Source organism: Chlamydia crocodili, assembly GCF_018343815.1.
Classification (GTDB): Bacteria; Chlamydiota; Chlamydiia; order Chlamydiales; family Chlamydiaceae; genus Chlamydia; species Chlamydia crocodili.
In genome coordinates this window covers 980,415-1,211,100 of record NZ_CP060791.1, presented here as the reverse complement: position 1 = coordinate 1,211,100, position 230,686 = coordinate 980,415, and the positions used below count along the sequence as shown (strand labels likewise).

The window sequence follows — 230,686 nt, the reverse complement described above, 5'->3', positions numbered from 1 at the left end:
ATTTAGATATAATTTAATGGCTTTTTCTAGATCTTCTTCAAAATGTTGATGTGGATTTGGGAAATAGTTAACTTGATTGGAAACTGGAAGTTTAACATCACGAATCAGCTGCGCAAGTTGTAGCTGTAAAGAAAACATAGATGCTTGTGCTATAACATCATCTTTTATTTCCATCTTGAAGGCATAGATCTCACGATCCAATTCAGACATTCTTACAATATCTATGTTGCGTTCAGTAATGAGGTGATTAAATCTTTCTAATAACCCTCCAGGTAGATTGTCTTTTGATTTTTGCAACCATAATTTAGTGAATTCAGCTTGATCAACTTTAGTGCGTTCCACTCCTTTAGGAGTTTCTACACGCAATTTTGAAGGATCAGAAAAAAGTAACTCACCCGCACATGGCCGTTTAATATTACACCAGGTACTCTCATCGCCGGGGGTTACATCATTAGATCCTATGGATAGAGGGTTTGTCCAATCATACGTAGTCTCTCCTTCTGGAGTTGTAATCTGTTTATAAGAACCTAAATAGGCATCATCCCCTAATTTGTTTCCATCTTTAGTCAGAAATGCTTTCCCCATAGGACCAAGCCCTTTAAAGTACTTGATCATTTCATTTCTGATTAAACCAGGACCTGTAATTCCTAATGTACTTACGGCTCCAGGAATAATTGAATCTTGTCTAAAGTCGTAGAACAGACTCTTCCCAAGATAATCTTTAACTAAATGGCCTCCTACCATTTCATCACGGTCTAAATGTGTCAAATCCTCTAGAGTGTTAAAAAAATCCCCGCTAAGAACGTTTTCTCTTAAATGTCTTAATTCGGCATAGGCTTGCCACTGGCCCCTAATAACACCATCAACTAAGGCGCTGCCTTTATGTGACATCATCAAACCATTCAATCCACGAATATGCCAACCTGTGGACCACTTATGGTATCTTCGCAAAATAGGCATCGTATCTCGGACTATTTCAGGAGCCATTGTTTGAAAGAGACTTTTCTTGGTTTTCCCTTGGGCCCCACCTTCACTTTTATGTATCTCTTGAAATTTACCGATTAGCTCAGTGACTTTTTTCTTATCGTCATCCGTAAGTTCAGATGTATCGATTTCCTTGGTGATTTGTTCTAAAGTAACTGTGGTTTCTCCGTTTGCTATTTTTAATGCGGCATCGGAAAGAGCGCGTCTAATTTGCAAGCTTTCGAAAAATCTATTTCCACCCTTCTCAAAAATAGCATTAGTAACTTCCTGAGAATATGTGGGCATTATGTCTAAATCGGTATAAATTCCCCCATGTTCTTCTAGCATGAACATTCTGATCTGATCTGATGCAGCAGCATAATTCCATCGCAATAGCATCTCCATCTCATAATTATAGAGATGCATTCTGTCTTTCATTCTAGTAAGGTTTTTGACATCTTTAATTTTAACCCTGTCAGATCCTAAACTCTTGTTAACTTTATCCACGATATCTTGGATTTTCTTTTTATTAGTCTCTATAGTCTTCTTATATTGCTCGATCTCCTCTTTAGGGAGTTTAATGGTTTCCTCAAGATATTCTATGCGTGTTTGGTCAGTAATTGCATCAACCCCTTTAAGCATACAAAAATTGAAGAAGCCATCTTGAGAAACAATTATATTTCTTAAAAATATAGCGTTGAAATGATTCTTCACATGTTCATCTACTCTCTCATAATCATTATACATCTGGAGTAGGTCATCGTAGTATTTTTCCCTCTCGTCAAGGTTTTCTGTGGCATCGTATTTTGCTTTTAAATCATCGAAATATTTAACAAATTTTTTTACATCTTCTCCTGTTTCTTTCCTTAAATCGTTAAGAGATGAATCAAAAGCTATTTTCTTCAAAGTAGATGAGAATTTCGCGGCACCATAAGCAGTTTCATCTACCCAAAAGAGAAAGTCGAAATCGGTATAGGTCTGTAGAAATACTTTAATATAGGCGTCAGTATCATCCGGTGGAGAACCAGCAATCCAGATACCGTGTAGATGCTTATCTACTTTAACTTTGTGTGATAAAAACTCGGTTCTAATAGTAGTCATCACCTGTTCTACAATCGGTTGTTTAGATATTTTTGCTCTTTTTTGGATTGTTTCTAGAAAAGTAGATTGTTTAACTAAAAGGTCTTGCCCTTTCCTTGAGTTTTTCGTTTGTAAATCATTATAGCGGCCTATGGCTTTCTTTAAGTTATTGATCGGTGTTTGGCATGTTCTCTCCTGCTCAGGTGTTAATCCTAATTTCTTTACGATATTCTCAGGTGTAAGATCATATGTATTAGTCGCTGATCCCCCAGCTTGAGCCTCATCTTCTAAACCACGTTTTCTTCTAGAAAGATAATGTAGATCTTTGGCCGCCTTCTGAACGGGTGTTGTTGTATCTTTTTTTATGAGGGCACTACTAGTTTCTCCTATAGATTGCTCTAGAGGGGTAGAACTTTCCGGAAGAAACGAAGTGGAATTAGGAATATGTGTAGGAGAATATCTCGCAGGCGTTGTTGTAGGTTTTCTAGATTGAGAAGAGGCTGAAGCCTTAACAAGCTTAGCCAGAATTCTTTTCTTTCCACGGGAACCCCCCTCCCCCCCCAATAGTAGGCTGAGTTAAAGAAGTGGAGTTCTCAGAAATAGAAGAATTGGTAGTACGCCTAGAGACATGTGTCGAAGAAGTCTCTGTATGATTTTTAGGCGGTGGAAGAACCGTAGGTTTAGTGATTTTAGCCGGTACTATCTTTGTGGGAAAAACATGTGCAACAAGTTGTGCCAAATTATATAAAAAAGATGTTTTCCAATTTCCCGTATGATTCGATGGCGATGCTGTGGGTACTGTAGTATTTGAATTCGTTAAATTATAAAACTCTTCTTGTAACTTTTTCCCTAATTCAACAACGGCCTCTGTGGAATTATTCTGGTTTACAGCTTCATCATAAAGAGAAAGTCTCTCGTCTAAGGAAGCAGCAGCAGTAGTAGTTTCATTGAGATAGGAAGAATTAGATGTGGAAGTAGAGGGTGCTGTGTAGTTGGATTGCGATGCGGGCGTGGATGTAGAAGGAGTTGTTTTTTCAGGAAGCGTCATAGTCCAACTGCGCAGGATTTATCTTTCAATCCCCCACTTCAAAAGCTTTATTATAAAATAGATAGAGTCTTTTCCCATAAAAATTTGGGAGATCCATTATAGTAAACTAAATGATTACTGCAACCATACTTATCCTATAAGGATAGAAAAATTTACCTACCCTGAATTTAGTTCTAAGAAATAAAAAAATCGTAAGAATCGGGTGTTCATTTCTTAGATTTTTAGATGCTTTTTAGAAAAATTTTTTATTCTTTGATTGTTCTATGAGAATCCTTTAACGAAAGGAATTAGAAAAGCTGTGTTCTTATGGACGAACTACGTTATTTTTTATCTTTCAAGGTTCTTTTAAATCTGAATTTTTCTCCTTGAGGAAGGATAACCACATCGGTATCAGATTGAAGTTTAAGAGCTTCTTCTGTAGCGATTTCTGCTACTACATAGATTCGTCTTCTGGCATATTCGCTTTCGTCGATTTTCTTCACATTCAGAATTACATCTTGATCTAGATCGAGTAGCATATCTCCAGGTTTATCAGTATGAGTTTTTACGTGTTTGTCCAAACCAACTATAGTGAAGTAGATGTTATAACCAGCTCCGGGTCGACGATCAAAAAGATCATTTTGTGTCGTAATTAATGAAATTGTAATGCTACCCTTTGGCATTTTTACCATTGTATTTACGCGCATTTGAGAGCGTACCCAGTGTGGTACATAGACTCTGTAATAGCCAAAAGCATATTGCAGCATGCTCTCGGGGATTTGCCATTTAGGATCTCGAGAATATAAGTGCATAGCAGACTCTAATAAATAGCTGTCATAGGCTTTAGCACGTTTAGAAGAGCCTTTAGTTCTATCTTTGAGATTTGATAGCATATAATCTCTTAATAAATAGAATTGCTGGTCAATTCGAGGATCGTAATGTACGATCTGGTCATTAGTTGGGAATATAACACCTGCTCTAGAAACTATCCTTTCTTGTATTTTTACGTTTGCGATTGTCTTAGGGAAATTGATTTCTAAATGACGTAGCTCAGGACCAATAAATGTGACAGCAGTTCCACTAGATGAAACAAGTCCTTTGTGTTCTGCAGATACAATGATATTTTTAAAGCTTGTCCAATCTTGTTTAAATCCTTTCAATCTTAGAACAAATGCTTGGTTTTGTAATTGATCTGATAGAATACGCGTTATATAAAGATCCCCACTGATAGGATCTAAGTAATACGAACTTTCTAAGATCGTCGATGAAGGAAGTCTATATTCTTTCATTGCTTGATCAAGGAAAAGTAGTTTATTTGCTGGAGCATTTCTATTTTTTGGATCTATAGTGTAAGTTAATACAGCTAAGTCCAAAGGTCGATATTTCCTAGGAAGCTTTAATTGATGATCCGTTCGATCTTCCAGTAGAGGTAAGATATGGGCAGAGGAGCCAAAATCTTTGAGCATTTTTGCCAAATCAAATGTCTCATCTCCTAATATTAGCTCTAAATAATTGCGGTAAGCCTTATCAATTAAATCTAGGGGATTATCAGCAAGCACCGCCATGGCTTCTTTTTCCAATGTTCGCTGAGAAATTCCCTGCATAGCTGAAATAAAGAAGTTTTTATATACTAAGCGTATAGATCCTATACCCTTTCCTTCTCGGATATAGAAGAATTTCAAGATAAGATCTCTATCTTTTATGCTGACTAAACGTTGAGCATACATAATATGTTGAGCTAGCGCAAACGTTTCAGAAGCAATGCGATAACGATTGAAATCTTCAAGATGTAGTGAAGTAGTATAGATTCGAATTTCATCGTAGAATTTCCATGTATTATGAGAGAATGTCGTTTTTGGTTTAACGTCTGCTTTAAGGAATCCTGATTCCACCGTACTGTAGAATAAGACATTGCCTCCACTTTGATCACTACCTCGGAAATCGATGTACTCAATGGTATGTGCAGGTACCTTGACAGAGAACTTCTTCATGGATTTGAGATAATCGAGCATCGTCCACCTCAGATCTGTCATTACTTCTTCGATATGTCCAGCATAGAGTGTCCCCTGTATTGTTAGATCTATGTCTCCCCTATTTTCTACACCAAGAACATGTTCTTTGCTCTTTTGCATATCGCTCAACATTAAAGTAACAGCGTTATTTAGGCTTATTATCCCCTCTAATCTTTCAGGGACTAGAACGCTATTGTGATAGAGGACATGCTCTTTTTTAGGATCTTCTTTTAATTGATTATACCAGCTACCCAAAGTAGGTCGAACATTCGAGCTAATATCTATTACTGTTTCCCATGGAGGATCTCCAGGGTCCCAAGTTAGAGTCAAAGGGATTGTATATCTTAGAGAAGAAACTGTCAGATCTATACTTGAGCTTTCTTCCGTGCCATTGGTCATTTTCCCCTCAATTAAACTGGGAACAATTGTACTAAGGTCGAGAAATTGAGGAGCATCCCCGTCTTCTGCTAGTATGATTTTAATGGATTCAGTTTGGATATTTGGAGCAGAAGATAGGAGATAAGAAACACCCACGGCACCTTCAACTACTGTTTTAAACTCACCTTGAGCTCGAAGATCTAATTCTGTGTGTTTTTCAGGTTTGTAAACAAAAAGCTTGTCTTCATCATAATACGATACATGACTATGTTTTTGAATGATGGACACCTCAGGAGCAAACCACCAGAGGTAGTTTTTCATCCATTTCACGATATTATCTACAAATCCAGGTTCTTCAGGATGTTTTAGTGCCCAGGTAGACTGTTCGCATTTTGTAAAACCTAGAGTAGTGGTATTTGTATTATTCCCTGGAAGAGGTTTTTCTATAGCTTCAGCTGTAATGCCGTCAGAGAATTTTACTTTAAAGTGACCTACCCAACGATCATAAGAGCTACTCTGATTTGCATTTTCAATATATATACCTGTGCTGTTATCCCCATCAAGACCTACTAAATTTAAATTATCTCCCCCTGAATGCAGCTCGAAGGAATTCATGCCGAGTGTAAGATCATGATCGGTAGAGTTCGGGGTAAGTACAATAGTAAGGTTACTACTTAATTTAGGTATGTAATACCAGTTTTTCCCTGCTCCAGAATATATAGTTCCTCCTCCGGAACTTACATAGAATTTGGTGTCACGATTTCCTGTTAGAGTATCCTGACCTCCAGAAGAGCCGATGACTGTAGAAATTCCTGTTTGTCGGATCTTTAAGATATCTATATGAGTACCGTTAGGTCTTATCAGAGGAACGTCTTGTATTACTTGTGAGAGATTGAATTTCACCGAAAATGGAGGTGGAATGGCACGGAATGAAATCACATTTTCAACTCCTGAGGCTCCAGTGATATTATAAAAACCAGCTCCTCCGATTTGAACAGTTATCCCTCCTTTACCTCCCTCAACCGTGATTTCATAATCTTTATATTGTGAGGCATAATCTATTCTTTCCGGAGAATCGGTATCTAAAAGACGTACGGGAATAATAGTTGCTTGTGTATTTCCTGTTATTATCGTACTTTTATGATTTTTAGCTGTTAAAGGAGGTTTATAGTAACGAGAATCGGTTTCCATAACAGCTTCTCTCCAAATTACTTTATTCGATAGATAAACGACTTCAGTAGTTCCTTCGTATGTAATTCCATATCCGAGAATAATAGTCTTATAGATTCCTGCAGGGATTTTAGGCACTTCAGGGGGCCAATAGCTATTGGCATGCCCTCTTGCTAATGCTCCAGTTGCACTAATACTAAATGCATAACCTAATTTTTCTCTAATCTGCCAGTCTGATAACTTTGGTTGATGCCCAATCCATCTGTTGGCATTGTATGATCGATCTCCAGTAAGAGTGGGTGGGTTTCTTCTCAGATCTAGTACTAAATTTCCTAAAACATGGTTGTTAGAAAAATCAAGAACTCCTCTATCCGGGAAAGCACCTACAACATGCTCTCCTCCATCTTCTAGGAATTTCCTATATTTACCCCATTCTTGATGACGTTCTTCTGTTTTCGCTACGTTACGTGCAATCGATGCAGCTCCCATGCCAATAGCAGCAATAGGCCCTGCAGCCAACATCGCAGGTGGAGCAGCAATGGCAGATAATGTTAATGCTAAAGTAATGGTATCAAAAGCTATTTGAACACGTGCTGCCATCATATCGCTGTATGAGGATGCATGTTGCAAATCTTCTATACTACTGTAGAGACTCCAGACTCCAGCAATAGTTTCAAGAATAGGAAGCTCTAAAACACCTGCGACTCTAGTAAGAGCTTTTCCTAAAGTTCCTCCTACTCTTTTAGATGCTTTTACTATTTGCTTCGCTACTGCTGATTCTAATCGAAATCCGTCAATTCCCTCATCGGTAATGAATTTCTTTCCTAGACCCTGTAAAACACTTCCTAAGGTCATTTCAGCCATTTCTTTGACATCTAAAGATAGGTCAAAAAGAGCTTGAGCTTCAGCACCTTTTCCTGCTTGTACTAAGCGTACATATTGTACAATGGAGACCATGGACATGCCGAGTTCCATATCCATAACACCTGTGCCAGCCAGACCGCTAGCCATTGCCCCGAACTCTTTGAATGTTTTGACTAATCCATGACTTGGAACTTCTATTTTCTTTTTTTGTGATGATCCTTGTTGAAATTCGAAAGAAATCTTATCGCTATCAGTGACATCCACATTGGTGACAGATATTTTATCTTTATTATCAGAAGGTGTGCTATGGATGGCATTTCTTATATCATCCATCAGGTTCCTCAGCATAGAACCCACTTGTTGTGATTTAGTTTTGAGCCCACTTATTAACGCTGTAAAATCCCTGGGGGTTTCAACAATTAAGCTTCTACTCACCTCTTTTGTCCCAATTTCTGTGCCGTAATTGTCTAAGACGTATAGGATTGTAGAAGCAAGTTGAGCATCTAAGACATTCTTAGAAAGATAATCACTTAAAATATTTCCATCTAATTTTAATTTTTGAAGATCTGATTCACGTGTTTTTTCGTTGATCCTTTTATGATCAATAGTCCCTCCTATTTTATATAGGTCCGACCAGGATATTCTTCTACGGCCTATATTGACATCGCCCCTTAGAGTCATCTTGTATAAAGTAGTCATATACTGATCATAGGAGAATCCTAAGTTAGTAGATGGAAACCAGGAGTTTTCTGCTTTTATTGAATCTAAGGTATAAGCTTTTAGCTGAGACGCTACACTTTCTGCAGAAGATATCCCGTAGCGAGTTCTTACTTCTTCAGTTAGTTGTACTGAAGATTCTAAAAAAGAAAGAGCCTGTGGTAATGTCTCAAAATCACAATGTCCAAAGTTAGGATCTGTGACTCTATAAAAGCCATCCATTGCTTGAACGACTAGAGAATGACTCGGTGTGGTCACTAATAGGCTTTTTATGTTTGTCTGTTCCTCAAATTTTTTAGATAAACTTTCAATATCCCATGTGTGTTGAGTCAGTATCCCTCCTGTTTTCAGATCTTTGTTCCCATGATATTGTAACCAATCAATGTATGTTTGGCTTTTCTCTAAAAACGTGTTATCTGAATCTGTTAGAGGTATATGATCACGCTCTTTTGTTTGAAATAGAGCACCTACTGTCATAAGATTTCTGGTCATCAAGGTGTATTCGATTGAATCTTTAGCCGACATATAAAGCATGGCGAGGCCCATACAACGTCCTTCTAATTCATATAGAAACGTTTGTGGATGTATGTGAGCCATCTCGGAACCAAAGGTTTTTGCTAAATCTCCCCATAGAGGAATGTGATCTCTAGAAAATTCAAGCCAAGAAAATAATGTGTATTTTGCTTGTTCTACAACGTTTTGTATTTTAGGCACATCGGAAGGCACAGAGAAAAGATCTTTACTTGCTCCTACTCCATGATAATCATACGGATTAATTGCTGTTGACTCTTGCATTGTAGTTGCTAAGGGGCGACCAAAATCAGCTTCTCTTCGAAAAATTTCACTAGCTCCTGGGAAAATACTAGATAATAGATATCCTGTCGCTTGTGCAAAATTCATTGTTTTAGAAAGAATTCGGTGAATTTCAGTTAAGGAAATATAGTCTTTTGTCTGAGCATGTTTTACAAGTTCTTCGATACGTTCTTCATAAAGAAAGCAGTCAATTCCCTTATTTTCAATGAGCGCCTTTGCTGATTCTAATGTTAAGGAACCATCATGAATGAGCAGATGTAATTCATAAAGCCCTTCAAAATAGTTTGTTATAATATAACTAGACGGATTAAATAATCCTGGGATGATACTTGTCATGACACGTTGGGATTCGATGCCATTTTCTGTTCCATATTGCATTCCTAGAGCAGAGACATACGTATCAACTGGGGGTATAAGTAAATCTGAAGCATGAGATGATTGTAACTTCTCTCTTAATTCTTCAGGTATGTTCTCTAAGGCTACTTTTGCTTCTTCACTTTGTGAGTCCAAAGCTAGATAATCATATATTTTATAAAGTTGATCATGCATATACTCATAATCTTCTCCTAATATTGATTTCATTATGTCCACTAGATGCTTAGAAGGTGATGGTAAAATACTATCCGAAGTAAAGAGTCCCGAAATACCTACATCGGCTACTAATAGCCGATAGATATCACCTAGATCACTGAAAGAATATCCATCTCTATGCATTTGTGAAAATAAAAGTCTTTCAGATAAGAATTCATCCATATCTTGTAGAATAACACGCTCGCTTTCCTTGAATTTTTCAACAATGTCTTTTATTTTAGTCTGAGGATCTATGATATATTTCTTAAACGCATCATCGTAAAGTTGCTCATACCATTTTTGTGTATTCTCTTGTTCTTGTTTATCCAGACCACTATCTCGGGTCATTTCTTTCATTTTCTGAAGAATTTGTGTTTTTCTTTCTCCTTCTGATAGATTCAGCCAATGAGTTGCTAATCCTTCTAGCTCCTTGAAAAAGTATCCTGATGAGATTTGAGTTTCAATCTGATTGACTTTTGTTTGGAGACCTGGATTCTCTGCTATTTTACTTGTGATTTCTAAGAATTTGTCAGTTTCTTCAGTTGTAAGAAAATCTAGGCTATTTTTAGAGCTAAGTTCGGCATATTTCGTTAAAAGATCAATTTCTGTTATAGTTAGAGGTGATTGCCCTAAAGAATCTATGAAATTACCAATAGTTAATTGTCTTGCAGCTACAGATAAGATGTCTTTTAGAAATAGTGATAAGTTGTTTGAGGAACTGTACCATAATACAATGCCTGTTTGAGAATTGCTCTTTAGATATAATTTGATGGCTTTTTCTAGATCCTCTTCGATATTTTTATATAAATCTGGAAAATAGTTAATCTGATTAGAAACTGGAAGTTTAACATCACGAATCAATTGTGCAAGTTGTAGTTGTAGGGAAAATATAGAGGCTTTTGCCGCATCATCATTTTGAATTTGCATCTTAAAAAAATAGATAGCCCGATCCAATTGAGATATATCTCCGATATCTATATTAGGATCGTTAATGAGGTTGTTAAACCGTTCTAATAAACCTGAGGGTAGGTTTTTTTTTGACTCATCTAACCATAACTTCGTAAATTCTGGTTGATTGATTTTTGTGCGCTCTATTCCTTTAGGAGTTTCCGTGCGTAATTTTGAAGGATCAGAAAAAAGTAATTCGCCTGCACATGGTCGTTTAATGTTACACCAGGTACTCTCGTCGCCAGGAGTTACGTCATTAGCTCCTATAGATAGTGGATGCTTCCAATCGTATGTAATTCCTCCTTCTGGCTTTCTTATCTGTTTATAGGAACCTAAAAAGGCATTATCGCCTAATTTTGTTCCATCTTTATTAAGAAATTCTTCACCAAGGGGACCGAGTCCTTGGAAATATTTGACCATTTCGTTTTTGATTAAATCAGGACCAGTGATTCCTAATGTACTTACAGCTCCAGGAGTAATTGAATCTTGTCTAAAATCATAGAATAGACTCTTCCCAAGATAATCTTTGACTAAATGGCCTCCTACTGTTTCATCACGGTCTAAATGTATAAGATCATCTAGGGTATTAAAAAATTCTCCACTAAGAACATTTTCTCTTATTGATCTTATTTCAGCATAAGCTTGCTTTTGACCTCTAATAACAGCATCAACCGTGGCGCTATTTTTATGTGACATCATTAAGCCATTTAACGCACGAACATTCCAACGATTGGGGCGTTTATGATATCTCCGTAAAATAGGCATCGTGTCTCGCACTATTTCAGAAGCCATTTTTTGAAAGAGAGTTTTTTTAGGCTCACTTTGACTTTCGCTTTTATGTATTCTTTGAAACTCACTAATTAACTCATTAAGTTTTGTTCTATCGTCTTCTGTAAGATTGGATATATCAATCTCCTTACTAATTTGTTCCAAAGTAATTGAGCCTAGATCTCCTATTGCTATTTTTAAGGCTATATCAGAGATAGCCCGCCTAATCTTCAAATTTTCGAAAAACTTATCACCCCCTTTTTTATAAATAGTTTCGATAACTTCCTGAGAATATTGAGGCATCATGTCCAAATCAGTATAAATACCCCCATATTCTTTAAGCATGTACATCCTGAGTTGATCAGATGCTGCGGCATAATTCCATCGCAAAAACATCTCCACATCATAATTATAGAGATGCGTTTTATCTTGCATTGAAGCTAGTTCTTTGATATCTTTAACTGTAACTCTTTCAGAACCTAGATCTTGGTTAACCTTTCTAACGATATCTTGAATTTTCTTTTTGTTAGCCTCTATAGTCTTTTTATATTGTTCAATTTCGTCTATTGGAAGTTTAATAACTTTCTCGAGATATTCTATACGTGTTTCATCAGTAATTGAATCTACGCCTCTAAGCATGCAAAAATTGAAGAATCCATCTTGTGCAATAATTATATTTCTTAAAAATAAAGCGTTGAAATGATTTTTAACATGCTGATTTAAATTATCGTAATGTTCATAGATACTGAGTAAATCATTATAATATTTTTCTTGTTCTTCAAGGTTTTCAGTAGATTCATACTTCTTTTTTAACTCGTCGTAGTATTTAACAAAATTTTTTACATCTTCTCTTGTTTCTTTTCTTAAATCGTTAATAGACGCATCAAAAGCTATTTTCTTCAAAGTAGATGTGAATTTAGCAGCTCCATAAGCTTTTTGATCTACCCAGAAATAGAAGTCGAAATCGGTATATGTCTGTAAAAATACTTTAATATAGGCGTCGGTATCATCCGGTGGAGAGCCGGCGATCCAGATCCCGTGTAGATGCTTATTTACTTGAACTTTATGGGATAAAAACTCTGTTTTAATAGAAGTCATCACTTGTTGAAAACGCGGATTCGTTTTAGAGATTTTTACTCTTTTTTGAATTGTTTCTAGGAAAGTAGATTGTTTAACTAGAAGGTCTTGTCCTTTTCTAGAATTTTTATCTTCTAGAGCATTATAGTAGCCTATAGCTTTCTTCATATTGTTGATTGGTACTTGGCAGATTCTTATTTGATCAGCAGTCAGCTGCAATCGATTAACAATATTTTCAGGTGTAAGATCGTATTTTTGGGTAGTTGATTCCCCAGCTTCAACTTTATCTTCTAAACCACGCTTCTTTCTAGAAAGGTAATGAGGACTTTTCACTTTCTGGACAGAGTCTGTTTTAGCTTTCTTCTCGATAAGTTTTTTTTCAGTCTCATTAATAAAAGATTGCTCTAGAGGGGTAAAACTTTCGGGGATAGAAGAAGTGGAATTAGGAATATGTGTAGGAGAATATCTCGCAGGTGTTTTTGTGGTTTTCGTAGATCGAGAAGAAGCCGAGGCTTTAACAAGCTTAGCCAGAATTCTTTTCTTCCTAAGAGTACCCCCCCCCCCCCCCCCCCCCCCAATAGTAGGCTGAGCTAACGAGGTAGTGTTATCATTAGAAACAGGTTTAGAAATGGTTGTTGTATTTTCTGTGCGATTCGTAGGTTGGGGAAGAATCGTGGGTTTGATAATTTTAGCAGGTAATATCCTTGTCGGTACAACGTGTGCGACCAGTTGTGCTAAATTATATAAAAAAGATGTTTTCCAATTCCCCGTATGATTCGATGGCGACGCTTTAGTTTCTGTAATATTTGCATTAGTTAAGTTGTAAAACTCTTGTTGTAGTTTTTCCCCTAATTTAACAACAGTCTCCGTTGAATTATTTTGATTTACAGCCTTATCATAAATAGAAAGTCTTTCATCTAAAGAAGATGAATTAATCATGCTCTGATTTAAATAGGATGAGTTCGATTTAAAACGAGTTGTATAATTGGACTCAGACTGAGAGGAAGATGCCGCTGGAGTTGTTTTTTCAGGAAGAGTCATGATCCAAATGCATAAGATTTATTTTTAAAAACACCCTAATCACATAATGCTACTTCAAAAGTAGACAAAGTCTATTTCTCCCAAAGAATCGCGAAGGCATTATAAAAAATTAAAGAATTACTTCAACCGCATTTATGTCATAAGGGTGTATTTTACAATAACTTGAGATCATCTTGACTATAGATCACCACTCAATGTAATAAGACTGTTTCCCTTCAAAAATACATTCGTGGATGTTTATTTAAGATAAGATATAAAACCATACATCTGTATTGAAATAACAATTGCCAAACATACGTAACAATCAAGGTCTCCAAATTATAAATTGGTAGGCCAATTTAGGGTAAATCCAGATTAAAAAATATTTTATAACAAGTCTGCAGACCTAAGACCTTCTTTTTATAAATCTATTTTTTAATCTCATCTAAGATAGCTCATTTTTGAATAAAAGTTTGATTTTAATTTCTAATTAATTTAGAATGCTTCGATTTAATTTTTAATTTGGTTGTTTTTGTGTCTGCTTTATTTTCTTTAAATAGTGAAACAGAAAGACAAATTTTTTTAGAAAATCCCAAGTCTGAAAAAAGTTGCTGCCAATCTAAGGTTTTAAAAACATTAGTCGGCATCGTGGGAGTTGCTATTCCTATAATTTTTGTTGTTCTAGGTGCATTAGGTCTTGCTGGATGCGCTAGCCTCCCCCTATTGATCATAGGCGGTGCTTATCTTGGACTTACTTGTCTTGGATTGATAGCTTTTTTAATAAGCTCTATAGTATTAAAAATTTATTTAGACAGGAATGGCCTTGTGGCGAATGAATCTATTTGAAGTTGAAAATCTGCAGTATTTATGAGGAAAAGTTCTGGATATATATTGTGAGCCTTTTCCTAATACTGATTGTGATGATTTTTCCTAGTTTATAGACTAGAGTTTTTCTTCCTATATTATTTTAAATATAACTAATTTCTAAACAATATACCGTCTGATAACTACGTGCTTCATATATTTTATACTTTGTAATTATCTCTGAAGCAGGTTTCTATACTACAAGAGTTAAACAAGACTTATTCGGTACTTTGGGATGAAATTTCGATTTGATTTTAACTTAGAAGATGATGTAGCATGCCGTGGTCAATTTTTTAATCGGTAAAATACATGTCAAGTTTGAGCAAAATTTGCAACTGCCTAAGTTTAACACAAACTACAGAATCAACACAACGAGTTTCTTGTTCTAAGACTATAAAAACCAGTATTTTGGTGGGTCTAACAGTTCTTTCTATTATTTTTATTGTCATAGGAGCTTCAGCAATCGCTGGAAGTGCTAGTTTGGGATTGTTAATTTTTGGTTCAGTTTGTCTCTCTTTGCTTATTTTGGGGGTTGTTTTAGGGAAATTAATTAAAAAAAAGTCCATCTTACCGCTGCCTAGATCTGAAACGATTCAGCCGGCTTTGAGTGCTCAAGGAGAAGCGGCTCTTGATTATGCTAGAAATCAACTCGATAGAGAAAGAGATACGATTGAACCTATTGAATGGGTAGGTATGCGCGCTCCTATGAATAATGATATTTCTTATTTGGTTAATCTAAGGACAAAGAAGCATGAAGAAATTTTGAATGTACTGCGTGTAGATAATTCGGATCATCTTCAATTTATTGATAATGAATCCTGGGGTAATCAGAGATTCACGAGCGCTGTTACGGAGTTTCTACAATTATCTTTTGCGATTGGTATATATTCTCTAAGAGATTTAGAAACTTATAGAGAAAGATATAATGTTGATTCAAATTTGGAAGCTTTGGCAAGACAAAATTCAGCTTATTATAAGACATTTTATATGATGTCCACTGCTTACTCTTTGGTAAGACATCTATATCTATATTGCAATAGAGAGAATATTTCCCAAGAGGATATTACAGCCAGGGTATCAAGGTTCTACGAAGAAGGAACTGTAGAGAGCGAATGGAGATCGATATACAACAGTTTCTGTGAGCAGGCGCGTTGGTATCTTGGTGATGAGCAGGTTGCAGATCAAAGAGAGTGCCGTTTAATTAAACACTCTAAAGCTGACCTTGATCCTGATTTTAGACACCAAGGAACTACACCAACTTAAAATTAACTTTTTATATAGCAGAATAGAAGTTATGTTAGTCGCGCTCTCGCTCCTAAACTGAGCGCGTACTTTTATCTATGAAATAGTACTGAGGTAAGTTTGCTGCTCTTCAGATGCAAACTTATAGAAACTAAGAGTCTATTTGTACAGAGTTCAGGCGGACGTACACACCTCTGCTTACCTCTGTGAATCCTTCAATGATGTGCATTTTTTCTAGGTGTATGAGGATCGAGTTTGTTAAACCGATTCTTATTGGATCAGAGAGATTGCCCCAGAAAGTTGTTGGAGATACAGAACTAGTGGTATTTTGTTCCCTATAGGGAATAAATATCTCTACAGTGTTGGGATCTGTCGGGGATAAAATTTCTTTGATGAATTCGATCGCTAATTGTAGTTTGATCTGCTTATCAGAAAGAGCTCTTAGTTGTGGTCTTTTTTGAAGAATATAGGCTCTGGGAATTGTAACCGCACTTAGATTTAAAGAACGTGCAATTTTTGTGTGATCTAAAGAGTCTAGTGCTGCAGCAACTTCTTCAGAAGTTGCTGTATTTAGTACCTCTACTAAGAAAGCGCTTGGAACCTGTCGTAAAAATGCAGACATTATATTTTTTCTATTTTCATAAGAATCCATGGGTAAACGACTTCCAGATTCATTCATGATAAGTTGATGTCTATTTTGATAATGTTTGAAAGCAGCTTGTTCACCCAAGACATAAGGAACCATATGTCTACTTTTCATGCTTTGATAGCATTCTATGAAAGATTGAGATGAAAAGAGTTTTAAGTTGGCCGCGGTCTCTCCCCGAGGATTAGTAACGATTAATTGTTTGTGCTCTTCTTCGTCATCTAAAACAACAATTCCGGAGCTAATATCACAACCGATATATTTGGGCCAAGATATGTAAGCCGTGCTTCCTTTTTTCTCTATATGGCGTGATTCAAGAACATTTTTTACGAACCTTGCAATAGTAATTTCTTTTGACTCAACTTGAGATGAATTTGTTATTTCACGAATACTAATTGAATTATCATCCAAGGTGCAAATATAATCAGGATAGTTATCAAAGAGAAATTCAGCTTTTAATCCATCATGAATCCCATGTTTCTGTTTGGGAAATCTAGAAATTTTTGCTGTAATCCCCCAATTGTCTTTTAAGCATTTTTCTATAGATTTTGCATCACGCTTACCCGTTAATTCGAATTCAGAAATAAGATTTCTTCCTGCATGAATTAGGTTATAAAGATCTAAATAGTGGGCATTACAGTGATCTTGATTTCCTAAAATATAAAACGTATGAGATTTGCGAGAATCTAAGTAAAACCTTTCGGGAAGAGCACTTGCAAATTCCTCTTTAGGTTTCACTATGGTAATACCTTCAGCACATAGTTCCTGATAAGCTTCATCTTCTGTCGTTAAAATGGTTTTAAAATTTAGAGATTTTGATATTTTTTGGCAGGTAGTGACAATGTCGTTTTGAAGAGACTCAGATAAAGGTCTATCAAGATATACGCATGGATATGCAATGTGTAGGTATAAATGCAAAGCTTGCTGTAATAGCCAAGCCAAAATAACAATGGGGACAAAGATCCAAGAAAGTATTTTCAAGACTTTTTCAGTAGTGGATACTGCCCGTCCTTGATGTTTTACAGCAAATCTAAGTCCTAATTCTGTTGATTTATCTATAACTTTAGTTTGCTTTCCTCCTAGATAAAAATAAGAATCTAGAAGAGCAGAAAACTTCTCTGCTCGGTTAGGAGAATAGTTTAGTGAAAATGTTACAGAATTTAACATGATGTTCTTGGGGTTATCTCCATACTCTACTCAAAGGTAGGGTTATGAGTATTTTTTAAGGTGTTTTATTAATTTTTTATTCATCGGATTATCCAATGGTTTAATACTCTCGATCGCTTGAAGACAGTTTATTCTTGAATCTAGCAAGACTAAACGGCTCGCATCATATTGCAGACGATAATTTTTACTCCTTAATTCAAACCATTTAGTCAAAGTAGGCGCAGACCATAGTTTCAGTATTCTCATACTCAGAGAAGATACCTATACTCACTAATTGATCCACGATGCTCTCTCCTAGACATTTTTCCCGAGCATCTTCGGGTTTAAAGAACATAGATCCGTAGTTGTTGAGCTGATCAATCAGTATCCCCTCTCCCCCTCCAGGATAACTTTGTCCATGCTTATAGAAGACAACCATGTTGCGTCCGTTATCATTTTGACCAACGGTTCTTTGCGAGATGAACTTTAAGAAGTTCTTCACTAACTGTTTCTTTTCTGAATCGGATATTTGTCTTTGTGTAGGATCGGATAGAAATAGAGGTGCTTGAATATCTAAAGTATTGTTTAAGAATTCTTTAGATAGTAAAGAATTCAAATTTTGAATCTTGGATTTTATGGAATTTGGAATCTGATTTAACATGCCTTTGAGATACTCTGGAGGAACACTCTTGAGTATAGGCATTAATGCAGAAACACGACTTTCTATTTTTGTATTCTCATCTGGATGTGCTGTAAACGTGTGTCCTGGATCAATTACCATGGCCATGTGGAGATTTTCAGCACTGTCCACACGGACGAATTTTCTTTGTGATTTTGCAAATACCTTTCCTGGATATCCTGTGAGTACAGTAAAAGTCACAAGATCGTTTAAACCGTTTTGTAGGTTATTATGCTCTTCAATACTTGTTGAAATCTCCTTTTTGTCTAAGGGTTTTTCTGTTAGCAGAGAGCTATGAACATAATGAATAAGCACACCATCTTGTAAGCTAATGCCTATCGGTTTGCTGATCATTAAATTATCTAAATTCTGTTGTTTAGCAACGTTTATTGCTTTTGTACAATTCCAGAGATGTTCCATTATAGACCATTGCATATCGGCAGGTTGTGGCAATGTGATGGATTCAGTGGGAACTACAAATGTAAATGCTATATCCGGGAAGCGCCGTGATGTCATTGTAAGCAAGAGCTGATTACTAGTTTCATCTTGATAAAAATGCACCACCCTTAATCCTTGCAAGCGTAGAGCGGTTCTAAGAGCGTCATTATTAGGTTGTGTAAAACGTAGGTCCAAGAACTTATCACGGATAGCTATGGCGTCTTTTAAGTAAAATGCACACGGTGTACAAGGATCCTGTCTATCGATTAAGACGACCCTATGAGCTTTATGTAATATTTTATGCAGTAAAAAGCGCACAAGGAGAGCGATCAATACGATCGGGAATATGAGATATGAGAGTATCTTCACAATCTTTTCAGCGAGAGGTACGTGTCGTCCTGGATTGGAAAGGCAGATAAGCTCCTGAGTCCTTTCATTTCTAGCAACGATCTCTATCTGTCTTCCACCGAAATAGAAATAATTGTCTACCCCAGATAAAACTCTTTCAAAGTAACTAGGTTCTTTATTAAAAGAACTTAAGCAAAAACTTTCTGGTATTCTCATAAATATTAAAAATTTTAAAAAAAACTTAAAGTATTCTAACATAAAACACTAATTGTTAGAATTATTTTTAATATAATTTAGTTTTGTTAAGATTTTTAATTAGAAAGAAAAAACACATCTAGAGAACGAATCTCTAGATATGAAAATTGTAAAGAACTTTAAAATAAGGAATTACCCTGAGAGAGAAGAAGATCAACGTAGTTGATATCGTAGTCTGAATTAATAAATTTCGGATTGTCCAACATAAATTGGTGGAAAGGTATTGTAGAGTGTACTCCTCCAATATGAAACTCTTTTAGAGCACGTTTCATAATGGCTATAGCTTCTTCTCGGTTCTTACCCTTAGAAATCACCTTAGCAATCATAGAATCGTAATAGGGAGGGATAGCGTAACCGCTATAACAAGCACCATCAACACGTATCGAAGGCCCAGCAGGAGGAAGATAGTAATCTAAACGACCTGGAGAGGGGGAGAAGTTGTTGCTTGGGTCCTCAGCATTAATACGACACTGAATAACATGTCCTGTGAAAACAATATTTTTTTGTTTCCAAGTGAGCTTATTGCCCATTGCTACATAAATCTGTTCTTTAAGAAGATCAATTCCTGTAACTTCTTCTGTGATTGTATGCTCTACCTGAATACGTGTATTCATTTCCATGAAGTAGAATTTTTTATCTTTATCTAATAGAAATTCTACGGTACCCACAGAATGATAGTTTGCACTTCTAGCCAAGTCTACAGCAACCTTCCCTACTTTTGCACGCAATTCAGGAGTAAGTATAGGACTAGGAGTTTCCTCAATAAGCTTTTGGCGACGTCTTTGTACTGTGCAGTCTCTTTCTCCAAGATGGATATAATTACCGTGTTTATCTCCAAGAATCTGCACTTCTAGATGTCTTGGGTTTTCAATGAACTTTTCAATGTAAACATCGGGATTATTAAATCCTGCTTCTGCTTCCGCTCGTGCTGCTGAAAAAGCTCTAAAAAATTCATCTTTTTCTCTGACAATACGGATACCGCGACCACCGCCGCCGGCAACGGCTTTAATCACTATAGGAAAGCCAATTTTTTCAGCAATTTTTAATCCTTCAGCTTCGTCTTTAATAATACCTTCGGAACCAGGAATCACAGGACATTTAATTTTTTTAGCGAGCTGTTTTGCCGCTATTTTATCTCCCATTGTTGCTATAGATTCTGAACTGGGGCCAATAAAGGTCAACCCACAGCTTTCACATATAGAAGCAAAATTCGGATTCTCACTTAAAAAACCATAACCAGGATGGACAGCATCCGCTCCTGTAATTTCGCACGCCGCTAGAATATTCGATATTTTTAAATAGGATTTATTAGCTTGAGGCTCCCCTATACAAACAGCTTCGTCTGCTAATAGCACGTGTAAAGCTTCTTGATCTGCTAAGGAATATACTGCAACTGTGGCTAATCCAAGATCATGACAAGCACGTATAATACGCACTGCAATTTCTCCACGATTAGCTATTAAGACTTTTTTCATTATTCAGCTTTAACTATACGAAATAACTTAGATCCAAATTGTACTGCATCACCATTGGTGATTAAGACTTCTACAACACGACCAGACATCCCGGCCTTAACTTCATTCATAACTTTCATGGCTTCTACGATACAAACAATCGTATCTTCTGAAACGATATCTCCGGGTTTAACGAAAGATGGAGAATCAGGAGAAGGAGAGCTATAAAATGTTCCTACGAGAGGAGAACTAATAAAATCTCCCGGGGCCTGTTGTGATTCTGCTTCTGTTTTTTCTGAAGCAACATCCTTTGCAACCATTTTATTAGGATCAGTGGGAATAGGACGTTCTTGAGAGAAACCCGCAAACAACCTACTATCGTAAAATACAGGCTCTTGATTAGGTTTGTCTCCCGTGTCTCTTTCCAGTTCAAGCTCTAGCCCTTCGCGTTTTATCACAAAACGCTTCATGCTATTTCGTCCCATAGCAATCATGAGCTTTTCTATTTGCTTTAAATCCATACCTGTATTCTCTTATCTTCTCAGACTGAAGTTAGACGCGTTGAATATATTCACACGTACGCGTATCAATTTTTATAATATCTCCAATTTCCACAAAAGGAGGTACTGTAATTTCGACACCTGTTTCTAATAAAGCTTTTTTTGTGCCGCCGGTAATTAAAAGCGAGTCCCCGGGAAAATCTGTTTTAGATACCATCAACTCTAAAAAGTGTGGTAACTCTATCGAAAAAACAATATCGTCATAAACCATGGCGGAAACAGTCACACCTGCTTTCAAGAATAAGAAGTTATCCTTCATGATCTCTTTAGAAATATAAATTTTTTCATAATTTCCCAAATCTAAGAAAAGAAAGTTTTCATCCTCAATATAAAGATATTCAAGATTTCTAGATTCAAACTGGGCTTCTTTTATTTCTTGGCCAATTTTAAAATTTCTTTCAACAATGACTTCTGAATCAGCAGCTTTTAACGAAGCCTTGATAAAAGACTCCCCTTTATTCCCTGTTACCTTAGAAACCGCTACGACTTTATAAAGACCATCTTTTGTAGAAATAAACATTCCTACTGAGAGTTGGCTACTTAATACCATGATTTTCTCCTCGAAGTAGCAAAACTTTTTCTTCCATAGTCAGCGTATCCTTTTGAAACATATAGGATGCCGCCACTAAAATATCCGCACCTGCTTCGCGACATTCTTTTGCAGAAGTCTCGTTTATTCCCCCATCAACTTCAATCAAACAGGAATCTTCTAGACCCATTGTCTTAATTGCTTGTCTTGTAAAACGAATTTTATCGGGGATATCGGGAATAAAGCCCTGACCACAAAATCCAGGATGTACGGACATTAACAATACAACATCACAAAAAGGTAGAAATGGAGGAATGAATTCTATAGAAGTTTCTGGAGAAAAAGCCAATCCTGCTTGTATTCCGCATTTCTTAATATAAGCTAATAATTCTTTAAGATCTTCGGAGGCTTCAAAATGTACGATAATACGATCGGCTCCAGATTTTACAAAGGCTTCTATGAAATCGAAAGGCGTATAGATCATAGCGTGAACTTCTAGAAAGATATCCGTAGATCTATTGATTGCTGCGATGACTCCTGGACCGAAAGTCAGATTGGGAACGAAATGCCCGTCCATAACATCAATATGAATGAGATCGGCTCCGGACTCTTCTATTCTTTTTGCCTCTGCACCTATGCATGCAAGGTCTCCTCCCATAATTGAAGGAGCAATTAATGTCTTCTGACGTTGTTTTTTATTCACCTACTGCCTATTGCAAACACATCAAAAATTAAAGAAGCCTCTTAAGGTGTAATTAGCAAATTATTTATCTCACCATATCCTTTAAAATAGGATAACCACAAGAAAAACTTCGGAGACATAGATTCTTACATCTTTTGATTAAAATTCCTAGAGATCTTGTTAGATTTAGATGAAAAATATGGGATCATTTCTTTTATCTGAAATAATCTCTCAAATCTTCTGGAGAGTATTTTTATCAAAAAATATCTAAAAAAATCTAATTTTTCGTTAGTAACTTAGTGTTTGTATTTTCTCTTTGTCTATGAATATCAAGGGCATAACTTTTAGTAAAGAGCTTGATTTTATACATTCATATAATTAGTCTTTCCGAATTTAAATTATTAAAAATGGAAATAAAGACATGGCAGCACCAGTAGAAAGCACAAGTCCTGTAACATCGAGAGCTTCCTCACCTACTTTTGGAGATCATGATCACGACAGTGGTGAAACTACAATTGTACCTATCTCAACAGAGGGGATCAGTCAATCATCGGCTGCTGTAGCAGCTGCTAGGAAATTAATTATCCCTGAAGGAAGAGTTTCAGTACTTCAAAAAATCTTCCACTTTATTAAAATTATTTCTGCCGTTGCACTATTTGCTGTTGGTATTGCAGCTTTAATTTGCTTGCAGTTTGGTATCGTAGTCTCGACGCCTTCTCTCATTCTTATGATTGCGATTATGCTCGTATCCTTTGTGATTGTCATTATGGCAATTCAAGATAGCACACCAGCACAAGTGGCTCGTCGCATGAAACAGCAAATTCAGCAATTTAGCCAAGAGAACATACGCCTACGTACCGAAGTGGATACTTTACAAGCCGCTAATGCTGAACTCACAGAGCAGATTGATCAACTTAGACAGCTACACACTAGATTATCTAATTTCGGTGATAGACTTGAAACACATACCGGTGATTTCAGAGATCTTATTTCAGAGTTCAAAACTAGTTTGGATGATTTCAAATCTGTAGGTAGTAGAGTTGAAACTATGCTCTCTCCATTTGAGAAATTAGCTCAAGCTTTACAAGACACCTTCTCTAAAGAAGCTGTTCAACAAATGATTACCTCAGTAACTGCATTGAGAACTAGTTTAGATGGATTGAAAAATCTTATAGAAGATAACAAAGTTATTTTAGAACAGCTAAAAGCTGATGCAAAACTTAGGGAAGAACAAATACAGTTCTTAGAGCAACGTAAACAGGAATTGGAAGCTGCTTGTTCAGCACTAACAGCTTCAATTACTGATTTGCGTGCTTCCACAACTAACTTACAAGCAGTTGAAAGTCGTATTATTAGCTCTGTGAGTCACGATAGCGAACATGTAGAGACTTCTACTGCTACGACTACTACAGCGGCATCTCCACAAGATAGTGGCTCTCAACAACAAGGTGGAGACCAAACTGACAGTGGAAGTCAACAAGATGGCCAAGTTGGAACAAATGAGCGGGCAACAAGTGGTGGTAAAGTAACGGGTTATGATGATCAAGGATTTCCTATATATGAGAATCAATAACTTCTAATCTTTAGTAAAATTTTTTAATAAAAGGCATAGGGAGTTTCTCTTGCCTTTTTTTTTATCTCTCTATAAATTCCTCTTCTAATGTCTCGTTACTCATCAAATAAAAAGCATCATTCTTCTAGGAAAACAGAAAGAAGGTCTACCTCTTGGGAGCCCATAGCTGAAGATTATCATAAGATCGTTCAGGGAGAAGGTCATTATTATCATAAAGAAGTCATTCTCCCTAAGCTGCTTCCTTTGCTTGATCTGCAATTTAAAGATTCTGTGGTGGATATTGGTTGCGGTCAGGGAATTTTAGAAAGAGCAATCCCTAAGGAATGCGGATATTTAGGTCTGGATATCTCTCCTAGTTTGATCTCTATAGCAAGGAAATTAAGAAAATCACGAACTCATGAATTTAAAATCCAAGATCTTACCAAAAAGCTGACGTTAGAAGTTCCTCAGCCCTTTTCCCATGCTGTAGCTATTTTAGCACTACAAAATATGGAAATTCCTGATCAGGCGATTAAAAATACCTCAAAGCTTCTTTGCAAAGAGGGTCGCTTTTTTATAGTATTGAATCATCCTTGTTTTCGTATTCCTAGAGTGTCTTCGTGGCATTACGATGAACATAAAAAGCTTCTTTCAAGAAAGATCGATCGTTATCTTTCTAAAATCACAGTTCCAATCATTGCCCATCCTGGGCAAAAACAGTCGGAATCTTCGATTTCTTTCCACTTCCCTTTAAGTTATTGGACTCAAGCATTATCAAAATACGGGTTTGTTATTGAGAATATGGAAGAATGGATATCCCCAAAAAAATCCATAGGAACACGCGCAAAAGCGGAAAACCTTTGTCGCGAAGAGTTTCCATTATTCTTAATGATCTCATGTATTAAAACTCATAAGAATTAATAAAATAAAATTTATAAAACTTAGTATTAAATAATCATTTTTTATTAAAATAAGTAAAAAATGCATTTTTGATTTAACTATGTTTCGAAAGCTCTCGATATTTTCTAAAAAAAAAAAGAATCCAAAATCGGGATTTCGAAATAACAGAATAATCAGATCGTTCTTACTTGCTCCTCAAGTTTTAGTGAGAAATGAGGTTTCTAAAGAAGCCTGTGTGTTAAGTTATTATGGTTTGTTTAGCTGCATTCCAATACTCGTATTTTTCTTAAGGTTATCCCAGCATCTTTTTGTAAATCTCGATTGGAAAGAATGGCTTCTTGTTAAATTTCCTGATTATAAAGGACCGATTCTAGCAATTGTAGAGGCTGCATACCGCTCTACAACCAGCAATATTGGTTTAGTGCTGGTAGGAAGCTTCTTTGTCTTTTGTTGGGCAGGGATTCTTATGCTTTTGTCTTTAGAAGATGGTTTGAATAAGATTTTTAGAACGGGTTGGACTCCGATATCTGTACAGAGATTGATCGCATATTTGATCATCACGCTTGTTAGCCCGATGATTTTTATTATTGTTTGTGGGTCATGGATTTATATTACCCAAATTATGCCTGTAGAATATGCGAAACTCTTTTCTTTAAGCCACTCTATTACTGTTTTATATGTTTTTTCACGGTTAACTCCTTATCTATTCATTTATTTAGCGTTATTTTGCTGCTACGCCTTTTTACCTAGGGTCTCTGTACAAAAGACAGCAGCATTAATCGCTGCCTTAACAGCAGGAACTCTATGGATTATTTTTCAGAAGGTTTTCTTCTGCTTACAATTCTACTTATTTAACTACAGTTTTACTTATGGAGCTTTGGTCGCCCTACCTTCATTTTTACTCCTTCTTTATCTTTATGCTATGATTTATCTTTTTGGAGGATCGTTTACTTTTCTTATTCAAAATCAGGGATGTAATTTTATTCTTCCTACAGAAAAGTACTTGCCAAATTGCTATATAAAACTTGTGGTATGTACCTATATTCTTTCTGTGATATCCAGAGATTTTGATACGGCTTCAACGCCCCCTACAGCAAAGACTATAGCAAAGCATTCTAAGATTCCTATTGGAGAGATCTCCCAATGTTTGGATATTCTAGAAAATGAGGGTTTAATTCTTTCTTATAAGAAAGCGTATAAGCCGACGCATAATATTTCAGGACTCACTATTAAAGATGTAGTAGAGCAACTCCTTCACCTGAAAACTTTCAATCAAATCCACCCAGACACAGCGTTAAGTTTAATACAAAGTAGTCTGAGAAATATATTCGATCAAGCAACGAAAAGTACTTACAACTTAACTCTATCAGATATCGCTGGAAAGATAAAATGAAACGAAGATCCTGGTATAAAACTCTAGGGATGAGTGTAGGCTTGGGAATTTTCCTAACGTTTATCTATTTCCTACCACCTCTACTTTCTCAAGGATCAGGGAAATATCTCTTTCTATCTTTGATTCATAAGGAAACAGGACTATCCTGCGATGTTGAAGATTTAAAACTATCTTGGTTAGGACCTCAATACGCTAAAAAAGTAAAAGTTATAGGAAAAGATAAAGTTGGGGAACTGTTTTCTGCAGAGAAGATAGAAATCGACGGCTCTTTACTAAGATTACTTCTTTATAAACGTCCTAAGGGTATAGCCTTATCGGGATGGTCACTACAAGTTGATGAGTCCTTAACTATAGACAAACCTTCAGTAGGAAATCTCGATCCCGGAGTGTTTGCTTCTTATTTAGCGCATAGCTCCATACTTTCCGAACACGGATCTATAAGTATGAAGACAGTTAAGGGCTCCACATTGGTACTATCAGGATTTTATGTTGAAAAGACTCCCGAAAAGTTAATCGTTAAAGGTGTTGTTACCGAAGATAATATTACCGGAAGGGTATTCATAGAGAGTATATTCTCGCCGAAAGTCAATATCACTGCAGAATTAAACTCCGTACCCGCATCCTTTTTTAAACTATTTATAGCCTCTCCTATCACGGACCGTATTCTTTCCGAGGAGGATATTATTGATCTCCATGCCGCTGCTACTCATAATAATGGGAAAATCCTTATGACGGCAACAGCTCAAGGAAGTCAAATCCAAGCGAAACTTCAAGGATACATTCATCAGTCCATGTTCTATATTGTGGAAGGCAGTCCTTCATTTATAGAGCTGCAACCAAAAATAGCTTCTCTACTATGCTCAGAGTTGCTTTCCTTTCCCACGAAAATTTCTAGTCAGAATATTCGTGCTCATATCTCTAATGCTAAAATTCCTTTAGATTTCACCCAATGGAGAAGAATAGAGACTACACTACAAGCGAATCTTCCTTTAGTTTCTTTATCTCCGAAAGATCCAAATCTTTCTGTGCAAATGAGAAATGTCGATATAGGAATTAAAAAGAGCTCCCGTTATACAAATATCCGAGGATCTTCGGTAGCTGTATTTGGAGGCGCAGCACAATCCTATATTAATGGGATTATGACTATTGATAATAAAAAACAACGTACAGAATTTCTCCTACAACAATCGATGCTGCCTCATACGTATTTGCGCGCTCTATTTCCTCGACCTTTTGTGATTAATCTACCCTTAGAAGTTCCCTATTATTCTCTAGAGATTCGAGGTGAATATAAAAATTCACAATTGAAGGCTGAAGCAGATCTCGATAACTCTCTGTTAAAGATGAATTGTACGTCTTCAGGAACCTTACAAGCTATGTTATTCCAAGGTAGTGCTACTTACCATCTTGAAGACAATTTAAAGAAGAAATTCTCTCAACAATTTTCCTATGCTGAAGCTACATTTTCAGGAAAAGTACAAGTAGCCCAAAAACACCTCTATTTCCCCAAGTTTTCAGGAAAAATTACTGCTGGAGAAAATGAAGTTTTCATTCATGGAAAATTTGGAAGACCCAACGAACCCATACGTCCTGATACTTGTTCTACTTTAGTTCATGGAAAACTTTGCAGCCTTCCTTTGAGTATGATTTCTTCAAGATTAATGCCCCTACAACTTACCAAAGCAAGCTTTTCTTTTCATACGGATGGTGCAAGATCTTTGACTAAGGGAAATGTACAACTTATGATTGAAGATCCTGAAGATCCTATGCTTCCTCCTTCTAGGATTCTTATTCCTGATGTTTTGGTTTCTGTTGTGGATCCTCAAAAGCCTGTGGATGTCAATAATATAAAAATTCAAAGTGCTGGAGAAGTCATTGATTTCCCTGTCGATAGGATTCTTAGGATCCAACAAAAAGAAGCCAATTTATCTACCTATATTGGCCCTACGGGAGATATGACATTTTCCGTTCTCTATAATCCAAAAGAGGAAGACAGACTTATTCTCCACTCTTCTGTTAAGACAGAAGCTCTCAAAGGTGATGTAAAGTTAATTATGGATGATTCCCTAACGTTATCTTCAAAAACACAAGGGACTTTACAATGGGAAATCACTCCCGAACGCTATGCAGGGTTCTTCGAAAAAGCTTCGTGCTCGCCATCATGTACATTGCATAGAACAGCTACAGCTAGATTAGATATTTATAAACTCTCCTGCGCTCAGCAAAAATCTGGACTTTCCTGTCTTTCCTTACTTACAGAAGGAGGTTTTGAAGGATCATTATCGACAAACCCTCTGATTTTCTATGATCATGTATCTAAAGAAACCTTCATTATTAGCAATTTATCAGGATCCTTATATTCGAGTAATCTAGATACTAAGGTGCAATATGATCTTCAGGGAAGTTGTCTTGTTCCAAATCAAGATAATAAAACTTCTGCAGAATTTCTTATCCAAGGTTCTGTAGAACACTTGCTAAATCCACCACAAAGGGAATTTGAACAAACTGCAGAATGGAAACATATTCCCTCCGCATTCATCACAGGAATATTTCCCATTTCTCCTAATGTAAAAATTAAAGTTTCTTCGTTAGCAGGACAAAGAATTAATGTGGCTATGAGTCATCATTTTCTCAGAGGAGAAGGACCTATAACGGTAAAAGTAGATTCTGCGAATCTTCAAGCGTACATCCCCCTCATCTTAAAAGAAAAAGCCATTCTTCTAGAAGACGATCTTGTAGCTACCCTACATATTAACGAAGAAATCAATAAAGCATTTTTCCAAGAATTTAACCCGTTAATTTCAGGAAACGCTTATTCGCAGCACCCAGTTTTACTACAAGTAAGCAAAGAGAATTTCTATCTTCCGATTTCTCCTTACTCATTTGAAGAATTTCGAATCCAATCTGCAAGTTTAGACTTTGGTAAAATTTCCATAGCAAATACAGGAACCATGTACGACCTATTTAAATTTTTGGATATTGAAGAGAGTAAGCAGTTCGTAGAGTCATGGTTTACACCTATATTCTTCTCAGTACAAAAAGGCACTATTATCTGTAAGCGATTCGATGCGCTAATTGATAATAGAATACGTCTAGCTCTCTGGGGAAAAACCGATATTATTAAAGATAGGATTTCTATGACATTGGGAATTGATCCTGAAGTCATTAAAAAATATTTCCATAATACCTCACTAAAAACAAAGAACTTTTTCCTTATCAAAATTCGAGGATCTATCTCCTCTCCAGAAGTGGATTGGTCCTCAGCTTATGCACGTATTGCTCTACTAAAGAGCTATACAATCGCAAGCCCGTTCAGTACCTTAGCGGATAAACTCTTCTCCTCTTTAGGAGATTCAACTCCCCCGCAAACCGTATCACCATTACCCTGGGAAAAACCTCAAGAGACACCTAAAGATAACAACACTAATAAAAACAAATAATTTTTTATTATCAATATTAATAATAAATAATATTTTATTAATTAAAATTGTTTCATTAATGTGCGAATTATAATTAATTATTTGCATAGGATAAAACTATGAGAAAGCGAAACTCTTTCTTTAATCCCACAGCTAACCATAAGAACGAGCCTCTAGCTTCTATGATTCAAAAAACCATAACAATGGTAGAGAAGATAAAGGGAAATTCACAAGATCCAGTGAGTGTAGATCTCAGTAAGATTCACACAGACATTCAAGAGATCAAGATAATTTTAGCAAAACATACTAAGGATATTGATTGTTTATATACAAAAAAAACAGATGAGAAAGTTCAGGATTTAGAAACGGATATGAGTCTTATGAAACTCTCTCTTCATAGTCTTTTAGAAGAATTAAATGGTTTAAAGACTCTTATAGAAGAAGGAATAGATGACTCACTCAATGATCACAATTATCTTGTCCAGGCAGTTTTAATAGAGATCTATCAGAAATTCCTACCTCTTTCTGGAGGGATGCTCACAGGGAATATTGATATGAATAATCATACGATTTTAGGATTGGAAACTCCTAGCAATCCTAAAGATTCTCACGCGGCATCGGTGGGATATGTGGGGAGACAGTTACGTCCTATAGTCGATAAGCTTAATGAAACATATGAAAAAACTAAAAGCCATGACAATTCGATAACAACTTTTAACTTTCAAATGATGCCAGTATCAGGAGGGAAATTTCGTGGTATTGTAGATATGGATGGTTATAGAATTACAGGATTAGCAAATCCTAAAGAACGATCTGATGCAATATCCTTAGATTATCTCGAGCGTTATTTAGAAACGCGATCCCTTCCAGAAGGAACTGTAGAAACCATAACATCACCTCAAGTTGCGCATGTAGAAACTAATCTGCTTTATTCAACGGGATTGAGTCATGAGGTGGACTATCCCCTCCCTCTAGACTTGCTTTCTCAAGGAATATTAGGATTTACTTGGGGAGCAAGAAGTTCCTCATTCTCAGGAAAATTTCCTATAAATTCTTTAAAATATCAGCTATCCCATGAAGATCAGCACTGTTTCGTGTTAGATGATAACATTTTATATGGAAAATATCCTGGAATCTATACTTGGGATTTGACTCTTAAAGCTTTGATCCCCTCAATCTTAGAATGCAAACAGCTTAGCATCAAATTGAAAACTCATTACGATTACGTTGCTTGGAATGATAGGGAAGAACTTCGAAGTAATACGAGCTATGTTGAGATACCTCTACATCATGCAGGAACCACGATGATAGGAGGACATAGTTATGATATAGTAGAGTTAGCTCCTGGAAATTCTCGGGTATTTACTATTCCGGAAAACTGTGGCGGCATATCGATATATTTAGAAAATAATCAGGAGGGAGCTTCCCCTCAAGATCTTTATATTGTACAAGCTGCCTGCTCTTGTAGGTGGAGACGCTAACTAATATTAGAAAACAGCTGCATTTTTGCAGCTGTTTATTACAAATATTTATCGTGCAGAGTTTAAATAGAGATTGAGAGGATGATCATTATCTAAAGCTCCGTAACGTTTATCGTACGTGCTAACAATTTCTCCCTGATCCACAAGATAAACACGGTCTAAACATCCCTGAACAAAGTGCATGTCGTGAGTAGAGACCCCTAATGTAAGGTTTTGATCTCTTAAGGATTCAAGAAGGCGTCTAAAGGCAGAAGTTGAAAAAGGATCTAATGCGGATGTAGGCTCATCAAAAAGTAGTGTGCGTTTATCCATACATAGAGAGCGGACTATAGCAACACGTTGTTTCTGTCCTCCAGAAAGATGATGAGGATAGCTTGTAGCAATGTCTTCAATGTCTAAAAGCTTTAAAAGATCAAAAGCCCTGTCTTTAGCCTCTTCTTTACTTCTACGCTTTACGATCATTTGAGGATGCATACAGTTATCTAAAACTGTCATATGAGGGAAAAGCTCGGGTTGTTGGAAGACTAATGCCGGAGTCTCTCCTTCTATAGAAATATCCCCACTTGATGGCTCCACCAAGCCTACAAGAGCACGTAATATGGTTGTTTTCCCAGAACCGCTCTTACCGACAAAGAGTGTAATATGTCCCTCCTCTAGGGAAAATGATACTTTCGATAAAATGTGCTTGTCGTTTATTGAATAAGCAAGATTTCTTACCTTAACAGTCATAACCCCTCCTTCTTTCTAGCAATCTAGCGACATAAGAAAACAACGATGTCATAAGCAAATATAGAGCAGCGCAGATGCTATACATTTCCATAGGATTTAGCTCTCTAGAAACGATATCTTTACTTACTTTAGTAAGTTCAGGAACACCCACAACCATCAAAATACTACTTTCTTTAATCAAGGCAACAAACTCATTTGTTAAAGAGGGTAGGATATTTTTAAAAACTTGTGGATAGATAATATACACGAAAATCTGCGACTTTTTATAGCCTAAAACTTTAGCAGACTCCCACTGTCCTACAGATAGAGCATTAATTCCTCCGCGGATATTTTCTGCAAGATAAGCCGAGGAATTGATACTTAAAGCAATTAATCCAGCCATTAGTGGGGTGGGATCCAGCCTAATAATGGAAGGAAGACCAAAATAAAATATGAGAATTTGAATGAATAGTGGTGTACCTCGAATTACTGTAACGTAGAGATTTCCCAACCATCGTGTAATGCGACATGGGAAATAACGTGATGTGATTGTTCCAATAATTAAACCTAATAAGGAGCCACAAAGTATGGAAATTCCGCTAACGAATAACGTATATCCACAACCACGCAGTAGCACCTTTGCTGTAGCAGCCAAATGTTCCATAAATCAGCTATGCATATTTATTTACTCTCAAAGCATAATCATGCGCCTAATCTGAAAAAACTAGCAAGAAGTTTTCAATGTCTTTGACTATCAAGGGAATCATTGACTCTGCACTCGGTGTAATAAAAATTGTATCATCACCAGCTAAAGTTCCTAAGATGTTTTCTGAAAACTTATTGTCAATTAAACCTGCTATCCATGAAGCAGAGCCCGGAGCTGTCCGGATAACGATTAAAGAAGAGTTATGACGAATAGAAAAAACCAAATGCTTAATGTTAGATTCGTCTATTGAAGGAGGAAGAGAGTAGCGCGCTCCCTTTTCCCCAGGGATCTTTATTGCATGGACCTTTCTTAACCAGCGAGACACGGAAGATTGTGTCGTTGCAATTCCTAGAGAAGAGAGTTTTTCGCAAATTTCTTCCTGAGTTGAAGCTCCTTCTTTATTTAAAATTTCTTTTAAAGCTTCATCAACTGCTATATTTTTTTTCATTTTGCCTCTTGAAGTTTTCCTTGCTCATATTCAGAAGACCGCTTTACTATAGAGTACTGGTTTATATTTTTCTTTGGTTTTTATGCTTACCCTGGGGTTGGAAAGCTCTTGTGATGAGACGGCGTGTGCTTTAGTAGATGCTAACGCGCAAATCATAGCTAATGTAGTCTCTTCACAAGAAGATCACGCATCTTACGGGGGAGTTGTTCCTGAATTAGCCTCTCGGGCTCATCTTAAGGTGTTCCCTTCTGTTGTGAAATCTGCTTTAAAAGAGTCGGGGGTGTCTTTAGAGGATATTGATCTTATTGCAGTAACAAATACACCTGGATTAATAGGTTCTTTAGCTATAGGCGTTAACTTTGCCAAAGGTTTAGCTATAGGATGTCAAAAACCAGTTATCGGCGTTAATCATGTCGAAGCGCATCTCTACGCAGCCTATATGGAAGCAGAAAATATAGAGTTCCCTGCTTTAGGATTAGTGGTTTCCGGAGCCCATACGGCTATATTTTTTATGGAAGATCCTTTGACTTACAAGTTGATAGGAAAAACTCGAGACGACGCTATAGGAGAGACTTTTGATAAGGTAGCAAGATTCCTCGGCCTTCCTTATCCTGGAGGCTCTTTAATAGAAAAAATTGCATCTCATGGATGTGAGGAATCCTTCCCTTTTTCTCCTTCTAAAGTCCCGGGATATGACTTGTCTTTTAGCGGATTAAAAACCGCTGTTCTTTATGCAATTAAGGGTAATAACAGTAATAGTCGTACCCCCCTTCCAGAGCTTTCTGAAAGCGAAAAAAATAATATTTCAGCATCTTTTCAAAAAGCTGCTTTTACGACCATTGCACAAAAACTTCCTAATATTGTAAAAAAATTTTCGTGCAGATCGATACTTGTCGGAGGGGGAGTAGCAAATAATAGGTATTTCCAAAACTTATTGAAAGACACTCTAAATTTGCCTTTATACTTTCCTTCTTCTAAGTTATGTACGGATAATGCTGCAATGATAGCAGGATTAGGACGAGAGCTGTTTCTCTCAGAAAAAACTACTTTAGGAATCTCTCCATGCGCAAGATATCAATGGGAATCTGTCTCAGCTTCCTTATCTCTTCTTCCCTAATGCTTCATGGATGTAAAAACTTTCATAAACCACAAGATCATCTCTCTATAAATATGAAAGATGATCCGCGGTCTTTAGATCCTCGCGAAGTTCGCTTGCTTTCAGATATTAATTTAATTAAGCATATTTATGAGGGATTGGTTCAGGAAAATACTCATACAGGACATTTAGATCCGGCGCTTGCAGAAAGCTATTCTTTATCTGATGACGGAAAGACATATACCTTTCATCTAAGGCAAGCATATTGGAGTAATGGTGATCCCCTAACTTCTGAAGATTTTATTGCTTCTTGGAAACAAGTTGTAAATCAAGAAGTTTCAGGGGTATATAACTTTGCCTTCGATCCTATTAAAAATATTAAGAAAATCCAACAAGGAATACTCTCTGAAGAGGATGTAGGTTTTCATGCTGAAGATGATAAAACATTGGTTATCGAACTAGAATCCCCAACTTCACATTTTTTAAAGCTGTTAGCTTTGCCTATTTTTTTTCCTGTTCATAAAGATCAACGACAGTCACAATTGGCCTTACCCATTGCTAGCAGCGCCTTTTATCCTAAAAAAATTAAACAAAAGCAGTGGCTACGTCTTGAGAAAAATCCTTACTACTACAAGCAAGAGCAAGTTAAAACTCAAACAATCACTGTGCATTTTATTCCTGATGCAAATACAGCTGCTTTATTATTTAATCAGGGCAAGCTTCACTGGCAAGGTCCTCCTTGGGGAGAGCGTATTCCAACAGAAACCCTATCGCATTTACAATCGAAGGGAAGTCTTCATTCTTTTGATGTTGCAGGAACCTCCTGGTTAACTTTTAATATAAATAAGTTCCCTCTTAATCATACTAAGCTAAGAAAAGCTCTTTCCTTAGCTTTAGATAAGGAATCATTGGTTTCCACAATATTTTTAGATAGAGCGAAGCCAGCTCAGCATTTATTGCCAAATAGTTTACATACTTACCCAAGTTTAGAATTTCCTTCTAAAGAACAACGTAACTATCTAGCTAAAAAACTTTTTCAAGAGTCTTTAGAAGAGCTGAATATCTCAGCAAAAGATTTAGAGAGCCATTCGTTAGTCTTCCCCGCAGGTTCTTCAGCAAGTGCTTTACTTGTTCAGATGATTCGTGAGCAGTGGAAAGATATCCTAGGATTTTCCATTCCTATAGCAGGAAAAGAATTTGCTCTCTTACAAACGGAGTTAGCTTCAGGACATTTTTCATTAGCTACAGGAGGATGGTTCGCAGATTTCTCTGATCCTATGGCGTTTCTAACAATTTTTGCTCATCCCTCAGGAGTGCCTCCCTATGTATTGAACCACAAGGATTTCATGACACTCTTAACAACTATCCAAGAAGAAAGAGATCTAAAAAAGCGTAACGAACTAATTTCACAAGCATCTCTATATCTAGAAACTTTCCATATTATCGAACCGATTTATCATGATGCTTTTCATTTTGCATTAAACAAAAAGCTATCGAATTTTAACTTTTCTCCTACAGGAGTCGTGGATTTTCGCTATGTTAAAGCACCCTAATCCCCCTATAGATAGAAAAGTCCTTTAGTAATATGCTGCTGGCATACAGATTTTTGATTGTCTCTAAAGAAATAGATTTAGAAAACTTAAACAATTTGTTTCTCAAGCGGCGTTATATTTAGAAAACATTCGTAATCTTCTATTTCACCTTAAACAAAAACGTATCCAATATTGACTATTTTCCTACTGTCGTTATGCAACAGTCTCCTGATTTTAAATAAAAAGATAGGGTTAAATACTTAGTCAAATAGAAATTATTCTTAGTTGAACCTCACTATAATTTAAATCTAGATATCCAATTTCATCTGAATATGAATTCGCATATTTAGGAATAAGTAAGTTTCTTCATGGTTATTTTTATTCTTTTTTTGTTATTCTATAGATTTTTAGCTATGTCACGAGGCCCTAAGCACGATGGAAATGACAAGTAATGAAAATAAAGATGGCGGGAGAACTTTGCCTCCATGCCCCCCCTGTGTGATGGTAATCTTTGGTGCTACCGGAGATCTTACAGCACGGAAGTTATTTCCAGCATTGTATCATCTAATCAAAGAAGGTAGACTATCTGAAAATTTTGTTTGCGTAGGTTTTGCTAGAAGAAAGAAAAGTCATGAACAATTTCGCGAAGAAATGAAGCAGGCAATACAAAATTTTTCGCGTGCTCAGGAGATCGATATTCGTATTTGGGAAGAATTTGAGTCTCGTATATTTTATCATGAATCAAATTTCTCTTCTTCCGAAGGTTATGCTTCATTAAAAGAGAGACTTGAAGATATCGATAAGAAATACGGAACACAAGGGAACCGTCTATTTTATCTATCAACACCTCCAGATTATTTTCCCGAAATCATTGAAAACATTAACAAGCATAACCTTTTCTATCATGATCAAGGAGAAGGTAAACCTTGGTCTCGAGTAATTATAGAAAAGCCCTTTGGTGTCGACCTACAGAGCGCTAGAGAATTACAAAAGTATATAGATGATAATCTAGATGAAAATTCTGTCTATCGTATAGACCATTATCTAGGAAAAGAAACCGTACAGAATATCCTTACGATACGTTTTGCTAATACCTTATTTGAATCTTGTTGGAATTCCCAATATATTGATCATGTGCAAATTAGTGTTAGCGAATCTATAGGCATAGGTACTCGAGGTAACTTCTTTGAAAAATCAGGAATGCTTCGTGATATGGTGCAAAACCATATGATGCAGCTTCTGTGTCTATTAACTATGGAACCCCCTTCGATATTCAATTCTGAAGAAATTAAAAAAGAAAAAATCAATATTCTTAAAAAAATACGTCCATTTTCTAAAGAAGATGTTGTCCGTGGACAGTATGGTCCTGGAGAAGTACAAGGTGTATCTGTTCTTGGCTATCGTGAAGAGGAGAATGTGGCTCCAGATTCTACGGTGGAAACCTACGTAGCATTAAAGATGTTTATCGATAATCCGCGTTGGCTAGGAGTCCCCTTTTATCTTCGAGCAGGAAAGCGCCTTTCTAAACGTTCTACAGATATTTCTATCATTTTCAAAAAATCCTATTCCACTCTATTCGAGTCCGAGTCTTGTCCTGTATGTCCTGTAGAAAACGATCTTTTAATTATCCGTATACAACCAGATGAAGGTGTTGCACTGAAATTTAACTGTAAAGTTCCTGGAATGAATAATATCGTACGTCCTGTGAAAATGGATTTTCGCTACGATACTTATTTTAAAACAACAGCTCCAGAAGCTTATGAGAGATTGCTTTGTGATTGCATTTTAGGTGATAGGATTTTATTTACCTGTAGCGATGAGGTTATGGATTCTTGGGAGCTCTTTACACCGATTTTAAAGCGATGGGAGCAAGATTCTTTTGATGTGCTTTTCCCTAATTATGTTGCTGGATCTTCAGGCCCTAAGGAAGCAGAGGAGCTTCTACAAGCGGATGGAAGAAGTTGGCGGCCCCTGTAACTTAATTTTATTTTGAGACGATTATGGCAACATTAGTTAACTTTAACGACACAAATAAACTCCTCCTCACAAAGAAACCAGAACTATTCATTGATCTGGCAAGTAAAGATTGGATAGCAAGTGCTAATAAATCAATCAAACAGCGAGGAGCTTTTTACGTTGCTCTTTCTGGAGGAAGGACTCCCCTAGAAATTTTTAAAGAAGTCGTACAAAATAAAGAAAAGATTTCTGATCCTACAAAGATCTTTCTATTTTGGGGAGATGAAAGAAATGTCCCTCATACATCTTATGAAAGTAACTACGGACAGGCTATGAGTATTCTTCGGGATTTGTATATTCCTGAGGAACAGATTTTTCGTATGGAAACCGAAGACCCCGATGGAGCTAGAAAATACCAGGATCTCATAGAATCTATAGTTCCCGAAGCAAGTTTTGATATGATTATGCTTGGGCTAGGTGAAGATGGTCACACCCTTTCATTATTTCCAAATACACAAGCTCTAAAAGAACAAGAGCGTCTAGTCGTGTTTAATGAAGTTCCTCAATTAGAAACTGAGAGAATGACTCTTACTTTACCTGTTGTCCACAAAGCAAAACATATAGTCGTTTATGTTCAAGGAGAGAATAAAAAGGCTATTATCAGTAGTATATTTTTCCCTAAAGATAAGCAGTCACAGCCTTATCCCATAGAGCTCATTGGACAAGCGAAAACTCCCCTATTTTGGATTCTTGCTGCGGATGCTTATGATTTGAAAGATTTCGACTCAATTTCCTCACTTTATAAATTAGATGTTATCTAATCTATAAATTCGCATCTCCAATCTAAGACAAGAAACTTTTTCTTCCTTAATTCCGTCCCGATCTTGTGGCTTCTTCATAACTTGGTGGAAGGTCAGAATAGGGGGGAGGATTATCCGAATAGGGAGGAGGAGCACTTGGGGTTGGAGATGGATGCCCGGTGCCACGTGGGAATTGTTGTTCTATATTTAGATAGGCGCGTTCCATTTGATTAAATAGCCTTTGAGGATATTTTGTTATGGACTGTTGTGCAATCACTTGACTGATTGTGTTGTTATCGTATTCATTAGGATTATTCAGGATTTGGTCTGCAACCATAGAATAGAGAGTTGCATTGTTTAAATGTAAAACAGCGGCTTGTTGTTTTTTCGCCATATGTACAGAGGCGATGATAAAGCTTATGAATCCAATAAGTATTAAGCTTCCTCCCCCAGCACAACAACCAATAATAGCGGCAGAAATAGCGGCAGCAGCTAGAGGCCCAGAGAAGAAAATACCCAATATAGCTCCAGCAGCTAATGCCAATAGAGCAATAGAGCAAATAATAGCACAAACCAGGAAAGCAATTTTGGAAGCTCTATAATTTTTGTAGGCAGAAATTAGTTCTTTATTTGCCTCTAAACTAATTAGAGCAGCTGATTTCGATCTAGCACCTGCCTGATCATTAATACGGAAGTCTCCTACACTGTAGATAATATCTTTGTTAGAATGTTCTAATCTAGAAATCTCTTTAGAAGCACTATGGATTTTCATGGAGCTTAAAATAGCAGACCCTAAGGAAGAGCCAAAAATTCCTAAAATTAAAGTGGCAAGAATACCAAAAACAAAAGCAACAATAACAGAATCTCCGTTGCCTCCTGATCCTCCACGACACAAATTACATAGAGCATTAATCCAAAGAACATGCTCGACACAGCGGAAAACAGCACCCGAAGTCGACATTATAGCGAATGCTGTTTCTAATTCAGGAGCCGTTCCCGTAGGCTGCAAAGCAGGGCTTGTTGCTGCTAATCTATTTATTGATACAGAGTTCGCATGAGATCGATTGAACAAAAAACGTTTGGCGGGAGAATTCGGAGATAGTTCTGTAAAATCAAGAGATCCTTCATTCGTAAGATTTACAATCGCATAGCGGACATTTTCGTTAGATACTAAGAGCTTATTATTTAAAGAAGGAACCGTCATATTTCTGATTTCTTATGTAAAATTAAATAATCAGGAAAGATTATAAACTATTTCTATTTTTAGTTCACTATCATTATTTTTTAATTAACAAACCAACTCTTTACAATTTCTTTATTTTTAAAAAAATCTTTACCATTTAATCAGATGAGCTAAGTACGCTGGAGAACTTTCCATAAAACAAATAGCTGAATCTAAAGATCCTAGACTTGCGTATTCATTTTGATCAGCTTTGCAAACGAGTATCAACCCTTGAAGAATAGAACCTATTAAAGGTAAAAGTATAAAATGCTCGGTGATTATTTCTGTTCTTAATCTACCAAAAGCTTGTCTTAAAGACATTTTCTCATCCCCTCTACATGGAGCAGTAATGAAATGGAGCAGGAATTTTAATGTTTTAGCAACTATTTTTATAAGTAAAATGGCCCAGGCTAAAATACTCACAATCACAGAGGCTACCGGAAATGTAATGAGATCAAAAGCTACGCACAAAGCTTTTTGCGAAGTTGTATAATCGCTGGTATCTTCATTACCGAAAGTTAAATAACACGCCATGGTCAATCCTCAAACTTGATAAATATTAATTTCTATTACTTTGATTTCTTATTCTATCTTCTTCCATAACCTCTTCATAAGTTGGTGGAAATTCTACATAAGGAGGAGGAATAAGAGGGGGAGGAGGCATGGAACTCCTTCTAAGAGAAGTGGAAGAAGTTGAATTAGACGTAAGCATATCTCTTGTATTCTAGTTCTCTCTACATGTTCCATTTGTTCCATATCGCGCCTTCTCATGGATTCTTCAGAATGAGTGAAAAAAGGAAAGACTTCAGGATCCAAAAGATTGTTATGGGGACTCAAACAGTTTCTAGCTACGATAGAGGCAAGATTATCAGAATTTTGGTCAGATACATGAATTTGTTCGCTAATTTGCAGACAAAGTAGCGAACGGTGAATAGAATCAACTGCAGATTGTCGGCGATTATGGCTACAATTAGTTTGTGGGATAGAAAGCATTCCTAAAAGAAGAAAGGCAAGACCTGCCCCACCTAATGTCCATGCTGCCGGAGACATAAGAAATGCGTCTGAAAAAATACCACCAGTATTAAACGCAAATGCACATCCTACAATGAACGATATAATGGCTAATACTGAAAGTATCGCTGTAGCGAGGCAAAATATTTTCCAAGCAAGTAGAGATAATGCGGATTTTCTAGCGTGATTTAAAGCTGCTGCTGAAGCCAGATAACCGCCTCGTTTAAATGAAGATATGCTATTGTCTTTACTAAGAAGTTTTAAGATTTTTCTCTCATTACGATAGAAAAGAAAACTCTTTTGTATAAGGAAACAGATGCTAACGATATTCTTTATTACGTTACCCAGCGTATTTCGATAGACGGCATTAATCACAGTATAAAGTTCATGAACAAGCAAAAGAAAAAGATTAGAACTTTCTGCTAAGTTAAAACAGAAACTCCCTGGTTGAGAGGGAAATATTGAACATTCGAATCCGAGTTTTACTGCAGAAGTCGTTTCTTGCTGAAATAGTGGAGCCGTTTCTGAAGTAAAAACATTGCTTATGATTGCTAGATTATTGATATCATGATTACCGACAGGTTGGGAGTTAATCAGTTTAGTTAAGGGACCAGATTCACATTTTATAATTTCATAAATAGGACTCTTTTTTGTGATGGAATCTAAAAAACCTAAAACCATGCTGTTAGGATTAAGATTATCTATAGAATTTGCCATTAGGTTAGTTATTTTAATAGTAAAATAGGAAATTAACGAGCAATTATATTTCGGACACGCCCTTTATTTCAAATCCTTTTAAGAAATCAATCTAAGTTATTCAGCTATATTTATTAATGATTTTTACGGCTTAGTGATTTCCAAATAGACATTGATTTTTCTATTCTTGTATTTTTAATGTTTAAATTTTTATTCGAGAGTTTTTCTTTGATGCCGATTTAGAGCATTGATGATAAACTCCTAATTGTATGTAAGAGCCTTTTTCAGGCAAAGACTTGATAGTAGCTATGTTAAAGAATACATTTTATATTATTATGGGACCGCCAGGATCGGGTAAGGGCACTCAATCTCAACGTCTTGCTAATCAACTAGGCCTCCCTCATATCAGTTCGGGAGATCTTTTTCGATCTGCTATAAAATCAGCCACTGTTTTAGGAATCAAAGCTGCAGAATATATTAATAAAGGACTACTTGTTCCTAACGATCTTGTTTGGGAGCTTGTACAAGAGACTTTAAATAAGCCCGAGTGTCAATCTGGATGTATTATTGATGGATTTCCTAGGACTTTAGATCAAGCAATTCTTTTAAATGATTTTTTAGTTAAGTCTAATGCAGACTACCGAGTGATACAGTTAGATGTTTCTGATGAGGAGATTATTCGAAGAATTCATTCTCGATTTATTTGCCCTTCGTGTAATTACGTATATAACCAAAGCCAAGGTTTTAATGAATGCCCAATATGTCGTGTTAAGTTGGTTCGTCGTTCTGACGATACTTTAGAGGTTATTTATAAGAGATTAGAAAATTATGAAAAATCTACAGCTCCTGTAGTTAACTATTATGAAGATCTAGGAAAATTAACACGTATTCCTTCTGAAGTATCTCCTGATGAAGTTTTCCAAAGTATCCTATCTTGTATAGAAGTCTAGGCTTACAAGTAAATTTTTACTATGGAGAAGAAAGATGAAACACTATCAACTTTATGCATCTGTTTCAGACCTTTCCTCTATGAATGGTGATTTAGAGACACAATTACTTTTTGGAGAGCGTTTACTTTTTACTAAGGACACATACTATGCTTACTCTCAGCTGATTCATGATCACGAGATTTGGCGCCCCTATCCAGTTAAGCAGGTGTCTTCAAAAACTTCATTTTCGTGCCCATCTCAATACATTCTACCCAACGCAGTTATTAAGTCTTTTAATGCCTTTTTAGAACCGTGGCATATACCCTTACCCTATGGTTCTCCATTATCGATCGATTCTCGAGGTAAAGTAAAACTTCCTGAAGAAATTAAAAATGAAATGAAGTGTCCTTTTGATAAGGAAATTCCTTTTTGTAATATTAATCACGTACGTTTTTATGGCGCACCACTATCTATGGATCTTTTACTTAAAGAATCGGAGAGTTTTTTAGATCTTCCCTATCTATGGGGAGGCCGCTGTATTCACCACTCTCTCATAGATCATGGGTTAGATTGTTCGGGATTTGTGAATATTCTATTTCAAGCGAATGGATTGAGCATTCCTAGGAATGCTAGAGACCAATATAAAGATTGTGACCTCGTTGAATGTTTTAAAGATCTTCCTCTGGGAGGTTTTGTTTTTCTTCAGAATGATCAAAGCACACAAATTTCCCATGTAATGTTAAAGAAAAGTCCGACATGTTTAATTCATGCAACTCAAACTCTTGGTAAGATCGTGTGTTTCTCTTTAGGAGTAGATATAGAGTTCAGGAAAGATAGATTTCAGACTTTGAATCACCAAGGACAAGCATTTTTCGGAATACCTAGAAAAAGAAAAATCTTCTTCTAAATAGGATATAAATCAAAAAATTTTTAAAATTGTTGTGGGATTCTGAAAACAAAAAGCAAGCGAATTATATTGAGAAAATACCTTCGCTTGCTTTTGATAAAAGAACGGATTTTATCGTTTAGAGAATTGGAAGCTCTTACGTGCTTTCTTATGTCCGTATTTTTTACGCTCTTTCTTTCTAGGATCTCTAGTAAGAAAACCGTGACTTTTTAATTCTTGTTTTGAATCAACGTTCTTCTTCAATAAAGCTCTTGCCAACCCTAAACGAGTTGCAATTACTTGTCCTTGAATTCCACCACCGTTTATACGGATAACTAGATCATATTCATTAATGTTTCCGAGAACTTTCGTTAATGGGGAAAGAATAGTAACTCTTTGAATTTCTAGAGGAAAATACTCATTAAAGGCTTTACCATTTACATCAATTTTACCAGTTCCTGGACGAAGGCGAACGCTAGATACCGCTTGTTTTCTTCTTCCAGTAGCTACTGATTCTTCTATTGTACTTTTTACCACAACTTACCCCAAATTAAACATCTAATAAAATCGGTTTCTGAGCTTCGAATGTCTTGTAGCAATCCCCTTTTAATATTCTTAGAGATTTCAACTGACGTTTACCCAAGCGAGTTTTGGGCATCATACCTTTAATTGCGTGCTCGATAATATAAGATGGTTTTTTAGCTAACATATTTTCGAAAGGAATTTCACGCATTCCTGAAATATATCCCGTATAGTATCGATATATTTTTTGACCTTTTTTAGCGCCTGTTAAATGCACTTTTTCAGCATTGATAACGATAACACCATCACCCATAGCTATGTGAGGCGTATAAGTCACTTTATGCTTGCCTCGCAAGATTTTTGCCACCTCTGAGGAAAGCCTTCCCAAGGTTTTGCCTGTAGCATCGATAACATACCACGACTTATTCTGAGCATCAGATGCTTTAGCAATGGTTGTTTTCGTGTCTTTTCTTTTTTCCATAGTAATATAACCGCCTTATCAGAAGGGGGAATTATAAATTTGTGCAATTTTTTTTCCAAATAAAAAGCAACAAAAGCAATCTTGAGATGCATTTCCAAAAGATAATTAATATAAATTGATCCTTTTTGATAAGGTAAACTGAATCTACTTTATGCTGCTTATAGAGTTATAGGGAGGCATTCCCCTTGTATTCATTAGGCTATTAAATGCTATTTACTCTAAATAAGGTAGCTTTATTTTTATTTTACAGAATGAGAGATCGGATATTGTTTTTGTCTTTTTTAAGAATCTTATTTACAGAATCATAACAAGTAAAACATAGCATCATCACAATAAAGTTTTTAGTAGAACTATCTGATTGCTATAATGCCTCAATGGAAAATACACTTCGATTCTCGTTTGTGTGCTTACAGACACCTAAGTTATAGGATTTTTTCAATCCTAATTCATATAAGCTCAATTATAATTTTTTAATCAAATCTGCGTGTCCTAGGGTGTTTATTATGTCAGGAATTATTTTACATTCCCTTTTTAAGAATGATTGCCGATGCCATGCCTCTTATCCTTTTGATAGGCGTATTCAAGATCGTTTGACTATAGCCATTATCATGGCTGTTATTTCTTCCATTAGTTTGATTTTAGCAATTATTCCAGCAATTATTATGGCCACTCCTATAGGATTCATCTGGGCTGGAATTTTTGGTGGTTTAGCACTCACGTTCTTTGTTTTTGCAATATTAATAAATTACTTAAGAAAGAATATGCCTGAGGGATTTAAGGAAGTCTTAAAAGAAAATTATCCCCATGCCTTTTGTGATTTTATTCAGAAAAATCAACTGACTATTCAGGAAACACGTCTATTGCTCCATAGCTTAGATGAAGCGGGCGAAGATCAGGATATTTATTTTCATAAATATTTAGGAACTTTCCCTAAAAAGTTAAAAATAGCTTTGAATAAATATGGAATTTCTAAATTTATTGGTGATCTTCAACAAAGAGAGTTTATTTCTTTAGATACTGTATTAACTAGAAACTGTCCTATATATTGGTTAAAGAAATTTATAGAAATAGCTCCAAAATTCCCTACTAGAGAGCTTACTAATCCATCTCGTGAAGAAATAGCGTCTTATTGGTTAGGAAAAGTAGGAGGTTGTAGGAATGCTCAAACTATTTTTTTAAAAAATACCTATCTTATCGCTCAAAAGATATCTAGGGAGGATTTCGATACATGCTGTTTGTATGTTCGTAATGAAGATTGGGAAAATGAAGAATTGGAGGCAATAAAACATAGAATATCAGAAACATGTCTAGAGGTAGGAAGAGGAGGAGATGAAGATGTAGGTATTGACGTTACAAGATTTTTTAAAGGAATTCAAAATTCCTTGTTAGAATTATGTATACACGGTGTTTCTTGGGAGCAATTATGTTTAATTAAATCATTAGATTTTGAGAATTGGGACTTGCTATGCGCTCTTGATGGCAATAAACAAGGAGTACGTAAGTTTGCTGTTCCTTGTCTTGGAGAGGTTTCGGATGAAAAGCATCATTTGTATGAACCTTTGATTTCTCTTTTAACTTGGAAGGATTTTGATGATTTAGGATTGAAAAAGGAATCTATTTTTATGGGAGAAATAAGAAATCCGGAAAATAGATTGCTTAAATATTTTAGTAGACAATCGCGTTATCACATATCTATTGATCTATTCAATCAAGAGATGATTTTAGATCATCTTCCTAGATATAATTTAGATGTATCTACAGGAGCAAAAAGAGAGTAATGTCAGAAAAAGAGTTCTCCATTTTGTAAAACCCCCTCTCGATGGCATTGGCGTGCGAGTTGCTTATTATGCGTGACAATAAGCACTCCACGTGAATCATGTGATTGAGATAAAAGAAGATTATGAATGTATTCTGAAGTTTGATCGTCTAAATTTCCCGAAGGTTCGTCTGCGAGTAAAATGGATGGATCATTTATTAACGCCCTAGCAATAGCTACGCGTTGTTTTTCTCCTCCTGATAGATTACAACATCGAGAGTGTACTCTGTGGGATAAACCTATGGATTCTATCAGTTCTAATGCTTTTCTATATACTGAAGATCCTTTAGAAATACTTTTTCGAGCAATGCTTGCAGGCATTAGGATATTTTTGATTACAGTATCATCTTCTAAGAGATAGAAGTTTTGAAAGATAAAACCAATATGTCGGTTTCTAAACTGAGAAAGATTGTAAGTTTTCTTTTCTTTACCTAGAAAAAAAAGTTCACCTGATGACGGTGTATCTAATGTCCCCAACAAATGTAGGAGTGTGCTTTTCCCATTTCCTGAGGCTCCTGTGATAGCAACCACTTCTCCAGGATGTAAGTCGATACTTACATTACGTAATATCTCAATATTTTGATTGCTTTGTTGAATAGTTTTGGAAAGATTTTTCGCTTCAATAAGAGGAGGCATAATTATTCCGCTTTTAAGATGTCCGAGACGTGCATTTTAGCAACTTTCCTTGCTGGCAAGGCTCCAGAAATAGCCGCTAAGATTAAGGTCCCTAATCCTAGTATAGCAATTGTAGGGATATGGATTTCCTGAGGTAGACCTTGACCAAAGAATGTGGAGTTAAAAGCTTCTCTGCCTTGTAGATAACTTAATCCACGGGTAATTAGAGAGAGATTTTTCATTGTTATAATTGCAAAGATTGTGCCAAGGATCACACCAATTGCTCCAGAAAGTGCTCCGCAGAAACTGAAAATGACCTTTAAGCTACGTGAGGGTGTTCCCATAGCCTTAAGGATCCCTATTTCTTTCTTCTTATTATTTACTAGAAGAATGGACATAGTCACCACATTCGAACAGGCAACGATCAAGATAATAATAGAAATCAATAAAAATAATACCTGGTCACTACGAAGCTGATCTAAGATAGGCTTGAAATACTGATAATCATAAAGAGATGATACTTCCCAATATTGATCTACATCCATTTGATTTAAAATAGTTTGAATCTGATTTTTAATCAGAGTTATTTGTTTAGTATTAGGAAAGAAGACATGCAAGCCGTTATGCATTCCTAATCCCGTAGATTCTGAGCGTATTAGGGAAGCTAAATCCATATCAATGAATACAATCTTACTGCCCATGGGAGATAAACCGGGATTGTAGAATCCAATAACATGTACGGGATGTTTAATTTCCTTCTGAGTTTCTGGAGAGAAAATACTAAGATTGCCTTTATCCCCTACCCTATAGCCCATATCACGATAGTTAATGGGAAGAATAACGGAAGATCCCCGATAAGTATTTTGTAAATTTGCAAAATCTTTTTCCCAACCTTCATTAGAACTGTTGAAAGGGTTTAAAATCTCCGAGCTATAATCCGTATGATCATAGGGAAGCACCCTATCTTTATAAATCTTGTCTGAGGGATAAGCAACAAATTGGGAAAATGTTCGAGATTCTGATTTACTAGGATCTATAATCTTATCCATTTGCACATAACCAATACCCTCTTCAAATTCCAAAAGCTGTCCTTGATTTTGATTTAGATAGGGAGTGAGAGATTCAAAGACTATTTTTACAGGATCCTTCAACTCGCCATTTGGAGTTATGTCAGGTATCGGGAAATTCTCAGGAAGAGAGTAATCTAAATCTGGATTATAAGGATCTATAAAAGATGAAACGAGTTTTTCTCCTATAGTCTTTGTTGTATATTGAGAAAGATCCGCATGCCTATCTACTTGATAGTAGTAAGAATCATAATATAAAGCTGAGGGTAAGATTTTTATTGGAGAATGAAGCTGGGAAAGATCATGAATCCAACGCTGTTCTAAACCATAAATTACGGAAATAAAAACAATGGATAACCAAGTGACTAAAGAAATGATGCCTATTGAAAATATAGAAACAATGGCAGAAGATAATCTTTTCTTTCTTGGTATTAGATACTTAAAAGCAATTAGAAGTTCTAATTTCATGACCTACTCAACAACTTAGAATAGAAGCTAGCAGGTAAATAAAATCTTTTACTTAGCTTCTTTGAAAATTACGTGCCTACGCAGTTTTCTATCATATTTTTTGAGTTCTAGTCGACCTGTTGTTTTTCTTTTATTTTTAACAGTCCAGTACATATCGGAACTTTCAGAACTTTTTAATTTAATGATTTCACGATTCTTACTAGCCATTGATGAATCCTTTTAAGAAAATGATAAATCGCTTATGATACTATATTTATTTTCAAAAAGAATCAAGAAAACTTCCCCATAATTTAGAAGAGAATTTTCATGACAACTAAAGAACAGGTTTTTTTTAACCAGGCAACTTCAAAAAATAAAATTCATTTTATTAGTTTGGGATGTTCTAGAAATCTTGTGGACAGTGAGGTAATGCTCGGTATCTTATTGAAAGCTGGTTATGAAGCTACAGAAATACTTCAAGAAGCTGACTATTTAATTTTGAATACGTGTGCTTTTTTAAAAGCAGCTCGAGATGAATCTATGGATTATCTTCAACGTATAATTAAGGCAAAAAAGGAAAGTGCCAAGATTATATTAACTGGTTGTATGGTATCTAAGCATAAAGAGGAGTTGAAACCCTGGTTCCCCTATATACATTATGTTTTAGGTTCTGGAGATGTAGAACATATTCTATCTGCGATCGAATCCAAAGAAGCCGGAGAAAAGTTATCTTCCAAAAGTTATTTGGAAATGGGAGAGATCCCTAGGAAACTATCGACTCCTAAGCACTATGCTTATTTAAAAATTGCTGAAGGATGTCGTAAGCGTTGTGCTTTTTGTATTATTCCAACGATCAAGGGCGGTTTAAGAAGTAAGTCCCTAGATCAAATTATTAAAGAATTTCGTCTATTATTAAATATGGGTGTTAAAGAGATCATTTTAATTGCTCAAGATTTGGGTGATTATGGTAAAGATCTCTCAGCAGATCGCAAATCTTGTTTAGATAGTGTATTAAAGGAGATGCTCAAAGAGCCGGGAGACTATTGGATTCGTATGCTCTATCTATATCCCGATGAAGTTGATGATACGATTATTGATCTTATGGAAAGTGATCCTCGTCTACTCCCCTATGTAGATATTCCCCTACAACATATTAATAATCATGTTTTAAAAAATATGTTAAGAACAACATCTAAAGAACAAATTTTAGACTTATTAACTAAGCTACGTACACGTATTCCACATATTTATATTCGCTCTTCATTCATTGTCGGTTTTCCTGGAGAGACCGATGAGGAGTTTCAAGATCTTGTAGATTTTGTTAGTGAAGGATGGATCGATAATTTGGGGATCTTTTCTTATTCTCAAGAAGAAGGTTCTGTAGCTGCGAAAATGCCTGATCAAATATCTCAGAGCGTAAAATCGAAAAGACTTAAGATTCTTTCTCAAACACAAAAGAAAAATGTTGAAAAGCATAACAAGCAAATTGTTGGGCAAATTGTTGAGGCTGTTATTGATGGATATCATCCTGATAGCGAACTCTTGCTAACAGCACGTTTTTATGGACAAGCTCCTGAAGTTGATCCTTGTATTATTGTTAATGAAGCGCGTTTAGTTTCAGGATTCGGGGAGCGTTATTTAATCGAGATCACAGGTTATGTAGGTTATGATCTTGTTGGTCGAGTAATAAAAAAAGTGCCCGGAGAATAAATTTTACCGGGCAAAGTTGTAGTTCAATATTTTATCTAAAATAAGGTAGCTGAACTACATTCCAAGAAAATGAAGCAACACGCCACCAATAACTTAAGTTTCTTAATAAGAAGAACCCATTTTGTGTGGCAAAGTATGTGGTTGCAACCCATTTCATAGGTTTAGATCTGTAGTAACTTGTTCCTGAGCATGTGGATCCTTGTAAGAATATTTGTTTCCCGCCGACCACAGCCATCAAGAGACATTCTCCTCCTGTCCCATTATCTAACCAACCTCCATGTTTTGCCATAATGACAGTGATCCGGAAGAGTTTAGGATTAGATGGACTTGCTTGAAATGCAAGTTCAGCAGGTCTACTTGATTCAATTTTGAAATCAGGAATTTCCATTTGATTGGTTTGCTGATGGAATCTATCCCAGGGAATATCCCAAATTCCTCCCTTTACTTCTCCTGTTCTTACATGTCCTCCTGAAGTTGCTGAACGCATAGAAACAGAGGTTTTCGTCTGTTTAAATCGTCCATAGGGAACGTACTGTTGTCCATACTCTTGATTATTATTTAAGCTACTCGTGTATTTCACGGTATGGTTTGTTAGATTTACCCTTCCATAGAAATCTATCTTTTGATTAGACCCGATTTTAACATTCATATCCCCACCAACAAATAGGTCTTGACTGCAGTTAAGTTTTCCTGCAGTGCAAGTTAGATTGGTAACAGTAGTGTTCTTTGATGTTATGGTATCTCTTACAGTAAGAGCACGGGTTTTTTTATCCTGAGATAAGTCTTTAGAGTAGATATTAAAACGAACAAACGTAGGGAAACTGATATTAGTTTTAGGTGTTGACATCGTATTTTAATCCTCCTCAGAAAATCTTGATGCAAATGGGAACCAGATCACACTTACAGTAGAAAACATGCTATTTATATGACCTCCTGTAAAGACAGTAACTGAGGGTGAATTAGAACTAGATACATCTGTAATAGAGAAAATAGCGTATAAAGAGGTGCTCGTTCTATCTGTCTTATAATGCCCACGAGTATCTGCTGTACATAAATTCTGAGATTGTCCACTTGAATTTAATCTTAAGAATAAATTTACCTCATCATTTCCTGAGTGTTGTCCATTCATCCTTGTTATTTCAAAAGTTACCTGATAGATGCCCGGAGTTCGAATTCGAATATGTTGTGGATCAACATAAAAATAGTTTCGATACATTGGGGTATAATTTTCGAAATCCTTAGAAGATCCTGTTTTAAAATATACTAAGGAATCTTTATCAATATTAGATGTGCCGCGATGATCTATAAAACAAGTGTAAGCTTGTACGCAACTCTTTCTATAGTAATTGAATGTGATTGCATCGCGTTGAGAAACGGGATCTGAAATATTATTAAAAAGAGGCTGTGTTCCAGAAGTAGATGAAACAGTAATATCTCCGTTAAGAATAGTTTCTTTTAATGAACAACTATCGTTTCCCGAAAGATTTCCACCAACGAAGAAATCACAGTTTGAATTTACATCTTTTTGTACAGTCAGTGAGTCAGCATTAAACTCATCTTCGATGTTTAAATTCCCATCAATACTTAATGTGGCGTTGTTTAGATAGAGATTTTGATCTTTTACCCCCGTTGCATCTGTTTCTACAGTCTTGTTATCAGGATTAGCCGGAGTAGAGCTCAGGATGTTTTTATTTTTATTATTCATGGCTATGTATGATCCTCTGGATAAAAAATGAGACCAAAATAAAATCCGCTTAATACCGCAGTATTTTGCATTAAAAGTGCACAAAATAGAGATTTTGCTACGGTATTTCCATTAGACACAGAATCATTTGGATCAGAAGGAGGATTTTGAAAATGTATTGATGTGCTTAATGCTCCTTGGTCTGCATAGCCTCCGCCACTATAGATAGTGTTAGTGCTATAAATAACGTCCGATGCATCTCTTAAATGAATATCTCCTCCCCAACCATTGTCCCATCCCCAACGCTTATTGATGCCATAATCTATCATGTAGATCCCTTTACTCAATAATTGAACCCATTGAGTTCCTGGATAAGTAACCTTGGAGGCACTTCCTTTTTTATAGTCAACAAACCGTATGTGAGAGAAAATGTTTTGCGATTGATACACCAATCTATCTGGCCCTATAATAGGAATGGGGTCCGATGTATTGATATTGATTCTTCCATATAGATTAAGTGAGCAGAAAAAATATTCAGGAGAGCGTATATAATTTGCTGGAACTGGAGAAGAATCATGAGTAGGTCGAGCTACATTACTGAGCCTATTGCCATGCAAATCTATAGAAGCATTGTTTGATGCATTTGTTATGGTAAGTGAGTTCGCCGAAGTAAGACCGGAAACATTTATAGCTCCATGAAAAGTAGCGTTCCCCGGTTTAGTTACAGAAAAGCTATTTGTAGAAACTATCGAATCAGATTTGGTGTCGTTGGTTTGTACATTTCCCGCAACAACATCACCTTCTAAAGTAGAATCTACATAGAAATAGCAGTCATTATTATTATCATTAGAATTAGAAGTAGTCATTTATTATTTTATTATTCCAATTTTTTCTAATAAAAATCAGATAATAAAATAATGGTCAATTTCTAATATGTTTAGTTAAATTATTTTAAAATAAATTAACTTTTAATAACTAAATTAGTAATAAAAAAGAAGGCGGTAAAGAAAAAGAAAAAATTGGGGGTGGCTGGATTTGAACCAACGTATCCGTAAGGAGTCGGATTTACAGTCCGATGCAATTGACCGCTATGCGACACCCCCAAAAAATGCTGGAGAAAGGACTTGAACCCTCAACCGTTCGATTACAAATCGAATGCTCTGCCAATTGAGCTACTCCAGCGAAAAACTTAGGAAACCTATTGCTTGAATAGAAAACTTTATTAACCAATAGGAAATCAATTTATACGCTATTGGTTATTTTCTTCCAAGTCAGAATCAGTATTTTCTGATATGCGATAGTCTTCTTGTGTAGGAATAAAGTCTTCGGAAACAAAACTTGTGTCTTGATTAGTTTGTTCAATCGAATGCTCTGTAGAGAGATTCGTCTCCATAACTTGAAAATTATGCTTCTTAAGTTGCTCTGAAACCAAACGGTCTTCTTTAGCTTGAGCTTTTTTGACAGTTTTCTTTCCAGGCGCTGTTTTATTCTTGGTAATCTCGTGATATTTATCAATCGCTTGCTTTTGCTCAGACGTCAAACTTTCAGAGAGACGTTGAAATAATTGTGTGCAACTATTCCCTGCTTGACCTGAAGCGAGAACTTCTGCAGAAAATTTAAATTTACCTTCAGAAGTATAACGCGCGGGTTGACTATCTTTAGCAAGACAGCATTGCTTATATTTCTTATTAGAACCGCATGGGCATGGATCATTTCTATTAACTTTTTTTGACATGTAATCCTTTTCAAAGCGAAGCGTTTAAAGGAAAGTTTAAATAAGATAAGGATAAAAACCAATTATAAGTTTTCCTATAAACTAAGATTGTATTGCAAGCTTTGTTCTATCCTTTTACTATTTTTCTATGTCTATTCTGCACTTACATCCACCTTGGATTAAAGCTGGCAAACGCATAGAAAGTTTGGTCCGCAAAGCTTTATACACTTATTCTATGTTAGAAAATCACACTAAGATTGTTGTGGCTCTTAGCGGTGGTAAAGATAGCCTTTCGTTACTTCTAATGCTCAAGGCAATTTCAGGAAGAGGTTTTCCTGAACTTGATCTTTACGCTGTTAATATCGGTGGGAAATATTCCTGTGGTGCAGAAGTTAACCAGAAATACTTAGCAAATATCTGTGATAAAATCCAGGTTCCTTTTACATCTATTGTTTCCCCTTATGATCCTGAGGTTCCAGAATGCTATTCATGTTCTCAGGTTAGAAGACGGCTACTTTTTCAAGCAGCAAAAGAAATAGGGGCTACTGCGGTAGCTTTTGGACATCACCGAGACGATGTCGTGCAAACAGCTTTAATGAATCTTCTACATAAAGCAGAGTTTGCCGGGATGTTACCTGTTTTAGACATGGTACATTTTGATATTACAATTTTACGTCCTTTGATTCTTACCCCTGAATCATGGATACGTAAGTTTGCTAAAGAAAGTGGCTTCGCTCGTGTTACCTGTCGTTGCCCTGTTGTCTCTTTAAGAACAAAAACAGAATCTGTTTTAAAATTGCTAGAAGACATTTTCCCTCAAGCACGACATAATATTGCTTTAGCAGTTGAACAACAAGGGTTGTCAAAAGCACAAAAAATCAAAACTAATTAAATATATTTTTCTAGATTAGTCTTACTAAAATATTTATAGTAAGATTTATTTTCTTGGTAATTCTATGAACAAAAGATTAAAGATTCTATTAACTAACGATGACGGCATTTCGGCGAAAGGAATGAGCCTTTTAGTCGCTAACTTACTAAAAGCTAATTTCGCAGATTTATATATAGTAGCTCCGAGTACAGAACAATCAGGAAAAAGTATGTCATTTTCCTATACACAACCCGTCTCTATGGAAAATGTTGATTATCCACAAGATGTTGCGGGTGCTTGGTCTGTTTCCGGTAGTCCCGTAGATTGCGTAAAACTTGCCCTGGGTGATTTATTCCGCGATTCTTTGCCTGATCTTGTATTATCGGGTATCAATCACGGATCTAATGCGGGAAGAAATATCTTTTACTCCGGAACTGCTGGAGCAGCTATGGAAGCCATTTTATCAGGTATTCCCTCAATAGCATTTTCTCAAGAGCAACACATTTCCTTCTTTCAAGAAGATTCCGCTCCCGAACTATTGAAAAAGCTATCATTATATGCTTTATCGACCCCCTTCCCTATTCTTACGGGTTTCAATGTCAATTTTCCTGCTAGTGAACGTAATGAGGCCTGGAAAGGAATGCGACTTGTTACTACAGGGAAAGAATTTGCTTGCGGTTTACCCAAACTTTTAAGTAGCGATGGTAAACGTAAGAGTTTTTCTCTAAGTGATTGTCAGATAGTAATAGATGAAGATATCTCTGATGAATGCCGCTCTCTTTTAGACAATTACATTACAGTAGTTCCTTTATTAGTAAGAAATTCTCCACTAGCTTTAACTAGTGAATTAGAATTTCAAGAACTACAGGAAGATTTCGAAGTATTCATTGGTTCTGAAGCTGATACTAGATTATCCGATGTCTAAAACAAATAAGTGAGGTAGGTATTTCCGATTGAAAATCATTCTCATGGCAGTCGAAAATTATCTACTTCATAAATTCTTTAGCTAGAAAATGTATGTGCGTCTCATCTTCCATGTTAAGAAATAGATGTTCCAGAATTTTTCATCATGTATAAGTGCTTTATAAGCCTTCTTCGCTATCCTAAAAATTAAAATTGTTTAAATATCACATAGATATTTTATCATAGCTATTTATGATTCTATCTGTTTATTTTTTGTGCCCTAGATAGTCTAAACAAGTATTTTTTATGAAAATTCATTTTTTTAGAATTCAGTATCTTTTTTGCGCGTTATTAATGTGTTTCCCTTTAACAACTGCCTTCTCTAAAGAAAAAGAGGCTAGTGTTTCAGAGAAGTCTGATCAGAGCAAAAAAAGAATGAAAATTTTATTAACTAATGATGATGGAATTTCCTCTAAAGGAATGACCCTATTAGTATCCAATTTATTAAAGGCTGATTTTGCTGATATTTATATAGTAGCTCCTGCTACAGAGCAATCTGCAAAAAGCATGGCATTCACCTGCCGTGAATCTGTAATTTTACAACCTTATGATTATCCTCAACCTGTTGCAGGCGCTTGGTCGGTTTCTGGGACTCCTGTAGATTGTGTGAAAATCGCTTTGAGCTACTTATTTAAAGATGCTTTGCCAGATCTTGTGTTATCTGGAATTAATAGTGGATCTAATGCAGGAAGACATGTTTTTTATTCTGGAACCACCGGGGCAGCTATGGAAGCTATTTTATATGGGATTCCTGCAATAGGGCTTTCTCAAGAAAAGAGAATCTGTGCTTTTCAGGAGAATAATCCTAATGTTCCGGAGATACTAAAGTCTTTATCTTTGTACGCTTTATCCTTGCCTTTTGGTTCACATCCTGTGGTTCTTAATGTTAATTTTCCTGCCAATAGCAAGCCTTGGAAAGGAATGCGATTTGTTTCTGGTGGAGAAGAATATTCTTGTGGGGTTCCTAAACTCTTACTTTGCAATGGAGATTCTAAGATTTTTGCATTAACTAATTGTCCTATGGTTGTAGGAGAAGCTCCTTCTGAAGAATATCAAGCCATCTTAGATAACTATATTTCTGTGGCTCCTTTAGTAGTTAGAAGTTCTCCTATAGCAACTCTTTCTTTGAAAGAATTCCAACAACTACAGGTAGGATTTCATAACTTTGCCAATACTATCGCTATGAGAAAATAATCCTTAGCTTCCAGTTTGTTTAGGGCCGATCCATGGCCCTAATTTCTTATATATGATCATTCTTATCTAATTAACATATACATTAAAATATGCCTTTGGATGTCTTTGAGAGCGAAAATAAAATTAATCTCTCTAATATGCACTTAGAATAGTGAGCTTTCTTCATTATCGGAGTAAAAATGGTTGTGATTAAACTATTTCTTCTGTTAATGTATGCACCTAATCTTGTTTGGATGCGTAGCTCAGCGGTTAGAGCACCTGTCTTACACACAGGGGGTCATAGGTTCAAATCCTGTCGTGTCCATTTGCGGGAGTAGTTCAATTGGTTAGAGCACCGCCCTGTCAAGGCGGAAGTTGCGGGTTCAAGCCCCGTCTCTCGCGAACATTCAATCAGAGGTTGAAAATGCCCCATGGAACTCGTTTAACGAAGTTTAGCTTTCCTCTGTACTTTTCCAAGACCCTGAGTTGGTTTATTCTTGGAGGGTTTCTTGCTGCCTGTGGAGTTCAAATGGTCTTAGTCCCTAATGAACTTATCGACGGCGGTATTGTAGGTTTATCTCTTATTGCCTCCCATTTCTTTGGTCATAAGTACCTCCCATTCTGTTTAATATTGTTTAACTTGCCTTTTGTTATCTTGGCTTTTAAACAAATTGGTAAATATTTTGTCATTCAGATGATGACCGCTGTGATCATCTTTTCTTGTGCCTTATGGCTCATCGACTCTCTCCCTCTATGGTTTGGTTTCAATCCTATAGTTTTCAAGGGATCAGAGATGGAAACCGTAGTATTTGGTGGGGCTATTATCGGTGTGGGTTGTGGTTTGATTATCCGTCATGGAGGATCTACAGATGGCACTGAGATTCTAGGTATTATCATCAACAAGAAAAGAGGCTATACTGTTGGTCAGGTTATCCTCTTTGCGAACTTTTTCATCTTTGCGTTAGCCGGAATTGTTTATCAAAATTGGCACACAGCATTCGTTTCATTCTTAACTTATGGTATTGCTACAAAGGTTATGGATATGGTGATTTTAGGACTTGAAGATACTAAGTCCGTAACTATTATCACTTCTTCTCCAAGAAAACTAGGCCATATTCTTATGGAGAATTTGGGTGTTGGTCTTACTTATATCCATGCTGAAGGTGGATATTCTGGAGAACCTAGAAATGTTCTTTACATTGTTGTAGAACGCTTACAGCTTTCACAACTTAAAGAAATTGTCCATAGAGAAGATCCCTATGCATTTATTGCAATTGAAAATCTTCATGAAGTAATTAATGGTAAACGCACGAATTAAGCGGGATTCGCCCAAACTTTTTCTAAGTCACTTTTTACATCTAATAGAGACAGAATTTTCCCAACAATATCATTGGTAATATCCTCGACTGTTTGTGGTTTGAAGTACCACATCGGCATAGGAGGAAAAATAATAGCCCCATTTTGCGATAATTTGAGTAAATTTTCTAAATGAATCGCATGTAAGGGACTTTCCCTAGGAACTAGAATCAATTTTCTGCGTTCTTTTAAAGCAACATCAGCTACTCTTCTTAATAGATTATCCCCCAATCCCACCGAAAGAGCTGCTATTGTCGCCATGCTACAGGGAACTATAACGGTAGCATCCACATGATAAGATCCTGAAGCTAATTTACTCTCTATAGATTTGATGTTGTGTTGATGAATATAGCAATGGTTTTCTTCGGGAATTAAAGAAAGTAAAGAAGAGGTATCGAGTTCGTAATAAAGTGTTTTCATAGCGGCTGGAGAAAGAATTACCTCAACATCGTGTTTCATTTTAGATAATTCTTCTATCAGCTTTACGGCTAAGATTATTCCAGAAGCTCCGGAGACACCTACAATATAACGTTTCATGCGTATCTATTAACATTACGAAAGTAATAAACTTATCATGACCAGGAAAAAGGATAAAGCAAGGTAAATATTTCCCTTAAAGAAACATCTTTCAAGATTAGCTTTATTCTTGTGCATTTCATGATAGTTTTTAATGGTTTTACAAATGACTAAGATTGGGAAAAGAGATAATACAAGACCTAATTTAGTGAAAGATGCGAGTAAAGACATCACTATATAGGATACTAAGCTGATCACTAAGCATACTGAAGCAATACGTATAGCTTTTTCTTTTCCAAAACATGCAGGAACACTGTAGAGCTTTTCTTTTCTATCGAAATCCAAATCCTGAATTGCATAGATAATATCATTAGCAGCAATGATCATTGCTGCCGTTATTCCCCACAAAGAAACTATGGTAAACACCTTTAAAGAAAGAGGGCCCGAAGATAGGGAATAAAAATTCATAAGAATTGCCAGATAATAAATTAATCCCAGCATCCAATGACATAAGTAAGTAACACGCTTTGCATAAGCATAAGCAACCATAAGAATGGTAGATATTAAAGCTAACCACGCGCACTCTTTATTTAAAAACATACATAGAGTGACAAAGAAGAACAAAGCAATAGCTGTAACTAATAAAACAAAGTTGAATGAGAGCTTTTTTGAAGGTAGTACTCTAAAAGAGGTTCTAGGGTTTTTTTTGTCTATGTTGTAATCGATAATCTGATTTATTAAGATCCCCGCTGTTCTGGCGCAGAAAAAAGCAAATCCCCCAATTAATAGTGTTATCAATCCCTTTTCAGAAAATATTGACGAAATTTCAGGAAACGTCAAAGCAAATGCTGTTGTCGCGGATAAGAATATGATCGAAAATAGGGCATATTTCATGTTTAATAACTGGTTAAAATATTTCATTTGCATGATGAAAACTTTTTAATCTCTAAATTATCTGATTAATAAATTCTTAAAAACACCGTTGACGCACGACTCAATGTACACCTGAAATAGTATTGAGCCATAGACGCTATCTTATAATTAAAATTGTGTAAAGTTTATAAAACACTTTCTTGTATATAGACTTTTATATTCCTAAATAATTAAAATGCTTAGCTTTAGATATAAATATTGTGTTTGTTTATGAGATTAATTTTTTATAAAATGCGATTTATCTGTTTTTCATTACTAATGTGTGTTCCCACATCAATCGCATCTTCTCAGGACTGGGAAGCTAAGCATATTAATGATTGTGAGCAGATCGTCTCTTCAACTCAATTTTATCAAGATCATGGTCCATGGATAGTTGTGGCAGGAGGATGTTGCCCTACAGACGAAAATTATAAAGAGGCTAAAAATGCAGGTCTTTCATTAGCTAAAAACGGTTATTCCGTGGTTACAGGATCAGGTCCTGGAATTATGGAAGCCGCTAATTCTGGAGCTGCACAGGCCGGAGGAGTATCTTTAGGATTCATCTTAAAAGGTGAGGACTTGAATGATCATATACCTCAAGAAAATTATTGTCAGGTTTCCCATATTTCCCACCGTTTACAGGGAATGATCGGAAATTCTTCGGGCTGTATTATATTCCCTGGGGGATTAGGTACAGTAGATGAAGTTTTCTTTGCTTTAGATAACTTTAGGTATCAAGAAGTTCCAAATCCGGTCGTCCTTGTAGGAACAGAATTTTGGGGACCTCTGGTAGAGTGGATGAAGAATTTACACTATACTCATACGTGTCCACAAAACTTATACCTGGTTGATTCATCAGAAGATGCTGTAGAAGTCATTCAATCTCATTACAAGAATCAGTCTTGTAGCTTTTCTTCTAATTAATCAAAATTTGAGAGTCTGCTCTACATGCTTGTGGAGCCGCTCTCACTTCTTGGTTTTTCAAAAAAATAATATTATATTTGTTTCGTTGTATCGTAATAATAATGAAAACTAACTTTGGTTTTTTAAAACAAAATTAGATTTACATGATTTATAATCAGATGGTAGCATATTTCTTTTGAGAAAGTTTTTTGTTAATTTTATGGTTATCCCCGCTGAGATTCAAGTTAGAAATTCACAGAATCAAGTTAGAAACATTTCTGTTTTGGCGAATAACCACAACTTCATTAAAAATGAAAGACAGACTTTTCTCGCTGTTATCGGAGCTTTTGCTCTAGGCATCATCCTACTTCTTGTTGGGGTTTGCGTATTGATCCTTCCTTTGGGGCTCACTTCAGCTTTAAGTATTTCTCTAGGAGTTTCTGGAATTATTATAGGCTCTGCGGTCATTGCTTACTGTCTCAAGGTTGTCTATTTTCAAAACGCTATTTGGAGAAAGAACTACCTAGAAATAAAAAATGCTCTTAGGGACCACGGGCTGCCCATTCCAAAAGAAAAGAATACAGAACCTGTTTTATCTATACTCTTCCCCTCATCGTTAGATGTGTTAACCTATGGTAGGGTCCATTGTATGGGGAAAACTAGAACGCTAATCGCCTTAGGTGAAATTATTCTCGGTATAGGCTGCATAGTTGGTGCTGTTATTTCTCAGCTTTTGCTAACTACTTGGTTCCGTCCTGGAATTAGTTTAGGTCTAGGTATTACAGGAGCCGCTCTATTTATCGGAGGTCTTCAAGATATCCGAGCCTTTAGTTTGAGTGCTCAAGGAGTTACCCATCTGTATTTAATGCAATACGAACAAGAGTTAAGAAAAACAGAAAGAACGGTATTCGAAAGAAGTTTAGAAAGTGCGGTGACGCGCTCAACCTTATTAGAACATAATCTTCAGGAAGCTAATACTAGAAATTTAAACCTAACTACTGAACTCACTTCAAAAAGTGCTCAAATCACGCACTACAAAAACCGAATTTCGAGTTTAGAACTAGAAAAACTGATTACCCCGGCTCCCGCAACCTCGTCATGGTTAGGTGCAATTTCTTCGTCTATTTCATCTACATCACAATATATAAGTTCTTTCCTACCTGGCACAAAGAAAGCCGCTGCTCCGACTCTAGCAACAGAAACCATTTCGAGCACTCTACTAGCCATCACTTATCCAGACACTATTGTTGAAATACAAGGAGATGAACAGACAGGAGATTCGTCCTCTAGTAATGATGCTAATGAATCCGATGACGATTTTGAAGATGCCAGTGAAGGACTTGATGGGTCCTAGCTGAAATTACAGCACCTCAATAGTGCTTAATTGCAAAGAAATCTTGACAACTCTTTAATTTTTAAAGAGTTAAAACTTTATTATAAAGTATTAGCCTCTTAATTTCTAAGGTTTGCATTTTGTTGTTTTGCACGAGGAAAGAAACCTTGAATCTTTTTATATTGTAAGATTTTATTTTCATTTCTTTTTACTGAAAATTAATAACATATTTGTTAAAATTTTCATCGATTTTTATTATTTTAAATAGTTTCAAGTATGGCTTCTCCTATATCACGTTCCTCCTCTCATGAAGAGGCAATAGAAAAGGTTTCCGTATTAAAACGGGTCTGTCAGGATTCTCATATTAGTCGTAAGGTTGTTAGTCTCACCCTTATTGCTGTGGGTATTATTTTAGTTATATCTGGGATTCTACTTTTAACCCTTACGATTGCTAATTTACCTTCAGCATTTTCTATTGCTTTGGGAGCCACGGTTCTTGCCTTAGGTACAAGTCTGATCTCGTTTGGGATAGCTATGCGTATTCTTAGAAAGCCCTCTTCATCCCATCAAGAAGAAGATGTGTTAGCTAGTGAAATTATAAGAATTAAGGGATTAGTCGAACAGAAAACGGAAGAGGTTACCCATCTACAAGCAGAGTTAGGTGAATCTCAAAGACAGCTTGCAGAAATTTCTGGAGAACTTGAGACAGGGAAACAAACTATTACCGATCTACAATCACGTTTACAGCAATCTGAAGAAGGATTAACACAGGCCAGAGAAGAAAACAGCGCGCTTCAGACACGTATGCAAGAAGCTGAAACTACTATTCAGCAAAGAGAAGAGCAAATTCAAGCACTTCAGGCTGAATTGACTTCTGAGAAAGCTAAAGTACAGCAACTCGAAGGTAGAATTAGAGATCTAATTGCGGATGCTCAAGAAAAAGCTAACAATATAGCTACTCTTGATGATGATTTATCTAAAGCTTTGACTAACCAACAGGATTTAATAACTAGATTAAATAATGATTTTGATACAGAAATTGCTAGATTAAATCGTCAATTACTAGAAAAAACAGCAGAATTAAATGCAGCTAAATTAACAATAGACCAAATACAACAACGATTAAATAGAGCCGAACAACTATCGTCTCCTACTCTAATAAGAAGAAGTGGTTCTAGTCTTTCGTTAAATGCTAATGCGTCTGGTAGCCCAACTGTACGTACTCGTTTTAATAACTGGTGGGAAAATAGGAAATCATCCAGAAGCGGCTCGTCTTCCACAACAGTTACTTCCTCTTCTGAAAGTTCCTCATCAAATGAGCAATCGTCTGATGAAAGAAATCAACAAAATAACGATACAGAGGAAGCTGAAGAGGCTGACGAAAACTCCTAGGATTCATCTTCTTTTGTTAAAATCATCTTTAAAAAAGCTCAAAGTACGCTTTGGGCTTTTTTTATATATCTAAACGAATTTTTCTTCTTTCTTGTTGACGACGTAATGTTTGATCTAAAAATATCTGAGCAGATCGCCAAAGTATCTTTTCGACATCTTCTATATGCAAACTATTTTGTAGAATCGTATGGATATTCGGATGATCTTTAGCGGTAGAGCATTCAGGAAAAAACTTTTCATGTTCATCCGAATAGAAAAAGTCTGTTCCCAGGACGATTTTATCTAAGATTCCCATTTTTTCAGCGTGGTAGATATGCTGTTGCAAATCTTTTAAAGATGACCCCACGAAGTAGTTCACAATGTTCAAGCCAATCACGCCACCCCTAGACGCGATTTCTTTTGCATGAGCACTAGTAAGGTTCCTAGGGATATTTTGAACTTCTCGGAAGTTAGAATGACTAGCAAGAACCTGGATAGTAGGCAATTTATCCAGAGTATAGTCTAGGATATCATCGGCAAGCCTATCACAACAATGACTAAGATCTATAGGAATAGCTAGTTGATCCATAACCTCTAATAGACGTTTCCCGTCAGCAGTCAGTTTATGGGGATCTAAAATACCTCCTCCAAAACGATTTCTTCCATTCCAGACAATACCTAAATAAGCAATGGGTCCCATAGAAAATAGATCTATAAGCTTATTCAAAAGTTCTCTGAGATGTTGGTAATCAGAGCCTAATCCAGAGGCGTTTTCTATACTGCGAACAATCGAGAGAAAATTTTTACTAGGATCTTTATCTAAAATACCGGAATCAAAAGAGATGAGTTGTATACGTTTATCTGATTCTGGAAGGCTGAAAAATAGTTGGTTTTGTTTATCAGCACTTGGAGAACTTTCGCTATGCTCAGTAAATATAGCACAAACCTGCTTATTGACTCCTCCAGAGAGCAATTGATTAGGAGAACAACGAACACAAGGATCTTGGTCAGAAAAAGTCTCATGAGAAAGAAGGTCGCAATGCATATCTATAATCATGAAATTCACCTAGTGCATATAAGTATAGGGTGCTAGATAAGACGTAAGTTCTGGATACAAAGATGTTTCCTGATCATAAATAAATATAACAGTAGGTTCCGAGGATCTTAACGCTTTTCGTAAAGTGGGATAAAAGGTACGTGGTTGAGGATCTTTACAGATAATACCTTGAAAATCAGGATGGGATGAAAGAAACTGATTTAGGGCATCATCATCCTTTAGAGTATAAATTCTAATATGTTGAGCAAATCCATGCCTCGCTAAGCAGGGAGCTATCGTTTCCCCCATTATTTCTTCAATAGACTGACGAGAAATTATCCCCTCACGATATATCTTTAAAGGATCTGTAGATATTACTGTTGATTCCAATCCATAGGAACATTGACCTGGAATAATGAAAATATCATCATTAGAAAAATCTTCAACAACCTCTTCAGAAACTACTGCTGGAGGAAAATTTGAAATATTTGCAGAGGTTCCTAGTAAAGGACCTGATAAGTCAATAAGCCTTTCTATTATTGGGAGGGATAGAATCCTAAATCCTAATTTTTCTTGAGAAAATCTAGCATTTTTATGATCTATAAGTAAAGTTAATGGTCCTGGAAGGAACTCATGAGCCAGTTTAATAGCTTGGGAAGATAATGGATAACCAGAGAATTTTTCGATATCCTTAAGTGTATTGACATAGACAACTAAAGACTTGCTTCTATCTCTATGTTTTAGAGAATAAATACATTCTTCAGCATTTGGAGCATCTAATGCTACGGCTAAACCATAGACAGTATCTGTCGGAAAAGCTATAACCTTTCCCTTATGTAAATAATTTGCAGCTTGGCGCAAATAAAAATCTGGATCAGTACCGGACATAAAAGCTCCAGAATTAATCAATTTTAGTACATTTTAACCAAAAACCAAATGATTAACTTAGTAAAAACCTGGTTTAATGTTTGCCTGAAAAGACTTTAGCATAGGTATATTTCTAAATCCAAGTTTTTTAAATACAGCTTCTGTTTTATAAAGAAGATTAAAGTTATTTAATATTAACGACATTAATCCTCTCCTTTATAGAAGAAAAATTATAATTTTCTCTATATCTTACTGATTTATAAGAAAGCCTTGATCTCTAAAATCAATCTGACTAACTTGATCTAAAATTTTATAAAAAATTACCTTTGAGAGCATTCATGGAGTATTCATTTTTTCGTCGTAAGTTTGCTGGATTAGACGCTATAGTATGTCCTGGAGATCCCGATGATCCTGTTATTGTTTTTTGTCATGGTTATGGAGCAGACGCTGATAACCTAGCATTTTTTCCTTCAGCCTGCCCTTTCAAAGGTGTACGCCCTACATGGATATTTCCCCATGGGATAGAACAACTTCCTTATGAATTTGGTGGCGGAAGAGCATGGTTTCCTTTAGATGTTCCTTTATTTCAAAGTTTGATTTCGAATCCTGATATTACTCCAGAAACAGAGCAACAATATCAAAAATTATTTAATATTGATTTTGAAAAGCCAAAAACAGCTTTAGAAAATCTTATTGAAGAGTTGGACCGTCCTAGATATGACGTTATTCTTGGAGGATTCAGTCAAGGTGCTATGATGACCACACATCTTGTACTATCTTCTAAAATTCCCTATCGAGGAGCTTTAATTTATTCTGGAGCTTTATTACTCGACAAAGGTTGGGAAAATAATGTGAATCTTTGTGCTAAAGTTCCCTTTATTCAAAGTCATGGATATCAAGATACCATTCTCCCCTATTATCATGGTGAAAGATTAAATAAACTCTTATCCTCACGTCTACATGGAGAGTTTATTTCTTTTAATGGAGGTCATGAGATTCCTGCTCTTGTCTTACAAAGAATGCAAGAAACTATTCCTTTATGGACAAGCGCTTTAAGTTAACGCGTTAAAACGATTATTCAGTGATGAGAGTTGTAAGGCAACCCATTCCATACAACTTGTCGCTGATGAAGAGTTATCCAAAGCTTGGTAAGCTTTCTCCACAATAATCAACACCTTTTCTAAAGGTAGTATGGGTAGGTTAAGAATATCCTCAGCATATTTAGGATATGTCATCGCGCTTGCGCTAATATTTAAAGAAAGCATAAATCGATCTCTAAATAGCTTAAGAAGGATTTCTAAAAGGTATTTCGCTTTATCTCTAAGCACTTGCTTATCTGTATCAGCGCTGCCTTTAACTATTTGTCCTACTTCTGTGATTTTCATTTTTCCAGAAGCATATTTTAAGAGATATTCAATATCATCTTTATTAGGAGCTATATTCTCATCACCTTGAATATATATAGATAAGCTACGAGAAAGAATCGTAGCAGGTATACGTTGTAGTTTTGCAGATGTGAGTAAAATGACACTATGTGAAGGAGCATCTTCAAGTACTTTTAAAAACACAGAGATCGCTGGTAAAGTCATACGATCTACTTCATGAATGATATAGATCTTATAACACCCTTCATAAGAAAGAATTCCTATCTCCTTTTTGATATCCCTAGGAATCTCTATAGAATGTAATCTTCCTTTTCCAGAAGGAAAAAATTCATGAATATCAGGATGGATTCGCTGGGAAATCTTATATTGTGCTTCAGGGGTATCTTTAAGAAGAATATGTGCCGCTAGATTATATGCATATTGTGAAAGTAAAGTTAACGAATTCCCATACAATAAAATTGCATGAGAGATCTTCCCTTGATTAATATTATCAAGTAAGGCTTCCCAGGGTTGATTAACAACCTTTTCTTCTATTTGCATAACGCTAATTCTGTATAGGCAGTCATAACTTTATTAAGAGACTCTTTGATAGGTTGCCTCCCATCTAAAATAAGATAGCTATCAGGGCGTGCTTCGGCAAGAGATAAAAATCCTTCACGGATTTTTTTATGATATGCTAAAGGCTTATCTTCGAATTTATCCAAGGATTTTTGCTGTTGTTTTCTTTTTAGTCCTTCTTCAGGAGGAATATCCAGGAGACAGGTAAGATTAGGAAGAAACTTTTTTTCTCCTACGACATGGTGACAAAGGTTTGTCACATAATCTTTACCTAATCCCTCAGCTATTCCCTGATAGACAATTGTAGAGTCATGAAATCTATCACAAATGACAATTTTTCCTGATTCTAAAGCTGGAAATATTTTTTCAGTTACATGCTGCGCGCGTGCAGCAAGAAATAGAAATAATTCTGCATAGGGAGAAATTGATATTGTTGATGGATCTAAAATTAAATTACGCACCTGTTCTCCTAGAGGAGACCCTCCGGGTTCTCTAGTGGCGACAACTACTTTCCCCTCAGCTATTAGTCTATCTTTTAGAAGTTCTGTTAAGGAACTTTTCCCTGAACCTTCACATCCTTCAATAACTATAAACACAGCGTTATTCCTCTATACTTGTGGTGAGGTAGTCTCTTCTTCAAGATCTGATAGAGTTTCATCTTCATTTAAAGAGAGTTTTTCCATAGCAACTAGGATATCACCATCTTTAACATGAACTAAGCGCACACCCTGAGTGGATCTTCCCATAACACGTACATCTTGCATATTAATACGGATAGCTTGCCCTTGTGCTGACATCAATAAGATACTGTCGTGATCTGTAACAGAAATAGCCCCAAGAACATCCCCGTTTCTCTCATTAATAAGGATAGAGCGTACTCCAACACCACCACGATTAGTTTCTCGGAAGTCTCCTACCTGAGAACGTTTTCCGAAACCGTTATCGCAAACAACAAGAACAGATTGATCATCCCTAACAATTTGGCAAGCAACTACACGATCATTTTCATTTTTCAATGAAACACCTCGTACACCACGTGCTGTCCTTCCCATAGGACGCACTTTATCATGAGGAAAACGTACTGCCATGCCTAATCTAGTAAAGAGCATGACTTTTTCTTCTTCACTGGTAATATGAGCAGCAGCGATGAGTTCATCTCCATCATCTATTTCTAAAGCACGAATACCTTTCTTTCTAGGGTTGCTGAAGGCATCAAGAGCTACCTTCTTAACAACACCATGCTTTGTTGCCAGGAATAAGAATCCTGCATTTTCAAAATTCTTAACGTTAAGAACCGCCGCAAGTTGTTCTCCAGGACGGATACCTTCAAGGAAATTAATAATTGGCTTACCCTTAGCCCGTCTTTCACCTTCGGGCAATTGCCATACTTTAAGCCAATAACATTGTCCAAAATTAGTGAAGATTAATAGGTAGTCTTTTGTGGATGCTGAATATACCGCTTTTAAGAAATCTGAACCTTTCTTCATGTCGAATCCAGAAACTCCGTGACCACCACGTTTCTGCTCTCTAAAGACTTTTATAGGCATTCTTTTTACATAATCATCACCTGATATGGTAATAATTACAGGCTCGTTAGTGATGATATCTTCAATATCACGAATATCATCAGCATCAAATTCTATCGTAGTTCTACGAGGAGTTTTATGGACTCTCTGAATATCTTGCAGCTCATTTCTAATAATATCTTTGACTAGACCCTCATCAGCAAGAACACGTTTATAATAAGCAATTTTATTTAGTAACTCGTCGTATTCTTTTTGAATTTTCTCAGCTTCTAATCCTGTAAGTTGATACAAACGCAATTCGAGAATAGCTACAGATTGATACTCGGTAAAACCGAAATTCTCAATAAGCTGATGCTTAGCATGTTCCTTGCTATCACTGTTGCGAATTGTGCGAACAACATCGTCCAAACAAGAAAGAGCTTTTAAGAAACCTTCAAGAATATGCGCACGTGCTTCAGCTTTATTCAATTCATAGCGCGTTCTTCTACGGATAACTTCCGTACGGTGACGTATCCAAGCAGAAATCATTCTATGAATATTCATGGTCCTTGGAAGATTTTTATCCAAGGCAAGCATATTTGCTCCAAAAGTCACTTGAATATCAGTAAACTTGTAGAGACGGTTGATAACAATTTCTGACGATTCCCCTCTCTTTAGCTCAAGAACAACTCGGATACCATCTTTATCTGATTCATCTCGAACATCTGAAATTCCAGCCAAGGTCTTATCATTAACTAGATCTGCAATTTGTTCGATTAACCTGGACTTATTTACATTATAAGGCATCTCAGTAAGAATAATATTCTCTCGATGCTTATCCGCATTCTCTTCTACATGAAGACGTGCACGGACTTTTATTTTACCTCTTCCTGTATGGTATGTAGAGCGAATACCCTCACCCCCACAAATTAGCCCCCCTGTGGGGAAATCAGGACCAGGCATGACTTCCAATATTTCTTCAATAGAAGCATTGGGATTGCTCAATACTAGTAGTGTGGCCTCAATTAATTCCCCAAGATTATGTGGAGGGATATTTGTTGCCATACCGACAGCTATACCCGAAGAACCGTTACAAAGAAGATTAGGAAATTTCGACGGAAAAACGACGGGCTCGTGTTTCGTTTCATCATAGTTCGAGACCATGTCTACGGTATCTTTATCCAAATCTTCCATTAGGAAAATTGCACTATGGGTTAGACGAGCTTCTGTATAACGCATAGCAGCTGCGGGATCGCCATCAATAGAACCAAAGTTTCCTTGACCGTCTACCAATGGGTAACGCATCGCCCAATTTTGAGCCATACGAACTAGTGTAGGATAAATAACACTTTCACCATGAGGATGGTAGTCTCCAGAAGTGTCACCGCAAATCTTAGCACATTTACGATGTTTAGCTCCGGGCGTAAGATTTAGCTGTTTCATTGCATAAAGAATGCGCCTCTGTGAAGGTTTCAAACCATCACGAACATCAGGAAGCGCTCGGGAAATAATCACCGACATAGAATAACGAAGGTAGCTTTCCTTCATTTCTTCTTCTAGATTTTTAGGGACAATGATTTCTTCTTTGTTAAACATAATGATAACTGTCTCCTAAATATCTAAATTATTCATCTTAACTGATAGAGCATGATTTTCGATAAATTCTCTTCTTGGAGGAACCTCTTCTCCCATAAGCATGGTGAAGATATGATCAGCCTCTACAGCGTCTTTCAATGACACACGCACTAAAGTTCTTTGCTCAGGATTCATAGTCGTATCCCAAAGCTGATCTGCGTTCATCTCTCCAAGACCTTTATAACGCTGGATTTCTATTCCTTTCCTTCCAAGGGTTTTAAGATGATCGATCACTTCTTTCAAAGTATAACAAGTATAGGGAAGCGTTTTTGAATCTTCATTTGTAATCACCATCTCAGAATCTTTTGGATTAAGATAATGACGAATATCCAAACCGTAATCTCGAAGCTCTTCTTGAATCTCTGCAAAAACTGCTATTTTATATAATTCGATAACCTTTACAGAATCAGGATCTTCGGAGTTTAGAATTTCTTGATCCTTTTCTTCAGTAGAATGGAAGTAACGCCCTCCTTGCTTTCCACTCTTCGGAGGACAGTAGTATAGAGGATAACCTGAGGTTTCTTTTCGCATCTCTAAAAATTCAGAGAAAGGCACCGCTTTTTTCTCTAAAGCAACTATAAAATTTTCTACGTTTAAAATTAGCTTTACAAAGTTATCCAGTGCCTCTCCGCTTATTTCACGATCTCCATTCTTGAAAACAAGTTTACTGTCTCCAATTCCTAGCGTTAAGAGATAATTATCCATTTCTTTTTCGGAAAGGATATAGCGGAAATCTTTTTTCTTACTTACTTTATATAAAGGAGGCTGGGCTATATAAATGCATTCATTTTCAATTAATGCAGTCATATGACGATAGAAAAATGTTAATAGTAATGTGCGGATATGGGAACCGTCAACATCAGCATCTGTCATGATAATTATACGTCGATAACGCAACTTACTTAAATTGAAATTATCCGAACCAATGCCACAACCTAAAGCTGCTATGATCGTTCCAATCTCTTGATTTTGGAAAATCTTTTGTAAACGAGCTTTCTCTACGTTTAAGATTTTACCTCGAATAGGAAGGATAGCTTGGAAACGACGATCCCTACCTTGCTTAGCTGAGCCTCCAGCAGAATCTCCTTCTACAATGTACATTTCACATTTTTCAGGATCCTTTTCTAAGCAATCGATAAGTTTTCCTGGGAGTCGTGCACTATCTAAAGCACTTTTCCTTAGTGTCAACTCTCGGGCTTTTTTCGCAGCCTCTCTAGCTTGAGCTGCAATAAAAACCTTTTCTACAATCATCTTTGCAATTTGAGGATTCTCATCAAAAAATGTCGTTAATGTTTCTCCTGTGATTTGTTGCGATACAGAGCCCACATCACTATTTCCTAGTTTTTGCTTAGTCTGACCTTCAAATTGAGGGTTGGGCACTTTAACAGAAACTACCGCGGTGAGTCCTTCGCGGATATCTTCTCCTGTTAATGACAACTTATCATTTTTAGCTAGATTGTGAGCTTTAATATAAGCATTCAGTACGCGAGTTAATGCTGTAGAAAATCCTGTGAGGTGTGTTCCACCTTGACGAGTAGGAATATTATTTGCATAAGAATAAATTAATTCAGAATATCCAGAATTCCATTGAAGAGCTGCTTCAAATTCAATGTCACCATCATCCCCTGCTCGAATCCCTGAAATATAAATAGGCTCGGGGAAAAGACTTTCTTTATTTTGGTTTAAATAGCTAACGAAAGATTGAATTCCTCCTTCATAGAAAAAGACAACCTTATCAAAACTCACATCACGATCATCTTCGAAAATGATGGTCACGCCCCGATTTAAGAACGCGAGCTCCCTTAGTCTTTTAATAAGAATAGAGCGATCAAAAATACAAGAGGAAAAAATTTTATTATCGGGATAGAAAGTAATTTCTGTTCCTTGCTTATCTGTAGCTCCTAAAGCTTGTAAAGCTGTTACAGGAATCCCTCTAGAAAACTCCATTTGATAAGCTTGCTTATCTTTATAAACCGTTGCTACAAGTTTTTCTGCTAAAGCATTAACACAAGATACTCCGACGCCATGCAATCCTCCGGAAACTTTGTAGCTATCTTTATCAAATTTCCCACCAGCGTGAAGTACAGTAAGAACAACTTCTAAAGCAGAAACATCTCTACCTTGTTTTTTAGATTCTTTTTCATGAATCTGTATCGGAATACCTCGACCGTTGTCGGATATAGTAATACCGCCATCTTCTAAAATCCTTACATGGATTTCAGAACAATAGCCCGCCATAGCTTCGTCGATACTGTTATCCACAACTTCATACACCAAATGATGAAGTCCTGTAATCCCAGTATCTCCAATATACATCCCAGGACGCTCACGAACGGCTTGAAGCCCTTCTAAAACGGTAATAGCTGAGGCGTCGTAACTTTTTTCTTTTGCGTCCATACATTATCCTAACAAAAACTGTATTTCCTTGATCTTAGCGTGAGGAACTACTTGGTGCAAGCGAGCGATTAAACTACTTTGATGCGTTTGCTTTAGCGAAGCGTATAAAGAAGAATTGTAAATCTTTACCAATAGAATATGATCCTTAAATCCTAAAGCTTGGAACATTCCATTATACTTGGTTCCTAACATTTCATTCCATGCTTCTATTACTTCTTTAGGGTTGGCAGCAACAATGTGCTCTATCTTCTTTAAATACCCATTTAAGTAATGCTTTGCATGCTTAATTGTAGAAGCTGTTTTTTTAGAAGTTTTCGTTTTGTGCAACTCTCGATTTTTAAAGAAAGGAAACATAAAACACCTAAAAGAAATACAACATAAATGTCTAATCATACGTTGCATTAAAAGAATGCCTTATATCGAGCAATACGAAAAAAGTCAATATAGCTTTAAACGTTCCTTTTGGCGATCTTTTCTAGACAACAACATGACTTATTCATGTCGTGTTTTTGATAAAAATTAAACAACAATCAAATAGAATATTTAAAAAGAGAAAACTTTTTCTTTCATAACTTTCTTAAAGATTGAAACCAAACTGACTGAATCTTCGGACCAATCACTTTTCTTATCTTTTACCCTCTCTGCATAGTCACTGTCACTCATTTCGTTGAATGCATCTTTGTTAATGATCTGCTTTCTAGGTAATAGATCCAAAACGACAGAACACACGAAAGTAATTGGGATAATAAGAATAAATGTGAGCAACGCTATCAAAACAAGCGCAAGCAAAATAATAGTCTGAAAGATACTGGCGATGAATTCTAGAATTGTTAGAACAATTCCCAAACCTAAAATTTCTGCAATTCCTCTGAAATAATGGCCTCGAGTATAAGAGGTAATACTTTGTGTATGGTAATTACCATCATCCAGATCCTCAATAATAACTCGATTTACTCCTGTATCACGTCCAAAAGTTGCACTATATTCAGAAATTGCAGCAATCCGTTTTATACCAATAAATATTCCAATTATAGGAATTGAGCCTAGAACATTTATCCCCGCATTATCCGGCAATAAAGAGGCTTCAAAAGGAGAACCTAAAGGAGTTTTAGGACCTAAATTTATAAAACCTGACATAGACCCATCCTTATTTCTGTACAAATTGCTAATAATCAGGAGAAAGAATAGGTTATAACAAAAAATCTCTCAAGCAAAATTACTGTCTGAAAATACATACTTTTATAGAGAAACCTATCAATTGATTCGGCCCACTTTAATATGTGGGCTCGATTTATCATTGGAGTAAAAAACTTTCTTTGTATTTTGTGTCAAAGAAGTCTTTCACAGAATCACTCTCAAATAATTGACGTAGTTTTTGCATTCGTGAGTCATTTACGTCTTCAGCACGCACAACAACAACATTAGTATATTTAGATGTACGCACATCTTCTAAGAAAAGACTATTTTTATGGGGATAAAATCCTGCAGCAATAGCAAAATTTCCAGGAATAACAGCAGCATCTACATCAGGTAGGGAAGATACTAATAAAGGTGCTGCTATCTCTATAATAACAACTTTTCTATCCCCACAACTACAAACATCTTTCGCAGTCATATCTAGATGAGAAACTTCGTTATAAGCAATTAAACCACAATCTCGCAATAGATCGAGAGCACGTTGTTCATTTGTTCTATCTACAGGAACAGCTATGCGTAACTGCTTTTTATTTTTAAGTTCTTCAAGAGACTGAATTTTATTAGAATATAAACCCATAGGTTCTAAGTGCACTTTAGCTAAAACAACAAGCTTTCCTTCACAATGATAACGCGAACATTCATCTTTTAAAAAATCTTCATGTTGAAAGTAATTAGCCTCTATTTGTTTATCTAAAAGCAGACGATTAGGCACACGGTAATCGTCTACAGGAAGTATTTTGAGATATAATCCCAAGGATTTTGCTTCTTTTTGCAAGCTGTAAAGAAGCTCGGCATGCGGTGTAGGGCTTGCAGCGATGCGCAAAATCTCTTCAGAATTTTTATTACATCCAGTTAAAGAGAATAGCAAAGCAACTAGCGCTAATAATTTTATTTTTTTCATAAAACCCCCCGACGTCTTAATATACGTCGGCCCCAAGTATCTCCCAAAATCCGGATACCTTCAATAAAAAACAGAGTAATAACCAACACAGATAAAGTTATGGAAAAGTCAAAACGATAGTAACCATATTGCAATAAAATCTGTCCTAATCCTCCGCCTCCAACGAATCCAGCAAAGGTAGAACAAGCGATCAGGTGCACAATTAATGATTTTAATGAAAAGATCAGCTGGGGAAAAATTTCTGGGAAAAGAATATCTTTTACTATCTTTACTTTAGGTATCCCTAAAGCAATAGACGGTTCAACACACGTCAATGCTCCTGTACGCAACGCATCCGATATGAAAGAAGACACTAGAGGTAAAGCTCCCAAAGTTAGAGGGACTATCGACGCTGTTGCTCCTAAAGATGTTCCTACTATCCATCGCGTTACCGGGAACAGGATAACAATTAAGATGGCAAAAGGAATAGCTGTGAGGAAACTTAATACAACGGAAGTTGCTGAATAGATACTCCTCATTGGTTTTAATCCATAGGGAGCTGTTATAAAAAGTCCTAATCCTACAAGCCCGCCTAAAATTGATGAGAAGAAGAAAGACGCGGCCACCATATATAGGGTACTTCCTGTTTCTTTAATCAACAGATAGATCATATCTATTTGCATATTCCATCCTCACTATCTTGACTTTTGGAATTGTTGTATAATAACTCCCTTCTCTATAAGAGCTTCTTTTGCTTGCTCTCTTTGTTCTCTATTTCCAGATAAAGCCACGATGAGGAAACCCAAAGGGACCTTACGGAAGAGATTGATATCTCCAGAAAGAATATTAATAGCTATCTCTCCGTGCTGAATCAGTTGACTGATCATTCCTTGAACTGCTAAACCTTTTGGGAAACCTAGTCTTAGAATTTCCTCATTCTCTTTATGATCGTAAATTCCTTTAGCGATTGAATTCATATGAAAAAGTTCTTCGGTAACCAAGCTACTAGGACTTAAAAAAAGTTTTTCTGTAGGGCCTAATTCTTCAATAGCACCTTTGTGCATAACTAAAGTTTGACAACAGATTTTTTTAACCACCTCAATTTCATGAGAAACAAAAACTTGAGTAATCCCCCTTTCCTCATTTAACTGTAGTAGTTTATCAGTAACATCTTCTGTTGACCTTGGATCTAAAGCTGAGGTAATTTCATCACAAAGCAAAACAACAGGATCGGATACAATAGCTATAGCGATAGCAACCTTTTGTTTCTGTCCCCCACTTAATCTACTAGGGTATGCATGTTTCTTTTCATACAGATTTAAGAAATGCAAAGCATCGTCTACTTTCTCTTCAATTAGAGATTTTGTCATATCGGGGTAACGAATTTTCAAAGGATAAGCTATATTTTCAAAGACCGTTTTCGCTAGAAAAAGTCCGTAGCTTTGAGAAATATAAGCAACATGCTTAGCAAAGATTAGGCGAGAGTTTCTTTTATTTGAATTAAGATTGTGAAATCCCGCGATGGAGATAGATCCTGAAGTTGGTGCGATAAGGAAATCTAGACAACGCAATAATGTACTTTTTCCAGAACCACTATGTCCAATGATTCCGAAAATTTCACCTGGATAAACAGAGAAAGAAATATCATTTAAAATACGATGATTCCCTATTTCTTTATTCAAATTTTTTACATAAATGATAGGAGAATCTTTCTCAAACATGAAATAAACCTGAAAATTTATAAAAATCATGTCTGTATTATTAACACGAGATCTCTATTTTAAGATCAAGCTTAATATAAAGCGAATGGGGATTAAATTATGAAAATTCCTATTATGATACCCGCTTAATACACCTGAAATTCATTCTTATTACAATAGTTTAGGAAGAATCGCTCCTGCTATTTTTCTAGAGAGAATAAGTCTTATTAAATCTCGTTCAGAAATTCCTATAGCCTGGCACAGACCATCAATTTGACGGTAGGTAAACAACCCTAGAGAGTATCCACCCAATATTAATGTTGAGAGAAGAAAACCTATGGCTTCTTTACCTGAATAAGGAAGATAATTTTTCACACGTGATTGTAGTTTTGGTGCACCACGAACAGCTTGCAAGAATGAAAATATCATAGATGTAGATGTCAGAGGGTGCTCAGCTAAGAAGTTCGCTATTTCATCATATCTTGCGTTTAGATTTTCATTACCGCCATTCCATATGTCATAACCTAATCCTGCTGCAGTCATCGGCAAGCTTTCACCAAACCTATCGAAAATATGTTGGGATTCTCTGACAAGATTACTATCTCGTTCTTGATTTTCTTCTGCCAAATCTCCTACTACTGTTACGGCTCGGACACTATAAGGATCAATATTTTCATAGAGTATCTCGAAAGCATTCTGTGGATCGAGTAAAGGTTGACCTTCTAAATCTAAATCATTAATACGCATGATTGCTTTTATATCCGGGTTCCTATCGCCATGTATAAACACCAAGGCTCCAAGAATATTTCCAGAGTTCAACATTTCAAGAATCATCATTTTATCTTCTTCGGATCTTCTTAATGCCTGTATGGAACCCACGATATTCGCAGCGAGGCCCTGATTGCATAGACACCAACCAGACAGCAATACATTTAGGCTGACTAGAGATGCCGTGTAAGCAGTCTGTTGATCCTCAACATTCTCTATTAACTGATTCGATTTCTTCAACACCCGAATAATATCAAATAATGCTTCAGATTGTTTAGGGTCTTCTAAAGCATCGTGTAACCAAAAGGCTCCATAAAGATCATTCGAAAATACGTCTGCTCCGTTACAAGTAATGGACAATATCGAATGGTTGTCTCTACCAAACATTGGTGGGACAAACATGGAGAGTAGCTCCCCATTAGTTACGGGTATCTCTCCTTTTCTTACTTTATCCGAAACTCTCGCAACTGCTTTGCAAAAATTAGAAAATAATTTACAGGCATTTTGATGATTTTTTTTATATTTCGGATGCTTATCTATACCGGGATATGTGCCTCCCTCCTCAGCAAGATCAAGTAATCGCAATAGATTGCTTTGAAATAGGGAATCTACGTCCATTTCTACTGATGGTCCGGCAACAGGTTCAGGAACAATACCCGGGATTGTTCCTTCCTCAATCTGACTTGGAACTTCTGGAGGCAGTGAAGCCTCTTCTCCAGGAGTTGGTAGAGGAGTTTCTGTTGGTTGTTGTGCTGGGGGAGGCACTATAGAGACTGCTGGTATAGTCGGTAAGGCTGGGGTAGGGGCTGGTGTGGGTGTTGATATAGGTGTTGGTGAAGACACTCGAGTTGAAATTAGTCTCGGACCTCTAGGTCGAGTTCTCGAACCATATCGCGGAGGTCGTGTAATTCTTTGTGGTTCTATATTTCGTATCAAATCTAGAGAAAAATTAGCGAAAGCTTCTCTAAGTTCTGTTGAGGCTTCGGAAAGCTCAAAAAGCACTTTTCTAATTTTAAGAAAATAAGAGGCAAAAAATATTAAAGATACTGCTGTCGCGACAACAAGAGCTAACCCCAGCACTATGCTGAAAGCAACTGAAACCCCTGGAATCAATTGAAGAATAAGAATCGTTAATAATAAAACAGCTGCAACGACTGCCGAAATCAGGCTAATGATTTGTGATTGTCTTATTTTACATGCAGTATCTTTCTGTTTTAGGGTAATAGGGAGTGATCCAGCTTGGTTATCGTGAGGATTTGGATTGATTACAGGTTGTGACATTTAATTTTACTCTAAAGCAAATGAAGCGCTATTCTATTTTAAATGTTTGAAGATTTTAAAAAGTATAGTTTTTTATTTTTTAATCATTGCTTTATAAAGATTCTTGACAAATCTTATTGATTACCTACAAACTGACCTTTGTTACCCACTTAAGGAGTTTGAACTGTATGTCGAAGATATATGATTTGCTAGGCAATGACGCGGAAAATTTGTTGAAATATGAATGCAAACATATTCCTAAAGAGAATCTTACCCTACCCTCCCCCGACTTCATCGATAAAGTTTTCTCTTACTCTGACAGAAACAATCTTGTGTTAAGATCTTTACAATCTATGTTTTCTCATGGAAGATTAGCAAATACTGGATATCTTTCGATTCTTCCAGTGGATCAGGGAGTGGAACATACAGCCGGGGCATCCTTTGCTCCAAATCCCATTTATTTTAATCCAGAGAATATTATTCGACTAGCCATTGAAGGCGGTTGCTCTGCTGTAGCCTCCTCTTATGGGGTTTTGAGCCTACTTTCAAGAAAATATGCTCATAAAATCCCCTTTATGTTGAAGCTAAACCATAACGAACTTCTATCCTATCCAACAACATATCATCAGATTTTCTTTAGTCAGGTAGAAAGTGCTTATAACATGGGTGCTGTTGCTGTAGGAGCAACGATTTATTTTGGTTCTGAGACATCTTCTGAAGAGATTGTCGCAGTTTCTCGAGCCTTCACAAGAGCTAGGGAATTAGGATTGGCTACAGTATTGTGGTGTTATTTACGCAATCCTAACTTTATTGTTAATGGTATAGACTATCATACAGCCGCAGATCTAACTGGTCAGGCAGATCATTTAGGAGCAACTTTGGGTGCTGATATAGTAAAACAAAAGTTACCCACATGCCATGGTGGTTTTAAAGCTATCAAATTTAGTAAAACAGATGATAGAGTATATTCCGAACTCTCTTCGGATCATCCAATTGACCTTTGCCGTTACCAGGTGCTGAATAGCTACTGCGGTAAGATAGGTCTTATTAATTCCGGAGGTCCCTCGGGAAAAGATGATTTTGCAGAGGCTGCGAAAACTGCTGTGATTAACAAAAGAGCTGGAGGTATGGGGTTAATTTTGGGAAGAAAAGCTTTTCAAAGACCTCTTGCCGAAGGTGTACAATTATTAAATTTGATTCAAGATATTTACTTAGACCCGAGTATTACAATAGCGTAATCTAAAGAAGGCTCTTATGCATACCCATTCAAAACCCTCAAAACCCCTGGGCACGTTTACTGTTGGAATGTTATCTCTAGCAGTAGTAATTAGTTTAAGGAACTTGCCCCTAACAGCAAAACACGGCTTATCAACGCTTTTCTTCTATGCTCTTGCCGTGGGTTGTTTTATGATCCCCTACGCGCTTATTTCAGCCGAACTAGCATCTTTTAAACCACAAGGAATCTACATTTGGACTCGTGATGCCTTAGGCAAATGGTGGGGATTCTTCTCTATATGGATGCAATGGTTTCATAATATGACCTGGTATCCCGCAATGCTTGCCTTTATTGCAAGTACACTTGTGTATAAAATTAATCCAGATCTAGCCCATAATAAAATCTATTTAGCAACAGTTATCCTTGCTGGATTTTGGGGTTTGACCTTTTTTAATTTCTTCGGAATTAGTACATCGGCTCTTTTCAGCTCGGTCTGTGTTATTATAGGAACTTTAATTCCAGGAGCAATTTTAGTTACTTTAGCTATTTTTTGGATCGTCTCCGGAAATCCTATAGCGATTTCTCTTTCTTGGGGTGATCTACTCCCTGAAATTAATGGTATGTCATCTTTTGTATTGCTTGCGGGCATGCTTTTAGCTCTCTGTGGATTAGAAGCTAATGCTAACCTGGCTTCGGATATGGTAAATCCTAGAAAAAATTACCCTAGAGCCGTATTTATTGGAGCAATTGCCACATTAGCTATCTTGGTTTTAGGATCACTTTCTATAGCTATCGTTATTCCTAAAGAAGAAATTAGCCTAGTTTCAGGTCTTGTTAAAGCATTTTCCCTATTCTTTGATAAGTACAATCTTTCTTGGATGACTAGTATTGTTGTTGTTATGACAATTGCCGGATCCCTAGGGGAACTGAATGCATGGATGTTCGCAGGAACTAAAGGACTATTCGTCTCTACACAAAACGATTGTCTTCCTAGAATGTTTAAAAAAGTAAACTCGAGGAATGTTCCTACAAACCTTATGCTATTTCAAGCAGTTGTAGTTACCTTGTTTACTTTAATCTTTTTATGCTTAGATTCAGCAGACTTAGCCTACTGGATTCTTAGTGCATTAAGCATACAAATGTATTTAGCTATGTACATTTGTTTGTTTATCGCGGGCCCGGTTCTTCGTATTAAAGAACCAAAAGCACAACGTTTGTATTCAGTTCCCGGGAAATTTTTTGGTATCTGTCTACTTTCATTCTTAGGAATACTTTCCTGTTTATTTGCCTTATGGATTAGCTTTTTACCTCCTCAAGAGGTTACGCAGTTGTCAGGAGCTGGTAAAATAGGTTATTCAGCCTTCTTACTATTAGCCTTTTCTACAAACTGCATGATACCTTTTGGTATTTACTATGCTCATAAGAAACTAATCAAATAGGTCTAATACAACCATTGAAGCAATTCCTTAAAAATTTTTAAGGAATTGCTTTTTCATATTTTCTAGCTTCTCTTTTAAGTAAAGCACCCGGAAAACAGAAAATCGAATTTAAATAGCTATTCTTCGAATAAGTTGGGAAATAAAACTTCTAAGAAACGGCCTGAAGAAATTACACTGGTTAAATCTTCTACATTTACTCCCAGATGATTCGCCATTACCTCTAGCTCTCTTCTATTAGCTATCCCCGCACTGAATAAGCCTACAATCATCGGTTTAAATAAAGATTTCCAATGACTTATAGGCATGGCTTTTATGAGCAATCCTTGAATAAAACTCTGATATTTAGAATGGCTATGAAGAAGTTCTATAAGCAAAAAGGGGTTAGCAACTAAGCCATAATAATTATCCCTAATAAATTCGTTTAAATCGAAAATTCCGTTTAAATTTCTTGCTAAAGCAAATCTAAATTTCCAAGAAGAACATGAAGGTAAATTCAAGCAAAAAGTCATTCTCAAGTTTAGATTATCGATAACAGAACGTAACGAAGGGTCATTTTGTATATATCCATCAGAGTTCATCCCACGACGAATCTTATGGCATTCTGTAGCAGCTAAAGCTTGAATAGATCCTTCCAAAAACTCAGCAAATCTATCACGTAAATCGGGTTCCGCTCGCGAGAAAATTAGCTGAACAAAATTGCCACTTTCTAAATAAGCTCGAACATCTTCAGTAAGAAGATCAGGATTATAAGATTCTAGAATATCTATACACGGCTCGCCCATATATAAACCGTAAAGCCAAAGATTAAATGACTGTAGAGCTCTACAGATATAAGTAGGATCTCCGTGATTGATACGCCAAGATTCAGCAATTTCTATAAAATTCCCAAGTAAGAAACGATTAATATCAGGCTTTTCAAGAACAAGAACAATAAAGTCTACAAAAGAGTGCTGTATTAAAAGTTCACTCCAAATTTGCAAACAATAACAAAGCGAGGTCTCTTTTTCTCTAGAACGTATTGAAGGAATAAATAGATCCTTAATTTCCCTAACTATCCCTTGAATTAAGTTTCCTGAAACCTGACCACAATGTACAACAGCTTTAGTAAAGGTAGAAGTAAAACTCATTAGAGACGTTTCTAGGCTTTCTACTCGTGTAGAAATATTATTTCTATACTCTGAATTCTCTCTGTAAAATGTTCCTCTAATAAATACATGTTCAGGAACGCCATCTGATAATGTTGGAATTTCCGTTTCTTTAATCTGCTCAGGAAGAGATAAGTTTAGTAGTGTTTGTAGAAAAATTTGTTCCTCTTTAGAAAATTCCATTTCATCAGGAAGAGTGATTTTTGGAAAAATTCTCTTTTCTGCATTTAAAATGAAAATTAAAACCAAACCCAATAAACATACCGATGTAGCAATACCAGAAAAGAAAAGTAACGCCATCAAAGATGTGAGAACATTAGATCCAACAAGTACTGCACCTACAATAGCAAGAACAACAACGATAGAAAAAAAGATGACCATGATAATGACATCTCTAGAAACACATCGCTTGTACCCATGAGTATCTAAAGGTAGATCCGGGGGATCTTTTTTAGAATGTAAGTGAAATATAGAAGAAATAAAGACCTTTATGAAATTAAGTAATCAAATAATAATTTAAAAAGAACTATTAACTGAAAAAGAAAAAGTTTAAAAATCCTGTGATTAAGAAGAATATCACCATCGACATAATATCATTTAATGCAGTAACTATAGGTCCTGAGGCTAAAGCAGGATCCACTCCTAATTTCACAAAGAAAAATGGTGAAAGCACTCCTAAAGTTGTAGCTGTTAATGATGCTCCCAACACTCCAGCTGCTACAGTAACTCCTAACTGCAACCCGCCTCCAGAAAAGAGATTCATACCTATAAATCCCATAAGATAAACAACAATCCCACAAAGAATCCCTAAGGCAACTCCTGTTAATAAACCAATGCTCATCTCTTTAAAGATTGTTTCTCTACGGCGTCCAAAAGAAAGCGTCCCCGTAGCCATACTTCGGACTAAAATTGTACTACACTGAACACCAACATTTCCAGACATCCCATTAATTAAAGGAATAAAGAAAATAACCAGAGCCAATAATGAGGGGGCAATTTTTTGAAAGTATGCCATTACCGAAGCACTGACCAACCCCGCACAAAGAGTTACTAATAACCAAGGTGCTCTAAGTAAAAATCTCTGAACAACATGACAGCTATGATATCCCACATCTTCCGTGGTCCCTGCCATACGCGCTATTGTTTCGTCAGCAATATCTTCTATAGCCTCTACAACATCTTCATAAGTAATAGCACCTATTAAGAAATTTTCTTCATCAACAACAGGTAGAGCAGCTATCTTATAACGTTCTACTAAGTCAACAACTTCTTCTCTAGTTGCATCAGGCAAAACTTTATGCTCTACCTGATTCATAATCTGCTTTAAAGAAATTTCAGGGGGGTTAATTATTAAACTTCTATCAGTAACAACACCTTGAAGTTCTCCTTTAAAATCCAAAACAAAAACAAGTCGAGTTAAATCTATCCCAGGATTATTTCTAATACATGCAGAAACATCCTTAACAGTAGTTTCCATCAAAAATGCAAAGAACTCATTAGTCATAAGTCTCCCTGCAGTATTGCGGCCATGTTTCTGCAAGTCGCGAATTTTTAATGATTTTTTAGAATCGATCAATTCTAATATTCTACGATAGCGTCGATCAGGGATATCATCTAAGACCCATACAGCTTCGTCTGGGGGCATCTGATCAATGAGTGCACAAACTTCTATATCAGTCAACTTACGAAAAATAGCCCATCGAGAAGCAGAATCTGTATTAATAATGAAAGCTACTCGAGATGCTATACATGAGAGATTTTTATAAAGAATCGCACGAGAATCTGGAGGAAGGCAAGAAACGGCATAGGCTAAATCTATAGGATTATACTCACTGACAATCTTGGAAAGATCATGAGAATGTATATCGGTAGATAAACAAGTAAACGCTTTCTCCAACTTAAAACTTAGCTCATCATCCAGATGACTAGTTTTTGAATCCATTAAGTTTCCTGAACCAAGAGCCGCGTCTAGTTTCTCTTCGCCTCTGTTTTGTTCACCCACCATAGTTTACCTCTTTGATTAGCTACGACTTCATGAAATGCATGTCCAGCTCTTAAATTTGCTAAACATGGATCATTCAGCCATCGTGATTCTGTGATTTTGAAACCAAAATCTACAGAACGCATTACCATCGCCCAAGCCTGACCAATCTCTTTTTTAACAGCATAGAATTTACCTAGAGTATAGTAAGCCTCACCACACCCTAAAGCAATCGCCTGTTCTAAGTATACCTTAACGAACTCTTCAGATTCCAAAGAACGTCGCTTCCAGAATAGAAATAACCAGGCTTCTCCTAATAAGAGTAATAAATCCTCTTGATCAGGATATTCATCGATTAATGGATTTAAAATAATCAAAGCTTCTTCGACCTGAGCTTCATCTTGCAATAGTTTTCCTTTTCCTAAAAGGGTAGAAGCAAGAATAATTTTAGCTCTGAAAGACTGCTTCTCCTCATCTATATTAGATAATAAGGCGTACGCCTCGTCATAATAATCTTGAGATTCTTGAAGCTCGGCCAGCAAATAGCAAGAATGTCCCCATAATTCCAAGATCTCCATTCGATGAGTAAGATCCCAAGCTTTACGATAATAGAATAAAGACTCTTCTAAATAAATTTCCTTATAAACAAGATCTGTTGTCACCTCGGCCAAACATTTTAAAGCAAGGCCTCGATCACTCCAAAATAAAAATACTTCAGGGCGTAAAGAACATAGTCTTTTCACTACTCCAACAGCTTTCTGAAGTAATCTTACATTCTTTTTTCTCACACCCCAGGCAAAATATACATCAAATAATTTCTGCCAACTGTTGATATTTTCGGAATCCCATTCAATACAAGATTTAAAACAAGAAGCAGAGGCTGCGAAATTAGCATCATCGCCAAAATATAAAGCAGAGCAAAGCTGAACCACTCCTAAAGCATGAATTAAATGAGAATTGCCGGGGAAAGCTCTCATAGCAGCAACTAATCGTATCCGACTTTCTCTGAATAAATTTGGCTCATCCAAGTATAATCCCAATACAGCTATACCGTTAGCTAATAAAGCAGAAAGAAGAATAGGATCGGCCCCTTTCTTCTGAGCTGAAGCCAACTTATCTAAACCCATTTCTATATGTTTCATATTACTGTTAAGCCAGCCGGAACGAATTAATAATTCTCCCCATAAAACCCACAATTCAGCAATATGAGGAAAAGCTTGAACAGTTTGATACAATATCCTATTTGCCTGATGAAAATGTTCTTTTTCATAAGTAAGATCAAATAGTCTTACCTTAGCCACAGCATAGCTATAACGATAATTTTCATAAGCAGAGTTATCAATATAACGATTAAAACTTAAGAAAATTGCCTTAGATAAATGGTCTATAGCTTGCTGTAGGTATGAAGAATTTCCTGATTCTAATCCGAGAATTTGTAGGCATTCAGCATAATCTGCATGAGCACTTGCTCGATGTGGAAGCAAATTTAATACCTTAAGAAAAGAATTTAAACTTCGTGCGAGAGCTTCCTTTTCTTTATTCTTATAATATAATGTCAAAAAAGTCTTGCCTATAACTTCATATACATAGGCAGTAGCTGAATGAGAGGCCTCTTCATGTTTTTCTCCCCGACAAAAGTGTTGCCAACCCAAGTTATTATCTAAATGAGGATTAATTTTTAGTAATTGTTCCATCAAATGAAAATCTTTAACGACATGATCAAGAAACGTCGCATCTCCAGTTAAAGAAAACAATTCAAAATTCGCACATATTTTAGCTGAGCATAGAGACAGTCTGTCTGAAGAACTGATTCCCAATTTTTTGAATAAAATGTCTATGTATGATAAACCGTCTATTAAAATCTGAGAGTTCTTCTTATTAATGCCATAATGCATTCCATAGAAGATAACCTTCTTTAGGATCACAACGTGATCGCGAGTAAGCATCAATAAACTTTCAGACAGAGATAAATATCCCTCTCCGATTTCTGAACTTCCCTCTAAATCTATCAATTCAGAAACAAGAAAATCTACAAATGCTTCAGAGCAACCGAATTCATCGAATACATCGGATTGTCTATGGAAATTTTTAGAAGAAATGAAAGGTAAGGATGATCCCATCTTGTGACTGCTGTACTGTCATATTCTTTCCTCATATCTAGAGGATGTTCTAAAAGATTGAATTTCTATCCCCAATGCAGGATACAATCCCAGATAATATACTACTGTTTAAGATTTTCCGAGACGAAAAGATAAGAATTTCAAAACTGATATATTTAGATATTAAATATAAGAGCGTCTGACAGAAAAACTTTGGGACTAGTTTAGCGTATTTAAGTTTTTCATCAAAAATATTTTACATGAGAATACTAAAAGAAACCCAGTCTATATAACGCTTTAAGACCTTGTATCTGTAGAATTAGTCTCTGCCTCACTACCCTGACTATCTTCTAGAGTTGGAGCAGTGACAACGGCTATTCCGGGATAAACAGGAAGGTGCGAATTTGGATAATATTGGGCAGAGATATGCGATCCTGAAACAATCTGACCATCTTTAAATAGGAACATACAAGTCGGCTGGAAACATCCAATCAAGTAGTGACTAAATTGTCCCAATCCCTGACGTGTACCACCACCTTCGAATTTAAAATTACGTTGAGGATTAGCTAACCACAACCCACGAGAACGGATAACATCATCATTCCAATCTCTTTCTACACACGCATAGGCAACACGACCTGCTAAAGGATTAAGTAACCCGTAAAAGACCGTCATCATTGTAGCCGTGCCATAAAAAGGAGCCCTAAGCATATTGACCAAAGATCGGGACATTTCCCTAACAATATCTTTGAAAATAAAACGATCTTCTATGGAAATATCCTTTTTAGAAAAGTATTGGATGACCATTTGCAAAAGTATATGAAAGGGGATCACAATAAATCTAATTAAGTTATAGATCATCTTAATAAGAACAACGAAAGGGGTGGCAATTAGAGGGAAAACGAAAGTTGGAATTCTATAATCCACACCATCTGGATAATAATACACTAGTGCCACACCAGAATTGGTTGCATCTAAAGTAGATAAATCTATATGGCTTTCATGAACTCTCTCTTGAATATTCTCCTTCTCACCCTCCTTAGGTATAGAATAGTAACATACAGGCATAGGAGCCCAGATTCTATTCCCAAAAGGTTTAATTACTGAACCGGATAGAACATCTACCTTTTTGCTAATCCTATGTAAAATGTACATTCCACCGGTTAATAAAATAGTTGGAATAGCCACTGCCACCACAACCGAAACCCATGTCATAACAAATGCTTGCAGTTGCAGGGTGCCAAGAAGCATCGCTAATAAAACCAAAGTGATCAATACGGATAATGCTAACAAAGCAACACGTGTTTGACGATTTGCCTGATACTTTTCTAAATCCAAATGAGTATGGGAATTCTTTGTGAGCTTTGTTTGGAAAGTATTCTTCCATTCTTCTTGGTCTGGAAAACTACTAGATCTAACGGGGGCTAATTTTTCATTAACCGTGGGCAAATTAAAACAAGACATGTTACACTTTTAAAAAGTTTTTATTTTATTTCAATTTCAAAGAAAAGAAATCCTCGAACCACTATACTCTCATTACGCTTTTATTAAAATTTTTTAGTACCATTCATGAGAAAGAAAATCGCAAAATCAAGTTATAATCTCCTATTACTGGGAAGCATGCTAATAGGCTTGGTCCTAGCTTCCTTTAATTCCCCCATAATTTTTCAAAGTGCAGAAATTGTATCAGGAATTTTTTTAAAACTGTTAAGGTTTTTAAGTCTTCCTCTAGTATTTTTTGCTATTGGGTCAACGATTACATCAATTAAAAATTTTCAGATAATGTTGTCCTTGGGTAGAAAAATCTTATACTACACACTACTTACTACAATTATAGCTGCCACAGTCGGTCTAGGATTGTTTATTATTATCTATCCTGTCATGCCTTTAGAAGGTAGTTTAGAAACATCTTCAACCACATGCTCAACAGGCTATCTTAAGGTATTATCAACTACTATTCCTGGGAATATTCTAGAGCCATTTATAGATAATAATGTTATTTCAGCCACATTTTTAGCCGCTTTGCTAGGAATCGCCTCTCTATTTCTCCCTGAAAAAGAAAAGGATTTTACTCACACACTATTTTCGACATTCTTTTCTATACTTTTGAATATTGCTAAAGGTGTTCTTAAGTTACTTGCTCCGGCCACACTAGCTTTTTCTATTCTCTTCTATAAAGAAGTTACACAGAGTCAAGGAAACTTGGTTATCTTTAGTAAGTATCTTCTTTGCGTAGTGGGAGCTAACTTAATCCAAGGGTTTATTGTTTTACCATGGCTGTTGAAAGCAAATAAGCTTTCACCTTTGAAAATTGTTAAGAGCATGTCTCCAGCATTAGTTACAGCATTCTTTTCAAAATCTTCAGCCTCCACTCTACCTCTAACAATGGAATTAGCTGAAGAAGAACTCAAAATTAAACCCTCATTATCAAGACTGGCCTTTCCTTTATGTTCTGTTATCAACATGAACGGTTGTGCTGCCTTTATTTTAATTACAGTACTCTTTGTAGGAACATCTAATGGTCTTAGCTTTTCTTTACTTTCCATGATCGGTTGGATATTTATTGCAACGTTATGCGCGATTGGTAATGCCGGGGTGCCTATGGGATGCTTCTTCCTTGCATCTTCTTTGATCACTTCAATGCATATCCCCCTACATTTATTGGGATTAATTCTCCCTTTCTACACTATATTAGACATGATCGAAACATCATTAAATGTCTGGTCTGATTGTTGCGTTGTTAGTATGACAGACAAACACTTTTCGGATAAACTTGTTGAATTAGGGTAAATATAAATGAACAAAAGTCAGACCCACTTTTCTTCAAGACTAGGATTTATTTTCTCTATGATGGGGATAGCTGTTGGCGCTGGAAATATCTGGCGTTTCCCTAGAATTGCGGCGCAAAATGGTAGTGGAGCCTTTATCTTAATTTGGCTTCTATTCCTATTTATCTGGTCAATTCCTCTGATTGTTATAGAGCTTTCTCTAGGGAAATTAACTAAAAAAGCTCCTATAGGAACGTTAATTAAAACAGCGGGACCTAAATGCGCATGGTTAGGAGGCTTTGTTACTTTAGTGACAACGTGTATCTTAGCCTACTACTCTAATATCGTTGGATGGGGTCTGAGCTATTTTTACTATTCAATTTCTGGAAAAATTTACGCCGGGAATAATTTTTCTCAGTTATGGGAGACTCATTATCAAAGTTCTTTTCCTCTACTGTTCCATTTCTTGTCTTTATTTCTAGCCTATATGATTATTCGTAAGGGTATTGTACAGGGTATTGAGAAGTGCAATAAAATTCTTATCCCCTCATTCTTTGTCTGTACTCTAGTACTCCTCCTTAGAGCAGTGACTCTACCTAATGCTGTTCAGGGAATCAAACAACTTTTCACTTTTGATTTTGCCTCACTTTCTAGTTATAAGTTATGGTTAGAAGCTCTAACACAAAATGCTTGGGATACAGGAGCTGGATGGGGGTTGCTCTTAGTGTATTCTGGATTTGCTTCAAAAAAAACCGGCGTCGTTAGCAATGGAGCTCTTACCGCTATATCGAATAACTTGGTTTCCCTAATTATGGGGATTATTGTATTTGCCACATGCTCTTCCCTAGATATTTTAGGGACTACACAGCTACAACAAGGCGCGGGATCTTCAAGCATAGGCATAGCTTTCATCTACCTACCAGAACTATTTACTAGAATTCCTGGATCTACATATTTACCAGCTATTTTCAGTTCTATATTCTTCCTTGCCTTTGCTATGGCAGCTCTCTCATCAATGATTTCAATGCTGTTTTTGTTATCACAAACTCTTTCAGAATTTGGAATAAAAAAGCACGTAGCGGAGTCCTTAGCAACAGTTATAGCTTTTATCCTTGGCGTACCCTCATCTTTAAGTCTTGCAATATTTGCAAACCAAGATACTGTTTGGGGAATTGGATTAATTATTAATGGTCTTATTTTTATCTATGCCGCAATTAGTTATGGGTTAACACATTTAAAAAAGAAAATCATTAATGCAGTTCCAGGAGATATTCACCTCAATAAAGTTTTTGATTCTATGGTAAAATATTTACTTCCTATTGAAGGGATTGTGTTACTCTCGTGGTATTTTTATGAGGGGCTTTTTCCTGAAGACGGGCACTGGTGGAATCCTATATCGGTATATAGTCTTTCTAGTTTGATTTTACAGTGGTCTATTGGGTTAATTATTTTATGGTCATTAAATAAAAAACTTTCTAAACGCTTTGCTTTCTACAACTTAGAAAATTAAAAGCTTATATCTTGATATATTCTCTTCCTTAAGATATCCTATCTTAAGTTTTATTATTTTTTCCCAAGATAACTTAAGGAAGCATATGGCAACAACATCAGTATCTTCACCCAGTCAAACACAAACTCAAGAGGGTTCACTAGATAGAGTTTTACTGAGCTTCAATGGAAAAATAAATGAATTGCAAAGAAAGGTGGAAAGCCTTGAAGGTAAAGTTAATCAAATAGATAGAGTTTCCTCCCTAGCTCTTACTACGGGTGATAATGTAGCCGCAGATCTAACTCATTTAAGAGATGAAGTTATAGAGCTAAAAGGATGTTTAGCTACGGTTACGGAATTGTTAATTCAATCAGGTTCTTCAGGAACCCCCGGAGCCACGCCTCGTTCGGAAGGCACCAGTTACGTAGTAGGACGCACACCTCCTTCTCTTTGTTCTAAACTCACAGCATTAGCGTTAACAATTTTAGCTTTAATCTCTATCACAATGCTTATTATTTGTATCGTTGCTGTTTGTGGTGGTTTTCCTTTATTTATTTCTCTACTTAACATGTATACAGTTGGTGCTTGTATATCCCTACCCATTATTTCGTGTGCCGCAGTTTCAATGATGATTCTTTGCTCACTGTCTATCGGCTCTTTATTAAGAAGCAGACCCGCAATCTATATGATCAATAATTCTCAAATAGAATCTTAATTATTATAAAAGAATATTTAGGAGAAACTAAGTATTATGACCTCTGTAAGAAATGATTTAAATCCGGCCGATACCACACTCCCATCTTCTTTATTAAATCCGAGTGATCTTGCAACACAATTATCCAATCTTCAAACGACTCTAGCCGGGATACAGCAACATCCTTTAGGTGGATGGCCGCAACATCCTACAGGACCTGGTATAGATCAGAATTATCTGATGCGTATGATGCAGTCTCATATGGCAACTACTGCAACATCAGTGGCCGAATTAAGAACCGAAGTTACTGCAATAAAAACAAGATTGCAGGGATTATCTACCCCAACAGGTGTTTGCAGTGGTCCTATGGCCCTAGCCTCGTTTCTTTTGGCGATCTCTTTAGTCGCTATTATCATTATTGTCTTAGCCTCTTTAGGCCTTGCAGGTATATTACCTCAAGCCGCAGCTATTTTAGTTAATACAGCAAACTCTGTATGGGCTATTGTTAGCGCTTCAATAGTCACAGTAATCTGCCTAATTAGCGTATTATGCGTAACGCTAATTCGACATCATAAACCACTGCCTATTGAAACTGGACCTTCGGGAAATTAAAAAATAAATTATATAAATTTATTCTTTGTTTAATCTCCTATACTCACCTTGAAATTAATTAATTTCATCAGTTAATATATTATTTTCTTAGGTGGGTTTGTTATGCAAAAAGCCCTTCGTCTGCTATTGAACTTGCATCATGGAGAAGAGAGGAGAGCACTTCTATTCCTTGTTTTAGGCTTAATCTGGGGAATAGGCTGCTACGGATCCCTGGCATTAAGCGAAGGGCTTTTTCTTGAAAATGTCGGGACCGAGGGACTCCCCTCTATTTACCTAGGTTCATCTTCCATTCTATGTCTTCTATCTTCACTTATTCTTTATAATTTATTCAAAAAAAGGGTTTCACCTAAAACATTATTTTTAATGCCTATAACTAGCATAATTGTTTGTAACCTCTATCTCCTTTGTTACGCAACAACATGTAGTGAAATCCCTTCAACACCTTTGCTTGTTTATCGCATGCTCTCTTGGAGCTTGATCATATTAGCGTATACAAATTTTTGGGGATTCGTAGATCAATTCTTTAATCTTCAAGATGCCAAAAGACATTTCAGTGTATTCAATGCCATTATATTTCTAGGGGACGCTATTGGTTCCGGTATCGTCAACCGCATCCAATATATAGGTATAGAAAGAATTCTAATACTCTTCATAGTCATTCTATTAAGTTGTTATCCATTAGTGCACTATGTGTCGAAATCTTTGAAAGAGTTATCAGAAGATCATGATCACTTCTTAGATACTGGTCACCCACCATCTGTATCCAAAGCTTTTAAACTCTGCTTGAAGGATAGTTATACTTTTTATCTGTTATGTTTTTATTTCCTAATGCAGCTACTTGCTATTGCAACAGAATTCAATTACCTAAAAATTTTTGAAACTCACTTTGCAGATGGAAATACATACGAACTTACAGCACATATAACTAAGTGGTCCTCATGGATTTCACTAACCAATATGTGTTTTGCTCTATTTGCCTATAGCAGAATAGTAAAGAACATAGGTGTGAATAATATCATCCTATTCGCTCCCCTATGCTTCACCAATCTATTCCTTTGTTGGTCTTTTAAAACCTCAATTGGAATTGCAACAATTGGTATGGTAGCTCGAGAAGGGCTCACCTATGCACTAGATGATAACAATCTACAGTTATTGATTTATGGCGTTCCAAATAGCATACGGAATCAAATTAGAATCGCAATAGAATGCTTTATTGAACCCATAGGAATGTTTGTATGGGCTCTGGTGTGTTTCGCTATTTCTTATCAATATACAGTTTGTCTTATTATATCTTTGATTACAGTAGTCCTCGCCTGTTTATTACGTTCATATTATGCACGGGCTATTCTAAGAAATCTCTCTTCCCAAGCCATTCATTTAAAAAAGACAATGTTGGAATGGATAAAAGCCATGACTTCAAAAGAGAGAAGACAAATTGAACTCCTATTACTTACACACCTCAAGCATCAACATGAACGACATCAAATATTCGCTTTTCAACATTTATTAAATTTGGGAAGCCGTAGTGTACTTCCTAGCTTACTAGCTCATATGAATAAACTAAGCTTGCCTAGTAAGCTAAAGACTATGGAAATGTTAAAAAATAGTCTCTGGGCCAGGGATTTTCTTACTCTAGAACTCCTTAAACGCTGGTCATCGACAACTCCACATCCTTCAATAGCCACAGGAATCCATCTTTATTTTGCAGAACACGATCTATTGCGAATATCTGATATTTCTGAAGATCTTTACGATGAACCGGGGGATAGACTTTTAGCCGCAATTCTTACAGTACGACGTCAGGAAATTAGTGGGCAATATCGTGATATTGCAGATTCAAGACTTAAGGAACTTCTTACTTCTACGGATCCTCAAATAGTATCCATTGGTCTTTCTATTTTAACTCTAGAAAGAAATCCTGATAATTTTCAAATTTTAATGGAGTTTTTAGACAACGTAGGCAATGAAATTTTCATTCAAACATGCAAAGCGTTACAAGCATCTGTAAAGGCTACTCATAAACCCTACTGTAAAAAATTGATACAAGTCTTAAAACAGAATGTTTATAACGATGAGGCTTGCTATTATCTACTAAAAACAATCGGAGTAATCTTAGACGCTTCACTAGTAAAAGACTTCCTTATCACCACATCTTTATTAAAAAGCGCATCTAGAAAACGTGCTGAGGCTATAATCATAGAACTTCCTAAAGAGACAGCAAACTCATTCCTTCAGATTCTTTCTGATAACAGCACACATAATCGGTGTCGAATTCTTGCCGCAAAAGCTCTCTGTAAAATTGATAATAAGCTATTCAAAAAGAATGCTTATAAAATTGTAAAATCTAAAGCACTCAAAGCAATTTTTTATGATTATCATAAAAATTATATTCAAAAATCCTATCCAAAATACAATCTCAGCCTATTGGTTAATACCTTAGAATCCAATTATCAATCAGAAGTTAACTTCATGTTTGAATTTCTAGGTATTTTAGGATCTGTAGAACATTCTGACATTCTTATAAGAGCCCTAACAGGGAAAAATAAAAAAGCAAAAGCTCAAGCTTTAGAATCTCTAGAGAAAAACTGTGAAGATTACCTATTTTCTCTAATCGATCCCTTTATTAATGATACAGGAAAGCGTAGTGAAAAATACTACCTGAAATGCGGGGTTATTCCTTTAACTTTAAAAGAGTTATTGAATATGATGGAAAATTCTCCTTCGTATTTAAGCAAACTTACATCGAGACAGTTAAAGGAAGAATTAGCAAACTGTGATGCTGATTTTCAACCAGCACCACCATATTCAACTTTAGATGAAGAGTATGATCATCATAATAAAGACGACTCTGACAGTCTAGTTCCCTTCTTTACTATTTAGCCAGGAGTCTCTTGATGAATCTAATTGACCGCGCCTTCCTTCTAAAGAAGAATCCTATTTTCAATTCTTTAGATATGGATGTTCTCTTAGCTATTTCAGATAAAACTGAAATTATGATTTTCAAACCTGGGGTGAAGATATTCTCGACAGAAGAACCTAGTTTCAGCCTATATATTATAGTAGAAGGCTACGTTAAAATTACTGAGAATAATTCCTCTTTATCGGTTACAATTTCTTCTCAGGATTGTTTTGGTGAAGAAAGTTTATTTAGTAATAAACTTCGAGAATATAACGCTGAAGCTATAACTCAAGTGCGGACGCTCATCTTAAGCAAAGGACAATTTCTTAGTATTGTTGAAGAATGCCCCTCCGTTGCCTTGTCACTTTTAGAACTCTACGCAAAGCAAATAACTTTTAGACACCCTTCATCATAGAAGCACATCTAAAAATACAATCTAGAAAATGAACTTGGAAAAATAAAACGAAACGGTGCGCTATTTTAGTGAAAAGATGATGCACTAAGGATACAAACGCACCCAGAAAAGGCATGTAGAATTACTAACCCTGACGTGTCTTAATGTATGTAATGACGTCGCCTACAGTACGTAATTTCTCTGCATCTTGCTCTGAAATTTCAAAGTTGAACTTTTCTTCCAAAGTCATTATCAATTCTGTTAAGTCTAAACTATCAGCATTAAGATCTTCGATAAATGAAGAATTTTCATTTACTTCACCCGCATCTACGCCAAGCTGCTCAACAATAATTGACTTTACATCATCTTCTAAACTCATTGCTATATCCTTATGTTTTATCTACACAATTATCTAAAATTTCCTGAAAAAGAGAAGAACAACTAGTATCACAAAAATCTAATTTTTCAATCCAGATCGTTTGTAATCTATTTAGTGTGTCATGCCTCCATCAACACTCACTACCTGAGAAGTGATATAAGAAGATAAGGGTGAGGCAAGAAATAGTGCAACATTAGCAATTTCTTCTGGGAAACCCATTCTCCCCATAGGAACATTTTTTAACCACTCTGTTTTTAAATTATCATTTAACACTTTAGTCATGTCAGTATCAATGCATCCTGGAGCTATACAGTTCACTCGAACATTTCTTGCAGCAACTTCCTTTGCTAAAGCCCTACTAAATCCTATAATACCTGCTTTTGCAGCTGCATAGTTAGTTTGTCCCGGACTACCCATTAAACCAACAACAGAACTAATATTGATTATGGATCCAGAACGAGCTTTAATCATAGAACGAATTACACTCGAACACACATAGTATAGCGAATTTAAATTCGTATTGATAACAGCAGACCACTCTTCTTCGGACATACGCATTAAAAGATTGTCTCGAGTAATCCCCGCATTATTTACTAAAATATCAATACTACCGTGTGCTGCAATAAAATTCTGAACAGCGTCTTTCACAGATTGATTATTACTAACATCAACTTTAGCAAAAGTTGTCGGTTTTCCTATTTTAGATAATTCTTCAGCAGCTTGTTTGCCACCTTCAACATTTAATCCCCATATTTCAACATCAGCACCCTGCTCAACAAAAAGCTTGGCTATGGCAAATCCTATACCTCTAGATCCTCCCGTAACGATCGCTTTTTTCCCCAACAACACATTATTCATACATTTATAGCTCCGCTAAAAAATTATTGATGCTCTCTACTGTGCCTAAACTTTTAATGGGTTTGTTTAACCCTATAGAACGATTTAAGCCCGCAAGAACCTTGCCAGGGCCTATTTCTAAAAATTCATCAACTTCTAAATCTATCTTAGAACAACTTTGATACCATAATGTAGGAGAAGTCATCTGCTTCACTAAACACTGACGAATTTCATCATTATTTGTTAAAAAATCTGCCACCACATTAGATGCGAAAGGTATTTCAGAACTATTCATATCTAAATTATATAAATAAGGAGCTAACTCGTCTTCTGCTGCCTGCATGAGCGGCGTGTGAAAAGCACCGAATACTTTTAACAAAATTGCTCTTTTTGCTCCTAAATCCGTAAATAATACAACAGCCTCTTCTATTTTTTCTCGCAAACCAGCAATCACAAGCTGTTTAGGAGCATTATAATTAGCAATCCAAATACCCTTTCCTAAACTTTCTAGATTTTGTTCAACAATATCTACAGTCAATCCAAGAATTGCTGCCATAGCTCCCGGGTTTTGTTGACAAGCTTGATTCATAAACTGAGCACGCTTACTAATGATATTAAAACCATCAATTGGAGAAATACGTCCAGAGGCAACTAGAGCAGTGTATTCTCCCAAACTTAATCCAGAAACTACAGCGGGTATTATAGAAGTTCTTGAAGCTAAAATTTTTATTACAGCTAAACTATGTAAATATATAGCTAATTGACTGTAAGCTGTTTCAAGTAATTTTTCTTCAGGTCCATCAAACATAATTGAAGACAAAGAAAAGCCTAATGTCTCATCAGCTAAAGTAAATATTTCAGCAGCTTCTGGATAATGCTCTACCAAATCTTTACCCATACCAACATATTGACTACCTTGGCCTGGAAATAAGAATCCTATTTTTCTCATCATGAATTAACCTTCTACCTGCTGTAAAACAACTGCTCCCCAAGATAATCCACCTCCAAAAGCAACTAGGAGCAGATATTCTCCAGAATTAATTACATGTGATTGCAATAATTCATCTAGAGCTATGCACACAGAAGAGGCTGCCGTATTTCCATACTTGGACAAAGTTTTGAATACTTTAGCCTCGTCTATTTCGAAACGCTTAGCTATAGCATCGATAATTCTTTCATTAGCTTGATGTGGAACTAACCAGTCTATATCACCTTCTGCTAGACCCGCCTCAGCAATACATGTTTTAGCTGCAGACTCCATACGTCTTACTGCATGCTTAAATACTTCTTTTCCTTCCATGGCAATAAAATGCTTGCCTTCTGCTACAGTCTCCATAGAAGCAGGAATACGACTCCCTCCGGCAGGCAAACTTAATAAATCTGCCACACTTCCGTCAGCTCCTAAATTTACATTAGTGATTTCTAAAGCTCCTGGACGGCTTTCTCCAATAACACAGGCAGCCCCCCCATCACCAAAAAGCACACAGGTGTTTCTATCTTCATAATTTACAAAAGAAGAAAGTTTATCTGCTGCAATAAGCAAAACATTGTTGTACATTCCTGATTCAATAAAGGCTTTAGCTACTGATAAACCATATAAATAACCAGTACAAGCAGCCATACAATCAAATGCAGGAATTTCTTTTATTCCCAAATAAGCCTGAGCCAAAGCTGCGCTAGACGGAAAAATATGATCGGGAGCTGAGGTGGAAAAAATAATGCATTCTATTTGGTCTTTTGTGAGACCAGCTTTCTGGATTGCTTTCTCTGCTGCTTTAGCTCCCATAATCGATGTATACTCACCAACTGCAGCAATACGTCTTTCTTTGATTCCGGTTCTTGTTACTATCCATTCATCAGAAGTATCTACCATCTGTTCAAGATCAGAATTAGATAGGATTTTTTCGGGTAGATAAGAACCCGTAGCCCAAATAGATGCCTTTCTTGTTTTTTTCACACACAACCACAAATAAAGAAAAAAGCTAGTATACTATTCAAAGAGTTTATACCCTAACTTTTATTTTGGGTATATAAGTCCCTTCTGAAGCCCTAAGACGAAACAAAAAAAATATGGATAGTTTAAAATGTTAAAGTACCCAGATTATTTATCCAAATTGATCTCTTTTCTTAGGAAACTTCCAGGAATAGGATTTAAGACAGCGGAAAAATTAGCCTTTGAATTGTTGGACTGGGATCAAGATCAACTAGAAGCTATGGGTCAAGCTTTTTCTGAAGTGTCTTCGGCGCGAAGTCACTGTTCCACCTGTTTTTCTTTGAAGAATTTTCCAGATAGTCATTGTGAGTTCTGTCAAACCAACCGTGACACCTCTAAATTATGCATCGTAGCAACTCCTAAAGATATTTTTTCTTTAGAACGCTCTCAAATTTTCAAAGGTCATTATTACGTCTTGGGAGCACTATTATCTCCAATAACAGGAAAAAATATTGATTCAGCAAGAATGGATTTATTGAAACAGCGTATAGAATTTTTAAAACCAAAAGAAATCATTATAGCCTTAGACGCTACTCTAGAAGGAGACGCTACCGCTCTTTTTTTAAAACAAGAGCTTGCTCATTCTTCAGTTTCTATTTCTCGTTTAGCTTTAGGCTTGCCAATCGGGTTGTCTTTTGATTATATAGACTCGGGAACCCTTGCCAGAGCATTTTCTGGAAGAAATCCATATTAAACTTGAAATAAAATTTTTCTATTTTTAAATTTTTTTGGCTATAAAAACATAAATACCTTTAGAAGCACTGTAAATACTCAAGATAGTAAGATCTTGTTAAAAAACATCCTAGTCCTTATTTTTGTGCTTACTTCAATAAACAAGTTTTTCTGTCCTAGGGGAAATTCTTTCGAATGTTCATGATACGAAATAAAGTTATTCTGCGGTTTACTGTTTTGGCGCTAATCCAGGCCCCATTGGCTCTAGTGGCTACAGAAACAGTTAAGGAAGGATATACACTAGTTGAATCTATTACGATTACGACCGAAGGTGAAAATTCTTTAAACAAACATCCACTACCAAAACTAAAGACGAAAAGTGGGGCCTTGTTTTCTCAAGCAGACTTTGACGAAGATCTACGGAATCTATCTAAGGACTATGATAGAGTGGAGCCAAAAGTTGATTTTTCCAATGGAAAGACTACCATCTCTTTAGTTCTTGTTGCCAAACCTTGTATTCGAAAGATTTGTATTACAGGAAATGAAGCCGTACCTAATCATAAGATTCTTAAAACTCTACAAATCTACGAAAATGATGTATTTGATCGAGAGAAGTTCTTAAAAAACTTTGACGAACTTAGAGTTTACTATCTTAAACGTGGCTATTTCGAGTCTAATCTATGCTACGACTTAGATCATAACGAACATCGTGGCTATATTGATATCACTGTTCGAATTCAAGAAGGTCCTTGTGGTAAAATTAAAAAATTAGAGATCTGCGGTCTTAATAGATGTGAAAAGGCTGATGTCAAAGAAATCATCCTTACTAAGCAGTACTCAAAAACCACTAGTTGGTTTACAGGGAGTGGTTTATATCATCCAGATGTCGTTGAACAAGATTCATTTGCAATTACTAATTACTTACATAATCTAGGTTACGCAGATGCAACAGTTACTCCAAAACGTGAAGTTGATGAATGTGGAAATATCATACTTTATATGGATGTAGACAAAGGTCCCCTTTATACCTTAGGACATGTTCATATTGAAGGATTTAATCTGCTACCTAAACGACTCGTAGAAAAACAATTGTCTGCGGGTCCTAATGATATTTACTGTCCAGAAAACATATGGGACGGCGCTCAAAAAATTAAAAATATCTATGCTAAATATGGATATATCAACACTAATGTTGATGTGACTTTTTCTCCTCACGCGTTACGTTCTGTTTATGATGTGACTTATCAAGTAAGTGAAGGTTCTCCTTATAAAGTTGGTTTAATCAAAATTACGGGAAATACTCATACAAAACACGATGTTATCCTACACGAAAGCAGCCTATTTCCAGGAGATACTTTCAATAGACTAAAACTTGAAGATACTGAACAACGTTTAAGAAATACGGGTTATTTTCAAAGTGTCAGTGTTTACACGGTACGCTCTCAATTAGATCCTTTAGATAATTCTGAAGAATATCGTGACATCTTCATAGATGTTAAAGAAACCACAACAGGAAACTTAGGGCTATTTCTAGGATTTAGCTCCTTGGACAATTTGTTTGGAGGAGTTGAATTATCTGAAAGTAATTTTGACCTTCTGGGTATTAGACATCTATTCTCTAAAGGCTTTAAATGCTTAAGAGGTGGTGGAGAATATCTATTTCTGAAAGCTAATTTTGGAGATAAGGTTACTGATTATACTGTCAAATGGACTAAGCCTCACTTTTTAAATACGCCATGGATTCTAGGTGTTGAGCTTGATAAGTCAATCAACAGAGCTCTCTCTAAAGATTATTCTGTTGAGACTTATGGTGGAAATGTCAGCACCACATACATCTTAAATCAACAATTAAAATATGGAATCTATTATCGCGGCACTCAGACTAGCTTACATAAAAAGAAAAGGAATCAAGCAGGACCAGATCTTGCTGCTAATAAAGGTTTCGTATCTGCTGCTGGTGTAAATTTAAATTATGATTCTGTAAACAATCCTAGAAATCCAACTACAGGAATACGCAGTGGTATAAACTTTGAAGTTTCTGGTCTTGGTGGTACATATCATTTTACAAAGCTCTCCATAAACAGCTCAATATACCGAAAATTAACAAGAAAAGGTGTATTGAAAATTAAAGGAGAAGCCCAATTTCTTAAACCGTTTGGCGATACAAATCTAGAAGGTATTCCCATTAGTGAACGTTTCTTCTTAGGTGGGGAAACTACGGTTCGTGGATATAAGCCATTTATCATTGGTCCTAAATTCTCTCCTACAGAACCTCAGGGAGGTTTATCCTCTCTCCTACTTACTGAAGAGTTCCAATATCCTTTAATCAATCAGCCTAACGTTAGTGCTTTTGTTTTCCTAGATTCAGGATTTATTGGACTTAAAGAATACACTATCCGATTAAAAGATCTTTGTGGTAGTGCAGGATTTGGTCTACGCTTCGACGTAATGAACAACGTACCTGTTATGTTAGGTTTTGGTTGGCCATTCCGTCCTACAGAAGTATTTGAAGGTGAAAAGATCGATGTTTCACAACGTTTCTTCTTTGCTTTAGGAGGCGTCTTCTAAATATAGCTAAGCAAGAAAGTAAAAGAAACTCTAAATCTTTGGTTGTCTTCAGAGAGAGCTTTTGCTAATCTAAAGCTCTTCATCTCTTAGATCTTATAAAGGTTAATATGAAAAAATCATTACGCTCTGTTTTTCTAGCTTTACTAACTTTAGCAGGTACACAACAAGTTTTTGCTGACAACGACTCTCTTGAGGGTAATTTAGGCGTCGTTAGCTTAAAGCGTTGTTTAGAAGAATCTGCTTTTGGGAAAAAAGAAACAGAAGAACTTGAAAATATGAAGCAGCAGTTCTCAAAGAATTCTGAGAAAATGGAAGAAGAACTGACAGCACTTTATAATAAGTTACAAGACGAAGATTATATAGAGAGTCTCTCCTCTTCAGCTGCTGATGAACTAAGAAAAAAGTTTGAAAGCCTCTCCGCAGAATATAATGCTTTACAGTCTCAATATTATCAAATGTTGAACCAAAGCAATATGAAAAGAGTGCAGAAATTGATACAAGAAGTAAAAAAAGCTTCTGAAGTAGTACGTATAAAAGAAGGTTTACTAGCTATTTTGAATGATGAAGTAGTCCTATCCATTGCTTCTAGTGCTGATAAAACTAATGAGATTATCAAAATTCTTGATGAATCTTTCAAAAATAATTAAGATACCTCAAGAACCAAGGAGTTTTGTATGCCTCAGGAACAGGTTTATACTCTTCAACAGTTAGCAGACTTATTAAAAGTTGAAGTTCAGGGAAATACAGCAACTCCTATTTCTGGTGTCGAAGAAATAAGTGAAGCTCGAGCTCATCATGTTACTTTTTTAGATAATGAGAAGTATTCTCGTTTTATAAAAATTACTGAGGCTGGGGCTATCATCCTATCAAAAGCTCAAGCTCAAAAGTATGGGCATTTAAACAAGAACTTTCTTATAGTTTCTGAGTTCCCATCAATAGCTTTCCAGAAATGTATAGAGCTATTTATCCCTCCTGTTGAATCAGGATTTCCTGGAATCCACCCTACAGCTATTATTCATCCTACAGCCCATATCGGCAAAGATGTCTGTATAGAACCCTATGCTGTTATATGCCAACATGCTTATATTGGGGATTCTTCATATATTGGAGCAGGGAGTGTTATAGGGGCATATTCTAGTCTTGAAGAAAGTTGTCTTGTTCATCCTAAAGTAGTTATCCGTGAACGTGTTGAAATAGGCAAAAGGGTCATTATTCAACCCGGAGCTATTATTGGATCATGTGGCTTTGGCTATATAACTAATGCCTTTGGTCGTCATAAGCATTTAAAGCACCTTGGCAAGGTAATTATCGAAGATGATGTTGAAATAGGAGCAAATACTACAGTAGATAGAGGTCGTTTCAAAAATAGTATCATACGTGAGGGTACAAAAATTGATAATCAAGTTCAAATAGCTCATCACGTCGAGATAGGGAAACATAGTATGATTGTTGCCCAAGCAGGAATCGCAGGCTCTACGAAAATTGGTAACCACGTCATTATTGGCGGGCAGACAGGAATTACAGGTCATATTTCAATAACGGACCATGTAATTATGATGGCTCAAACAGGAGTTACTAAATCTATTTCTTCTCCAGGAATCTATGGAGGAGCTCCGGCACGCCCTTATCAAGAAATTCATCGTCAAATTGCAAAGATCCGCAGTCTACCTAAATTAGAAGAACGTTTAGGATTATTGGAAGAAAAGATAAAGGGATTATCAGAAGAATCCGAAGAAGCACAAATAATCCCTTAGTTGGGTTATATTTTCATTGTTTTAAAGCGTCTTTTCAAAGTTAACATTTTGATTACATTTTTATTGATAATTGCTGGACTAACTTTTCCTGCGGAAATTAATCGAGTTAAGGCCTTTATACCTTCTCCTAGCTCCTTCAAACTAGAAAAAGTAAAACACTCAACTCCATAATTTAATGCTTTAATCGTGTTTTCGACATTCGTAAGCATAGAACATCCCATAAATTTCACACTGGAAAAATCCACGTCTATAGCTAGACCACGAATAGTATTTGCCAAGCTGTAACGTAATGCTATAGGACTCGGTGTAGTTGTTGTAGAAGAAAAATCACAATGATGTAATTTTCCTTGTATACTCCCCGAATGTTTTAATCCTCTGATCAATTCAGAATAATTAGTCAAATCCATACTCACAATTTCTTTAAAAATTAAAGAAATAGCAACTCCGTAATCTTTGAGCAGTGTTCCTATATTGACTCCTATGTCGTATAGATTTTCACAATCCATCAAAGATAAGTTCTGATATGATAAATAAAACTGTAAACTATGAGATATAGAACACCCTAAAAGTAATGGAATTGTCAGAGATTTATTGAAATCATGAATGTATCTACATTGCTTTTCAAAAGAACCGCAAGATAATAATACACCACCTAAGCCACAATTCTCTTCAATTTGGTTTATAGTTGTAGTGAAGTCATCCCATTCTAAACCACAAGAAGGGGCATAAAAAAATAATTGAGCTAATTTCCTATCTATTGAGGTAAGCATCGAGAATAACTCTTTAGTCTCCTCTAACTCCTCATTTTTATACGGCATCCATTGGGTTTTTTTTAAATAATTACTAGCATCCTCTCTTCCACGCTGAAATTCTTGAGCTGAAGTAACAACTCGCTTCGTTATGGTTAATAATTTTTTCTTTAATTCATTATCTTTCTTATTATTGTTGTTATCACGAGAATTCGGGTCTCTCATGACACCATCTATCTGTTCCACATAAAAATGATTCTGACGATTTAGTCTGCTAAAAACGTCCATGTGTCCACAGTCCTTTACTTCTTGGTCGGAAATATACAAATGGGAAGATATTAAAGATTTTTCTTTTTTTTAAAAAACTTAATTACTTTTTTGGTCTTGTCTTTTCAAATCCATGACTTTATAATGGGGTGAACTTAATCCTTGACGCAACTCTCGTATCAAGTATGCCCGACTCTTCTCATTACAATATCGCCTCTATCGAATCGGACGAGGCTACAATAAAAAATATTATTGCTATATACGGCGTGGACCGGTGTCTAAAGTTCATCAAAAATATGTTATTAATTCGCGAATTTGAAGCTCGCGGTGAAGAAGCATATTTAGAAGGATTAGTTGGTGGTTTCTACCACTCCTACAGTGGTCAAGAGGCTGTTGCTACTGCAGCATTAGCCAATACAGGGTTAGATCAATGGTTTTTCTCATCCTATCGTTGTCATGCTCTAGCAGTATTATTAAATATTCCCCTACGCTCACTCGCAGCAGAATTATTAGGGAAAGAAACGGGTTGTGCGCTAGGTCGAGGCGGATCTATGCATATGTGTGGTCCAAATTTCCCCGGGGGATTTGGTATTGTAGGAGGGCAAATTCCTTTAGCTGCTGGAGCAGCATTTGCTATGAAATATCGCGGTGAAGATAAAATTTCTCTAGGGTTCATTGGAGACGGTGCCGTTGCTCAAGGAGTATTTCATGAAACATTAAATTTTTCTTCTCTACACAGCCTTCCTCTTATGCTTGTTATAGAAAATAATGGTTGGGGTATGGGGACAGCTCTTAATCGTGCTATTGCGAAGCAACCTATAGGAGAATCTCAGGGATCTTCTTACGGAATACGTTCATTTACTTTAAATGGTTTTGATCTTTTTAATTGTCTTCTAGGCTTTAAGGAAGCTTACGAATACATGCAAAAGACACATCTTCCTGTTCTTGTCGAATGTCTATGCTCACGATTTAGGGGACACTCTATTTCTGATCCTAATCTCTATAGAAGTAAAGAAGAGATGCAATGTCTTATAAAAAAAGATCCTATTACTTTTGCTAAAAATTGGTTAATCCAACTGGGAGCACTTTCAGAAGAAAAATTTCAAGAGCTACGTCAGGAATGTAAGAATGAAGTCTTGCAAGCCTTCACTGAAGCAAAATCAGATCCAGAACCAGCGATTGCCACATTAGAAGAAGGGGTTTATGCCTAAGTACGTTACATTAGAAATCCGAGAAGCTATTAGAGAAGCTATTGATGAAGAAATGGCCAGGGATCCTAATGTATGTATACTAGGAGAAGAAGTTGCCGAATATAACGGTGCCTACAAAGTTACAAAAGGACTTTTAGATAAATGGTCACCATCAAGAGTTATTGATACACCAATCAGTGAAGCTGCCTTTACAGGTATTGGTATAGGAGCCGCTTTAACAGGCCTGCGTCCAATTATAGAATTTATGAGCTGGAACTTCTCTTTAGTCGCCGCGGATCAGATTATTTCTCATGCTGCAAAAATGCATTACATGACTGGTGGAAAATTTTCAGTTCCTATTGTATTCCGTGGACCTAATGGAGCCGCAGCACAAGTATCTTGTCAGCACTCTCATTGCGTAGAAGCTCTATACGCTAATATTCCAGGTTTAATTGTCATTTCCCCTTCAAATCCTTATGATGCTAAAGGATTATTAAAATCCGCAATTAGAAATGATAATCCTGTTCTTTTCTTAGAAAATGAGTTGGAATACAATCTCAAAGGTGAAGTTCCTATTGAAGAATATTTAGTTCCTATTGGGAAGTCTCATATTATTGAGGAAGGTAAAGACCTGACAATTATTACTTACGGCCGTATGGTTTCTGTAGTAAAACAAGCTGTAAAGGTAGCCAAACAACGTTACGGTCTTTCTGTAGAAATTATTGATCTACGTACAATTAAACCTCTAGACATCTCTGGAATATTTTCTTCAATAAAGAAAACAGGAAATTGTATAGTTGTAGAAGAGGGTCACTACTTTGCAGGAATCTCTGCGGAAATCATTACTGAAATTACAGAACACGTTTTTGATTACCTGGATAGTCCTCCTTTAAGAGTGTGCCAAAAAGAAACTCCTATGCCTTATAACAAGACGCTAGAACAGACAACTCTCCCAAATGTAAATCGTATTTTAGATACTATCGAAAAAATCATGAGGTAAATTTGTGATTTCTCTATTAAAAATGCCTAAACTCTCTCCAACTATGGAAATTGGCACAATAGTAAAGTGGCATAAAAACAGTGGTGATAAGATAGGATTTGGTGATGTTCTCGTCGAAATATCAACCGATAAGGCTGTTTTAGAACATACAGCATCTGAAGAAGGCTGGTTTCGAGAATGTCTTATTAAAGAAGGCACAAAAGTACAAATAGGTACACCCATAGCTGTCATATCTTCTGAAAAAGATGAGTCTTTCAACTTAGAGGAATTACTTCCAAAATCTCCGATTTCACAACCTTCTACAGAGAATAACGAACAAGAAGAAAAATCTGTATCCGATATATCTCATCAAGGTTCCTCAATGATGGTGGCTTTTGGATTTAAACCCGAACCTCCCCTTTCTGAACCTCTATCCCTAAAACAAGCTTCTTCAAAATCCCCAGTTTCTCCTTTAGCTAAACGCGTAGCCAAAGAAAAAAATTTGGATATTTCTGGAATTAAAGGTAGCGGTCCTGGAGGACGTATAGTTGAAAAAGATCTTGAAAAGGCTCCCGCCAAAGGTATTGCAGGCTTTGGTTATCCTGAAGCTCCTGAAGTCCACCCAGGAGCGTATCATGAAGAAACTCTCTCCCCTGTTCGAGAAATTATTGCACAAAGATTACAAGCTGCAAAAACTTTCGTTCCCCATTTTTATGTACGGCAAAAAGTTTATACATCTCCACTATTATCCCTACTTAAAGAATTGCAAATTCAAGGAATCAAACTTTCTATTAACGATTGTATTGTTCGTGCTTGCGCTTTAGCTTTAAAAGAGTTTCCAGAAGTAAATTCAGGATTCAATAGCGTGGACAATAAAATTGTACGTTTTGAAACTATTGATATTTCGATAGCTGTAGCCATTCCTGACGGTGTAATTACTCCGATTGTACGTTGTGCTGATCGTAAGAATATTGGAATGATATCTGCAGAAATTAAGAGTTTAGCTTCTAAAGCTAAATCTCAATCCTTAAAAGAGGAAGAGTATAAGGGTGGGTCCTTTTGCGTTTCTAATTTAGGTATGACAGGAATTACCGAATTCACAGCAATTATTAATCCTCCCCAAGCCGCTATTCTTGCTGTAGGTAGTGTTCAAGAAGAGCCTGTGGTAATGAATGAAGATATTGTGATTGGTTCTACATGCATGTTGACATTATCCATAGATCATCGTGTGATCGATGGTTATCCCGCAGCGATGTTTATGAAACGTTTACAGAAGATATTAGAGGCACCCTCTGTACTTCTATTAAATTAAGACATACTGTGTTTGGTATAGTAAAAAGCGTTTCTAATAAGATAAATTCCCATCTAAAATAGAAGCCCTTTTTACTTAAGATTTATAATTCGTGGGGACATTCCATATATCTTTAGCATAGTCGGAAATCGCTCTATCACTGGAGAAAAAACCCATACCACCAACATTATAAATGGATTTCTTAATCCATTCGTCAGTTTGCGTAAATAAAGTGGCTGCAGATTCATGAACGCGAATATAAGATTCTAAATCTGCCAAAACGAAGAACGGGTCTCCCTCGTGAAGTAACCTATGGACTATAGATTTGAAAAGATCTTTATCTGAAGTATTGAAAAATCCTTGATCTAGTAATTTTAATACATGTGCGATCTTAGGATTATCATTGCATATTCCTTGCGGATAATACTCTCGACGTATTTTTGCTATTTCTTCTTCTAACAAACCGAAAATAAACATATTGTCGCGACCAATATATTCTGACATTTCTATGTTAGCTCCATCCATAGTCCCTATTGTTAGAGCACCATTTAAAGCAAATTTCATATTTCCGGTACCAGAAGCTTCCATTCCTGCTGTTGAAATTTGTTCCGATATATCAGAAGCGGGCATGATCATTTCAGACATGGTCACACAATAATTAGGAAGAAAAAGAACCTTTAAAACTTCATTAACTTGAGGATCATTATTTACACAATCTGCAACGCTGTTGATAAGTTTAATAATGAGTTTAGCGAAAACATATCCTGGTGCGGCCTTACCAGAAAAAATTACTGTTGTAGGAACGATGCTGGAGGCAGCGTTTTCCTTAAGATCATTATAAAGATAAATAACTCTAAGGATATTCATTAATTGACGTTTATATTCATGAATACGCTTTACATGAAAATCGAAGAGAGATTCAGGATCTATTTTTTCTCCGATTTCTTTTTTAAGTTTTAATGCAAAGTCTTGTTTATTTTTTAGCTTAATTTGATGCCACTGTTCTCTGAAACTCGCATCATTAGCAAAAGGTATTACATTATGAATTTGAGAAAGATCTATAAGATGTGCATCTCCAATTGTCTGATCTAATAAGGTATTTAGACGAGGATTGCATAGAGCTAACCACCGTCTCGGAGTAATTCCATTAGTTACGTTAATGAATTTATCAGGGAAAAATTCTACGAAATCTTTGAATAAGGTTGTTTTTATAAGTTGAGAATGAAAAGCAGATACACCATTAACTCTAGCAGAGCCTACAACAGCAAGGCTTGCCATATTCACATGCTTATCACTTCCCTCTTCAATGATAGATAAAGCTCTTCGCTTATCATTATCTCCAGGAAATCTCTGAGAAACTTTCTCCAACCATCGGGAATTAATTTCATAGATAATTTCTAAATGCCTGGGTAATAATCGTGAAAATAGGTCTATAGACCAACGCTCTAAAGCTTCGGGTAATATCGTATGATTCGTATAATTAAATATACGAGTCGTCATATCCCATGCCTTATCCCAAGGAAGCTCTTCCCTATCAATAAGGATATGCATCATTTCCGCTATTCCTAAAGCAGGATGGGTATCATTTAACTGAACAGATACTCTATCAGGAAGATTATCTAAAGAAATATGCATTTTTGTATATCTACGAAGGATATCCTGAATTGTCGCAGACACTAAAAAGTACTCCTGCTTTAATCTCAGCTCCTGACCTTCGGAAATAGAATCATTTGGATAGAGTACTCTCGAAATATTTTCTACTAATGCGATATCCTCTATAGCACGAATATAGTTCCCATGATTGAAATAGTTAAATTCAAATCCGTGGGGAGACTGCGCTTGCCATAAGCGCAAAGTATTCACAGTGTCTATTCCATATCCTGGAATAGGCACATCATAAGCCATAGCTAACACTTCTTGTGTATCTACAAGATCTGCAACTTCTTTTCCCCTAGCATCTGTATAGTGAATCACTCTACCATAAAAACGAATAGGATAAAGATACTCCCCCCTACATATTTCCCAAGGGCTTCCATAGCGCAACCACTCATCAGGAGCCTCTACTTGATATCCATTTACAATTTTCTGATCGAAAATTCCATAATCATAACGAATCCCATAACCGTAAGCTGGAATCCCTAATGTCGCCATGGAATCCAAATAACACGCTGCAAGTCGTCCTAAACCACCATTTCCTAATCCTGCGTCTGACTCCATTTGCACTAAACTATCAAAATCGTAATTTAACTCTGCTAACGCATCTCGCACAAGATCCAATATTCCTAAATTCAAAAGATTACTCTTTAAACTTCTACCAAGTAAAAACTCCATAGAAATATAATAGACACGTTTAACATCTTGTTCGTAATAACTATTTTGAGTCTTTAGCCAGCCTTTAGCTAACCATTCCATTACAGTTTTTGAAACTGCTGTAAATATATCCCTGGTTGAAGCTGATTCTGGAGATTGAACTACTCCAAAATATAGACGATTTAAAATCGCCTGCTTCATTGTTTCTATATTTACCAAATTCTTATCAAAACTCATAAGTCGTCCGAATCAAGAAGTAATTAGAAAGTGATTTTTGTATTTCCATAAGAAAAATCTAAAAAAAAGGAAAGCTCTTAGAAAAGGGAAACAATAGAATCAAAAAAAATACGGTATATTTCGCGTAAAATATTAATTTTTAATTTTAAAAATTAATAAATATTTTAGTTTAAAAAGCTGAAAATCAAAGAACTGCCTATCGTTTAAATTGATTTAAAAATAAAAATATGCTAAATTTTTTGAAAATTTTGTCATCTGTGAGAATATTATGACTACGGCGCATGGGTATGGAGCATTTGCTGGACGTCCAAGTAGAAACGTTTTTACATTAAGTGATCTTAATAACCAAGGCTCTACTGACTCTCATGATTCTGAAACTTCTGGACGGACAACCGGACGCACGGTAAGTATAGCTAGACCTTGTGTTGACAGACATCCTACATGTCCGATGATTCAGCATACAGCTTTATGGGTGATTTTAGGATTAACTGCTGCTTTATCAACTTGCTTATTGTTAGCGAGTGGGTGTCTTTCAATCCCTGCGATTATTGGGGCATTAATTATACAAATTGTCTTAATAGTTGTATCTATTGCTTGCTTAATTATTAAGTATAGAAAAGAGATTACCTCTAAATTCTGCGGGCAAGATTAGCAGCTTATACTAACAAGGGATTTCTTCTTCTGGGAAGAATTCAAGACTCTTATACGCTGAGGTAAGAGATTTCGTTAGTTCTTGTGTAGCAATACTAATGTCGTGCCCCCCTTCCTCTACCTTCTGAGAAATAGTACGTATTGATGAAATTACTGTTGAATGATCTCTAGAAAATACATCTCCTATACGTACATAAGATAAAGATAATTTCTGACGACATAGATACATGGCCACCTGTCTAGGCAATACATATTCTCGAGATTGCGAACGACCTAAAATACTCTCCGGGGACACGCCATAATATTTAGCAACAGCACGGATAATTCCCGAGGGGGTTAATCGAATACTCTCTGCAGCCTCTAAAACATCATGCAATAAAGATTGTATATCATCCTCATAAAGTAGCTGCTGTGCTAATTTTTTGTACGCAACGCGTTTCGATAATAACGTGAGTGCATCTATTAATGTTTTTACATTTGAAGATAGAGAATGAATTAAGAAATCTAAAGCAGTATCTTCTATACGGATAGATAACTGTTGGGCTTGATGCATAAGAAAACTTCTTAATCCTTCTTTTGTTAAAGGATGAATGGGAACCGCAACCCCCCATTCAAAACGACTAATAAGTCGCTCCTCGACAGCCTTTAAATCCCCAGGTGCGTATGCCGAGGAAACGACTATCAATTTACCTTCAGTCTGTAGGGAATTAAAAGTATGAAAAAACTCTTCCTGAGTGGCTCCTTTACCCGAAAATACCTCTATATCTTCTATAAATAAGGCATCAACATTACGATAAAAAGAACGAAATCTTTGCATCTCTCCAGAGCGTATAGCTGAAACTAAGTGTTCTGTAAATAAATCTGAAGCAACATAAAGAATTTTTCCTCCAGATTCTCGAAGAGCACTTACTGCAGCCTGCATCAAATGTGTTTTCCCAGAACCTTCAGGTCCAAAAAGATAAATAGGATTAAATGGGAAGCCTGTAGCATCTTCTCCAGGCTTAGTAAACTCCTGTAGAATACGAAAGGGTAAATCATTTTCAGGAGTCACAAGAAAATTAGAAAAAGTCATTTCAGGATTTACATTGCCATATTGCATAGTGAAGTAGGCAGTCTTTTCCTGTTGAATTTGTTTTTCTTTATAGAAAGGTGTGGTTTTATCTAAAGAAGTTATGTGAACACGAATCAACTTCCCATTATTGTTTACTAAATTAGTTTTAACCTTATGGCGTATATGTTCTTCAAACCAAGTCACTTGAAAGGAATCTTTGGCTTCAAGATATAGATTACACGCGTCAAAACACAGGACTTTTAACGACCTTAACCATTTGTCTACAGTACTTGTACCAATTTCTTTTTCTTGTAGCAAAAGAAAGTCTTCCCACGCCCGCATAAAACTATCTCATCTAAATAGTTTTCATATATCTTTTTTAATATAAAAAAGCTTTTTTTTCAGTTATTACCTTGGTTTTTTCTTATTAACAGAAATTTCATTTTTAAGATGTTTTCCATCTAAAATCTTATTGGTAACCCATTGTTGGATCAATCCAAGAAGCATAGAAGAAAACCAATAAATATTTAAACCTGAAGGGAAGTTATAAAACATAAAGGTAAACAAAAGAGCCATCATTGTACCCATTGTTTCCTGTTGTCTTTGTTGATCTGTAGCAGGTCCTTTTTTCTTCAAAGCAGAGATCTTCTGCTGAGCAAACATTACAATCCCTAATAAGATAGGAAGAAGATGAAATTCGTTTCCAAGAAACCAAATTGGTGTAGTCCAAGAGAATAAAACGTCTGGAGCTGTTAAATTGTCAATCCATCCAGGGATAAAAGATGCCCCTCGAAGTAGGAATGAGGACTTTAATAAATCGAACATAGCTATAAGAAATGGTAGCTGAATCAATAACGGCAGACAGCCTGTAATAGGATTCACTTTATTAGTCTTATACAAAGTCATGACTTCCATTTGAGCACGTTTAGGCTCTTTCTTATATTTCTGTTGGATTTCCTGAATATAGGGGGACAACTTTTGCATACGTCTCATAGAACGTATCGACCAAGCATTCAGTGGATACAGGAGTAATTTTAAAAATACGGTAAGTAGAATGATAGAAATCCCCCACGATCCTGTGATCATTCTGAAAAACTTCATAATAATGAAAAGTAAAGTTGCAAAAGGCTCAGTAATAAAAGCGAATAATCCTCGGAAAGTTATACAATCGAGATACTGAGGACTTTCACCTTTAGAATTGGTATAAGCTTGATCCAGAGCTCGTAAAGTAGGCTCAGCTAAAGGTCCTGCATAAACCAGGAAACGATGCGTACCTTTCTCTGTAGGTAAAGGAAGCAAAGTTTCATATCCAGGATATTTAGAAGAAGGATAAGCTTGGTTTTTAGGAGATAATAAAGATAAACGTGTAGGAACAGAACTCCCAGGAACATAGGAAGCGGCATATCCTGCGGGGACATCTGTAAGTGGTGATAAGATAATACCAAAATATCCATTAGAGTTTAGTATCCACTGAGGATATACTCCACTACGCAAAGCTAGAGGATCCTTAGCCTTAGGCAATTTCACTTTATCTAATTGTCCCTTATTCTTTTTAATAACATGATATTTAATAGAGGGAGTAAATGCGTTGGACATAATTTCAACTTCAGGGACTCCAGAAGTTATCCATATATCATCACTAGCGTGATTTATACCAATCTCAACTTCAAAAGCATAAGGCTGCTTTTGAGGTAACTTATAAGTTTTCTTAATAGAACCGTCATTGCTTTCCAATTCCAACATAGTGCTATTAAAAACAGAAACACGGTATCCCAAAGCTATGGGGTTGATAAGATCCCTCCCGGAAACAATGTTTAAAGCATGATAACTAGATGGGGTGCGTTTTTTAACATCAGAAAGAATTCCTCTACGTAATAAAGGATAGTATCCTCCAATAGTATCGGGAATCTCTTTTTTGTCCTCTCCTATAGAAGGAAGTCCGGGAAAAGAAGCTTCGCTAGGAACCTGAGCTTTTAAATCTCTATCAAAACCGATTTCATTAACTATACTCTTATTATCCTCAGAAGAAAATGGAAGATTTATTCCTTCTACAGAACCACTCTCCTGAGAAACAACCAACTGCATATACTCATTAGAAAGAACAAAATATTGTCCAGAATTTAGATCGACACTTGCTGATTGAGAATCATTAAAAATAGCAGCCTTAGTAATTGGGAGGTCTAAAGATTCTAGCTTTTCTTCCTTAGAGTTATAAATGCCTAAAGGCAAGTATTCATTCCCCGATCTCCAAAATACCAAAGAAGTGCCGTAAACAACACTATCTTTATTATAAATCTTACCTTGTTCTTGCTTATATTGACCTAAGAACACTACAGGTTCTTGATTATTACGAAACTCAACAACTAAAACAGGAAGAGCTTCACTAGTTACGGGAAGAAATACTTTTCCTGTATTTAAAGTGCCTGTGGACTCGTTGGCTTCACTATACAAAGCAACATGAATATTATCACAAGCTGTTGTTTCCTCTATAAAATCCCAACGAATTCCAGAAGAATAAACTGAGCTTGCGGATCTTCCTTGATTCAAAAGGAGCAACTTGTTTCCAACACGCACAGCGTAATGATTTTTATTCACCTCTTCTTCAAGAGATGTAGCCCAAGGAGAAACACTTAATCCCATGGATTTTGTTGCAGCAAGCACTTGTTCTGAAATTGTTTTCTGTTTCTCTGTGAGAGCCTTGCAAGAACGAAAATCATTATAACCAAAAAAGATTTGGCATCCTACAAAAGCTACGCCAACTAAAGAAACAAACAACAATGAACGTTTATTCATCTGATAAACTCTGAAAAATTAAACTAAAAAGCTAAAATATCATAGTATCTATTTATCTCCCATAAGAGATTCCTAGACTACACATGGAACTTTTTCTATTTTATAGATGAAGTCGAAGATGTGCTCTTTTTATTTTTAATAAAACAAGCCACTCCCAAAGAGACACCAAATATAAATAAAGGTAACGATAGAATTTGTCCCATTGTTAATAAACTATCCGGACCTATAACTTTACCTTGATGACTTTTGAAAAATTCAGCAAAAAAACGGATTAAAGATATACCTATTAATCCCCAAGATGTTGCCCATCCAGACCCTAAACGAAGATAACGTTTATAACTTAAGAAAAACAGTATTATAGAAAGTAATAAGTAACCAATTCCTTCATATAGCTGTACAGGGTGCACAGACAAACCCAAACTTCCTTGTGTAGGAGATGAAAAAATTATCCCCCAAGGTAGGTTTGTAGGCTTACCTATAATTTCTTGATTCATAAAATTCCCAATACGAATCATAAAGGCCGCGCATCCAAATACAGAAGCACAAAGATCACAAAGAAATAAAAAAGTTAAGATAGGGATTTTTTTTCTATATCTCCAAGAAAAAATAATCGCCCAAAGAATGAGACCTACCATACCTCCATGACTTGCTAATCCTCCATTCCAAACTTTTAAAATCTCTTGGGGATGTTTAAAGTAAAAATCACCTCCATAAAACAAAATATAAGCTATCCGTGATCCTGGAATGATGAATAAAAGAGAGTAGAGAGCAAAATTTTCTAAAGCCTCACGAAGCTGATTCTTAGAGAACCTTCTTCTATCTTCCTCAACATAAGAAGATAATGCGAGATAAATACCAAGCATAGAAGCAAATAAAATACCTAAAGAAAAGCACAGACCATACCAAGGGATTCTAATAGGCAAATTATCTGAATTCCATAAAAATTTTGAATGATTCCAATATATTACTGATAAGAAGACTCGCATTATTCAATCCAAAATAGAAAAAAATATAACTTCCATATAGAATGGTTAAACTACAACAGACAAAAACATATGACTAATAATAAAAATCATTTACTTATTTATCTCCCAGGTATTCTTTGGTTGTCAGCAGGAGTCAAACTACTTTTAAAAGCTTCCTCGGTTGTCTACGAACCCAATTTTTCTTTTAAAATTTTTGCTCCCCTAGCTATGGGAGCTTGGGTTATTGCATCTTTGAAGTACCGGTATTTATTATTAAAATCCGTATCTTCTCAAAATGAACTATCCTACCAACTACTCTCAGAAACTATATCAAAAAAGATTTACATAAAAAAATCTTTTATCTCTAAACGTTTCTTAATCATGGTAGCAATGATTTCTATATCCTTATTGCTACGTAGATACATTGATAACCACATTATTCTATTTTTCATTCGCTCTACCATTGGTTATGCTCTTATTAAAACGGCTTTGACCTACTTTGCTAAATCTCACAAAACGCTCTTAGAAAGTATTTAAATATAGATTTTCATTATGCAAACTGCACATATAGGAACTGATATCATTGAAATTTCTAGAATTCGCAAAGCAATAAAAACTCATAACCAAAGAATGTTGGATAGAATTTTCACAAAAAAGGAACAGGAGTACTGTTTAAGACTAACTAATCCCTATCCTTCTTTTGCAGCAAGATTTGCTGGGAAAGAAGCAGTGTCTAAAGCTTTAGGAACAGGGATAGGAAAAATTATTTCCTGGAAAGATATAGAGATTCTTAAATCATCAAAACAACCCGAGGTCCACCTACCTCCAAGGATATATAAAAAATTAGGAATCTCTAAAGTATTATTATCCATTAGCCATAGTCGTGAATACGCTACAGCCATGGCTATAGCTCTAATCTAAAAAACGTTCAGCCTCTAAAGCAGCCATACAACCACTTCCTGCGGCTGTAATAGCTTGTCTATAATGTTTGTCTTGAACATCTCCTGCTGCAAATACACCAGGAATAGAAGTTCTACTCGTCCCTTTATCAGTAATAATATAGCCATGTTCATCCAAAGCTAATTGACCAGATAAGAAATCCGTGTTTGGTTTATGCCCAATGGCAAAAAATACACCCGCAGCATCATGTGAAGAGATTTCATTAGAAACATTATTTAAAATATCAACTGAACGAACAACAGTATCCCCAGAAATTTTCACTATTTCACTATTCCATAGAAAAGTAATTTTTTCATTGGATTCTGCCTTTTTTATCATGACTTTAGAAGCTCTTAAAGTATCCCTTCTATGAACAATATATACACGTTTTCCATAACGAGTTAGAAACATTGCTTCCTCTAAAGCAGAGTCTCCCCCTCCTATTACATATAAATCTTTATTTTTAAAAATAGGAGAAGCTCCATCACACACAGCACATGCTGTAACACCTTTTTGCCAGAATTCATTATCCGATGCTCCAGGAATTTCTAAACGCTTTGCAGAAGCTCCCGTTGCTATAATACATGTATCACAGGTATATTTTTCTTCATTGGACATTACCACAAAAGGACGTGCGCTGAAATCAACCGAAGTGACATCTTTTGGAAGAATTTGCGTTCCAAAACGTCCAGATTGAGATTTCATATTATCCATTAACTTTTGACCTAATATACCCTCAGGGAATCCGGGAAAATTTTCTACTTCGGTAGTAGTCATTAATTGACCACCAGCAATCCCGGAAAAAAATCCCTCGAATAAAATAGGATTTAAAAGTGCTCTTGAAGCATAAATCGCTGCAGTATAACCTGCAGGACCTGAGCCAATAATAATTACTTTAGTGTGAGTCATTTATTTTTACCCTACCGAATAATTTAGAAATAAAATCTAAAACAAATAAAAAATTTTTAAGCAACAAATTAGAATAAAAAAACTGCTGCAAGGGAGATCTTGCCTTTTTTAAGGTTTATATTTACACTATCTTTTTTGACTTTGTAGTTTTTAGGAGAATAACATTAAATGCCAAAACAATCCGAATACACTTGGGGATCCAAAAAAATTCTTGATACTATAGATTGCCTCTCGGAAGACGTTGTTGAATTCAAAGATCTTCTATGCTCAACACACGGAATTACTTCAAGCGACGAGGAAACTACCAGTGAGATACAACCTGGCGCCATCCTAAAAGGTACTGTAGTTGATATCAATAAGGACTTCGTAGTCGTTGACGTTGGATTAAAATCCGAAGGAGTCATTCCAATGTCAGAATTCATAGATTCTTCTGAAGGTTTAGTTCTTGGTGCTGAAGTAGAGGTATACTTAGACCAAACTGAAGACGAAGAAGGAAAGGTTGTTTTATCTAGAGAAAAAGCTACTCGCCAAAGACAGTGGGAACATATTCTAGCTCACTGTGAAGAAGGCTCTATCGTCAAAGGACAAATTATACGCAAAGTCAAAGGTGGTCTTATTGTTGATATTGGGATGGAAGCTTTTCTCCCTGGATCACAAATCGATAATAAGAAAATTAAAAACTTAGATGATTATGTAGGCAAAGTCTGTGAATTTAAAATTCTTAAAATCAACATTGATAGAAGAAATGTTGTTGTTTCAAGAAGAGAACTCCTAGAAGCTGAACGAATTTCTAAAAAGGCAGAACTTATCGAACAAATTAATATTGGTGAACGCCGCCGAGGTGTTGTTAAAAATATTACAGATTTCGGTGTGTTCTTAGATCTAGATGGTATCGATGGCCTCCTACACATTACAGATATGACATGGAAACGAATCCGTCATCCATCTGAAATGGTAGAACTCAATCAAGAGCTTGAAGTTATTATTCTAAGTGTTGACAAAGAAAAAGGCCGCGTTGCTCTAGGTCTGAAGCAAAAAGAACATAATCCATGGGAAGATATTGAGAAGAAATATCCTCCAGGCCAACGTGTTACCGGTAAAATTGTTAAACTTCTCCCTTATGGCGCCTTTATTGAGATTGAAGAAGGTATCGAGGGTCTAATCCACGTTTCCGAGATGTCTTGGGTGAAAAATGTTGTTGATCCTAGCGAAGTAGTAAACAAAGGCGATGAAGTTGAAGCTATCGTTTTATCTATTCAAAAAGACGAGGGCAAAATTTCATTAGGTCTAAAACAAACGGAACATAATCCATGGGATAACATCGAAGAAAAGTATCCTATCGGCCTGCATGTACATGCAGAAATTAAAAATCTAACGAATTACGGAGCTTTTGTTGAATTAGAGCCAGGTATTGAAGGTCTAATTCACATCTCTGATATGAGCTGGATAAAAAAAGTATCGCATCCTTCTGAACTATTCAAAAAAGGTAGCACTGTCGAAGCTGTTATTCTTTCTGTAGACAAAGAAAGTAAAAAAATCACTCTCGGAGTCAAACAATTAAGTTCAAATCCATGGAATGAAATTGAAGAAATGTTCCCAACAGGAAGTAATATTTCTGGCGTAGTAACAAAAATTACTGCATTTGGCGCATTTGTAGAATTGCAAAATGGTATAGAAGGTCTGATTCACGTTTCAGAACTATCTGAGAAACCTTTTTCAAAAATTGAAGACATTATCTCAATTGGCGATTCTGTATCTGCAAAAGTCATTAAACTTGACCCAGATCACAAAAAAGTATCGCTTTCAGTGAAAGAATATTTAGCTGATAAACAACATGATCATATGGACTCAGATTTAAATAATTTGGACCTAGAAGATTTGGTTGGTTCAGACAAAAAGAAAAAAGGGAAATAATATTACTTAAAAGGTTGAGCTTATGTTTTTTATAGCATAAGCTTGCCTTGGTTTAGCACTCTGTCTGTTTCCTTATTTATAAGAGGAGTATAATGAATAAAGATCTTGTAGCTATTTTTGACTACATGGAGAAGGAAAAAGGAATTCAACGTCCTGTTATTATAGGAGCCATTGAATCAGCCTTAAAAATTGCAGCAAAAAAAACACTAAGAGATGATGCTAACGTTTCTGTAAATATTAATTCTCGAACTGGTGACATAGAAGTCTTCTGTGAGAAAGAAATCGTAGAAGTGTGTGAGAATCCCAGTAAGGAGATTCCTTTAGACAAAGCTAGAGAATACGATCCTGAATGCCAAATCGGGCAATATATGGACGTTCCCTTTGTTTCTGAGCATTTCGGAAGAATTGCTGCTCACGCAGCCCGACAGATTATTGGTCAAAAACTACGTCATGCTGAAAGAGATGTTATCTATGAAGAATATCGACATAGGGTCAATGAAATCCTTTCTGGTGTTGTTAAGCGATTTGCCAAAGGATCAAATTTAGTCATAGATTTAGGAAAAGTTGAAGGGCTTCTACCCGCCCGCTGTTATCCAAAAACAGAGAAACACAAAGTCGGTGATAAGATTTACGCTTTATTATACGAAGTTCAGGAATCTGAAAATGGCGGGGCTGAAGTTATTCTCAGCCGTAGTCACCCCGAATTTGTTAAACAACTTTTCTTACAAGAAGTTCCAGAATTGGAAGAAGGTTCTGTAGAAATTGTTAAAATTGCTCGTGAAGCTGGCTACAGAACTAAATTAGCTGTAAGTTCATCTGACCCCAAAACAGATCCTGTAGGAGCTTTTGTTGGAATGAGAGGTTCTCGAGTAAAGAATATCATTCGAGAGTTAAACGACGAGAAAATAGATATTGTAAACTATTCTCCCGTGACCACAGAATTATTACAAAATTTGCTTTGCCCCATAGAAATTCAAAAGATTGCGATCTTAGAAGATGACAAGGTTATTGCTATAGTTGTTCAAGATACTGATTACGCAACAGTAATCGGCAAGCGAGGAATTAATGCTCGATTAATTAGTCAGATTTTAGACTACGAGCTCGAAGTCCAACGTATGAGCGAATACAATAAACTATTAGAAATTCAACGCCTACAATTAGCGGAATTTGATAATCCTCAGTTAGATGAGCCGCTAGATATGGAAGGCATTAGTAAGTTGGTTGTCCAGAATCTTGTACATGCAGGATACGACACGATCAGAAAGGTATTATTAGCTAGTGCTAATGATCTTGCTTCTGTTCCTGGAATCAGTTTAGAACTTGCTTATAAGATCCTTGAGCAAGTCAGCAAATATGGAGAAGGCAAAGTTGACGAAAAACCTAAAATTGAAGATTAAAAACGCTCAATTAACGAAAGCTGCTGGATTAGACAAGTTAAAGCAAAAATTAGCTCAGGCAGGATCTTCAGATACGAAAAGCTCTTCAGAAAAGCCTTCAACCAAGGTTCCTGAAAAAGTTACAAAAGAAAAAGTCTTGAAGAAACAGAGTGTTGTAGATCCAAGTGTGCCTACGATGACTGAACCTGTCCCCACTGAAATTTCTCCACGTAGAATTCGAGCTAAAAATCGTTCATCGTTTGTATCTGAAGATTTGAACACTTCTTCTTCAGTTTCAGTGGATTCAGACGCCGTTGTGTTATCTGATTCTGTAATGGAAGAATCGGATTCTTTCGTAGATGCAGAGCAAGAAATCGCAGAGTCAACTCCTCCTTCTGCAATTGAAGAATCTGAAACAATTACTAAAGAACCCCCTGCTCCAAAAAAAGAGCCAGAAGTTATAGTTAAAAAGGAACCTCCTAGGAACGTTGTTTCTATAAAATCCAATTTTGGACCTACCGGGAAGCATATTAACCATTTATTAGCTAAAACATTTAAAGCTCCAAAAAAAGAAGATAAGCCCGCTCCAAAAGAACGAACAGGAACACCTCAAACAAAGCCTCAGCAATCTTCTGAGACAACAAATGATAAACAACATTCTCCGAATAATCGGACATCTCAACCATTTTATCGTAGAGATACGTCCAAAAAACCAGGATCTGATTTTAGAGATCGTGCAAAAAAAGATGACAATCCTAAAGCATTTACTGGAAGAGATCGCTATGGGCTGAATGATAGTAGCGACGATGATAAGTGGAGAAAAAAACGTGTTCAGAAAACCAAAAAACACTATGACGAGCACACTATACAACGGCCTACACATATTAAAGTACCCCTGCCTATCACGATCAAAGATCTTGCAGCAGAGATGAAGCTTAAGGCTTCTGAGCTTATTCAGAAGATGTTCATTCATGGTATGACTTATGTTGTAAACGACATTTTGGATAATGAAACAACAGTGCAATTTATTGGTTTAGAGTTTGGTTGTACAATCGATATTGATTCGTCTGAACAAGATAAACTCTGTATTGAAAGTAATACTGTTAAAGAAGAAATCCAAGAAACAGATCCATTAAAACTGATTATTCGTCCACCTATTGTAGCTTTTATGGGTCACGTCGATCATGGGAAAACTACTTTGATTGACTCATTAAGAAAAACTAATGTAGCAGCTGTAGAAGCTGGAGCCATTACTCAACACATGGGAGCTTTCTGTTGCTCGACGCCTGTTGGTAATCTTACTATCCTAGATACTCCTGGACACGAAGCTTTTTCTGCTATGAGAGCTCGTGGAGCAGAAGTTTGTGATATTGTTGTTCTCGTAGTTGCTGGTGATGAAGGAATCAAAGAACAAACATTAGAAGCTGTCAAACATGCTCGAGCTGCAAATATTACAATCGTTGTAGCTATTAATAAGTGTGACAAACCCAATTTTAATGCAGAAACTATTTACAGACAGCTTTCTGAAATCGAACTATTACCAGAAGCTTGGGGTGGTACAACCGTAACAATTAATACCTCTGCGAAAACTGGAGAGGGTCTATCTGAACTTTTAGAAATGCTTGCTCTACAAGCAGAAGTTTTAGAACTGAAAGCTAATCCATCTGCTCGTGCTCGTGGAATTGTTATCGAATCTGAACTACATAAAGGTTTAGGCGCGGTTGCGACTATCCTAGTGCAAAACGGGACTCTTCATCTTGGTGAAGCATTAGTCTTTAACGATTGCTACGGTAAAGTTAAAACAATGCATAATGAACATAATCAGCTCATGACCTCGGCAAGTCCTTCCGTACCCGCTTTAATTACTGGGTTATCTAGCATGCCAAAAGCTGGTGATCCTTTCGTGGTTGTTAAGAGCGAAAAAACAGCTAAAGAAATCATTGGAGCTAGACTTGCTGGTCAACAGAAATTTGCTTTGCAGAAAAAACGTCCTAACTTTGACGCTATGCTGCAAAATAAAAAGATCTTGAAACTGATTATCAAAGCCGATGTTCAAGGATCTATTGAAGCTTTAGCTAATTCTATCTTAAAGATCGCATCCGATAAAGTGAGTGCAGAAATTCTTTCTAATAGTGTTGGAGAAATTTCTGAATCAGATATTCGTTTAGCTGCAGCCTCTAAAGCTGTTATTATTGGTTTCCATACTGGAATAGAAAGTCATGCCGAATCTCTAATTAAAAACTTGGGAGTTAAGGTTCAGCTATTTAATATTATTTACCATGCTGTAGATGCTGTTAAAGAAATGATGACAGCGTTACTTGACCCTATTGCTGAAGAGAAAAATTTAGGTTCTGCTGAAATTAAAGAAACCTTTAAGTCTTCTCAATTAGGTACAATTTATGGTTGTTTGGTTTCTGAAGGTATAATGACTAGAAATCAAAAAGTTCGTGTTGTACGTGATAATGAAGTTATCTGGAAAGGCAATTTATCTTCTCTAAAACGAATTAAAGAAGACGTTAGAGAGGTTAAGAAAGGACTTGAATGTGGTATTTTATTAGAAGGATATCAACATGCTCAGGTAGGTGATATTCTACAGTGTTACGAAGTGATCTATCATCCACAAAAGCTTTAAAATATTATGACTGAAAATAGGCGCATAAAAAAGGTTAATTCATTACTTCGTGAAGCGATTGCCAATGTGATCTTAAAAGATGTAAAGCACCCGAAAATTTCGAATCGTTGGATTACGGTGACTAGGGTGTGTTTATCTAAAGACTTACACGCAGCTCGTGTCTATGTTTCAATTATGCCTCACGAAAATACATCAGCTGAAACCCTGGAAGCGTTAAAAGCATCAGCAGGATATATTGCTTATAAGGCTTCTAAAGGCGTTGTGCTTAAGTATTTTCCTGAGATAAATTTTTATATCGAAGATATTTTTTCTCCACAAGATCATATAGAAAACTTGCTCTGGAAAATAAGAGAACAAGATAAGAATTAATATTATCTGCCTAGAAAGATCTAACATTGACGACATCATTATGGAACTTGCTACAGAACTTAAAGAAGGTATTCTTCTAGTAGATAAGCCTCAAGGAAGAACTTCATTTAGTCTCATTCGCACTTTAACAAAATTAATCGGAGTAAAAAAAATTGGTCATGCAGGAACCCTCGATCCTTTTGCTACAGGTGTGATGGTCATGTTAATAGGTCGTAAATTTACACGACTCTCTGATGTTTTGTTATTTGAAAATAAAGAATACGCTGCAATTGCCCATTTAGGCACAACTACGGATTCTTACGATTGCGATGGTAAAATTGTTGGTAGATCAAAAAAGGTGCCAACCTATGAACAAATAATTGAGGCTTCGCAATATTTTCAGGGAGAAATCCAACAAATCCCCCCAATGTTTTCTGCAAAAAAAATTAATGGGAAAAAACTCTATGAATATGCCCGGCAGGGATTATCAATAGAGCGTCGCCAATCTACAGTTCAGGTAAGTTTGCAAATCAAAAAATACGAATATCCCCTGTTACATTTCTCCGTGCAGTGTAGTAAAGGAACTTATATTCGTAGTATTGCTCATGAACTAGGAAACATGTTAGGCTGTGGAGCTTATTTGGAAGAACTCCGACGTTTACGTAGTGGAAGTTTTTCTATAGATCAATGCATTGACGGTTGTCTTTTAGACTGTCCTGAATTTGACATATCTCCTTACCTAAGAGACTTCAATGGAAACATTCTATAGTTTAACATCGATCCCTTCTTCTGTGGATTCTATAACTATAGGTTTTTTTGATGGTTGTCATTTAGGTCATAAACAGTTACTTACTGCTCTATCTTCTTTCCCAGGAACATCAGGGATAATTACTTTTGATTTACATCCTCAAGCGATTTTACAACTCTCCACTCCCAAGCTAATTACAAGTACCAAAGAAAGGTTCCTCCTTCTACAAGATTTCTCTATAGATTATTTATGTATTCTTCCTTTTACGAAGGATTTTTCTAATCAATCTGCAGAGCATTTCATACTTTCTCTACATCAAACTTTAAAATGTAAACGTTTAATATTAGGACATGATTCTAGATTAGGTAAGGAAGGGAAAGGAAATGCTATAACATTACAACCGCTGACGAAATCTTTAGGAATCGAAATTATCGAGATACCTCCATATAAGATTGATAATGAGATAGTCTCTAGTAAGAAAATTCGCCAACTTTTAATACAAGGCGATCTAGATAACGCGAACCGGCATTTAGGATATTCCTATAAATATATAGGAATAATCAAAACAGGCTATGGTTTAGGAACAAAATTAGGCGTTGCTACTATTAACCTTCCTCAAGACCAGTGTTTGCTGCCTTATGGAGTATATGCATGTGAAATAGAACATCGTACTAGGTCATATGAAGGAATTATGAATCTTGGAGAAGCTCCTACAATAGGTAGAGATTCCTTATGCTTAGAAGCCCATCTATTTAATTTTTCTGGAAATTTATATGGCGAGATAGTTGCTGTAACCCCTAAGAAATTCCTTAGGAAAGAAAAAAAATTTGCTTCTAAAGAAGACTTATCAAAAGCTATTCACAAAGACATTATTGATGCGAAAGTATTTTTTACTAATTATGTAAAAAAAGCATGATGTCGCCGTCTTGAACGATATAATCCCTACCTTCTGCTCGTAATTTACCAGCTTCACGAACTCCTGCACGACCGTCATAAGTTACCATATCTTCAAGAGTAACAACTTCTGCACGAATGAATCCTCTTTGGATATCCGTATGAATCTGTCCTGCAGCTTCTGCAGCCGTAGATCCTATAGGAATAGTCCAGGCTCGAGTTTCTTGCGGTCCAGTTGTAAAGTACGAAATCAATCCAAGCGTTTGATAGGATGCCCGTACCAGTCGATTCAATCCTGATTCTTCAAGACCTAAGCTATTTAAAAAATCCCGGCGTTCTTCTACGGGTAAAGAGATCACCTCTTCTTCTAGTTGGACACAAATAGGAACTACTTGAGCATTTTCCTTTTTAGCGATCTCTTGAACAATAGCAACATAATCATTATGCATAGTTGCTATAGAATCCTCCCCTATATTTGCTATATATAACATAGGCTTGGCTGTTAAAAATGGATAAGGCTTTAACTGCATCTCCTCTTCAGGAGACAAATCTAAAGTACGTACAGGCTGACCACTTTCTAAATGTTTAATTATCCTATCTAATAAAGGTAAAACAACCCCAAGGTCTTTTTTACCCTTAGCTTGCTTTTCTAATTTATTATAAATACTTGTTGCTGAAGAGAAATCAGAAAAAATCAACTCTAAATTTATGACTGAAATATCGTCGCTAGGATCTATCTTTCCGGATACATGGGTAACGTCATCATTATCAAAACAACGAACCACATGAGCTATAGCATGAGTCTCGCGAATATGAGAAAGAAATCTATTTCCTAATCCCGCACCGTCTGCGGCTCCTTTTACTAAACCTGCGATATCAACAAATTTCATATCAGCATAAATAATTTTCTGACTTTGACTCATCTTAGCCAAAATATCTAGACGGTTATCAATAACCGGAACAATACCAATATTTGGATCAATTGTACAAAAGGGATAGTTACAGGAGGCTACTTGTGCTCCAGTAAGGGCGTTAAATAACCCTGACTTACCTACATTAGGAAGTCCTACGATCCCACACTCTGTATGCCCCATATGTCATCTTTTGTTTAACGTTCACCTTTAAATAGGCAAGAATTCCCACAAACATTAGGATCGTTGATCCTAAGCCTGTGGGAGTTTGTACTAGACTCCTTAGTATTTCGAGCCTAATACCTTTAGTGTGATCACTAAAGACAATAAAGGATTAGATGTTTCCTGACTAATATTTTCTTAACAACTTATTATTAGATCTTTCTAAGAAAAATCCAAAAAACTTTATTAAGAAAATACAAAGTTATAATAATTAAGATTCAATCTCCTAGGCTTCTCTCTTGTGAAAAACACGCTTATGAGGTAATTTGCAGATTATTCCTATTTAATGCTCTTTATCCAAATTTGGCCAAGCGATGGGTGAAAAAACAGAAAAGGCGACCCCGAAGCGTCTTAGAGACGCCAGGAAAAAAGGCCAGGTAGCAAAATCCCAGGATTTTCCTTCCGCGGTAACCTTTATCGTTTCGATGTTCACAACATTTTATCTATCGTCGTTTTTTGCAAAACATCTTGGTAGTTTTTTAGTTTCTATTTTTAAGGAAGCTCCTACAAATCATGATCCTAGAGTCACGTTATACTACTTGCATAGCTGCTTAACTTTAATTCTAACGACTTCTCTTCCATTACTTGGAGCAGTAGGCTTTGTTGGTATTCTTGTTGGATTTCTTGTTGTAGGTCCAACTTTTTCTACCGAGGTTTTCAAACCCGATTTAAAAAAGTTCAATCCTATTGAGAATTTAAAACAAAAATTTAAAGTAAAGACTTTAATAGAGTTGCTAAAGTCTATTTTGAAGATTTTTGGCGCTGCCTTAATTCTGTACGTTACACTAAAAAACCGTGTACCATTGATTATAGAAACTGCAGGGGTCTCTCCAATTGTTATTGCTGTGATCTTTAAACAGATACTTTATAAAGCGGTCACATCAATTGGTATTTTTTTCTTAGTTGTTGCTGTTCTTGACTTAGTGTATCAAAGAAAGAACTTTGCTAAAGAACTAAAAATGGAAAAGTTTGAGGTTAAACAGGAATTTAAGGATACAGAGGGTAATCCAGAGATCAAGGGACGCCGTCGTCAGATTGCTCAAGAAATCGCTTATGAAGATACCTCTTCTCAAATTAAACATGCAAGTGCGGTTGTCTCTAATCCTAAGGATATAGCTGTAGCTATCGGTTATATGCCGGAAAAATATAAAGCTCCATGGATTATTGCTATGGGAATTAATTTGCGTGCAAAAAGAATCATTACAGAAGCTGAGAAATATGGTATTCCTATCATGAGGAATGTGCCTTTGGCGCATCAGCTTTGGGATGAAGGAAAAGAGTTGAAGTTTATTCCAGAGTCGACGTATGAAGCTATTGGGGAAATCCTTCTCTACATCACTTCTCTTAATGCACAAAATCCTAACAATAAAAATATTAACCAACCCGATAATCTATAATGAACAAGCTACTCAATTTTGTTAGTAGAACCTTTGGGGGAGAAGCAGCCCTAAACATGATCAATAAATCGAGTGACCTCATCCTTGCTTTATGGATGATTGGCGTCGTTTTAATGATCATCTTGCCCCTGCCTCCGACTATTGTCGACTTGATGATCACTATCAACTTAGCTGTTTCTGTCTTCTTATTGATGGTAGCTTTATATATTCCTAGTGCGTTGCAGTTATCGGTTTTCCCATCCCTACTCTTAATTACAACGATGTTTCGTTTGGGAATTAATATTTCTTCATCAAGACAGATTCTTCTTAAAGCTTATGCGGGTCACGTCATTCAAGCTTTCGGAGATTTCGTCGTTGGGGGGAACTATGTTGTTGGATTTATTATCTTCTTAATCATTACGATTATTCAGTTTATCGTTGTCACCAAAGGTGCTGAGCGTGTTGCCGAGGTTGCTGCAAGATTCCGATTAGATGCTATGCCTGGTAAACAGATGGCCATCGACGCGGATTTGCGAGCAGGAATGATTGATGCACAACAAGCTCGTGATAAACGAGGAATGATTCAGAAGGAAAGTGAACTTTATGGAGCCATGGATGGTGCTATGAAGTTCATTAAAGGAGACGTTATCGCAGGTATCGTTATCTCCTTGATTAACATTGTTGGCGGTCTGACTATTGGCGTAGCTATGCACGGGATGGATCTTGCTCAAGCTGCACACGTCTATACTCTTTTATCTATTGGTGACGGCTTAGTCTCTCAGATACCCTCACTACTTATCTCCTTAACTGCTGGTATTGTGACTACCCGTGTTTCTAGTGATAAAAACACGAACTTAGGTAAAGAGATTTCTTCTCAATTAGTTAAAGAACCTAGGGCATTGCTTCTAGCTTCTGCAGCAACTTTAGGTGTGGGATTCTTTAAAGGATTCCCTCTTTGGTCGTTCTCCATTCTATCTTTTATCTTTGGTTTTCTTGGCGTTATTCTTCTTGCCAAGAAAAATAGTACCGCTAAAAAAGGAGCATCGGGGGCATCAACAACAGTGGGAGCAGCTGCTGATGGAGCAGCAACAGCTGGTGATAATCCAGATGATTATGCACTAACCCTACCGGTAATTTTAGAGTTAGGTAAAGATCTATCTAAGTTAATTCAACATAGAACAAAATCAGGGCAAAGCTTTATCGATGATATGATTCCTAAAATGCGTCAGGCTCTGTATCAAGATATTGGTATTCGTTATCCAGGAATTCACGTACGCACTGATTCTCCTTCTCTAGAAGGATACGACTATATGATCCTTCTTAATGAAGTTCCTTATGTTCGAGGGAAGGTTCCCCCAAATCACGTGTTAACTAACGAAGTAGAAGAGAATCTTAAGAGATATAATCTTCCTTTCCTAACTTACAAAAATGCTGCAGGCCTACCTTCTGCGTGGGTTAGTGAAGATGCTAAAGCTATTTTAGAAAAAGCAGCTATTAAATACTGGACACCTCTAGAGGTGATTATTCTCCATCTTTCGTACTTCTTCCATAGAAGTTCTCAAGAGTTCTTAGGAATTCAAGAAGTGCGCTCTATGATTGAATTTATGGAACGTTCGTTTCCTGACCTCGTTAAGGAAGTTACTCGACTTATTCCTCTACAAAAGCTTACTGAAATTTTCAAACGCTTAGTTCAAGAGCAAATCTCTATTAAAGATTTGCGTACAATTTTAGAATCACTAAGCGAATGGGCACAGACAGAAAAAGATACTGTATTACTTACCGAATACGTTCGGTCTTCTCTTAAACTCTATATTAGCTTTAAATTTTCTCAAGGCCAATCTGCAATTTCTGTTTATTTATTAGATCCAGAAATTGAAGAGATGATTCGCGGAGCGATTAAGCAAACCTCTGCAGGATCTTATCTTGCTTTAGACCCTGATTCCGTAAACCTCATCTTAAAATCTATGAGAAATACAATTACGCCAACACCTCCTGGAGGTCAACCCCCTGTGCTGTTGACAGCAATTGACGTAAGACGATATGTAAGGAAATTAATAGAGACAGAATTCCCTGATATCGCTGTGATTTCTTATCAAGAGATTCTCCCAGAGATTCGTATCCAGCCATTAGGAAGAATTCAGATTTTCTAATAAGTATCTGTCGATTCTTAAAGAGGATATATGGCTGCATCTGGAGGAGCTGGTGGCTTAGGTGGTTCACAAGCTGTTGACGTTGCGCAAGTGCAAGCTGCAGCAGCGAAAGCTGATGCTCAAGAAGTTGTAGCTAGCCAAGAGCAATCCGACATCAGTATGATTAAGGATTCTCAGGATTTATCAAATCCTCAAGCAGCGACGCGCACTAAAAAGAAAGAAGAAAAATTCCAAACTCTAGAATCTAGAAGAAAGGGTGCTGCTCAAACAGAGAAAAAGTCCGAAGGTACTGGAGATAAATCTGACGCGGATCTCGCTGACAAATATACCGAAAATAATGCTGAAATTTCGGGTCAAGATTTACGCAGTATTCGAGATTCTCTGCACGATGACTCCTCTGAAGAAGATATTTTAGATCTTGTTAAATCTAAATTTTCTGATCCCGCACTTCAAAGCGTTGCTCTAGATTACTTAGTCCAAACAACACCTGCTTCTAAAGGTGCTTTAAAAGACACTTTAATTAAAGCACAACAAAACCATATGCAACAGCATCGACAAGCTGTTGTTGGTGGTAAAAATATTTTGTTTGCCTCTCAAGAATATGCGTCTTTATTAAATACTTCTGCTCCAGGATTGCGAGCTCTCTATCTTCAGGTAACTTCCGATTTTCACTCTTGTGAGCAATTACTAACAACTCTTCAATCACGTTATAGCTTCGAAGAGATGGGTACCGTTTCCTCGTTCATTCTTAAAGGTATGGCTGCAGATTTAAAATCCGAAGGATCTTCAGTTCCACCTCCAAAATTACAAGTCATGATGTCAGAAACCCGTAATCTTCAAGCTGTGCTTACTGGTTATGATTTTTTTCAGGCGAAACTCCCCACACTTACTGCATCTTTAAAAGCTGATGGAGTATCGGTTCCTGATCTTAAATTTGATAAAGTAGCAGATACTTTCTTTAAGTTAATTAATGATAAATTCCCCACAGCCTCAAAAATGGAACGTGGGGTTCGCGATCTCGTTGGTGATGATACAGAAGCTATTACAGGGATGCTAAATCTCTTTTTCGTTGCCTTAAGAGGCACTTCACCAAGATTATTTGCTTCAGCAGAAAAACGTCAGCAATTAGGCACGATGATGGCTAATGCTTTGGACACTGTGAATATTAACAATGAAGATTACCCAAAAGCTACAGACTTCCCCAAACCTTATCCTTGGTCTTAATTTTTACGGATTATCATGCAAAATCAGTTCGAACAACTTCTGGAATCCTTAGGAACAAAACTAAATACCTCCCTAGTTCCTGATAAAAACCAAGCATGTTTGATTCGTTTCAGTGACACTCAAGTTCCAGTACAACTTGAAGAGGATGGAAATTCTGGTGATATTGCTGTAGGCACAATTCTTGGAATGCTTCCTGAAAACGTATTCCGTGAACGGATTTTTAAAGCTGCTCTTTCTGTAAATGCCTCTCCTCAATCAAATATCAAAGGGATTCTCAGTTATGGAGAAATCTCACAACAGCTTTACCTATCTGATGTTTTAAATATGAATTATCTAAATGGAGATAAGCTTTTCCACTATCTAACTTTTTTTTCCATGCACGCAAAAATTTGGATTGCTGCATTAGAAACTGGTAATCTTCCTGATTTACATGTTCTAGGTATGTATCATTTATAACTACTGATAACTACAAATTTCTCTAAACATGCACGTTTTAGGTTCATATGATTTATGACTCCATTTTCTAAAGCACTACGTTATATTCAAGATTCTCCCGCAAAACAAAGCTGGAAAACTCTAGGAACTATGCCCAAGCATGGAATTTGCATTCCTTTATTTTCCCTACATACAAAAAATAGTTGCGGTATTGGAGAGTTCCTAGATCTTATTCCTATGATCTCCTGGTGTCGAAAACATGGATTTCAAATTATACAAATTCTTCCCATTAACGATAGTGGTGAAGATAGTAGCCCGTACAATAGTATATCTTCAGTAGCTCTTAATCCTCTTTATCTCTCTCTAGCAAGTCTTCCCCACGCTCAAGCAGTTTCTTATGCTAACGCCAAGTTAAGAACGATGCAGCAGCTTTCTAAACTTCCCTATGTACATTATCCACAAGTCAAAGCTGCTAAATGGGAATTTCTCCGCGACTATTATCAGTACGTAATGCAAATTGGAGCGTTAAAAGATGAAGATTTTGAAATTTTTTGTGAAAAGGAAAAGTATTGGCTACGTCCCTACACGCTATTCCGCTCTATTAAATACCACCTAAAAGGAGCCCCGATAAACAACTGGCCTAAAGCCTATACAGAGATTAAAAACTTCACAGAATTCGAAAAACAATTTCAAGACGAGTGTAGATTTTTTGCTTACCTACAATATCTCTGCTTTCAACAAATGTCTCAAGTAAAGGCTTTTGCAGATGACAATCAAGTTTTCCTTAAAGGAGATCTTCCTATCCTTATTAGTAAGGATAGTTGTGATGTTTGGTATTATAGACAGTTTTTTTCCTCCTCAGGATCTGTAGGAGCCCCTCCAGATATTTACAATTCCGAAGGACAGAACTGGCACCTTCCTATCTATAATATGCACAATCTTGCTCAAGATAATTATACCTGGTGGAAAGCTCGTCTTCGTTATGCAGAAAATTTTTATTCTCTATATAGACTAGATCATATCGTAGGATTCTTTCGCTTATGGATATGGGATGCCTCGGGAAATGGAAAATTCCAACCAGAGTCTCCTGAAGAATATATCAGCCAGGGAACTCAGATACTTACACAGATCCTACGCGCATCTCGTATGCTTCCGATAGGAGAAGACCTGGGAAGTATCCCCACAGATATAAAACAAACATTATTAAAATTAGGGATATGTGGGACAAGAATTCCTAGATGGGAGCGCAACTGGGAGGGGGACGGAAATTTTATTTCCTTAGAGAACTACTCTCCTCTTTCAGTAACTTCCTTATCAACTCACGACTCCGATACGCTAGCCCTATGGTGGCGTCATGCCCCAAAAGAAGCTCAAAAATTTGCGAAATTTCTAGGAATGTTTTTCACACCAGTCCTATCAGAAGAAGACCAAAAACATATTCTTACATTGTCTCATAAAACATCGTCTATTTTTCATATTAACTTAATTAATGACTATCTTGCTCTTTGTCCTGATTTAGTATCTAATAATCTAAAATATGAACGCATAAACATGCCGGGCACCCTATCGAAAAATAATTGGGTATATAGAGTGAAACCCTCGGTAGAAGAAATTCTATCTCACGACGCATTCAACGCAAATATAGCGGAGATCTTTTCCCGTCTTTAAGATCTAGATCTCACTATTCTAAGTAAAATCAAGAAAAAATTTCTTTTTAAGTAGCTATAATTAAAATTTTTTGAAGAAAAAATCTTTCAGATATATCAGAAAATGTCTAACATAGGTTCTTTTCAATTATATATGTCTTATTCTTGCGATAACGACGAAGTTAATGTAGGGAAATCATGTCAAGAAAGTGTCCACTTACTGGAAAAAGACCTCGCCGTGGCAATAGCTACACCATCCGAGGTATTGCAAAAAAGAAAAAAGGAATTGGTTTAAAAGTTACAGGGAAAACTCCACGACGTTTCTTTCCTAATATGGTTACCAAGAGACTCTGGTCTACAGAAGAAAATAAGTTTCTTAAACTTAAAATTTCTGCTTCTGCCCTACGGCTTATTGATAAACTTGGCTTAGAAAAAGTAATAGCAAGAGCTAAAAGTAAAGGCTTATAATCTTTATAACAAAAGGGAATAACCTATGTCTTCCTTAAGACGTCTTGTTTCCCTTTTGCGATCCCAAAATGACTTGATTGATATTTTTGCTCCTGTAGATCCTTATTTGGAGCTCCCTGAGATTCATCGTAGGGTTATTGAAAATCAAGGTCCCACTCTTTTATTTCATAATGTTCAAGGAACCTCATTTCCCGTTCTTACAAATCTATTTGGCACACGTAAACGTGTTGATCAAATCTTTTCTAGAGTCCCTAAAGATTTAATACCTCAGGCTATTCGTTTATTATCTTCTCCTCCTAAAATATCTCAATTATGGAAAAATCGTAATTTGTTACTTAGAAGCTTATCTTTAGGATTACATAAAGTTCGCTTCTCAAAGTTTCCCTATAAAAAAATGGCTTCTGTAAATCTACACCAGCTGCCCATGCTGACAAGCTGGCCAGAAGATGGTGGTGCTTTTCTTACACTTCCTTTGGTTTATACAGAATCGCCTAGTTCTAGAATTCCTAATTTAGGGATGTATCGCATGCAAAGGTTTGATAGCGATACCTTAGGTTTGCATTTCCAAATCCAAAAAGGAGGTGGGATGCATTTCCATGAGGCGGAACAGAATAATAAAAATCTTCCGGTTACTGTGTTTTTATCAGGCAATCCTTTCCTGATACTCTCTGCAATAGCTCCCCTACCCGAAAATATATCGGAGCTTCTCTTTTGCACATTTTTACAAGGATCAAAATTACGTTATAAAAACGATCCGGATACACCACATCCTCTAATCTATGATTCTGAATTTATCCTTATCGGAGAGGGGATTTGCAACATACGGCAACCTGAAGGACCTTTCGGAGATCATTTTGGCTACTATAGCCTTCAGCATGACTTCCCGATTTTTAAATGTAGAAAGATCTATCACAAAAAAAATGCTATTTATCCTGCTACAATTGTAGGTAAACCCTATCAAGAAGATTTCTACTTAGGGAATAAGCTTCAAGAATACCTTTCACCTCTATTTCCTATCGTTATGCCAGGAGTACGTCAACTAAAGAGCTATGGCGAAGCAGGATTTCATGCGTTAACAGCTGCTGTTGTTAAAGAGAGGTACTGGAAAGAATCTCTAGCGACATCTTTAAGAATTCTTGGAGAAGGACAATTATCATTAACAAAATTCCTAATAGTAACAAATCATCATGTCGATCTGGATAACTTTCCTAAACTTCTAGAAGCAGTATTATCTCGTATTATTCCCGAACGCGATCTGCTTATCTTCTCGGAAACGTCAAATGATACTCTAGACTATACAGGACCTAAATTGAATAAAGGTTCCAAAGCTATTTTCATGGGTATAGACCCAGTAATTCGTGACCTTCCATATAAATATCAGGGAAAAATCATCCCTAATATCACCGATATAGGAAGTTTTTGCCCCGGTTGTCTGGTTCTTCAGACTACATTACAACAATTAAACATCGATACATTATTAGATAATACCGATCTTTGTTCTTGGCCATTCATTGTCCTTACAGAAAATCTTCAAGAGACGTTAGCAAGTCCAAAAAATTTCCTATGGAAAACATTCACACGCGCTGCTCCTGCGACAGATCTGCATGTACGTTTCAATAAGGTCATTAATCACAGACCGCAATATACCTTTCCTATCATTCTTAATTCCCTAATGAAGCCGGGCTATCCTAAAGAAGTCGAAGCTGATAAGGATACTATTCAAAAAGTTTCCTATCGATGGAATGAGTATTTCCCTAAATATTCATCTAAGTTATTCTAGCTGATTTATTAAGTTTTCTTTAAAAATAATGATTTTTTATAAAAAAACTCTTATTACTAATTTTTAAAAGAAAAATACTAAATCTAACTAAATCTATGAAAAAGAAAACAAACTCGAAATTAAAAATTATTTTAACCGTAGGATCGCTACTATTCTTTGGTGTTCTTACGAAATCTCAAACTCCCGATACATTCCAAACTTTTACTGCTTCGCAAGAGCCCGTAATTTATTCTAAACAGTGTGGTGATGATTCTCTTAAGGTACTTTGTGATGCCATAGATTCTGCGGAAAAAAATATATTTCTTCGTATATATCGTCTGAGTGCTCCTGAAATTGTTACAAGCCTCGCCAATCAAGCTAATGCAAAACGTAATGTCGCCATTCACTATGAAAAAATGGCAAAAATTCAAGAATTCCCTAAAAACAAGTATGTGACATTAGTTGAACATCCTTCTGAGGGAAGAAAGCTAATGCATCAAAAAGCTCTTGCTATAGATGACAAGCAAGTCTGGCTAGGATCGGCAAATTACACACACGTTTCCTTTCTTCAGGATAGTAATTTAATTATCGGTTTAAAAAGTAAGGAACTTTGTCAATATATTAAGAATGAATCTTGCGGAAATTGTGTTATTGATGGCCAAAATGTACAATATTTCTCTTTACCGGGTGATCAAGGAAAAGCATTGTCAGCAGTGCTACAAACACTAAGAACCGCAAAAAAAACTATCCGATTAGCCATGTTTGCCCTAACCTATCCTCCCGTATTTCGAGAGCTTAATGAGGCTAAAAAACGCGGTGTGGATGTAAAAATTTTGATTGATAAAGATTTTAAAAAATTATCAATCAAACAGATTCAAGCTTTAAAAGATTCTAGTCTGACACTGCACACGAAAACAACTCGTTATCGTCTACATCATAAATTTGCGATTGTTGATCAAAAAATTCTGATTGCGGGATCTGTAAATTGGTCAGAAGCCGGATTTTGTATAAACTCCGAAGACATGTTTATCCTAGATAATCTTACAAATAAGCAGGTGAAAAAATTGAATAGAATCTGGGAAGATCTAGAGAAACAAAGCGCTCTTTCTTATCCGATTAGTGATGAGGATCAAAAAGTGATTCAATTGCCTAAAGAAAAACGTGCTGCCTAACATTCGTCATCTTTATTCCAAAATAATAGGGAGGCCATATCCAAGACACCCCTATTGCGAGCAATAACCCAAGCTTCTGCGGCATTAGCAATAGCCTGAGCTGCAGATGCACCTATTTTTACCGGCTTCTTACTTCTAGCAATATTGAAAGTCTTCTCTTGTTTTTGAGATTCACGATCTTCTCGACTATCTTCATCTTCTTTAAATCCCGCATTTTTCAAACTTCTAAAATCTAAATCTACATTGCGCAATTGGGATAGAAGAACCTTTGCCTGTTTACGATTGAGAATTTTAAAGCGATGCCTTCTCTGTCTTTCATCTTTCTCTTGATCAGCAATAGCTAATAAAGCCAAACGCATAGCTTCATTTTTAGCTATCTCATCAGAGATCTTCTGATTTAATGGTGTATTGCTGTGAGGATCTTTACTCACTCCCTGAGGAAGAAATGCTCCGTATGGATCAAAAGGTATTATGCGCACTTTAAACTCCCTAATCTAATTCCATAGATTTGCCTTTTTCATCTTTATCAGAAAAACGCCTGTTATCTCGATCCTGGTTTTGTCCTGAAAATCCTCCACCAGTTCCTCCTCCATCATCATGCACAGAAGCAGCCTCTGGCTTCCCTTGCACCCCAAGACGCGATGAGGAAGCAAACGGTTGCGGAGGTCTAAAAATTAGGGGCGGATCTATAGCTACGTTGCGGTATTGATAAATTAAAGGATCTGGAGGTGCTCCAGGGCCTTTCCTTTTCTCTACTTCATGTTTGTATTCAGATAAAGAGCGCGGTAGTGGTGCTAGCAAAGATATTCCCTGATGAGAGGAAAATAAATATGCTGAACTTACCGTATCAAATCCCGTTGATCCTGCAGAGGCATTATATTTCGGTTCAGGGTTTTCTTCAGGAACTGGTAAAAATACTGGATCATTATCTGACAAACCAGAGAAACTTACAGCTCCGTTGTGACTTAAATCCGGAATACTATCACTAGAAGAGGGATCGACAGGAAAACGATAGGTTTTTTCACTATGATCTGCAAATAACGGAAGACTTTTTACCACATTTCCTGATTTATCTATAGATGAAAAATCTGCATGTCCTTGATCACTAGAGACTCCCATAGGAGAATGTTCCGGTTTATCATTATAACTTTGTGTCACTGTCCCAGAAAATTTTGGAGGAGGAAAGCTTGTACTTCCCTCCGACCATGTAGCTCCTAAAGGCACATAAACAGATGCAGGAGCCCCGGAAGATAGTAAACTTTCCATCATTTTTGCTAGAGCAAGCTGGTCTTTTAAAAGATCTTCTCGACTTTCTTTCTTTTCAGCTTCTTTCGCAGAGGTTTCTAAAATCCCTGATCCCTCTAAATCTACATCCTCAACTCTGCCAGCATCACGACCTGAATCAATAATTTTTGTATTTTTTGAGGTGTTTTCTGCACGCATATCTGTGCTAAGACCGCGATTTTCTAAATCCGACAGATCTACCATACCCTCATTACCAACAAGAGAAGCCCTACGCAATAAAGAAGAAGTCTCTATATTTGGATCTAAGATTGTACTAATTATTTCTCCACCTAGACGGTTTACGGTCCAGGCAGTCACTGTAGACTCTGTTATCGACGTTCTAGCCATCTGAAATGAACCAAATGAAGCTACTGAAGAGGTTTCCGCAGCACTGATCTCCTCTCTTGATATCGAGAATGAGGCTAAGGATGTGGAGCACAACGACTCTAGAGAAAGCATAGAAACATCTGAAGAGGTGTCACTAATCCCAGATGCATCTAAATAAAATCCCTGCATTTCTGGAGAAATACGGTTCCCCTTCTTACTGACCATTTCCATATCACTGGGCAACATGGATCTTCCTTCTCCATCAGCCTCTGCCTTACGAGCAGAAATTCTAGAGGCTCTTGTACCAAACCCTGAGAGAAATCCCTGGACACTAGCACGCACTTTTGAAAAAGCTCCCCGTAGTTTTGATTTAGGAGATGATGAGGCTTTTTCCTGCGTCTTTCGATATTTTCCCTCATTAATCTGGAGATCGGTCTCATAATTCGCGCTAACTCCAGACTGGATCATAGCCTCCTGCTTTCTAGAAGAGGTTTCCTTTGTTTCAGAAAATATCGACTCTTTAGGACCCGATAATGACTCCGGCTGTTTTCCCATAATTGCGGGATCCCATTTATCAGGTCCTGAAGGAGAAATATTGCTATTTCCGGAAATTGACATAATTTATTCTCAGAGTTTTTAAAAAATACTCATTAGTTATGTTTTAATTTTAAAACAAAAAATAATTAATTCAAAAAAAAGAACTTAAGAAATAATTAAAAGAGAAAAGACAAAAAAAAACGCAAGGTGGCGGCACCTTGCGAAAAAACCTAAAAATAAGGGAAAAGGGAAGAGAGCCGGTAGGTGCAAGAAAGTGCACCGCTGTCGTTCCAGATGAGGTACTCGTACCAAACTGTCCGGCAATATTGAGATTGTGGAGATCTCAATATTGCGGCAGCTTCTGGAGCGCAAAAATTAGCCCAGGCTACCCTCAGCCTTACTACGGGTTTGTCCCGTTCTGCAAGTTTTTATTAGCTCTTTATGTTCATCCTTATAGCTTTATGGAATACTTTCCAAAATTATTAACGTCAGTAAGAACGAAACCGTCCTGATAGTTAAAAATTAAAACATGATTAGCATCATGAGTTTTTCTATCTAATAGGGAACGCACTAAATTGTCATATTTCTCAGCACGATGGCGAAGTTGTTTTTGGTCTTTGGAAATAAGGAACTTAGACTTTTTTCCTTTTATTTTTTTAGGCTTATTCAAAAGCTGCTCTGTTTTCTTCTGAATTACCCGAGACAAATCTTGTCTATTTCTTTTCTTTTTTGTCCCGCTCATAGAAATAAATTTTTTCTAATCAAACCTATAATTAATTTTAGTTAAAAATTAATTAATTAAACAAAGCAATTAATTTAAATTGATAGAAATTATTAATTAACAGGATGTTTTAAGGAATAAATAAAGAAAATATTAAGAAAACAAGAGAAAACAATCTTGAATCTTGATATGAACTTTAGTAAATCTACCCAAATCTTCTCATGGACCGGTTAGTATCTTTTCAATGCCTTTTTCTCTCTCTATTGAGTTTCTTCATCTGCCCTCAATACTATCCTGACCTACGCCCAATCTTCTTTGCTCCCTACCTGGTAGCTAACTTTTATAGATTACCCAAAGAAGAAATACTGATTCATGCGCTAATTCTTGGTCTATTTTGCGACGTTGGATCCTCATATCTATTTGGAATTCATACATTTCTGTATATCACTACTTCAGCGCTTCTGCATAAAATGCATAAAATTTTTCTCAATGATAGGTGGTTATCGATACCCATCATTAGTTCTGTATTTGCTTTAGTATTTTCTTATTTCTCCTACCCAACTCTCGCCTTTTTTAATCATAAAATTAATTGGAGTCTGCATTCCTTGCTACTAGATGTAAAATATGCTTTTACTATCGATTTCATCTATAGCGGAATAATTTATCTACTCCCTTGTACAATAACTCGAGGAATCCGTAAGATGAGAGGCTTCTTAAGGAGTCGCTCATGTTATTAAAAGGTGCACCCGTTGCTGAGCGGGTCTTAGAAAAAATCAAACAGGAAATCTCTAGCAGCCCAACACCTCCCGGTCTTGCAGTAGTGTTGATCGGTAATGATCCAGCATCCGAGGTTTACGTTGGGATGAAGGTAAAAAAGGCTACAGATTTGGGCATGATATCCAAAGCTCATAGACTACCTTCTGACGCTACTCTTACCGATATTCTTAAGCTTATTAACAAATTAAATAACGATCCTACTATTCATGGTATCTTAGTACAGATTCCTTTGCCTAAACATTTAGATGCAAATGTCGTGATTCAAGCTATTGCCCCCGAAAAAGATGTAGATGGTCTACACCCTATTAATATGGGGAAACTTCTATTGGGACAGTTAGGGGGATTTGCTCCCTGTACACCCGCGGGTATTATTGAATTACTGAATTACTATGAGATTCCCCTTCTTGGGCGTCATGTTGCTGTTGTTGGAAGAAGTAATATTGTTGGCAAGCCTTTAGCTGCCATGTTAATGCAAAAACATCCTTCAACAAACGCTACAGTAACCCTACTTCATAGCCAATCACAAAATCTTAATGAGATTCTAAAAACAGCAGATATTATCATTGCGGCTGTAGGGGTACCTTTATTTATTAAAGAAAATATGGTCTCTTCTCAAACTGTCGTGGTTGATGTAGGCACATCACGAGTGACGGCAAACAATGATAAAGGTTACACATTGGTTGGCGATGTCGACTTCAATAACGTTGTTGCCAAATGCAAAGCTATTTCTCCAGTACCTGGAGGTGTGGGACCTATGACGGTGGCAATGTTGATGAAAAACACATGGGAAAGTTACAAAAAATCCTCTTTCTAATTCTCTTTTCCTGGATTCTTAATGGATGCAGCACCCCAAAGCTTACGACTTTGGAGGGAGAAAAAATGACAATGCCTTATCGTATTGTCATAGGAAAGCATCTATCACATCAAGAAACCAAACAGCTAAAAAAAGAAATTAATGCAGTCTTTCATGTTATTGATACTGTCTACAATAACTGGAATAGAGAATCGGAACTTTCAAAAATTAATCGCACACCTGCAGGAGTAGCCATTCCTTTATCCAAGGAGTTATGTGATTTCTTAGAGATGGTAGATAACTTTTACCACATATCCGGTGGCAGATTTGATCCTACTTTAGGACCGTTAAAAACTCTTTGGCTGTTACATCTTAAACAACATTCGATCCCCAATGAACAAGTATGGAAATCTTATTATAAACATTCAGGATGGAAACATATTGATCTTGATATAACCAACCGAACACTTACAAAAAAACACTCTGATCTACAACTTGATCTTTGTGGTGCAGTAAAAGGATTTGCTGTCGATTGTTTATTAGAAACTTGCCAGAGCTTTTGTTTTAATAGCTATGCAGAATGGGGAGGAGAAATTAAAATTTCAGGGCGTCATCCCTCAGGAAGGCCCTGGCGCATCGCTTCTTCAGCGACATCCGAAATCATAGAACTAAGAAATACCGCGGTTGCCACAAGCGGAAATTACCATCAGCAATGGTCTGTAGATGGAAAAACCTATACGCATATCTTAGATCCCCATACAGGGAAACCCTTAGAACTACATAACTATCCTATTGTATCTGTAACTGTTATTCATCCGAGCTGTGCGTTTGCTGATGCCATGGCTACAGTACTCATGACCTTCTCTACAAAAACAGAAGCTTTAGCATGGGCAAAAGAAAATCATATCAAAGTATTCATCAATGATAACGCTTCATAGCAGATTCTACTTCTCGTTGTTTCTCTCTCGCCATGATTGCTTGTCGCTTATCATGAGCTTTCTTACCACGACAGCAGCCAAGACGAATTTTTATATACCCTCGAGAAAGAAACATTCCCAGTGGAATGATCGTTACTCCCTTCTGAGCTACCTTACCCTCTAATTTTCGAATCTCATATCTATGGAGAAGAAGTTTGCGTTTTCTTCGTTCCTCATGATTATAAATATTACCAAAACGATAGGGAGCAATGCTGGCATTTAATAACCACGCCTCACCCTTGGAAATAGCCACATAGGCATCACCGAGATTTCCACCATGATCACGTAATGACTTTATCTCGGTTCCCGTAAGCACAACTCCAGCTTCTAATGTATCTAAAACCTCATAATTACGTAAGGCTTTGCGGTTAGAAACAATTTCCTTACTGGCCATAATTTTTTCCCATTTCTCAACCTAGAGATTTGGGAGGAAGTATAACAAAAAACCTAATTTTCTTTCTTGAACTTAGCAAGTAGCTAGATTAGAAAAATCCTAGGAAATATCTAGAAGACCATAAAATCCCTTTATAGTAATATCCTGCTTTATCCCAGGAAGCTCTCTCGAAGAGATCCTGAGGAACCCCTATTCTCTTAGGGGCAGGATTGAATTTAATGACTTACAGTTGTAGGAAAATATGAAGTTCGTCGTATCCCGAAATGAGTTAGGAAATCTTATAAAAAAAATCCAAAGCGTTGTTCCTCAAAATACTCCTATCCCTGTGCTTACCCATGTACTTATCGAAACATGTAACGATGAGCTTGTCTTTACTGCTACAGATCTTACGGTAAGCACCAGATGCGTAGCTCAGGCAAAAGTCTATGAGTCTGGCGCCATTTCCATCCCCTCTAAAAGATTTTTTCAACTGGTGAAAGAACTAACAGAAGCTAATCTTGAAATCTCCGCAACTACAGGAGAAATGGCGAAAATCACCTCAGGATCTTCTTGCTTCCGCCTACTTAGCATGGGTAAAGAAGACTTTCCTATGCTTCCTGATATCCAAAATTCTGTACGGTTTACTCTTCCTGCAGAACAGCTCAGAGAAATGCTACAACGCACATCTTTCGCTGTTTCTCGAGAAGAAAGTCGTTATGTTCTTACAGGAGTTTTATTAACTATTGCTAATGGTATTGTTACTGTAGTAGGTACGGATGGGAAACGATTAGCAAAGACCGATGCCGAGATCTCTTTAGATAAAAGCTTTTCTGGCGATTACATCGTTCCTATTAAAGCTGTTGAAGAAATTATTAAACTCTGTTCCGAAGATTCTGAAGCTACTATCTTCTTAGATCAAGCAAAAATTGCTGCAGAGTGTGGCAACACATTATTAATTACCAAACTACTTTCTGGGGAATTTCCTGATTTTTCTCCAGTAATCTCTACCGAAAGCAGTGTACAATTAGACCTTCACAGAGAAGAATTAATTACCTTACTAAAACAGGTAGCATTATTTACTAATGAATCTTCGCATTCCGTAAAGTTCACCTTTACTCCCGGTGAGCTCACTTTAACAGCAAATTGTACAAAAGTTGGCGAGGGTAAGGTTAGTATGGCGGTAAACTATTCCGGAGATCTATTAGAAATTGCCTTCAATCCTTTCTTCTTCCTCGATATCTTAAAGCATAGTAAAGATGAGTTGGTACGCTTAGGCATTTCGGATTCTTATAATCCAGGTATTATTACTGATTCTACCCGTAGCCTATTCGTTATTATGCCAATGAGATTGCATGATGATTAATGAAGATTCTTTCCCTGCGTCTTAAAAATTTCAGAAATTATAAAGAAACTGAAGTTTCTTTATCTCCAGATATGAATTATATTTTTGGAGAAAATGCTCAGGGTAAAACAAATCTTCTTGAAGCCCTTTATGTTTTGTCTTTAGGCAGATCTTTCCGTACCACACATCTTACAGAGGCTATTTGCTTTGGCAATCCTTATTTTTTTCTGGAAATGACCTTTGAAAAAGACGGTTTTCCTCATACACTATCTATTTATGTAGATAAGCAAGGAAAAAAGATTCTTTGTAATCACTCTCCTATAAAAACGCTATCACAATTGATAGGCATGGTGCCTATTGTTCTATTTTCCTCTAGAGACCGCTCTTTGATTTCAGGAACTCCCGCAGACCGTAGACTCTTTCTTAACCTACTTTTATCTCAATGCGATCCTCAATATAAACACACGTTATCTTATTATCACCGAGCCTTATTACAAAGAAATACTCTACTCAAAACTAAGCAAACTTCCACGTTATCAGTTTGGAATGAGCAACTTGCTACTCTAGGTGCTTATTTAACCTTAAGTCGATATTCTTGCTGCGAACAATTAAATAAACTAGTTCAAGAATTATGGAGCAATTCCTTATCAGAACAACTGCGTATTAAATTTAAAAGCTCACTAATTAAACAAGATAGAACTTCTCAAGAGATTATTACTGACGAACTTAGAAAACAGCTAACAACAACACTACATCGTGATTTAGAGTTAGGAACTACATCCGTAGGCCCTCATCGTGAGGACTTTACTTTAATGATTAATGATCTCCCTGTTGCACAATTCTCTAGCGAAGGGCAAAAACACAGCTTACTCGCCATTCTTAGACTTGCAGAATGTCTTTATATAAAAAACATCTATAACGCATGTCCTTTATTCTGTATGGACGATATTCATTCAGGATTAGACAATCACAGAATCTCACAATTACTCGACCTTGCTCCTACTCTTGGACAAACCCTAATGACCTCTACAAATACCCCTCATCAAATGTTATCCGAAACCAGTAGGATCTTTTCGGTTAATCAAGCTCAAATATCAATTCATTCTCATTCGATTATTAAATAGTAATTTTTATTACTTTTATAATTAATATCTTAATTATTTTTTAAAATAAGTTAATTAAACACGCTGGTTTTTAATAAAAAACTTATTAAAATAATAATATCGGTGTGCAAATGAATAAATTATTATTAATTTTACTATTTTTAATATCTGGAACGTCACTTTTAGCAGATACTTCTATAATTCAAACACTTCCTTCAGGAATTGGTGGGATTAGAGAAACATCTCAGCAAAAAGAATCAGTAATCTGCGTTCACGCATTTTTAAGATCTTATAGATCATTAAAACCTATTGGTAATGTCTTAGAAAAAGAAAATTACGACGTATTTATCTGGAACTATGAAACTCGCAAATTTACGTTAGAAAGACATGCTGATCATCTTGTTAAATTAATTAAAAAGATAGCGGAATTAAAGCCTGGTGTTCCCATCAACTTTGTAACACACTCTATAGGAGGTGTTATTGTTCGAGTAGCCTTGGCAAAACCTGATTGCCCTCAGGAAGCAAAATGTGGTAAAGCCATACTCATGGCTCCTCCAAATGCGGGATCTACATTAGCGAGACGTTATAGATCTTTAGCTATTGTACAATTTATCTTCGGAGGAAAATTAGGTAGACAATTACTTACCTATTGCCCAAGAAAAATGCTTGATGTGGGGAAGCTTCCTTCTACAGTAGAGGTTCTTATACTGAGTGGAAATAAGCGCAGTAAGTTTCTTCCCTTTCGTTTAGAATGTGAAAATGATGGAAAAGTTTGTACTGTAGAAACTTGCTTAGATACCCCACACAAGGGATATGTGATTAACACAAACCATACCTATATCATCACAAACAGAAAATCCATTTTTCTAATGAGAGAGTTTCTAAAACACGGTAGCAAAACTACGGCTATAGAACAAGTTCCTGAAGAAATAGAACAAAAGGTAAAGGAAAATAAACAGAAAAGCTCTAGACTAAATACGAGCAAAAACAAGGATATCTACGTTATCCATTGTTTTGGCTCTCACCCTTATAATCTTTACGGCTTTCCCAAAACTTGGAAACCTAACTCACAGCAAAAAAACGAAATAAATCCTGAAACGTTAGAAAAATAAAGAAAGCTATCAATAATAGAGAAAATGGGATTAACATTTTCTCAATAAGCTTCATATTCAAACGACGTCTTGAGATCATCTCCCAGAGGCAAAGTACAATATAGCCTCCGTCCAATACAGGAATCGGAAGAAGATTTAAAACTGCTAAATTAATGCTCACCAATCCAATCCAAAATAGAGCTTCGGAAATTCCTAAGGACCATCCTTTATGTAGCATATGAACAATCCCTACTGGTCCCGACAACCACTGAGGATTCAGTCGGCCTACAACTAAAGCCTTCATAGTACGTAGACTATCTTTAGAAATATTAATGATTAAAGCATCCGGAGTAGGATTATACTTTACAGTCATATCCTTCAAAGGAATTCCAAGAGATAGTTTTTGTTTTTCTATTTCTATTCTATCTAGATAATAGCGTTGTTGATCTTGATTCTTAAATTTTTTTGCCATTTCACGGCGTTTATTTAAAAGATCATCGGAATAAATGCTTATCCATGGTTTAGGTTGGATCGGAGATAATAAACGATATTGACCCGACTCACGCACTTCTTGGGCACTTCCTATTGAATTAATAATTGCTAATAGGTTTTTAGCATCATAAGAACGGATAAACCTTTCATCAGCAATGGAAGAATCTACATCCTCTAGTTGCTCAGAACTCATTTTTTGAATAATTATTGATACCTTATGGTTTTGAACCAAACGCAAAATATCTGTACTCCCACTAACAGGGGTGCCATCTATAGCTAAAATACGATCTCCCAATTCTAATTTATCTTCCATAGGAGGAAATGGAGATTCTGGATCTATAGGCTGTAATTCTCCTTCTACATAACCGTAACTATTAATCATATAGGGTAAAGTATATAGAGAAGACCATTTACCTTTAATGCCGGCTTCATACTGATTATCAATAAGTTCATTCCTTACGTAAGGAGATAGATATAATGTGCTTGCTAGCATCCTAGGAATGCGTAATGATAATTCCTTGTCATAACGAGAAACTTTAACAAATGCATACGCTTCATTCAGTATTTGAGAAACTTGCATCGGAGAAAATAAGATTTGTCCATCCATCCATACCAATCGATCACCCGGCAATATATTCGCTGAATACATCGGAGATTCTTTTGAAATAGGCTCCTGATAACGGTATAAAAGATAGCTAGCTCCAGCAAGAGGGATACCATTTTTATTCACATCGAATTCTGTATCCAAGGAAAATTCGGTAGAAGTTTTTGAAAGATACGCGGGATGTACTCCCTTGAAAGATAGATGTCTGTCTAATAAAGCTGAGGTAATAGCGTCTTTATCTGAATAATAGGATTTGCCATTACATGTAAGAATCTCATCCCCCAGGTTTAGACCTTTTTCTTTTAAAATAGGATTCACCCAGCCAACAATACGAGAGTACTCAGAATAAGCCTTATTTCTACCCCCTGAGATATACAATGCACCAAAGGCCACAAAAGCCAATAAAATATTAGCTATAGGACCTGCGGCAAGAACAATAATTCTTTTCCACGGAGATTTGCTGAAAAAACCTTGAGGTATGTCGTAAACAGAATCGGGATCCGCATCCACGCCCTTTTCTCTTTTATCCATACCCTTAATGCGAACATAACCACCAAAAGGGAAAATACCTACACGATATTCTATATTCCCAATTTTCTTTTTATATAAAGCCGGACCAAAACCAATACTAAAACTCTCAACAGCCATACCTACAGACTTAGCTGCTAGTAAATGACCCAATTCATGGATCAATACCAAAACCCCTAAAGCAAGGGCTGCAAGAATAAAATATATTATTGTCATATATGTACCGGGTTATATCTCTTGAGCAAGGGCTCGAGCTTCTTTATCAACAGCAAAGACATCATCTAATGAAGTGCACGAAGAAACTCTATAATTTTCCATAAGTTTTGTTAACTTATTTAGAATATCGCACCAAGCAATTTCCTCTGTTAAAAATCTTTGAACTAAGACCTCATTAGCGGCATTAAAAAATGGTCCCGCGGATCCTTTCTCTTTTAATACCCATCTAGCCAAACCAATACTTGGAAAACGCTCCTCATCTATAGGAAGAAACTCTAGCGTTTGTTTTATAGAAAAATCTATCCCTTTGAGAGGTGATGGACAACGTTTTGGAGTGGTTAATACATGTTGTATGGGAAAGAGCATACTAGGAGGATTCATTACAGAAAGCACCGTCCCGTCTTGAAACTCTACCATACCATGAATTAAACTTTGAGGATGAATTACAGCATCTATCTCCGCATTTTCCAATCCAAATAACCAATAGGCTTCTATTATTTCTAAACCTTTATTTACCAATGTTGAAGAATCTACGGTAATTTTAGCCCCCATATTCCATATAGGATGCTTCAGTACATCTTCAATAGTTACACAATTTAATTCTTCTCTAGACTTGTATAATAAAGGGCCTCCAGAAGCAGTTAATAACAACTTTTTTACTTCCGAAGCATTCCTCCCCTCTAAACATTGATATAGAGCATTATGCTCACTATCTATAGGCAAAATTGTCGTTTGATATTGCTTAGCAATCCCTTTGATAATCTCACCAGCAGAAACTAAAACTTCTTTATTTGCTAACGCCAGGATTTTCCCCGATTTCATTGCTTCTATAATTGCCGGTAAAGCTACAACACCTGAAGATGCGGCAACAATAGTATCAATTTCTACAGCTGTAGCAGCTGCTAATAATCCTTCTTCACCAAGAAATACTTTAATATTAGGAAATTCTTTACGAATTTCAAAATAAATTTGTTCATCATATACAGAAACTATAGAAGGAGAGAACTCTCGAATTTGTTCGAAAAATAAATCCTTATTATTACCGTATGAAGCAAGGGCGACCACATTGAATAAATGAGGAAGAGACCGAATAATTTTTAAAGTCTGCTGTCCTACACTTCCAGTGGATCCAAAAATAGCTAAATGTTTCAAATAGCAACCTTAACAAATTGAAAAAAAAATCATAACTCCTAGATTAGAGAGTTGTCAATTCTGTATTCAGGCTATTTTTTGAATAAAATCTTTTATAGGCTAACTTCTTTCCATAATGAAATAAAGAAACAACAACATAACAAGCCATTAATATAAAAACTGAAATACCTGAAGTTGATAATCCCACATCATATGATGTTAAAATTGCTCTAGAACATGCAGGAGCAGTTAATGCTGTAAGAGCGCCAAAAATTAAAGACCAAAAAAGCATCCCCCGTACAGAAACAACAAAAACTTTCGCAATAAGTCCAGGGATTAATAAGAAAGCTAAAGCCATTAAAACTCCCACCGCTCTAAATGCTCCTACTAGGCTTGCTGACAGTTGTAAGATGATTAAGTAATCAATGATTTTCACAGGAATTCCTAAAGAAGAAGAGAATACTGAATCAAAAGAAACACAAACAAAACTACGAAATCCTATCACAGAAACAAATAGGTTAACTAGAAGAATAGTATACACAGGGAAAATATCGCCACGAGTTAATGAATCTGCATTACCTAAGATAAGTTCAGTTCCTATATGTGCGTTACGTGTTAGAAATACTAAAAGAAGTAAACTCATTGAAAATAATAAAGAGAATACTAGAGCTGTACTTGCTTCTTCAGGAACCCGAAAAATATTCCTTATGAAATGAATAAGAAAACCCGTAAGTAAGGCAGTTGAAACAGACGCTAGAGTAAGAGTTCCCAAAGATAATGATGTTAATTGATGAGTAAATAAACAAATACTCACTAAGCCAAATAATACTGTATGAGAAACAGCATTAGCATACATTGCCATCTTCTTTAAAACTAAAAAACTACCTACAAATGCTCCAGAAAGAGCAATGGCCAAAAATACGATAACCTGAATATCATCGATAAACAAGTGTCCTAGAAATAGCTCTCCAGAAAAAAATCTTAAGAAAAATACCTTGAAAAATTGAATAAAGGACACTCCATGATATGGCGAAAAGGCTCCTATCATAGTTCCTCCTTCTGTTTTGGTTTCTCTGGAATTAATTTATCATGTGGATCGTAATGAGGATTATCTAACATTTCTGTAATCGCATAATCTAATTCATCTGTTAAAACATGCTCCATTTCTTCAGCAAAACCATGAACATCTTCTTCCTTGAATTCTAAAGAATGTACGAGATAACATTCCCACAATCTGTGAGCTCGAACTAATCTTTTTGCTCTGATCTTTCCTTTCTCACTAAGACTCCAGCGATAATTGCTATATTTTAAAAATCCCTGATATTCAAGAAGCCAAATTCTAAATCTTGGAAAAGGCCTAGGTCCAAAATATTCCTGATATTTATGAGAACAAACAAAATCACGTGCCCCAGCCTCAGTCAATTGATCTTCTAGCAAATACCAAAACACTTTAAGTAAATGCTCTTGATTCTTTGAAAATGAGAAGTGTTTCCTGCGTATGTAGCGTATTACCCATCCCGATTTTGGAGAAAACATCAAGCAAAGGAAGGTTAAACAACCAGATATAACAACAACGAGTGGGCCCGTAGGCAAAGTGATTACACCTAGATGTCCAGAAACATTACAACTAAAAGCAACTGAAACATAGCTACCAAGAGCACCACAGACTCCTCCGAATAAACAAGAAAGAAGGAAAATAATATTCAACCTATCCGATAATTGACGGGCTGCTAAGGAAGGAGCAACGAACATTGAAGATATCAATACAATACCTACAGAACGTACACCACTTACAATTACTAAGGAAATAAATACAAGGACAATGGTTCCAGAAATACGAGTACTCAGTCCACAAGTTGAAGCATAATCCTTATCAAAGATAGTCACGACAATTTGACGATACCACCACCATAAAGTCACCAAAGAGATAAGAAAGACAAAGGCTGCAAGTTTAGCTTCTACATAACCTAAAGTAGCCGCCTGTCCGTATAGATAGGCGTTGATACGATTATATAATAAAGGGCAACAATCTTTCACATAACTGGCTAAAATAACTCCCATGCCAAAAAAAACAACCAGAACAAAACATAGAGAAGCATCCTTATGAACTCTTAATACTCCTTCTAAAAATACTATAATTCCATAACCAGAAATCGCAGCTAGACAACCAAAAATAATCACTAAAATAATAGAATCTGTGAAAAAAGATACTTTATAACTCAATAAAGCGCCCAGAAGCAGTCCTGGATAAGAAGCATGAGAAAGACTCTCGCTTAGAAGAGGTTGTCTACCCACAAGTAGCACAGTCCCCCATAAAGCAGTTGTCATGCAAATTAAAGTAACAGCTAGAAAGCTCGACAAAAAAATAGAATCAATAAAAACGCAATCGAGCATTTAATACGCTCCTTGTTGCTTTCCCCTGGATAGTTTAAGAGTGCGGTCCAAAAGCTCTAGTTCACAACCATAAGCCTGAAAAATATTTTTGTTAGTTAAACATTCATCAACCGGTCCAGAACAAATAAGATGTTTGTTTAATAAGATAACATGATCAAATAATTGGCGTACATGACTAAGGTCGTGGTGCACCACAACGATAGTGCGTCCCTGTTCTTGCAAATCACGTAAGACATCTACAACAGTCTGATACGAAGCCATATCTATAGCGGAAAATAATTCATCCATAAGATATAGATCTGCTTTTTGCATAAGAGCTCGAGCAAGAAATGCCCTTTGTTGCTGCCCACCCGATAGCTTTCCTATTTGCCTATTGGCTAAAGCAGATAGACCTACACGCTCTAAAATATTGTAAGCTTCCTTACGATCATCAGCCGTTATTCTTCCCCACATCCCCTTGTATCCATAGCAACCCATGAGAACAAGATCCAGAACTGTCATAGGAAAATCCCAATCTACACTAGCTCTCTGTGGCATATAGGCAACACGTTGATGTACTTTTTTAAACTTATTTCCAAAAAACAAAGTATGACCGGCTGAAGGTCGTATTAATCCAAGTGAAGTTTTTAAAAGAGTGCTCTTGCCCGCACCATTAGGACCTAAAACTGCTGTCAAGGATCCTCTTCTTAAAGAAAAAGAAACATGGCATAAAACATCTGAATGATCATAGTTCACACATAGATCATGTACTGACCAAGCAATTTCATTTTGTCTATTCAAGAAATAGTCCCTCCTAGCTCCTCAGTAATTGTGCAAACATTATGCTTAAATGTATTAAAGTAATCATTTTTAACATTATCGCTATATAAAGGGCGGCTTGCCAATCGGACACTGTGTCCTTTTTTTAAGCATGAAGCAATTTTTTTAAGCGCATCTTGATTTAAAGTATCTTCAGGAAACATAACAGTAACATTATGTTCGTGGATATAATCTACAACGAGCATGATATCGCGGATACTAATTTGAGCTTCAGGAGATATTCCTTCAGGAGAAATGCATCTTTTATTCCAAACATTTGATTTCACCTCCTCTGGAGTTGCTAAATATCGTCTTGTGAAATAACTAAACGCATTGTGACCTGAAACCAAATATCTCGATTCTTCGGGTATTGTAGATAAACATCTTTTCGCCCAACTATCCAACATTTGCATTTCCTCTATTAATTCATTAGAATTAATAGTGAATTCTTTTTCATATTCTGGAAATTCAGAAATTAAAGCAGCGGTTATCTCTTTAGTTCCCTCTGTCCAAATACTAATATCTGTCCAAATATGCGGATCATAGAATCCGTCTTCTTCCAAAGGAGAAAACACTTCACGGGCTATTAATCGTTCTCCAATATTCACAGATTTAGGATTACCTTCTAAGTGCTTGCGTAAGCTTGCTGTATGTTCTAAACCAAGACCATTACAGAAAATGAGCCTGCTCATTGCCATTTTATCTTCATCACCTTTGACCATTTCGTATGCGTGAGGGTCTATGGCACCATCGATCAGTACTATTGAACAAAGTTTATCTCCTACAATTCTAGACACACAATCATGTATCATTCGATTCATAGACAATACATAAATTTTATTATCACTATTGTGCACCTTAGAAGAAGAGCATCCGGAAACAATAAAAATTAAAATTAAGGAAAATGAAAGTTTTACTCTTTTGAACAGACGTGCTAACAACATATGCCTCCATTTAGGGAGATTATTCTCAAGAAATTAATAAAATCGGAACAATGAAAATCATAAGGTATATAAAAGAGACAAAAAAATCCCGCTATTTATTTAGAAAATCTGGTGTAGGAATTAATAAAGATGGGAATAATGAAAAGAAATCAGAAAGATGAATTTCATATTTTTTTGCATTTTATAAAAGAAACAAAAAAACAAGTTTCATCACAATGAAAAGGCTTTTAATTATAAAGAAATAAATGTTATAGCAACACTTTTTGTCCTTATGATTGTTTCTTTTAAAGTTATTTATGAAACAAAAAGATCTTCTCCAGGAAAATAACATTGCGAAAAAAAGCAAAATCCAACATAAATTACGTCTCTAAATAAACAGAACTTTAATTTTATTTTTCTAAACGTTAAATTGAAAGTATGCCAAATTCTTTCTTATAAAATTTATAAAGTAAGCATCGATTAATTTTTACGAAGATTTAGCAAGTTATAAAGGTGGGTTTCATGGCCGTAGAACAGTCGAATATAAATGAAGAAATAGAAAAACTGATCTTAAAAGCTATTAGAAAGGTCTGCGGAGATAAGGAAAACGATTTATGTCGCTATCTTCCTGGACCGAGTGGTGGCTATATGCACCATTTTACATTAAAAAAAATGAAAAGTGCCGCCCCCGAGCAGTTTCTAAAAATGTTAAAAACATTTATTCTAGAATCTGATTCACCACGAGCCATTAATCCAAAGCCTCGAGCCCCTAGAGGATCTAAAAAACGCAGAGATTTTATCAACTTCACAAAAACTGATATAGAACGTGTTCTAGAATTAGCCAGACAGGTAGGAGATAAAGATCTCTTAGCACGATTTAGCCCAAAAAAACCCCTACCTTCGTTAAAAAGAGAGCTTATTCGTTCCATCCGCAACGGAATGGTTAGTGTTGAGCTATGGAATGCATATGTAGAAGCTGTAAGAACTAATTCTTCAAGTTTGGATTCTCCTCAGTCTTTTGTTTAAAAGACCTTATAATCGGCTAAGTAAAGTAAATATTTTAGCCGATTTTTTCCTCAGTCTCTCGAGTGCTCTGGGAGAGCCTATGGCTTCTCCTCTCCTTTTTTCTTGTCAATAGAGAAAAAAGTTGGTATGCTAGAAGGCTAAAAAACTAAAAATTAATTGTTTTAAAGACAAAACTATTAATAACTTATAAATTATAAAACTAAGCTATTTCAGAGGGTAAATATGACACAAACAGCGGAAAAACCTTTTGGAAAATTGCGCTCCTTTCTTTGGCCAATACACAAGTATGAGCTGAAAAAGGTGCTGCCAATGTTCCTAATGTTCTTCTGTATTGCGTTCAACTACACCGTATTGCGTGATACAAAAGACACTCTTATCGTAACGGCTCCCGGCTCTGGTGCAGAGGCTATACCCTTCATCAAACTGTGGCTTGTCGTTCCTTGCGCTGTTGTCTTTATGCTTATCTACGCCAAGCTAAGCAACATTTTAAGTAAACCGGCCCTCTTCTATACGGTTATCACCCCATTTCTTCTATTCTTTGCTCTATTCCCAACAGTAATTTATCCATTTCGTCACATCTTACATCCAACGGATTTCGCTGACAAATTACAAACTATCCTCCCTCAAGGATTGATGGGATGTGTCGCTATGTTAAGAAACTGGACCTTTGCCGCATTTTATGTGCTTTCGGAGCTATGGGGAAGTGTTATGCTTTCTTTGATGTTCTGGGGTTTTGCTAATGAGATTACTAAAATCAGCGAAGCCAAGCGTTTTTACGCTTTATTCGGAGTGGGCGCTAATATCGCTTTATTAGCTTCTGGACGTTCTATTATCTGGGCTTCTAAACTACGTGCTAGTGCTGCAGGAAATACAGATCCTTGGGGACTTTCTCTATATCTCTTAATGAGCATGGTTATTCTTTCCGGTGGTATTATTATTCTGTGCTACTGGTGGATGAATAAGTGTGTTCTTACTGATTCTAGATTCTATGATCCTAAAGAATTAAACAAATCTAAGAAATCCAAACCAAAGATGAGCATGAAGGAAAGTTTTGCCTATTTAGCAAGATCCCCTTACATGTTACTGTTAGCCCTACTTGTTATTTGTTATGGGATTTGCATTAATCTCGTAGAAGTGACATGGAAGAGCCAATTGAAGATGCAATACCCAAATGCTAACGAATATAGCCAATTTATGGGTAATTTCTCATTCTGGACCGGAGTTGTTTCTGTTATCGTAATGCTATTTATCGGCGGTAACGTTATCCGTAAATTTGGTTGGTTAACAGGAGCCCTTGTAACACCAGTTATGGTATTATTAACAGGCGTGCTTTTCTTTGTTCTAGTTATCTTTAGAAATCAGGCTTCTGGAATCGTAGCTATGTTAGGAACTACACCTCTAATGCTTGCTGTTATGGTGGGAGCTATCCAAAACATTCTATCTAAATCCACAAAATATGCCCTCTTTGATGCAACCAAAGAAATGGCTTATATTCCATTAGATCAAGAACAAAAAGTTAAAGGGAAGGCTGCTATTGATGTGGTTGCCGCTCGTTTCGGCAAATCCGGGGGTTCTTTAATCCAACAAAGCCTTCTGGTAGTTTGCGGAAGTATTGGAGCCATGACTCCTTACTTAGCAGTAGCTCTCTTTGTAATTATTGCTGTATGGTTAGTCTCAGCAACAAAACTTAATAAACTGTTCTTAATTCAATCTGCAATCAAAGAACAAGAACTTGCAGGAGAAGAAGCCGCTGTTGCTTCCGAAGATGTTGGTTCTTCATCAACAATCCAGGGAACACCTGCTGTTGAAAATGCTTCTTCATAATTGAAGTAGATCTTAATAGAAGAAATCCTCACTCGTATTCACAGTGAGGATTTTTTTTGTCTTTAAATATTTCCAGAGATCCTGGTTCTTATACCAGTTTTTAAATCAACAACGTATCTGTGAAAATTCATGATATTCTTTAAATGAAAATCTATTTCTATTTTTTTCTTACGAAACCTCATTCGATGACTGAAATAGCAACAGATGTTGCTAAGAGGATTAGTATCTTTTTGATTTCTATATCTTCTATATTGAGTAATATTTCTGTATTCTGAATAAGTTGATAGAGCAATGTTTGGTTCATAATTAGGATTAGATTCGTGAATAAAATCTTTTAGAAAACATCCTGCAAGTATTCGCATACCTCGCTTAGGAATAGAGCCGTCTATCCATGATAAAAATTGCCAAGAAGAAATTGGTGTCGATCGGATGAGTTCTAGTTGTCTCCAAGACAACCCGTGCAGACACATACATAAAAGAAGATTTCTTACTTCTTCTTCTGTAAATTCTACACGAAGCCCTGTAGATGTCTTATCTTTATCTTTCTCACTGATATACCTACTGTAATCTCCCTGACAAATAATCAACAATCTATCAACTATCATTGCTACATCTTGATGATTCCAGGTATTATTTTTAATATGACGCATCAAACAAGAATATTCTGATTCGTCTATTTCTTGAACAAGTCCATACAAATGTAGATTAAAAATTGTTTGTGGTTTTAAATTATTATCAGAAGACCGATGAATTAAACCTAATTCAGAAAACCAATAGACTCCAGAACAGCTCCAGCTCCGTATTATTTCATTTTCATTTAAAACTTCATTATTACCTAATTCTATAAAACGTTTCATCCAATATAGAGGGCAATTTTCCACAAATAAGTCATCCAAGTTAAGAATCTCCTGGCTCTTGATTTCTCTATCTAAATCATCAACACCAAAAGCTTCTACAGCACTTCTTAACTGTGAAGAAAGTTTATCCAAATTATTCTTAACTGATGAGTCTTGATATTCTCTAAAATGAGAAATAGAAGTTATCAACTCTCTGAATTTCATAATATCCAAGTCCTGAGTGGTTACCAAATCAAAAAAAACTTTAGGGAATTTTGATTTAATCACCTGGCGAAACCCTAAAGGAATTTGGATATTTTTTGGTTGCGAATACTTAATTATCAGCTGTGCGGTAACAAAAGATAGAATACACCAACCCAAGCCTCCGAGCAGTAAAGAAACAATAAGATTCATGGACGAGGGCAAAGTTGATAAAAAAATCAGACCTGAAACAATGCATAACATACTCGAAACAACGAGTATAATTATTTGAAATATTGTTGGTCTCCTCGATTGCATGTATCGACAAACCACTTCTTGCTTTGGAAGTGTTTGGGGAACAAAAAGATTCGAAGATTTCATGAGTCATACTAAATAAAATAAAAATCAAAATATTAAATTATAATTATTGAATTTCTAGATTTTTATATTTACAACACAATGTTCTGAAAACAATAAAACATGTAAGTTGCAAATACAAGTATTATTCTATTTTTGATCTTCGTAAATAAATTAAACTCACCTTCTTGTATTCTAGTAGTATTGACAACTAACTATGCTCAGTCTAACATGACTCTCTCTGAAACTGATAAAACTCCTGCTGTATTTTGAAAGAGTATAAATTAGAAAATATTCGAAATTTTTCTATTATTGCGCATATTGATCACGGAAAATCTACAATTGCTGATCGCTTACTTGAAAGTACAAGTACGGTTGAGCAGAGAGAGATGCGTGAGCAGCTCCTTGATTCTATGGATCTTGAAAGGGAACGCGGTATCACTATTAAAGCCCATCCCGTAACTATGTATTATGAATACAATGGTGAAGTTTATCAGCTTAATCTTATAGATACTCCTGGCCACGTGGATTTCTCTTATGAAGTATCACGCTCTTTATCTGCCTGTGAAGGAGCTCTACTTATTGTTGACGCTGCTCAAGGTGTGCAAGCTCAGAGTTTAGCTAATGTTTACCTAGCATTGGAGCGTGATTTAGAGATCATTCCTATTTTAAATAAAATTGATTTACCCGCTGCTAATCCCGAGAGAATTCGGAAGCAGATTGAAGATTATATAGGATTAGATACTACCCATGCAATTGCCTGTTCAGCAAAAACTGGAGAAGGAATTCCAGAAATTCTTGAGGCAATAATTGAGCTAATTCCTCCTCCGAAACTCCCTGAAGAAACGGAACTAAAGGCTTTGATTTTTGATTCTCATTATGATCCTTATGTAGGGATCATGGTGTATGTTCGTGTTATCAGTGGAGAAATTAAAAAAGGCGATCGTATTACCTTTATGGCAACAAAAAGTTCTGCGTTTGAAGTCTTAGGTATTGGAGCTTTCCTTCCTGAAGCCACTTTAATTGAAGGATCACTAAGGGCAGGTCAGGTAGGCTATTTTATTGCTAATTTAAAAAAAGTAAAAGATGTAAAAATCGGTGATACTGTCACTACAGTAAAACATCCAGCAAAACTACCTTTGGAGGGGTTCAAAGAAATTAATCCCGTAGTTTTTGCTGGCATTTATCCTATTGATTCATCAGATTTTGATACTTTAAAAGATGCTTTAGGTCGTTTACAGCTTAATGATTCTGCTTTAACTATAGAGCAAGAAAGTAGCCATTCTCTAGGTTTTGGATTTCGCTGTGGATTTTTAGGCTTGCTACATTTAGAGATTATTTTTGAAAGAATTATTAGAGAATTTGATCTTGATATTATTGCTACAGCACCCAGCGTAATCTATAAGGTCGTCTTAAAAAATGGAAAAACACTATTAATAGATAACCCCACAGCCTATCCCGACCCTTCAATTATCGAGCATTTGGAAGAACCTTGGGTACATGTAAATATCATTACGCCTCAAGAATATCTAAGTAGTATTATGAATCTATGTTTGGATAAGCGCGGTGTGTGCCTAAAGACGGAAATGTTAGATCAGCATAGGTTAGTACTTTCTTATGACCTACCTTTAAATGAAATCGTCTCTGATTTTAATGATAAATTGAAATCTGTAACCAAAGGTTATGGGTCTTTTGATTACCGTTTAGGAGATTACCGTAAGGGATCAATTATAAAGCTTGAAATTTTAATCAATGATGAACCTGTTGATGCTTTTTCATGTCTAGTACATAAGGACAAAGCAGAAGCTCGCGGAAGAAGTATTTGTGAAAAGCTTGTTGATGTAATCCCACAGCAACTCTTTAAAATTCCTATTCAAGCTGCTATCAATAAAAAAGTAATCGCTCGGGAAACAATTCGTGCTCTTTCAAAAAATGTTACTGCAAAGTGTTATGGTGGAGATATCACTAGAAAACGCAAGCTCTGGGAAAAACAGAAAAAGGGTAAAAAACGTATGAAAGAGTTTGGAAAAGTTTCTATTCCTAATACTGCTTTTATTGAAGTTCTTAAAATAGACTAATTCTTTCTACTCAAGAATCAAGATTTTTAAGAGATAATCCTTATTATCTTTGTTTATTATTATTACATAATCCATCGAAACTTAAACGTTTAGAATAAACAAAAAAAACAAAGAGAAGGGATACTAAGTATCCCTAAAGAAACAAGAGACTTGTCAGGAGAACTAGTCATTATGACAAAACTCCCACATTTCTCTCAAAAATTATTTTACAAGCGTTGTAGTTTTGGTCCCTATCCAATCTGTATGATAGAATTCTCCTCGAGGCCTATCCTTACGTTCATACGAGTGTGCTCCGAAATAATCTCGCAATCCTTGAGCTAAAGCTATTGAGGAATCTTTTGTTCGGTAACCATCATAGAATGTCAAAGCAGCTGCTAAACAAGGTACGGGATATCCCGAGCCAATTGCGTAAGCAATTGTTCTGCGCCATCCGGATTCAGAGTTTTGCAGTGTGGATTTGAAATAAGTTTGTAAAATTAGTGAAGGCGCTTCAGGTTCGTTTTCGAAACCTTTGTAGATAGCATCTAAAAATACGCTTTGGATAATACATCCCCCTCTCCACAATAAAGCTAGCTCTCCGAAATTTAGATTCCATTGGTGCTCTTCTGATGCTTGTTTTAATAGCATGAATCCTTGAGCATAGCTAATGATTTTTGAAGCATATAGCGCCTGGAATACATCTTCGATAAAAAGATGAGGATCTTTAGGTTTTTCAAAAACTATAGGAATACCTGGAAGCTCCTTTGCTGCCTGTTCTCGAACAGTTTTCCATGAGGAAAGAAAGCGTGCTAGTACGGATTCGATAATCAAAGAAAGAGGAACCCCAGAATCAATAGCATCCATTGCAGTCCATCGGCCTGTACCCTTTTGCCCCGCAACATCTAAAATCGTATCAATAACTGGAGAACCCTCAGAATCTTTTAAAGACAGTACCTCTACGGAGATCCTCATAAGGTAGCTTTCTAATTCCCGACCATTCCACTCAGAAAAAATTGCTGATACGGCCTCGGGAGATATATCTAAACGTGTTCTTAACAATCCATAAGCTTCGCAAATTAATTGTATATCTCCGTATTCAATGCCATTATGTACAGTTTTTACATAATGTCCTGCTCCTCCAGGGCCAACCCAACAACAACAGGGATTACCATTAACCTTAGCAGAAATACTTTGAAAAATAGGTGCAATAGCTGGCCAAGCATCACTATTGCCTCCCGGCATAATAGAGGGTCCATACCTAGCCCCCTCTTCACCTCCAGAAATCCCCATGCCTATAAAAAGAATACCTTTTTCCTTAAGGTCTCGGCATCGCCTTTCCGAATCTTTATAGTAGCTATTTCCTCCATCGATAATAATATCTCCGGCTTCAAGATGGGGTAGTAGTGATTCAATACTTTGATCTACAGGAGTTCCTGCTTTGATCATAAGCATTACTTTTCTAGGACGTTTTAAAGAACAAACAAAAGCTTTTAAATTTTCATGCCCCTGAAGGTTTATGTTTTGAGAATGCTCCTGAAGAAACTCTCGGGTTTTCTCTGGACTCCGATTGTAGACAGAAACAGAAAAACTATGATCTATCATGTTTAATACAAGGTTTTTCCCCATAACAGCTAAACCGATTAGCCCAATATCTGCTTGCTCTGCCACTAGTCCTCCTCAACACTTAAATTAGACGCAAAACTAATTTTTTCTTTTTTCCCTGTGCTAATAAAACATATCGATTGTAACACACTTGAGACTCTTCAAACACACTTTGCTCATCAGCTATGGGGTCACTATTTACATAGAGACCTTTTTGTTCGATCAATCTTCTAGCTTCTCCTTTGGAGTTGCAAAATCCCACTTCAACAAAGAGATCTATCCATCGTTTGCCGACAGTCTGTATTCTCTCTAAAGATACCCCCTGTCCCATAGAAATAAGATCTTGGAAATCCTTCTCAGAAACTGAAGATACCTTACCAGGATGCATACTTTGAGTAACTGCCTGAGCCTCCTGAAGTCTATCCTTACCATGTATAGAAGCTACTATAGTTTCAGTAACAAACTTTTTCACAGCTATAGGATCCGAAAGAAACTGATGATCTAAATCAAAAATTTCCTCATTGCTCAATAAAGTTAACGTACGTGCTATTTTAGGAATCTCTGAATCTGGCAATCTTAGAAAGTACTGGTATAGCTCATAAGGAGATGTTAGAGCAGGATCTAACCAAATAGTTCCCGATTCAGTCTTTCCGATCTTCTTACCTTGGCTATTTGTTAATAACGGGTAAGTCAAGCCATAGGCCTGTCCTAATCCCTTACGACGAATATAATCAATTCCAGAGGTAATATTCCCCCACTGATCACTTCCTCCGCACTGCAAAGATATACCATACTTTTCGAACAAGTAGGCGAAATCATACGATTGCAAAAGTATATAACTAAACTCAGTATAGCTAATGCCCTCTTCGGATTGGATACGCTGTTTAATTGTATCCTTGCCCAGCATGGTTCCTAATCTAAAATGCTTCCCTACATCTCGAAGAAAATCAATGACTGTAGTATTTTTAAACCAATCCATATTATTCACTATTTGCACTCCAGGCAAATAGTGTGAGAGACATTCAGAAAGCTTCTGACTGTTATGCACTACCTGATTACTTTCTAATAGGGTACGTTCTATACTTTTGCCAGAAGGATCTCCTATCATTCCTGTAGCAGAACCTACTAAAGCCACAGGAGTAATACCGAAATTTACCATTCTACGTAGAAAGCATATCCCTATCCAATGTCCAATATGAAGAGAAGGTGCTGTTGGATCAAATCCGAGATATGCGGAAATGGGAGAGGTTATTCTATCTAATCCGGAGGAAAAATCTTCTAAAATTCCTCGATCCTTCAAATGTCTTATGAAATCCCGCATGGCAACTACAAAAAAATCTTAATAATGGAAGTATCATCTTAACCATCGGTCTTCTTATATGCAAGATTCCCTTCTAAGTTTAATATCATAAAGAAAAAATGATAGAAAAAAAATCCATTTTTATATTAAAATTTATCAATTTTTTAAAGGTTTCTTGTGACTTCTATAACTTCAGATGCAATCAATACTACAAGTATTCAACAAGCACGAAGTAGAACATCAAAATTTATTCCCTCAGCTTTATGCGTGCGTATCACTTCGGTAATTCTTATTACTCTAGCAATTTTAGCTACAGTAGGAAGCTGCGCGGCTTTAATAATTACCTTAAATCTCTGGTTCTTATTATTAAGTACTGTTGCAGGAGTGTGCTTAAGTCTTGGAATTATTATAAACTTTATGCTTCCTGTTAAAAAAGAAAACGGACATATTTCTTAAAGGAAGGCTGACAAAGCCGCTCGAAGTTTAATAAGGGCTTTGGAATGAATTTGGGAGACACGTGATTCACTAACTCCTAGGATTTTTCCAATCTCCTTAAGAACTAGCTCTTCATAATAATATAGGGCCATGACCTTGCGCTCCTTCTCCTCTAGCCCCTCTATAGCATTTGCTAAAAATGAGGAAAATTCTTTTTTATCGACGATATCGTATCCTGTTTCTGCTCGTTCATCAGGAATACGCTCTTCTAAAGCTACGCCAGGTTCTCCATCGGATAGCGAAGGTCTTTCCTCATTCAAGGAGATAATCAGTGCAGGACGTGCTGAAACAAACCATCCGGAAAGTTCTTGTTGGGAAATTTGGAAGTACTCACAAAGATCTCCATCGGTTGGCTCTCTTCCTAGAGATTGCCTTAGAGTATCTATAGCATCTGAAAGCTTATTTGCCTTTTGATGAACACTTCTGGGAACCCAATCTTGTTTCCTTAAATCATCAATAATCGCAGCTTTTATTAAAAATAGAGCATATCCCTCAAAGCGGCGACTTTTCTCCGGATCAAAACGCTCTACAGCACGTACTAATCCTTCAACTCCGGAAGCATACAAATCTTCGGTTTTTACATGGGAGGGCATACCTGAAATCAAACGGTGAACTACGCATTTGACTAAATGTAGGTAAAAATCGATCAGAGTATCTCGACACTCAATTGCTTGAGTCTCCCAATATAATTCCCAAATCTCAGAAATATTTTGCGTATTTTGTGTTTTCACAAATTTTTTTCTTCGGTAATTATCTTAAGAATAAATAAAAAAGATATTTTAAACAATATTCTAATTAAAATAATTTATTCGTTTTAATTAGATTGATTTCATAATTAAAGTATCAAAACTTCATCTGAAACAGATCCTAGTAAGGAAAGAGGGATTTCTTCAGGAAGTTCATTATGTGATAAAACAAGAAGATCTGGGAAGTAAGGTTCGATCATTTTTCTTAATTCAAAACGGGATTCGCATCCAGTAATAATAGCTCGAAACCCTCCATCCTCCGACTGCTTTAGGAGGTTCTGCACTTGATGAACAACTTTATCACACATTAGGGGATTAGATTTTAAGTATAAGTCACCTATCATTCGTTCTACATGTGAATCTACAGTAATAATTTCTAAAATATTTTCCTTATCCCAAAGAGCCCTCCCTATATGTTTCCCTAAGTATTTCCTGATCTTTTCAGAAAGAATTTCTAGACTTTCTTCATGAGAACCGTATAACGCTATTGCTTCCAGTATCTTAGGGAACAACCTTAGGGATATACGCTCTTTAACTAGAGCCTTCATTAAAAAAAGAAGAGAATTCTCAGAAATTTTTTTCGGAATAATCTCATCAATGGAAATTCCAAAAACGTTTTGCGTATCTCTTATCAGAACTCTAATATCTTTTCCATGAATAGCGTCTGGGACTAGATTTCTTAATATTGGCAAAAGACAAATCAAAGATATCTCTTTGATAGAAAAATGTTGCCCACCATAACTCAACGAAGCTTTTTTATCAGCATGAGCAACCCGTATTTCCTTAGGCAACAAAACTCCTGTTTCATTGAAGATAACTTCACAAGCTTGCGTATAGATTTCTCTGGGATTTGTTCCTTTATAATCTATTGGAAGCAATAGATGTATTTGTTGAAACTCTTCGGTTATAAGTTCAAATCCTTGTATAGTATCTCTTCGTTTATGTGCAATGAATAGGACTATCACAAAGGCAATTATAGGTCCCTTAGGAGTTCCCGAAACAAATAGTAATGAAGAAAGCAAAACGGCAATTGTTTTAAAATGAGTCCTAGCTTGCTCATAATAATCTATCATGTGCTCCAGCAAGGATTCTTTTTGTCCTACCTTGGATATCAATGTAGCTGCAGCACATGATGTCAATAAGGCGGGCACTTGACTTACTAGAGCATCTCCTACAACCGTCAACCATAAATTATCAGCAACACCATCTAAAGAGTATGAAAAGTAAGAAGCTGCTATAGAATTAACAATAAGCAAAATACAGCTAACAATCGCATCTCCTTTTACAAAGCGAAATACTCCCTCCATAGAGGAAAAAAAATCACTCTCCTCAAAAAGATCTTGTTTTTGCTTTTCAACATCAATACCAGATGCCCTTCCGGATAAAAGATCGGCATCCAACGACATCTGCTTACCGGGGAGCGCTTCTAAAATAAATCGGGCACGAACTTCAGCAACTCTTTCCGAACCCTTAGCAATCACAAGAAAATTGACTAGAAAAAATAGACAGCAGGCAATAGTTCCTGCCCCCAAACTTCCTAGGGAAAAGAAATTCCCTAATGAAAAAATCATAGGTGAGGCCCAACCTGAGGACAAAATCAATCGGGTTGAAGCAAGATTTAATCCCAAACGAAATAAGCAAAGATATAAAAATAATGAGGGGAAAAGCTTAGCCTCGTGACTAGATTTTAAAGAAAATACCCAAAAGACAACAGTTAAAGACAGGATAAAATTGATACAGAGACCAGCATCTAAAATCCCTTGGGGCAAAGGCATTAAGAAAGAAAGAAGAATGCCTAAGGGAATGAGAGCCATTCTCCACAGTTTCTCTTGTTTGCTTGTCACCAAGCTCCTCCCTTCTGAGACTCTCCTAGTTTTCTTAAATAATGACAAAAAATATATATCTTCAAGAAAAACTCTTATGTCACAAAATAGCGAATTTTAGTTTATGTTTATCTTGTGGACTATTTTCTTCTATGCTAACGTCTTTATTTCTTAGAGACATTTGTACGGAGTATAGCGCAGCCTGGTTAGCGCGGTTGCTTTGGGAGCAATAGGTCGGGGGTTCGAATCCCTCTACTCCGAATCGTTTCATTCTTTATAACAAAAGATTTGCAGGAAATCCGATGGCAAAGTTGATCATTTCATCCGACGACGAAACACAAGAGTTTGATCTGGAAGATGGTTCTAGTATCGCTGAACCTTGTGAATCTTCGGGCGTTCCTTTTGCTTGTACTGAGGGCGTTTGCGGTACATGTGTTATTGAAGTCTTAGAAGGACAAGAAAATCTTTCTAATTTCACCGATGAAGAAAAAGACTTTCTTGGTGAACCTGAGGATTCTAATGAACGTTTAGCCTGCCAGTGTAAAATCAATGGCGGATGCGTTAAAGTCACTTTTTAAATCTTGATCCTAAAATAATCTGAAACATTAAGATATTTACATTTGATTAATTGTAAAAGTCTTGATTTTTTTATTTATTAAATCGAGAAATAAAGAATTTCATTTGCAAACCGAGATATTTTCTTTCTTTTTCAGTCTTTCAATCACAAATTTCTTGAAAAAAAACTTCCTATCTCTTAGAGAAGATATGCTTTAAAATATTGATTACGTTTAGCTTTTAAAAAAATCAATATTTTATATGTCACAACTTATCAATACTCAAGGATCGTCTCATCCTATTCCTGGGACACCCTTTTCTGGAATACAGCGAAGCCAAAATAAACAGGGGGTCGCTAAGAGAGTAGCTCTTGCCACTGTGGCTGCTTTGTCCCTTGTAGGGTTTGTAACCACCCTAGCTCTAACCATTACCCTGAGTATGCCACCTCTTGCAGCTGCCGTGGTAATATTCTCTATAATCGCTGTAGTCTGCTGTGTTCTTCTCAGGAAGACACCCACAAGAGTCGCTCCTCTTCCTCAACCTATAGAAGAGGGAACTCCTGAGCATCCCGGCCTAACTATTCCAGAATTCACCCCAGAACCTTCTCTTCAACCGGTGAAAGAGACTGAAGGACAACCTAGTCCTGTTGCTACACCAATAGAGACTCCGACACCGACCCCAGCACAACCTCAGGACTTACCTGCATCTGTGACTCAAGCACTTCCTACCGATGCACCTGTATCCTTATTACCTATTCCTAGCGCTCAGCAATTACTTGATAGTTGGACACAACTACCCTCCTCAAATTCTATCGATACACCTAAATTTGATCCTGTTGATGCCGCAACTACATTCAAAGGTTGGAAAGTCCCAAATACTAAAACAATCCTAGTGTCTACCTGCGGTGATATTACCAAACCTAGATTTACCACACAGGGTCTTTGCCCTATGTTGGTAAACGCTGCTAATGATACCATGTACAGAGGAGGAGGAGGAACAAATAAGTTCTTCACAAAAGCAGTAAGCGTGGAAGGGTGGCGTAATTCTACAGAAAACAAGAGAATGTTACAAATTGGTGAGTGTCTCGCGGGAAAATGGATAAATGCTGACGGCACAAATAACGACTCTAATCCTGCAGGCCCTGCACTTCTTGCACAACTGCTAGGACCTATGGCCAGCCAGATAAATAACGATCCAGAAAGATGCTATCAAGTTGTTACTCAAGCTTATGAAAACTGCTTAACAAAGGCCTTACAGAAAGACTCTATGTATGTTCAGGTTCCTCTTATTTCATCCAGCATTTACGCTCCCGATCCTAACTTAGTTGTAAATGGACGTAATGTTCGCAATCAATGGATAGATGCTGTAAAAGCTGCTTTGGTAACTGCTGTTCAAAACTTTGCAACGCAAAATCCTAATGTACAGATGATTCTTGTCGTCACGGACATAAATAACCCTCCTTTAGGATAGAATTAAGATAGGTCAAGAAAAGTCATGCATCTTGAATAGGAATCTTATTTGAGGTGCATGATAACTTGTCCGCATAAAGATGATTACTATTCCTTTCTTAGGCCTTCTGAGCGTCTATTGTCTAAATATATTTTAAGAACTAGTTAGAAATTTTCTGCTATTTAATTAAAAGATCTTTCAAAAATAATCTCTTAGTTAAAATCTAAGTTGCCAACTTTATTGGGCAGCATCTACTATATCCGCAGATATTTAAGATATAAGTAATTAAGAAAAATACGCATAAAACTACAATAAAGCACCCTACTTTATGATTACATGACAACCATCTCTATTGCTCCATTTTTTGAACAAACACAGCATTCATCTGAGATACTTCCTAAAAAAAGTTGTGAAACATCAAGGGTTGTCTACATTATTACGATTATCATTACAGGTTTAGCAGCAATTGGAGTAGTTATTGCTTCTGTAATTACAGGAATCCTCCCTCTTCTTTCTATTTGTGCCCTAGCTATCCCACTACTCCTTATATCTCTTTTCCTTCTTAGAAAATCATCTTTACAAACTAAAACACCTGCTCAAACCGATGTAAAAGCTCCTCCTACAAGTCTGCCTTTCCTTCTTGAAATTAATGAAAATACAAAGCACACAAAAATCTTGGAACACTACGGAGAGATAATTACAGACTGGAGTAATCTACCCCATATTTTTGGAGAAACTACACCTTCTCTACTTAATAAAGCTTGGAAAATTAATCATTCAAAGACAGCTCTATTTGCCACCACAGGAGTTATCTATTCTCCGCGTATTCATTGCTGCTGCAACCTTCTGATTATGTTAGAACATAATACAAGCATCTCAAACTTAGATATATTAAACATTTCTTGTGAAATTCCTAATATACAGGAAGGACAGTGTGTCTCTATGCCTTGGAAAAACTCTGACGGATCTAGCAATAAAAAGAAACTTGGATTACCCAATTTTCTAGGTTTCATTGAAGGACCTGACCCTGAATCCCATAATCACCATCCCGTTGTCGCTTTCGCTCTAGCACAAACTGCCTATTCAAATTGTTTAAATGAAGCTGTTAATCAAGGTGCTGATATGATTCAAGTACCCTTGATATCCACAGCACCAGCTAAACTCTCTCAAAATCCTCAAGAAGCCGCTTCTTGGAAAGCAGCCATACAAACAGGTTTAGTTACCGCTTTAGCTAAATTTGCAACCTCAAATCCCAACACAATCATGAACGTTGTTGTCGTGAGTTCCCCTGGATTAGGACTCTCATTATAAAAATTAAAACTATAAACAACTAAACACGAGCATAATATAAATTTATTAAATAAAAATAACCAAAAGTAAATTACTTTATTTTTATATTTATTTATAATTTTAATTATGTCGCCAAAAAAAATTTCATCGGATAATAATCCGCTACCACCACATCAAATATTTAATTTAAATCCTAAACAGAGCTTCCCCTTAAAAGGATATCTGAATAGGGTTTTACATAATCCACGCACCAGAGAGACCACTCAGAAGGTTCTTGCTATCTTAGGAGGAATTGCTCTAGTTGCTGGAGTTGCTTGTGGAGTTACTTTAGGAATACTTGGAGCCCCTGGCTTAGCAGTTGCTACAGCTGTAGGGATTACTCTAGGAACAATTTTATTAGGAACATCTCTAGCACTTTTACCTAGTGGTACTAAAGGAAATATCAGGAAAAGAATTCACGGTGCGTTTGAAAAAAGCAGAGACTATGATTTTCTTTCTAATGATCTTGCTGAGACTTTGAAAGCAAACTTTAAAGAAAGTTTTTCTCTACCCAAAGACATGCAATCTTCTAGTGTAGAAGATATCAATGTATTTACAACGAAAAGCAACTCTAACGTTAGGTTGGCAACCTTTAAAATTCCAACATTCTTTTCTCCGATTGTATCTCACGGTACAGAAGTATCTCGGGTTTGTTTCATACCTCCCGAAGCCGATCTCACACATCCTAATACTATTCACAATAGTGCTTTAGATTTGTTTAGATTCGAAACTGGGGATCATAATTGGAATACAAGCTTAACAGCATTTTCCCAAACACCTAAAACTCCTGGGAAATGGGCACGCACGGAATGGATAAATTCTAGGTATTCCTCCCCTCAAGATAATAATCCAAAGCATCTCATTAACATATGGAATCCCTTTGGACATTATCCAAAAACAGCAAATGAACGACCCGGTGATAAACGTCATCCTCTTTATGGGAAAGGCAGCTTGGAAGATCAAAAAAAGATGTTTGTTGAACTCTTTAAATCCTTAATTTCAGATGGGATTCACAATATCGGAATTTATGGACACGATATCATGTTCCCAAAAGATCACAAAAATGAATTCTATATCAACACATTCGCACCACTTGATGTACAATTCGAAAGTAGAGTGTTAGTAGCATTATCTTTAGCCCTATCTGAAGTAGCCAATGATAAAAATAATGACCTAACTGTTTGTCTTTACGGCATAGGAGGCAATCCACTGCGCCAAAATAAACCTATAATCTATGGACAAATCGATGATTTCGACGATGATGATTAAAGAAAAACCTTTATTAAAAATTTCTATCGCGAATCTTCATAACTCTACGCTAATTTAAGAATGATCTATTACTAAACCTTGACCATTCTTAATTCATAAGAATAAGTTATATAAGTCTCATTTGAAATTAAAATTTTAAAAATAAAAATTTTAATTTCAAATATAATGTCTTTATTGTGCTAAGATTTTCCTTTACTGAATCTATTCTTTTCTTTTTGATGAATACCCTTAAATGGGTTAAAATTTACTGTCGCTTTTACTCCAGAGCTATTTTGCTCTCCTTTAGTTAATAAATCTTCACGCCCACAAAAAAAATTATTTTAGGTTTTTATGGTTATTTCGCCCTCTAAAAAACAAGCTACTAGACGTTATACGCACTCAGTTAAAATTGGGAATCTTTATGTAGGCAGTGAGCATTCGATAAAGACACAATCTATGACAACAACACCAACTGCGGATGTTGACGCTACAGTTGCACAGATCTGTGCTTTAGTAGAAGCCAAATGTGAAATCGCTCGCGTGACTGTGCAAGGAATCAAAGAAGCTCAGGCGTGTGAACATATCAAAGAACGTTTACTTGCTATGGGTATAGATGTTCCTCTTGTAGCAGATATTCATTTCTTCCCTCAAGCAGCGATGCATGTTGCTGATTTCGTAGACAAAGTACGTATTAATCCAGGAAACTTCGTTGATAAACGTAATATGTTCACTGGAAAAACATATACAGATAAAAACTATGCCGACAGCCTTCTTCGATTAGAAGAAAAATTCACTCCGCTTGTGGAAAAGTGTAAACGCTTAGGCAAAGCTATGAGAATTGGCGTGAATCATGGTTCCCTCTCGGAACGTGTTATGCAACGTTATGGAGACACCATAGAGGGTATGGTAGTTTCTGCTCTTGAATATATCGAGGTATGCGAAAGACTTGGTTATCGCGACGTTGTTTTCTCTATGAAATCTAGCAATCCAAAAGTCATGGTAGCTGCTTATCGTCAGCTAGCAAAAGATCTTGATGCTCGTGGCTGGCACTATCCCCTACACCTAGGTGTTACAGAAGCAGGGATGGGTATGGATGGAATTATCAAGTCTGCAGTGGGTATTGGCACCCTCCTTACAGAAGGTTTAGGAGATACTATTCGCTGCTCATTAACTGGGTGTCCTACTACGGAGATTCCTGTCTGCGAAAGTTTACTAAAACATACTACGATGTACCTTGATCTTCCTAAAAAAGAAAACCCTTTTGCTTTAGAAAACTCAGAAAGCTTTATCAATGCTTCGAAGAAAATCACAAAAACAACCCCATGGGGTTCTGTTTATGGTGTATTCATTAAACTCATAGAAGAGCATCTCTTAAATAATTCTATTGAAAAGCTACTAGAGCAACTCGGTGTTAATCCTACAAACGGGAAAAAAGATTTCACAGCCCCTGACGGAGTGGTTGTTCCCAAAAGTTTTATAGGAACTTCTCTTGTTGAAAAATTAAAAGAACACCTGTTGGTTTTTCATCATCATGAAGTCCCTTGTCTTTATGATTATAACGAAGAAATCTGGAATAGCGAGCAAGTGTTAAACGCTCCTTTCGTTCACTGTCACGCCACAAATCCGTTTATTCACAGTACGAGAGAATTCTTTAAAAAGAAACAATGTGAAGAGCAGCCTGTAAAACTAGTATTTTCAAAAGATCTTGATGATGAATCTGAAGCAGCTGTGTCTATAGCTACAGAATTTGGGGCTCTTCTTCTCGATGGCTTAGGTGAAGCTGTAATTTTGGATCTTCCTAATATCCCTCTACCCGCTATTCGAGAAATTGCCTTCGGCACTTTACAAAGTGCTGGCGTACGCTTAGTAAAAACAGAATATATCTCTTGTCCTGGATGTGGAAGAACGCTCTTTGATCTCCCTGAAGTGACAAAACGCATTCGAGAAAGAACAAAACATCTTGTGGGATTAAAAATTGCTGTTATGGGATGTATTGTTAATGGACCTGGAGAAATGGCGGATGCTGATTTTGGATTTGTAGGATCTAAAACAGGGATGATCGATCTCTATGTAAAACACACATGCGTGAAAGCGCATATTCCTATGGAAGATGCAGAAGAAGAGCTTGTTCGTCTTTTGCAAGAACATGGTGTATGGAAAGATCCTGAGTAATAGGTTTTTAACTATGACGCAATCAAATTCCGAAAATGATCTAATTAAACTAACCTTTCCAGAACTTTCTGATCTACCTTTACGTCATGGATTATTCCCCAAACAAAAAGATGCGGAAGGCTACGTCTATGTTCCTAAAAACGAACAGATCCGCAAAAACCTAGGTGCCGAATGTTTCTGTGATCTTCATCAGGTACATGGGACAAGCTTACGCCATACTACATATACGACCCCTTCAGGATGTCCTGCAGATGGGTTGTATACTCAAGATCCCCTCATTTCTTTACATATCCGTCATTCGGATTGCCAACCTGCTATCTTTTATGATCCAGAAAAGCATGTTGTTGCCAATGTACATTCAGGATGGCGAGGGCTTGTAGGGAATATTTACGCTGTAACAATAGCGACGTTAAAACGTATGTATAACTCGCATCCTCGAGATTTAATTGTTGTTATTGGCCCTTCTTTAGGTCCCGACTACGCTATTTATCCTGATTATAGAGAACTTTTTCCCCCGAGTTTCTTCACTTTTATGCCAAAAGAAAATCATATGGACTTCCGAGCTATAGCCAGAAAACAGTTGTTAGATCAGGGAATTTCTAGTGCTAAGATCACAATCTCCGAAAGATGTACATATACTGAGCATGAGATTTTCTTCTCTTCTCGTTATCGCAACTATTATCCGGAGCCCAATGTGATAGATACGCCAATAAAAAAGAACAACGTTACAGCTGTTCTTCTTCTTCCTAGATAACAAACCTAAAAATCAAGCAGACTTTCAGGTTGTTCTATAGCATCTTTAATTTTGATAAGAAAACCTACAGCTTCCTTACCATCGATAATACGGTGATCATAGCTAAAAGCAACATACATCATATCTGCAATAGCTATGGTATTATCAATAACTACAGGACGTTTTTCTATTTTATGCATACCTAGTATTCCCACCTGAGGAGGATTGATAATAGGCGTAGAAAGTAAAGAACCATAAACACCACCATTAGTGATGGTGAAACTTCCCCCCTCAAGTTCTGGAACAGAAATCAGACCATCACGAGCTCTACTTGCTAGATCTGCAAGTTTTACTTCAATGTCCCCACTGGAGAGCTTATCACAATCACGAATCACAGGAACAACAAGACCGCGATCTGTTCCTACAGCAATAGAAATATCATAATATTGACGGTAGACAATTTCATCACCGTCAATATATGCATTCACGCGAGGATAAGCCTTTAATCCCTCAATAACTGCTTTTATAAAGAAAGACATCAGGCCTAATTTTACATTATAACGAGAAGAAAAGGTGTCTTGTTTCTCCTTCCGGAGCTTCATAAGAGGAGTCATATGAATCTCATTAAACGTTGTTAACATTGCCGATTCATGAAGAGCAGAAACTAAACGACGAGAAATCGTTTTACGTATTGAGGACATACGCTCACGAACTTCATTTTTAGATCCTGAAGATTGAGGTGTATTTTGAATTTTATCACGTAAAGGAACAAAATTCTTTCCCTCTGCAGGAGGTTCGTGAGCTTTAGATCTTGGGAAACAGATAATCTCCGCATCTACAGGTTCATTAGCAGGTGTTTCCTCTATAGGGCTGTCAGGAACAGCTTCATTAGCATCATAGATTTTAGCAACGATTCCTCCAACAGCAACAATATCTCCTTCAGCAACTGACCAGACAATCCTTCCAGATGTAGGAGCATAAATAAGCTGATTTACCTTTTCGCTTTCGATCTCCATAATGCCTTGATTCTCCTGAACCAGACTCTCTGAAGTCACCAAAAGAGAAGCTATTGTTACTTCGCTTATGGATTCAGCGACGTTGGGAACGCGTACTTCTGTAATCATACATTACCTAGAGAAAACAATGTTTCCATTAATGTTAAAAATTCTTGTTGGCTAAGACGTGCAGATCCTGTGGCTGTGGAACTACTTCTTGGTCTGCTTATACATGTAAGTTTTTTAGGGAAAATCTCTTCAGTTGCCATGAATATATAATCAAAAGCACCCATATTCTGGGGCTCTTCTTGAAGCCATACATAATGGTCAACTTTAGAATATTTGCTAATCAAAGAAAGAAGATCTTCGAGGTATAAGGGATACAAACTCTCAATACGTAAACAAGCAAAGTCTTTCTTACGCGCTTGAGGTAAAGCTCCTTTAAAATCGTAATATACCTTTCCAGAGCACAATACTAAAATCTTAGCATCATAATTAGGCTCTATATCTTCAAGGATGGGACGAAACCCTCCAGCAACAGTAAATTCATCTATAAAGCTTGTGCATTCAGGATGGCGCAAAAGCATTTTTGGAGTAAAGATCACTAAAGGCAAGGATAAATCTCTCTTCGTATGCTCACGAAGTATACGGAAATACTGCACAGGAGTTGAAGGTATAACAACCTGGAAATTCCAATTTGCAGCTAGTTGTAAATACCTTTCTATACGTGCTGAGGAATGTTCCGGGCCTTGGCCTTCATAGCCGTGAGGTAAGAGAACAATAAGATCAGAATGTAAATCCCATTTCTGAATTGCAGAAGAAATATACTGATCGAAAATAATCTGCGCTCCATTCGAAAAATCTCCGAATTGTGCTTCCCATAAAACAAGGGTACGCTCTGCTTGTTGAGCATAACCATACTCAAAGCCTAAAACAGCATACTCTGATAATGGAGAATTATAGATATCCACAGATCCCTGATCAGGAGATAGATGATATAAGGGTGTATAGGTGTCCCCAGATTTCACATCACTCCACAACAAATGACGCTGACTAAAGGTTCCACGAATGGCATCTTGTCCTGAAAGACGTAAGGAAAACTTCTCTATTAATAAAGAAGCAAAAGCGAGTTCTTCAGCCATTCCCCAATCATAACCGATTTCTCCATTAGCCATTTTCATTCTCTTATCAAGAAGAGCTTTAACCTTAGGATGGGGTGTGAAATTCTCAGGAAGACCACATAATTTAGAACTTATATGAAATACTGTATCCCTGCTTAAAGAAACATCGATATCGTTTACTAATAACTCACCGAGATCCATACGATCACAATGACGACAATCTCTTTTAGGTAGAGTTTGACTTTCTTCCTGTTTTAACGTTTGAAATTCTTTACTAAGGATATCTTGAACACCTTTTTCGGTTTGTGTTAAGTCATCCTCCGAGATTTCTGAAGAATAATTATCTAATAAATACTTTCTATAGATTTCACGAATCGTCGATTTTTTCTTAATCTCATCATAAAGTAAAGGAGCTGTTATTGAGGGGTCGTCACTTTCATTATGACCATATTTCCGATAACAACAAAAATCAATGATAACATCACAATTAAACTCTTCACGTACTTTTAGCGAATATTCTATAGCCTGCAAACAAGCAGTAACATCTTCAGCATTCACACGAAATACAGGAATCCCCAACATCTTAGCGATATCAGTACAGTAAGGTGTAGACCGCGATTCTCTAGGTTGTGCAGTGAATCCTATATGGTTATTTACAACAATATGGAGAGTTCCCCCTGTAGAATACCCAGGAACCTGACTTAGTTGTAAAGTTTCGTAAACAATTCCCTGTCCTGAAAATGCGGCATCTCCATGAACAAGAATCGCCAAACACGAGTGTTCTTTTCCTGAATCAACTTGATGTTGTAAAGCAGCAACAACACCTTCAACAACAGGGTCTACTGCTTCCAGATGGCTAGGATTCGGCAACATAACAAAGGTCACCTCCTCACCATTTTTACTATGAGATCTAGAAACATAGCCTTTGTGATACTTCACATCTCCGACAACATCCAAACCTCGAGCTTTAGGGTTATCCTCGAACTCCATAAATACATGAGAGTAGGGCTTCCCCAACACATTCGTTAAGACATTCAATCGTCCACGATGAGCCATACCAAGAATGTAGTTCGTGATATCTTGAGTAACACCATAGTGAACAAGATGCTCAAGCATAGGAATTAAGCTTTCAGCACCTTCTAAAGAGAATCTTTTCTGTCCTGTAAATTTTATCTGTAAAAATTCCTCAAAAAATGTTGCTTTACACATATCTTGATATGTGCGCAAAAGCTCTGCTGGAGATCTTTGAGGAGGCTTGCTCTCCATGAGCTTCCATACATATTCCTGTAACTGAGGAGAACACGTAAGAGTTTCCACGGAAATACTTCGGCAATAAAAGTTTTTTAAAGCCTGAATTAAATCACGGACAGGAACTTTAGGCTGGGGAAGGAGACCTAAAGAAGGGACAATTTCATTAAGATCTATATTCTTGATCTTTTCTTGAATTAAAGGAGAAGGATTGACAGAAGATAAAGGAGAAATCTGACTTTGTAGATATCCGTAATAACGGTATATCATACAAAGAAACTGAGCTTTCTTTTCTTGTAAAGTAGCATATGCTTCTTCATTTCCAGAAGATGCTGAAGTAGCGCCTTCTTGACCTAATTGGTACCCTTCAAAAAAATATTTCCATGAAGGATCCAAGGTTTCATGATTTAGAAACCTTTGAAACATAGCCTCGATCCAGTCCATATCCGAAGAATGGACTTGTCCAGCAAACTCGGAATCCATATGATGTTTGTTCTCGATAGATGCGATCTGAATTTCGTTTCATAGCAAATTTTTATTTTTCAAAAAAAACAATCTTTGCTTTTTTTTCTATTATTGAAAAAAAGCAAGGGATACATTACATCTGCTCTCTAGAATACAGGATGGTGCCCACTAGATGAAAAGTGAACGTCTAAAAAAACTCGAATCTGAATTGCGCGACTTAACCCAGTGGATGCAATTGGGTTTAGTTCCAAAAAAAGAAATCGATAGACACAAGGAAGAAATACGTTCTTTAGAAAACAAAATCCATGAAGAGAAGGAGCGCCTGCAACTTCTAAAAGAAAGTGGCGAAGTTGAAGAGTTTGTTACTCCAAGGCGTAGTCCTGCAAAAACTGTGTATCCCGATGGACCAAGCATGTCGGACATGGAGTTCGTTGAAGCTACGGAAACAGAAATCGATATTGATCCGGGTGAAACTGTTGAGCTCGAACTTCCCGATGAAGATCGCGAAGAAGGTGCTGTAGAAATCGATTATTCCAGTGATGACGACGAAGACCCTTTCAGTGATCGTAATCGTTGGAGACGTGGGGGTATTGTTGACCCCGATGCTAATGAATGGTAGAAAACCCTTAGCCCTTTATATCCATTTTCCTTTTTGCTCAAAGAAATGCCACTACTGTAGCTTTTATACGATTCCTTACAATCCGGAATCTGTAAGTTTGTACTGCAATGCGATTCTTCAAGAAGGATTGAGTAAGCTATCTACTATTCAAGATACATATTTTATCGATACTATATTTTTTGGTGGAGGAACACCTTCGTTAATTCCTCCCCATCATTTACATAACATCATCAAAGCCCTAGCTCCTCATGCTCAAGAAATCACCTTAGAAGCAAATCCTGAGGATTTATCCGAGTCGTATTTAAGAGATCTTACCCTAACTCCCGTTAATAGGATTAGTGTTGGAGCACAGACCTTTCATGATCCCCTTCTTAAAGCTCTAGGAAGAATACATTCTGCAGCAGCATCTTTAGATGCTGTCCATCGTTGCTACGAACATGAATTTAATAACATCTCCATAGACCTTATTTATGGTCTCCCTACACAATCTTTGGCCGATTTTCTTTCAGATCTTCATCAAGCTCTGACTCTACCTATTTCGCATATTTCACTTTATAATTTGACCTTAGATCCTCATACATCGTTTTATAAGCACCGTCGTATTCTAGCGCCCTCTATTGCTAATGATGATATATTAGCAGCCATGAGTCTCTCTGCCGAAGAACTTCTATCTTCGCGGGGATTTTCTCGCTATGAACTTGCTTCGTATGCAAAATCTCAAGCAGAATCAAAACACAACCTCTACTACTGGACAGATAAGCCCTTTTTAGGGTTAGGCGTTTCTGCATCACAATATATTGATAATATACGCTCGAAAAATTTCTCAAGAATCTCACAGTATCTACGTGCTGTGCGAAAAAATCTTCCCACTCATGAATCTACAGAATCCCTACCAGAAGAAGAGCGTATCAAAGAAGCTCTAGCTTTAAGATTACGTCTTACCAAAGGAGCACGATTAAAAGATTTCCCATCTTCACTAATACAATCTCTCACGTCCATCCCTCTAATTAAAGAACTGTTCGATCATAACGATGAGTTTCTATCCTTAAATAAACAGGGTCGATTATTTCATGATACTATTGCTGAAGAAATCATGAATCTTTCTTTTTAATTTTAATAAAACATTAATAATTGTTATTAGATTTTATTAAAAACAACAATTAATTGTTATTAAAAATATGAAAGATAAAATAGATAATAAAGAAACTGAAGATTTGTCATTTGATACTACTAGTAGAACAAGAGCAACGACAGATCCTGATCCAGCTTTATTTACCCTAACAGGGACCACAATCACATCAATGAAAACCATTAATATGAATAACCAAAATATTAGTGGTTTACCTGCGCCTAGACAAGACTCAGATGCGGTATCTTTGGATTATTTAAAGTCGAATTACGTATCAAAGAGTGATCCCCAATCTGGATATCTCCCCACAACAGGTGGAACTATGACCGGGAATATTGATATGAGTGGTCACTCAATTATCAATGTACTCATGCCTACAACTGGGAGTTCGGGGTCGAGTACTTTAGATCCATCAGCTGCTGCAACCGTACAATATGTTATGGCAACAGCTGATAAAGTAACAAATAATCCTAGTATTAATGATGCGGTACAAAAGATCTCTGAGGTATCTACAAAAGTCAGCACTATCGAATCAGCTTTAGGACTGACACCAACTAACGATACAGATCCAGATGCGCCACCCCCACCAGACACTTCGCTATTTGTAAAAATTGAAGGAAGTACTATGACGGGTGATCTAGACATGTCTAAACACACTGTCAAGGGCTTAGGAACACCCACTGATCCTAAAGACGCGGTAAATGTTGAATACCTACAAGCTAGAATCACGACACCACAAATTGGATTATTGGGGAATACAATATCTACTTCAACTACAGTCACAGGTGATTTCGATTGGAAAACAGCAACAGTCACACCTCCGACTCCAGGACCGGTATCGCCAAGCCCCCAACCCAGTCCAAATCCATCAATACCTACACCTTCGCTGCCAAAACCATCAATTCCAAAACCTATAAGAATGGGATCTGAAATAACGGCAACAACAACTACAGGGCCAACGGCAACTCCAAAAACTGATAATATGATTACCACACCGGTAACAGAACAATATTTAAAGATAGAAGACTCTGATACAAAAACTATCAAAGTTCTTGCTCCAGGAATTGTCACCTTATCTGTAACAGCTAATTGGACTGGGGGTACTACTGCAAATATAGGTGTAATCTTAAATCCATCGACACCAGCAACAGGAGGCGGATCTTCAAGTGGTGGATCATCCACAGTAACAGATACTGTTGTTTATAGTGTTGCCGCTTTAAGCTCGGGACAAAATTTATTCTGTCAAATTCCTGTTGAAAAACCTTCTGACCTTAAATTAAAATTTACTCCGCCGACAACTGGGGGTAGTGGTAGTGGAGGAAATGATCTAACTGTGACTTCTTGGTCATGGCAAGCAACTCTTCTTCCATCAACATTCACAACTACATCTACACCGTAGTTTCTTAAAATAAGGCTAAGTTTATTCTTAGCCTCATTTCATAATTTAATAAGCGGCGCCTACAAAAGATACAGCCCATGTTCGTTTAGCAACTGATGGAGTAGATGTAACTTCAAAACTTAATGTTGTCTCTATCGATGCTTGATTTCCTTCAACAAAAATATAAGTCTTTCCTATCAATGTAGTGTCAGACTTACCTGTCAATTTATAGCACTCTGTTTTTGTACCACTTTTAGGAGTAAGAGATAATGTACAACTGACATCTGTAGCTGGAGTAGGCGTTCCAGGTGGTGTAGTTGGAGGAGTTGGTTGAGTGAAATCATAGATAAAAGAAACGCAATAAATGCCTCTACGCAATAATGTGGCACTAGTTTCACTAGTAGATGTGATATACTTCTCAGAATTTTGAGACTTTGTATAGTTTGGGGTTGAAGATGAACTGTTGGCTCCTTGTTTCAAACAAACAAAAGAGACGTCCATACCCGTCCATTTAGGATATGAAGTATTATTCTTACTTATTGTATCCAAAGTTTCTGTAAGGTCATTTACAGCAACAATCCTTTGAAGATTTTCTTTCGTTGTCCCTGTAGAAATAGCTCCAACAGCTGAAACACCACTTGCTATAGAGCCTGTTATTGCAAGATTTTTAATAGTGGGTTCTGGATCCGTAGGTGTACTTTGCTCGCTTTTTTTGAATCCTAAATTGCCAGTCATAGAGTTTCCTCCAGCACGCACTAACCATTTTGCTTCAGAGGGTTTTGTCACAGTTCCATTAGATGGCGTTCCTAAATCTTTTATAATTTTATCTAAACCATCCGCAGAAGAAAGATTATTTATACGATCGATAAGATCGGTTACTTTAGCAGCAAGAGAACCTATATCTTCTGAGACCATACCTACAGAAGCTATATCATTATCATTAACAACAGTGGTTTTATATGATGTAGGCAGACCAACGATAGTATGAGTAGATCCCATATTGATATCCCCAATCATCAATCCGCCTGTTGTCCTTAGAAAGATTCCTCTTGTAGTGACACCTCCCTTTTGAAGATAATCACTAAGATCACCTTTTAAAGCGATACTCCCACTAGCAGGATTTCCAGATCCACGAGCTATATTTGTAATTCTTTGATTCGAAACGTTCCAAGGTTTACGCATAGCATTCTCGGTAACACCATCACCTCCGCAGGAAAATTGAATCTGATCATCAGGAATAGCTTTTCCAGAATTTTGCGCTTTTATATCTTTAATTGTATTTTTCATTTTTTAATTTATTAAAACTTATATTGATCAATTTTTAATAAACAAATAGAATAAAATATTTTTTTTAAAAATAAAAATTATTTAATAATAAAAATGTCGACGGATTTACGGAGGAAAAGCTAAGGTATATTGATCGAAAAACAAGGAGAATACTGTGCCCCAACAAAGTATTATGTCGACGATCGTTAATTTGATTTTTTTCCTATCGCCGTCCGTACCTGTATTAATTTTTTATAGAATCTTATTTAAAAATGAACCCTTAGCTCCTAAGAAACATTTTAAAAAGTACAAGAATCTTGTATACCTCTGTGCTTTTATTATTATTGCCACCCCGATCTTGTGGAATGTATTGTACATTGTCGCCATGGCCTCTGGGAAAATAAGAATGCGCAAGCATGTGCCCTCTATGGATCCATCTTATGTAAAACTGATGGGCACACCTATTCTCGTCTTATTTGTCTGGTCAATGATAGAACCATTTGTTCTTTGTAAGAAAATGCGTAAAGTAAAAAACCATTACGCAAAACTTGCTAAAGAAGCAGAAAGTGCTCCTGTAAAACAAGAGCAACCTTTTGTTGAAAGATGCTGCTCAGAAGGTTCTTGCTGCAGCAATATGGATATCTAAGAAATTCATGATGAGAAACCTTTACTTCAAAGGTTTCTATCTTATTTCTAAACGAGAGGTTATCTCGGAGTATGAAATAAAAAAATTGCCGGGGTCTTTGTGATTTGTTTAGTTACCTTATCAAGATCTGCAGATCGCAACCAAGCATTTACCGATCTTGTAGAGACAAACTCTTGATCTCCGGTAATGTCTACACCTACACACAGCTCAGCATATCCCGGTAGAGTTTCTAATAACGCTTGGAACGTATGAACATTACGGTACGGAGTTTCAATACATATTTGCGTATGTTGTTTTCCTGAGCTACTCTTTATACAACGTTCCCTATCCTTAGGATTTTGTGGAAGGTACCCTAAAAAAGTAAAATTCTGTCCGGGCAATCCCGATAGCATTAGCGCTAATGTTATAGAACATGGACCTGAAAACGCCTGAATCGACAGATTAAGAGCACGAGCACGACGCACGAGTCCTGCTCCAGGATCCGCAATGCAAGGAAGCCCAGAATCTGAAACTAATCCCCAATTTTCCTGCTTTTTTACAATAGGCTCGAGATAAAAATCCCAAGCTTTTACAGAACGATCATTTTTATTTAGCACAGCGATGGGAAACTTATGTGTCTCTTGTACTTTCCAGAGACTAAGAAAAGCACGTCCCCCACGATCACTTTCTGCTATTAAACCTTGAAGTTTAGGGATAATCTCTCCGATAACCGCAGGCAAAAGGTCCACACGTCGATTACCTAAAGTATTTGGGAAAATATACAAAGTCATGAATTTGTCATCCTAATCAGCAAAGTTTCAACAGCTATTATAGAGTCTTGGACATTATTCTTAATAATACTCTCGGCATAAAATAAATAACTCAGAGCTTGATGGAGTCGTTCTTTCCCATAGGAAATAAAAAACCGGTGTTTCCTATCTCCTGTTTCTTCTTCTAAACTACGTAAACCATATAAACACTGACCACGAAGAAAGGCTATCAACCCTAGAGGATCTTCCCCATGTTCATAGAGCAAAGCTTGTAGTAATGTCTGACTTTCTAAAGTATTCCTCTGCAAAATAGCATCACGCAATTTCCATAGAGATACTTGTTCTTTTTTTACTACAAAGCTTTCAATATCGCTATACTCGAGTGCTGGCTTTTTCCCTATGCAACAGAGCAGCTTATGAAATTCTGCAATAAGGTTATGCATCTCCCCCTGAGGAAATTTCTTAATAAATGCAGAGGCTAGAGCTAAAGAACATGAGACTCCCAAAGACGTGGCTCTTTGAGAAAGAAGAACAGTCATACGCTTCTCTCTATCCGATTGCCACTCACCAAATAGTGATAGGGAAGCAACAGAGACTAATTCCTTACGTAAAGATTGAAAGGACGATTGTTTCGTAGTGAATAAAAATATAGTGAGATGTGGGTGAGGATTTTTGGCATAACGGATAAGAAAATCGCGAGTTTGTTGAGACAACTTCTCAGTTTGAAAAATAGAAATCACCTCTTTGGAGGCAAATAATCCATAAGATTCTGTCGACTTTGATAAATCACTAACTGTCAATCCTGAAGCATCGAATTCCTGAGCTTTCCCAGAGATAAGAAGTTCAATGCATACATTCTTATCCTCTTCAGAATTTGAACCAATGACTGTAAGAGCAGGAGCCTTTTCCTTATAGAATTTGGAAAAATCTTGGAAGCAAGTGTATTCTTGCATCTCCTAAACCTCCTAGCACATATACGCGTAGAGATTTACTATACCCTTTACTCATCTAACTGTACAGAGGGAGTCTGTAGAATCTACAATGTAGGCAAAAAAAACGGTAAGAGGTTTTTATACCCTTACCGTTCACCATCGTCTAATGAAGCTAGTTTCTATCGAGAAACAAGTTTCATCAACTGTTGACGCCAGCCATGAGCTGTACGAACACGGCTTTTAGAACCACATCTTCTTTTAGCTGAAGAAGAACATACACGCTTGCAAGCAGCTGTATGTTTATGATGCTTATGGCATGACATAGCAGGCTTTGCTACTGTCTTTCTAGCAGCTGTCTTACGAACTGTGCTTTTTCTAACTGCAGGCTTTTTAGCTACAGTCTTACGAGCTGTTGTAGTTTTTCTAACTGTTTTGCGAACAGTAGCTTTCTTAACAGCTGTCTTACGAACAGTTTTTCTAACTGCAGGCTTTTTAGCTACAGTCTTACGAGCCGTAGTTTTTCTAACTGTCTTACGAACAGTAGCTTTTTTAGCAGTTGTCTTACGAACTGCTTTCTTAGCAGCAGGCTTTCTAGTAGCAGTCTTCTTAGCTACAGTCTTACGAGCCGTAGTTTTTCTAACTGTTTTGCGAGCTGTAGTTTTCTTAGCAGCTGTCTTACGAACTGTCTTTCTAGCAGCAGGCTTTCTAGTAGCAGTCTTCTTAGCAGCAGCTTTTCTAGCAGGTTTACGAACAGCTTTAGTAGCTGTTTTCTTGCTGCTACGTTTTTTTTGTACTCCTAACATTTTCATTTCCCCTAATTAGACAGGTAATTACTTACCTCATCTATCGGCAGGAAATTGAAAAAACTTTAATAAAACGCGTATTTATTTTTAATAATTTAAAAACAAATACGCATTACTAAATCAAAAGAAGTTTAAAAACAATTACTTAGATAGAAATTTTTCTATGTAATAAATAAGACAACGAACACCGAAACCAGAAGCATATTTTGGATAGAAATCTTCGTCTTTTTCACGATATGCAGTACCTGCAATGTCTAAATGCGCCCAAGCTACTGATTGATCTTCAAGAAAACGCCTTAAGAAAAGTGCCGCTGTAATAGCTCCTGCACGGTTATTCCCAATATTTTTCATATCAGCAATATCAGAATGCAAAGCTTTATCATATTTTTCAACAAGAGGAAGTCTCCATAAAGCTTCACTAGTGTCTGCTGAAGCTTCTGAAAGATCCTGAGCTAATACATCATTATTAGAGAAGAAACCAGCTACATCCTCTCCTAAGGAGACGACCATGGCTCCTGTTAATGTAGCGAAATCAATAATTCTTGTAGGCTTGCAGTGCTTTAAAGCATAAGTCATTGCATCTGCGAGTATTAAGCGACCTTCTGCATCTGTACTACCAATCTCTACTGATAATCCTGACATACCTGTATAGACATCTCCCATCTTATAAGCAGCAGCATCTATAGCATTTTCTGTAGCAGGAATAATAGCAGTAACATTTACGGGGAGCTCTAAAGCGGCTATTCCCGAAAGAATACCTAATACTGTAGCAGCACCAGCCATATCTTCCTTCATGGTTAACATAGCTTTGCCTGGCTTAAGATCTAATCCTCCTGAATCGAAAGTTACGCCCTTTCCAATAAGTACGGTGTGATCTTTAGACTTTGGCTTACCTTGATAGCTTAAAACAATAAAACAAGGATCTACAGCTGATCCCTTAGCAACAGCAGCTAAAAGACCCATTTTTTCCTTAAGAATAGCATCTTTATTTAAAATCTTAGCATCAACGCTAGGAAATTCCTTAGCCAATCCCTTAGCAATATTTGCTAATTTTTGAGGGGTCACCTCATCTGCATTACCATTCACAAGATCTCGAGTCAGGTAAACACCCTCAAAAATATTTTCTTCTTTTCTAAAGATTCTATCGGAAATCTTAGGAACAATTCCCATTACATTGACTTTAGTCAATAAGGGATCATTCGATGATTCTTTAGTGTATTTAGGATAATTATAGTTTAAAGATAGGATCCCCGAAGCTAGATTTGTAAGGAAATCCTCTACGGAGATACGCAATTCAGAAATTGTAGGGAGTACAACATTCACCGTTGTACATTTTGCCTTACGCAACAAACGTGTTGCTTTGGCATAAGCTTCTAAAACTTCTTGCGAGGTTAACTCTTCGTTCTTTCCTAATCCTAGAAGCAAAATACGTTTTTCTTTTCCCTGTCCAAAGCTATAAATAAGTTCGACTTCTCCGCTTTTTGCCGAAAAGTTGTCTAAGGCAATTTTATAATGTAATTCATATTCTTTTCCCATTGAAGATGCGCATTTAACTTTATCTTTAGACTTCCAAAAAGGAAGAATAATCGCATCGGCTTTAACACGTTTACTACAAGACGCTTGAGAATGAAATAGAACCACAATTACCTCTCTATAAAAATCATTATTTCGTTAGCCATTAAAAAGGGACATCTTCAGATACATATTGTTGACCTTGACCATAGCCAGCGTACATATCCTTATCCGCTATAGCTTCAGCATCCAAACTTTCTCCCTCAAATCCCACAGACATATTGTCGTAAGACGTTTGAGCTGAGCTGTTTTCAGCTGACGAAGAACGAGATTCACTTCTGCTGAAAGGACTAAATTTAATTGTATCAACACTAATCACCAAAGAAGACTGCGGAGTTCCATCTTTACTCATATAACTTTCTACAGAGATATCTCCTGCGATAATTACTCCGGATCCTTTTTTCAGATAAGGGAGCATTTTATCATAACGGTTGTGCCAGACATTACATTTGCACCACACAGTTTCATCTTTAGTTCCTATGCGAGATTTTACGCCTAGACGCAATACAACTACGCGTTTACCTTTCGAGGTCATTCTTTCTTCAGGATCTGCTCCTAAATAACCGACAAAATAACCAAACATCATAAAATCACCTATTGAATTTCCTTATAGAGCCAACGCTTCTTTGCTTATAGCAGCAGAAGCCGTATTGCCATTTTAATATTGCGAAAATCTGACATACCTACAAGGCTTAAGCCTAAAGGTTTTAAAATCTGACTTCTATTAAGTAGCCTTAATTAATACCTCAAAGATACAACAAAAGACACTCATACGCATACCATGAATTTATCGAGAAAATCACGTCATTTGTAATTCTATCCATAAATTCGAACTAGCCCTGGAGTTTATTTGAAAAGCATTATGTACTGTTCGCAAGAAGATCCACATACGACATACTTTTTAAATATCTAGTTAGATATGGCCTATGACCTAAGCTTCAATATCAGAGTCTTGGTCAGCTTACCTTAAAGCTAATATCACGAGACAATGTGTTATACATCTGCCAAGTAATATCGTCAATATGAGTCGTTGGAAAATAAGGAAAAAGAAAGGTAGAGGATGCTTGAAAAAGCAAAAATAAAAAACATCTCACCTATGATTTAAATCATAGAATTACCTAATCAAAGAAAACATTAGAAAAGTTCAGTATACTTTCCATTTAAAGAATCAAAGAATCAAACAATCACGTTTAGGAACAAGGAGCGTCTTTGCCATATAGAAAAAGACCCGCGACGCACCCTGGATTAAGTTACGCACGAATGCCTGTAGGAGGAGGTTGTATCCCGCCAGCACCACCAGACTGAGGCATTTGAGGCATAGTATCTACAGAAGGTTCCCTACCTGCGCAAATATCAGCACAAACAGTTCGCCATTTTACCACAGTTTCAATAAATAATTGAGCAAATGCCTTTAAAAGATTTGTTTCAGCGTATTTCATGTCTAAAACGCAGTGCATCAAAATGAGCTGTTCTTTAGTAGCAACTCCAACACCGCCTCCAGCCATTTGTCCACCAAGCATAGATCCTTCTAAAAGCTTTTCATATAAAGCTAATTTTCTTTGAGTATTATCTGGCAAACCATCTAACAAGGGAGCATAGACATATAAACGATCAGAATGCTCTTCGTAAGTGAGGTGAAGGGAAAATTCGCCATCAACAAACAAAATGCACGTATTGTTCTGATCAAAAGCTACATCAGGAAGCTTTAGTTCTCTAGCAAAATTTTTTAGATTTTCCTCAGCATTTTGCCTGGACATGAGGGAATCTCCTTGTGATAATTGTTATTTCTTTAAGTTAACATATTGTAGATTTGTTAGTAAACGATTTCAAAGACTTAAAATCAAAAACTTTCTTGTTTTTCTCAACCCATTGTGCTATCGAGTTAACAATGGGCAAAATTAGTTTTTATCCAGGCTCTCCACTACCTCTGGGAGCAACTCAGCTTTCTTCTAACCGCTATCGTTTTGCGTTATTTTCTTCACAAGCTACTCAAGTAGTTCTTGCTCTTGCCGATAAAAGTTTCCATATCCAAGAAATAGTTTTATCACATGAGCAAAACCGGACGGGAGCTATCTGGCATATAGAGGTGGAAGGAATTTCTGATCAGTGGTCTTATGCTTTTCGCATAGACGGTCCTACAAACGCAACAGCTAGGTTTGATTTTAAAAAATACCTTTCTGATCCTTATGCAAAAAACCTTCGTTCTCCACAAACTTTTGGCTCTATAAAAACCTCTGGAGACTATGCCTTTAGTTATTTAAAAAATGAAGAGTTTTCTTGGGAAGGAGATCGCTGTCTCAATTTACCCAAAGAAGAATCAATCATTTATGAAATGCATGTCCGATCTTTTACTTGGAATAATTCTTCTCAAGTACGTTATCCAGGAACTTTCTTAGGTATTATCGAAAAGATAGACTATCTGAAAAAACTTGGAATCAACGCTATTGAACTTCTCCCTATTTTTGAATTTGATGAAACTTACCATCCTTTCCGAACTGCAAACACACCTCACCTTTGCAACTACTGGGGATATTCTTCTGTAAACTTTTTCTCTCCTTGTCGACGTTACGCTTATGGCTCAGATCCCTGTGCACCAATCAGAGAATTTAAAACTCTAGTTAAAGCTTTACATAAAGCAAATATTGAGGTGTTTCTCGATGTTGTTTTTAATCATACAGGATTAGATAACACAATTTGTCCTTTGCCTTGGATAGACCTTTCTTCATATTATATAGTGAATTCTCAAGGAGAATTCGCAAATTATTCAGGATGCGGGAACACAGTAAATACTAACCACACGCCCACAACACAGTGGATTTTGGATTCCCTACGCTATTGGGTTCAGGAGATGCATGTAGACGGGTTTCGTTTCGATCTTGCTTCTGTATTCTCACGCGATCCTTTAGGCAATCCCACTCCATTCTCTCCAGTCCTACACGCTATCAGCTATGATCCTGTGCTTTCAGAAACAAAAATCATTGCTGAACCTTGGGATGCCGCTGGTCTGTATCAAGTAGGCTACTTCCCTACCTTAAGCCCACGTTGGAGCGAGTGGAATGGGCAATATCGTGATACTATAAAATCCTTTTTAAATGGAGATCAACATCTTGTTGGTGCTTTCGCTTCAAGGATTTCTGGATCTCAAGATCTCTATCCACAAGGCTCTCCTTGCAACTCGATTAATTATATTTGTAGTCATGATGGATTTACTTTGCGTGACACAGTTTCCTATAATGACAAACATAATGAAGGAAATGGGGAGGATAATCGCGACGGAAGCAACGCAAACTATAGCTATAATTTTGGAGAAGAGGGAGAAACTAAAAATCCAGAAATTCTTGCTTTACGCGAACGTCAGATGCGTAATTTCCTATTAACCTTATTCCTTTCTCAAGGCATTCCGATGCTGCAATCAGGAGATGAATATGGTCATACGGGAAAAGGAAATAATAACCGTTGGGCATTAGACACGGATGCTAATCATTTCCTTTGGGACGAATTATCTAAAAATACTTCTCTTTTTGATTTTGTCTGTGGAGCCATTCGTTTCAGGAAACAACATAAGGAAATCTTCAATAAAGGGTTCCTTACTCACGAAAATATTATCTGGCTCGATGTAAACGCGAATCCTATAGAACATTGGAATCCTAGTAAATTTTTAGCTTATGAGCTTAGATATTCGAAGTACAGTCTATTCACAGCATTCTATACAGGAGATGAAAGGATCCAAATTCACCTACCAGAAATAAGAGAGAATTTTCTTCCTTATCAAAAAATAGTAGATAGTTCAGGTTTTATATCAGAAAGCTTGTCAGAGAAAGTATTTTTAGATTCTTATATGATGCTAGTTGCTATAAGTTATACGAGTCATCCTAGCTAATTTCATTAGCTTCATCATTCCAAGATTCTATAACTACAAAATCAGCATCTTTATAGAATTTTTCAAGAATTTGACGTGCATTGTAACCTTCTATAGCAAGACGATCAACATTAGCTTTAAGCAAGCCATCAGCATCAATAATCAACCCTTCAGGATTATCAACAATCAATCGTGATGTCCAATCCACAGCATCTTCAACACCATAGAATTGTCGTGTAGCTCCGTAACCAGCATAATTATCTTCGGATCCCGTGACATGCCAGAAGTTTTGAGGATTTTTAGCAAGAAGCCTTTCGTATAAAGCGGTTCTTTCTAAAATTACACATGCTGATAAAGCTTCTTTATCTAATTCTCTGAGATATTTTGTGGAAAGAATTGATTTAAGGTACTCTTCAACAGTTAGCTCATTAGTCACAACAATACAATGCTTATCTGTCTTATGAATATAGAGAGCCCCCTTATATTGTAGTCCATTTACAAATAATGATGCAGAGTCATCAATAGGCTCTATTTTTAAGCATTGGACTCCAGGGAAATTTTCCCCCCATCGAACACCTCCGTAAAGAGCGTGGGCAGCACAGCGTAAACCTTGAGGTGAATGCTGCAATAACGCGTTGTCACCATAAAGGCGATAAGGACCTTTAGCTTCTATTAAAGCCGTGGTACTCTCATTCAAAAGAAGAACGCGAATTTTAGGTTCGGAAACAACAGGTTGAACCATAAAAGTATCAGAAACCTTAACTTCTGTATACCCGGCTACGCCCATACTGAAGGAAAGTCCTAAAAGGATGTACTTCAATATCTTCACTTTTCTTCTCCTAAACTCTGCAAGTTATCTGAACACCTTTTCAAATGATTATAAGCAATTTGGGTAACCATTCTTCCTCGAGATGTTTTCTTTAATAGACCCTTTAAAATCAAGAAAGGTTCATACACATCTTCTAGGGTTTTGATGTCTTCTCCTACGGCCACTGATAAAGTTTTAATACCCACAGGGCCGCCCTGATAATAGTCTATTATTGTGGTGAGAAGTTTAATATCAATCTCATTTAATCCCCAATCATCTATTAATAGCATAGCCAGAGCTTTTTCGGCTACGTCACTATTAATACAATTACCCTCGCGCATTTGAGCAAAATCTCGAACCCAACGCAAGAGATTATTCGCTAATCTAGGCGTTCCTCTAGATCTTCGGGCAATCTCGTGTAATGCTGAAGTATCAGCATCAATTCCCAATAAATTAGAAGATCGTTTAAGAATTGTTGTCAAATCTTCATCGGAGTAATATGACATACGGCCAGTAAAAGAAAAACGAGCACGCAAGGGCTCACTTAACATTCCAGAACGTGTTGTTGCTCCTACTAAACTAAAAGGAGCAAGATCTACAGAAACAGAGCGTGCACCAGGGCCTGAGTCAATAGTAATATCAATTTTATAGTCTTCCATTGCGGAATATAAATATTCCTCAGCAACTTTTCCCATCCGATGAATTTCATCAATAAAGAAAACATCACCTTCTTGCAGACTTGTTAACAACCCCAATAAATCAGACGGTTTAACAAGTTGAGGTCCTGAAGCAACGACTAATCCTTTACCTACGGTATGAGCAACAATATGAGCAAGTGATGTTTTACCCAATCCCGGGGGACCGAAAAAAAGACAGTGACCGGGAACTTCTCCTCGTTGCACAGCGGCATGAAGGAACAATTCCAAGCGTTCCGTAAGTTGCTTCTGACCACAAAATTCTCTCAGTCCTTTGGGGCGTAAAGAAATATCGAACTTTTTATCTTGATGTAAGACAGATACCTGATGTGTCATATGTTACCGCATTTCTCTTAGTCTCACAAAGGATAGGAATTTCTGTCTTCTAAGAAATTTGTGTGAGCTACATTATTTGCTCTTTTTCATAAGAAATCTTAGAAAATAAGATCCGTATTTTTTGAAATTTTCATCGCATAGTACATCTGCCAAAATGTCGTTATACATAGGCTAATTCTATAACGTCAATACAAGTCCTTAGAAAGGATAAATTAAGAATATCCTAAAAAAATGAAAACAAAACTAATTAAGATAGCTCTCTCGTATAAAAATAAACTTAGGATTGTATGCTCATAGCTAAGAATGATTAAAAAAAATCTTAAGAAAAAATAAGGTTTGCCTTTTTCCTACGCTATTATCTAACATCGGCGTAGAATCGCATCAATTATAAAGTTCTTCTCTTTTAGAGAGACAGTGTGTTCTATTTCAAAAGTTAAAAGACCTTTGAATTTTTTAAGTATTTGCTTATACCGATAAAAGATGTATTCTATTGCTGTATAGAAAACTGTATCGCCAAGATTACAGTTTCTATGAAATCAAAATACTATGAAAACGTTCTATAGAATCTAACTACTAAGGTTTCTAAATGAGCATTAAAGAAGATAAATGGATCCGTAAAATGGCATTGGCTCATGGTATGATCGAGCCTTTTGCAGATGGCCAAGTAAATACAGACGCAGAAACTGGAGAGAAATTAATCAGCTACGGTTTATCTAGCTATGGTTATGATCTCCGTTTGTCTAGAGAGTTTAAAGTATTCACTAACGTATATAATTCTCTTGTTGATCCAAAGCATTTTACAGAAGATACATTTATTTCTATTACTGATGATGTTTGTATCATTCCTCCGAATTCATTTGCTCTTGCTCACAGTGTAGAGTATTTTCGCATTCCAAGAAACGTCTTAACAATGTGTATAGGGAAATCCACGTATGCACGTTGTGGACTCATTGTTAATGTAACCCCTTTTGAACCTGAATGGGAAGGATACGTTACCATAGAAATTTCCAATACCACTCCTCTCCCAGCAAAAATTTATGCTAATGAGGGAATAGCTCAAGTCTTGTTCTTTGAAGCAGACGAGATGTGTGAGGTTTCTTATGCAGAAAGAAAAGGTAAGTATCAAAAACAGCAGGGAATTACTGTTCCGTTTGTTTAAAGTTAGAAGATGCAAAAAGTTCACTGGCAGACATGCCTTGAAGAAATTGTGGTTAACTCTTGGTGGTTAATCCTCTGCATGCTTATTAGTGGGTTTATGTATGACCGCGCTATTCATGAACTGAAACAAGAGGAAATACGTTTACAAAAGCGTGTATCAGGACTACAAGAGAAAATCCTTTATGCTGAAGAAGAGCAAAAAGAACTTCGATTGCATATTCAACATTGGGATGATCCTGCGGTGATTGAATCTGCTTTAATTCGTAGACTAGGATTAATTCCTAAGGGCTATACTAAAGTATGTTTCTCTCCGATTATAGAATCGAAGAGCATGGATTGAGACACAAGCATGATTTCTACTGTTCTGATTTTTTTAATCATATGTTTTACCCTGTGTTCTGGATTTATTTCGTTATCACAGATAGCTCTTTTCTCTCTTCCAACCTCTTTAATTTCTCATTACAAGCGCTCTAGATATAAAAAGCAGCAGTTAGTAGCTTCTCTACTTTCTCATCCCCACCATTTACTCATTACCCTAATCTTTCTTGATATCGGATTGAATATTGGGATTCAAAACTGTGTAGCTATACTTGTTGGCGACAAAGCTTCGTGGTTACTTATTGTTGGTTTCCCTTTAGCTTTAACTCTAATTTTATGTGAAATTTTACCTAAGGCAGTAGCTCTTCCGTTTAACACACAGATAGCCGCTTTTGTTGCTCCTCTTATTTTAGTATTTACAAAGGCGCTTCGACCTTTACTTTACTGGGCAATCAGTGGGATTAACTATATTGTACAATGGATTCTTTCATCTCAGAAGGTAGATATTATCCAACCTCAGGAATTGAAGGAGGTTTTACAAAGTTGCAAAGACTTTGGTGTTGTTAATCAGGATGAAAGTCGTCTGCTATACGGTTATCTCTCTCTTAGTGATTGTAGTGTTAAAGAGCGCATGAAACCTCGTCAAGATGTTTTATTCTATGACATTCAAACACCCCTCGACAATCTCTATGATCTATTTTCTCAGCAACATTGTTCGAGAGTTCCTGTATGTAATGACAATTTACAAAATCTATTAGGAATCTGCACAGCGAAAGCTTTGCTACTTTACGGTAAACCCTTACAGTCATCCGAAGACCTGTTGCCTTTATTGAATAAGCCTTATTATATGCCTGAGACAATATCAGCAAAAACTGCTCTATGTCATCTTGCTGCTGAAGATGAGACTTTAGGCATGATCATTGACGAATATGGTTCGATCGAAGGATTAATTACTCAGGAAGATCTCTTTGAGATTGTTTCTGGAGAAATCGTTGATCAACGAAGTGAAAAAGTTCTTTATACAATGTCGGGGAAAGATGTTATTATCGCAGCAGGCACTTTAGAACTGAGCGACCTCAGTGAGATTTTCAATATCAATCTCCCTACAAATAACAATAGTGCAACTTTAGGAGGATGGTTAACTGAACAGATGGAATCTATTCCAATTACGGGAACAAAACTCACTTGGAACAATCTTATGTTTCAAGTTTTGGACGCGGCCCCTAATCGCATACGCCGAGTGTATATAAGGAAAATGCATGACTGATTCTCCTTTCTTTTGGCTTGGGGTCAATTTTTTATGTATTGTTCTTCAAGGATTCTATTCTATGATGGAAATGGCTTGCGTTTCCTTCAATCGTGTACGCTTGCAATACTATCTAACAAAAGATCATAAGAAAGCACGCTATATTAATTTTCTTATTCGTCGTCCTTATCGTTTATTTGGGACAGTAATGCTTGGAGTGAATATAGCTCTTCAAATTGGTTCTGAATCAGCCAGGAATTGTTATAAAGCTCTGGGATTTTCTCCGGATTATGCCCCTTTTACTCAGATATTTCTTGTCGTAATTTTTGCTGAGCTTTTCCCTTTAACAATATCACGTAAAATTCCTGAGAGGTTAGCGCTTTGGGGAGCTCCTATACTGTATTATTCTCATTATCTATTTTATCCATTAATTCAATTCATAGGGAGTCTTACAGAAGGAATTTACTATCTACTAAAAATAAAAAAAGAGAAGTTAAACTCAACATTAAGTCGTGACGAATTTCAAAAAGCCTTAGAGACGCATCATGAAGAACAAGATTTCAATGTTATTGCCACAAATATTTTCTCTTTAAGTGCAACATCTGCAGAACAGGTATGTCAACCCCTAGATTTGGTGACAATGTTACCTTCTACAGCAAATGTTAAAGATTTATGTCGGAAGATAAAAAATACTGACATGGAGTTTATCCCCGTATACCACAAGGTACGTAAAAATGTGATAGGGATAGCGCTGCCTAAAGATTTTGTGAATAAAAATCTTGATGATGCATTAATTCATAACCTCCATTCACCATGGTTTATTACAGCAAAATCTAAACTGATACGCATCCTAAAAGAATTCAGAGATAACCGCTCTAGCGTAGCTGTTGTATTGAATTCTTCTGGAGAACCCATGGGTATTCTCAGTCTAAACGCAATTTTTAAAATTCTATTTAACACATCAAATATTGCTCAATTAAAACCTAAAACTGTCTCTTTAATAGAAAGAACATTTCCTGGGAATACACCTTTAAAAGATCTACAGAAAGAGTTGGGAATTGAACTTACGCGTTATGGAGTAGAAACTCTAGCGCAGCTAGTTTTACAATTACTTGATACTCCTGCAGAAATTGGAACCTCAGTAATTACCGATAATCTTCTTCTAGAAGTTAAAGAAGTATCGCTATATGGAATCAAAAGCGTCTCTATCAAAAATCTACTTTCGTAACTTTACCAAGCACTTTTCAAATGCGTACTTATCTTTATAATCTTCTCTATAGATAAATCAAGATCTTCTTGTGTTAGTAAATGAGAGAAAGAAAATCGTAAAGTAGCTAGCGATATATCCTGATCAATTTTCATAGCAACTAAAGATTTGAAAGCTGTAGTTGCTCCCGAAGAACATGCGGATCCATAACCACAGGCGACACCTTCAACATCTAAAGCTATTTGCATCACCTCACCTTCTAATGGGGGAAAAGCAATAGCAGAAACGTTATTCACACGGGGTTGACGCTCGCAATGAATTCTAATCTCAGGAATACGCTTTTTTAAACACGCCTCGAAGTAAGTGCGATATCGTAAAATTTTTGAAGCTATTTCTTCTTGTTTTTCAATAAGAATATTGAAAATATAGTATAGTGAAGCAATCCCCCAGAGGTTTTCTGTTCCAGAACGTATACCTCCTTGCTGACCACCTCCCCAAAGCAAGGGAGAAACTTTAAATCCTGGAGCTATAAGAAGAACTCCTATTCCCGATAAAGCGTGAAACTTATGTCCACTAAAAGCAACCATAGAGACACCTTGAGGAATGGTTACCTTTTCTCTACCAATGATTGCTGTAGCATCTACGATAAATTGTAAATTATGCTTCCTAGCAATATTAGCAATTACTTCTATATTTATTTTCGCACCAATCTCGCTATTTGCCCATCCCAATACGATTGCTGAGGTGGTTGGTATAATAGCAGCTTCTATTTGCTCAGGACTAATTGTACAGTTTCCAAGCTGGGGATCTAAATACGAAACGAGAAGGTTGGTATTTTTTAAAGGCTCTATTATCGCAGGATGTTCGCAACTGCATGTAATCACATGACTTCCCTTAGGAAGACTCGCAATAGCTAAATTTAAACTTTCCGTAGCACTCGAAGTATAAATTACCTGCCCAGAAAAAGACAGTGTCTTCTGAATTAATGTTGTTGTTTCGTGAATTATCTTCCGAGATTTTTTCCCTGGACCATGTATACTTGAAGGATTAGCATAGACCCCCTCATGGAAGAGTTGTTGTAGAAATTGCAAAAGACCTGGCTCTAAAAAAGCCATGGCATTGTTATCCAAGTAGATCATTATACAGTTCCTTAAATCGGATGCTACTGTATTCTGACTAACACCACGGTAACATTATCAGATCCCCCACGACTATTGGCTAAGGAAATCAAAATATTTCCACTTTCTTCTAAAGTCGTAGATTGAAGTAAAATATCCCGCATATCTGTATCAGAAACCATGTTTGTCAAGCCGTCCGAGCAAAAGACAAACAAATCTTCTTTTTCATAAGAAATATCCCGGATATCGGGGGTCACATAGGGACGACTTCCTAAAACATTAGTCAGAACATGCCGATAAGGATACACCTTATCCGATTGTTTAGAAAGCCCATAACGATTTTTCAATTGATTTGCTAGAGAATGATCCTCTGTCAAACAGGAAAACTTCTCACCACGCAAGCGATAAATCCTACTATCTCCGACATGAAGCAACCACGCCTTTTCCCTAAGAAACTGCATGAAGCTCAACGTAGTTCCCATACCCTGAAGACGTGATTCCATGAGACCATGCTCATAAATCAAACCATTAACCTTGGAAAGAATTACCCTTAATATTTCTCGATACTGATCATCCTTAAACTCTTCTAGCTGGGATTGCTTGGCGTTAATCAATTCCATTAAGCTAAAAATAGCTTCATGAGAAGCTACATCGCCTCCTAAACATCCTCCCATACCATCTGCAATGGCAACAGCTCCTAAGGAAAGGTTTACCTGCCAGAAATCCTCATTCCTAGAGCGCACCATCCCAATATCGCTTAGACCAAAATAATCGAAATCTACAGTATTTTGCATGGAAACTATAAATTACTAAACACAGATAAAAAATTAGAGATTCTCTGAAACTGATTGGTTCAATCAATAGAAAATTATAATTTGGTATTCCCTCTGGGATATACCAAAATGACAATATTTAGAGAAATTTTTATATTTAGATTTCCTTACTTTCTTACATATAAATTAATACTAATTAGCTAAAATAGAAAAGGTTGAGTTATAATTACCTCGTTATAGGAAATAGTTAGTTAAAGTAGGGTATCTTTTAACAGACTCCCGCTAAAATAGAATCTTCTCATAATCCAAAATCACAAATGTCAATACAACCAACATCTTTAAAACTAGATATTCCTCCTCATGATGTTGATGCATCGAGAACTTGTTCTCAATTTTTAAAAAAATATGAGAAAAGACTTGTAGGATGTATTCTGGGCCTTGCCGGAGTTTTGATTTTATCAGGAATCGTCCTCGCTATAGCATTCCCACTAGCAGCATCTGTCGTGATCTTGTCTTTGGCCTCTATTTTGATGGTTTTTTGTTGCCTTCTAGATTTAATAAATACACAATCCGATCCTATAGCCATACAGCCAACGCCTTTTATCTTTCCAGGACTACCCCTAGAAGCAAATAGTCCAATTGATGAGGAATCTACCGTACGCATACCATTCGTAATACCTAAATACGATGATTTATTAACAACTATGTGGACAGAGTCTCGATGGTGTAGCCTTCCCTATAAAATACGCCCTCTTCCAGATAGCGTGCAGCAAGCTGCTTGGCGGCTAAATAGCAACCCAGGAATTATCCTGATCTCCACTGTTGGCGATGTCACCGAACCCAGAACAACCTCCGAATGCACATTAATGATGGTAAATCCCACTGATGCGGAAATGAATAGAGGAGACTTGTTTTGGGGACGCTACTCTTTCTATAGGACTGTAAGCCTTGACTGCTGGGATAGAGCGAAACAAATCTCAAGTGATAACACTATACTAACTCCGGGTACCTGTTCAAAAAAATGTATCTGGGAAACTAATGAGGGGGTAAGAAATCTTCCCAATACTGGCCTACCTTTTTACTTCTCTCACGTCTATAACCCACTAACACCAGAGAATTATGATCCAAGAGCAGCTTTCCATGCATGTAAAGAAGCCTATATAAAATGTTTTGAAGAGGCGATTTCTGGAGAGATTCCTGCAACCATGGTGCAAATCCCTCTATTATTCTCTGAGCCAAATCGAAGAGATCGCTATGATGACGAAATCCTCCCTATGGATAACTTGCATCTAAAAGCCGCAAAAGCCGCTCTCGTCGTTGCCCTTCAAGAATTTGCAGAGAGAAATCTTAACATATTCTTAACAATTGTTGTTGTAAGGAAGGAAGGCATGCCTATAGAACCTCCTCTCTTCTTTCCACAAGATTAAATCAAACTAAATAACCAATATTAAAAGACTTAAAATCTATTTTCTGTTAAAATAATGTAATTAATAGTTTTAATTTTTGGATAAAAGCATGTCATTATCTTCAGCATCTTCAACATCTTCCTTAACTCCGGATGTAGCGGTAAAACCACAGAGTTTTATCACTCCCGAAGCTTATCATAGAGGATTAAGAAAGGCGAAAGCCTTATCTATCGTTACGATTGTGGCTGCAGCATTAATATCCGCTGCGGGTATAGCGGCCGCTGTTGTTACAGGGATTGCGGGTCTATGGGCCATACCTGTAGCTGCTCTCGTTCTTTCCGTAATTTTGGTTCTAGTAATTTATAGAGCACGACCCAAACTCTCTTTTATACCTTTTGGTGACGACTCTTTTTCCAGCCCTCCAGTGCTAGGATTTGCTAATACTGAGCCAGGTTTTACTGAGGGATTAGGAGCTGATCTTCTTAAACAACAGTAAAACATTTACTATAAGTAAGAATGTTAAGGAACCCGGATGAATATCTGCGGTTCCTTTTTTATTTCCAAATTCTTTATAAATCTTGTGTAGACCCAACACGAAATTCAATTAAGCCATTCACCAGAGCATTACATAAAACCGTTAGCAATAAGCAGTTAACAAAGCAAAGCGCGCTTCTTAAACTAGTGTGTTATTTCTCTGGAAAAAGAAAATAAAATAAACTAAACCTCACTAATTAAAAGACTTAAAATCATAAATTCCCCTAGAATGTCTGCAATCAACACTAATTTAGGTGAAAATTATGACATCATCTGTACCTCCATCACCAACTAAAGAACATATAACTGACCTCTCTTCCACACAAAAGACTGATTTTGATAAGCTAGTTTCAGACACTGAGAAAAAAATAAAAAGATCCAATATTCTATCTATAGTCGTTATAGTAGCCGCTGCCTTACTATCTGCAATTGGCATTATCTGCGCCATTGTAACTGGAGTTGGTGGACTTTGGGCCTTACCAGTAGGCGCAATACTCTCTGCTATAGTTCTATTAATGGCAATTCATCAACACCGCTCCTATTTGGAGTCTAAATTACAGGTTCCTGCATTACCAGGTCCTAAAGGAATAGATATAGACAAAATGAAAAAAGATCTAAGTCTAGATGGGGGACCGACACCAGAGAACGATTCAAAAACACCTGTAGATGAAAATAAAAAACCTCCCACTAATGAGGACAAACAGGGCATTGATGGTTCTAAAAAAACTGGTGATGGGGAAAACAACAATGTAGAAAATTCCTCAAAAATTGAAAATTCTGGAAACACTAGTGAAACTGAAGATTCAGATAATGAATCTGATGTAGAAAACAATACTGGCACAAATCAAACTGGTGGTACAAGTAATTCTGAAAATACAGACCAGTCATCCTCTACCTCTACTGAAACTGAGGATTAGTTAACCTAAAGGTTCTGTCTAAATTTTTCTTTGTTAAGAAAATTATGCCCGTAAGATTACGGGCATTTTTTTATTATTCTCAGATTATCCCTATGCACATCTAAAAAAGATTAAATTTATTCCAAATAAACATGTAAATAGACTTTGCATAAAAGTATTCTTGCGCTTATGAACAGATAGAAAAAGACAACGTTAAGGATAAGTATAGTAATGAAATGGTTTCTTTCTATTCTTGTATTCTCATCCCCTGCGCTATTAATTCCCGGATGCACACTAATTCCTAAAGAATGGGATTGTCCTTGTTCCTATCATCAGAAAGAATCTTCTCAAGTAAAATAACGAAAACCTATGAGAATGAATCTAGGGTTTTCTATAATTTCGGGACTTGTTTTTATTTTTTTCTTTGTTATAACTTAACAGGAACAATAACTCAGTATCCCTATCCATAGGAAAACACGAATTCCTTTGAAAGAATGGGGCGCTTTACAAAAGTAAAATTCAATACCCGAGTAAACGGTATTCGTTAATATAAGGACAGCAATTATGCGAAAACTCCTCTTATTAGTTTCTTGTGGACTTTTGTCTATAAACCTATCTAGCTGTTCTCTACCAGCATCGGGGAGCTATCATCCTAAGCTTTACAAATCAGGAAGTAAGGCGAAGGGTGTTGTTGCTATGTTGCCAGTATTTTACCGTTCTGGAAAAGTCTCTGAAGTACTTCCATGGAATTTACAAGCGGAATTCACTCAAGAAATTGGCAAGAGATTCCATTCTTCTGAAAGGTTATTTCTAATTAAACATTCTGCATCTGCACAGGTCATCTCACAATTTTATTCTCCTGTGGTTCCTGAGTTTTCTCCACAAGCAATAGTTGAATTTCTTCCAGCAGAGTTTGTGGTAGCTACAGAACTTTTAGAGCAGAAAACATCACAAGATATGTTTGGCCACGACTCTATAACAGCCTCTGTTCGTGTTCGTGTTTTCGATATTCGTCATAATAAGGTTTCAATGATCTATCAAGAAATCATTGAATCTAGCCAACCTCTCGCTACAACCGCAAGCGATTATCATCGTTACGGATGGCAAACGAAACATTTCGAATCTACACCTATGGGGCTTATGCATCACCGTTTATTTCGAGAAGTCGTTGCCAGAGTTGAAGGTTATGTCTGTGCAAATTATTCGTAATTTATGATTCGTTCTTGGTTGTTCCTTCTTATATTTCTAGCTCTAGCAGCTGTTGTATCGAGAAATTTTTTTACCTGGCCAAAACCCTCAGAAAAAAACCCATTACAACTACGGCATATTCTTGTCGGCGTTGCCCTTTTGTTTCTTCCTGGATTGATTCCTTTTATTACAGGATCACATTCTGATATCACCGCTCGTTCGCTACACGGGATCTTTCTAGCATCTGCTTACATTTTTTATCTTCTAGGATTACCTATTGAAGTTACACGTAGTGTAATTTATTCAGGGAATAAGCCCGAGGCAACATTTTTAGGAGCAATTTTCTCTGCAATACGAATGTGGATTATTGTAATCCCTATTACTCAAATCATTGGTTTGGTGCTGAATAAAGGCTTAATGCTGATCTTACCTATGGAGTCTCTACAAGAACAAACACTCACTCAGGAAGTCCAAGATACTCTGACATCTACAGTGTATGATCGTGGATTTATTCTAAGTTTAGGAATTTTAATTCCTTTTGCTGAGGAAATATTCTTCAGAGGTTTTCTACAAACCTTTCTGAAAAATAAAATGAATAGAGTTTATGCTCTTTTATATTCTTCAGTAATCTTTGCTCTTACCCATGTGGAGCATTCCTGGGGGAGCTTGATATTTGTCCCTGTTCTTTTAATTTTTTCTCTATTTACGGGATTTCTTTATGAAAAAGAACGTCATATCGCTGCGCCTATAGTATTGCATATACTATTCAACGTTACAAATATCGGAATGTTATCGGTATAAAATTGAAAAAGAAAAAGAGTAAGCTGGAGAAGCACTTCTAGCAAAAGAAAGCTCTTCTTAGGGCTGCTACCTTCCAGTCCTGACCCGGTTCGTAGGTCTCTTCTCTTAAAAGGTCCCCAACTTACTGCTCTTTGATATCATACTCAGTGAATTTTACTAAAGAGGAAAGCCCTTAGAACTTCCTATTTTTCACTTTTCTCTTCGAGTTTAGCAAGAGCCCATGCTATTCTCGCTTCCTCATAAGAAATTGTTTTACTTGGATCGAAAACATGAGGAGCACGACGACGAATTTTAGCAAGGGCTTCAGTAATAATTGCATCTACCGAAGACATTCCTAGAAATTCCATCTTGAAGCACAATAACAACACAAGAGTAAGAACATCCCCAGCTTCCGAGGTGACTTCCTTGACAGGATATCCCTCATGAACAGCTTCCGAAAGCTCCCTACACTCCTGAAGAATATGACTAAGTATGGAATCAAAATCCTGATGATCTGTCCAAGGACAGATACCATCTGAGACCATTTTTCTAACAAGCTCTATCAATTGAGAAAAGTCTTTATTTTTCATGAACTTAAACCTTCACAAGTTCAGGATTAGAAAGAGTATAAGCATTTTCTAATAACCAGCCCTTTATTTTCCTATGTCCGGAAGAAAAAGGCAAAGAATCTAAGATCTCTATAGGATAGAGAAATTCAGATTTTGGTTTAGATTTTGCACGGAAGATTCTTGGAATAAGACGTACCTTATAATGGGTAAAGGCATGACGTTGTTCCTCCAATTCTCCATAAAATACCAACGGAGTTCCCACACGTTCCTCCATTTCTTGGATAAGCCCTTCTATATCCGAAAGATCATCAAAAGACTCAACCTCTATATAAGGAAATTCGTATAAACCAGCCATCATCTCCTCAGGTTTTCTCTGTTCAAGAACGATAGCATCTTCATAAAGAATAATCGCTACCCAACGAAATAATGTAACAATTTTTTTCCTAGCATGGCGTATAGGAAGAGATTTTTGCCGACCTTCTTTATAAGCACCACACATAGTATTTAAAGGACAAATTTCACATTTCGGAGCACGCTTACAAATACATGCTCCAAGCTCTATCAAAGCTTCGGTAATTATCTGCGGATCTTTAGCGGGCAAAAGAGATAAGGCAATTCTAAATACCCAAGTTTTAGTAGATTCTAAATCTATAGAAGCATCTATTAAAAATACTCTGCTAATTACCCGTAAAACATTGCCATCTACTGCAGCTGTTCTCCTTTTAAAAGCAAAAGCTAAAATGGCATGTACTGTATATGGACCCAATCCTTTTATCTGCATTAAATCTAAAGGATCGTCAGGAAGCTCTCCTCCGAAATCCTTCATCACCATGCGAGCTCCATCCAAAAGATTCCGCACTCGAGTATAATAACCTAAACCTTCCCAAGCTTTAATCACGTCTTCTTCTTTAGCCGTAGCTAATGCTTTTATGGTAGGAAACTTCTCCATCCACTCAAGAAAATAATTTACTACTACTTCTGCTCGAGTTTGCTGGAGCATCACTTCGGAAACCCAGACATTATACGGTGAAGGATTGTCTCGCCATGGGAAGCTACGCTTATTATCTGCAAACCATTTTTTTAACTTTTCCACAGGAAATTTCTTTGCTCTTTCAGAAAAAGCTATCTTTGCCATACAAATTCTCGTAAAATTTTACCTAAGTTCTAAATTTTGCTACTTTATGAAAGAATTCTCATGGGTTGCTGATGATGTAGAAAGATTATCATCTTTCTTACGTTCTCGGCTTCCCGATTATAAAAAACATATCATTCTTAATTCGGTTCGTTATCACGGTTGTCGTGTAAACGGTCACTTGGAAAGGTTCGAATCTTATAAAGTTCAACCTGGAGATTGCATTACTTTAACATTGCAAATAAGATCAGAGCCAAAAATTCTTTGGGAAGATCTAAATTGTTGTATTTACGACAAACCTTCGCATATCTCTACGGAAAATCTAGCAAAAATAACCGGATTCAATATAGTCCATAGGCTGGATAGAGATACCACGGGATGTATCCTATTTGCCAAAAATGCAAATTCTGCTAATGCCCTCGCGGAACTGTTCAAGAAACGAAAAATACATAAACAATACACTGCTTTAGTTTTTGGTCATCCAAAAAAATCTTCAGGTACGTTAATTTCTTATACTGCTCCTAAGTTGCGCCGTTGCGGTGCTGTAATTTTTGGAAATACAAATAAAGATTCTGGGAAATTAACAATTACAAATTGGTCGGTGTTGTGTACTTATAAACACTATACTTTAATGCGCTGTGAGCCAATTACAGGAAGGACACACCAAATTCGTCTACATATGCAAACTCTCGGTCATCCGGTTGTTGGGGATGTAGATTATGGTAGGAAAGAACAACCGAAAAATGTATTTCGTCCTCTACTCCACGCACATAGCCTAACCTTTACATCGCCATTTTCTCAAGAAAAGGTAGATGTTATAGCATCCCCATCAGGAGATCCTAGAGAAGTAGTCCCCCACCTACTACAGAAAAGTTAAACTCGAGTTTCTGTTACACCTCCGGTATTACCTCCTCTATTGTTGTTGCCGTTTCCCCCTTGTCCCTGATTATTTCCTCCTTGATTAGTGCCATTGCCTCCTCGAGGGCGTGCGCCTTCCTCATCATAATTACGTTCGTTTTGTCCCTCTCCTGTAGGTGGCGTTGCTCTCAATCCGCTAACTGTAGCACGTGTAATTATAGGAGCTGTTGAAGCTGGAGGTTGTGTTGTAACAGGAGTCGTCGGAGTAATACCTGCTGCTAACATCCATCTACTAGATAGGCTTGTTAACAGCTGTTGTCTAGATGCATCTCCAGGATTTCTCATTCTCTCAGCACGTTGAGCGTGTTCAGCGAAACATCTCGCTGCTAGATCTGCGTAAGGATTTATGGAGGGAACGTAAGGAGCAGGTCCACGATTACGCTCATTCATTAATCGACGATTATCTACGTCAATGATCAACTGTCGTATTCTACCTCTCTCATATATCCTTGCTCTTTCAGGATCTACAGCATCAGAAACAACGCAGATACCTCGATAAGCAAGGATCATACATACGAGAGTCATCAAATCATTTACATTGATCCAAATCTGTCGTCCTCCATGAGATGCTTTCATCAAAATCTTTCCTAAATCCTGCATTACAGCTGCAGCTGTAATCACACCTAGAGGTCCTACTGCTGGATTGCGACGCGAGGTGACGGTAAGTTCTGGAAGAGTAAGAGCTAACCTTTCCATATCAAACTGTGATGCTGCTATAACACCTCCATCTCCTCCCCATTTATGGAGTACGCGTATACAATCTTTTAATTGATTGGTATTGATATCGCAGCTACTTGCCATTCCAGAGACAAAACACCCTCGTAAAAATGTATTTTTTAAAACATCGCGATATCCTTGTGCAGCAGCTGTCCACATAGCATTTGTTTTATTTTTTAAAATCCCTGGAAGATCTCTAGAACAGTTCCTGCATTCCTCTCGAATCCTATCCATAGAAGGAAGTGTCAAAGCTGTACTTCCAGATAAGAGACCCACGGTATCCATACCTAGATTGCTTAATGCCATCAAAAATATAGAATCACCGAACTCATCCTCTATTTCTTGTAATTCTTTCTCTAAAGCTCTTCTTGAATCAACTTGCACACCGCAGCAATTTCCGAATAGACCACATAAACATCTTCCCAAACTTCCACAACCACATTGTCCATCACTACATCCACATCGAGGACAACAACAATTCCCCTCACAACATGTATGGCAGTTATCATAGCAGAACCGTCCACCTCGACGCGCAGACTCGCTAGTTGCAGCAGCAGCAATAATAGAAGCTAATGAGCCTACAGCAACACCTGCGGGACCTGCCAAACCCGCTAACCCACTTAATGCCTGTACGGCTGTTCCTATATTAGACGAAGTGGTTCCCTGACCGCTTACTAAGTTTGCTAAAGCTCCAAGCCCTTGCTGCAAAGCTGCGCCATTTTGTCCCTGAAGTAAGCTCAAAATAGATTGCGCACCTTGCTGGTAAGGACCCGAGGTAGATGCAACACCTTGAAGTAAACCTATAAGCAATTGCGAACCTTGACCAGAAATACCACCAGGACTCTGTGCAAATAAACTTAAAAGTGTCTGAAGCATTTGTTGAGTTTGATTTCCTACAGCAACCGGTTGCGTCATCACAGGTATTGGCAAAGGAGCTGGTGTAGGCGTTGCTACTGTGCCTCCTGTGGCTTGTGTGAGTAAAGTTAAAAGCGCTTGTACTCCAGGAGTCGGCGCATTTGCTTGTGGTATGGTAATCCCAGGTACAGGTTGTGTGGTAACAATAGGCACCATAGGTTGCGTCGGAGACGGATTAGGTGTTGCTACTGTGCCTCCTGTAGCTTGCGCGAGTAAATTTAAAAGCGCTTGCATACTAGGATCCACATTAGGAGCGGGTGTAGAGGTTGGAGCCGGAATAGGAGTAGAGGTTGGAGCTGGAGCCGTACCACCTTGTGTCAGCAAACCTAAAAGCGTTTGAATATTCGCAGAAGTATTTACACCACCACTAGGACCTGGTTGTGCTGTAATTACTGGAGGATTAGGTCGAGAAGCTCCATCAGTCTGTGACGTGATATTTCCTCCAGAAGAACGACCATGTTGAAACCAATCATAAATACCAGCAGCTATCCCTCTGACCCCTCCTGTCCCCTGTGATCTATCTCCTCCCACTCTAGTAGAATTTCCACCAGTATTTGAACTACCATCATCAAAAATAAAACCAGGATTCGTATTACCTCTACCTGTAGGCGATGTCATTTTTATTCTCCTTAACTAAAACAAAAAACACAGGGCAAAAACCCAAAGTCATTGATTTTTAAAAAATTAGCGCATGGGAGATTAGATAAGATGAAACGAAATGTATAGAAAAAATTTGAATTTTTAAAGAAATGAGCATGTAATAGCCATTTTTGTTGTTTATTTCAGTATCCTTTACGGCTGAGATGCCTATAAACAACTGTGATTGAGTTACTACATGCTCGGATTTGTTGGTTTTTAAAATAGTCTTAGCTATTTTCGAAAATGATTTAATATACTTAAGTTATACAGAAGTTTCTCTATACTCTTGAGCAACATAGATACCTCCAGAAGCTCTTGGAGATCTCACAACAGGTTGATCAACCTCATCGTATGCTTTTCCAGAAGCATTCTTTAAAACTAAACCTGAAGCCCTCATCCATGGCATCGACATCTTAATAACAAGATTATCTCTAACTTCAGTCCTTGCTCTATCTTTCAAAACTCTATAGTTATTTTCTCTCTTAGATGCATTCCGAGCTATACGCGCATATAGAACGGAAGTATTTATACTGGCTCTGATATCACTTTGCTTGTTCCTTTCTACTCGAATACGATTCTCCTCAACTACGGAGAATAGGTCTTTGATCTCTTGAACATCATGGATTCTAGTACTCTCAGAGCCTTCTCCATCAACAACAGAAAGATTTCTGTAGGCTAAAACAATACAAACCAGTGTCATCAGGTCCTCGGTAGATAACCAAATATTATTTCCCGTAGATACAGCTGCTGAAAGAATTCTAGAGACGCAAGTCATAACATCAGAAGCATCAGTAGCACCCAATCTACGATGCACTGTCTCCCCACGTTTCATAACCACAAGAGAAGTAAGAGAACCTACTAATCTTGACGAATCAAAAGGTTCGTTAGTCGAAACAAATCCATGAGATCCCCAAGAACAATCGATAAGCACTTTTGCTCGCAATCTATTGTCATTAATAACGATATGATGATTGGATAAACCTGCAATAATTCCCTCTTTAAGAACTGGATGAGATAAAAGATTAGAGTAATTGCATGCAGCCTCGCCCCACATCTCTTTAGTTTTACTTTTGATAATACGGTTAAGATCTTTAGAAGTAGATTCGCATTCGGACTTAATTTGATTTAAATTAGGTAATGTTACTTGCTTACCAGCAAGAAGATCTACCGTATTTACACCCAAATTATTTAAAGCAATCAAAACGACAGCTGAACTGTATTTACTTTCTAACTTCTTAAACTCCTCTTCTGTAATACCGCCCCTACGCGTATCTAAACTGAAGCATCCTGCAAAAAGACCACATAAGAATGAACCAAAGCTTCCACAACCTACAGCACCATCAACACATCCACAACCCGCACAACCACAATTTCCTGAACAGGAATCTGCACAACCATCGTAACATGATTGCATAACACGACGAGTTGTTTCACTTTGTAATACTCCGGAAACTAAAGAAATAATAGATACTGCAGCAGCTATGTTCGATTCCCCACCGGGATGTGTAGTTTCATATAAATTTTTGAGCGCAAGAAAAAAAGAACCCAATCCTTCAGGAAGTGGCAGACCAAACGTTTGTGTTAACACACCCATTAATTCATGCAACATCACTAAAGTAACAGAACCACCTTCTCCTTTGAAGAATGTGAATAAGGTCTGTAGCTCATTTGAAGATTTAAATACAGGTGTCGACATAAATATATCGCAAAACTTACTGATGTCTTGTGTAGAGGTGAAATCTCCTTCTTTAATTAAATCCAATAACTCTTCGTATTCTTTTCGTGTCATACCTCCAGATAGATGATCGAAGAGTGCTTTGACTCTACCACCACTAATATTATCGTGAAGTAAATCTTGTTTTAAAAGATCTATGAAAAAACCAAAAACTTGTGTTCGTAGTATAGGAGACTTAGTCTCTTCTGTGCCTGTTAAAGGTGTTGTTTCAGTATCTTCAAAAAGTGAGATATCGTCTAAACACTCCATACTTGCTGGACGAGGTTGCGTGAGTATCGAAGATCTTGCAAAAAGATCCGCCCCACATGAAGCAGAACGAGCTGAAACAAATTCTCTATCATGATCCCGCAAAACAACTTGATCTCCATACATCTCTTTTAAAAATTCTTCACAAATTATTTGATCTGTTTGTGATGCGCTGTCACGTTTGATCGGATCCATATCTACATAAATATCTTCCAAGCTCGCATCTAAAGCTGATAAAGCTACGTTAGCCGCAGCCATAGCAACATCCCCTGCTTCTGAAATAAAAACAGAAGAGGTCACCGTAGAAGCACTTGGTGATGTTTGCGAATTAGATGGTGTAGTTGAATTAGTCAACGCTGTTTCAGCAACAGTAGAAACCAGTGATGTGTTCTCTGTAACATTTGGTTCTTCTTGAGGTTCTCCAAAACCTAAAAAAGAACGAATATTCCCTAATGGAAATGCCATGATTTTTCTCCTATTTTAATTTTATCCTATTCACTTACAGATCACACTAAACATAGGATTTTCCTTGCAAACTTGGGCAAGGGGCAGAGAGTTTATGGTTGTGAAATTAAAATGTAAATAAAAATTTTAGTTGACAATCAGGAAAATGAATAAAGAAAAATGCTTTGATGATTGATGACCAAAGCAGATTTTCAAAGAGTTTCGTAATAATAAGGAATCTGCTAACCTCCCCATATCAATATGGACTTAGAAATAAGGTTGGCACATGTTAAAGATCGATTTAACTGGCAAAGTAGCTTTTATAGCGGGTATTGGTGATGATCAGGGCTATGGCTGGGGAATCGCTAAAATATTAGCAGAAGCAGGAGCTACTATCATCGTAGGAACTTGGGTACCTATTTATAAAATCTTCTCCCAATCTTGGGATTTAGGAAAGTTTAATGAATCAAGGAAATTGTCCGACGGAAGTCTCCTAGAAATCAAAAAAATTTACCCCATGGATGCCAGTTTCGATAAACCCGAAGATGTTCCTCAAGATATTGCAGAAAACAAACGCTACAAAGGGATCTCAGGGTATACTATCTCTGAGATTGTTGAAGAGATTACGAAGGATTTTGGTCATATTGATATTTTAGTCCATTCTCTAGCTAACAGTCCGGAAATTTCTAAACCGCTTTTAGAAACATCACGTAAAGGCTATCTAGCGGCATTAAGTACTTCCAGTTATTCTCTGGTTAGCTTGTTAGCACATTTTGGACCCATTATGAATACCGACGGTAGCTGTATTTCCTTAACTTATTTAGCCTCTTCACGTGCTGTACCCGGCTATGGAGGTGGTATGAGTGCAGCGAAAGCCGCATTAGAAAGTGACACCAAAATGCTTGCTTGGGAAGCAGGAAGAAAATGGGGAGTTCGTGTAAATACTATTTCTGCAGGTCCTCTAGCGAGCCGTGCAGGAAAAGCCATCGGATTTATCGAACAAATGGTAGATTATTACTTAGATTGGACTCCAATCCCGAAGCCTATGACAACAGAACAAGTCGGAGCCGCCGCTGCATTTCTAGTTTCTCCATTAGCTAGTGCAATTACCGGAGAAACTCTTTATGTAGATCATGGAGCAAGTATCATGGGAATTGGCCCCGAAATGCTTCCTAAGCATTCTTAATTCTTTGATACATTTCTACACCTGCCTCCCACGCTGGAAGAATTCCTAAATCTTTCGCCGGGGAGGCAAGAAAATCCGCTACGCCATGCATGTGTTTTGGAGCAGAATTCATCACAATCTTAAAATCTCCACGTTCAATTAAATCAATATCGTTAGCATCATCCCCTGAAGCCATAATGAAAGGTCTTTGACCTTCGTAGATTAAATCAATAATACGGTCAACAGCATACCCTTTAGATACAGATTTGTCTGTCATGAATAAGATGGCATAATCAAAATCAAAAGGCCATCGCATGAATGTGATAGTCAAATTCTCAACTAACTCTTTAGATTTGTGAATTCTTTCTTGTATCTTTTCTACTTCACTTCTTTTACCAAAAATTTTTGCAACGGCAAACATTTCATGAGGATAATCTCTAGAAAGCTTTTTACTCTCTACTAATCTCTCTCTATCTTTTGCAAAGGGAAAATATACAGGATCTAAATGACGCAAGAGTTCTTTTTCACTGGGACAGGATGTAAATCGATAATATCGATCTTGGTTCATAGCTCCAGATTCTATGGAAAAAATCACATCACCATCTTCCACACATATCTCTAATTTATATAAAATCTCATTGGGAATATCTTTAAAATAAAGAAATTTATTCTCTTCAGACGACCAAACACAAGCACCATTTTGACATCCTAATAGATACGGAACCGAAAGGTCTTTGAATAATTGATTGGCATAAGAAAAGTATCTTCCAGTAAGGAAAAATATTTTCCATCCAGAATTATGAAGGTGATGTAAATTCTTAATAATTTCAGGATCTAAATGATGCGGAAGATGTGTAATTGTACCATCTATATCTGTAATCAGTAATCTATCCATAAAGCAATCCACCACTCCCCTTAAACTTATCATGACTTTCCTACACATACCAATATCTACATAGACTGATCATTAAAAAATTACATCTATTCTAAAGAACAAAATCAACATAAAATATGATGAAGAAAGAAACTATTAAAAATCCTTCAAGATCGATTCGAGTATATTCTTTTAAATTTCAAAATTAGTCATCTTAATTACATCGTTCTTGCAGGAATATACAAAGTTACAGTTTAATTTATTCTTGGAATCTGTCGAACATTAACTTATAAAGAACTAATCGAAAACAATTCGTTAGTGAAATGTCCTAAAACCAAATTGTTTCTTAGTTATTTTATGACTATAGAAACGCAAAAAGGTCTTAAATATGCCTTATAAAATTTTTTCTTATCTAACATTTTGCATGGACGATCTTGCTCTTGCTGATGCTTCTAGTGAGCAAATAAATCTTCAAGGAATGTTTCCAGAAAATATGAAGCTGGAAATGTTTAAGATGCTAGGATCTTTAATATTACTTCTTACATTATTTGGTATTGGAGTATGGGCATTTAAGAAGTTCCTAAAGTCTAAAGGTCAAGGTTTTGGAAATACTTCAACAATCAAGATTCTTGATCGACGCTCCTTAAATCAAAAAACTTGTATCTACATTATTCGCGTGGTAAACAAAATTCTTGTCATTGCAGAAGCAGGAGAAAAAATTACATTACTTTCAGAATTTCCTCCAAATACAGATATCAATGAACTCCTACAACAAAATGAAAAAAAAGGACCTTCGGATACTTCTGATTTTCTTAGCAAGAGCATACGGAAATTTCATAAAAATAAAAAAGTAGATAGTACTCAGGTCTCTAATCTTACTGACAAAGAATTTTAAGCATATTTTATGAACAATTTGGAGTGTTTTAAATGACAACATGGTCTTTAAATCAAAATAATCTATCAAAATATCTCACACATGCAGGATTAGAGCCCCTTTTAGAAAGAGAAAGTGGATTAACTTATATCAATATCCAAGCTGAAGATCACGAGCTGCCTTTATTTTTTGTAATTCGTAGTGAAGGAGAAATTCTTCAGATGATCTGCTACTTCCCTTACCAACTCTATGACAACCAAAAAGAAGCTACAGCACGCCTTCTCCACTTACTAAATAGAGATGTCGATATTCCTGGATTCGGAATGGATGAGGAACAAGGACTAATTTTCTATCGTTTAGTAGTCCCTTGTCTAAATGGTGAAATTAATGAAACATTATTGCGCGTATATATCGACACAATTAGGTTGGTTTGCGATAGTTTTTCTCACGCTATAGGCTTGATCTCTTCAGGAAATATGAATCTTGATGAATTGAAAAAACAAGCACGTAAAGAAAGACAGGAATAATTTAGGAAGATTTGATGACAGCACTAATTTTTTACGATACGGAGACTACAGGAACACAGATAGATAAAGATCGTATTATAGAAATTGCTGCCTATAACAACGCTACTAAAGAATCTTTTGTCACCTATGTAAATCCTGAAATTCCTATTCCTGAGGAAGCATCAAAAATTCATGGGATTACTACATCTACAGTGACTTCGGCTCCAAAATTTCCTGAAGCCTACAAGCAATTTTGTGATTTTTGCGGAAATGAAGCTATTCTTGTTGCACATAATAATGATAGTTTTGACTTCCCACTACTTGAAAAGGAATGTCGTAGACATTCCTTACAGCCTTTATCTTTAAGGACAATAGATTCATTAAAATGGGCACAAAAATACCGCCCAGACTTGCCTAAACATAATTTACAATATTTACGTCAGGTATACGGTTTTGCAGAAAACCAGGCCCACCGCGCTTTAGACGATGTGATTACCCTACACAATGTATTTTCCGCACTTATAGGAGATCTTTCTGCGGAGCAAGTACTTGCTCTAATGGAAGAGAGCCGTCATCCTAAAGCATTTAAAATGCCTTTTGGGAAATATAGAGGCAAACCTCTAACTGAGGTCCCCGCATCGTATATCCAATGGTTAGAAAATCAAGGCAACCTGGATAAAGATATGAAAGCTGCCATTGACTTAATGAAACAAATGACATGATACTCTCAGCTGCTTTTTCACCCTGCCCTAATGATATTTTCTTATTTCGTTCTTTTTTAGAACGTCATGAAGGTTTTTCATTATTAAATCAAATCACCATTGCAGATATTGCAACATTAAATGAATTAGCCTTACAACATCGCTTTTCTCTAATAAAAATATCGGCAGCGTTATTTCCAAAAGTTGCCGATAATTATACTCTTATGGAAGTAGGCACGATTATTGGTTATGGTGTAGGACCTCTAGTATTAGCTTCCGATCCTATAGCACCTCTAAAATCTATAGCAACTCCTGGAGAAACAACAACAGCGCATTTACTCTGTAAAATATTCTATCCTGATGCGAAACTCATCCCTATGAAATATAGTGAGATCCTTGCGTCTATTTTACGTAATGATGTAAATGCAGGTGTGATCATTCACGAGGAAAGATTCAGCTACAATTCACAACTATTTTTAAGAGCAGATCTTGGGAAACTATGGGAGGAGAGAACACAACTTCCCTTACCTTTAGGATGTCTTGTTGTGTCAAAAACAGTTCCACAAACTGTTATAGATATTTTAACCCTAGCATTAAGAAAATCTCTATTTTTAGCATTAAAAGATCCTGAAGGTTCTGAAAATAAAGCTTTAGAATATTCTAGAAATAAAGATACCACAGTTATTCGCAAGTTCATCGATACATATGTAAATGATGAAACTCTTGTATTATCTAATTCAGGGAAAAAATCTCTTTATACATTATCAAATTATGTCAGCTGCCTTATCTAATTACCTTTGTAAAATTCTTCTTATTCTCGCGGATATAAACGAAGCTAAATCTCTCATTGAAGATTTTGCTTTCAAGCGAACTGATAAAAATTTTTATCAATGTCGAGATTCACATATGTCTATAGCCATGGATATGATCCTTTTAGAACAATGGGGAGAAGAGGGCGTTATAAAAGCTTTAAGAGATATTGAATTAGAAAATTATGATTCCTGTGTGAACTTGGGCTTTGCTGGAAGCTGTTGTCCAGATCTTCCTTTACAGACTTTCTATACTATCGATAAAGTATCTCAGCTTAGCAAAACCAATCCAAAACAACTCGATTCTGCAGTTGAATTAGCGGTCATAGCTATTCCTAATCTCCCAAGAGCCTCTTTAGTTTCTGCCCATGCTCCTTATAAATATGGATTTCATGAAACATTCCGACTTGTGGATATGGAGGGGTATACCATTGCTAGATTATGCAAAAATCATAACCTACATTGTATGATGATGAAAATCACTTCAGATTATACTATACAAGAAGGTGGGGAATACCTTAAAAAACACAAAAATATATTAGCTGAAAAGCTTTCTTATGCTTTCTCTTCTTCTATCTATGATATTGTAGAAACTTCTATCCCTAGCCAAATCTAATTCTTGCTTCAGCGAAGAGACAGCGGTGTAATCAAATCTGAACTTGTAGATGGAGACGCTTCCCAATCCTTAGTTCCTGATAATTCCCACATTTTTAAGAAAGCAGGACATGAAGACAAAAGCTCATCTTTTATTCCTTCTGCGACTTTCTTACCTTGCTCTAAATAAATTACCCGATCTACGTATTCGAGAGTGGAGAGCTTATGAGCAATGATTATCTGAGTACACTGACCTTTTAGCTGCCCAATGATCTCTTTAATATAGTTTTCACTAATAGCATCTAAAGAAGATGTAGCTTCGTCTAAAATCAAGATGGAAGCATTTTTCAATAAAGCTCGTGCTATAGTCAATCTTTGTTGTTGTCCTCCAGAAAGATTTTTTCCAGATTCTTCAAGAAGGCTATGTACTCCTTGGGGCATTTTTTGAACAAATTCATAAGCATAGGCTTGCTTTAATGCATGAATGACATCATCTTCGGGAATATCCTTACCACAAGTAAGGTTATTCCAAATAGTATCATAAAATAGAAACGGGTTTTGTAAAACACAGCCGATATGATTTCTAAGAGAAGATTTGCTGTAGTCTTTGATAGAAATTCCATCTAAAAGAATCTCTCCCTGCGCTATCTCGTATAGTCTAGGCAATAATTTACTAATTGTTGTTTTCCCACTTCCTGTAGGACCAACAATACCAATTGCCTCACCTTTGTTTATTGTAAAGTTCAACTCCTTAAGAACTGCTTTTTCATTATCATAAGAAAAAGAAACATCTCGAAATTCTATACTTCTTGTTAATCCTAAGAATTCTTGACTATCTTCAGACTCATGATGAAGATCGGGGTGGGAAAGCACTTCATAGAACCTCTCAGCAGCTGCACAACCTTTCATAATGGTTGTATTCTCATCTCCGAATTTCTTCACAGGATCGTAGATAAGATATAGTAATCCACAAAATACAATGAGCTCTTCAGGAGGAATATTGAACTTATAGAGACCGATGATCACAACGAAAGCAAAGAATAAAGAAGCTATCGTATGTAGGAGTGGGCGTGGGAGCAAACCATAGACCGCACTTTTTTCTTCCAGATTAGCAATCTGATTGTTTTGATCACAATATTTCTTAAAGGCAAAAGATTCTGTACGGAAAACCTTTACAGTGACAATGCCTGCGAGAAAATCTAAAAGTACCGAAGAAAATTTATCCTGATTTTTCTGTATTCTTTTCGCTAAGGCTTTGATTTTTCTGGCAATGATTACAATAGGAAGAATCAATACAGGAAAGGCAACCGACACCAAAAGAGAGAATTTCCAAGATATCGATAAACATACTGCCAAAGCTAGTGTTAGGGTTATCGGAGCTTGAACATAGTTAACCATTAAAGAGTTTACTGCCTGAGCAATGCTTGTAGAATCAGTAACCACGCGACTACTAAGATTTCCCATATCGTGAGTATGGAAAAATGTCATCGGAAGCCTTTGTAGAGCTTTAAAATAATCTCTACGAAGATCGCAGCTTACACGAATAGCCACTACTTGGGATAAAAATCTCTGGAAGAATAAAGTTACCGCTTTAAAAATCGCCACAACAACTAAAAATAAAGCTAAAGAGCCGAAATGTGATAGATCTATATGCTGAGAAATAAGACGTGATAATCTGCTCGTTATGGATGTAGTTCCTCTTCCATAACGAGAAATATAAGCCTGTGCTTGTGCAGAAGTTATTGTATCGGAATTAGGAGAGATGTCAGACCATCTCTCTAAAATCTGCTCTTGGCTTAACTGAGGGGCCTTTAAGAGGCGATTGTTTTCCTTGCGAGCGAAAAGAACAAAAGCGTCAGGTCCTGTTTTTGCTATAATGCCTAAAGAAAAAATCTCTGCTTGAGAAGAGATGGTTAATCCTAAAATAGCAAGTAGGGAAAAACCCAATAGCGTAAGATGCTTTTTATGCCTCAGGACTGCTTTCAGAAGAAGTTTCATAGAGACCTATAGTTCGAAATTTCTGATACCGCTTTTCTAATAAATCTTCTATCGATAGGTCTTTTAACCGTAACCATTCCTGAAGAATGAAATTTTGAACATCGCGATATACAGTAGCAGGATCGTGGTGTGCCCCACCCACCGGCTCCTTAATTACAACATCCACAATAGCAAATTGCTTGAGATCCTCACCATGCATTTTTAACATGGCAGCTGCCTCACTATTCTTTTTAGGATCTTTCCAAAGAATAGAAGCACAACCTTCAGGAGAAATTACAGAATAATAGGAATGCTCTAACATAGCAATCACATCGCCGATTGCCATTCCTAAAGCACCTCCAGAACACCCCTCGCCAATAACAAGAACAATGATTGGGGTTTTTAATCTAGCTAATTGGAAAAGGTTATTAGCAATAGCCCATCCCTGACCACGTTCTTCGGCAGTAAGACCGGGAAAGGCTCCAGGAGTGTCTACTAAGAAAATGATAGGCAAACCAAACTTTTCAGCCATTTTTGCTAGCCGCAATGCTTTACGGAAACCTTCAGGACAAAGCATCCCGAAATTTCTATGCATACGAGAAGAGGTGTCACACCCTTTTTCCTGACCAATAAGCATGAAGCGCTGGCCTTGGATTTTAGCTAATCCCCCAACCACGGCGGGATCATCACGAAACGTACGATCTCCACAAAGCTCGACAAATTCCTCACACATCCCTTCGATATAGTTGACCGATCGAGGACGAGAGGGATGACGGCAAATCTGCACACGCTCCCACGGCGTCAAATCAGAATAAATCTTCTCTTTTAACTTATCTAAACGCCTTTCCAATTTCTGTATCTCTGAGGAGGAGAGTAAAGAGTTTTTTTTATTTTTTTCTTTAAACTCGGCTATCGTTTTCTCATACTCTACCACTTGTTTTTCGTGGGGAAGAAGCTCCATAATAACGTTTTCTCCTCTTACAGAAAGGATAATTTTAATACAAATAATTCTTAAAAAACAATTATAAGATTATTTTATTTTGAACTTTCAAAAAATAATAAACTATTAATTGCATTTCTCAAAAACAACAGAGACACTGTCGTCCTGATAGGGAATATTAATCAAAAAATTACTTCCCCAAAATCTTTCTTTTCCTTGTAAAGAAAAAATTTTCATATGGAGACTGGAACACAAAATACGTAAGGAATCCCGTTCTCCATGAATTATCACATCATTCGTCGGTCCTTTATAAGAGTCCAGAGAACTTGACCGTAATCTAGGACCTTCAACCACTTGACAACTTTTCCCCTTACAGAAAATAGAAAACGTAGACTTACATGGATCTTCCTCTATTGAAGAGCGTACCTGACACTGTCTTTCTGAAATCTTGATATGATGACGAATCTTTGACCCTAAATAAGCATCCTGTAAATAAGAAAAACCTGTAGCCCTTAGATAAGGTAATGCCGTGGCACAGAGAAAGGAGATTTCCGTAACACCATGACTTTCTACACTGGAAAAATCTTTAACCATCCCACAAAGACCAAATCCCTGACAATCACTAATATCCCCACAACACGGACCATAGTTTACTATACCTACGTCTCCGGAGTAATAAGCTCCGACACCACTTTTACATCCTGATCCAGAAACAAAAATGGATGCGGAACGTGTTCGTTGCATCCAAAAACCTAGATTAGGATCCGTAAAGCTATATTCACTAGCTACCTGCTGATCTAGTTGATATAGAAAGGACTTACTTAATGTGGTCTTTTCTTTTATAGATCGAGTATGCTCCTGACTCCATAAAGCAGGAAAAATCGTAGCCTCATGCATAAATAATGCCTGCTGGAAAGAGTTCATCTTTTCAGCATATTTTAAACTGTTATCGTAGAATCTGGAGATTTGCAAAAGTAAAAGTCCGAGCTCTGCATGTTCTCCTGGATAAGGAAGACCTTTCCAAGGGAATCCTCCACGACAAAATAAACGTGCTGCTCCAGAACATTCTTGTTCTAATTTTAAGAAATCCAATCCTAGGTCCTGCCCCTCTTCCAAAGCCATAAGCAAATAAATTGCTCTTGCTATGTCGTGAACTTTTAATAGAGGATGATGTCGGAAAAACTTAAAAACGAAATTACGAAGTTTCTTATCCTGACAAGCATAGATTAATTGCTTAACCTGCGAATCAAAATTCGAATGGGGAAACACTTCGATACATTCTTGTAATCTTAGCTGTGATCCCATCACTATTCACAATTTTTTACTCAGAAACGGATTGCGTCCAGACAATAATAACAAAAAACTTTAGAGTCAAGTCCCTAAGTAATCCTAAAAACTTGACCCTGATAAATTAGATAAAAGAGAAAGGCACGAAATTAGGAATGCTTCGAAGGAGTTTCGATTAAGCGTTTCATTCTTTTTCCTGGAGTAAATTTCACGGCACGTCTTGCAGGAATGTGAATGGGAACTGTAGCGTTTTTAGGGTTACGCCCTACTTTAGGTTTTCTTTCGACAACCTGTAAAACGCCGAAATCTCTAAACTCTAACCTATCACCTTTGACTAGAGCATCTGTCATTTTATCCAAAAAATTTTGGATTACAGTACGCACATGATTCGGATGAATCTTGTGATCCTGTGATATTGTACTGATCAGTTTTTTCTTGGTCATGGTAGCCATATTAGCCGTTGCCTCCTAATTAAAGTGCCCTAAAGTAACTTGTTGAGTAGCCCTAAATAATAAACTTTTGAAGTATAAGCGTATCATATCTATTCATCCTTTGGATTCAAGACATTTTTTAAAAATACGTAGTTGTTCTATATCGTTATAAGTAACGAAGATTCGTATTTGCCAAAACTTATGATTGCTGCATCTTACAGTCCGACAAAAAAATTCTAAGCTTTCATATTCTAATTTAATAACGGCAAACGCGTGACTTCTTTAATCTAACTTGATAAAGTACTGAACCAGGTGTCCTCGTAGCTCAGCAGGATAGAGCGGTTGCCTCCTAAGCAGCAGGCCATGCGTTCGAATCGCATCGAGGACGACCCCTTCTTCCCTTCTTTTTTTCTCATTAGAAATTCAACTCGCCTTTGCAGAAAGTTTTCTGGCCTTAATATTCGCTAAATTCGTTTTTTGAAAATTAGGACCAGTAAGAAACGTGTGGATGCCCTCGGCTATGCCTTTGGCTATATGCATTCGGTAACGTGCATCTAAAAACGCCGCTCGCTCTCTAGAATTAGAAAGAAATCCGGTTTCAATTAAAATCGCAGGCATTGTTGTTTCTCGAATAACAGCGAAGTTCCCGTACTTCACCCCTCGATTTTTTAACGCCCCATTTTTCTGCATTGCGTTTAGGACATCCTTAGCTAGAGCTTCTGAAGCACGGCTTCTGGAAGCAACATTATTCTTACCATTATAAAAATATACTTCAGTACCAAAGGCTGATGTGTTAGACGAATGGTTACAGTGGATACTGACAAAAATATCAGCTTTATTTTGATTTGCTAAAGCCGCTCTTTTCCCTAGATCTACATAAACATCCGATGTTCGGGTAAGAACTGGCTTATACCCCATTCTCCTGAGATAACTCTGTACTGAAAACGCAAGAGATAAGGTTAAAGACTTTTCCTCATAATGAAATTCTTTACTCGCCGTGCCTTGATCCTTACCTCCATGTCCTGGGTCAATAAAGATCACTTCATTGCGACGTACGCGCTGTGGAGGCGCACTTTCAGCTGCGATTCCTCCAAAAGTCATTCCAAAGATACAGAAAGTGAGCAATGTATAGCGATTAGACATGAGACGACAATACCTCGCGCACAATTTCCTTATCATCAAAAGCGATGGTTTGATGTTTAAAGATCTGGTATGTCTCATGCCCTTTCCCTGCCACTAACACTATATCCCTATCTGAGGCAATGGACAAAGCATATGTAATTGCTTGTTTTCTGTCGATTTCGATGGAAAAATTTCTTTTTACAAATCCCGAACAAATATCCTTGACTATGCTTTCTGGATCTTCCCCTCGGGGATTATCCGAAGTCACAACAGCAAATCCGTATTTTTCGGCTACCTGAGCCATAATTTTGCGTTTGCTCTGATCTCTATCTCCTCCACATCCAAAAACAATAATGAGTCTTCCTTCTTCAGGAAGTAAAGTATGTAGTGTTTTACACACATTTTCCAAAGCATCTGGAGTATGTGCATAATCAATATAAATAGGACATGGCCCTGAAAATACAGGTTCTAAACGTCCTTTAGGAGATTCCACATTCGCCACTAAAGAGATCAGACTTGGCAAATCATAACTACATCTTTGATGCGTGACAGCAATAGCTGCAAGAATGTTATAAACGTTATATTTTCCTATTAAAGGTAAGCGACACGGGAAGGATTCCCCTTTATAGATCAAATCAAAGTCTGTTCCAAAAGGAGAAGATCTTAAATTCGCAGCTCGATAATCTGATGGCCGTTCTACACTATAAGTAATAGGCTGTGCTTGAGTGATTTCTAAAAATCGTGAAGCATAAGATAAATCACTATTTACAACGGCTAGTCCCGTAGGCGGAAGTATAGAGAATAATTTCAGCTTCGCATTTACGTATTCTTCAAATGAACCGTGAAAATCTAAATGATCAAGAGTTATATTAGTTAAAATTCCAATATCAAAATCGATGTAAGCCAGCCGCTCTAAAACAAGACCTATGGAAGAGACTTCCATAACCGCAGATGTCAGATGATTTTTCACCATCTCGGCTAAATACTTTTGTAATAGACAAGATTCGGGAGTGGTATAACCATCTTGGATACGATTGTTCCCTAAGATATGCTCGATCGTTCCTATCAAGCCCGAAGGCTTATCGCAAGCATCAAACAGGAATTTTATTAAATGGGAAACTGTAGTTTTCCCATTAGTACCTGTAACACCTATAGTACAGAGTTTTTTAGAGGGGTAATTATAGTATTTTGCAGAAAGTTCTGCTTCAAGCCGAGGAAGATCTGAAGAGATGATTTGAACAACAGGTAGAAAAGGATTATAAATTGAAGAAGCTATAGCAATAGCTCCATTTTCAATAGCAAGAGCTGAAAAATCATTACCATCATAATTTTTGCCCTTATTGGCTATAAAAATATCTCCCAATCCAACACTACGGGAATCTTTAGTGAGATTTCTTACCTCTATGGGGGAAATTTTCCCATAAACCTTCGCTTCTATGTTGTTAAGGAGTTCTTTTAAATTCATTTTTTAGCCTGAGGTTCCTCTTTCTAAGGAACTACCCCTTCTATATACAAAATTGTTCTTAATATGTCTGTAGATACTCTTTTATCCGTGAATACAGAAACAAAGTTCCGTTCATGCTCATGCATTGTAAATAAACTTTCGAATATCAACGATGGCTCAAAAAAATTACCGCCGAACTAGTTTACTTACAACAATTAAAATAGTCCATCTAATTTTTTCTTCTGCTTAAAAAATATGATATTCTTATAGCGGCAAGAGTCTCTTTACTGATAAAATCCTCTCTTCGATTAGAAGTAAAATCCATGAGGATAAAAATGAGCCGGTGTCTTGAATATCAGGCTAATGTAATAGAAAATAGCTGTTTTTATAGAGATAACGAGCAATTTGTTGCGCATACTAGAAATTTCCCGAAAATCATTCGATGGGGATGCATACGCAATCATAAAGGTATCGTGCACAATGACTGGCTGTTGAATAATAAAAATTCTATTTTAGAAACCCTCGCACGTGCGCTTCCCATATTAGGGAATATCCTAGGAGCAGCTAAATTATTCAGTATCTTTGCAGCACCCACGGAAACAGATAGTAAAGTAGATATTACTTTTCATACATTCGCAGGCATCTTTGAAACACTTAGCTTAGGTTTAGTTATACTGGTTTTAAAAATAATTTTTACAATTATATCGTTGTTAATTCATCTTTGTCAGAAACAACAGGAGTTTTCTCAATCCCCTATTTATTACAACTTAGCAATATAAGCTTATTTTCCGGAACGATTCCATTCCTCATACAGAGATTTCATAGAAGCGACTTCCTTTTTGTAATCATATTTCTGCTTATCCTCAGGAACTCCTAGATAAGATAATACCCGATCAGCCACACGACCAAATACAGGAGCAGCACACCTGCCTCCCATATAATTTTTAGTGCCATCCTCCCGAACACCGTGATCAGGATCGTCTATAGAAACAAGCATAACAAGAGGAACACTAGTTTCTTCTGCAGGATATATAGGCGTGATTCCGATAAATGAAGAAATATGACGGTGCTTGTCATACTTGCCATTAACGAGTTTTTCTGTTGTTCCTGTTTTCCCAGCACTGGAATGATTTTTAGGGGAAGCTCGATATCCTGTGCCTCCAGGATATGTAGTAAATCGGATAGCTCTCAACACTTCGTCAACGATATTTTGAGAAAGAATTCTTTCTCCCCTAACTTGAGGATGTAAGACATATTCTTGTCCCGAAGTAGTCACGATTTTCTTTATCAAAGTAGGGCGGACATCATAACCACCATTAGCAAGAATCGCATAAGCCCTCACCATCTGTATTCCTGTGGTAAGAATATTATAACCCATAGCAAGAGAATATGGTGTTGATAGGGACCATTCAGGAACACCATTGATATGAAAACGCTTTGGTGATGGCACTAATCCCGATGCTTCTCCAGGCAACTCTATTCCTGTTTTCTTGCCGAATCCTAATAATAGCAGCTTCTCTTCATACCAATGACTTCCTAAATTTTGCACTATTCGATCGGCAAGTTGTGCAACATAAACATTGGATGATTTTTGTATCGCCATATACATGTTTAAACGACGATTTAATGAGATGTCCTTAAGTGGAAATTGCTTTCTTCCAGGAAAAATGGTACGAGTAACATCGATAGGTTCAGAAGGATCAAATAGAGGCTTCCCTGATTTTGCTAACATCTCTTCATTTGCAAGCAATCCAATAGCAATAGTAAGAGGTTTCATAATAGAACCTGGTTCGAAAACATCACTTACTGATTTTACTTTGGTATCTTCTATCTTTTCCTGGTCATTGAAAAAATCCTTATAATCTGCAGGATTAAAAAAAGGGTATTGCGCTAAGGCTAGGATATTCCCAGTATAGGCATTCATTAAAATCAGGCGTCCACCTTTAGCTCGAGCTTCTTTAACACCTTTTTCTAATTCCTCTTCAGCAATTGTCTGTATACATGGATTAATAGTCAGATAGATATCTGATCCATCCTTAGGAATTTTTGCAACTTTATCAAGATCTAAACGATTCAAAGGAGAACGAAGAAACTTACGCTCTCCAGGCTCTCCTTCAAGAATATGATTGAAATATGCCTCTAATCCACCGGTAGGAAAGGCTTTTCCCGTTTTCTCATCCTTTACTTCCCTTAGCGTATGGAGAACTTGACCTAGAAGTTTTCCGAAAGGATACGACCTTTGATAATCAGTCATAAAAAATAATGCATTAGAAGGTATTTTAGATTTGGATGCATAAACTCGCCACCAAGAAAGAATTCGATCACGTTCAGCGCGATCCAGCCATAGAAACAACTTTCTATGTCTAGACTTCTTATCAAATTCTCCTCGCAACTTTCCATAATCTCCTTCGCCAACAAGATTAAATATTTTCTCAGCAACGGTATCGCGATGTTCTTCTGGAATTGCTATAGCATCTAAACAAAGATGAAATTTAGTAATATCGATAGCTAGGGGCTGTCGCTCCTCGCGATCTCCTTTACGCAAATTCATCTGAGAAAAGAATGTTCCCCTACGAAAAGGATCCTTAACTCGAAATTCATGCTGCCCCAATGCTTCAGCAGCCCAACGTTTTCCCTCACAGATCTGAATTTTATAATAGCGTATAATAAGGAAAGAGTAGGAGAGCAACACCCCACAAGTAATCATTGTTAAGTATTTACGATGATTCATAGGTCACAACACAAACACTATCTTCTGTAGGATATTGGAGATATTGATATTCGGGAAGGCTTGCTATATACATGAGATGTTCAGGGCTTTCTATTTTATCAATAAGAAAGCCTAAAGCAATATTTTCTTGTTCTCTTTGGCGTAATTTTGACCATAAAGAAGGAATTTCTAATCGTAATTTAGTCAGGTCATTTTGTTTATTAATATAGGAATAAAGTAGACCACCTAGAAAACAAAAACAAAAAAACAAGCGCAAAAAACGATATTTATTCATGAGGATTTCTTTTCAAAGCAACGGAGTTTTGCCGATCTACAACGAGGATTTTTCCTTGTTTCTTCATATGTAGGCATAACGACTTTCTTAGTAAGAATTTTTCCTAATCCCGACTTCTCAGCCTCTTTAAAAAACCATTTTACAGGACGATCTTCCGAACTACAAAATGAAATAACCACTAAACGCCCCTGAGGAGCAAGCCAACGCATAGCAGACTCTAGCAATACTTTCAATTGCACGTCTTCTTGATTTACATACACACGTAAAGCTTGGAAAATTAAAGTTAACGGATGAATTTTCTTACGTAAACGATATGAAGGAAAAACCTTTCCGGTTGCTTCTTTTAAATCTTTGACAGTAATGATTTTCTTATGTCTTCTAAAATGTACTATAGCTTTAGCTACATTTTTCCAATGTGGTTCTTCTCCGTATTCACGAAAAATCTTACCTAACTCCTCTTCCCGAAGCGTGTTTAATACTTCACTTGCAGTGATCCCCTTAGAAGTATCCATACGCATATCTAAATCATGATTTTCTCCTTGAAAACTAAAACCTCGAGATAAAGTATCTAGCTGCATAGAGGAAACCCCAAGATCAGCGAGTATACCATCATAAATATCTTCCCTAGAATCTTTAGAAAGATCCTCAAACGAGGCATGTCGAAGATGTACGCGATCTCCAAATTTTTCCAAACGTTCCTTTGCTAACAATAAAGCTGATGTATCACGATCAGAGCCGTCATAAGAAATTATAGAAGGATAGGTAGAAAGAAAAGCCTCGGCATGACCTCCAGCTCCTAAAGTGACGTCACAAAAAGATCGTGGATTTCGATTAGAAAACCACGATAAACATTCGTTTACTAATACCGGAATATGGGAAGGAGTCTCAGACACAAAAAGGCCTAAATTATTCTAAAAACAACAATACTAGAAAAATATACACCATTAGAGAGAATGGGGAAAGATTTCTATTATTTGTCATTTTTGATTTTAAGAATAATTAAGACTATTGACTTTTTCCTTTACCCTATTATGATTTAGAAAGTAGGGTTTTAAAGGCTGTATTATGGTAGAAATTTTTAATTACAGTGCTTCTGTTTACGAAAAACACGCGTCTAACAATAAAGTAGTGAATGATTTCCGTAAGGAAGTTCACATGGAAAGTTTGACGATCCGTGATGTGGCCAAACATGCCCAGATTTTGGACATGACGCCAAAACCTTCAGCTTTATCTTCTCTTATGCAGACGAATAAGAAAACCCATTGGGCTTTCTTTTCACCTCCCAACAACTTCCATAAACAGCGCTTCTCGACTCCTTATTTAGCTCCTTCATTAGGCTCGCCTGACCAACAAGATGATGATTTAGAAAAAATTTCTTCTTATTTAAAGGTGCTGACTCGAGGAAAATTCTCTTATCAAAGTCGTGTAACACCTTTTCTTTCTTATAAAGACCAAGAAGAAAGCGAAGAAGAGGAAGAAGAAGCTTCTGATTCTGAAGAAGACATTATCGTTCAAGAAGGAAAAATCTTACTCAAAGCTATTGACCTAGGATTGAAATCTTCTAATATCATGATCGATTATGTTATTTCTCGTATTTTTCAATTTGTTCAAGGCTAAACTATGTTGGATAATGAATGGAAAGCCATCTTAGGATGGGGAGATGAAGAACTCGAAGAATTACGCATTTCTGGATATATATTTCTTCGTCAAGGACATTACCAAAAAGCTATCCTCTTTTTCGAAGCCTTGGTTATTTTAGATCCATTAAGCATTTATGATTTCCAAACTCTTGGTGGACTATATTTACAAATTGGAGAGAATGCTAAAGCTTTAGGAGTCCTAGATCAAGCTTTACGCATGCAAGGAGATCATCTTCCTACATTACTAAACAAAACTAAAGCTCTCTTTTGTTTGAATCGCATTGACGAAGCCTCTGCCATAGCTGTCTATCTTACCTCGTGTGATGATTCTATGATCGCTAATGATGCCGAAGCTTTGCTTATGAGCTACGCTAAAAAAACGATCAAAAAGCCTGTTGCTCTTTCTAATTGATCTTGCATACACTTATTAAGAACGGTTACGTTCGTATTTATAATAATTCCTCATCTATTTGAAATCATCCTGCTGTTTTTTTTGCAGAAAAACTGTTGATTGCTTATCAATACCAATGGTACATTGGCAATTTCTTCCTAAACGAGCATAAGTTGCCCGTCTATAAGAAAATTCTCGATACATTAAAGAGAGCAGCATGTTAACCTGTAGCGATTGTAGTACTTGGGAACAGTTTGTGAATTATGTTAAGACACGTTGCTCCAAAACGGCTTTTGAAAATTGGATTTCTCCTATTCAAATTATAGAAGAGACACAAGAAAAAATCCGTTTAGAAGTTCCCAATATCTTTGTTCAAAACTACCTTCTTGATAATTATAAACAAGATCTGTGTTCTTTCGTTCCCCTTGATGCCCAAGGAGAACCAGCTTTAGAATTTGTTGTTGCAGAAATCAAAAAAGCTCCTATCCAACCCATTGCACCTCGAGAGCAGCAAGAGAGCCCTGCAGAAACTTTTGAAGAATCTAAAGATTTTGAACTGAAATTAAACACAGCTTACCGTTTTGATAATTTTATAGAAGGCCCTTCAAACCAATTTGTCAAATCTGCAGCTGTAGGTATAGCAGGACGTCCCGGACGCTCTTACAACCCTCTATTTATCCATGGAGGTGTGGGTCTAGGGAAAACACATTTACTCCATGCTGTAGGTCACTATGTTAGGGAACATCATAAAAATCTTCGCGTTCATTGCATTACTACAGAAGCTTTCATTAATGATCTCGTACAACATCTTAGACTGAAATCTATCGATAAAATGAAGAATTTTTACCGTTCTTTAGATCTACTTCTTGTCGATGATATTCAGTTTTTACAAAATAGACAAAATTTTGAAGAAGAATTCTGTAATACTTTTGAGACTCTAATTAATTTAAACAAACAAATCGTCATTACTAGTGATAAGCCTCCAGGACAACTGAAATTGTCAGAGCGTATCATTGCTAGAATGGAATGGGGATTAGTTGCTCACGTAGGAATTCCTGATTTAGAAACTCGTGTAGCAATTTTACAACATAAAGCGGAACAAAAAGGTCTGCTTATTCCTAATGAAATTGCCTTCTACATTGCCGATCATATTTATGGAAATGTTAGACAACTAGAGGGAGCTATTAATAAGCTCACTGCTTACTGTCGTTTATTTGGAAAAACACTTACAGAAAGTATTGTTCGTGATACCTTAAAAGAGCTTTTTCGCTCTCCTTCCAAGCAAAAAGTCTCTGTAGAAAGTATATTAAAAAGTGTTGCTACTGTCTTTCAAGTAAAGCTACAAGATCTTAAAGGAACTTCGCGTTCTAAGGAACTTGTTTTAGCTCGGCAAGTCGCTATGTACCTTGCAAAAACTTTAATTACAGATTCTCTAGTTGCTATAGGTTCTGCCTTTGGGAAAACTCATTCTACAGTACTTTATGCTTGCAAAACTATAGAACAGAAAATAGAAAAAGATGAAACTCTAACGCGTCAAATTAGTTTATGTAAAAACCACATTGTTGGGTAATCTAGGAGAATTCCTAATGTTCCGTAGAACTGGAAAAAGTCCCTTCGAAGATGTTCAGACATTATACGAAGAAGAAACAACTTCACATTCTAATTATCCCTCCTATCCTAGATCTGAGCGTTTGGATTCTCCTCCGAATCTTTTTGATTCTCCAAAATCTCCAGAAACACGTCCGTTATCTTCTTCTTACCCTATAGGTGAAGAACCACAAAAATGGACGTCTCCATCTTCTGAGGCCGGTTCCCTACTCTCATTTGCAGAAGAACCTGAAACCACTCTTGGAGAAGGTGTAACATTTAAAGGTGAATTAGCTTTTGATCGTTTATTGCGCATTGATGGCACCTTTGAAGGTATTTTAGTTTCTAACGGAAAAATAATTATAGGGCCTAAAGGTTGTGTAAAAGCTGATATACAACTTCAAGAAGCAATTATCGAAGGTGTTGTTGAAGGTAATATTACAGTTAATGGGAAATTAGAACTCCGCGGTGAAGCAATGGTTAAAGGTGATATCCAAGCAGGGACTTTGTGTGTTGATGAAGGAGTGCGTCTTCTAGGCTATGTGGCTATTGTTGGAATTAACGAAGAGTCTCAGAAAGAAAAAGACTTATAAGTATCGCAGGTCGTGGAGCATGCTTTTCAATATTATTTTGGCATTCACGAGATAACGGATAGTCAGATAAAATACATATAGGTCCTGTGTCTATGTGTTTTTTCAAACTATTTAATTGGCATTCTAAAGGTAAAATTCCCTGGTAAGGGACTCCTGCTTCTTTAGATAACTGTTTCACTAAATCTTTAGGAATTTTTGATATCAGATAGAAAATCTTTTTAGGAAAAATTTCGTGAAATTCCCACTGATGTCTTATAACTCTTGTAAAAAATTTGATAGCGGGCAATTTGCCAAGACAAGCCTGAGAATATAGAGAAAGTGCTTTTGCAGAAGGAACATATAAACAAAAAGATTTTCGAGAAAATGATGGAAGACAATCTCGGCAAGTCGCCATTTCATCTATCCCCAAAATATGAAAACAATGCGGACAACGTCCTGTTACCTTTTCTATTTTTAAAGTTACCAAACACTCATCGCATAAAAATTCTCCCGGCTCTCGGCAACCATAACAGAGCTTAGGGAAAATTAAACTAAGAAAAAAACTAAAGAATCTCTGAATCACCGAAAATTTTTATTCCTAAAATTCCAACCAATTTGTTACGTTCTTAAACGTGTAGAAGCTTCAACTTCCCTCTCAGTAGCAATGCTTAAACGATTTGTTAATTCCATCTGGGAAATTTGTCAAAAGGACAAGTTTCAACGCTTTACTCCAGTTGCAGACGCTATTGATACGTTTTGCTACGAGCCCATCCATAAATCTTCATCTCCCCCATTCATTCGTGATGCTGTAGATGTCAAACGTTGGATGATGCTTGTTGTTATTGCTCTATTCCCAGCAACGTTTTTAGCCATATGGAATTCAGGAGTTCAAGCTTTAGTCTATGGGTCGGGAAATGCCCAGCTCATGGAATCATTTTTACATATCTCCGGATTTCGTAGTTATCTCTCATTTATCTTCCACGATATCGGCTTATTTTCCGTTCTTTGGACAGGATGTAAAATTTTTATTCCTCTACTGATAATTAGTTATTCGGTAGGAGGTGCTTGCGAAGTGCTCTTCGCTGTCGTTAGAAAGCATAAAATTGCTGAGGGATTACTCGTCACAGGGATTCTCTATCCCCTAACATTACCACCAACAATTCCTTATTGGATGGCTGCCTTAGGAATTGCTTTTGGTGTTGTCGTTAGTAAAGAATTATTTGGTGGGACAGGAATGAATATTCTCAATCCTGCTCTCTCAGGAAGAGCTTTCTTATTTTTCACATTTCCAGCAAAGATGAGTGGGGATGTTTGGGTAGGGAGTAATCCAACAAAAATTAAAGAAAGCCTTCTTGCTATGAATTCTACAGCAGGAAAATCGATTATTGATGGCTTCTCTCAATCTACCTGCCTACAAACATTAAACTCTACATCTCCTGCCGTAAAAAGAGTTCACGTAGATGCTATAGCTTCTAATATGTTACATATGACGCATGTTCCTACAGAAAGTGTGATACACTCACAATTTTCTATCTGGACAGAGTCTCATCCTGGGTTAGTGTTGGATAAACTTACTCTAGAACAATTACAAAATTTTGTGACCTCTCCTCTTAGTGAAGGAGGACTTGGTTTATTACCAACACAGTTCGATTCAGCTTATTCAATTACTGATGTTATCTATGGTATCGGGAAATTCTCTTCAGGAAATTTATTCTGGGGAAATATTATTGGTTCCCTAGGAGAGACATCAACATTCGCTTGTTTACTTGGTGCTGTATTTCTCATTGTAACAGGCATTGCCTCTTGGAGAACAATGGTATCCTTCGGTATAGGAGCCTTCGTCACTGCCTGGTTATTTAAAATTTTTAGCA

195 protein-coding genes, 6 tRNA genes and 1 other RNA gene (2 of these 202 only partly in view) are annotated in these 230,686 nt (G+C 36.7%); 103 read left to right on the top strand and 99 right to left on the bottom strand.

What is annotated here, in order from left to right; genetic code table 11:
* From H9Q19_RS05305 to H9Q19_RS05295, 3 genes are all read right to left on the bottom strand, one after another.
* Positions 1-2,607: the 5' portion of a LifA/Efa1-related large cytotoxin gene (locus H9Q19_RS05305; RefSeq protein ID WP_213241010.1), read on the bottom strand. It extends 6,996 nt beyond the left edge of the window; 2,607 of the gene's 9,603 nt are visible here — the first part of the coding sequence; it begins with the start codon at positions 2,605-2,607; the stop codon falls past the left edge of the window.
* On the bottom strand, positions 2,561-3,091 hold the full coding sequence (locus H9Q19_RS05300) for a hypothetical protein (protein ID WP_213241008.1): 531 nt from the start codon (positions 3,089-3,091) through the stop codon (positions 2,561-2,563). The genes H9Q19_RS05305 and H9Q19_RS05300 overlap by 47 nt, the downstream gene beginning before the upstream one ends.
* 320 nt (positions 3,092-3,411) lie before the next feature.
* Entirely contained in the window at positions 3,412-13,428 is a 10,017-nt protein-coding gene (locus tag H9Q19_RS05295; RefSeq protein WP_213241006.1) for a LifA/Efa1-related large cytotoxin, read from the bottom strand.
* A gap of 513 nt (positions 13,429-13,941) precedes the next feature.
* Here H9Q19_RS05295 and H9Q19_RS05290 point away from each other — a divergent pair.
* Positions 13,942-14,253 carry a hypothetical protein gene (locus tag H9Q19_RS05290; RefSeq protein WP_213241004.1) on the top strand — a complete coding sequence of 104 codons (312 nt, stop codon included), beginning with the start codon at positions 13,942-13,944 and terminating at the stop codon, positions 14,251-14,253.
* Positions 14,254-14,580: 327 nt separating this feature from the next.
* Complete coding sequence (locus tag H9Q19_RS05285; RefSeq protein ID WP_249324518.1) at positions 14,581-15,534, top strand: hypothetical protein; 954 nt, start codon at positions 14,581-14,583, stop codon at positions 15,532-15,534.
* A gap of 130 nt (positions 15,535-15,664) precedes the next feature.
* Here the strand turns inward: H9Q19_RS05285 and H9Q19_RS05280 are convergent, their stop codons facing one another.
* The 6 genes from H9Q19_RS05280 to rpe form a co-directional block, all read right to left on the bottom strand.
* Positions 15,665-17,326 carry a DUF648 domain-containing protein gene (locus tag H9Q19_RS05280; RefSeq protein WP_213241003.1) on the bottom strand — a complete coding sequence of 554 codons (1,662 nt, stop codon included), beginning with the start codon at positions 17,324-17,326 and terminating at the stop codon, positions 15,665-15,667.
* Between the two features lie 205 nt (positions 17,327-17,531).
* Positions 17,532-18,986 (bottom strand): DUF648 domain-containing protein, encoded by a 1,455-nt coding sequence (locus H9Q19_RS05275; RefSeq protein ID WP_213241000.1) that lies wholly within the window; start codon positions 18,984-18,986, stop codon positions 17,532-17,534.
* Positions 18,987-19,144: 158 nt separating this feature from the next.
* Entirely contained in the window at positions 19,145-20,500 is a 1,356-nt protein-coding gene (gene accC / locus H9Q19_RS05270; RefSeq protein WP_213240998.1) for an acetyl-CoA carboxylase biotin carboxylase subunit, read from the bottom strand.
* Positions 20,500-21,000 (bottom strand): acetyl-CoA carboxylase biotin carboxyl carrier protein, encoded by a 501-nt coding sequence (gene accB, locus H9Q19_RS05265; RefSeq protein ID WP_213240996.1) that lies wholly within the window; start codon positions 20,998-21,000, stop codon positions 20,500-20,502. Before accB ends, accC begins: the two co-directional genes overlap by 1 nt.
* Before the next feature lie 31 nt (positions 21,001-21,031).
* Positions 21,032-21,589: an elongation factor P gene (locus H9Q19_RS05260; protein WP_213240994.1), complete on the bottom strand. Its 558-nt coding sequence runs from the start codon at positions 21,587-21,589 to the stop codon at positions 21,032-21,034.
* Positions 21,576-22,271 (bottom strand): ribulose-phosphate 3-epimerase, encoded by a 696-nt coding sequence (rpe, locus tag H9Q19_RS05255; RefSeq protein WP_213240992.1) that lies wholly within the window; start codon positions 22,269-22,271, stop codon positions 21,576-21,578. Before rpe ends, H9Q19_RS05260 begins: the two co-directional genes overlap by 14 nt.
* A 400-nt stretch (positions 22,272-22,671) precedes the next feature.
* On the opposite strand from rpe, the gene H9Q19_RS05250 reads away from it, so the two are divergent.
* The 5 genes from H9Q19_RS05250 (at position 22,672) to H9Q19_RS05230 (ending at position 30,995) form a co-directional block, all read left to right on the top strand.
* Positions 22,672-23,823 (top strand): hypothetical protein, encoded by a 1,152-nt coding sequence (locus tag H9Q19_RS05250; RefSeq protein ID WP_213240991.1) that lies wholly within the window; start codon positions 22,672-22,674, stop codon positions 23,821-23,823.
* Positions 23,824-23,910: 87 nt separating this feature from the next.
* Entirely contained in the window at positions 23,911-24,723 is an 813-nt protein-coding gene (locus tag H9Q19_RS05245; RefSeq protein ID WP_213240989.1) for a class I SAM-dependent methyltransferase, read from the top strand.
* A 79-nt stretch (positions 24,724-24,802) separates the two neighbouring features.
* Positions 24,803-26,095 (top strand): YhjD/YihY/BrkB family envelope integrity protein, encoded by a 1,293-nt coding sequence (locus H9Q19_RS05240; protein ID WP_213240987.1) that lies wholly within the window; start codon positions 24,803-24,805, stop codon positions 26,093-26,095.
* Positions 26,092-29,535 carry a hypothetical protein gene (locus H9Q19_RS05235; RefSeq protein ID WP_213240985.1) on the top strand — a complete coding sequence of 1,148 codons (3,444 nt, stop codon included), beginning with the start codon at positions 26,092-26,094 and terminating at the stop codon, positions 29,533-29,535. The genes H9Q19_RS05240 and H9Q19_RS05235 overlap by 4 nt, the downstream gene beginning before the upstream one ends.
* Before the next feature lie 98 nt (positions 29,536-29,633).
* Positions 29,634-30,995: a hypothetical protein gene (locus H9Q19_RS05230; RefSeq protein WP_213240983.1), complete on the top strand. Its 1,362-nt coding sequence runs from the start codon at positions 29,634-29,636 to the stop codon at positions 30,993-30,995.
* Between the two features lie 48 nt (positions 30,996-31,043).
* Here H9Q19_RS05230 and H9Q19_RS05225 read toward each other — a convergent pair whose 3' ends face one another.
* The 3 genes from H9Q19_RS05225 to argR are packed head-to-tail and all read right to left on the bottom strand — an operon-like array spanning position 31,044 to position 32,857.
* Complete coding sequence (locus H9Q19_RS05225; protein WP_213240982.1) at positions 31,044-31,724, bottom strand: amino acid ABC transporter ATP-binding protein; 681 nt, start codon at positions 31,722-31,724, stop codon at positions 31,044-31,046.
* Positions 31,714-32,367 carry an amino acid ABC transporter permease gene (locus H9Q19_RS05220; RefSeq protein WP_213240981.1) on the bottom strand — a complete coding sequence of 218 codons (654 nt, stop codon included), beginning with the start codon at positions 32,365-32,367 and terminating at the stop codon, positions 31,714-31,716. The genes H9Q19_RS05225 and H9Q19_RS05220 overlap by 11 nt, the downstream gene beginning before the upstream one ends.
* 46 nt (positions 32,368-32,413) lie before the next feature.
* Positions 32,414-32,857, bottom strand: a complete 444-nt coding sequence (argR, locus tag H9Q19_RS05215) for an arginine repressor (protein WP_213240979.1) — start codon at positions 32,855-32,857, stop codon at positions 32,414-32,416.
* Between the two features lie 82 nt (positions 32,858-32,939).
* Here argR and tsaD point away from each other — a divergent pair, with 82 nt between their 5' ends.
* From tsaD to pgl, 4 genes are all read left to right on the top strand, one after another.
* Positions 32,940-33,974: a tRNA (adenosine(37)-N6)-threonylcarbamoyltransferase complex transferase subunit TsaD gene (gene tsaD / locus H9Q19_RS05210; protein ID WP_213240977.1), complete on the top strand. Its 1,035-nt coding sequence runs from the start codon at positions 32,940-32,942 to the stop codon at positions 33,972-33,974.
* On the top strand, positions 33,920-35,506 hold the full coding sequence (locus H9Q19_RS05205) for a peptide ABC transporter substrate-binding protein (RefSeq protein ID WP_213240975.1): 1,587 nt from the start codon (positions 33,920-33,922) through the stop codon (positions 35,504-35,506). Before tsaD ends, H9Q19_RS05205 begins: the two co-directional genes overlap by 55 nt.
* A gap of 414 nt (positions 35,507-35,920) precedes the next feature.
* A complete protein-coding gene (gene zwf, locus H9Q19_RS05200) occupies positions 35,921-37,462 on the top strand; it encodes a glucose-6-phosphate dehydrogenase (RefSeq protein WP_213240973.1) in 1,542 nt (513 codons plus the stop codon).
* Between the two features lie 23 nt (positions 37,463-37,485).
* Positions 37,486-38,262, top strand: a complete 777-nt coding sequence (gene pgl, locus H9Q19_RS05195; protein WP_213240972.1) for a 6-phosphogluconolactonase — start codon at positions 37,486-37,488, stop codon at positions 38,260-38,262.
* A 46-nt stretch (positions 38,263-38,308) separates the two neighbouring features.
* Here pgl and garD (H9Q19_RS05190) read toward each other — a convergent pair whose 3' ends face one another.
* The 3 genes from garD (H9Q19_RS05190) to garD (H9Q19_RS05180) form a co-directional block, all read right to left on the bottom strand.
* The gene (gene garD / locus H9Q19_RS05190; protein WP_213240970.1) at positions 38,309-39,445 is read right to left on the bottom strand and encodes an inclusion membrane protein GarD; all 1,137 of its coding nucleotides are present in this window, start codon (positions 39,443-39,445) and stop codon (positions 38,309-38,311) included.
* A 129-nt stretch (positions 39,446-39,574) separates the two neighbouring features.
* On the bottom strand, positions 39,575-39,997 hold the full coding sequence (locus tag H9Q19_RS05185; protein WP_213240968.1) for a hypothetical protein: 423 nt from the start codon (positions 39,995-39,997) through the stop codon (positions 39,575-39,577).
* 93 nt (positions 39,998-40,090) lie between these two features.
* A complete protein-coding gene (garD, locus tag H9Q19_RS05180; protein ID WP_249324517.1) occupies positions 40,091-41,191 on the bottom strand; it encodes an inclusion membrane protein GarD in 1,101 nt (366 codons plus the stop codon).
* Positions 41,192-41,478: 287 nt separating this feature from the next.
* Here garD (H9Q19_RS05180) and H9Q19_RS05175 point away from each other — a divergent pair, with 287 nt between their 5' ends.
* Both H9Q19_RS05175 and H9Q19_RS05170 read left to right on the top strand, forming a co-directional pair.
* Positions 41,479-42,120: an adenylate kinase gene (locus H9Q19_RS05175; protein ID WP_213242062.1), complete on the top strand. Its 642-nt coding sequence runs from the start codon at positions 41,479-41,481 to the stop codon at positions 42,118-42,120.
* A gap of 34 nt (positions 42,121-42,154) precedes the next feature.
* Complete coding sequence (locus H9Q19_RS05170; RefSeq protein ID WP_213240966.1) at positions 42,155-43,006, top strand: C40 family peptidase; 852 nt, start codon at positions 42,155-42,157, stop codon at positions 43,004-43,006.
* Between the two features lie 111 nt (positions 43,007-43,117).
* On the opposite strand, the gene rpsI is transcribed toward H9Q19_RS05170, so the two are convergent.
* Both rpsI and rplM read right to left on the bottom strand, forming a co-directional pair.
* The gene (gene rpsI, locus H9Q19_RS05165) at positions 43,118-43,522 is read right to left on the bottom strand and encodes a 30S ribosomal protein S9 (RefSeq protein WP_213240964.1); all 405 of its coding nucleotides are present in this window, start codon (positions 43,520-43,522) and stop codon (positions 43,118-43,120) included.
* 13 nt (positions 43,523-43,535) lie between these two features.
* Entirely contained in the window at positions 43,536-43,988 is a 453-nt protein-coding gene (rplM, locus tag H9Q19_RS05160) for a 50S ribosomal protein L13 (RefSeq protein ID WP_011006490.1), read from the bottom strand.
* A gap of 503 nt (positions 43,989-44,491) precedes the next feature.
* On the opposite strand from rplM, the gene H9Q19_RS05155 reads away from it, so the two are divergent.
* A complete protein-coding gene (locus H9Q19_RS05155) occupies positions 44,492-45,766 on the top strand; it encodes a DUF1389 domain-containing protein (protein ID WP_213240962.1) in 1,275 nt (424 codons plus the stop codon).
* 2 nt (positions 45,767-45,768) lie between these two features.
* On the opposite strand, the gene H9Q19_RS05150 is transcribed toward H9Q19_RS05155, so the two are convergent.
* From H9Q19_RS05150 to rpmG, 3 genes are read right to left on the bottom strand one after another with little or no spacing between them, the layout of a single operon-like run.
* Positions 45,769-46,440 carry an ABC transporter ATP-binding protein gene (locus H9Q19_RS05150; RefSeq protein WP_213240960.1) on the bottom strand — a complete coding sequence of 224 codons (672 nt, stop codon included), beginning with the start codon at positions 46,438-46,440 and terminating at the stop codon, positions 45,769-45,771.
* Between the two features lie 2 nt (positions 46,441-46,442).
* Positions 46,443-47,954 (bottom strand): ABC transporter permease, encoded by a 1,512-nt coding sequence (locus H9Q19_RS05145; RefSeq protein ID WP_213240958.1) that lies wholly within the window; start codon positions 47,952-47,954, stop codon positions 46,443-46,445.
* A gap of 48 nt (positions 47,955-48,002) precedes the next feature.
* Positions 48,003-48,161, bottom strand: a complete 159-nt coding sequence (gene rpmG / locus H9Q19_RS05140; protein ID WP_006343203.1) for a 50S ribosomal protein L33 — start codon at positions 48,159-48,161, stop codon at positions 48,003-48,005.
* Positions 48,162-48,260: 99 nt separating this feature from the next.
* Here rpmG and rimO point away from each other — a divergent pair, with 99 nt between their 5' ends.
* Positions 48,261-49,643 (top strand): 30S ribosomal protein S12 methylthiotransferase RimO, encoded by a 1,383-nt coding sequence (gene rimO, locus H9Q19_RS05135; RefSeq protein ID WP_213240956.1) that lies wholly within the window; start codon positions 48,261-48,263, stop codon positions 49,641-49,643.
* 31 nt (positions 49,644-49,674) lie between these two features.
* Here rimO and H9Q19_RS05130 read toward each other — a convergent pair whose 3' ends face one another.
* The 6 genes from H9Q19_RS05130 to H9Q19_RS05105 form a co-directional block, all read right to left on the bottom strand.
* Positions 49,675-50,490, bottom strand: a complete 816-nt coding sequence (locus tag H9Q19_RS05130) for a hypothetical protein (protein WP_213240954.1) — start codon at positions 50,488-50,490, stop codon at positions 49,675-49,677.
* 6 nt (positions 50,491-50,496) lie between these two features.
* A complete protein-coding gene (locus H9Q19_RS05125) occupies positions 50,497-51,348 on the bottom strand; it encodes a hypothetical protein (protein ID WP_213240952.1) in 852 nt (283 codons plus the stop codon).
* Between the two features lie 2 nt (positions 51,349-51,350).
* On the bottom strand, positions 51,351-52,193 hold the full coding sequence (locus H9Q19_RS05120) for a hypothetical protein (RefSeq protein ID WP_213240950.1): 843 nt from the start codon (positions 52,191-52,193) through the stop codon (positions 51,351-51,353).
* A gap of 154 nt (positions 52,194-52,347) precedes the next feature.
* Positions 52,348-52,430, bottom strand: a tRNA-Tyr gene (locus H9Q19_RS05115).
* A 6-nt stretch (positions 52,431-52,436) separates the two neighbouring features.
* Positions 52,437-52,509: transfer RNA gene (locus H9Q19_RS05110), tRNA-Thr, on the bottom strand.
* A gap of 67 nt (positions 52,510-52,576) precedes the next feature.
* Positions 52,577-53,062, bottom strand: coding sequence for a YecA family protein (locus tag H9Q19_RS05105; RefSeq protein ID WP_213240948.1), 486 nt, complete (start codon positions 53,060-53,062; stop codon positions 52,577-52,579).
* A 127-nt stretch (positions 53,063-53,189) separates the two neighbouring features.
* On the opposite strand from H9Q19_RS05105, the gene H9Q19_RS05100 reads away from it, so the two are divergent.
* The 6 genes from H9Q19_RS05100 to H9Q19_RS05075 all read left to right on the top strand — a co-directional run bounded on the left by H9Q19_RS05100 (position 53,190) and on the right by H9Q19_RS05075 (position 57,366).
* A complete protein-coding gene (locus H9Q19_RS05100; RefSeq protein WP_213240945.1) occupies positions 53,190-53,933 on the top strand; it encodes a tRNA 2-thiocytidine biosynthesis TtcA family protein in 744 nt (247 codons plus the stop codon).
* A gap of 64 nt (positions 53,934-53,997) precedes the next feature.
* On the top strand, positions 53,998-54,837 hold the full coding sequence (surE, locus tag H9Q19_RS05095) for a 5'/3'-nucleotidase SurE (RefSeq protein ID WP_213240943.1): 840 nt from the start codon (positions 53,998-54,000) through the stop codon (positions 54,835-54,837).
* A 413-nt stretch (positions 54,838-55,250) separates the two neighbouring features.
* Positions 55,251-56,069: a 5'/3'-nucleotidase SurE gene (gene surE / locus H9Q19_RS05090; protein ID WP_249324537.1), complete on the top strand. Its 819-nt coding sequence runs from the start codon at positions 55,251-55,253 to the stop codon at positions 56,067-56,069.
* A gap of 231 nt (positions 56,070-56,300) precedes the next feature.
* A tRNA-Val gene (locus tag H9Q19_RS05085) sits at positions 56,301-56,373 on the top strand.
* A 3-nt stretch (positions 56,374-56,376) separates the two neighbouring features.
* A tRNA-Asp gene (locus H9Q19_RS05080) sits at positions 56,377-56,450 on the top strand.
* Between the two features lie 22 nt (positions 56,451-56,472).
* Positions 56,473-57,366 (top strand): YitT family protein, encoded by an 894-nt coding sequence (locus tag H9Q19_RS05075; protein WP_213240939.1) that lies wholly within the window; start codon positions 56,473-56,475, stop codon positions 57,364-57,366.
* On the opposite strand, the gene H9Q19_RS05070 is transcribed toward H9Q19_RS05075, so the two are convergent.
* Positions 57,363-57,941, bottom strand: a complete 579-nt coding sequence (locus H9Q19_RS05070; RefSeq protein ID WP_213240937.1) for a flavin prenyltransferase UbiX — start codon at positions 57,939-57,941, stop codon at positions 57,363-57,365. The two genes, H9Q19_RS05075 and H9Q19_RS05070, sit on opposite strands and share 4 nt — an antisense overlap.
* A 15-nt stretch (positions 57,942-57,956) precedes the next feature.
* Positions 57,957-58,847 (bottom strand): 4-hydroxybenzoate octaprenyltransferase, encoded by an 891-nt coding sequence (locus H9Q19_RS05065; protein ID WP_213240935.1) that lies wholly within the window; start codon positions 58,845-58,847, stop codon positions 57,957-57,959.
* A gap of 237 nt (positions 58,848-59,084) precedes the next feature.
* Between H9Q19_RS05065 and H9Q19_RS05060 the strand changes: the two genes are divergently transcribed.
* From H9Q19_RS05060 to H9Q19_RS05050, 3 genes are all read left to right on the top strand, one after another.
* Positions 59,085-59,756 carry an LOG family protein gene (locus tag H9Q19_RS05060; protein ID WP_249324516.1) on the top strand — a complete coding sequence of 224 codons (672 nt, stop codon included), beginning with the start codon at positions 59,085-59,087 and terminating at the stop codon, positions 59,754-59,756.
* A gap of 199 nt (positions 59,757-59,955) precedes the next feature.
* Positions 59,956-61,089 (top strand): CPSIT_0556 family inclusion membrane protein, encoded by a 1,134-nt coding sequence (locus H9Q19_RS05055; RefSeq protein ID WP_213240933.1) that lies wholly within the window; start codon positions 59,956-59,958, stop codon positions 61,087-61,089.
* 255 nt (positions 61,090-61,344) lie between these two features.
* A complete protein-coding gene (locus H9Q19_RS05050; RefSeq protein ID WP_213240931.1) occupies positions 61,345-62,460 on the top strand; it encodes an incA family protein in 1,116 nt (371 codons plus the stop codon).
* Positions 62,461-62,521: 61 nt separating this feature from the next.
* Here H9Q19_RS05050 and H9Q19_RS05045 read toward each other — a convergent pair whose 3' ends face one another.
* Both H9Q19_RS05045 and H9Q19_RS05040 read right to left on the bottom strand, forming a co-directional pair.
* On the bottom strand, positions 62,522-63,496 hold the full coding sequence (locus H9Q19_RS05045) for a membrane dipeptidase (RefSeq protein ID WP_213240929.1): 975 nt from the start codon (positions 63,494-63,496) through the stop codon (positions 62,522-62,524).
* 9 nt (positions 63,497-63,505) lie between these two features.
* Positions 63,506-64,363, bottom strand: a complete 858-nt coding sequence (locus H9Q19_RS05040) for an L-threonylcarbamoyladenylate synthase (protein WP_213240927.1) — start codon at positions 64,361-64,363, stop codon at positions 63,506-63,508.
* Positions 64,364-64,680: 317 nt separating this feature from the next.
* On the opposite strand from H9Q19_RS05040, the gene H9Q19_RS05035 reads away from it, so the two are divergent.
* A complete protein-coding gene (locus H9Q19_RS05035; RefSeq protein ID WP_213240925.1) occupies positions 64,681-65,403 on the top strand; it encodes an alpha/beta hydrolase family protein in 723 nt (240 codons plus the stop codon).
* On the opposite strand, the gene H9Q19_RS05030 is transcribed toward H9Q19_RS05035, so the two are convergent.
* From H9Q19_RS05030 to H9Q19_RS04985, 10 genes are all read right to left on the bottom strand, one after another.
* On the bottom strand, positions 65,395-66,267 hold the full coding sequence (locus H9Q19_RS05030; protein WP_213240923.1) for a DNA polymerase III subunit delta': 873 nt from the start codon (positions 66,265-66,267) through the stop codon (positions 65,395-65,397). The genes H9Q19_RS05035 and H9Q19_RS05030 overlap by 9 nt on opposite strands.
* On the bottom strand, positions 66,258-66,881 hold the full coding sequence (tmk, locus tag H9Q19_RS05025; RefSeq protein WP_213240921.1) for a dTMP kinase: 624 nt from the start codon (positions 66,879-66,881) through the stop codon (positions 66,258-66,260). The genes H9Q19_RS05030 and tmk overlap by 10 nt, the downstream gene beginning before the upstream one ends.
* A 12-nt stretch (positions 66,882-66,893) precedes the next feature.
* Positions 66,894-69,386 carry a DNA topoisomerase (ATP-hydrolyzing) subunit A gene (gene gyrA, locus H9Q19_RS05020; RefSeq protein WP_213240919.1) on the bottom strand — a complete coding sequence of 831 codons (2,493 nt, stop codon included), beginning with the start codon at positions 69,384-69,386 and terminating at the stop codon, positions 66,894-66,896.
* Between the two features lie 15 nt (positions 69,387-69,401).
* Positions 69,402-71,822 (bottom strand): DNA topoisomerase (ATP-hydrolyzing) subunit B, encoded by a 2,421-nt coding sequence (gene gyrB / locus H9Q19_RS05015; RefSeq protein ID WP_213240917.1) that lies wholly within the window; start codon positions 71,820-71,822, stop codon positions 69,402-69,404.
* 3 nt (positions 71,823-71,825) lie between these two features.
* Complete coding sequence (locus H9Q19_RS05010) at positions 71,826-72,176, bottom strand: DciA family protein (RefSeq protein WP_213240915.1); 351 nt, start codon at positions 72,174-72,176, stop codon at positions 71,826-71,828.
* Between the two features lie 189 nt (positions 72,177-72,365).
* Positions 72,366-72,959, bottom strand: coding sequence for a hypothetical protein (locus H9Q19_RS05005; protein WP_213240913.1), 594 nt, complete (start codon positions 72,957-72,959; stop codon positions 72,366-72,368).
* Positions 72,960-73,116: 157 nt separating this feature from the next.
* A complete protein-coding gene (locus tag H9Q19_RS05000; protein WP_213240911.1) occupies positions 73,117-73,920 on the bottom strand; it encodes a MetQ/NlpA family ABC transporter substrate-binding protein in 804 nt (267 codons plus the stop codon).
* Positions 73,917-74,582, bottom strand: coding sequence for an ABC transporter permease subunit (locus H9Q19_RS04995; protein ID WP_213240909.1), 666 nt, complete (start codon positions 74,580-74,582; stop codon positions 73,917-73,919). The genes H9Q19_RS05000 and H9Q19_RS04995 overlap by 4 nt, the downstream gene beginning before the upstream one ends.
* Positions 74,583-74,594: 12 nt before the next feature.
* Positions 74,595-75,620 carry a methionine ABC transporter ATP-binding protein gene (locus tag H9Q19_RS04990; protein WP_213240907.1) on the bottom strand — a complete coding sequence of 342 codons (1,026 nt, stop codon included), beginning with the start codon at positions 75,618-75,620 and terminating at the stop codon, positions 74,595-74,597.
* 150 nt (positions 75,621-75,770) lie between these two features.
* Positions 75,771-77,648, bottom strand: a complete 1,878-nt coding sequence (locus H9Q19_RS04985; RefSeq protein WP_213240905.1) for a CT214 family putative inclusion membrane protein — start codon at positions 77,646-77,648, stop codon at positions 75,771-75,773.
* A 167-nt stretch (positions 77,649-77,815) separates the two neighbouring features.
* Between H9Q19_RS04985 and H9Q19_RS04980 the strand changes: the two genes are divergently transcribed.
* Both H9Q19_RS04980 and H9Q19_RS04975 read left to right on the top strand, forming a co-directional pair.
* Complete coding sequence (locus tag H9Q19_RS04980) at positions 77,816-78,865, top strand: class I fructose-bisphosphate aldolase (RefSeq protein WP_213240903.1); 1,050 nt, start codon at positions 77,816-77,818, stop codon at positions 78,863-78,865.
* Positions 78,866-78,881: 16 nt separating this feature from the next.
* Complete coding sequence (locus H9Q19_RS04975) at positions 78,882-80,282, top strand: amino acid permease (protein ID WP_213240901.1); 1,401 nt, start codon at positions 78,882-78,884, stop codon at positions 80,280-80,282.
* Positions 80,283-80,398: 116 nt separating this feature from the next.
* Here H9Q19_RS04975 and H9Q19_RS04970 read toward each other — a convergent pair whose 3' ends face one another.
* The 4 genes from H9Q19_RS04970 to H9Q19_RS04955 form a co-directional block, all read right to left on the bottom strand.
* A complete protein-coding gene (locus H9Q19_RS04970; RefSeq protein ID WP_213240899.1) occupies positions 80,399-81,808 on the bottom strand; it encodes a CT214 family putative inclusion membrane protein in 1,410 nt (469 codons plus the stop codon).
* A 148-nt stretch (positions 81,809-81,956) separates the two neighbouring features.
* Complete coding sequence (mgtE, locus tag H9Q19_RS04965; RefSeq protein ID WP_117274764.1) at positions 81,957-83,369, bottom strand: magnesium transporter; 1,413 nt, start codon at positions 83,367-83,369, stop codon at positions 81,957-81,959.
* A 26-nt stretch (positions 83,370-83,395) separates the two neighbouring features.
* Positions 83,396-85,528, bottom strand: a complete 2,133-nt coding sequence (locus H9Q19_RS04960; protein WP_213240897.1) for a tetratricopeptide repeat protein — start codon at positions 85,526-85,528, stop codon at positions 83,396-83,398.
* A 276-nt stretch (positions 85,529-85,804) separates the two neighbouring features.
* Positions 85,805-86,971, bottom strand: coding sequence for a transmembrane 268 family protein (locus H9Q19_RS04955; RefSeq protein WP_213240895.1), 1,167 nt, complete (start codon positions 86,969-86,971; stop codon positions 85,805-85,807).
* 105 nt (positions 86,972-87,076) lie between these two features.
* Between H9Q19_RS04955 and H9Q19_RS04950 the strand changes: the two genes are divergently transcribed.
* The 6 genes from H9Q19_RS04950 (at position 87,077) to H9Q19_RS04925 (ending at position 94,384) form a co-directional block, all read left to right on the top strand.
* A complete protein-coding gene (locus H9Q19_RS04950) occupies positions 87,077-88,297 on the top strand; it encodes a dicarboxylate/amino acid:cation symporter (protein ID WP_213240893.1) in 1,221 nt (406 codons plus the stop codon).
* A 6-nt stretch (positions 88,298-88,303) separates the two neighbouring features.
* Positions 88,304-89,785 carry a sodium-dependent transporter gene (locus H9Q19_RS04945; RefSeq protein ID WP_213240891.1) on the top strand — a complete coding sequence of 494 codons (1,482 nt, stop codon included), beginning with the start codon at positions 88,304-88,306 and terminating at the stop codon, positions 89,783-89,785.
* 85 nt (positions 89,786-89,870) lie between these two features.
* Positions 89,871-90,479 carry an inclusion membrane protein IncB gene (gene incB / locus H9Q19_RS04940; protein ID WP_213240889.1) on the top strand — a complete coding sequence of 203 codons (609 nt, stop codon included), beginning with the start codon at positions 89,871-89,873 and terminating at the stop codon, positions 90,477-90,479.
* Between the two features lie 36 nt (positions 90,480-90,515).
* Positions 90,516-91,070, top strand: coding sequence for a hypothetical protein (locus tag H9Q19_RS04935; RefSeq protein ID WP_213240887.1), 555 nt, complete (start codon positions 90,516-90,518; stop codon positions 91,068-91,070).
* A gap of 102 nt (positions 91,071-91,172) precedes the next feature.
* Positions 91,173-93,950 (top strand): hypothetical protein, encoded by a 2,778-nt coding sequence (locus H9Q19_RS04930; protein ID WP_213240885.1) that lies wholly within the window; start codon positions 91,173-91,175, stop codon positions 93,948-93,950.
* A gap of 14 nt (positions 93,951-93,964) precedes the next feature.
* Positions 93,965-94,384, top strand: coding sequence for a cyclic nucleotide-binding domain-containing protein (locus H9Q19_RS04925; RefSeq protein WP_213240883.1), 420 nt, complete (start codon positions 93,965-93,967; stop codon positions 94,382-94,384).
* Between the two features lie 124 nt (positions 94,385-94,508).
* Here H9Q19_RS04925 and acpP read toward each other — a convergent pair whose 3' ends face one another.
* From acpP to H9Q19_RS04905, 4 genes are all read right to left on the bottom strand, one after another.
* Positions 94,509-94,742: an acyl carrier protein gene (acpP, locus tag H9Q19_RS04920; protein ID WP_213240881.1), complete on the bottom strand. Its 234-nt coding sequence runs from the start codon at positions 94,740-94,742 to the stop codon at positions 94,509-94,511.
* Positions 94,743-94,853: 111 nt separating this feature from the next.
* The gene (fabG, locus tag H9Q19_RS04915) at positions 94,854-95,600 is read right to left on the bottom strand and encodes a 3-oxoacyl-ACP reductase FabG (RefSeq protein ID WP_213240879.1); all 747 of its coding nucleotides are present in this window, start codon (positions 95,598-95,600) and stop codon (positions 94,854-94,856) included.
* A gap of 4 nt (positions 95,601-95,604) precedes the next feature.
* Positions 95,605-96,531, bottom strand: a complete 927-nt coding sequence (gene fabD / locus H9Q19_RS04910) for an ACP S-malonyltransferase (protein WP_213240877.1) — start codon at positions 96,529-96,531, stop codon at positions 95,605-95,607.
* 3 nt (positions 96,532-96,534) lie between these two features.
* The gene (locus H9Q19_RS04905) at positions 96,535-97,536 is read right to left on the bottom strand and encodes a beta-ketoacyl-ACP synthase III (RefSeq protein WP_375797239.1); all 1,002 of its coding nucleotides are present in this window, start codon (positions 97,534-97,536) and stop codon (positions 96,535-96,537) included.
* 127 nt (positions 97,537-97,663) lie between these two features.
* Between H9Q19_RS04905 and recR the strand changes: the two genes are divergently transcribed.
* The 4 genes from recR to lpxD all read left to right on the top strand — a co-directional run bounded on the left by recR (position 97,664) and on the right by lpxD (position 102,566).
* Complete coding sequence (recR, locus tag H9Q19_RS04900; protein ID WP_213240872.1) at positions 97,664-98,266, top strand: recombination mediator RecR; 603 nt, start codon at positions 97,664-97,666, stop codon at positions 98,264-98,266.
* A gap of 173 nt (positions 98,267-98,439) precedes the next feature.
* Positions 98,440-100,812, top strand: a complete 2,373-nt coding sequence (gene bamA, locus H9Q19_RS04895) for an outer membrane protein assembly factor BamA (protein ID WP_213240870.1) — start codon at positions 98,440-98,442, stop codon at positions 100,810-100,812.
* Positions 100,813-100,919: 107 nt separating this feature from the next.
* Complete coding sequence (locus H9Q19_RS04890) at positions 100,920-101,459, top strand: OmpH family outer membrane protein (protein WP_213240868.1); 540 nt, start codon at positions 100,920-100,922, stop codon at positions 101,457-101,459.
* Positions 101,460-101,486: 27 nt separating this feature from the next.
* The gene (lpxD, locus tag H9Q19_RS04885) at positions 101,487-102,566 is read left to right on the top strand and encodes a UDP-3-O-(3-hydroxymyristoyl)glucosamine N-acyltransferase (protein ID WP_213240866.1); all 1,080 of its coding nucleotides are present in this window, start codon (positions 101,487-101,489) and stop codon (positions 102,564-102,566) included.
* A 5-nt stretch (positions 102,567-102,571) separates the two neighbouring features.
* Here the strand turns inward: lpxD and H9Q19_RS04880 are convergent, their stop codons facing one another.
* Entirely contained in the window at positions 102,572-103,603 is a 1,032-nt protein-coding gene (locus tag H9Q19_RS04880) for a hypothetical protein (RefSeq protein WP_213240864.1), read from the bottom strand.
* A 164-nt stretch (positions 103,604-103,767) separates the two neighbouring features.
* On the opposite strand from H9Q19_RS04880, the gene pdhA reads away from it, so the two are divergent.
* The 3 genes from pdhA to H9Q19_RS04865 are packed head-to-tail and all read left to right on the top strand — an operon-like array spanning position 103,768 to position 107,063.
* Complete coding sequence (gene pdhA, locus H9Q19_RS04875; RefSeq protein ID WP_213240862.1) at positions 103,768-104,793, top strand: pyruvate dehydrogenase (acetyl-transferring) E1 component subunit alpha; 1,026 nt, start codon at positions 103,768-103,770, stop codon at positions 104,791-104,793.
* The gene (locus tag H9Q19_RS04870) at positions 104,786-105,772 is read left to right on the top strand and encodes an alpha-ketoacid dehydrogenase subunit beta (protein WP_213240860.1); all 987 of its coding nucleotides are present in this window, start codon (positions 104,786-104,788) and stop codon (positions 105,770-105,772) included. The genes pdhA and H9Q19_RS04870 overlap by 8 nt, the downstream gene beginning before the upstream one ends.
* Before the next feature lie 4 nt (positions 105,773-105,776).
* Positions 105,777-107,063, top strand: coding sequence for a pyruvate dehydrogenase complex dihydrolipoamide acetyltransferase (locus H9Q19_RS04865; protein WP_213240858.1), 1,287 nt, complete (start codon positions 105,777-105,779; stop codon positions 107,061-107,063).
* Between the two features lie 75 nt (positions 107,064-107,138).
* Here the strand turns inward: H9Q19_RS04865 and H9Q19_RS04860 are convergent, their stop codons facing one another.
* The gene (locus H9Q19_RS04860; protein WP_213240856.1) at positions 107,139-109,589 is read right to left on the bottom strand and encodes a glycogen/starch/alpha-glucan phosphorylase; all 2,451 of its coding nucleotides are present in this window, start codon (positions 109,587-109,589) and stop codon (positions 107,139-107,141) included.
* Between the two features lie 268 nt (positions 109,590-109,857).
* Here H9Q19_RS04860 and H9Q19_RS04855 point away from each other — a divergent pair, with 268 nt between their 5' ends.
* Positions 109,858-110,241, top strand: coding sequence for a hypothetical protein (locus H9Q19_RS04855; protein ID WP_213240854.1), 384 nt, complete (start codon positions 109,858-109,860; stop codon positions 110,239-110,241).
* Between the two features lie 9 nt (positions 110,242-110,250).
* Here H9Q19_RS04855 and dnaA (H9Q19_RS04850) read toward each other — a convergent pair whose 3' ends face one another.
* From dnaA (H9Q19_RS04850) to H9Q19_RS04840, 3 genes are all read right to left on the bottom strand, one after another.
* Positions 110,251-111,633, bottom strand: coding sequence for a chromosomal replication initiator protein DnaA (gene dnaA / locus H9Q19_RS04850; RefSeq protein WP_213240852.1), 1,383 nt, complete (start codon positions 111,631-111,633; stop codon positions 110,251-110,253).
* Between the two features lie 66 nt (positions 111,634-111,699).
* Positions 111,700-114,084, bottom strand: a complete 2,385-nt coding sequence (yidC, locus tag H9Q19_RS04845) for a membrane protein insertase YidC (protein WP_213240850.1) — start codon at positions 114,082-114,084, stop codon at positions 111,700-111,702.
* Positions 114,085-114,179: 95 nt separating this feature from the next.
* Complete coding sequence (locus H9Q19_RS04840; RefSeq protein WP_213240848.1) at positions 114,180-115,070, bottom strand: prolipoprotein diacylglyceryl transferase; 891 nt, start codon at positions 115,068-115,070, stop codon at positions 114,180-114,182.
* 69 nt (positions 115,071-115,139) lie between these two features.
* Between H9Q19_RS04840 and H9Q19_RS04835 the strand changes: the two genes are divergently transcribed.
* Complete coding sequence (locus H9Q19_RS04835; RefSeq protein WP_213240846.1) at positions 115,140-115,586, top strand: hypothetical protein; 447 nt, start codon at positions 115,140-115,142, stop codon at positions 115,584-115,586.
* 15 nt (positions 115,587-115,601) lie between these two features.
* Positions 115,602-115,970, top strand: coding sequence for a holo-ACP synthase (gene acpS, locus H9Q19_RS04830; RefSeq protein WP_213240844.1), 369 nt, complete (start codon positions 115,602-115,604; stop codon positions 115,968-115,970).
* Here the strand turns inward: acpS and trxB are convergent.
* On the bottom strand, positions 115,962-116,897 hold the full coding sequence (gene trxB / locus H9Q19_RS04825) for a thioredoxin-disulfide reductase (protein WP_213240842.1): 936 nt from the start codon (positions 116,895-116,897) through the stop codon (positions 115,962-115,964). The genes acpS and trxB overlap by 9 nt on opposite strands.
* A gap of 168 nt (positions 116,898-117,065) precedes the next feature.
* Here trxB and rpsA point away from each other — a divergent pair, with 168 nt between their 5' ends.
* From rpsA to H9Q19_RS04795, 6 genes are all read left to right on the top strand, one after another.
* The gene (gene rpsA, locus H9Q19_RS04820) at positions 117,066-118,811 is read left to right on the top strand and encodes a 30S ribosomal protein S1 (protein WP_213240840.1); all 1,746 of its coding nucleotides are present in this window, start codon (positions 117,066-117,068) and stop codon (positions 118,809-118,811) included.
* 92 nt (positions 118,812-118,903) lie between these two features.
* Positions 118,904-120,208 (top strand): transcription termination factor NusA, encoded by a 1,305-nt coding sequence (gene nusA / locus H9Q19_RS04815; protein WP_213240838.1) that lies wholly within the window; start codon positions 118,904-118,906, stop codon positions 120,206-120,208.
* A complete protein-coding gene (infB, locus tag H9Q19_RS04810) occupies positions 120,165-122,819 on the top strand; it encodes a translation initiation factor IF-2 (protein WP_213240836.1) in 2,655 nt (884 codons plus the stop codon). The genes nusA and infB overlap by 44 nt, the downstream gene beginning before the upstream one ends.
* 6 nt (positions 122,820-122,825) lie before the next feature.
* Complete coding sequence (gene rbfA, locus H9Q19_RS04805; protein WP_213240834.1) at positions 122,826-123,188, top strand: 30S ribosome-binding factor RbfA; 363 nt, start codon at positions 122,826-122,828, stop codon at positions 123,186-123,188.
* Between the two features lie 40 nt (positions 123,189-123,228).
* On the top strand, positions 123,229-123,936 hold the full coding sequence (gene truB, locus H9Q19_RS04800; protein WP_213240832.1) for a tRNA pseudouridine(55) synthase TruB: 708 nt from the start codon (positions 123,229-123,231) through the stop codon (positions 123,934-123,936).
* Entirely contained in the window at positions 123,920-124,831 is a 912-nt protein-coding gene (locus tag H9Q19_RS04795; RefSeq protein ID WP_213240830.1) for a bifunctional riboflavin kinase/FAD synthetase, read from the top strand. Before truB ends, H9Q19_RS04795 begins: the two co-directional genes overlap by 17 nt.
* On the opposite strand, the gene ychF is transcribed toward H9Q19_RS04795, so the two are convergent.
* Positions 124,809-125,903 (bottom strand): redox-regulated ATPase YchF, encoded by a 1,095-nt coding sequence (ychF, locus tag H9Q19_RS04790; protein WP_213240828.1) that lies wholly within the window; start codon positions 125,901-125,903, stop codon positions 124,809-124,811. The two genes, H9Q19_RS04795 and ychF, sit on opposite strands and share 23 nt — an antisense overlap.
* 353 nt (positions 125,904-126,256) lie before the next feature.
* On the opposite strand from ychF, the gene sctU reads away from it, so the two are divergent.
* The 8 genes from sctU to H9Q19_RS04750 all read left to right on the top strand — a co-directional run bounded on the left by sctU (position 126,257) and on the right by H9Q19_RS04750 (position 136,172).
* A complete protein-coding gene (gene sctU, locus H9Q19_RS04785; RefSeq protein WP_117274253.1) occupies positions 126,257-127,339 on the top strand; it encodes a type III secretion system export apparatus subunit SctU in 1,083 nt (360 codons plus the stop codon).
* Entirely contained in the window at positions 127,339-129,468 is a 2,130-nt protein-coding gene (sctV, locus tag H9Q19_RS04780) for a type III secretion system export apparatus subunit SctV (RefSeq protein WP_213240826.1), read from the top strand. Before sctU ends, sctV begins: the two co-directional genes overlap by 1 nt.
* Before the next feature lie 30 nt (positions 129,469-129,498).
* Positions 129,499-130,692: a type III secretion system gatekeeper subunit SctW gene (gene sctW / locus H9Q19_RS04775; RefSeq protein ID WP_213240824.1), complete on the top strand. Its 1,194-nt coding sequence runs from the start codon at positions 129,499-129,501 to the stop codon at positions 130,690-130,692.
* Positions 130,693-130,707: 15 nt separating this feature from the next.
* Positions 130,708-131,148, top strand: a complete 441-nt coding sequence (locus H9Q19_RS04770) for a CesT family type III secretion system chaperone (RefSeq protein WP_213240822.1) — start codon at positions 130,708-130,710, stop codon at positions 131,146-131,148.
* 54 nt (positions 131,149-131,202) lie between these two features.
* Positions 131,203-132,795, top strand: coding sequence for a 4-alpha-glucanotransferase (locus tag H9Q19_RS04765; RefSeq protein ID WP_213240820.1), 1,593 nt, complete (start codon positions 131,203-131,205; stop codon positions 132,793-132,795).
* 176 nt (positions 132,796-132,971) lie between these two features.
* A complete protein-coding gene (rpmB, locus tag H9Q19_RS04760; protein WP_006343133.1) occupies positions 132,972-133,241 on the top strand; it encodes a 50S ribosomal protein L28 in 270 nt (89 codons plus the stop codon).
* Positions 133,242-133,266: 25 nt separating this feature from the next.
* The gene (locus H9Q19_RS04755) at positions 133,267-135,021 is read left to right on the top strand and encodes a menaquinone biosynthesis decarboxylase (protein ID WP_213240818.1); all 1,755 of its coding nucleotides are present in this window, start codon (positions 133,267-133,269) and stop codon (positions 135,019-135,021) included.
* A 95-nt stretch (positions 135,022-135,116) separates the two neighbouring features.
* The gene (locus H9Q19_RS04750) at positions 135,117-136,172 is read left to right on the top strand and encodes a phospholipase D-like domain-containing protein (protein WP_213240816.1); all 1,056 of its coding nucleotides are present in this window, start codon (positions 135,117-135,119) and stop codon (positions 136,170-136,172) included.
* On the opposite strand, the gene H9Q19_RS04745 is transcribed toward H9Q19_RS04750, so the two are convergent.
* The 3 genes from H9Q19_RS04745 to ltuB form a co-directional block, all read right to left on the bottom strand.
* Complete coding sequence (locus H9Q19_RS04745; RefSeq protein WP_213240814.1) at positions 136,169-136,651, bottom strand: hypothetical protein; 483 nt, start codon at positions 136,649-136,651, stop codon at positions 136,169-136,171. The genes H9Q19_RS04750 and H9Q19_RS04745 overlap by 4 nt on opposite strands.
* 10 nt (positions 136,652-136,661) lie before the next feature.
* Positions 136,662-138,401 carry a hypothetical protein gene (locus H9Q19_RS04740; protein ID WP_213240812.1) on the bottom strand — a complete coding sequence of 580 codons (1,740 nt, stop codon included), beginning with the start codon at positions 138,399-138,401 and terminating at the stop codon, positions 136,662-136,664.
* A gap of 370 nt (positions 138,402-138,771) precedes the next feature.
* Positions 138,772-139,062, bottom strand: coding sequence for a late transcription unit protein LtuB (gene ltuB / locus H9Q19_RS04735; RefSeq protein WP_213240810.1), 291 nt, complete (start codon positions 139,060-139,062; stop codon positions 138,772-138,774).
* Between the two features lie 200 nt (positions 139,063-139,262).
* Between ltuB and mreD the strand changes: the two genes are divergently transcribed.
* The 3 genes from mreD to H9Q19_RS04720 are packed head-to-tail and all read left to right on the top strand — an operon-like array spanning position 139,263 to position 141,549.
* Positions 139,263-139,778 (top strand): rod shape-determining protein MreD, encoded by a 516-nt coding sequence (mreD, locus tag H9Q19_RS04730; protein ID WP_213240808.1) that lies wholly within the window; start codon positions 139,263-139,265, stop codon positions 139,776-139,778.
* Positions 139,769-140,632 (top strand): bifunctional methylenetetrahydrofolate dehydrogenase/methenyltetrahydrofolate cyclohydrolase FolD, encoded by an 864-nt coding sequence (gene folD, locus H9Q19_RS04725; protein WP_213240806.1) that lies wholly within the window; start codon positions 139,769-139,771, stop codon positions 140,630-140,632. The genes mreD and folD overlap by 10 nt, the downstream gene beginning before the upstream one ends.
* Positions 140,602-141,549 (top strand): FAD:protein FMN transferase, encoded by a 948-nt coding sequence (locus H9Q19_RS04720; protein WP_213240804.1) that lies wholly within the window; start codon positions 140,602-140,604, stop codon positions 141,547-141,549. Before folD ends, H9Q19_RS04720 begins: the two co-directional genes overlap by 31 nt.
* Here the strand turns inward: H9Q19_RS04720 and smpB are convergent.
* Positions 141,530-141,982, bottom strand: a complete 453-nt coding sequence (gene smpB / locus H9Q19_RS04715) for an SsrA-binding protein SmpB (protein ID WP_213240802.1) — start codon at positions 141,980-141,982, stop codon at positions 141,530-141,532. The two genes, H9Q19_RS04720 and smpB, sit on opposite strands and share 20 nt — an antisense overlap.
* Before the next feature lie 241 nt (positions 141,983-142,223).
* On the opposite strand from smpB, the gene dnaN reads away from it, so the two are divergent.
* The 3 genes from dnaN (at position 142,224) to H9Q19_RS04700 (ending at position 145,518) form a co-directional block, all read left to right on the top strand.
* Positions 142,224-143,324 (top strand): DNA polymerase III subunit beta, encoded by a 1,101-nt coding sequence (gene dnaN / locus H9Q19_RS04710; RefSeq protein WP_213240800.1) that lies wholly within the window; start codon positions 142,224-142,226, stop codon positions 143,322-143,324.
* Positions 143,324-144,427, top strand: a complete 1,104-nt coding sequence (gene recF, locus H9Q19_RS04705; protein ID WP_213240798.1) for a DNA replication/repair protein RecF — start codon at positions 143,324-143,326, stop codon at positions 144,425-144,427. The genes dnaN and recF overlap by 1 nt, the downstream gene beginning before the upstream one ends.
* A 110-nt stretch (positions 144,428-144,537) precedes the next feature.
* Positions 144,538-145,518, top strand: a complete 981-nt coding sequence (locus tag H9Q19_RS04700) for an esterase/lipase family protein (protein WP_213240796.1) — start codon at positions 144,538-144,540, stop codon at positions 145,516-145,518.
* Here H9Q19_RS04700 and H9Q19_RS04695 read toward each other — a convergent pair.
* The 6 genes from H9Q19_RS04695 to H9Q19_RS04670 are packed head-to-tail and all read right to left on the bottom strand — an operon-like array spanning position 145,469 to position 152,604.
* Positions 145,469-147,337 carry a site-2 protease family protein gene (locus tag H9Q19_RS04695; RefSeq protein WP_213240794.1) on the bottom strand — a complete coding sequence of 623 codons (1,869 nt, stop codon included), beginning with the start codon at positions 147,335-147,337 and terminating at the stop codon, positions 145,469-145,471. The two genes, H9Q19_RS04700 and H9Q19_RS04695, sit on opposite strands and share 50 nt — an antisense overlap.
* Positions 147,338-147,349: 12 nt before the next feature.
* Positions 147,350-148,489: a 1-deoxy-D-xylulose-5-phosphate reductoisomerase gene (gene dxr, locus H9Q19_RS04690; RefSeq protein ID WP_213240791.1), complete on the bottom strand. Its 1,140-nt coding sequence runs from the start codon at positions 148,487-148,489 to the stop codon at positions 147,350-147,352.
* Between the two features lie 43 nt (positions 148,490-148,532).
* A complete protein-coding gene (locus H9Q19_RS04685; protein ID WP_213240789.1) occupies positions 148,533-149,516 on the bottom strand; it encodes a metal ABC transporter permease in 984 nt (327 codons plus the stop codon).
* Positions 149,513-150,862: a metal ABC transporter permease gene (locus tag H9Q19_RS04680; RefSeq protein ID WP_213240787.1), complete on the bottom strand. Its 1,350-nt coding sequence runs from the start codon at positions 150,860-150,862 to the stop codon at positions 149,513-149,515. Before H9Q19_RS04680 ends, H9Q19_RS04685 begins: the two co-directional genes overlap by 4 nt.
* Positions 150,863-151,642 (bottom strand): metal ABC transporter ATP-binding protein, encoded by a 780-nt coding sequence (locus H9Q19_RS04675; RefSeq protein WP_213240784.1) that lies wholly within the window; start codon positions 151,640-151,642, stop codon positions 150,863-150,865.
* Complete coding sequence (locus H9Q19_RS04670; RefSeq protein WP_213240782.1) at positions 151,639-152,604, bottom strand: metal ABC transporter solute-binding protein, Zn/Mn family; 966 nt, start codon at positions 152,602-152,604, stop codon at positions 151,639-151,641. Before H9Q19_RS04670 ends, H9Q19_RS04675 begins: the two co-directional genes overlap by 4 nt.
* Positions 152,605-153,105: 501 nt before the next feature.
* On the opposite strand from H9Q19_RS04670, the gene ddbA reads away from it, so the two are divergent.
* Positions 153,106-153,609 carry a DNA binding protein DdbA gene (gene ddbA, locus H9Q19_RS04665; RefSeq protein ID WP_213240780.1) on the top strand — a complete coding sequence of 168 codons (504 nt, stop codon included), beginning with the start codon at positions 153,106-153,108 and terminating at the stop codon, positions 153,607-153,609.
* 222 nt (positions 153,610-153,831) lie between these two features.
* The gene (npt1, locus tag H9Q19_RS04660) at positions 153,832-155,433 is read left to right on the top strand and encodes an NTP/NDP exchange transporter Npt1 (RefSeq protein ID WP_213240778.1); all 1,602 of its coding nucleotides are present in this window, start codon (positions 153,832-153,834) and stop codon (positions 155,431-155,433) included.
* A gap of 62 nt (positions 155,434-155,495) precedes the next feature.
* Here npt1 and H9Q19_RS04655 read toward each other — a convergent pair whose 3' ends face one another.
* Positions 155,496-156,851: a DUF1389 domain-containing protein gene (locus H9Q19_RS04655; protein ID WP_213240776.1), complete on the bottom strand. Its 1,356-nt coding sequence runs from the start codon at positions 156,849-156,851 to the stop codon at positions 155,496-155,498.
* 245 nt (positions 156,852-157,096) lie between these two features.
* On the opposite strand from H9Q19_RS04655, the gene lepA reads away from it, so the two are divergent.
* Positions 157,097-158,905 (top strand): translation elongation factor 4, encoded by a 1,809-nt coding sequence (gene lepA, locus H9Q19_RS04650; RefSeq protein ID WP_213240774.1) that lies wholly within the window; start codon positions 157,097-157,099, stop codon positions 158,903-158,905.
* Between the two features lie 201 nt (positions 158,906-159,106).
* Here the strand turns inward: lepA and gnd are convergent, their stop codons facing one another.
* Positions 159,107-160,552, bottom strand: a complete 1,446-nt coding sequence (gene gnd, locus H9Q19_RS04645) for a decarboxylating NADP(+)-dependent phosphogluconate dehydrogenase (protein WP_213240772.1) — start codon at positions 160,550-160,552, stop codon at positions 159,107-159,109.
* Between the two features lie 16 nt (positions 160,553-160,568).
* Positions 160,569-161,807 (bottom strand): tyrosine--tRNA ligase, encoded by a 1,239-nt coding sequence (gene tyrS, locus H9Q19_RS04640; RefSeq protein WP_213240770.1) that lies wholly within the window; start codon positions 161,805-161,807, stop codon positions 160,569-160,571.
* Positions 161,808-161,963: 156 nt separating this feature from the next.
* Between tyrS and H9Q19_RS04635 the strand changes: the two genes are divergently transcribed.
* Complete coding sequence (locus H9Q19_RS04635; RefSeq protein ID WP_213240768.1) at positions 161,964-162,242, top strand: hypothetical protein; 279 nt, start codon at positions 161,964-161,966, stop codon at positions 162,240-162,242.
* On the opposite strand, the gene H9Q19_RS04630 is transcribed toward H9Q19_RS04635, so the two are convergent.
* The gene (locus H9Q19_RS04630) at positions 162,239-163,012 is read right to left on the bottom strand and encodes a FliA/WhiG family RNA polymerase sigma factor (protein ID WP_213240767.1); all 774 of its coding nucleotides are present in this window, start codon (positions 163,010-163,012) and stop codon (positions 162,239-162,241) included. The two genes, H9Q19_RS04635 and H9Q19_RS04630, sit on opposite strands and share 4 nt — an antisense overlap.
* Positions 163,013-163,116: 104 nt before the next feature.
* Entirely contained in the window at positions 163,117-164,841 is a 1,725-nt protein-coding gene (locus H9Q19_RS04625) for an EscV/YscV/HrcV family type III secretion system export apparatus protein (protein ID WP_249324535.1), read from the bottom strand.
* 195 nt (positions 164,842-165,036) lie between these two features.
* Between H9Q19_RS04625 and H9Q19_RS04620 the strand changes: the two genes are divergently transcribed.
* The 7 genes from H9Q19_RS04620 (at position 165,037) to pgeF (ending at position 172,357) form a co-directional block, all read left to right on the top strand.
* A tRNA-Pro gene (locus tag H9Q19_RS04620) sits at positions 165,037-165,111 on the top strand.
* A 41-nt stretch (positions 165,112-165,152) separates the two neighbouring features.
* Complete coding sequence (locus H9Q19_RS04615; RefSeq protein WP_213240763.1) at positions 165,153-165,428, top strand: 2Fe-2S iron-sulfur cluster-binding protein; 276 nt, start codon at positions 165,153-165,155, stop codon at positions 165,426-165,428.
* Between the two features lie 238 nt (positions 165,429-165,666).
* Positions 165,667-166,875, top strand: coding sequence for a macro domain-containing protein (locus tag H9Q19_RS04610; protein ID WP_213240761.1), 1,209 nt, complete (start codon positions 165,667-165,669; stop codon positions 166,873-166,875).
* A gap of 315 nt (positions 166,876-167,190) precedes the next feature.
* Positions 167,191-168,165, top strand: coding sequence for a hypothetical protein (locus H9Q19_RS04605; RefSeq protein WP_213240759.1), 975 nt, complete (start codon positions 167,191-167,193; stop codon positions 168,163-168,165).
* A 105-nt stretch (positions 168,166-168,270) separates the two neighbouring features.
* On the top strand, positions 168,271-169,452 hold the full coding sequence (locus tag H9Q19_RS04600) for a hypothetical protein (RefSeq protein ID WP_213240757.1): 1,182 nt from the start codon (positions 168,271-168,273) through the stop codon (positions 169,450-169,452).
* Between the two features lie 330 nt (positions 169,453-169,782).
* Complete coding sequence (locus tag H9Q19_RS04595) at positions 169,783-171,603, top strand: 4-hydroxy-3-methylbut-2-en-1-yl diphosphate synthase (RefSeq protein ID WP_213240755.1); 1,821 nt, start codon at positions 169,783-169,785, stop codon at positions 171,601-171,603.
* A gap of 13 nt (positions 171,604-171,616) precedes the next feature.
* On the top strand, positions 171,617-172,357 hold the full coding sequence (gene pgeF / locus H9Q19_RS04590) for a peptidoglycan editing factor PgeF (RefSeq protein ID WP_213240753.1): 741 nt from the start codon (positions 171,617-171,619) through the stop codon (positions 172,355-172,357).
* 5 nt (positions 172,358-172,362) lie between these two features.
* Here the strand turns inward: pgeF and sucB are convergent, their stop codons facing one another.
* Positions 172,363-173,460, bottom strand: coding sequence for a dihydrolipoyllysine-residue succinyltransferase (gene sucB, locus H9Q19_RS04585; protein WP_213240751.1), 1,098 nt, complete (start codon positions 173,458-173,460; stop codon positions 172,363-172,365).
* Complete coding sequence (locus tag H9Q19_RS04580) at positions 173,457-176,183, bottom strand: 2-oxoglutarate dehydrogenase E1 component (RefSeq protein ID WP_213240749.1); 2,727 nt, start codon at positions 176,181-176,183, stop codon at positions 173,457-173,459. The genes sucB and H9Q19_RS04580 overlap by 4 nt, the downstream gene beginning before the upstream one ends.
* Before the next feature lie 154 nt (positions 176,184-176,337).
* Here H9Q19_RS04580 and H9Q19_RS04575 point away from each other — a divergent pair, with 154 nt between their 5' ends.
* The 3 genes from H9Q19_RS04575 (at position 176,338) to H9Q19_RS04560 (ending at position 179,312) form a co-directional block, all read left to right on the top strand.
* The gene (locus H9Q19_RS04575; protein WP_213240747.1) at positions 176,338-176,784 is read left to right on the top strand and encodes a hypothetical protein; all 447 of its coding nucleotides are present in this window, start codon (positions 176,338-176,340) and stop codon (positions 176,782-176,784) included.
* Entirely contained in the window at positions 176,774-177,895 is a 1,122-nt protein-coding gene (gene hemW / locus H9Q19_RS04570; protein WP_213242059.1) for a radical SAM family heme chaperone HemW, read from the top strand. Before H9Q19_RS04575 ends, hemW begins: the two co-directional genes overlap by 11 nt.
* A 67-nt stretch (positions 177,896-177,962) precedes the next feature.
* Positions 177,963-179,312 (top strand): hypothetical protein, encoded by a 1,350-nt coding sequence (locus H9Q19_RS04560; protein WP_249324515.1) that lies wholly within the window; start codon positions 177,963-177,965, stop codon positions 179,310-179,312.
* A gap of 45 nt (positions 179,313-179,357) precedes the next feature.
* On the opposite strand, the gene H9Q19_RS04555 is transcribed toward H9Q19_RS04560, so the two are convergent.
* A complete protein-coding gene (locus tag H9Q19_RS04555) occupies positions 179,358-180,578 on the bottom strand; it encodes a hydrolase (protein WP_213240742.1) in 1,221 nt (406 codons plus the stop codon).
* Positions 180,579-180,750: 172 nt separating this feature from the next.
* Here H9Q19_RS04555 and H9Q19_RS05380 point away from each other — a divergent pair, with 172 nt between their 5' ends.
* Positions 180,751-181,203 (top strand): hypothetical protein, encoded by a 453-nt coding sequence (locus tag H9Q19_RS05380; RefSeq protein WP_249324514.1) that lies wholly within the window; start codon positions 180,751-180,753, stop codon positions 181,201-181,203.
* Positions 181,204-181,262: 59 nt separating this feature from the next.
* On the opposite strand, the gene H9Q19_RS04545 is transcribed toward H9Q19_RS05380, so the two are convergent.
* The 6 genes from H9Q19_RS04545 to H9Q19_RS04520 all read right to left on the bottom strand — a co-directional run bounded on the left by H9Q19_RS04545 (position 181,263) and on the right by H9Q19_RS04520 (position 187,016).
* A complete protein-coding gene (locus H9Q19_RS04545) occupies positions 181,263-181,973 on the bottom strand; it encodes an SAM-dependent methyltransferase (protein WP_213240740.1) in 711 nt (236 codons plus the stop codon).
* Entirely contained in the window at positions 181,970-182,905 is a 936-nt protein-coding gene (gene holA / locus H9Q19_RS04540) for a DNA polymerase III subunit delta (RefSeq protein ID WP_213240737.1), read from the bottom strand. Before holA ends, H9Q19_RS04545 begins: the two co-directional genes overlap by 4 nt.
* Before the next feature lie 158 nt (positions 182,906-183,063).
* The gene (gene hctB / locus H9Q19_RS04535) at positions 183,064-183,687 is read right to left on the bottom strand and encodes a histone H1-like DNA-binding protein Hc2 (protein WP_213240735.1); all 624 of its coding nucleotides are present in this window, start codon (positions 183,685-183,687) and stop codon (positions 183,064-183,066) included.
* A gap of 141 nt (positions 183,688-183,828) precedes the next feature.
* Positions 183,829-185,328, bottom strand: a complete 1,500-nt coding sequence (locus H9Q19_RS04530) for a leucyl aminopeptidase (RefSeq protein WP_213240733.1) — start codon at positions 185,326-185,328, stop codon at positions 183,829-183,831.
* A gap of 37 nt (positions 185,329-185,365) precedes the next feature.
* Positions 185,366-185,845, bottom strand: a complete 480-nt coding sequence (locus H9Q19_RS04525; protein WP_213240730.1) for a single-stranded DNA-binding protein — start codon at positions 185,843-185,845, stop codon at positions 185,366-185,368.
* A gap of 664 nt (positions 185,846-186,509) precedes the next feature.
* Positions 186,510-187,016: a type III secretion chaperone Slc1 gene (locus tag H9Q19_RS04520; RefSeq protein ID WP_213240728.1), complete on the bottom strand. Its 507-nt coding sequence runs from the start codon at positions 187,014-187,016 to the stop codon at positions 186,510-186,512.
* Between the two features lie 131 nt (positions 187,017-187,147).
* Between H9Q19_RS04520 and H9Q19_RS04515 the strand changes: the two genes are divergently transcribed.
* Complete coding sequence (locus H9Q19_RS04515) at positions 187,148-189,139, top strand: glycogen debranching protein (protein WP_213240725.1); 1,992 nt, start codon at positions 187,148-187,150, stop codon at positions 189,137-189,139.
* Here the strand turns inward: H9Q19_RS04515 and H9Q19_RS04510 are convergent.
* Positions 189,132-189,947 carry a SpoIID/LytB domain-containing protein gene (locus H9Q19_RS04510; RefSeq protein WP_213240723.1) on the bottom strand — a complete coding sequence of 272 codons (816 nt, stop codon included), beginning with the start codon at positions 189,945-189,947 and terminating at the stop codon, positions 189,132-189,134. The genes H9Q19_RS04515 and H9Q19_RS04510 overlap by 8 nt on opposite strands.
* A complete protein-coding gene (ruvB, locus tag H9Q19_RS04505; RefSeq protein WP_213240721.1) occupies positions 189,944-190,957 on the bottom strand; it encodes a Holliday junction branch migration DNA helicase RuvB in 1,014 nt (337 codons plus the stop codon). Before ruvB ends, H9Q19_RS04510 begins: the two co-directional genes overlap by 4 nt.
* Before the next feature lie 586 nt (positions 190,958-191,543).
* Between ruvB and dcd the strand changes: the two genes are divergently transcribed.
* Genes dcd through H9Q19_RS04485 form a run of 4 tightly spaced genes read left to right on the top strand, consistent with a single transcriptional unit; the run spans position 191,544 to position 194,907 of the window.
* Positions 191,544-192,116: a dCTP deaminase gene (dcd, locus tag H9Q19_RS04500; RefSeq protein WP_213240719.1), complete on the top strand. Its 573-nt coding sequence runs from the start codon at positions 191,544-191,546 to the stop codon at positions 192,114-192,116.
* A 9-nt stretch (positions 192,117-192,125) separates the two neighbouring features.
* Positions 192,126-192,455 carry a hypothetical protein gene (locus H9Q19_RS04495; RefSeq protein WP_213240717.1) on the top strand — a complete coding sequence of 110 codons (330 nt, stop codon included), beginning with the start codon at positions 192,126-192,128 and terminating at the stop codon, positions 192,453-192,455.
* A gap of 9 nt (positions 192,456-192,464) precedes the next feature.
* A complete protein-coding gene (locus H9Q19_RS04490; protein ID WP_213240715.1) occupies positions 192,465-193,700 on the top strand; it encodes a hemolysin family protein in 1,236 nt (411 codons plus the stop codon).
* Positions 193,693-194,907 carry a CNNM domain-containing protein gene (locus H9Q19_RS04485; protein ID WP_213240713.1) on the top strand — a complete coding sequence of 405 codons (1,215 nt, stop codon included), beginning with the start codon at positions 193,693-193,695 and terminating at the stop codon, positions 194,905-194,907. The genes H9Q19_RS04490 and H9Q19_RS04485 overlap by 8 nt, the downstream gene beginning before the upstream one ends.
* A 2-nt stretch (positions 194,908-194,909) precedes the next feature.
* On the opposite strand, the gene H9Q19_RS04480 is transcribed toward H9Q19_RS04485, so the two are convergent.
* Both H9Q19_RS04480 and H9Q19_RS04475 read right to left on the bottom strand, forming a co-directional pair.
* Entirely contained in the window at positions 194,910-196,025 is a 1,116-nt protein-coding gene (locus H9Q19_RS04480) for a cysteine desulfurase family protein (protein ID WP_213240711.1), read from the bottom strand.
* 23 nt (positions 196,026-196,048) lie between these two features.
* Positions 196,049-196,798, bottom strand: coding sequence for a PP2C family protein-serine/threonine phosphatase (locus H9Q19_RS04475; RefSeq protein WP_213240709.1), 750 nt, complete (start codon positions 196,796-196,798; stop codon positions 196,049-196,051).
* 296 nt (positions 196,799-197,094) lie between these two features.
* On the opposite strand from H9Q19_RS04475, the gene H9Q19_RS04470 reads away from it, so the two are divergent.
* The 6 genes from H9Q19_RS04470 to H9Q19_RS04450 all read left to right on the top strand — a co-directional run bounded on the left by H9Q19_RS04470 (position 197,095) and on the right by H9Q19_RS04450 (position 201,602).
* Entirely contained in the window at positions 197,095-198,204 is a 1,110-nt protein-coding gene (locus H9Q19_RS04470; protein WP_213240707.1) for a hypothetical protein, read from the top strand.
* Between the two features lie 88 nt (positions 198,205-198,292).
* On the top strand, positions 198,293-198,679 hold the full coding sequence (locus H9Q19_RS04465; RefSeq protein ID WP_213240705.1) for a hypothetical protein: 387 nt from the start codon (positions 198,293-198,295) through the stop codon (positions 198,677-198,679).
* A 301-nt stretch (positions 198,680-198,980) separates the two neighbouring features.
* Complete coding sequence (locus tag H9Q19_RS04460) at positions 198,981-199,634, top strand: hypothetical protein (protein WP_213240703.1); 654 nt, start codon at positions 198,981-198,983, stop codon at positions 199,632-199,634.
* 210 nt (positions 199,635-199,844) lie between these two features.
* A complete protein-coding gene (locus tag H9Q19_RS05395; RefSeq protein WP_256437695.1) occupies positions 199,845-199,973 on the top strand; it encodes a hypothetical protein in 129 nt (42 codons plus the stop codon).
* 204 nt (positions 199,974-200,177) lie between these two features.
* Positions 200,178-200,822: a CT253 family lipoprotein gene (locus tag H9Q19_RS04455; protein ID WP_213240701.1), complete on the top strand. Its 645-nt coding sequence runs from the start codon at positions 200,178-200,180 to the stop codon at positions 200,820-200,822.
* A 3-nt stretch (positions 200,823-200,825) separates the two neighbouring features.
* The gene (locus H9Q19_RS04450; protein WP_213240699.1) at positions 200,826-201,602 is read left to right on the top strand and encodes a CPBP family intramembrane glutamic endopeptidase; all 777 of its coding nucleotides are present in this window, start codon (positions 200,826-200,828) and stop codon (positions 201,600-201,602) included.
* Between the two features lie 22 nt (positions 201,603-201,624).
* Here the strand turns inward: H9Q19_RS04450 and ffs are convergent.
* From ffs to mutY, 3 genes are all read right to left on the bottom strand, one after another.
* Positions 201,625-201,721: signal recognition particle sRNA small type (ffs, locus tag H9Q19_RS04445), an RNA gene on the bottom strand.
* A gap of 63 nt (positions 201,722-201,784) precedes the next feature.
* Positions 201,785-202,171: a MazG nucleotide pyrophosphohydrolase domain-containing protein gene (locus tag H9Q19_RS04440; protein WP_213240697.1), complete on the bottom strand. Its 387-nt coding sequence runs from the start codon at positions 202,169-202,171 to the stop codon at positions 201,785-201,787.
* A 4-nt stretch (positions 202,172-202,175) separates the two neighbouring features.
* Entirely contained in the window at positions 202,176-203,285 is a 1,110-nt protein-coding gene (gene mutY / locus H9Q19_RS04435) for an A/G-specific adenine glycosylase (RefSeq protein ID WP_213240695.1), read from the bottom strand.
* A gap of 46 nt (positions 203,286-203,331) precedes the next feature.
* On the opposite strand from mutY, the gene H9Q19_RS04430 reads away from it, so the two are divergent.
* Positions 203,332-204,159, top strand: a complete 828-nt coding sequence (locus H9Q19_RS04430; protein WP_213240693.1) for an RluA family pseudouridine synthase — start codon at positions 203,332-203,334, stop codon at positions 204,157-204,159.
* Here the strand turns inward: H9Q19_RS04430 and H9Q19_RS04425 are convergent.
* Complete coding sequence (locus H9Q19_RS04425; protein WP_213240691.1) at positions 204,156-206,450, bottom strand: hypothetical protein; 2,295 nt, start codon at positions 206,448-206,450, stop codon at positions 204,156-204,158. The genes H9Q19_RS04430 and H9Q19_RS04425 overlap by 4 nt on opposite strands.
* A 283-nt stretch (positions 206,451-206,733) precedes the next feature.
* Positions 206,734-208,917, bottom strand: coding sequence for a hypothetical protein (locus H9Q19_RS04420; RefSeq protein ID WP_213240689.1), 2,184 nt, complete (start codon positions 208,915-208,917; stop codon positions 206,734-206,736).
* 265 nt (positions 208,918-209,182) lie between these two features.
* Here H9Q19_RS04420 and H9Q19_RS04415 point away from each other — a divergent pair, with 265 nt between their 5' ends.
* Complete coding sequence (locus H9Q19_RS04415) at positions 209,183-210,082, top strand: enoyl-[acyl-carrier-protein] reductase (protein ID WP_213240687.1); 900 nt, start codon at positions 209,183-209,185, stop codon at positions 210,080-210,082.
* Here the strand turns inward: H9Q19_RS04415 and H9Q19_RS04410 are convergent.
* The gene (locus H9Q19_RS04410; protein ID WP_213240685.1) at positions 210,069-210,956 is read right to left on the bottom strand and encodes an HAD-IIB family hydrolase; all 888 of its coding nucleotides are present in this window, start codon (positions 210,954-210,956) and stop codon (positions 210,069-210,071) included. The two genes, H9Q19_RS04415 and H9Q19_RS04410, sit on opposite strands and share 14 nt — an antisense overlap.
* A 367-nt stretch (positions 210,957-211,323) precedes the next feature.
* Between H9Q19_RS04410 and H9Q19_RS04405 the strand changes: the two genes are divergently transcribed.
* Genes H9Q19_RS04405 through H9Q19_RS04385 form a run of 5 tightly spaced genes read left to right on the top strand, consistent with a single transcriptional unit; the run spans position 211,324 to position 214,441 of the window.
* Entirely contained in the window at positions 211,324-211,830 is a 507-nt protein-coding gene (locus H9Q19_RS04405; RefSeq protein WP_213240683.1) for a FliO/MopB family protein, read from the top strand.
* Positions 211,831-211,862: 32 nt separating this feature from the next.
* Positions 211,863-212,336 carry a type III secretion system chaperone family protein gene (locus tag H9Q19_RS04400; RefSeq protein WP_213240681.1) on the top strand — a complete coding sequence of 158 codons (474 nt, stop codon included), beginning with the start codon at positions 211,863-211,865 and terminating at the stop codon, positions 212,334-212,336.
* A gap of 14 nt (positions 212,337-212,350) precedes the next feature.
* Entirely contained in the window at positions 212,351-213,037 is a 687-nt protein-coding gene (locus H9Q19_RS04395) for a putative quorum-sensing-regulated virulence factor (RefSeq protein ID WP_213240679.1), read from the top strand.
* The gene (locus tag H9Q19_RS04390; protein ID WP_213240677.1) at positions 213,034-213,807 is read left to right on the top strand and encodes a 1,4-dihydroxy-6-naphthoate synthase; all 774 of its coding nucleotides are present in this window, start codon (positions 213,034-213,036) and stop codon (positions 213,805-213,807) included. Before H9Q19_RS04395 ends, H9Q19_RS04390 begins: the two co-directional genes overlap by 4 nt.
* Entirely contained in the window at positions 213,788-214,441 is a 654-nt protein-coding gene (locus H9Q19_RS04385; RefSeq protein WP_213240674.1) for a hypothetical protein, read from the top strand. The genes H9Q19_RS04390 and H9Q19_RS04385 overlap by 20 nt, the downstream gene beginning before the upstream one ends.
* A gap of 8 nt (positions 214,442-214,449) precedes the next feature.
* Here H9Q19_RS04385 and H9Q19_RS04380 read toward each other — a convergent pair whose 3' ends face one another.
* The 4 genes from H9Q19_RS04380 to H9Q19_RS04365 all read right to left on the bottom strand — a co-directional run bounded on the left by H9Q19_RS04380 (position 214,450) and on the right by H9Q19_RS04365 (position 219,075).
* Entirely contained in the window at positions 214,450-216,417 is a 1,968-nt protein-coding gene (locus tag H9Q19_RS04380; protein WP_213240672.1) for an ABC transporter ATP-binding protein, read from the bottom strand.
* The gene (locus tag H9Q19_RS04375) at positions 216,383-217,357 is read right to left on the bottom strand and encodes an acetyl-CoA carboxylase carboxyltransferase subunit alpha (RefSeq protein WP_213240670.1); all 975 of its coding nucleotides are present in this window, start codon (positions 217,355-217,357) and stop codon (positions 216,383-216,385) included. The genes H9Q19_RS04380 and H9Q19_RS04375 overlap by 35 nt, the downstream gene beginning before the upstream one ends.
* Positions 217,358-217,462: 105 nt before the next feature.
* Positions 217,463-218,647, bottom strand: a complete 1,185-nt coding sequence (locus tag H9Q19_RS04370; RefSeq protein ID WP_213242055.1) for a hypothetical protein — start codon at positions 218,645-218,647, stop codon at positions 217,463-217,465.
* 125 nt (positions 218,648-218,772) lie between these two features.
* Positions 218,773-219,075: an HU family DNA-binding protein gene (locus H9Q19_RS04365; RefSeq protein ID WP_006344016.1), complete on the bottom strand. Its 303-nt coding sequence runs from the start codon at positions 219,073-219,075 to the stop codon at positions 218,773-218,775.
* 293 nt (positions 219,076-219,368) lie between these two features.
* Here H9Q19_RS04365 and H9Q19_RS04360 point away from each other — a divergent pair.
* A tRNA-Arg gene (locus H9Q19_RS04360) sits at positions 219,369-219,442 on the top strand.
* Positions 219,443-219,477: 35 nt separating this feature from the next.
* Here H9Q19_RS04360 and H9Q19_RS04355 read toward each other — a convergent pair.
* Entirely contained in the window at positions 219,478-220,197 is a 720-nt protein-coding gene (locus H9Q19_RS04355) for an N-acetylmuramoyl-L-alanine amidase family protein (RefSeq protein ID WP_213240668.1), read from the bottom strand.
* Positions 220,190-221,641, bottom strand: a complete 1,452-nt coding sequence (locus H9Q19_RS04350; protein WP_213240666.1) for a UDP-N-acetylmuramoyl-L-alanyl-D-glutamate--2,6-diaminopimelate ligase — start codon at positions 221,639-221,641, stop codon at positions 220,190-220,192. Before H9Q19_RS04350 ends, H9Q19_RS04355 begins: the two co-directional genes overlap by 8 nt.
* Before the next feature lie 314 nt (positions 221,642-221,955).
* Between H9Q19_RS04350 and H9Q19_RS04345 the strand changes: the two genes are divergently transcribed.
* Positions 221,956-222,399: a hypothetical protein gene (locus H9Q19_RS04345; protein WP_213240664.1), complete on the top strand. Its 444-nt coding sequence runs from the start codon at positions 221,956-221,958 to the stop codon at positions 222,397-222,399.
* A gap of 2 nt (positions 222,400-222,401) precedes the next feature.
* Here the strand turns inward: H9Q19_RS04345 and H9Q19_RS04340 are convergent, their stop codons facing one another.
* Genes H9Q19_RS04340 through rsmH form a run of 3 tightly spaced genes read right to left on the bottom strand, consistent with a single transcriptional unit; the run spans position 222,402 to position 225,518 of the window.
* Complete coding sequence (locus tag H9Q19_RS04340) at positions 222,402-224,351, bottom strand: peptidoglycan D,D-transpeptidase FtsI family protein (RefSeq protein ID WP_213240662.1); 1,950 nt, start codon at positions 224,349-224,351, stop codon at positions 222,402-222,404.
* Positions 224,338-224,625, bottom strand: coding sequence for a hypothetical protein (locus tag H9Q19_RS04335; RefSeq protein WP_213240660.1), 288 nt, complete (start codon positions 224,623-224,625; stop codon positions 224,338-224,340). Before H9Q19_RS04335 ends, H9Q19_RS04340 begins: the two co-directional genes overlap by 14 nt.
* Positions 224,622-225,518: a 16S rRNA (cytosine(1402)-N(4))-methyltransferase RsmH gene (gene rsmH, locus H9Q19_RS04330; RefSeq protein ID WP_213240658.1), complete on the bottom strand. Its 897-nt coding sequence runs from the start codon at positions 225,516-225,518 to the stop codon at positions 224,622-224,624. Before rsmH ends, H9Q19_RS04335 begins: the two co-directional genes overlap by 4 nt.
* 172 nt (positions 225,519-225,690) lie before the next feature.
* On the opposite strand from rsmH, the gene H9Q19_RS04325 reads away from it, so the two are divergent.
* The 4 genes from H9Q19_RS04325 to H9Q19_RS04310 all read left to right on the top strand — a co-directional run bounded on the left by H9Q19_RS04325 (position 225,691) and on the right by H9Q19_RS04310 (position 228,836).
* On the top strand, positions 225,691-226,242 hold the full coding sequence (locus tag H9Q19_RS04325) for a DUF5399 family protein (protein WP_213240656.1): 552 nt from the start codon (positions 225,691-225,693) through the stop codon (positions 226,240-226,242).
* Positions 226,243-226,245: 3 nt separating this feature from the next.
* The gene (locus H9Q19_RS04320; RefSeq protein WP_213240654.1) at positions 226,246-226,677 is read left to right on the top strand and encodes a type III secretion chaperone; all 432 of its coding nucleotides are present in this window, start codon (positions 226,246-226,248) and stop codon (positions 226,675-226,677) included.
* Between the two features lie 196 nt (positions 226,678-226,873).
* Positions 226,874-228,226 (top strand): chromosomal replication initiator protein DnaA, encoded by a 1,353-nt coding sequence (dnaA, locus tag H9Q19_RS04315; RefSeq protein ID WP_213240651.1) that lies wholly within the window; start codon positions 226,874-226,876, stop codon positions 228,224-228,226.
* A 16-nt stretch (positions 228,227-228,242) separates the two neighbouring features.
* Positions 228,243-228,836, top strand: coding sequence for a bactofilin family protein (locus H9Q19_RS04310; protein ID WP_213240649.1), 594 nt, complete (start codon positions 228,243-228,245; stop codon positions 228,834-228,836).
* Here H9Q19_RS04310 and H9Q19_RS04305 read toward each other — a convergent pair.
* Positions 228,802-229,398 (bottom strand): hypothetical protein, encoded by a 597-nt coding sequence (locus H9Q19_RS04305; RefSeq protein ID WP_213240646.1) that lies wholly within the window; start codon positions 229,396-229,398, stop codon positions 228,802-228,804. The genes H9Q19_RS04310 and H9Q19_RS04305 overlap by 35 nt on opposite strands.
* 81 nt (positions 229,399-229,479) lie before the next feature.
* Here H9Q19_RS04305 and H9Q19_RS04300 point away from each other — a divergent pair, with 81 nt between their 5' ends.
* On the top strand, positions 229,480-230,686 hold the 5' portion of the coding sequence (locus H9Q19_RS04300; RefSeq protein ID WP_213240644.1) for a Na(+)-transporting NADH-quinone reductase subunit B. 305 nt of this gene lie beyond the right edge of the window; only the first 1,207 of its 1,512 coding nucleotides appear in the window; it begins with the start codon at positions 229,480-229,482; the stop codon falls past the right edge of the window.

Excerpts from the sequence above, each read along its gene's own strand:
- H9Q19_RS05070 (WP_213240937.1), bottom strand. The coding sequence starts at position 57,941 with ATGAAACGTTATATTGTAGGTGTCTCCGGAGCTTCTGGAATAATCTTA.
- H9Q19_RS04520 (WP_213240728.1), bottom strand. The coding sequence starts at position 187,016 with ATGTCCAGGCAAAATGCTGAGGAAAATCTAAAAAATTTTGCTAGAGAA.
- H9Q19_RS04930 (WP_213240885.1), top strand. The coding sequence starts at position 91,173 with ATGCAAAAAGCCCTTCGTCTGCTATTGAACTTGCATCATGGAGAAGAG.
- H9Q19_RS05295 (WP_213241006.1), bottom strand. The coding sequence starts at position 13,428 with ATGACTCTTCCTGAAAAAACAACTCCAGCGGCATCTTCCTCTCAGTCT.
- H9Q19_RS04465 (WP_213240705.1), top strand. The coding sequence starts at position 198,293 with ATGTCATTATCTTCAGCATCTTCAACATCTTCCTTAACTCCGGATGTA.
- H9Q19_RS04340 (WP_213240662.1), bottom strand. The coding sequence starts at position 224,351 with ATGAATCATCGTAAATACTTAACAATGATTACTTGTGGGGTGTTGCTC.
- fabG (WP_213240879.1), bottom strand. The coding sequence starts at position 95,600 with ATGAATAATGTGTTGTTGGGGAAAAAAGCGATCGTTACGGGAGGATCT.
- H9Q19_RS04350 (WP_213240666.1), bottom strand. The coding sequence starts at position 221,641 with ATGAATTTAAAAGAACTCCTTAACAACATAGAAGCGAAGGTTTATGGG.
- H9Q19_RS04580 (WP_213240749.1), bottom strand. The coding sequence starts at position 176,183 with ATGGATTCCGAGTTTGCTGGACAAGTCCATTCTTCGGATATGGACTGG.
- rimO (WP_213240956.1), top strand. The coding sequence starts at position 48,261 with ATGACAACTAAAGAACAGGTTTTTTTTAACCAGGCAACTTCAAAAAAT.
- H9Q19_RS04655 (WP_213240776.1), bottom strand. The coding sequence starts at position 156,851 with ATGAAATCTTCGAATCTTTTTGTTCCCCAAACACTTCCAAAGCAAGAA.
- mgtE (WP_117274764.1), bottom strand. The coding sequence starts at position 83,369 with ATGGATTCAAAAACTAGTCATCTGGATGATGAGCTAAGTTTTAAGTTG.
- H9Q19_RS04515 (WP_213240725.1), top strand. The coding sequence starts at position 187,148 with ATGGGCAAAATTAGTTTTTATCCAGGCTCTCCACTACCTCTGGGAGCA.
- sctW (WP_213240824.1), top strand. The coding sequence starts at position 129,499 with ATGGCTGCATCTGGAGGAGCTGGTGGCTTAGGTGGTTCACAAGCTGTT.
- fabD (WP_213240877.1), bottom strand. The coding sequence starts at position 96,531 with ATGATGAGAAAAATAGGATTCTTATTTCCAGGCCAAGGTAGTCAATAT.
- H9Q19_RS05050 (WP_213240931.1), top strand. The coding sequence starts at position 61,345 with ATGGCTTCTCCTATATCACGTTCCTCCTCTCATGAAGAGGCAATAGAA.
- ruvB (WP_213240721.1), bottom strand. The coding sequence starts at position 190,957 with ATGACACATCAGGTATCTGTCTTACATCAAGATAAAAAGTTCGATATT.
- surE (WP_249324537.1), top strand. The coding sequence starts at position 55,251 with ATGAAAATTTTATTAACTAATGATGATGGAATTTCCTCTAAAGGAATG.
- dnaA (WP_213240651.1), top strand. The coding sequence starts at position 226,874 with ATGTTAACCTGTAGCGATTGTAGTACTTGGGAACAGTTTGTGAATTAT.
- H9Q19_RS04395 (WP_213240679.1), top strand. The coding sequence starts at position 212,351 with ATGACAGCACTAATTTTTTACGATACGGAGACTACAGGAACACAGATA.
- H9Q19_RS04605 (WP_213240759.1), top strand. The coding sequence starts at position 167,191 with ATGACAACCATCTCTATTGCTCCATTTTTTGAACAAACACAGCATTCA.
- acpP (WP_213240881.1), bottom strand. The coding sequence starts at position 94,742 with ATGAGTTTAGAAGATGATGTAAAGTCAATTATTGTTGAGCAGCTTGGC.
- H9Q19_RS05300 (WP_213241008.1), bottom strand. The coding sequence starts at position 3,091 with ATGACGCTTCCTGAAAAAACAACTCCTTCTACATCCACGCCCGCATCG.
- H9Q19_RS04970 (WP_213240899.1), bottom strand. The coding sequence starts at position 81,808 with ATGGTCATCTTTTTTTCTATCGTTGTTGTTCTTGCTATTGTAGGTGCA.
- H9Q19_RS04495 (WP_213240717.1), top strand. The coding sequence starts at position 192,126 with ATGCAAAAAGTTCACTGGCAGACATGCCTTGAAGAAATTGTGGTTAAC.
- H9Q19_RS04545 (WP_213240740.1), bottom strand. The coding sequence starts at position 181,973 with ATGACTTTGTATATTTTCCCAAATACTTTAGGTAATCGACGTGTGGAC.
- H9Q19_RS05230 (WP_213240983.1), top strand. The coding sequence starts at position 29,634 with ATGAGAAAGCGAAACTCTTTCTTTAATCCCACAGCTAACCATAAGAAC.
- H9Q19_RS04835 (WP_213240846.1), top strand. The coding sequence starts at position 115,140 with ATGACTAATAATAAAAATCATTTACTTATTTATCTCCCAGGTATTCTT.
- H9Q19_RS05075 (WP_213240939.1), top strand. The coding sequence starts at position 56,473 with ATGCCCCATGGAACTCGTTTAACGAAGTTTAGCTTTCCTCTGTACTTT.
- H9Q19_RS04925 (WP_213240883.1), top strand. The coding sequence starts at position 93,965 with ATGAATCTAATTGACCGCGCCTTCCTTCTAAAGAAGAATCCTATTTTC.
- H9Q19_RS04765 (WP_213240820.1), top strand. The coding sequence starts at position 131,203 with ATGACTCCATTTTCTAAAGCACTACGTTATATTCAAGATTCTCCCGCA.
- H9Q19_RS04345 (WP_213240664.1), top strand. The coding sequence starts at position 221,956 with ATGAGCCGGTGTCTTGAATATCAGGCTAATGTAATAGAAAATAGCTGT.
- H9Q19_RS04935 (WP_213240887.1), top strand. The coding sequence starts at position 90,516 with ATGACCTCTGTAAGAAATGATTTAAATCCGGCCGATACCACACTCCCA.
- H9Q19_RS04615 (WP_213240763.1), top strand. The coding sequence starts at position 165,153 with ATGGCAAAGTTGATCATTTCATCCGACGACGAAACACAAGAGTTTGAT.
- H9Q19_RS04670 (WP_213240782.1), bottom strand. The coding sequence starts at position 152,604 with ATGTTGTTAGCACGTCTGTTCAAAAGAGTAAAACTTTCATTTTCCTTA.
- H9Q19_RS04750 (WP_213240816.1), top strand. The coding sequence starts at position 135,117 with ATGAAAAAGAAAACAAACTCGAAATTAAAAATTATTTTAACCGTAGGA.
- zwf (WP_213240973.1), top strand. The coding sequence starts at position 35,921 with ATGGAAATGACAAGTAATGAAAATAAAGATGGCGGGAGAACTTTGCCT.
- H9Q19_RS04995 (WP_213240909.1), bottom strand. The coding sequence starts at position 74,582 with ATGCAAATAGATATGATCTATCTGTTGATTAAAGAAACAGGAAGTACC.
- hctB (WP_213240735.1), bottom strand. The coding sequence starts at position 183,687 with ATGTTAGGAGTACAAAAAAAACGTAGCAGCAAGAAAACAGCTACTAAA.
- H9Q19_RS04460 (WP_213240703.1), top strand. The coding sequence starts at position 198,981 with ATGACATCATCTGTACCTCCATCACCAACTAAAGAACATATAACTGAC.
- H9Q19_RS04980 (WP_213240903.1), top strand. The coding sequence starts at position 77,816 with ATGTCGAAGATATATGATTTGCTAGGCAATGACGCGGAAAATTTGTTG.
- H9Q19_RS04720 (WP_213240804.1), top strand. The coding sequence starts at position 140,602 with ATGGGAAAGTTACAAAAAATCCTCTTTCTAATTCTCTTTTCCTGGATT.
- H9Q19_RS05155 (WP_213240962.1), top strand. The coding sequence starts at position 44,492 with ATGTCAGGAATTATTTTACATTCCCTTTTTAAGAATGATTGCCGATGC.
- H9Q19_RS04455 (WP_213240701.1), top strand. The coding sequence starts at position 200,178 with ATGCGAAAACTCCTCTTATTAGTTTCTTGTGGACTTTTGTCTATAAAC.
- ltuB (WP_213240810.1), bottom strand. The coding sequence starts at position 139,062 with ATGAGCGGGACAAAAAAGAAAAGAAATAGACAAGATTTGTCTCGGGTA.
- H9Q19_RS05040 (WP_213240927.1), bottom strand. The coding sequence starts at position 64,363 with ATGTCCGGTACTGATCCAGATTTTTATTTGCGCCAAGCTGCAAATTAT.
- rpmG (WP_006343203.1), bottom strand. The coding sequence starts at position 48,161 with ATGGCTAGTAAGAATCGTGAAATCATTAAATTAAAAAGTTCTGAAAGT.
- pdhA (WP_213240862.1), top strand. The coding sequence starts at position 103,768 with ATGCCCGACTCTTCTCATTACAATATCGCCTCTATCGAATCGGACGAG.
- H9Q19_RS05060 (WP_249324516.1), top strand. The coding sequence starts at position 59,085 with ATGCGATTTATCTGTTTTTCATTACTAATGTGTGTTCCCACATCAATC.
- H9Q19_RS04795 (WP_213240830.1), top strand. The coding sequence starts at position 123,920 with ATGGAAACATTCTATAGTTTAACATCGATCCCTTCTTCTGTGGATTCT.
- H9Q19_RS04470 (WP_213240707.1), top strand. The coding sequence starts at position 197,095 with ATGTCAATACAACCAACATCTTTAAAACTAGATATTCCTCCTCATGAT.
- H9Q19_RS04600 (WP_213240757.1), top strand. The coding sequence starts at position 168,271 with ATGTCGCCAAAAAAAATTTCATCGGATAATAATCCGCTACCACCACAT.
- H9Q19_RS04960 (WP_213240897.1), bottom strand. The coding sequence starts at position 85,528 with ATGGGATCATCCTTACCTTTCATTTCTTCTAAAAATTTCCATAGACAA.
- H9Q19_RS04950 (WP_213240893.1), top strand. The coding sequence starts at position 87,077 with ATGAGAAAGAAAATCGCAAAATCAAGTTATAATCTCCTATTACTGGGA.
- garD (WP_213240970.1), bottom strand. The coding sequence starts at position 39,445 with ATGACGGTTCCTTCTTTAAATAATAAGCTCTTAGTATCTAACGAAAAT.
- H9Q19_RS04890 (WP_213240868.1), top strand. The coding sequence starts at position 100,920 with ATGAAAAAATCATTACGCTCTGTTTTTCTAGCTTTACTAACTTTAGCA.
- H9Q19_RS04880 (WP_213240864.1), bottom strand. The coding sequence starts at position 103,603 with ATGGACGTTTTTAGCAGACTAAATCGTCAGAATCATTTTTATGTGGAA.
- H9Q19_RS04375 (WP_213240670.1), bottom strand. The coding sequence starts at position 217,357 with ATGGAGCTTCTTCCCCACGAAAAACAAGTGGTAGAGTATGAGAAAACG.
- sctV (WP_213240826.1), top strand. The coding sequence starts at position 127,339 with ATGAACAAGCTACTCAATTTTGTTAGTAGAACCTTTGGGGGAGAAGCA.
- acpS (WP_213240844.1), top strand. The coding sequence starts at position 115,602 with ATGCAAACTGCACATATAGGAACTGATATCATTGAAATTTCTAGAATT.
- H9Q19_RS04440 (WP_213240697.1), bottom strand. The coding sequence starts at position 202,171 with ATGAAAAATAAAGACTTTTCTCAATTGATAGAGCTTGTTAGAAAAATG.
- H9Q19_RS04740 (WP_213240812.1), bottom strand. The coding sequence starts at position 138,401 with ATGTCAATTTCCGGAAATAGCAATATTTCTCCTTCAGGACCTGATAAA.
- H9Q19_RS04355 (WP_213240668.1), bottom strand. The coding sequence starts at position 220,197 with ATGTCTAATCGCTATACATTGCTCACTTTCTGTATCTTTGGAATGACT.
- H9Q19_RS04420 (WP_213240689.1), bottom strand. The coding sequence starts at position 208,917 with ATGGCATTTCCATTAGGGAATATTCGTTCTTTTTTAGGTTTTGGAGAA.
- H9Q19_RS04870 (WP_213240860.1), top strand. The coding sequence starts at position 104,786 with ATGCCTAAGTACGTTACATTAGAAATCCGAGAAGCTATTAGAGAAGCT.
- H9Q19_RS05240 (WP_213240987.1), top strand. The coding sequence starts at position 24,803 with ATGTTTCGAAAGCTCTCGATATTTTCTAAAAAAAAAAAGAATCCAAAA.
- H9Q19_RS05005 (WP_213240913.1), bottom strand. The coding sequence starts at position 72,959 with ATGTCAGGTTTTATAAATTTAGGTCCTAAAACTCCTTTAGGTTCTCCT.
- garD (WP_249324517.1), bottom strand. The coding sequence starts at position 41,191 with ATGGCAAATTCTATAGATAATCTTAATCCTAACAGCATGGTTTTAGGT.
- rpsA (WP_213240840.1), top strand. The coding sequence starts at position 117,066 with ATGCCAAAACAATCCGAATACACTTGGGGATCCAAAAAAATTCTTGAT.
- ychF (WP_213240828.1), bottom strand. The coding sequence starts at position 125,903 with ATGGGGCATACAGAGTGTGGGATCGTAGGACTTCCTAATGTAGGTAAG.
- bamA (WP_213240870.1), top strand. The coding sequence starts at position 98,440 with ATGTTCATGATACGAAATAAAGTTATTCTGCGGTTTACTGTTTTGGCG.
- accB (WP_213240996.1), bottom strand. The coding sequence starts at position 21,000 with ATGGATTTAAAGCAAATAGAAAAGCTCATGATTGCTATGGGACGAAAT.
- H9Q19_RS05275 (WP_213241000.1), bottom strand. The coding sequence starts at position 18,986 with ATGAGAATACCAGAAAGTTTTTGCTTAAGTTCTTTTAATAAAGAACCT.
- H9Q19_RS05285 (WP_249324518.1), top strand. The coding sequence starts at position 14,581 with ATGTCAAGTTTGAGCAAAATTTGCAACTGCCTAAGTTTAACACAAACT.
- H9Q19_RS04985 (WP_213240905.1), bottom strand. The coding sequence starts at position 77,648 with ATGTCACAACCTGTAATCAATCCAAATCCTCACGATAACCAAGCTGGA.
- H9Q19_RS04390 (WP_213240677.1), top strand. The coding sequence starts at position 213,034 with ATGATACTCTCAGCTGCTTTTTCACCCTGCCCTAATGATATTTTCTTA.
- trxB (WP_213240842.1), bottom strand. The coding sequence starts at position 116,897 with ATGACTCACACTAAAGTAATTATTATTGGCTCAGGTCCTGCAGGTTAT.
- H9Q19_RS05055 (WP_213240933.1), top strand. The coding sequence starts at position 59,956 with ATGGTTATCCCCGCTGAGATTCAAGTTAGAAATTCACAGAATCAAGTT.
- H9Q19_RS04575 (WP_213240747.1), top strand. The coding sequence starts at position 176,338 with ATGAAAAGTGAACGTCTAAAAAAACTCGAATCTGAATTGCGCGACTTA.
- H9Q19_RS04320 (WP_213240654.1), top strand. The coding sequence starts at position 226,246 with ATGTTGGATAATGAATGGAAAGCCATCTTAGGATGGGGAGATGAAGAA.
- pgl (WP_213240972.1), top strand. The coding sequence starts at position 37,486 with ATGGCAACATTAGTTAACTTTAACGACACAAATAAACTCCTCCTCACA.
- H9Q19_RS04425 (WP_213240691.1), bottom strand. The coding sequence starts at position 206,450 with ATGACATCGCCTACAGGTAGAGGTAATACGAATCCTGGTTTTATTTTT.
- gyrB (WP_213240917.1), bottom strand. The coding sequence starts at position 71,822 with ATGGACGCAAAAGAAAAAAGTTACGACGCCTCAGCTATTACCGTTTTA.
- dnaA (WP_213240852.1), bottom strand. The coding sequence starts at position 111,633 with ATGCGGGCGTGGGAAGACTTTCTTTTGCTACAAGAAAAAGAAATTGGT.
- argR (WP_213240979.1), bottom strand. The coding sequence starts at position 32,857 with ATGAAAAAAAATATAGCAGTTGATGAAGCTTTAAAAGAAATTTTAAAT.
- folD (WP_213240806.1), top strand. The coding sequence starts at position 139,769 with ATGTTATTAAAAGGTGCACCCGTTGCTGAGCGGGTCTTAGAAAAAATC.
- H9Q19_RS05175 (WP_213242062.1), top strand. The coding sequence starts at position 41,479 with ATGTTAAAGAATACATTTTATATTATTATGGGACCGCCAGGATCGGGT.
- H9Q19_RS04595 (WP_213240755.1), top strand. The coding sequence starts at position 169,783 with ATGGTTATTTCGCCCTCTAAAAAACAAGCTACTAGACGTTATACGCAC.
- npt1 (WP_213240778.1), top strand. The coding sequence starts at position 153,832 with ATGACACAAACAGCGGAAAAACCTTTTGGAAAATTGCGCTCCTTTCTT.
- H9Q19_RS05035 (WP_213240925.1), top strand. The coding sequence starts at position 64,681 with ATGGAGTATTCATTTTTTCGTCGTAAGTTTGCTGGATTAGACGCTATA.
- H9Q19_RS05130 (WP_213240954.1), bottom strand. The coding sequence starts at position 50,490 with ATGTCAACACCTAAAACTAATATCAGTTTCCCTACGTTTGTTCGTTTT.
- H9Q19_RS05235 (WP_213240985.1), top strand. The coding sequence starts at position 26,092 with ATGAAACGAAGATCCTGGTATAAAACTCTAGGGATGAGTGTAGGCTTG.
- H9Q19_RS04430 (WP_213240693.1), top strand. The coding sequence starts at position 203,332 with ATGAAAGAATTCTCATGGGTTGCTGATGATGTAGAAAGATTATCATCT.
- H9Q19_RS05380 (WP_249324514.1), top strand. The coding sequence starts at position 180,751 with ATGTCGACGATCGTTAATTTGATTTTTTTCCTATCGCCGTCCGTACCT.
- H9Q19_RS04525 (WP_213240730.1), bottom strand. The coding sequence starts at position 185,845 with ATGATGTTTGGTTATTTTGTCGGTTATTTAGGAGCAGATCCTGAAGAA.
- H9Q19_RS04610 (WP_213240761.1), top strand. The coding sequence starts at position 165,667 with ATGTCACAACTTATCAATACTCAAGGATCGTCTCATCCTATTCCTGGG.
- H9Q19_RS05205 (WP_213240975.1), top strand. The coding sequence starts at position 33,920 with ATGCGCAAGATATCAATGGGAATCTGTCTCAGCTTCCTTATCTCTTCT.
- rpmB (WP_006343133.1), top strand. The coding sequence starts at position 132,972 with ATGTCAAGAAAGTGTCCACTTACTGGAAAAAGACCTCGCCGTGGCAAT.
- H9Q19_RS05150 (WP_213240960.1), bottom strand. The coding sequence starts at position 46,440 with ATGCCTCCTCTTATTGAAGCGAAAAATCTTTCCAAAACTATTCAACAA.
- H9Q19_RS04560 (WP_249324515.1), top strand. The coding sequence starts at position 177,963 with ATGAAAGATAAAATAGATAATAAAGAAACTGAAGATTTGTCATTTGAT.
- smpB (WP_213240802.1), bottom strand. The coding sequence starts at position 141,982 with ATGGCCAGTAAGGAAATTGTTTCTAACCGCAAAGCCTTACGTAATTAT.
- surE (WP_213240943.1), top strand. The coding sequence starts at position 53,998 with ATGAACAAAAGATTAAAGATTCTATTAACTAACGATGACGGCATTTCG.
- H9Q19_RS05280 (WP_213241003.1), bottom strand. The coding sequence starts at position 17,326 with ATGTTAAATTCTGTAACATTTTCACTAAACTATTCTCCTAACCGAGCA.
- H9Q19_RS04840 (WP_213240848.1), bottom strand. The coding sequence starts at position 115,070 with ATGCGAGTCTTCTTATCAGTAATATATTGGAATCATTCAAAATTTTTA.
- H9Q19_RS04335 (WP_213240660.1), bottom strand. The coding sequence starts at position 224,625 with ATGAATAAATATCGTTTTTTGCGCTTGTTTTTTTGTTTTTGTTTTCTA.
- H9Q19_RS05220 (WP_213240981.1), bottom strand. The coding sequence starts at position 32,367 with ATGGAACATTTGGCTGCTACAGCAAAGGTGCTACTGCGTGGTTGTGGA.
- recR (WP_213240872.1), top strand. The coding sequence starts at position 97,664 with ATGTTAAAGTACCCAGATTATTTATCCAAATTGATCTCTTTTCTTAGG.
- H9Q19_RS05225 (WP_213240982.1), bottom strand. The coding sequence starts at position 31,724 with ATGACTGTTAAGGTAAGAAATCTTGCTTATTCAATAAACGACAAGCAC.
- sucB (WP_213240751.1), bottom strand. The coding sequence starts at position 173,460 with ATGATTACAGAAGTACGCGTTCCCAACGTCGCTGAATCCATAAGCGAA.
- H9Q19_RS04490 (WP_213240715.1), top strand. The coding sequence starts at position 192,465 with ATGATTTCTACTGTTCTGATTTTTTTAATCATATGTTTTACCCTGTGT.
- H9Q19_RS05170 (WP_213240966.1), top strand. The coding sequence starts at position 42,155 with ATGAAACACTATCAACTTTATGCATCTGTTTCAGACCTTTCCTCTATG.
- H9Q19_RS04755 (WP_213240818.1), top strand. The coding sequence starts at position 133,267 with ATGTCTTCCTTAAGACGTCTTGTTTCCCTTTTGCGATCCCAAAATGAC.
- hemW (WP_213242059.1), top strand. The coding sequence starts at position 176,774 with ATGAATGGTAGAAAACCCTTAGCCCTTTATATCCATTTTCCTTTTTGC.
- accC (WP_213240998.1), bottom strand. The coding sequence starts at position 20,500 with ATGAAAAAAGTCTTAATAGCTAATCGTGGAGAAATTGCAGTGCGTATT.
- H9Q19_RS05145 (WP_213240958.1), bottom strand. The coding sequence starts at position 47,954 with ATGAAATTAGAACTTCTAATTGCTTTTAAGTATCTAATACCAAGAAAG.
- H9Q19_RS04955 (WP_213240895.1), bottom strand. The coding sequence starts at position 86,971 with ATGTCTTGTTTTAATTTGCCCACGGTTAATGAAAAATTAGCCCCCGTT.
- H9Q19_RS04625 (WP_249324535.1), bottom strand. The coding sequence starts at position 164,841 with ATGGCTCTCATTCCCTTAGGCATTCTTCTTTCTTTCTTAATGCCTTTG.
- H9Q19_RS04405 (WP_213240683.1), top strand. The coding sequence starts at position 211,324 with ATGCCTTATAAAATTTTTTCTTATCTAACATTTTGCATGGACGATCTT.
- recF (WP_213240798.1), top strand. The coding sequence starts at position 143,324 with ATGAAGATTCTTTCCCTGCGTCTTAAAAATTTCAGAAATTATAAAGAA.
- H9Q19_RS04945 (WP_213240891.1), top strand. The coding sequence starts at position 88,304 with ATGAACAAAAGTCAGACCCACTTTTCTTCAAGACTAGGATTTATTTTC.
- dnaN (WP_213240800.1), top strand. The coding sequence starts at position 142,224 with ATGAAGTTCGTCGTATCCCGAAATGAGTTAGGAAATCTTATAAAAAAA.
- sctU (WP_117274253.1), top strand. The coding sequence starts at position 126,257 with ATGGGTGAAAAAACAGAAAAGGCGACCCCGAAGCGTCTTAGAGACGCC.
- H9Q19_RS04325 (WP_213240656.1), top strand. The coding sequence starts at position 225,691 with ATGGTAGAAATTTTTAATTACAGTGCTTCTGTTTACGAAAAACACGCG.
- H9Q19_RS04380 (WP_213240672.1), bottom strand. The coding sequence starts at position 216,417 with ATGAAACTTCTTCTGAAAGCAGTCCTGAGGCATAAAAAGCATCTTACG.
- H9Q19_RS05185 (WP_213240968.1), bottom strand. The coding sequence starts at position 39,997 with ATGGCGTGTTATTTAACTTTCGGTAATGAAGATACCAGCGATTATACA.
- yidC (WP_213240850.1), bottom strand. The coding sequence starts at position 114,084 with ATGAATAAACGTTCATTGTTGTTTGTTTCTTTAGTTGGCGTAGCTTTT.
- H9Q19_RS04770 (WP_213240822.1), top strand. The coding sequence starts at position 130,708 with ATGCAAAATCAGTTCGAACAACTTCTGGAATCCTTAGGAACAAAACTA.
- H9Q19_RS05045 (WP_213240929.1), bottom strand. The coding sequence starts at position 63,496 with ATGATTATAGATATGCATTGCGACCTTCTTTCTCATGAGACTTTTTCT.
- gyrA (WP_213240919.1), bottom strand. The coding sequence starts at position 69,386 with ATGTTTAACAAAGAAGAAATCATTGTCCCTAAAAATCTAGAAGAAGAA.
- H9Q19_RS05010 (WP_213240915.1), bottom strand. The coding sequence starts at position 72,176 with ATGTTTCCTTTCTTTAAAAATCGAGAGTTGCACAAAACGAAAACTTCT.
- H9Q19_RS04975 (WP_213240901.1), top strand. The coding sequence starts at position 78,882 with ATGCATACCCATTCAAAACCCTCAAAACCCCTGGGCACGTTTACTGTT.
- H9Q19_RS04680 (WP_213240787.1), bottom strand. The coding sequence starts at position 150,862 with ATGCTCGATTGCGTTTTTATTGATTCTATTTTTTTGTCGAGCTTTCTA.
- incB (WP_213240889.1), top strand. The coding sequence starts at position 89,871 with ATGGCAACAACATCAGTATCTTCACCCAGTCAAACACAAACTCAAGAG.
- H9Q19_RS04990 (WP_213240907.1), bottom strand. The coding sequence starts at position 75,620 with ATGTTTGAGAAAGATTCTCCTATCATTTATGTAAAAAATTTGAATAAA.
- truB (WP_213240832.1), top strand. The coding sequence starts at position 123,229 with ATGGAACTTGCTACAGAACTTAAAGAAGGTATTCTTCTAGTAGATAAG.
- H9Q19_RS04485 (WP_213240713.1), top strand. The coding sequence starts at position 193,693 with ATGACTGATTCTCCTTTCTTTTGGCTTGGGGTCAATTTTTTATGTATT.
- H9Q19_RS04385 (WP_213240674.1), top strand. The coding sequence starts at position 213,788 with ATGTCAGCTGCCTTATCTAATTACCTTTGTAAAATTCTTCTTATTCTC.
- pgeF (WP_213240753.1), top strand. The coding sequence starts at position 171,617 with ATGACGCAATCAAATTCCGAAAATGATCTAATTAAACTAACCTTTCCA.
- H9Q19_RS04415 (WP_213240687.1), top strand. The coding sequence starts at position 209,183 with ATGTTAAAGATCGATTTAACTGGCAAAGTAGCTTTTATAGCGGGTATT.
- H9Q19_RS04685 (WP_213240789.1), bottom strand. The coding sequence starts at position 149,516 with ATGATAGGAGCCTTTTCGCCATATCATGGAGTGTCCTTTATTCAATTT.
- H9Q19_RS05260 (WP_213240994.1), bottom strand. The coding sequence starts at position 21,589 with ATGGTATTAAGTAGCCAACTCTCAGTAGGAATGTTTATTTCTACAAAA.
- rbfA (WP_213240834.1), top strand. The coding sequence starts at position 122,826 with ATGACTGAAAATAGGCGCATAAAAAAGGTTAATTCATTACTTCGTGAA.
- H9Q19_RS04855 (WP_213240854.1), top strand. The coding sequence starts at position 109,858 with ATGACTACGGCGCATGGGTATGGAGCATTTGCTGGACGTCCAAGTAGA.
- holA (WP_213240737.1), bottom strand. The coding sequence starts at position 182,905 with ATGCAAGAATACACTTGCTTCCAAGATTTTTCCAAATTCTATAAGGAA.
- H9Q19_RS04695 (WP_213240794.1), bottom strand. The coding sequence starts at position 147,337 with ATGACAATAATATATTTTATTCTTGCAGCCCTTGCTTTAGGGGTTTTG.
- H9Q19_RS05245 (WP_213240989.1), top strand. The coding sequence starts at position 23,911 with ATGTCTCGTTACTCATCAAATAAAAAGCATCATTCTTCTAGGAAAACA.
- H9Q19_RS04310 (WP_213240649.1), top strand. The coding sequence starts at position 228,243 with ATGTTCCGTAGAACTGGAAAAAGTCCCTTCGAAGATGTTCAGACATTA.
- ddbA (WP_213240780.1), top strand. The coding sequence starts at position 153,106 with ATGGCCGTAGAACAGTCGAATATAAATGAAGAAATAGAAAAACTGATC.
- H9Q19_RS05125 (WP_213240952.1), bottom strand. The coding sequence starts at position 51,348 with ATGAATAATAAAAATAAAAACATCCTGAGCTCTACTCCGGCTAATCCT.
- H9Q19_RS05065 (WP_213240935.1), bottom strand. The coding sequence starts at position 58,847 with ATGCAAATGAAATATTTTAACCAGTTATTAAACATGAAATATGCCCTA.
- H9Q19_RS04700 (WP_213240796.1), top strand. The coding sequence starts at position 144,538 with ATGAATAAATTATTATTAATTTTACTATTTTTAATATCTGGAACGTCA.
- H9Q19_RS05120 (WP_213240950.1), bottom strand. The coding sequence starts at position 52,193 with ATGACTACTTCTAATTCTAATGATAATAATAATGACTGCTATTTCTAT.
- mreD (WP_213240808.1), top strand. The coding sequence starts at position 139,263 with ATGGACCGGTTAGTATCTTTTCAATGCCTTTTTCTCTCTCTATTGAGT.
- H9Q19_RS05000 (WP_213240911.1), bottom strand. The coding sequence starts at position 73,920 with ATGAAAAAAATAAAATTATTAGCGCTAGTTGCTTTGCTATTCTCTTTA.
- H9Q19_RS05250 (WP_213240991.1), top strand. The coding sequence starts at position 22,672 with ATGGCAGCACCAGTAGAAAGCACAAGTCCTGTAACATCGAGAGCTTCC.
- infB (WP_213240836.1), top strand. The coding sequence starts at position 120,165 with ATGGAGAAGGCAAAGTTGACGAAAAACCTAAAATTGAAGATTAAAAAC.
- H9Q19_RS05105 (WP_213240948.1), bottom strand. The coding sequence starts at position 53,062 with ATGTCAAAAAAAGTTAATAGAAATGATCCATGCCCATGCGGTTCTAAT.
- H9Q19_RS04410 (WP_213240685.1), bottom strand. The coding sequence starts at position 210,956 with ATGGATAGATTACTGATTACAGATATAGATGGTACAATTACACATCTT.
- H9Q19_RS05030 (WP_213240923.1), bottom strand. The coding sequence starts at position 66,267 with ATGCAAATAGAAGAAAAGGTTGTTAATCAACCCTGGGAAGCCTTACTT.
- H9Q19_RS04475 (WP_213240709.1), bottom strand. The coding sequence starts at position 196,798 with ATGCAAAATACTGTAGATTTCGATTATTTTGGTCTAAGCGATATTGGG.
- rplM (WP_011006490.1), bottom strand. The coding sequence starts at position 43,988 with ATGGAAAAAAGAAAAGACACGAAAACAACCATTGCTAAAGCATCTGAT.
- dcd (WP_213240719.1), top strand. The coding sequence starts at position 191,544 with ATGAGCATTAAAGAAGATAAATGGATCCGTAAAATGGCATTGGCTCAT.
- lpxD (WP_213240866.1), top strand. The coding sequence starts at position 101,487 with ATGCCTCAGGAACAGGTTTATACTCTTCAACAGTTAGCAGACTTATTA.
- tyrS (WP_213240770.1), bottom strand. The coding sequence starts at position 161,807 with ATGCGGGATTTCATAAGACATTTGAAGGATCGAGGAATTTTAGAAGAT.
- H9Q19_RS04365 (WP_006344016.1), bottom strand. The coding sequence starts at position 219,075 with ATGGCTACCATGACCAAGAAAAAACTGATCAGTACAATATCACAGGAT.
- mutY (WP_213240695.1), bottom strand. The coding sequence starts at position 203,285 with ATGGCAAAGATAGCTTTTTCTGAAAGAGCAAAGAAATTTCCTGTGGAA.
- tsaD (WP_213240977.1), top strand. The coding sequence starts at position 32,940 with ATGCTTACCCTGGGGTTGGAAAGCTCTTGTGATGAGACGGCGTGTGCT.
- H9Q19_RS05395 (WP_256437695.1), top strand. The coding sequence starts at position 199,845 with ATGAAATGGTTTCTTTCTATTCTTGTATTCTCATCCCCTGCGCTATTA.
- H9Q19_RS04860 (WP_213240856.1), bottom strand. The coding sequence starts at position 109,589 with ATGAGTTTTGATAAGAATTTGGTAAATATAGAAACAATGAAGCAGGCG.
- H9Q19_RS04400 (WP_213240681.1), top strand. The coding sequence starts at position 211,863 with ATGACAACATGGTCTTTAAATCAAAATAATCTATCAAAATATCTCACA.
- H9Q19_RS05100 (WP_213240945.1), top strand. The coding sequence starts at position 53,190 with ATGTCTATTCTGCACTTACATCCACCTTGGATTAAAGCTGGCAAACGC.
- H9Q19_RS04480 (WP_213240711.1), bottom strand. The coding sequence starts at position 196,025 with ATGATCTACTTGGATAACAATGCCATGGCTTTTTTAGAGCCAGGTCTT.
- H9Q19_RS04450 (WP_213240699.1), top strand. The coding sequence starts at position 200,826 with ATGATTCGTTCTTGGTTGTTCCTTCTTATATTTCTAGCTCTAGCAGCT.
- H9Q19_RS04555 (WP_213240742.1), bottom strand. The coding sequence starts at position 180,578 with ATGAAAAATACAATTAAAGATATAAAAGCGCAAAATTCTGGAAAAGCT.
- nusA (WP_213240838.1), top strand. The coding sequence starts at position 118,904 with ATGAATAAAGATCTTGTAGCTATTTTTGACTACATGGAGAAGGAAAAA.